This is a genomic window from Salipiger sp. PrR007 (genome assembly GCF_010499845.1).
GTDB classification, from domain to species: Bacteria; Pseudomonadota; Alphaproteobacteria; order Rhodobacterales; family Rhodobacteraceae; genus Salipiger; species Salipiger pacificus_A.
In genome coordinates, this window is the sequence record NZ_JAAGOZ010000009.1 from 1 (window position 1) to 164,469 (window position 164,469).

The following is a 164,469-nucleotide window of genomic DNA, read 5'->3' on the forward strand; positions in this document are numbered from 1 at the left end:
TCGCGATAGATCACGTCTCGGCAAAGCGGATGGGTCTCGGCCGCCACCGAGATGGCGCGAGCTTGGGTCAGGTCATCAAGCAAAGCGGTAGATTCCTTCGAGCTTCCCGCGCCAGCTGGCGCCGCTCCATCGCTCGATGCGGCTGCAGTGTCCGGCATCGTCGAGCGTGTGGAGCATGTCGATATTGTCGAGCGCGTAGCCTAGGTGCAGCGGGCGTCCCGCCATCATGAAGAGCAGGGCATCGCCCTCCTCGGCATCCTCGACCCGCCGGAACCGGGGGCGAAGCTCATCAACGGCGCCGCGCCGCAGCGCCTCGGTCATCGTGCAGGCCGGGTCAGGGATCACCACGCCGCGCCGGGCGAGGTGCAGGGCGATGAAGAGCCCCAGGCAGTCGAAAGCGGTCGGGCCCCGCCCCCGCACCGCGTAAGGCAGGCCAATCCACGCATCAGTCCACATGGAAGCTGCTATTGCCCGATGCGTGAAATCAGAAACGACACCTGGGATTTGAGGAAACTGACATCATCCTCTAGGATTGAAATCCGATCTTCGAGTTCCCCTCCCTCACGCCGCGCGCGACAACCATGCACGACGCATGCTGCATCCCGGCAAGGGCATGACCCTGCCGAGGCGGCAGCGCTGCTAGCAGTTCCGCTCGCCACCGCGTGGCGACCAATGACAAAAGGCCCATCTCCGTAATTGGCGTCTTGGCCGCCCTTCATCTCTGCCTTTCGGTCAGCACGGCGCAAGCCGCGCGCCGCGAAGGCCCGCAGGTTTCTGAACATCTTAATTTCTCCTGTGGTCAAAACAGCGCCGGCGTCGTGCCGGACGTCATTTCCAGATAGCCGAACTGCTCTTGCAGGATCGGCTCGATTGTCATCACGCCGCTGATGGTCAGCGCGTCGTATTCGATGCCGGTGATCTCGACCTCGAACGGCCCAACCTCGATGACGTCTGGATGCGAGGTCAGCACGTAGACCACGCGGCCCAGCACCTCGCCGGTGATCGCCCGGAACTGGCCGATGATCTCGCGCGAGACGTTCGACGCGGTCCACTTGAGGACGGGGAAACCCTTGTCGCGATCATCCGGCAGGGTGATCTGGAACGGGAACGGCAGGTATTCTTCGCCGCCGTGGGTCAGAGGCTCGGTGTCCCGCACCAGGCAGACCGGCTCGGGCCAGTCCGGATGCGTCAGCTTCACCAAGGGCACCAGCACTGCGCTGCTCTCGCCCGCGTAGAGCTCGCTGAGCAGGCGGTCTGTGATCGGCCTCATGGGAGGATCTCCAATTCTGCGGTGATCGAGTAATACCGCCCGACGCGGGAGACCTCATAGCTCCCGACGAACCGGAAGGTGGCTTCGGCACAATCGAACGGATCGGTGGCGGTGAAGCTGAGAGCGCCCTCGCCAAGATCAGTAGAAAAGAATGCCTCGAATGCCTCGACCTGCGCGAGGCTGAGCGCGGGTGTACGTCCGCCGCGCGTCTTCGGCGCCGAGCTGGTGATGCGCCGCACCTGCGCGGGTCCGATGTCCATCTGCGATCGGCGAACTGCACCTTGCGGTCCCGACCTGGTCATCTCGGCAGCGATATTGAAGAACGGGAGCCCCGCTGGCCATGTCGGCATGACATCAGCCTCTCGGACGCCCGCGGAGACCATAGGACCGACCCATCGCCGAGTCCGCAGCTCCGCTGTCGATGTATTCTTCGAACTTGCGCTCCATCATCACCTCGATGTCGATACCGGCGCTGGTGCGGCGAACGTCCGCTCGCATGCCCGGCGCTGTTGTCACGTTGACTGGCACGTTGACCACCGGGGCCGATGCGCTCTGCGGAGCGGATGCCCCCTTGAGCGCAGCCTGCGCCTGCGGGACATTGAGAATCGCCCCCGACTGCGATGGCACGAAAACCTCGCTGTTCGGCGTGTTCTCGTTGACCAGGTACGCGTGCCCACCTCGCACACCGCCGCCGCCGGCCCGCTTTCCGGATAGCGCCGCACCGATCGTCGCCAGGAACCCTCCGGACGCCCCGCCGGCGTCCGCGATGCCGGTGAAGGCCGAATTCAGTTGCGCGCGAAGCATCTGCCCGACGAGGCTGCGTAGCGCATCCTCCGCTGACTGGGAGCCGTCGAGGATACTGCCGAAGAAATCCGCCATCGCGTCCGCACCGCGCTGCGCGTTATCCTGAAACTGATCGAGGCGATCGGAATTCTCTTCGGCGGCCAAAGCCGCTTCCATGTGAGCGCGGGCAAGCTCGTCGACCTGCTTCGTCAGTTCCGGCGTGATTTCCTTTCCGGCCTGCTGCGCGGCATGAAGAAGCTCAGCGCGGGTTCGGGCATACTCCATGGCGTCGCCAAGCTCGGTGCCGTACTCAGCCGCGACGAGCAGCGAGGCAGACTCCGCCTCAAGCCGGGCAATCTGCTCGCGCGTGCGCTCGAGCTCTTCCGCCCACTCGTCTTTCTTCTTCTTTCCGCCGCTGCCGCCGTTGCGCTTCTTCTTGGGAGCATCCGGAACGCCGAAGCTGAAATCGACGCTGGGCAGCTGTGGACGCGGCGACGAGGTCGGCGCATTGCGCCCCGGCGGAAGCTGGAAGTCGACAGGCCCTTCCGGCGCCCGCGTCATGCCAGGAGTGCCGCCGGGAAAGTTGCGCCGAACCTCTGCGGCACGCGCCGCCGCCTCCCCCAACGACGCTGCGAGGGCACCAATCTGCGCGATCACACCAGAGAACGTGGAGCGGTCAATTTCATCAATCTGCGCCAAGGCCGCTGATGCCTGATCGACGGCAGTCCGCATGCCGTCCTCGAAGTCACCAGCGCTGACCGTGCCATCTTGCAGCCCCTGGTTAAGTTCAAGCATCTCATCGCGTGCAGCCATGATCGCAGCGGCCGCATCGGTGTAGCCGAATGCCATCAACATATTGACCGCCTGGTCGAGAGAGGGCCGCATGCGCGCCGCCTCTTCGCCCAACCGGCTGTACTCCGCACTGAGCGCGCGTGCGCTAGCCACCTGCTCATCGGTAAGATCGTTCAGGTCCGAGAGGCTGTCGTAAATCTCGTCCCCCAGTACAGCGCGCCCTTGAGCCTCATCCGGGAAAATCTCTTTGAGACGCGTCTCAATGACGTCGAAGGGGATATCGGCGAGCGCCACCGCAAGACCCTTTGCCCAGGTCGAGGCCTTGTCCATCATGCGCGAGAACTCGGCGTCGATCCGTTGCGCCTTGGCGATCAGCTCGGCGTCAATGACAAGACCCATTTCCTCGGCCTGTTCCATCATCGAGCGAATGCCGTCCTCGCCTTTCGCCAGAAGCTCGACAAAACGCTCGCCACCGGTGCCACCGAAAATCTCGTCCGCGACCCTGATCTGTGCCGCACGGTCGAGGTCTTCCATGCGCCCAATGATGTCGAGCAGCAGCTCTTCCGGCTTCTCGAGCTGGCGCTGCAGGTCCGCCGCCCCGAGGCCGAGGCGCGCGAAGGCATCGGCTGCGGAGCCCTTTCCGGTCACGACGAACTCATCGGCGCGCAGGTTCAGTTCCTTCATGCCATCGACCACCGCGTCGATCGGGATCCGCGACTGACTCGCGACATAGCTCAGCTGTTGAAACGCCTCGACGCCGAGACCGGAGCGGCGCGCCTCATCGCCGATCTGCGCAATGGCATTGACGCCCTGACGCAGGTTCGAGGTCAGCACACCCACGGCGGTCGCCGCCGCGCCAGCGGCGAAGGCCTTGGTGAGATTGCCAACGCTCGCCGCGGCCTTGTTCAGATTGCTGTCGATGTCGCGCGCCATCTTCGACGTGTTCTGGGTGGCGTCGCGCTGCAGGCGGGCGATCAGCTTGTTGTTGCGGTCGATCGCCCGCGCGAAATCCTTGTCACGCGCTTGCAGAAGGATCGTGATGCGCTCGAGTTCTTCGTCAGCCATATCGCTTCAACAGCTCCTCGTATTCATCCTCGGTCGGCGGCGCGACCTCGCCCGCGGCCTCGCTCTGCGCCTCATTCCAGGCCTCGACGAGGTCTGCTGTTTCCCGAGGCGTCATGGCACGCACCTCAGCCGGTAGCCGCCCCATCACGCCGCAGATGTTCAGGATTTTGTCGCGGGCGCCGTAGTGCGTTTCGGGCGCCCGGATCGCGCGGGTGATCCAGCCTCTTTTTTTTTGCTCTGGTCGAGAACGGCGGGCAGGAAGGTCACCCCCAACACCCGCTTGGCGGTTTCCCGCAGCACGAGGTTCTCAGACGGTGGCAAGCTCCCGACAAGCTCGTCGGCCGCACGATCGGACATCCCGCCGCCGACGAGCGCCAGGGCAATGAGGTCGCGCACGTGGCGCGCCTGAGGACCACGTTCGCCGCGTCCGAAGAGCTGATCCCAAACTTCGAAGATCCCGAGATCGTGCTGCTCTTCGAAACGCTCGATCTCGCCATTGCGAAGAACGAGCCGGCGGAACTCCCCGCCGACCCTTTCTTCATAGACACCCGACCGCGCGATCGACATCAGCTCGCAGCCTCGGGCGTGAAGGTCACGGCGCCGGTCGATCCCGCGGAAAGGCTGAAGGTCACGCCACCCGTCTGGTCGCCCCCGAAATCTCCGGACTGGATGAAGAAGCTCCCTTCAAAGGTTCCGAAGTTCGGGACGATGACCTGCGCAGCGATGACCGGCGGGCTCGACATGGCAACCGTCGCGAGGCGCGCCTCGGCGTTCTCTTTTTTCGAGATGCCGTTGCCCGAAACCGACACGCGTTTCACCCCGTCAAGCACCTCGGTCCACAGAGGTCCCTCGGGCGCATCACAGTCCGACGTCGTGACGTCGATTTCCTCGTTGTTGATCGTGAGCGTCTTCGTGGTGAGCGCGCAGAGCGTCTCGAACTGCGGCGTCGCCTGCCCGTCGCTGAGCTTGATGAGAAGCTGACGCCCCTTTTTCTTAGCCATGATGGCCTCCTGTTTGGAAAGATGGGCTCACGCCCGGATCGCCTTGCCGAAGGGCGTTACGCGGCGGGCGCGACAGCGGCCTCAAAGGCGACCGTCGCGGTGTAGGTGTCGCCATCCTTCGAGCGGCTGACGGCGTGGGTGAGGTAGTCGCACCAGTCGAGCGTGTAGCCCGTCAGCGCCAGTTCGGCGTCGTCGAGCGCAACTCTGACCGCGTGGGCCAGCTGCAGCGCCTCGACACGCGCCGAGACCGGGCGAGACTGGCACTCGACCGAGAAGATGATCGACTCGTCGGTGTAGCAGCCGATCCGGTCGGCGCTGGCATCTTGCCGGCCGAGATGGATATAGGGAAACGCGACATCCTCCTGAGGCTCGACGAAGACGCGATCCGCGACAAGAGCCGCGACCCCGGCGTCGGCGAGAAGCGCGAGCACAACCGCATCCTGAAGCGCGAGGACGGGCCCTTCATCCACGGAAGCTCTCCTTCACTGCCTTGTTTACCGCCCGCTTGGCACGGTTCAGCCGCCTCTTTCGAAGCACCTTGAGAGCAGGGTTCACGAAGGCACGCGGCCCGCGGTCACCTTCGATGACTTTTGACTTCGGCCCGAAATCCACGAGATAGCTGCCGTCCGGGTTCTGGGTGCCAGTGATCTTGTCCCGCTCGTGGCCGTCTTTGTGGACGTCTTCGCCAACCGGGATCAGCACCTTGGCCGTGCGGACGAGTTCCTCGCCGCTCTTCCGGTTTCCCGCATCGACCTCTTGCTTGACCCGGCGCTCCAATTTCGAGAGCTTTCGCATGACCTTATCAGCACCGATTACCGCCATAGGAGCCTCCAAATTTGAAACCGTTGATAGTACTCACCGCGATTGTTGCGGTTATGGGCGGCGTTCTCGCCTACGGACATTTCGTGCAAGTGACCGACTCAGATAAGGAAAAGCTTGGAGGAGCGTGCGCGAAGTGGATTTCCGAAGACTACGCAGACGGACGCGATACCCGCGTCTCAGATGCCTGGCGCCGAAAAGGCAGCTACGTGTTCGAGGTCCTTGCAGATCAAGAATCGGGAAGCTCGAAGAACGTCTTGCTGTGCGTCGTAGATAAGGAGAAAGGCACCATGATGAAGCCAGGACTCGCAAGTTACCAAGAGTGGGCGAAATAGGGGACCTCAAACAATCGGCCAATCCGGTGCTTTGACCCATTCTTCACAAGCCATCTCCAGCACATCTGCCCGATCCTGAGACCGCGCCGGCGTGCTACGAATTTTCCAGACCGCGCCGCGCGCGACCAAGCGATCCGCCGCCGTGATCTGCCGGGCGGCTGGTCCATCCTTGATCAGCACCTTCGCAAGCCTCACCGCCTCATCGCGCCCTGCGACAAGGCTCTCGCCTCCCGACTGCTCGGCAAAATCGGCCCAGAGCTGAACCGGCACACCGGCCTCGAGCTCGAGGTCAGCCCATCTCTCCACCACCACGCCGGGCCGCACTGCGCCCTTCACCTTGCGCTGCACGGTGATGCGGTCGCTCAGACGCCCCCCGGCCATCTCAGCACCCCGCCGAGACATTGGGGCGCACGTAGCGCGCCTGCTTGATGAGCCGCTGCACGCTAAATGAGGCGCGCGGCGGTTGGATATCCCCCGAGACGCTGATGTCCGCCTCGCGCCATTCCCGAGCGAGCGAGACGACTGCCCGCCAGAGGTTGCGCGGGAAGGCCCCGCCGACCTCGGCCTGGATGCGCAGCGTCCGCCCCGCCTCATTGCCCGACCAGCGCTCGGGCAGCAGCAGCTGCGGTTCGTCCTCGCCCTGCACCAGCATCACGCCATCAAGCGGCTGATCGACCCACGCGCCCGCATCGTCGGTCACCGCAAGCGCGGAAAGCGATGTCACCGGGCAGCAGGGAAACCACCAGCGGCGCCAGCCGTAGAGCGGATAGGTGAATTCGTAGAGGCCGGGCGCCGGGGGGATGTTCGCCGCCGTGGTGACCACGTCCTGCGCAGCCCCGAGCAGCATCTCGATAGAGGCCTGCTCGCTGGTATCAGGCATTTCACCATGCACCGCATTGATGAACTGCGTGACGCTGACCACCGGTGCGATTTCACCTTCCCCGATATAACGCATGCGCCCGGCCCTTTCTTACTTGCGGCTCTTGCCCTGAGCGGGCGGCGCGCCCGGCTCGGTCGCGGCGGGCTCGCCGTCCTCTTTGGTCACTGCGGCGCCGGTCTTTTCGGCCTTGGCACCGCTGGGCTCTCCCCCTTCGCCGCCTTCACCACCTCCAGCACCGCCCGCGGGCGATACGTTGTCGCCGTCGGGTAGCGCTTCGATCTTCGGCGCATTCGGGTCGCGCGCGATCCCCGCAGCGATCAGCTTGTTCGCGTGATCCTCGGGGAAACCGGCAGTCTCACCACGCTGATACATCAGGTGGGTCCGGTTGAACTTCACAACCCTCATTGCGGCAGACGATCCATGCCACCACAGACCAGAACCGCAGAGAGCGCTGCGGTGTCGGTGCCGCTGGCACTGAGGTCGGGCGTGTAGCCGATACGGACGTAACGGCCGCAGGCGCGCAGCTTGACGTCGATCTCGACGCAGCCGGTGACGGTGCCGCCGCCGGTCGGGCCGGTTGCGGCGACCACGGTTTCGCTCGCGAGCGTGTTCGCATCGGACAGATCGTCCTCTTCGCCTTCCTCGACGGTGTAGGCAACGCTGAGCGTCTCGCCCTCGGCAAGGGTCGCGGTGAACGGGATGGCCAGCACGCCGGACTGCGGCATGCCCTTCTCGGCGCGATCGATGATCTCGCCCGGAACAGCCGTGGCATCACCGGCGCCGGCCGCGGTCACCGCGGCATTGCCGGCGGCGCGCACCACTGCCAAAAGCGCGCCGATATTCTTCATTTGCAACATGGGATCAGTCCTCAAAAAGGAAGTGGAGACGGGCGCGAACGCCCGCCTATCGGTCATCGCCTGGGGTTACTGGTCGGCCCAGGTCACGCCGGTGAGCACGGCGACGGCGGGCAGATGCCGCAGGCCGAGATCGTGCTGCATGATCATGCGCATCAGCGTCTCATCGCGGCTGAACGCCGACTGCAGCTCGCCGCTGTCGTCGCGGTATGCAGCCTGCTCGGACATCGCGATGGTGATGCCCATGTGCTCGCCGATGACGACGTGCTTCGGGTGCACCAGCATGATCTCGGACTCGTTGCCCCCCGCGCCGAGGTTCGAGGGCATCTCGGTGGTGACGTGCACCGGCTTGCGGCGCAGCTGGCCGTTCGCCATCTCGGGGAACGCCTTGTTGCCGTTGCCATCGACGAGGTTGGTCAGGAACATCGCGGTGCGCGGCGACATGATCCAATGCGCCCCGCTGTAGGGCACGTTGGCATTGGCTAGCGCCAGTTCCATGCGACCGAGGTTGCTATTCACCGACTGCACGCTCGCATCGCCGCTCATGGCAAGAATGTTGGTGGCCGCGGCGGCGGTGCCGAGCAGCTGGAAGCGCAGACCCTTCGGCGCAAACTCAGTGCCCAGACCGCGTAGGAAGTAGCGGTCCTGGATCTGCGCCGCATCCTCGATCGCGTCATCCCGCACCATGCGGTCAACGGCGGTTGAAGCGGTGCGCAGCAGGTCGTTCGAGATCGGGATGATGCCGCGCATCTTCTTCGCCGAGAGCTTCATCTGGCCGTAGGCGTAGCCAGTGACCGGCGCGTCGGAGCCCTCATCGCCGTAACCAAAGCTCGCCCCGCTGGCGCGGCGGTTCTGGGTCAGGTTGCCGTCCGGCATCGGCACGATGCGCGGGCCCATTGCGGTCACGACGCTGGCCGGGCGCAGCAGCTCGATCACTTCGGAGCTGACGTCCTCGGGCACGAGGAAGCCGCCCGCCACACCGGACGAGACGTTCTGAGCAGCGAAGAGACCACTCTGGCCGTTCTCTTCGGCAATCTCCCGCGCCTCGCGCACGCGGCCGCCCGCAGCCGCGAGCGTGCGGAGCATGGCGCCGAACTGCAGGCCTTTTTCTTTCGGCTGCGCAGCAACACCGCCGCGCGGCGCATTCGGCTCGGAACCGGGCTCGGGAGCCGCTGCCGAGGCGCTGGCCGCTTCGACGTCCTCGGCGCGCTTCACCTGACGGTCGGCTTTGTCGAAGGTAGCCTTGGCCGCGTCGAATGCTGCCTGCGCGCCTTCGAGCGCGGCTTCATCGGCGCTCTCCTGGTCTTCCAGCGTGGTCAGAGCATCGGCCTTGGCCTGCATGTCTTCCGCCGCCGCCTTGCGAGCGCGGCGCAGGTCGTTGATATCGCCCATGTTCAGTTCTCCTGTTTGGTGGGCACCGCGCGATCCGCGCAGCAAAAAGACCCCGCCGCGCATCGGCAGGGCAGTCTCAGGCCGGGCCGAGAGGCCGAGCCGGATTTGGTGTCAGGTCAGATGGCGAGACGCGCCGCAGCTGCTGCAGCTTGTGCGCGGGCTCCGCGCCCTGCGGGCCGTGCCGGGCGCGGAGCGTAGATCGCGCCGATCCGTTCCCAGAACTCGCGCGCGGTCTCCAGGCGATCGACCAGGCCGCGCGACCGGGCATCCTCGCCCCAGAAAATTGCACCGCCGTCGGCGGGGTCATCGGTGGTCGAAAGACGCTCGGTCAGTTCGGCGAGCGGGATGCCACGGCCCGCGGACACCGCTGCATGGAAAGCTGCCTCCATCTCATCGAGGCCCCGGAGAATTTCGGTGCGGCCCTCGTCGCTCGACGGGTCGGGCCGCTTTGCCCGGGCGCTGGACGACGTGATGATGAAGGTCTGCTCTCCGAACATACCGGGCTGCACCGGAGCTGCGGCGATCTGCATGCAGCCGATCGAGCCGACAACGCTGCCCGGTGTCAGCGAGATGTCGGTGGCTTGGCTCGCGATGTGATAGCAGGCCGAGGCCGACAGCGGATGCACCAGGGCATGCACGGGCTTCACTGCCTTCGCCGCCGCCACCGCCGCCGAGGCGCCGGCGATGCCTAGGACATAGCCGCCCGGAGAGTCGCAGAGCAACACGATGGCCGCGACGTCGTCGTTCGCGCTCAGCTCCTGCATCGTGGCCTCAAGGCCGTGGTAGGTCGACCAGCCGAGCCAGCGCTCCAGCACGAAGGCATTCGGGGTCAGAAGACCGCGCACCGGGACGATGGCCACGTTACGGCTGATCGCGTAGCGCTCCCCCGGCTCGAGCCGGACCGACAATGCGGCCTCGACCGCCTGCGGCTGGCCCGCGCCATCTGGCATCGCCATCTGCATAAGGGGCGCGCCGTGGGTGCGGGACATCGCCAGCGGCGTGCCGGTGAAGAGGCTCGCAACGGTCTGAGCGGTCATTCGTCGTCTCCTTCGGACTGGGTGCGGGACGGTTCGGTCCGCGTCATGTTCGGCGCCGGGTTGAGCTGCGCGCCCTCATCGACCGGCACGAGGCCGAGTTTCAGGCGCGCCTCGTTGGGCCGCATGAAGGGCCCGCCCACTGCACGGTTCAGCGCCTCGTATTGTTCCTTGACCGTCGGCTGCAGCAGAGCGCCGAAGTCGTGGCGCAGGAACATGCCGGCATCGCGCTCGGCGCGGGTCAGCAGCGCCACGTCGAGCTGCGCCTCGACCAGCGCCGACCAGTGCAGCAGGCAGTCGGTGAGATAGTCGATGGCCTGCTGCTCGCCGTTGGCCTTCACCCCGTATTCCAGCATCTGCAGTTTGCTCGGCGGCATGCGGTAGATGCCTGCGATCATCTCGCGGTCGAACTTGCGGCTGGAGAGCAGCTCCTGGTCGGCTGCCGAGATATCGAGCGCCTTCACGTCCTCGTCGGGGTTGGTGACGATCCACCCGTCTCCGGAGGGATCGGACATCGTGCCCTTGATGCGGCGGGCGTTCCGGGTGCGCTGCTCTTCGCTCTCGTAGTTGTCGCCGAGCTTGATCACCCCTTTGGTGGTCCCGCCAGCGGCGTTACGCGCCGCGGCGCGCTGGCCCGCGAGGGCGATGCCGACGCTCTCGGCAGCGACTTGGATCGGGCTGCGCCCGGTCCAGCCGTCCTCGGCCATGTAGCGCAGGTGCACCATCGAGCGGGCCGGAACCCGACGCTGAATGCCCGCCCCGTCCTCGAACTGGTAGAAGCGCTCCAGCCCATCGCGCAGGATCGATACGTTGCCCTGCCGCACGATGTCGAGCCGGGTCAGCTCACCACCGCCATCGCGCGGCCCGTAAATGTGGCCGTTGCCCCGCAGCGCGTAGGCGTAGACCGCCGCGAAGCGCACCAGGCGCGCGGGAACACCGGGAGCGGCTTCGCCATTCAGAAGCTCCGCGACCGCATGCTGACGCACACGCACATCCTGCCCATTGGCCTGACGCTGCCAGAGCTTCAGCGGCACTTTCGACAGATCGCCCGCGATATTGTTGCAGCACGAAAAGACAGTGCCGTGATGCACTGCCGTCTCCGGTGTCACGCGAGGCAGGCCACGAACCGCCGTCGCCCCGCCAAGCGAGCCCCAGCCCACGGCGAGAAGACCTTCGTCGCTGACCGCTGTCGCCGCCGGAGCGGAAACGGGCGGCTCGACGCGCTGCGCAAGATCGGCCGGGCGGCCGCGCGAGATGTCCAGTCCGAAGAACTTCATACGATCACCACGTCCCTTGCCTTGCGTTTCTCTTCGCCGACCTCGGCGCGGCCCACGGCCATGATGGCGGCGACTGCCGGGTCGATACGCCCGGTGGCCTTCTTCTTGTTCGGCTTCACGTTCTCGGCTGCGTCCTGGTCGAGGACCACGTTTCCGACCGCCCAAGCGAGCAGCGGGTTTCCATTGTGACGCAGCCGGTGCTGGATGACCGCGCGCTCGAAGCGCTTGGTAGCCGGCGACATGCTGGCGTAGCCCTGCCCGAACTCGAGGAGCGGGAAGCGCATCTTGTCCAGCTCACCCGCAACGTACTTCATGCCCCAACGGTCATAGGCGACTTCCTGAAGATCGAAGCGCGCCCGAATCCACTTCATGCGCTCGATGACCTGGTCTTCGTCGATGACGCCGCCCCGGTGCACCTCAAGCCATCCGTCGTCGCGCCACGCGACATAGTCCCGGTTCTCCGACTGCGCCCGGGCGACGAACCCCTTTGGCCCCTCCGCGATGAACGCGAAACAGAGCATGTAGATCACGCCATCGACCGGGACCGCGACGACGATCGAGGTCAGGTCGGTGGTGCGGCTGAGGTCGAGACCGACCCACGCCTTGCGCCCGTAGAGCTGCTCGAGCGCGAAGGGCGCCTTGGCCAAACCGCCATCCCAGACATCTCGGGCGATCCAGCTTTGCGCGCCCTCGGTCCAGAGGTTGAGGTGCAGGCGCCGGAAGTTCGGCATCTTGCCCCGGATCGCCTGCGCCTCATCGTGGATGCGCCGGAAGTCCGCCTCGGTGAAGGCAACGCCGAGGTTCGGGTTCGCCATGGCCCAGGTCGCCGGGTCCGAGGGGTCGGCGTCCTCAGGCGGCTCAGCCACGAAACCGAAGAAGCTGTCGTCGCGCACGTCGCCGCGCAGCACCCGCTCGGCATAGCCCCTGATCTCACCGCAAAGGCTTGCGCGGTCAGCCCCGGCGGTGGTGATCGCCCAATCGATCGGCTGCGACCGGGCAATCATCGAGTTGGTCACCACGTCCGCCAGCTCGCGGTCTGTCCAACGGTGGACCTCGTCGCGGGCCGCGAAATGCGGGTTGATGCCGTCGGCGCTGTTGCCGTCGCGGCTGAGCGCGGCGATGTAGCCGTTCGTTCGCGGCGACTGGATCTGCGTCTTGTAGACATCGAGCAGCTGCGAGAGCGCCGAAGACCCGCGGATCATCCGCTTGATCTCGTTAAAAAGCAGCCCCGCCTGATCGCGGGTAGTCGCTGCGCAATAGCCCTGCGGCGCTCCCTCGCCGTCGAAGAGCTGGGTGTAGAGCATCGGCACCGCCGTGTCGGTGGTCTTGCCGTTCTTCTTCGCCACCTGGTGATAGGTGGAGCGGAACCGCCGCAGCCCGGTCTCGGCATGCTTCCAGCCGAAGACAGAGCCATGCCGAAACACCTGCCAGGGCTGCAGGGTCAGCGATGCGCCGGCCATCGAGCCCGTCGTGTGGCGCAGCACGCTCGCGAAGCGGATCACCATGTCCGCAGCCTTAGTATCGAAGACCAGGCCGCGATCTGCGCCGGTCTCGAGGTCAAGCAGATGCCGCTCGCACGCCATCCGGACCAGCGGCCCCGAGGCAATGTTGCCTTCGATCACGTCGAGCGCATACCGGCTTACCGGATGGTCAATCGCCTCCACGAAGCTTCTCCAGAAGATCGTTGAAGAGGTCACCCTGCGACCCCGAGCTGAGGCGCGCTTCATCCACCGGCGTCATGCCGAAGAGGGCGCCGAGCTGGCGCATATTCGCCAGCGCATCCTGCCGGGCCTGCCAGTTGGCCGTTTTCTTCTGCTGCATCCCGTTGCGGGTCTGCACCGAGTAGGTGCGCCCCTCCAACGCGATGTTACTGCTCAGCTCAATGACGTCGGCCACCGACTCGCAGTAGGCGGCGAAGATGTCCTCGAAGTGTGGCTTGAGCCGGTCGAACTTGATCAGCTCCGGCGCAAGGCGATCCCACACATCCTTGGCGGCGTCGGACATGAGATCGTGCGCCGCGGGAACCGGCTTGGGCATCTCCTCCCGCATCGGCACCACGTTCTCCATGCTCGGCTTCCGCCCTTTCATGGCTAACCTCCTAATGCCCTACCAAGTGGGCTTTTTTCTCCAAATTCACCGGCGCGGAGAGAAAGGTCTGGGCGTCGGTTTCCGCTCCCCAGCCCAGATTTTTGACCTACCCCCGGTCCCCGTGGAAAACCTCGCGGGCCGTCTTCCGGCTGTGGCATCGATGGCAGAGGGCCTGCCAGTTCGACCGATCCCAGAAGAGCGAGCGGTCGCCCTTGTGCGGCACCACGTGGTCAACGTCGGTTGCGGGCTCGACAACCCCAAGCTCGTCGCAGTCAACGCAGCACGGATGCCGCTGAAGGAAGAGCCGCGCTGCCGCCTTCCATCTCGGATCGGCGTAGAGCGCGCGGGCGGCGGCGGCGTGGGGCGTGGCCTGTGCCGCTGCCTTCTGTCCGGCCCGCTTCTCGTCTTGTTCGGCCTGATGATCAGCGCACCGCGGCTTGCCAGTGAGTGCGATTTCTTCGCAGCCGGGCGCGGCGCAGAGCTTACGCATCGCCGTGCCCGGCTGCTGCCTGAGGGAAGAGGTCCATGCCCATAGCCTAGAAACGACAAAGCCCCGCACGATGGCGGGGCTCAGGACACAATGCAGGCTGGTCAGATGTGGCGTTTGAACCCATCCTCGCCGCCCACCCTCTCCGGTATCTGTCCCGCATCGGGAGAGCACTCGGAGCATGAGGCTTGTGTCGGCAACATAGAAATCGCCGCGCTGTCCTGTCAACTCTCTTTGGAAGGCAACGCGACAAGAGTGGTTCCGGTGGTGGTCACAGAGTTCTCCCGTCCGAAGAGCTCGAAACGCACCTTGATGCCGCCGGCCGCGCAGATCTCGACCACCTCACAGTGCAGCCCCGCAAACGGACCGGCCTTGAACATTGCCCGATCACCAGCTCGCACCCGCCTCGCCGCGTCCGCCCTGCGCTTCTGTTCCCGCCTCTCATCTTCCTGACGGAGGTCACGCGCCCGCATTTCGTGCAGCGAGGCCAGACGCTTCGGTCCGAGGATGCCCCACTGTCCGTCTGACATGCAGAGTGCACCGGTGAGGAAGGGCGAGGCCAGGACGCGGTGCGGTACCGGTACGCCTCCGAAGCGCGCGAAGACATAACCCGGCAGGTATCGGCGTTCGTACTCCCGCACGCGACCGAGCACCTTTGTCCGTCGTGAGGTCACGGGGTGGAAGGCGTAGACACCGCGAGCCGCGAGCCAACCTTCGGCCTGTCCCTCCTGTTGCGGCCGGCAGAGCAGGGCATACCAAGCGCTTTCTCCCGGCTCGAAGATCGCCGTCGAGCTGCTCTCGACCGGGACCGCGTCACCGATCCGGAGGCTGAGGTAGGGGCTGACCATCGCTTGCGCACTCCACTGCTGTTCTGAAATCACGATGCTCATGCGTCACCGTCCTGCGCGGCATCGACATAGCCACGCACCTTCGCCTCGGTTTCGTCATACCAGGCGAGCCACTCCCCATCGCCGTCGAACGGCAAGAGGCCGCGCGAGATGCGATCACGCACCCGCTCGACCTTCGAGGCGTGTTCGCTGGCGCGCCGTGCCACTGCCGCCTTTTCCCGGTAGCTGGTGGGCGGGCGCTTCTTCTCGGTCCAGAACTGATACTCGGCCACCAGCCTGTTGCCCGCCAGCGCCTCGCGCCCTGCCACAGACCGGAACCAGCGCAGCACCGCAGGCAGCTCGCCGAGAGGACGCGGCTCGCGCGCCTCGGCGTATCCCTCGAAGCTCGCGAGCTCAGGCCAGAAGCACCGGGCCGAGCCCTGACCCTTCGCCCGCATGCATTGCTCCAGCACCCGTAGGCTCTCATCGCCTAGATAGCCCATGCTGTCGGCAATTGCGTCGAGCCGCTTCACCTGCTCAGACTGCTCGGTACCCTTCGGAAAGCGGAAGCCCCGCGCCTGGAGCGGTGCGATCAGCAGTCTGCGCACCCGGTCACGGTTCGTCTCGGTGGTGGTGGTCTGCTCGGTGGTCATTGCCAGCCCCTTCTCTCAGCAAATTCTGAGTTATCCACAGGCTTCACCGCTGGTGTGGTGCGGTGCAGTCTTTTCGTTTCTTTCTCGTTTCCTTTCCTTTCAGCGGGAACGGAAACGGGCCAAAAAAGGGGAACGCCCACGTCTGGACGTGGAGAAACACGGAAAATTCCGTGCTCTTTCCGTTCCGTTCTGTGATTTTTCCGGAATATTCTGTGACGGTAACAGAATATCACGGAACATCAGCACCCCCATCATCGCGACATCTCCAGCTGGAATTCATCCAATGCCTGTCGCACGAGCGGCTCCCGGCGCTGCGCGTCGGGGTAGTGCTCCTCGAGCCATGCGTTGAAGCGCTCAATGAAGCCAGGTGTGCGGACCAGCTGCCCCGCACCGATCCGCGTCTCGATCATCTCCCGAAGGTCTTTCAGGCGCTTGGCGAGACGGCGTTGGTCAGCCTCGACGAGGTTCTTCTTTCGAGACTTCAAGGCCTCAAGCGCCACTTCCTGCACGATCGGGTGGGCGTACCTGATCTCGCCATTGTCGCAGCGCACGAGGTGCCAGTTGTGGAGAGGATTGATTTCCCGCTCGCAGAGCTGACGCCACCGGTCGAGGCTGACACCTACCGTGTCCGCCAGCAGCCGCTCATCAGTCGGCAAGGTTCCGACAGGAGACTCGTCGTGAGCCTCGCAGATCAGGAGGAAGCCAAACCAGCCGACCTCAGGTTCTGCGAGCCGCCGGAAATTGCTCTTCCGCCAGCGTTTAAGGTTCCACTGGATGAAGAAGTGCGAGTCGAGCCTGTCGTCTGCCGAGATCGGATACTCCGGCAAACCATCAGTATCGACTGGCCGCAAAGCGCGCTGAATGACCATTAACCTCTCCCCGTGGAATAAGCCTGAGCCTGCAGTATCCAGAAGCCGGACATCTCAAGCTCGAGCGCATATTTCGCTGCGCCGAAGGCAGCCTCATCACCGGCCCGGCGCGCAGCGATAACCTCGCGCGCGCGGCCATGGGCCGGGCCGATCTCGTCCCCAGGCATCGCCAAAGGGTAGTCGTCGAGCGCATCGCTCAGCGTCTTGATGCTGTCTTCGCAGATCTTCATGCCGCCCTTGCGCAGGGCGAGGGAGGTTGCTGCACTCAAGAAGGAGGCACGGCTGGGCCCGTTCATGGCGCTGCCCTCCGCATCTCTTCTGCTACGAGGGGCTCGAGCATGGGAAGCAGTCGCGGGTCCTGCGGAGTCAGGGCGAAGGCGTGGCGCGCCGCCCGGATCAGCATGGCGCGCTGCGCGGTATCGGTCGGCATTTCCTCCGGCGCGGTCGCTTCGGAGAGCTCGACCTCTGGAAGCGCCCTGTTCACGGGCAACCCGTATTCCCGCCGCCAATGACCGACGACAGTGGTGGTCGCGTGGAGGCGCTCGGAGAGTTCTTGGTCGGTCAGCCCCTCGGAGTGCGCCACGCGCATCTCCGCCTCGGTGAATGCTTGCGGCCCCGGCCGACGCGCACCATCAGCAGCGCGGTTCCGGACCAGACCCAATTTGGCGCGCCGCGGCCTGATAGTCGATAGCTTCACGCCGAAGACCTCGGCCATCTGCGCATCCGTCTTTCCCGCCGCATGCAAGCGCCGCAACTCATCGTCATCGACCTTGCTCGTGCACGTGCGCGGCACTCGCGCAAGCCCGAGCTTCGTGCGTATCCTGAAGACTGTCGAACGCGCGCATCCGAGGCGGTCGGCGATCCGCTGGTCCGTGAGCCCTTCGCGCCAGAGCGCCGTCAAAGTCCTCTCAACAAGACGCCCGGCCTCGTCAGCCTTGTTGGCGCAGAACTTGTTCTCGGCCACCTCGAGGCGGCGACGGGTAGCTCCGACGAACTCGACCGTGCACCCGAGCTTGCCGGCGATCTCGCTATCGGTCATGCCATCCCGCCAGAACTCGAAGATCGATTTTTCACGGCCTGATAGACCCGCTACGCTCCCCATTACGCCGCACCCCGCCGCGAGACGATGATGCCCCTCGCCGCCAACAGCATGGCGACCGCCTCGTCGATCTCGCGAACCGCATCTTGATCCGACTTTGGGGAGGCATTCACCGCGGCATGAAGGATCGACGAAAGCGCCTCACCGTTCTCCTTGGCGACGTGGCCGCAGTGGGTAAACAGCGAGGTTACGCCGCCTCCGACCTCGACGGGCTGGAAGACACCGCCGGCCAACCCTGCAAAGTGCTGCGCTAGGGGAACCGCTGCGGCCGGGCATTCCATGCCCAGCCGATGCAGGTAGTTCACACCCAGACCGCCCGGGCGATCTTCGTTGTCCTCCATCCCGTAGGACAGGGTCGAGCCACGAATGCCGAGGAAGTCCGCCACATCCTTGTGACGCTTGCCGGTCGCCTCGACCGCCTCGCAAACCGCGTTCTGGATCGTGCCGTACGTCTGCGCTCTCATGTGAAGGGCCTCGTTTTCGTTTAGCTGGAAGGACTTGGCAACTCGGTGCAGGTTCGGGACCATGGAACGAGTGCAATGTTCAGTGAGTGGTGGCGTTCAGGTGCAGCGCGGGCAGGACCAGGGAGGAGGAAGAACCCCCGCCCGCGCTGCGGCCCGGCACGAGGGGCGCCGGGATGCAATTTTCGATGGCAGGAGCTTGAAAAGCCGCGAACCGGCGCAAATGTCTCTTGCACTGGCAAGTCATTACGAAGCCTCCTTCGAAGGCACGGACACCCAAGACGCGACCGGGACTTTTCCACCAGTTACACGCTCTATGGTCGCCGCCCTTGCCCACGAAGGCATTGCACCGTTCAGCCATCGATTGACCGTCGGCTGCGATACTCCTACGGCGTCAGCGAATGCTCGCTGCGTCATCTGACTTTGTTTAAGAAATTGAGCGAGAGTTGCCATGACGCAGATATACGCCCAGCGTATTAGTCGGTCAATCCGTCCGGCGAATAATTATCCGCACATGGGACTACCCATGCCTGAGCCCTTCTGTGACATAGCAAGCATGAAGAACCTTAAGCGCATAAGGACTGCTCGCGGACTGTCCCAGGCAAAGCTGGCAGAGCTCGCGAACGTCAAGCAGGCAACCATCTCGCGCATCGAGAGCGGAACGAACAATCCGTCTCTTGCGGTCGCCGATCAGATCGCAAAAGCCCTCAATGTCAGCACTGTCGAACTTTTCGGCATCCCCGAGCTGGAGCAGCGCTTTCTTGAAGCGTTCCGGTCAGCAAGTCCCGAACGTCGCGCCGCCCTCCTGACCCTTCTCGAAGACAACCAGGGCTAAGATCAGTCGATTCGCCCAGCTCCAGGAAGCGTAGTGCGGCCAGTAATTGCTGACCGTAGTCATTACCCATGTACTCATCCCCAGTCGCATGTTCTGCATGTGTTCTACCATAGTGACCCTAAGGTAGCTGTATTTATTTTCCAGTTTATACGCCAGACGTATTGACCAGATCATACGTCAGGCGTATCACGTCTCCCATGCCGCACCGAACAGGCCCCTCAGGCTGATCGTGAGGCAGCTATTAGGGAGACATCACAGATGGATCATTTTCAGCACCGCCTTGAACTGCTCAAGCGCGCGATCCGCGAGGGCAATCGCTCCGCGGCCTCCGCCCGCGCTGGCGATCTGGCCGACATTTTCGCGGCACCCTCTGACGACGGCAGCGGCACACCCCCGCCCGCACTTCCCAATATTCCAGCTGCTCTCATCGGGGAGAGCAGGCCATGACAGTAACCGCCCAACATGAGCCGCCTCTCCTGAGAGTTGTGCCGAATCCCCGCCGAACAATTACCTGCCACCGCTCAGAGCGAAAAGGCCCGCAAGGGGTGACCCAAGGTAATTCCATGCATTTTCATGCAGAGGTTGCAGAGAGATGAGGGTCGCCTTTCGCCCCATCCAGGCACGCCCATTCCGCCAGTACATCGTGATGCGGGATGGCCGTCGCCACACAGCCCTCGTGGACATGCCAAGCCCCGACGCGGCGCGCTTCTGCGCGATCGTGCTGGACCTCGAATTTCGCCGCGCCAAGCGGCGACCCAACCGGAGGATCAAATGAGCCATCCCAGCAATATCATCCAGATGCCCGGCCTCGGGCGCCAGCAGCGCCGCGCACAAGAGGCAGAGCTTGCCACGGCGCTGGAGCGCGCCCAGCCCGCGATCATCGCCGCCTGCGCCCGCGCCAAAGGCCTGCGCACCGCCCATCGCACCCGCCTGCTGCAGCAGGCCTTCGGGCCGCGACCGACGGGAACCGCCTGAGCCGCCGTCGGCCCCATGGCCGGCGGCATCCAGCAAGGGCCCGCAAGAGGCCCGGCGCGGAGAGAAGATGAAGCGGACGACGCCACCACTCACGGACCGCCGAATTCCCTCACAGGACCACGCCAACTGGATGCCGCCCGCCATGGGGCCGACCCACCGAATGCAGGGCATGAGGCCCGCATCCCCCGCCGCCAAGTCTATCCCGAGTGCACTCCCCCAGCACCAAGGCGGCGGGGGCATCAATTTCGCTAGGAGAACCGCCGTGATGACCAACAAGAAGCCGCCCGCCCAGATCAACCCGCCCGAGCAGCACGATCCGTTCAAGATGCGGACGCTTGAGCAAATCCTGATGCTCTTCGATGGCGGCGAATTCTTGGGCGAGGTCATGACCGGCCACCAGAAGCTCATGCAGGACCTGCTCGAGCACAACGCCCAGCACGGCTCCAAAGGCTGCAACGGCACCATGACCATCCAGCTGAACTACGCCGTAGGCAACGCGGGCGATGTCGGCATGGGCGCCACCGTCACCTTCAAAGACCCCAAGAAGCCGCCGAGCAGCGCCGCCGCGTACATCAACGATGCGGGCGAGCTGACGCTCTACAGCCCGATGATGGCGCGCATGAACCAGCCGGTTCGCGAGGCCACCAACTACGACCCCGAGACCGGCGAAGTCCGGGACATCTGACCACACCACCCACAAGGAAACGACTATGACAGAAGCTGTCACCCACACGCTGCAGAACCCTGCCGAGACCATGCGGGACATCCTGCAGGAGATCGGGCATCACGACCTGATCGAGACGCCGACCGAGATCCACCTCGGCAAGGCGCACCTGATCACCCTGCCCGACGGGCGGAAAGTCAGCGACCTTACAGACAAGCTCCGGGAGGCGGCTGGCTACCTTAAGCCGCTGCGCCGCGCTGGCACGGCCCGCCTCGACGATCTCGACAGCCTGATCGCTTGGACAAAGCGCTTCCAGGGCGAGAACTCCGTGCTCTTCGCGAAGCCGGACATGCAGAAGCCGACGCTCACCTGCATCGCAGACTATCACCTTGAAGGCCCGGCCCAGCCCATAGCACCTGCCGGCGACCCGACGGCGCGGCACTGCCATCACCGGGCGATCTACAGCTTCCCCCTTTCGGAGGAATGGAAGGACTGGATGCGCATCTCCGGCCAGCCGCTCGACAAGGACGAGATGGGCGAATTCATCGAGGCCCACGCCAAGGACATCATGGACCCGACGCCGGCTGTCCTCGGTGGCACCATCTCGGATAAGAACGAGCCCTGGGAAAACCGGCTGATCCAGACCGCCCAGAAGATCGAAGGGCGCTTTGGCCAGCTCTCGCAGCTGCTCGCCATGTCCCGCCGCTTCCAGGTGCACGAGACCAGCGACCTGACCGTGAAGACCAACCGTGACACCGGCGAATCCGAGATCCAGTTCCTCAACGAGCACAAGGGCGCGGACGGCAAGCCGCTCAATGTCCCGAACCTCATCACCATCGCGATCCCGGTTTTCCTGAATGGCGCGCCTTATCGCCTGCCGGTTCGCTTCCGCTATCGCAAGGCCGGCGCCTCGGTGAAGTTCATCCTCACCATCTACAACCCTGAGAAGGCTTTTGAAGCAGCCTTCGACGAGGCCGTCGCCACCGCGCGCGATGCGACCGGCCTGCCGATGTTCCAAGGCACCCCCGAAACCTGATCCAGCCGCCTTTGCCAGCGCCCCGACCGCCGGGGCGCTGAGATGGACGACTGTGGAGAGACGATATGACGATGACCCCAGCAGACCTTTCGCGCATGAGCAAACGCGCGCATCGCAAGTCCGCCGACCTTCCGACCCTCGCTCGCGAGCAGGAATACGAGGGTAATGGCCTGCGTGACCGGCTCAGCTCCGAGAATCTCGCCGACGCGCGCCTACCGGAGGGCTGGTGGGCAGCTCTGCTCATCGCCGCAACGCTGGTCACCGGCGGCGTGTGGGTGATCTGGAATAGCCTTGACATGCTCGCCGCCGCGATCCGCGCCGCCGCGGCCTATCTGGCGGGGTGGCTGTGATGCTCGACATCTCCGACACCCAAGCCATCGACACCGAAGACAGCCGCTCCGCCATGGGAGAGATCGACACGCTCACCGACGTGCGGGACCGAGCGCGCCAGGAAGCCAGCGACCTCAGCGAGACCCGTCTCGGCATCTTGTATGCCGCAATCGCCAGCGTGGCAGAGGACAGCATCCGCAGCCTGCGCAGGGCTGCTAAGGCGGCGGAGGCATACTGATGCGCGACACCTTCGACTTCCCCGAGCTTCCCGACCGCGCCTTCACCGGCCTGCCGCTGATCGTCGACAGCTTCGCCGGCGGCGGCGGAGCCAGCACCGGCATAGAGATGGCGCTTGGCCGCGGGCCCGACATCGCGATCAACCACAACCCGGCGGCGCTGGCGCTGCACGCGGCGAACCACTCCGAGACACTGCACCTGTCCGAAAACGTCTACCGCGTCGATCCGCTCGACCACCTCGCAGGCAAGCACATCGGCCTCATGTGGTTCAGCCCGGACTGCAAGCACTTCAGCAAGGCCAAGGGCGGCAAGCCGGTGGCGCGCAACATCCGCGATCTCGCGTGGATCATCCCCGGCTGGATCGAGCGCATCCAGAAGAGCGGTGGGCGCGTCGACGTGGTGCTGATGGAGAACGTCGAAGAGTTCGCGGGCTGGGGCCCACTGATCGAGACCGACCGCGGCCTGATGCCGTGCCCGGCGCGCAAAGGCGAGACCTTCGCCGCATGGTGCAAGGCGATCCGCAAGCTCGGCGGGAAGATCGAGCGCCGCGAGCTGCGCGCCTGCGACTACGGCGCCCCGACGATCCGCAAGCGGCTGTTCGTCTGCATCCGGTTTGACGGCCAGCGCATCGTATGGCCAGCGCCCACGCATGGCGCGCCGGACTCGGACGAGGTTAAGTCGGGCAAGCTGCAGCCGTGGCGCACCGCGGCGGAATGCATCGACTGGTCGCTGCCCTGCCCGAGCATCTTCGACAGCAAGGCCGAGATCAAGGAGAAGCACGGGCTGCGCGCCGTGCGGCCGCTGGCGAACAATACCCTCGCCCGGGTGGCCAAGGGGCTGCGCCGCTATGTGCTCGACGCCGAGCGTCCCTTCCTGGTCAATCTAACCCACGGCGCGCGCACCGAGGATCTCGACGATCCCCTGCGCACCGTGACCGGCGCGAACCGCGGCGAGAAGGCCCTTGTTACCCCGTCGCTGGTGAGCATCGCCCACGGCGACAGCGGCGGCCGCCGGGAATACCCGCTGACCGAGCCGCATGGCGTGGTGACCGCGGGCGGCATTTCGCATGCCGTGGTCGCGCCCGCGCTCGCCACCTACTACGGGCACGGCGAAGGCCGCGGCACTCGCGCTGCCACGCTTGGCGAGCCCCTTCGGACTGTGACCTGCGAAAACCGGCACGCGCTCATCGCCCCTTCCATCGCCAAGTTCATGACCGGCGCGACGGGAAGCGACATCGCGGCACCGCTGCCCACGGTCACCGCCAACAGCTACCTCAAGCGCCCGGGCGGCGCGGCACCGCTCGGCATCCTCGCACCACTGCTGGCCAGCTTGAAGGGCACCACGCGCCGCATGGGCCCCGTGGCGCAGCCTCACCCCACCGTCTGCGCCGCGGGCAATCACAGCGCCGTCGTGGCGCCGGTGCTGACCTATGCGCAGCAGGGCGGCCGCTGCCGGTCGATCGAGGATCCGCATCACACGATCTGCGCGAGCAAGAAGGACCAGAACAGCGTAATCGCCGCGACCATGGTGCATGTCGGGAACGGCGAGCGGAAAGGCCAGGCGCCTCGCGCGCTCGACATCACCGCGCCGCTGAACACCGTCGTCGCCGGCGGTGTGAAGCAATACCCGGTCGCGGCTTACCTCGCCCAGCAGAACAACGACCTGCGGGGCGTGCACCCGGGCCGTCCCGCCAGCGAGCCGATCTCGACCGTCACGAGTTCCGGCAGCCATCAGACACCTGTCGCCGCATGGCTGGCCAAATACTACGGCACCGGCGACGGCGCCCCGGCACATGGGCCGATGCACACGGTCACCACCAAAGACCGCATGGGCCCGATGCAGGCCGAGGTAGCCGCCCCGCCCTTCGACGAGGCGCACGCGCCGCGGGCCCGCCAAGTGGCCGAGCTGCTGCGCGCGCACGGGCTCTGGGATGACCGCGAGTTCGTCACCCTCGAGATCGGCGGCACGTCCTTCGTCATCGTTGACGTGGGCATGCGGATGCTCACCCCGCGCGAGCTCTTCAACGCGCAGGGCTTCCCCTCCGACTACGTGATCGAGGGCGTCTGGCGCGAGGAAGGAGGCGAATGGGAGTTCGAGGCCTTCCCGAAGGACGTGCAGGTTTCCTGCGTCGGGAATAGCGTCTGCCCGCCACTGGCCGAGGAGCTGGTGCGGGCGAACTGCGCGCACCTGGTCGAAGCTCGGGAGGTTGCCGCATGAGTGGCGTCGCCCACCAAATGCCCCGGATTGGGGGGACATTTTCCAAACCGGGGCAACTGGTAATACAAAAGTTCTGTCTTCAAAAGTTTGCCCTTCCTCTCAGAACCGGGGAAATTCCGGCTATCTGCACCAAGAGGTCTTCGGGCTCGTCAGTCCACTCACGGACCTCGTTCACGCTGCGTCACTTTCTTGCCTCAGTCGAGAGGGCTCATCCCCAGATTGCTAAGATTCCTGTGGATAACAACCGCCGGAAAATCCGCTCTCTAGATGTCGTGGGAGTGGCAGCATGACCGTCTACGTCGACGACATGTACCGCACCGAGATGGGCCGCTTCCGGCACATGAAGATGAGCCACATGATCGCGGACAGCACCGACGAGCTGCTCGACATGGCTGACCGGATCGGCCTGAATCGGAAATGGCTGCAGATGGCCGGCACCGCTGACGAGCACTTCGACATCGGCATGGGACTGCGCGCCAAGGCGGTCGCGGCCGGTGCGGTCGAGGTCAGCATGCGCGAGCTCGCGATGAAGTGCCAGGCGCGGAGGTCACCACCATGACCGACCTCCTAACCGCCTTCGTCATCATCTGCGCCGCGATCCGCCCGGGCCACATGCTGATGAGGCTCCCCGCCGCCAGAGCGCGCCGCCGGCGCATCCAGCAGTTCTATCAGTCCAGCTAAGCCACTTGCCAACATAGCAAGGCGGACGCGGCCACACGAAGCATCTGAAGAAGAGCAAGCGACCGACCAAAGAGCCCTCTCCCACAGCTGCCTTGAAGTCGGGGAAGCGGGCCGCGTCCAAGTCAATGAACAGAACGAGCGCGGATATGTTCCCGCGCCTCAAGAAACCGGAGGCACCATGTTTGCAGGCATAGAGATCATCGCCGTAAAGCCCGGGACCGAGATCGAGCACGAGGGCGAAAAGCTCACCGTGACCGAGACCAACGCCGTGCAGCTCGGGAGCCGCTTGTACATGACCGAGGTGCACGTAACCGCACTGAAGGCGCACGCAACGGTGAAACCCGCAAACTCAGGAGATGCCGCATGACACTCGCTCGTGACTTCGCGCCGCGATTGATGCCGGCCGCGCAGGCCGCGCATTACATCGGCGTGTCGCTCTCGAAGCTGCGCGACCTGCCCATTCCCCGTAAGGTGCTGGACGGAAAACGCCTCTATGACCGCATGGACCTTGACTCGTATGCGGACGGCCTCGCTACAGAGGGAGAGGTTGAGAATGGAGGCTGGTGAGATGCGCCTGAAATACCCAGGACTGGTGCCGCGACGGAAGAACGGAAAGATCGTGGCATGGCGCGTCCGCGTCGAGGGTGATCCCAATCAGAAGATCACGCTTCCGTTCGGGCCGGAGAACCCGGACTTCCACGCGCACTACCGCTCCGCCCGCGCTGGCGTGAAGCTCGCCTCCCCCGAAGACGTGTCGCCCGAGCGCGGGACGATGGGCTGGCTGATGAAGGCCTACCTCGACCACCTCGAACGACAGGTGAAAGCTGGCCAGGCGTCTCCGCTCACCCTAAAGGAGCGCAAGAACCTTGCCGCCTTCGTCCTCGGCCAGGAGAGCGAGCAGAGGAATTCCCGCGGGCGCGAGTATCGCAGCCTTCCCCTGACGATCCCGGCCGCCGAGCTCGAGGCCTTCAAGGACCGTATGGGCGCTACCCCCGGAAAGGCGCGCAACGTCTGGAAGCTGCTGACCGCCACCTACGACTTCGGCATGTCGCCGGCTCGCGGCTACTGCTCGGTCAACCCGGCCCGCGCCGTCGCGAAGCCGGCCTACAAGAGCCAGGGCGGCGCCACGCCATGGACGATCAAGGATCTCGAAAAGTTTCGAGAGACGCACGTGCCGGGCACGTCTGCGCACCTCGCACTGACGCTTTTCATGTTCACTGCATGCAGGATCAGCGACGCGGTGTGGATCGGTAGGGACCAGGAGGAACGACACGGGGGCGCCATGTGGCTTGCCTGGCAGCCGAACAAGAAGGGGTCCCGCTTCGTACGCCTGCCCATCCTAGCGCCGCTGGAGCGCGCCATCAGAGTGCAGAAGGTCGTCGGGCCGTCCTACCTCCTGACAGCGCACGGCAAGCCATTCGCGAGCCCTGAGGCGCTCAGGAACCGGATGAAAAAGTGGGTGATCGAGGCGGGACTCCCAGAGGATCGATCGTCGCACGGGATTCGGAAGGCTGCAGGGCATCTTCTCGCGCTCCACGGCGCGACCCAATACGAGATCATGGCAGTGCACGGACACGCGAACGCAGCGACCTCGCAGGTCTACACAGAGACCGTCGAGCGCATGCGACTCGGCGAAATGGCGGTGTCGAAATTGGCCGGTATGGAGTGGTGAAGGGGACAACGAAATGACAACGCAGCCCGGAAAACTTGAGGCAAAGAAAAGTCGTAACCTATACAAAGTTGGTCTGCTGGTAACGGTTGGCTACTTCGCACTGCTGATACTCACAATCGCAGCTCTTAGCCATCTCGGCTGGTTTGAATGGAAGAAGATCAGCTTGAACGAGGTCGGCGATTTCTTGGCGGGCGCCTTCAGTCCCGTCGCGTTCTTCTGGCTTATTTTGGGGTTCCTTCAACAAGGCCACGAGCTTCAGCTTCAAGTAGCAGAAATGGCGAACTCGGTCTCCCAGCAGAAGGAGATGGTCGATGTGTCTCGTGCAGTTCTGGAACACGAACGCACACAGGCCGAACACCGGCAACTCACTGAGATGAAGCGCTTACAGCCGAACTTGCATATCCGCATCGCCAGCAAATCTGGGCTCTCACTTGATGCTGGCAAGCTGGGCCCCGAAAATCGGCCCTATAAGTACAGCCTAACAACGAAGAACGCTGGTGCCCGCGTTCTGGATGTTGAATTTGAATTGCTCCCAGTTCCTCAGACGATGCACAACACCCAGTACTCGTTGATTGAGTCCGGAGCAGAAATTCAACTGGAGTTCACCTGCATCGGACGGGACGCCCCGCTTCCTTCAGACCTAATTGTTCGATGCAAGAACGACATCGGCCATCTCTATCTTCTTACGTACCATGTGGTCCGCAGAGGTCATTTTGATTTAAAGGCGATGGAATTGCTGAGTTACGACCCCCAAGATTTAGATAGAACAGCCGATCGCGGAAATCAGAACGCACAGAACTCGCCAATGTGAAGGATCGGGTTGAAGCTCGGCTAGCTGACGACTAGCCGAAGTGGACCATGACTGATCTCAAACAGAGATCGGATTGATTTTTACTTTAAAATCAGTAACATAATTTTATTATTCAAGTCCTGCCGGGCCTACCAGATCACCCAAAATCCTTCGTCAGGACGCCTAAGGCGACCCTTTCCTCGCATCGCCCTGACCTCGTGAAGGCCCCCGCCCAAGCGGTGCAAGCCAAGCAAGCCGTCCGGCCTCGGCGGCCGCACGACGTTAATCTTTTTCAGCACTGCACGCTCAACCGCGACCATTACGCGGACAACGCGGGTACTCGTACTGCTCTAATCAACAATCCCTGACCATCGCGGCGAATTTGACCCATTTGCGCCACAGTTCAATCACAGTTTTTCCCCGTCCCTCATCTAGTGATTGGTTAACCAAGATCGCCAAGGCCGGCTCCTGCGGCAGCTTATGGCGTCGAGCAGTTTACGTGAGTGAGAAAGGGTACCCCATGCCGGATCGTCTCGACCGTCACCCAAAGATGAACACCTCTTTTCTCGGGATCCTCGGCGTTGTTCTGATCACGGCGACCGCCGCGGCGATCTTCGGCGTGCGCTGGCAGGCGCAGGAATACCAAGTGCAGTTGCAGCGCGAGTTGGGCCTGCGCGGTGCCCAGGCACTGGCGCAGACCTTCAACAAGGCCATCAGCCGGGAATGGGACTCGCTGCGCGCCGTCGCCTCCCGCACCGCCTATGCCGAGCCTGCCGAGATGCAGGATTTTGCCAATGCGGTGGTGCGCGCCGGCGGACAGATTGCCTGGGTGGGCTTTGCCTCCCCCGACGGGGTGATCATCGCGGGCTCGCGCGGCGAACGCATGGGCGAAGACGTCTCACAGCGGAACTGGTTCCGCGCCGGTTTCAGCGGCGAGACCGTCGGCACGGCCTATACCAAGAACGAGGGCACCAACGAGGAGATCAGCCTCATCAACCTGTCGATGCCGGTGAAGGACAGCTTCGGCAACACGCAGGCTGTGGCGGTCTACAGCGTGCGCATTTCCTGGGTCGCCGACTACATGGCCGAGGCGGCGCAAGAGCTCGAACTCAGCGCGCTCATCCGCGACCGCAAGGGGCAGACGCTGGTTGACACGCGGCCCGAGGCCGGCAGTGACCTACCCGCCCGCGTCGAGGGGTTGATCCTTGCCGGCCGGCCCGATGCCGACCGCACGCGGCTGCATCGCAGCGACGCCGGGCACCTCTATGCGGTGCTGCCCAATTTCACGCTCAACTCCATGCCGGGCTTCGGCTGGACGCTGATCGTCGATGTCCGCGAAGACAGTTTCGGGGCGGCCTTCCCGCAATTCGTGAAGAACGTCAACATGATCCTCGCCGCGGTCGGGATCAGCGTGCTTGCCGCAACGCTGGTGCTCTTCCACTACCTCACCCGGCCCTTCCAGCGTCTCATCCGCGCCGCGACGGCGCTGGCGGACGGCCAGATGGTCTACCCGCGAGAAGAACAGAGCACCCGCGAGAGCATGCTCCTGTCGGCGGTGCTGGCGCGCCTGCAGACGCAGATTCAGTCGCTGCGCGCCAAGCCCTAGGCCCGGCGCACAACAAGGCTTGGGATCAGGCGCAGCGTTCGGTCGCTGCGCCTTTTTCCTGTCCGAGCACCTCGGCGGCGATCTCGAAGCTGCGCAGGCGCGCGGCAGGATCGTGGATCATGCCGGTGAGGATCAGCTCGTCCGGCTGGTAGCGCGCGATCAGCGCCTCGAGCTCCTCGCCGACCTTGTCACGATCACCCGCGGCCGAGACGCTCAACGCCGAGTTCGCCGCCGCAAGGAAGCGCGGGTCGGTCTGCGCCGAGATGTCGCCCACCGGCCGCGGCAGCCGCCCCGGGCGCCCGGTGCGCAGGTTGATGAAGGCCTGCTGCTGCGAGCTCTTCAGCCGGATCGCCTCTTCGGTGGTCTGCGCCGCCCAGACGTTGGCGGCCAGCATGAAGCGCGGCTCTCGGGTGATGCCGGGCTGGAAACGCGTCCGGTAGACCTCGATGGCCTGTTCGAGCGCATCGGGGGCAAAATGCGAGGCGAAGGCATAGGGCAGCCCGAGATGCGCGGCGAGCTGCGCGCCGTAGAGCGAGGAGCCCAGCATCCAGACCGGCACATGGGTGCCCTCGCCCGGCACGGCGATCACCGACTGGGTCTCGTCGGCTTCCTGGAAATAGCCCAAGAGCTCGATCACGTCCTCGGGGAAGCGGTCCGCGGCGGTGCTCATGTTGCGGCGGAGCGCCATGGCGGTCACCTGATCCGAGCCCGGCGCACGGCCAAGGCCCAAATCGATCCGCCCCGGGAAGAGCGTTTCGAGCGTCCCGAACTGCTCAGCGATCACCAGCGGCGCGTGGTTGGGCAGCATGATGCCGCCCGCGCCGACGCGGATGGTCTTGGTCGCCGCAGCCACCTGCCCGATCACCACCGCCGTCGCCGCCGAGGCGATGCCGCGCATGTTGTGGTGCTCGGCGAGCCAGTAGCGCTGATAGCCCCAGTCTTCGGCGTGGCGCGCAAGGGTGATCGTATTGGCCAGTGCCTGCGCCGGGGTGCTGCCCTCGGGCACCGGCGAGAGATCGAGAAGGCTGAAGGGAATGCGGGTCATGCGGCACCTCTAGGTCGTGTTGGTGCCAGATATAGGAGCCGCCTCCCCGCAGGGTCACCCTGCGCAGACGCACAAAGGAGCGCCTCCCCTGTGCGCCTGCACAAAGACGACGCTCTGCGCCCGCGCAAGTTTGGTCAGCGCGCGGCCATGCGGATCGCCCCGTCGAGACGGATCACCTCGCCGTTCAGCATCGGGTTCTCGACGATATGCTGCACCAGCGCCGCGTATTCCGACGGGCTGCCGAGCCGCGCCGGGAAGGGCACCTGCTGGCCGAGGCTGTCCTGCACCTCCTGCGGCAACCCCTGCATCATCGGCGTCAGGAATAGCCCCGGCGCGATGGCGCAGACACGGATTCCCAGCGCGGCCAGATCGCGCGCCATCGGCAGGGTCATCCCCACCACGCCGCCCTTCGAGGCCGCATAGGCCACCTGCCCCACCTGCCCCTCATAGGCCGCGACCGAGGCCGTGTTGACGATCACGCCGCGATTGCCATCGGTATCCAGAGGCGCGTTCTTGGCCATCAGCGCCGCCGCCTGCGACGCGAGGTTGAACGTTCCGGTGAGGTTGATGGCGATGGCCTTGGCGAAGAGCGCCGGGTCATGCGGCTCCCCGCGCGACACGGTCTTGGCGCCCGGCGCGATGCCCGCGCAGCTCACCGCCACGTGCAGCGCGCCCTCGGCCTCCATCACCCCGGCCAGCGCGGCGGCTATGCTTTCGGGGTTGGTCACATCGGCCTCGATGAACCGCCCGCCGATCTCCTGCGCCGTGACCGGGCCGCGCTCGGCGTCCCTGTCGAGCAGCGTGACCTTAGCGCCAAGGCCTGCCAGCCGCGCCGCCGTCGCAGCCCCGAGGCCCGAGGCACCGCCCGATACCACGGCCACGGTTGTTGCACCGATCTGCATAAAACTCCTCCCGATTTATCCTCGGGGCGGAGTTGAACCGCAGCGACCACGCCGCGTCCAGCGCAGCGGCACGGAACGTTGCGTCAGGGCAGTCTCAGACCGGAGGCCTGCGCTCCGCCGCGTCGAGCACCGGCGTGCCGAGCGCACCGTAGAGGATCATCACAACCGCCCGGCTCGGCGCCTCGCGCAGCGCCTCGCCCAGATCCGCCACAGTCGAGGAGACCATCCGCTGACCCTCCTTGCTGACGTTCTCGGCCATCAGCGCCGGCGTCTCCGGCGGCATGCCGGCGGCGATCAGGCGCTCGGCCAGCTTCGAGAAGGTACGCCGCCCCATGTAGAGGCAGGTCACCGCCTCGGGATCGGCGAGCGCTGCCATGTTCATCTCTTCGGGCAATGCGCCGGTCACGTCATGGCCGGTGACAAACTGCAACCGGCGCGCTGTGAGCCTGCGAGTCAGCGGCATCGCGGCCGCCGCAGCCGCGGCCGAAGCCGAGGTCACACCCGGCACCACCTCGAAGGGCAGCCCCGCCTCGGTCACCGCGGCGATCTCTTCCTCGAGCCGCCCGAAAATGCCCGCATCTCCGGATTTCAGCCGCACCACGTGCTGGCCCGCCAGCGCGTGCTGCACCAGAAGCGCGCTGACGAATTCCTGTTTTGGCGAAGGGCAGCCTGCGCGCTTGCCGACGGCCACCATCTCGGTGCCCTCGGCGCAAAGATCGAGGATCGGTCCCGAGGCAAGGTCGTCGTAGAGCACCGCATCCGCCTTCTGAAGGCACTTCAGCGCCCGCACGGTCAGCAGGTCGGGATCCCCGGGACCCGAGGAGACGAAACTGACAAAACCGGGCATGGGGCCTCCGTATGCGGCGTAAGCGGTGCGCCCCGTGCTACGCCGCCGGAGGAAGCGGTGCAAGACGTCCCTGTTGCGCCGGCAGCCGGCCCCCGCCAAAGGAAAACGCCCCACACCTTTCGGCACGGGGCGTCGAAATTTCAAGCTGTGTCAGGAGATCACAGGCGCGAGGCCACGTTTTCCCAGTTCACCAGGTTGTCGAGGAAGTTCGCCAGGTACGCCGGGCGCTTGTTGCGGAAGTCGATGTAGTAGGAGTGCTCCCACACGTCGCAGCCCAGAAGCGCGGTCTGGCCGAAGCAGAGCGGGTTCACGCCGTTCTCGGTCTTGGTGATCTTGAGACCACCGTCGGTGTCCTTGACGAGCCAGGCCCAGCCCGAACCGAACTGGCCGGCGCCTGCTGCCGAAAACTCTTCCTTGAACTTGTCGAAGGTGCCGAAGGACTCGGTGATCGCCTTCTCGAGCTCGCCCGGCATGGCGTTCTCGCCCGGGCCCATCATTTCCCAGAACTGGCTGTGGTTCCAGTGCTGCGAGGCGTTGTTGAAGATGCCGCTCTGGGCAACCGCGCCGGCCTCATAGGTGCCTTTGACGATCTCTTCCAGCGACTTGTCGGCCCATTCGGTGCCCTCGACCAGCTTGTTCAGCGTGGTGACATAGGCGTTGTGGTGCAGGTCGTGGTGATACTCCAGCGTTTCCTTGGACATGCCCTTGGACGCGAGCGCATCGTGAGCATAGGGAAGATCGGGAAGTTCGAAGGACATATGCGTTTCCTTTCGCCTGTCGGTGAGATTGCCATTATTCCTAGACCTGCCATCGGCGAGGTCAAGCGAAGTATGGTGTACCATTGCACTCAGGGCTGTGCGGACAGCTCTTCGAGCGGCTGCGCCTCGCATCGGCCATCTGCCTGAAACACCGAATCAAATCCCGCCGGGATGGCGGTGACCGTGGCCCTGCCGCTCGCCTTGTCGATGCTGGCGCGATAAAGCATCTTTCGAGTCTGCTGCGCGTTCACGCCGACGGGGTAACTCCAGGTAAAGCTGATCCGATCGGCGGTCTCGGAGGCGCGCTTGCCAAGCACCGGCAACCCGGCGTTGTGAAAGAGCGCGATGGGATCCGAGATCACCACGCGCCCCGTTTCGGGATCATGGGCGATGAACAGGATCGGCGGCACCCAGCGCTGGCTGTAGGGCACGTCGAGTTGGCACAGGTAGCCCACGGACTGCTTGGAGACCAGTTGGCCCGCTATGGGTTCCTCGACCGCCAGCAAGAGCCGCTCCGGCACCGAGTCCGCCGCCACCGACGCCGCCGGAAGCGCAAGGCCCAGGCAGAGGGCAACGGACCGCGCAAATACTCTCATCCGTTCGCCCCTTCCTGAAACGTCGCCGTGGCCGACGCTACGGGTGCCGGGCTCCGGGTGCAATGCGGGGCGGCTCAGAAATATTCGAATTCAGGCGCATTTCGCGCCGCGCCGCTCAGCAGCCGGAAGGCGTAGTCTGCCACGGACCGGAAGCAGAAGACCTCAGCCTGCTCGGCCGAGAGCACGTGGATCGCAGCCGCGACCTGGGCGATGCGGGTGCGGCGGAGGCTTCCGACGGGCAATGCCGAGGGCGAGACGTCGGCGGGCGTCAGTCGCGCCAGCGCCTCGCGCATCTGCGGACCCTCGATCCGAAGCCGCACCCGCATGTCCGACACGTCCTGCACCAGTGCGAACACGGTCTGCCGGTCGAGCTCGGCCTGAAGCTGCGGCGCGGCGCTGCGCGCGTCGCCATAGGGCATGAGCAGCAAAAGCTCGTCCGGCGACATCCACAGCAGCCCGCGGGTGTCGCTGCCGCTGGATTGCCAGACGCCCGGAATCCGGCAGCCCGCCAGCGCCTCGACCGGCGCGGTGAAGGCGGGATCGGAAAGGTCGCCACGCAGGGCGATCATCCCCGTCGGCCCCTCTTCGCGCACTGTCAGCGCACCTTGGGAGACCGCGCCCATCAACGGGCTCATCGGCTCAAGACTGGATTCAGGCATCGTTTCTTGCCCCCTCGGGATCGTAGAAGACCGGATCGACGATCGTGGCCTTCAAGGTCGTCTTCGCCTCGTCGGCCGCGTCGTAGTCGTCGGTGGTGAAGGTGAGCTCCTCGCCCATCCGCTGCGGCCCGTCGAGCACCAGCGCCATGGCGATGCCCCGACCCAGAGTGGGCGAGAAGTAGGAGGAGGTCACCCGCCCCTGCGTGTTGCGCTGACCGTTGGCGTTCTTGCCCGGCGCGAGAGCGAGCGCGCCGGTTGGCAGCACGCCGCCGTCGGGCGTCTCGAGGCCGACCAGCTTCCAGCGCTTCGGATCGGCCATGTGCACCCGCTCCTGCGCGCGCTTGCCGAGGAAGTCGTCCTTCTTCTTCGAAAGCGCCCAGCCGAGGTTCAGATCCTGCGGGATCACCGTGCCATCGGTCTCGTCGCCGATCATGATGAAGCCCTTCTCGGCCCGCATCACGTGAAGCGCCTCGGTGCCATAGGGAGTCACATCCCATTCCGCGCCCAGTTCGAGCAGCCTTCCCCAGAAGGCGCGGCCCAGATGGGCGGGCACCGCGACCTCGTAGCTCAGCTCTCCCGAGAAGGAGATGCGGTAGACCCGCGCCGGAAACCCGCCGAGCGTGCCTTCGGCGAAGGTCATGAAGGGCAGCGCTTCTTTCGAGACGTCCATCCCGCCGAGCTTTTCCAGAAGCCGGCGCGCCTCGGGGCCGACCACCGCGACCTGCGCGTATTGCTCGGTCACGTTAGCGGTGTAAACTCGCCAGTCAAACCATTCACATTGCAGCCAATCTTCCATGTGAGCATGAATCCGGTCGGCCCCGCCCGTGGTGGTGTGGCAGAGCCATGTGTCCTCGGCGAGCCGCACGACGACGCCGTCGTCCATCAGGAAGCCGTTTTCACTGCACATCAGCCCGTAGCGGCACTTCCCGATCGGCAAGGTGCTCATCATGTTGGTGTAGAGCATGTCGAGGAACCTGCCTGCGTCCGGCCCTTTCACCACGATCTTGCCCAGCGTCGAGGCGTCGAGCAGGCCAAGGCTCTGGCGGGTGGCGAGGATCTCGCGGTTCACCGCCATCTCGGTGGTCTCGCCGGGACGGCGATAGCAATAGGGTCTGCGCCAGTGACCCACGGGCTCCCATTGGGCACCATTGGCGTCGTGCCAGGCATCCATCGGTGTGCGGCGCAGGGGCTGGAACAGCTCGCCCCGCGCCTCGCCGGTGATCGCGCCAAAAGAGATCGGCGTGTAGGGCGGCCTGAAGGTGGTGGTGCCGACCTGTGGAATCGCCTCACCCAATGTCTCAGAAAGCACCGCAAGACCATTGATATTGCTGAGCTTACCCTGATCCGTTGCCATACCCAGAGTGGTGTAGCGCTTGGCGTGTTCGACGCTTTCGTAGCCCTCGCGGGCGGCAAGCTGGAGGTCCGAAACCTTCACATCATTCTGGTAATCCAGAAAGGCCTTCATCCGCAGGTCGGGCGTCGCCTTTGCGGGCACGATCCAGAGCGGCATGAGCGCTGCCTCCGGTTCAGACTCTCCGACCGGTGCCCCTATTTGGCCAACCTCACACCCAACCTTAAGAGCGACGTTTTTCCCTGCCTTTACGGCATCTTCAAGCACGTTCCTCAGAGGAAACTCGCCATTGGTCGAGCCCGCCACGACGACCATGGGCGAGCCATCGGCGCCGGTGGGCGCGCGCTCGGGATCGGGACGGAAGAAAGCCCCCGGCTCGTCCCAGCGAAGCTTGCCGCCGCAATGGGACCAAAGATGCACCACCGGCGACCAGCCGCCCGACATGGCCACCGCGTCGCAGGGGATGTCCTCGAGCACGTTGCCCATCCCGTCCGCAAGGCAGCTGTGCACCGTTCGCACCCGCTTGCCGCCGCTGACCTTGGCGATGGCACGCCCGGGATCGACGCGGATGCCGATCTCGCGCACCCGCTCCATCAGCTTGCCGCCGCCCATGGGCCGTGCATCGAGCACGCGAACCACCTCGACACCCGCCTCGTGGAGCACCAGGGCCGTGCGGTAGCCATCGTCGTTGTTGGTCAGCAGAACGACCCGCTGGCCGGGCGTCACGCCGTAGTTGACCACGTAATCGCGCATCGCCGAGGCCAGCATCACCCCCGGCACGTCGTTGCCGGCAAAGCTGAGCGGACGCTCGATGGCACCGGTGGCGGCGACGATCTGCTTTGCCCGGATCCGCCAGAGCCGGTGACGCGGCCCGATGGTGCCCGGCGCGTGGTCGGTCAGCCGCTCGTAGCCAAGCACGTAACCGTGGTCCTGCACCGCCGCGCCCATGCAGCGCACAACGCGGCGCAGGTTCGGCAGCGCGTCGAGTTCCGCCAATGTCTGCGCGATCCAGGCTTCGGGCGTCATGCCGTCGATCGTGCCGCCATCCACGGGCGCCCGCCCGCCCCAATGCGCGGACTGCTCGATCAGCAGAACCTGCGCACCGCTCTCGGCCGCCACTTTCGCCGCCAGCAGCCCGGCCACCCCGCCGCCGACCACCAGCACATCGACATGGGCATGGAAATGCTCGTAGCTGTCGGAATCGCGGCTCTCCGGGTGCGGTGCCTTGCCAAGCCCCGCCGCACGGCGAATGAACGGCTCGTAGAGGTGCTTCCAGAAGGCGCGCGGCCAAAGGAAGGTCTTGTAGTAGAAGCCCGCCGGCAGAAAACGCGACAAGGCCGCGTTCACCGCGCCCACGTCCTGCTCGAGGCTCGGCCAGCGGTTCTGGCTTTCAGCGGTGAGCCCGTCGAAGAGCTCGGTGGTGGTCGCGCGCTGGTTCGGCTCGAAGCGCGGTCCCCCGCCGAGCCCGACCAGCGCGTTCGGCTCCTCCGCGCCCGAGGCGATCACCCCGCGCGGGCGGTGGTACTTGAAGCTGCGCCCCACCAGAAGGTGGTCATTGGCGATCAGCGCCGAGGCGAGCGTGTCGCCGGGATGGCCGCTCATCGCAACGCCGTCGAAGGTGAAACGGATCTTGCGGGAGCGGTCGAGAAAACGGCCGCCCTTGGCCAGACGGGTGCTCATCTGCTGGACCTCGTGCGGGTGTGCCCGGTGTCACATCCCTTTGAGAGGGAGGGCGCGGGCGTATTTTGAAAGAGAAGAAGGCTCATGCGGGCAGCTGCCAGCCGGGGTGGCGAGCCCGAATCCGGGCGAGCACCTCCTCGGGCGGCTCGGGGAGCCGCGCAGCATAGGTGCCGTAGACCTCCATGGTTACGCTGTCGCGCGCCGCGAGGAACCACTTGCCGCAGCCATAGGCGTGGCGCCAGCGTTCCAGCACCGGCCCCTTCGCCGCGTGGCGAGCGAACAGGTAGCCCTCCAGTTCCGCATCGCTGCTGCCCGGGCCGAAACGCTTCAGATGCGCTTCGCCGCCCGGGGCAAGCTCGATCTCCGCAGCCTCGAGGCCGCAACAGGGACAGGTGAGGATCAGCATGCGGCCTCTCCATTTCGATTTCGACAGGGTGTGGTCGCGACACCTTGTGCCGCGAGAGCTGGGCACGCAAAAGGCCCGGCCGCGAAAACGGGGCCGGGCCTTCCAAGGGTGTGCGGCGTCACGCCCCGAGGGGCGCGGCGCGGATCAGTTGCCGCCGGTCTGTTCGGCAGCGCCATCCGTGGCCGGAGCAGCCTCGGGAGCAGCCTCGGGCGCGGCTTCCGGAGCGGTCTCGACGGGGGCAGCCTGCTCTGCCGGGGCAGTCTCGACGGGAGCTGCGGTGCCGGAAGACGCGGTACCGTCCTCGATCGTGACGTTGACGTCATCGGCGGGTGCGGTCGTGGTCGCGGCGTCATCGCCCCCGAACATGGCCCAGGCGAGCACAGCCAGCACGACAACGACGATGCCGAGGATGAAGGCCATCCCGGCGCCTGCGCCGCTCTTGGTCGTGGTCGTCGTGGTCGTTGTGGTGTGGTCGTGCACCGGGCGCGGCTCGGGGCGGGGTGTGCGGGTATTGCGCGTATCTGTGGTGTAATCGGACATGGCTCTTCTCCAGTGCATTTCGTGACTGGAAGTGGAACGTCCATGCCGCGTGGCCCGTTCCCGCGCCCCCGGGGCATGCTCAGTTTTCCGCCTATCGATGAGGCAGAGCCCCCTGCGGCCCGCCTCAATTCCCGGCGTGGCGCCGCTTTACACGTGGAATTCACCGCCCGGTGGTCGCCTATCCCTGTTTGGAGCCGGAACGGCCCTATCCTTGCGAAACGGCGGAGATCCCCCGGCGCCGCGTCGCGGGCGGCTCCCGCAGGCAACAAGACGACCCCCGAGCAAGAGGAGGCCCCATGAGCAGACTTCTGACAACGACCCTGACCAGCAATCGCGGACGGCGATACCCGGTGGAGCTGTTCACCCGCGACACCGAGCTGGCGGAGGAAGGCGCGGTCTACATGCTGTTGCGGCTGCCCGAGGGGCGCGCCGTGCAGGCGCAGATCCTCTATGTCGGCGAGACCTGCGCGCTCGGCGCGCGGCTCGCGCGGGACAAGCTTCCGGGCGGGCCCTGGGCGCGGGCCGACGAGCTGGGCTTCGATGCCATCGGCGCGGTGGCGCTGTCGCGGCCCGAGGATCGACAGGCCGTGGCGCAGGAGTTCATCCAGAGCTGGCGCCCGCCCTGCAACGACGGGCACGGCGCACAGGGCGGACACGCCGGCCTCATGGAACTCGCCGGCCCGCTGCCGGTCACCTTGCCGCGCAGCACGCCCGGGCACTGAGCCCGGCGCGGCAGCGGCCCTCGCGCGGGCGCTCAATGCGCCACCCCGGCCGCGACGCTCTCGTCGATGAACCGCCCCTCGCGGAAGCGCTCGAGGCCGAACTCGGAGGTCAGTGGTGAATATCCCTTGGCCATCAACTCGGCGAAGCCCCAGCCCGAGCCGGGGATCGCCTTGAACCCACCGGTGCCCCAGCCGCAGTTGAGATAGCAGTTCTCGAGCGGCGTCTTCGACAGGATCGGCGAGCGGTCGCCGGTCACATCGACAATGCCGCCCCATTGCCGCAGCATCTTGAGGCGGCTGATCATCGGGAAGGTCTCGGTCAGCGCCCGCACGGTCTCCTCGATGTGCTGGAAGGAGCCGCGCTGGGTGTAGTTGACGAAGCCGTCTGTGCCGCCGCCGATCACCATCTCGCCCTTGTCGGACTGGCTCATGTAGCCATGCACGGTGTTGGCCATGACCACCACGTCCATGCAGGGCTTGATCGGCTCGCTGACCAGAGCCTGCAGTGCCACCGACTCGATGGGCAGTCGAAAGCCGGCCTTCTCGGCCATGACACCCGAGTGCCCCGCCACCACGATACCGAGCTTGTCGCAGTCTATCTCGCCCTTGGTCGTGGTCACCCCCTGCACCTTGCCGCCCTCGGAGCGCACCGCGGTGACCTCGCAGTTCTGCACGATGTCCATGCCCATGTCCGAGCAGGCCCGGGCGTAGCCCCAGGCCACGGCGTCGTGCCTTGCGGTGCCGCCGCGCGCCTGCCACAGCGCGCCCAGCACCGGGTAGCGCGGCCCGTCGACGTTCATGATCGGGCAGAGCCGCTTGACCTCGCGCGGGCCGATCATCTCGGTCTCGATCCCCTGCAGCCGGTTCGCGTGCACCGTGCGCTGATAGCCGCGCAGCTCGTGCTCGGTCTGCGCCAGCATCATCACGCCGCGCGGGCTGAACATGACGTTGTAGTTGAGCTCCTGGCTCAGCCCCTCGTAGAGCGCGCGCGCCTTCTCGTAGATCGCTGCCGAGGGATCCTGCAGGTAGTTCGAGCGGATGATCGTGGTGTTGCGCCCGGTGTTGCCGCCGCCGAGCCAGCCCTTCTCGAGGATGGCCACATCGGTGATGCCGAAATTCTTGCCGAGGTAGTAGGCGGTGGCGAGCCCGTGGCCACCCGCCCCGACGATCACCACCTGGTAGCGCCGCTTGGGGTCCGGCTTGCGCCAGGCGCGACCCCAGCCGGTGTGGTATCGCATGGCCTCGCGGGCAATGGCAAAAACCGAATAGCGTTTCATGATCGTCGAATCCGCCCCTGTTGTCCCTTCGGGTTCCCCGATACCTGCACGAGCCGAGGCCATCTGCAACCACCCGGGCGCCAACACCCTGCCCGATCGGCAGGAAACGGACGCGCCCCGGCGCATCCGTTTCCCCCAGCCCAGGAGTCACAGCCCCGAGAGCGGCCCAAATGCCGCGGCCCTTGCCTCTTTTTTCCCGCGCGCCGCCCGGCTACACAATGGCAAGAACGGGAGAGTTTTAATGACCACATTCTGGATCGTGACCGCGCTGGCGGTTCTGGCTGTCTCGGCACCGTTGCTGCTGGCGCTGCTGCGCGGCCAGGCCGAGATCGCCGGGGCCGAGGCGTTCGACCTCAAGGTCTACCGCGACCAGCTCTCCGAGATCGACCGCGACCGCGCCCGCGGCACCATCGGCGAGGCCGAGGCCGAGCGGCTGCGCACCGAGGTCTCGCGCCGCATCCTGGCCGCCGACAGCCGCGCGCATCAGCCCGCCCCTGGCGGCCGTGGCACCGGGATCGCCCGCTCCGGCCCGCGCCGCATCGCCGCCGGTCTCGTGCTGCTCGCGCTGCTCGGCGGCAGCTACGCGCTCTACCTGCAGCTCGGCGCGCCGGGCTACGGCGATCTGTCGCTCGGCACCCGCATCGAGGCCGCCGAGAAGCTGCGCGCCAGCCGTCCCTCCCAGGCCGAGGCCGAGGCCTCCGCAGCCAGCCCGCCGCCCGAGGACGCCCCCGAGGAATACACCCAGCTTGTCACCCGCCTGCGCGAGGCCGTCGCCGCGCGGCCGGACGATCTGCAGGGTCAGGCGCTGCTCGCCCGCTCCGAGGCGGCGCTTGGCAATTACCCGGCGGCCCATGCGGCGCAGCGCAGGGTGATCGAGCTGCGCGGCGAAGAGGCCAGCGCCTCCGACTACGCCGATTTGGCCGACATGCTCGTGCTGGCCGCCGGCGGTTACGTTTCGCCCGAGGCCGAGACCGTGCTCGACGAGGTGATGCAGCGCGATCCGCACAACGGCGTCGCGCGCTACTACGGCGGTCTGATGATGGCCCAGACCGGGCGCCCGGACAGCGCCTTCCGCATCTGGGACACGCTGCTGCGGGACAGCCCGCCCGACGCACCCTGGGTGCCCGCAATTGCCGCACAGATCCCCGAGCTGGCGCTCCGCACCGGGATCAATGACTACGCTTTGCCCGATGTCGCCAGCGCGGCGCTCCGGGGAGAGACCCCGCCCGCCCTGCCCGGCCCCAGCGCCGGGGACGTGCAGGCCGCCTCCGAAATGTCCGAAGCCGACCGCCAGGCGATGATCGAGGGTATGGTCGACTCGCTCTCCGAGCGCCTCGCCAGCCAGGGCGGAAGCCCCGAGGAATGGGCCCGGCTGCTGACCGCGCTTGGCGTGCTCGGCCAGACCGACCGCGCCGCGGCGATCTGGACCGAGGCCCAGCAGGTCTTTGCCACCCGCCCCGAGGCCCTCGACACCGTCCGCGCCGGCGCCGCCCGCGCCGGTCTTGCCACCGAGTGACGCGCCCGGCGCGCGCGCCCTTTCTTCCAGGGGGTAATGTCCCGGGGCGCTCCCTTCCCTCGGACCCACGCCTGAGGTAGGGACAGCGCAGCACCCCAGAGGACCTCGCCGATGATCCACGAAGACATCTCCGACTTCGCCGCCGCCCTGCCGCCGATGCAGGCCATCGCAGGGCTCGACCTCGGCACCAAGACCATCGGCGTGGCGCTCTCGGACCGGCTGCTCTCGGTGGCGACGCCGACCGAGACGATCAAGCGCAAGAAGTTCACCCTCGATGCCGAGGCGCTGCTGAAGATCGTCACGAGTCGCGAGATCGGCGGGATCATCCTCGGGCTGCCGCGCAACATGGACGGCTCCGAGGGGCCGCGCGCGCAATCCACCCGCGCCTTCGCGCGCAACCTGTCGAACCTCTGGGACGGGCCGATCGGCTTCTGGGACGAGCGGCTTTCCACAGTCGCTGCCGAGCGCGCGCTGCTCGAGGCCGACACGTCGCGCAAGAAACGCGCCGAGCTGATCGACCACGTGGCCGCGAGCTTCATCCTTCAGGGCGCGCTCGACCGGCTTCGGCACCTGCGGACCGGCTGATGGGCGGGCCTGTCGAAACGCCCTGCGTGAACATCTGCGTGGTGCACCGCGAGAGCGGGCTCTGCACCGGCTGCCTGCGCACGCTGGACGAGATCGCCGGCTGGGCGGGCTACACCCCGGAAGAACGCCGCGCCATCATGCAGGAGTTGCCCGAGCGAAAGGCGCTGCTCCGCCAGCGCCGCGGCGGCCGGGTGGGTCGGCTCAAACGCGAAAGCTGAGGCGGCTCAGGCCGCCTCGCGCATCCGCCCCAGCGCCTCGTCCAGCACCTCTGTGCCGGCACCCTCGCGCGAGGCTTTCTCCGACAGCACCTGCCGCCATTTCCGCGCCCCTGGGCGACCTGCGAAAAGCCCGAGCATGTGCCGCGTGACCTGATGCAGCCGCCCGCCGTCGGCAATGTGACGCTCGATGTAGGGCACCATCGCGGCGACAGCCGCGTCGGGCGAGACGGTCTCGCGCGCGCTGCCGTAGATCCGCGCGTCCGCCTCCGCCAGCACGTCCCAGGGGGTATGGTAGGCCGAGCGGCCGATCATCACCCCGTCGAGCCCACGCGCCAGATGCGCCTCGGCCTCCTCGAGGCTCTGCACGCCGCCGTTGATCGACAGGTGCAACTGAGGGAAGGCCGCCTTCATCGCGTGCACGAGCTCGTAGTCGAGCGGCGGGATATCGCGGTTCTCCTTGGGGCTCAGCCCCTGCAGCCAGGCCTTGCGGGCGTGGATGGTCACCCTCTCGCAACCTGCCGCGGCGATCTTCTCAAGAAAGTCCGGCAGAACCTCGCGCGGCTCCTGCTCGTCGACACCGATGCGGCATTTCACCGTCACCTCGACGTCGACGGCGGCGCGCATCGCGGCGACGCAGTCGGCCACCAGTTCGGGGTGCTTCATCAGCACCGCTCCGAAGGTGCCCGATTGCACCCGGTCCGAGGGGCAGCCGCAATTGAGGTTGATCTCGTCATACCCCGCCTCGGCCCCCAGCTTTGCCGCCTGCGCCAGCTCGACCGGATCCGAGCCCCCGAGCTGAAGCGCCACTGGATGCTCCGAAGGGTCGAACTTGAGCAGGTGCAGCGCGCCGCCACGCACCAGCGCCGGCGAGGTGACCATCTCTGTATAGAGCAGCGTTTGGCCCGACAGAATGCGGTGCAGGTAGCGGCAGTGCCGATCAGTCCAGTCCATCATCGGGGCCACGCTCAGGCGGGCAGCCGCGTGAAGGGTCGATTTCTCAGGGGTCGTCACGTCGGGCCTCCGGCAGCCTTGGGCTCATGCAATCATACCGCCAGAACGCTCCGGCGTCGCAAGCGGCGCTCCTACATCCTGGCGCAGAAAAATGGAACCCCAAAGGCCGCCGCCGGGTCAGCCGAGGTTTGACAGGTCGAGCGCGTCGCTGTCCTTCAGCGTCTTCAGCACGAAGTCCGAGCGCACCTGCGCGATGTCAGGGCGCAGCAGCAGCCGCTCGTGCAGGAAGTTCGAGAAGCTCTCGAGATCGCTTGCCCGCACGTGCAGCACGTAGTCGGCGTCACCCGAGACCGAAAAGGCCGCCTGGATCTCGGGTTGGCGTTCGATCCAGGCCGAGAAGTCCATGTCGGCGGTCTTGGCATGCGTGCGCAAGTTCACCCGCACCACGACGCGGATTCCGAGCCCGAGCTTTCCGGCGTTGAGCCGGGCACGGTACCCCTCGATCACCCCGGCGGACTCGAGCGCGGCGCGACGGCGCGAGCATTGCGAGGCCGAGAGATGCACACGCTCGGAGAGCTGCGCATTGGTGAGCGCCCCGTCCTTTTGCAGCGCGTCGAGGATCAGGCGGTCGTAGCGGTCGAGCGGCATGGTAGGTTACCTCGCGCAGGTTTCGACTTAATGATGCACGTTTCACGCATGTAGCACCACTTCATGCGCATCATAACGCATATCTTCGTCTTGCACTGCATGCAATTGCACACCTCTTGCAGCACCTTCGCGCTATCATGCGCCCATGACAAACGGGAGTGAGAAGATGTTCGACGCCGGCCCCACCCATGTGCATCAGGCCATCGCGCAAGCGGTACATGACCATGGGATCGACACGATGTTCGGCCTGATGGGCGACGCCAACCTCTTCATCGCCGATCATTTCGCGCGTGGCTGCGGCGGGCGTTTCGTGCCTGCGGCGCATGAGGGAAGCTCGGTGCTGATGGCGCTGGCCTACGCGCATGTCGCCGGCAAGGTGGGCGTCGCCACGGTCACTCATGGCCCTGCCCTGACCAATTGCGTGACCGCGCTGACCGAGGGTGCGCGTGGCCAGATCCCGATGGTGCTGCTGGCGGGCGACACGCCGGTCGCCAACCCGCGCCACCTGCAGGGCATCGACCAACGCGCCGTCGTGCTCTCGACCGGCGCCGGCTTCGAGCAGATGCGCTCGCCCGAGCTGGCGGTGCGCGATGTCGCGCGCGCTTTCTACCGCGCCAAGGTCGAGCGTCGTCCCATCGTGCTCAACATGCCCGCCGAGTTCATGTGGCAGGAAGCCCCCTATGAGCCCTACGTGCTCAGCGTTTTCGAGACCCGCAGCTTCGTGCCCGAAGGCGAGGCGCTTGACGAGGCGATCGGCATGATCGCCAGCGCGCGGCGGCCGATGATCCTCGCCGGAGCCGGGGCGTATGACGCCCGCGAACAGATCATCCGCCTCGCCGACCGGCTCGAGGCGCCGCTTGCCACCACGCTCAAGGCCAAGGGGCTGTTCCGCGGCCACCCGCATGACATCGACATCTTCGGCACGCTGAGCACCCCTGCTGCCTATGACGTCATCGGCAAGTCCGACTGCATCATCAGCTTCGGCGCGTCGCTGCACGAGTTCACCACCGACCGCGGCAAGCTGCTGGCGGGCAAGCGGCTGGTGCAGATCGACAGCGACCGCAGCGCCATCGGCCGAACCCTGCACCCCGACGCCGCGCTGATCGCCGACGCGGGGCTCACCGCCGACAATTTCGTGCATTGGCTCGACGAGGCCGAGATACCCGGCAGCCGCTTTACCGCCGAGCTGAACGGCGAGGAGTTGCGCCGCCATCCGCCCGCGCGCGTCAACAAGACCCCCGAGGCCAGCGTCAACTACGTGGCGGCGCTCGAGCGGCTGGAAGAGGCCCTGCCCAAGGACCGCATTCTCGTCACCGACGGCGGTCGCTTCATGACCGAGGTCTGGTGCCGCATCTCGGCCCCCGATCCGCGCAGCTTCGTGGTCACCGCCAACTTCGGCTCCATCGGGCTCGGCCTGCAGGAGGCAATCGGCGCCGCTGTGGCGGCGCCCGACCGGCCGGTGGTGCTCTTCTCCGGCGACGGGGGGTTCATGATGGGCGGTCTTGGCGAGTTCAACACCGCGGTGCGGCTCAAGCAGGACATGGTGGTGATCCTGTGCAACGACAGCGCCTATGGCGCCGAACACATCCAGTTCATCGACCGCAAGATGGACCCGGGCCTCACACAGTTCGACTGGCCCTGCTTTGCCGAGGTGGCAACCTCGCTCGGCGGCAAGGGCATCCTCGTGCGCTCGGACGACGAGCTGCAGGCCGCCATCGACGCCATCGAGACCCGCGATCGCCCTCTTCTGATCGAGCTGCGCCTCGATCCGAACGACGTCCCGCGCATGCGCATCTGATCCGAACCGGTCAGGCAGCGTCGCAGTCCGGCGGGACGCTGCCCCCACTGTTGCCGGGCGCAACTTCCTCACGCCCGGCCACTGCATGAGCCGCGCGGCTGCTGCGCAAGCAGCCACCGGACCCGCCGTGGCAACACCCTGCCCCCACAGCAAAACGATTCAACTCTGCCGTATTTTCAGGCAGCACCTGCTGCAACGCAGAAACACCCCGGCGCGGAATTCTGCGGCAAGTCTGTTTCGAAACCCACGATGTCGCATCCAGCCCTCAGAATCGTCGCGGGCACGATATTCCTTGCCGTAGATCGCCCGATCCGGCCCGACTTTCGCGACGCGATTTCAGCGCGCAGACGGGCCGGCTCGGCGGGACGCACCACCGTGGAGGAAAGGCCGGACGCCGGCCGCTTCTCCGCATGAGACCCGCACGGGCCCTGCGCCCGGCCTACGGAGTTCGGCCATGACTGCTGACGCCACGACCCTCGACCTGCTGAGCCGCCGCAAGCCCGGCCACGCCCTCGAACAGGCCTTCTACACCGATCCCGGCATCTACGCGCAGGATCTCGAGCAGATCTGGTACCGCGAATGGCTCTTCGCCACGCCCGTGGTGGCGCTGCCGAAGACCGGCAGCTACGTGACACAGAAGGTCGGCCCCTATCGCGTGGTGATCGTGCGCGGGCCGGACGGCTCGGTGCGCGCCTTCCACAACACCTGCCGCCATCGCGGCTCGGTGATCTGCAAGGCCGCCTCGGGTCAGGTCGCCAAGCTGGTCTGCCCGTATCACCAGTGGACCTACGAGCTTGACGGCCGCCTGCTCTGGGCGCGCGACATGGGCAGCGATTTCGACGCCTCGGCGCATGGTCTGAAACCGGTGCATTGCCGCGAGGTCGCCGGCCTCGTGTACATCTGCCTTGCCGACGAGGCGCCCGATTTCGACACCTTCGCCAAGATGGCCGAGCCCTACCTCGCCGTGCACGACCTCAGCGAGGCCAAGGTGGCGCATCAGTCCACCATCATCGAGAACGGCAACTGGAAGCTCGTCTGGGAGAACAACCGCGAGTGCTACCACTGCGCCGGCAACCACCCGTCGCTCTGCCGCACCTATCCCGAGGATCCCACGATCACCGGAGTCTCCGCCGACGGCACCTTCCCGCCCAAGGTCGAGGCGCATTTCAACCGGCTCGAGGCTGCAGGCGCCCCGTCGCGCTTCCGGTTGTCCGAGGACGGCCAGTATCGCCTCGCGCGGATGCCGCTGCTCGATGGCGCCGAGAGCTACACGATGAACGGCAAGATCGCGGTGCAGAAGCGCCTTGGCCGGGTCCCCTTCCTCGATGCCGGTACGCTGCTCAAGTATCACTACCCGACCACCTGGAACCACTTCCTGTCGGATCATTCGATCACTTTCCGCGTGACCCCGATCAGCCCGACCGAGACCGAGGTGCAGACCACCTGGCTCGTGCACAAGGACGCGGTCGAGGGCGTGGATTACGATCTGGAAAACCTCATCACCGTCTGGGAACACACCAACGACGAGGACCGCACCGTGGTCGAGGACAACCAGCAGGGCATCAACTCGCCCGCCTATGAGCCCGGCCCCTATTCGGCCAGCCACGAGGACGGGGTGAACCAGTTTGTCGACTGGTATTGCACCACGCTCGGCAAGCGTCTCGCCCCCACACGAATGGCCGCAGAATAATGGCGGCGGACAGCTCCCTGCTTTCTGCCGCCGTGCGCTACTGGAACGATGCCGAGATGCTCGAATGCGTCTCGGTCATCCCCGAGGCGCCGAACGTCTGCACCTTCTGCTTCGTGGCCCCTTCGGGTGCGCTGTTTTCCTACCTGCCCGGCCAGTTCGTCACGCTCGAACTGCCGGTGCCGGGCGGGCCGCTCTACCGGACCTACACGATCTCCTCCTCGCCGTCGCGGCCGCTGTCGATCACCGTGACGGTAAAGGCGCAGCCCAATTCCATCGGCACGCGCTGGATGCTCGACAACCTGCGCCCCGGGATGCGGATCAAGGCGCTCGGACCGGCGGGGCATTTCACCTCGCACCATCACCCGGCGGCGAAGTTCCTGTTCATCTCGGCGGGCTCGGGCATCACTCCGATGATGTCGATGGTCACCTATATGTACGACCTCGGGCGTATTCCCGACGTGGTCTTCGTGAACTGCGCCAAGCGCCCCTCTGACATCGTGTTCCGCGAGCGGCTCGAGCATATCGCCAGCCGCATTGACGGCATCGAGCTGCGCTGGGTGGTGGAGGAAGGCGACCGCTTCCAGCCCTGGACCGGCTACAAGGGGATGTTCAACCAGCTCATGCTGGGCCTGACCGCGCCCGACTACCTCGAGCGCGAGGTCTTCTGCTGCGGTCCCGAGCCCTTCATGCAGGCGGTGCGCGACGCGCTGGCCGGCCTCGGGTTCGACATGGACCACTACCACCAGGAGAGCTTCCAGCCCTCGCTGGAGGAGGAAGACCGCGATGCGACCGAGGGCGACGTCGTGCCCGAGGACGCGAAGGCCGAGGTCAGCTTCGCGACCTCCGGTGTCGTCCAGACCTGCAAGGAAACCGACACCATCCTCGCCACCGCGCGTGCGGCCGGGCTCAACATTCCCTCGGGGTGCACCTTCGGCGTCTGCGGGACCTGCAAGATCAAGAAGACCTCGGGCCAGGTGCACATGGTGCACAACGGCGGCATCACCGAGGACGACATCGCCGACGGCTACGTGCTGGCCTGCTGTTCGCACCCCATCGGCAAGGTCGAAGTCGAGGCCTGACGGGCTGCTTCGGACGCAAATTGCAAGGCCGCCGCGAGAGATCGCGGCGGCCTTTCGCGTCACTGTCGGGGGGATGAACCGTGCCGCCTCAAGGCGAGGCCGCCGGGTGAGCGCCTGCCCGCCCGGCGCACGCCCGGCCTTTACTCGGCGGCCACGACAGCCACACCGCCCGGCACGTAGTTGAGGATCGGCGCAAGCCAGCGCTCGGCCTCCGCCACCGGCATGCCCTTGCGCGCCGCGTAATCCTCGACCTGATCGCGCTCGACCTTGGCGACGCCGAAGTAGTAGCTCTCCGGGTGTCCGATATAGAGCCCCGACACCGACGAGCCCGGCCACATGGCGTAGCTCTCGGTCAGTTCGACGCCGGTGGCATTGGTCGCGTCCAGCAGATCGAACAGCGTGGTCTTCTCGGTGTGGTCGGGCTGCGCGGGATAGCCCGGCGCGGGGCGGATACCGGCGTATTTCTCGGCGATCAGCTCCTCGGGGGTGCAGGCCTCGTCTGGCGCGTAGCCCCAGAGCTCGCGGCGCACCATCTCGTGCATGCGCTCGGCAAACGCCTCGGCGAACCGGTCGGCCAGTGCCTTCACGAGGATCGACGAATAGTCGTCGTTCTCGGCCTCGAACTCCTTGGCGATGCGCTCTTCCTCGATGCCCGCCGTCACCACGAAGCCGCCGAGATAGTCCGGCGTGCCCTCGGGCGCCACGAAATCCGACATCGCCACGTTGGGCCGGTCACCGCGCTTGGCGGTCTGCTGGCGCAGGGTGAAGAAGGTCGCAAGCTCTTCGGCGCGGCTCTCGTCCTTGTAGAGGCGGATGTCATCGCCCACGGCGTTTGCGGGCCAGAAGCCGACCACGGCGCGCGGGTTGAACCATTTCTCTTCGATGATCTTCTTCAGCATCGCCTGCGCGTCGGCAAACAGCGCCCGCGCCGCCTCGCCCTGCTTCTCGTCGTCGAGGATCTTCGGGTAGACGCCCTTCATCTCCCAGGTCTGGAAGAACGGCGTCCAGTCGATGTAGCGCGCCAGCTCGGCAAGGTCCCAGTCGTCGAACGCCTTGGTGCCGAGGAAGCTCGGCGCGTGCTGCGGCGTGAACTCGAGCTTCAGCGCATTGGCGCGGGCGGCCTCCAGCGGCAGGCGCTTCTTGGCCAGCTCGGCGCGCGCGTGCTTCTCGGCGACATCGGCGTATTCGCTCTGCACGTTGGCGACATAGGCGGGCTTTTGCACCGGCGAGAGCAGCGACGAGACCACGCCCACCGCGCGCGAGGCGTCGTTGACGTGCACCGCCTGACCGGCACCGTAGCGCGGGTGGATCTTCACCGCCGTATGCACCCGGCTGGTGGTCGCGCCGCCGATCAGCAGCGGGATGTCGAAGCCCTGCCGCTCCATTTCCGAGGCCACATGCACCATCTCGTCGAGCGACGGGGTGATGAGTCCCGAAAGACCGATCACGTCGACGTTCCGCTCGCGTGCCGTGGCGAGGATCTTCTCGGCCGGGACCATGACGCCAAGGTCGATGATCTCGTAGTTGTTGCAGGCCAGCACGACGCCGACGATGTTCTTGCCGATGTCGTGCACGTCGCCCTTCACCGTGGCCATCAACACCTTGCCGGCGCTCTCGCGGCCATCGCCGCCGCTCAGGCGCTTTTCCTCTTCCATGTAGGGCAGCAGCACGGCCACAGCCTGCTTCATCACGCGGGCCGATTTCACCACCTGCGGCAGGAACATCTTGCCCGCGCCAAAGAGATCGCCGACCACGTTCATCCCGGCCATGAGCGGCCCCTCGATGACGTGCAGCGGGCGCTCGGCGGCCTGCCGGGCTTCCTCGGTGTCGGCGTCGATGAACTCGGTGATGCCGTTGACCAGCGCGTGCTCGAGGCGTTTTTCGACCGGCAGCTCGCGCCAGCTCATGTCCTTTTCACGGCCCTTGGCGCCGCCCTGCCCGCGGTATTCCTCGGCCAGCTCCAGCATGTTCTCGGTCGCCGTGCCGCCGTTGGCGGGCGTGCGGTTCAGCACCACATCCTCGCAGGCCTCGCGCAGCCTGGCGTCGATCTGGTCGTAGACCGCCAGCTGGCCGGCGTTGACGATGCCCATGTCCATACCGTTCTGGATGGCATGATAGAGGAACACCGCATGCATCGCCTCGCGCACCGGCTCGTTGCCCCGGAACGAGAACGACAGGTTCGATACGCCGCCAGAGATATGGACGTGTGGGCAGGTCTCGGTGATGCGGCGGGTGGCCTCGATGAAATCGACGCCGTAGTTGTCATGCTCCTCGATGCCGGTGGCGACGGCAAAGACGTTGGGATCGAAGATGATGTCCTCGGGCGGGAAGCCCACTTCTTCGGTGAGGATCTTGTAGGCGCGCTGGCAGATCTCGACCTTGCGGTCCTCGGTGTCGGCTTGGCCGGTCTCGTCAAAGGCCATGACCACCACGGCCGCCCCATAGGCGCGGCAGAGACGCGCCTGATGCAGGAAGCTCTCCTCGCCTTCCTTCAGCGAGATCGAGTTGACGATGGACTTGCCCTGCACGCACTGCAGGCCCGCCTCGATCACCTCCCATTTGGAGCTGTCGATCATGATCGGCACGCGGGCGATGTCGGGCTCGGCGGCGATGAGGTTGAGGAACTCGATCATCGCCTGTTTGGAGTCGATGAGCCCCTCGTCCATGTTGATGTCGATCACCTGCGCGCCGTTCTCGACTTGGTTCAGCGCAACCTCGAGCGCGGTGGCGTAATCGCCATTGGTGATGAGCTTGCGGAACTTGGCCGAGCCGGTGACATTGGTCCGCTCGCCGACGTTGACGAAGGGGATCGTGTCGGTGAGCGTGAAGGGCTCCAGCCCCGAAAGGCGCATCTGCGGGATATGCTCGGGGATCGCGCGCGGCTTGTAGTCCGCCACGGCCTTCGCGATGGCGCGAATGTGCTCGAAGGTCGAGCCGCAGCAGCCGCCGACGATGTTCACCAGCCCGTCGCGGGCAAAGCCGGCGACCTGCTCGGCCATCTGCTCGGGCGTCTCGTCATATTCGCCCATCTCGTTGGGCAGGCCGGCGTTGGGATAGGCGCAGATCAGCGTGTCGGCGACCGACGAGAGCTCTGCAAGGTGCGGGCGCATGGCATTGGCCCCGAGCGCGCAGTTCAGACCGATGGTCAGCGGCTCGGCATGGCGCACCGAGTGCCAGAAGGCGGTCGGCGTCTGGCCCGACAGTGTCCGGCCCGAAAGGTCGGTGATCGTGCCCGAGATCATCACCGGCAGCCGCTCGCCGCGCTCCGCGAAGACCTCCTCGCAGGCGAAGATCGCGGCCTTGGCGTTCAGCGTGTCGAAGATCGTCTCGATCAGCAGGATGTCGACGCCGCCGTCGATGAGCGCCCGCGCCTGCTGGGCATAGGCCTCGCGCAGCTGATCGAAGGTCACCGCGCGGTAGCCGGGGTTGTTCACGTCGGGGCTGATCGAGGCGGTACGGTTGGTCGGTCCGAGCGCGCCGGCGACGAAGCGCGCGCGGCCGTCCTCGGCCTCGGCCCGGTCCATGGCCTTGCGCGCCAGCCGCGCGCCCTCGAAGTTCAGGTCATAGACCGCCGCCTGCATGTCGTAATCGGCCTGCGCGATGGTGGTCGACGAGAAGGTGTTGGTCTCGGCGATATCGGCGCCCGCCATGGCGTATTGAAAGTGGATCTCCTCGATCGCGTCGGGGCGCGTCAGGTTCAGCAGGTCGTTGTTGCCCTGCTGCGGCTTGTCGCTCGAATGCGGCAGGTGGCAGGTGCAGGCCCCGCCGCCGCAGCCCTGGAAATCCCCCTCCGAGAGGCCGAGCTTCTGGATCTGCGTGCCCATGGCCCCGTCGAGGATCAGGATGCGCTCGCGCGCGGCGGCCTCGAGACGGTCGAAGACCGCAGAGCGGGTCGGAAGGGAAGCAGACATGACGGACTCCGGGCGTGGGGCAAGCATTGGTTGCGCCGTCTCTAGCGATCCGGGCCTCTGAGGGCCATCTCATAATAATCATCGTTATCATGAAACCGGCTCAAGAAGTGGCACATCGCCGACCGGGGGGTGTGCCTCTGCAACGCAAAGGGGCGGACCCAACGGCCCGCCCCTTCCTTGTCTCATGCCTGCCCGATCAGTTCGGGATCAGGTCCGGCACGATTGTCACGATGCCCGGTGCGAACCACAGCAGCGCAAGCCCCGCCACCTGGATCAGCACGAAGGGGATGACCCCACGGTAGATGTGCCCAGTGGTCACCGAGGCCGGGGCCACGCCGCGCAGGTAGAACAGCGCGAAGCCAAAAGGCGGCGTGAGGAACGAGGTCTGCAGGTTGACCGCGATCATGATGGTCACCCACTTCGGATCGAAGCTGCCGCCGTAGATCACCGGGCCGACGATCGGCACCACGATGTAGATGATCTCGAGGAAGTCGAGCACGAAGCCGAGGATGAACAGCACCAACATGACGATCAGGAAGACCTTGTGCTCGTCATCGAAGCTTTTCAGGAAGCTCTGGATGTAGTGCTCGCCGCCGAAGGAGATCACCACCAGGTTCAGCAGCTGCGAGGCCACGAGGATGGTGAAGACCATTGAGGTCACCTTCGCCGTCTCGCGCACCGCCGGGGTCAGCACCCCTGCCTTGAAGAGCACCCAGCAGGCGAACAGCAGCCCGAAAAGCGCATAGAGATACGCCGCCTGCGCCACCAAGAAGGCGATCCAGGTTTCGTAATTGGCGCCCTCGGTGCCGACCCGCAGGTCGAAGTTCATCCCGATGAGGAGCATGATCGCAACCGCGAAGGTCGACATCAGGATGATCTTGGGCGAGCGGCCGTCCTCGTTCAGCTTGCGGTAGGCCGCGAGCATGATCGCACCGGCCGCACCGAGCGCCGCGGCGGGCGTCGGGTTGGTGATGCCGCCGAGGATCGAGCCCAGCACCGCGACGATCAGCACCAGCGGCGGGAAGACCACGCGGATGAGATCGTTCTTCGCCAGCATTGCCGCCGCCTTGCCTGCGGCCCAGAAGGAGATCGCCCAAGGGATCAGCATCATCAGCACCGTCGCCAGCGGCGAGGTGTTGGGATGGATGAAGAGCACATCCACCAGCAGGCCGAGCACGATCCCGCCCGCACCGATGAGCAGCGGCCTGGGATCAGAAGACGGCGAGACCGCCCGCGCCCAGGCCAGCACGATGCCGAGGATCACCGCGATCACCGCGAGGCCGGTGCCGATGGGGGCGGCATTGGCGATCTTGGCAGCGCGCGCCGCGTCGATCTCCTCGGGGCTGAGACGGTGCGATTGCTCCACGCCGCCGGCCTCGTCGATGGCCTGCTGCTCGGCAACCGCCGTGTCCCAGGCCTCCTGGCCGTGCAGGTCGATCATCGCCGCCTGGCACTCGGGGCCGACGTTGGTGCGCAGCGAGGCCATCTGGCCGCTGTCGGAGTAGCTGTCGATCCGCGTCGACTGCGAGCCCACCACGCCCATCTGACCGAGCACGATGGTGCCGACGATCAGCAGCGCCGGAACGCCGAGGTACCAGGTGAAGGCCTCACCGCGGGTCACCGGCTCGCCGCCGCCGCCTTCGATCTGCACCGGAGGCGCGGACTGCGGGCGGAACATGGCAAAGCCAAAGGCATAAAGCGCGTAGAGCACCGCCAGCAGAATGCCCGGCAGCAGCGCCGCCTGGAAAAGCGTGCCCACGGAAACCACCGCCGGCTCGCCCAGCAGGGTCAGCGCGTCGGTGCAGCCCGCAAGCTGCGCGCGGTCTTCCTGTGCCGTGGCGTAGAGGTCCCCGGCGAGCGTGCCCAGCAGAACGATGACAATCGACGGCGGGATGATCTGGCCGAGCGTGCCCGAGGCGGCGATGACACCCGTCGCCAGCTCGGGCGAGTAGTTGTTGCGCAGCATGGTCGGCAGCGCCAGCAGGCCCATGGTCACCACGGTTGCGCCGACGATGCCGGTGGAGGCCGCGAGGAACGCGCCGACGACCACGATCGACACCGCAAGGCCGCCCGGCAGCGGTCCGAAGACGCGCGCCATGGTGGTCAGCAGGTCGTTGGCGATCTTCGAGCGTTCCAGCACGATGCCCATCATCACGAACATCAGCACCGCGAGCAGCGTCTCGATGGACTGGCCCGCGATGACCCGCTCGTTGATGCGGTTGACGATGAACGAAACGTTGCGGTCGAGCGCCACTTCCCAGCCACGGTCGAAGACTGGCATCGCGTAGCGTGGCAGGTCCGGGTAGCGGAAGATGGATATGGCATCCTCGCGCACGCCGCTTGCAACCAGCGTCCGATAAGCCTCGGAGCCGGTGTCGATGGCCTGGTGCACGAGCAGGCCGGCGCTGTCGAGCGCCGCGATGATGAAGAAGGAGATCACCCCCGCCCCGCCGATGGCAAAGGCCACCGGGAAGCCGGAAAGGATCGCCGAGAAAAGCGTGAGAAAGACGATGATCAGGCCGATCTCGACGCCATCGAGTCCGAATAGCATTTACCTATGTCCCTCTCAGAATTCCGCGTGGTCGTAGGCTTCTTCGCCTGCCTCGACCCGGTCGTGATCGTGATATTTGCCTTCGCTCTCCGGGCCTTCCTTCCATTCGAGGTAGGAGCGCCAGAAGAAGACGACCCCCTGCAGGAAGATGAAGCCGCACATCAGCACGATCAGGATCTTGAACAGGAAGTAGGCGGAAAAGCCGTTGGGGCTGAAGCCGATGGTCTCGACGTTCCAGCGCAGCGCGCGCGCCTTCATGACCAGCCGCTCTAGGCCTTCCGAGGCCGAGGGCTTGGGCACGATCAGGTGGCGCCACAGGAAGTACCAAGAATAGAGCCAGACCAGCACCGCCATCGGCATCATGAAGAACAGGCTGCCGAACATGTCGATGATCTTCTTCGCGCGGTAGCTGACCGGCGCATAGACCAGATCGACGCGCACATGCCCGCCCTGCACGAAGGTGTAGGCCAGGCAGAGCGCCACGACGATGGCGTTGTAGAGCTTGAGCTCTTCGGACCACCAGCTGACGTCGAAGCTCACCGGCACGCCGAAGCCGAACGACAGGTCTGGACGGGCGAAGACCCGCTGCACGAGGATGATGATCACCTGTTGCAGCACCATGATGAGGCCGGCCCAGGCTGCGATGCGCCCCACGGTGTTGTGGAAGCCCTCGAGCCCGCGCACCATGCCCCACATGAAGCTGTGCCGCCACATGCCGATCGCTGTGAGCACCAAGAAGGCGGTCAGCACCACGAACAACAGTTCCACCGACGCGCCGTAATAGACGAAGCGCATCACCGCCTCGTTGTCCGTCCAGTTCAGCCAGCTCGACGGATGCGTCACAGCGTAGCCGAGGTTCCAGAAGGACATGGCGATATTGCCGAAGAACCAGGTCAGGCCATCCAGTATCGCACCGAATGCCCCGCCCGAGGCTGTCTCTTCCATGACCTGTGCCCCCTTATGTCTCTTGTTGGTCTTGTTGGGTGCCCTGCCCGGCCGGCGTCTCCTGCCGGCCGGGACAGGGCTGTGTCTTCAAAGCAGGAGCGCCCCCGCGAACCGCGGGGGCGACAGACATGCGATTGGGCGGATCAGAGACCCATGACGCGGTTACGCTGGGCCGAGAAGGCGCCTTCCGAGCGGCTGATCCACTGGGCCGAGGACTTCATCGACTCGTAGTAGCTGTCGTAGCACTTCTTGTAGATCTCGTCGCCCATTGGCTCCTCGACCACTTCCTTGGCTGCGGCGCCAAAGGCGTCCCAGACGCTGTCGGGGAATTCGACGAGCTTCACGCCGCCGGACTGCAGACGCTGCAGGGCCGCCGAGTTGTTCGCCATGAACAGCGACATGGTCCAGAGGTTGGACGCGCGCGCCACCTGCTCGACGATCTTCTGCTGCGTCGGGGTCAGGCTTTCGAAGACCTCGAGGTTCATCGTCAGGTTCAGGTTCGGACCCGGCTCGTGGAAGCCCGCGGTGTAGTAGGTCTTGGTGATTTCCTGGAAACCGGCCTTCTCGTCCGCCCAGGGACCGATCCACTCGGTGCCGTCGATCGCACCCGAGGACAGCGCCTGGTACACTTCCGCGCCGGGCAGGTTCTGCACCGAGGCGCCGAGCTTGCCGAGCACCTGGCCACCCTGGCCGGGCATGCGGAACTTCAGACCCTGGAAGTCTTCGGGCGAGTTGATCTCTTTCTTGAACCAGCCACCCGACTGCGGGCCGGTGTTGCCGGCTGCAAAGGCCTTGAGGCCGAAGATCGAGTAGAGCTCGTCCGCCAGCTCGTTGCCGCCGTCATGGTAGATCCAGTTGGAATATTCCATGAAGTTCATGCCGAAGGGCACCTGGCTGAAGAACGACAGCGCCGGGTGCTGGCCGAGGAAGTAGTAATCCACGCCATGGTACATGTCGGCCTGGCCAGCGGACACGGCGTCGAAGACCTCGAAGGCACCGACGAGTTCACCCGCCGCCTTCAGCTCGACGGTCAGCTCGCCATCGGTGGCCGCGGTGATCTGGTCGGCGCAATATTGCGCGCTGTCATGCACACCGGCGAGGCCACGGCCCCAGGTGGTCACGAGAGTGAGGGTGCGGCGGCCCTGCGCGATCGCCGGAGCGGCGAGCGCGGTTGCAGCGGCGGCTGCGCCACCTGCGGTGGAAGCCCTCAGAAAAGAACGACGATCCATGTAAATCCTCCCATAGATTATTCTGCGCCTGGCGGTCTCCTCCGTCCCGGCGCGGATCGTTACGGTTCGGGCACCCTAGGACATTTTATTGCGCAAGCGAAATACCCAGCACTGCGTAGAATTGGTCATAAACTTGCCCATGACGTTACAAAAACGTAGCCTCCCCTTGCCTTCCGTTGCGGCACTCCTAGGCGAATGCGCGCTCGCGCCTTCCCAAGACGCCGAATCATGACGTAATCCAGAGGAAATGCGCGCGATCATTCAGAATCTCCGGCAGTCCTTCAGGCTCAGCTACGGACAGAAGCTCTTTCTTCTGGCCTCGGTGCCGCTCATCCTCGCCTGCGCCGCCATTGCCCTCCTCGTCGCCTTTCAATCGCGCACGCTCGCCGAGCGCGAAATCCGGCAGCTCGAGAACGAGTTGCTCGAGGCCAAGAAGCAGGAGCTGCGCAATTACGTCACCCAGGCGCGCAACGGCTTCTACTTTATCTACGGTGCCGCCGCCCCGGACGACGACGAAGCCAAGACCCAGGTCGCGCAGATCCTAGCGGCGATGATATACGGCGAGGACGGCTCTTTCTTCGTCTACGATTACGACGGCACCAACCTCGTCTCGCCGCGCCGCACCGACATGATAGGCCGCAATTGGTCCGGCCTCACCGACAGCGCCGGCACGCCCATCGTCGATCCGATGATCAAGATCGCCCGGCAGGGCTCGGGCTACCTGTCATTTCTCTGGCCCAAGCCCTCAACCGGGGAGGAGGCCGAGATGATCGCCTTCGTGCTCGGCTTCCAGGACTGGCAATGGGCGGTGGGCACCGGCGTTTGGATCGACGACGTGCTGGCCACGGTCAGTGCCAGCCGGGCTGAGGTGCAGGCCCGCATCCGCCGCACCTTCCTTTATATCGGCGGCATCACCCTTGGCGCCCTGCTGGTGGTCTTCTTCTCGGGGCTCGCGATGAACCTGCGCGAGCGGCGGCTGGCGGATGCCAAGCTCAAGGAGCTGACACAGCGGGTGTTCGACGCCCAGGAGGACGAGCGCCGCCGCGTCGCGCGCGAGCTGCACGACGGCATCAGCCAGATCCTCGTCGGGGTGAAATACGCGCTCGACATCACCAAGCGCCGCCTCGCACAAGAGGATCCGCGCGCCATGGACACGCTCGAGCGCGGACACGAGGCGCTCACCGGCGCCATCCAGGAGGTGCGCCGGATCAGCCGCGACCTGCGCCCCGGGGTGCTCGACGATCTCGGCCTCGGCCCGGCGCTGAAAGCGCTGATCGACGACTTCGAGGCGCGCACCGGCATCAAAACCACGCTCGAGACCGTGGTCTTCCGCAACCGCGTCGACCAGGAGGGGCGCATCGCGCTCTACCGCATCGCCCAGGAGGCGCTGACCAATATCGAGCGCCACTCCGGTGCCACCGAGGTCACGCTCGACCTGCGCGGCCACCGCCGCGGCGCAACGCTGCGGATCGAGGACAATGGCCATGGCATCGACCCCGACAAGGTCCGCGGCCAGCGTGGCATCGGCCTGAGGAACATGCAGGAGCGCATGGACCAACTCGGCGGACACCTGCGAATCTTGTCCTCCAGATCCGGCACGGTTATCGAGGCACAGATCCCCCTGTCGCACCTGCTTCCTCCCGAAGACGGCGCCTCCACATCCAGACCCAAGGCAAGCGCATGACCGAACCCACCAAAGTCGTCATCGTCGATGATCACCCGCTGGTCGCCGAGGGCATCGAGGCACTCTTGGAAAGCTACGATGACATCACCGTGCTGGCGACGGTCTCGGACGGCCAGCAGATGATTGACCGGCTCGACGAGCTCACGCCCGACGTCATCTTGATGGATCTCAACATGCCCGGGCTCGGCGGTCTCTCGGCCACCGAGATGATCCTCGAGCGCCGCCCCGAGACCCGCGTGCTGGTGCTCTCGATGCACGATACGCCGCAGTATATCACCACCGCGCTCGGCCATGGCGCTTCGGGCTATCTTCTCAAGGATGTGCCCACCGAGGAGATCAAGACCGCCATCGACACCGTCATGCAGGGCAAGCGCTACCTCTGCACCGGCGCCGAGGGGGCGCTGGCCCCGGTGATGACCGGCGGTCGCGAGCAGCTCACCAACCGCGAGCAGACCATCTTGCTGCAGCTGGCGCAGGGCAAGTCGAACAAGGAAGTGGCTCAGGTGCTCGATATCTCGGTGCGCACCGTCGAGACCCATCGCAAGAACATCAAGCGCAAGCTCGGGATCAGCTCCACCGCCGGGCTCACCCGCTACGCGCTGGAGCACGGCGTTCTGCAGGGCACCGGCGTCAACAGCTGACGTCTTCCGTGGCGGACGCCGCGAGTGTCAGCAGGCAATTCGTTCCAGGCACAAGTATTCCGGGGAGTCGGCGCCGGCGGACAGGGGCAAAGCCCCCGCGTGCCGACCCCGACAGGCGCTCAGATCATCTTGCCGACGCGGATCACCAGGTCTTCGGCAGCATGGAACTCCGCCGGCATGACCTGCGGGATCTGCACGCCGTCGAAGGCCGCCTCCTCGGCGTCGCGATGCCGCTCGACGGTGGCCAACGCTTGGGTCAGGACCAGCAGTCCCACCAGCGCCACAGCCTTCAGCGCGCTGAAATCCCGAGCGTGACGATAGAACCTATGATACTGCGCCATGACAGCCTCCTGCACACAAGTGAACCCTTCGGTTCAGTATTGCAGCGCTTTCAACCCACGGCAATTCACGACTTCACGCAAGCCCGTGTGAAGCCCGAAACATTGCGCGAAACATGGCGCAGCTTCGGCCATTTTTCGCGAAACTGCGTGATACACCCCATCAAACGCAATAAAAGTACAAATATCTCGCATCCAGAGCACTTTTTCTGAGCCGATAGGTGTTGACCCTCCGGCCCCTGCCGCCTATGGTCCGCCCCACGCACGAAGGGAGTCCGCCAGATGGGCCTACTTGTAATTATCGTAGAGACATGGCGCATGGGCCGGTAACCGGAACCATAATGGACCCCCATGCGCCCCCGAAATCCTCGGGGGCTTTTTTGTGCGCAAATGAGAAGTAAAATCGAAATGACGTCTGTAACGGAGACCGCGATGACACGTCAGATGACCGGAGCGAAGATGGTGGTTCAAGCCCTGAAGGATCAGGGTGTGGACACGGTATTCGGCTACCCCGGGGGCGCGGTGCTACCGATTTACGACGAAATCTTCCAGCAGAACGATATCCGGCACATTCTCGTCCGGCACGAGCAGGCGGCGATCCATGCCGCCGAGGGCTATGCCCGCTCGACCGGCCGCCCCGGTGTTGCGCTGGTGACCTCGGGCCCGGGCGCGACCAATGCCGTGACCGGCCTGACCGACGCGCTGCTGGACTCGATCCCGATCGTGGTTCTCTCGGGCCAGGTGCCGACCTTCATGATCGGCTCGGACGCCTTCCAGGAGGCGGATACCGTCGGTATCACCCGCCCCTGCACCAAGCACAACTGGCTGGTGAAGGAGACCGACAAGCTCTCGAGCATCATGCACCAGGCGTTCCACGTGGCGACCTCGGGCCGCCCGGGACCGGTTCTGGTCGACATCCCCAAGGACGTGCAATTCGCCACGGGTGAGTACACCGCCAAGCCGCAGGCGCCCGTCGGCCACTACCAGCCGCAGGTGAAGGGCGACATCGAGACGATCACCCAGCTCGTCGAGGCCATCGAGAAGGCCGAGCGCCCGGTGTTTTACACCGGCGGCGGCGTGATCAACTCGGGCCCGGGCGCCAGCCAGTTGCTGCGCGAGATCGTCGAGGCCACGGGCTTTCCGATCACCTCGACGCTGATGGGTCTCGGCGCCTACCCCGCCTCGGGCAAGTCCTGGCTGGGGATGCTCGGCATGCATGGTCTCTACGAGGCCAACCTCGCGATGCACGGCTGCGATCTGATGATCAACATCGGCGCGCGCTTCGACGACCGCATCACCGGCCGGCTCGACGCCTTCTCGCCGCGCTCGAAGAAGGCGCATATCGATATTGATCCGTCGTCGATCAACAAGGTGATCAAGGCGGACATGCCAATCGTCGGGGACGTTGGCCACGTGCTCGAAGACGTGCTGAAGATCTGGAAGGCGCGCGGCCGCAAGATCAACCGCGAGGCAATTGCCAAGTGGTGGCAGCAGATCGAGGAGTGGAAGAAGGTCAAATGCCTGACCTACAAGCAGTCCGAGACGGTCATCAAGCCGCAGTACGCGCTCGAGCGCCTCGAGGCGCTGACCAAGGGCCGTGACCGCTACATCACCACCGAGGTCGGCCAGCACCAGATGTGGGCGGCGCAATACCTCGGCTTCGAGGATCCGAACCGCTGGATGACCTCCGGCGGGCTCGGCACCATGGGCTACGGCTTCCCGGCCTCGGTCGGGGTGCAGGTCGCCCACCCCGAGGCGCTGGTGATCAACGTCGCGGGCGAAGCCTCGTGGCTGATGAACATGCAGGAGATGGGCACCGCGGTGCAATTCAACCTGCCGGTGAAGCAGTTCATCCTCAACAACGAGCGTCTGGGCATGGTGCGCCAGTGGCAGCAGCTGCTGCACGGCGAGCGCTATTCGCAGAGCTGGTCCGAGGCGCTGCCCGATTTCGTCAAGCTCGCCGAGGCCTTCGGCGCCAAGGGCATCATCTGCAAGGATCCCGCCGATCTCGATGACGCGATCATGGAGATGCTCGATCATGACGGGCCGGTGATCTTCGACTGCCTCGTCGAGAAGCACGAGAACTGCTTCCCGATGATCCCGTCGGGCGAGCCGCACAACAAGATGCTGCTCGGCGACGCGCAGGCCACCAACGCCATCGCCGGCAAGGGCGCGGTGCTGGTCTGACGGCTCGCGCGGACGAGGCCCCGCCCTGTCCGCCACCGCGACGACCACCATTCCGCACAAGACAACTCAGGAGCTGCAATCCATGTCCGCGCTACAGATCAAGAAGGGCTCGTCCAAGCATTCGGCCTACAACCTACGGCCCACCTTCTCGGACGTTCAGGAAACCCATACCATCACCGTTCTCGTCGAGAACGAGCCCGGGGTTCTGGCCCGCGTCATCGGCCTCTTCTCTGGCCGGGGCTACAACATCGACAGTTTGACGGTGGCCGAGGTGGACCACGAGGGGCACCTGTCGCGGATCACCATCGTGACCACCGGCACGCCGCAGGTGATCGAGCAGATCAAGGCGCAGCTCGGCCGGATCGTGTCGGTGCGCGACGTGCACGACCTTACCGCCGAGGGCAGTTCGGTCGAGCGCGAGCTGGCGCTGCTGAAGGTCGCCAGCACCGGCGACAAGCGGGTCGAGGCCCTGCGGCTGGCCGACATCTTCCGCGCGCAGGTGGTCGACAGCACGCTCGAGAGCTTCGTCTTCCAGCTGACCGGCACGCCCGACAAGATCGACGCCTTCGCCGAGTTGATGCGTCCCCTCGGGCTGGTCCAAGTGGCGCGGACCGGCGTCGCCGCCCTCGCCCGCGGCAAGGCCTGAGCCGCACGGCCCCACACCTCACCCCAGAAACGCTGACGGGCCCGATACTTCGGGCCCGTTTGGCTGTGCGCTCCGCCGGTGGATCTTGCTCAGGCGACATCTCTTTCGGGCCGCTGCGCATCGCGAAAGGCAATGACGCGCCCCCTCGAGCCCGCGCCTGAAAGCCCTCCCACAGGGCGCTGATCGGCGCTGAACAGCGTCTCCACCAATCCGAAAAACTTTTTTTCTTCAAGCCTATGGGGGTTGCTTGCATGACGCAGGTTCTCGCCGTCATGCATGTCGAACGCGACCAGGTCGCCCACGTTGAGCGGAGTTCCGCCCTCCGGGCCATGCTCGGGCTCATGCCAGAACGCGAGTTCGCCGTGATCTTCGCACCAGATTACTGCTTTGTGATCCGTTCGATCAGACCAGAGCACAACTCCTATCATCTTCTGTGACATACATTTCCCCACATCTCGCCCCTGACAAGACTGACGCAGATGCCGGATCGCTCACATGCGGCGAAACGTGACGTATGCTTGATTTTTGTGTCTGCATCAATCACGATTGTCTCCATATGGCATCAGCAGTGACGCTATATAGCAACAAAAAGAAGTTCACAGGGAGGGACTACGCGTGGAAGGCGTCACCTTGAAAAGAACTGTCGCAAGCACGAAAGAAAACGGAATGTCCACCGCGCCCAGGGATCAGGCACCGACCCCAAGTCCGGCAGAGCTGCGCAGCGTCTTCGGAGCCAATCTCCGGAAGCTCGGAAGCAGCGCCGCCTCCATCTCGGCTCTTTGCCGGGACCTCGGAATCAACCGCACGCAGTTCAACAGGTATCTGGCCGGAGAATCCTTTCCGCGGCCCGATGTGCTGCACCGGATTTGCAGTTTCTTCGGCGTGGACGCGCGCATCCTGCTGGAACCGGTGGAGGAGATCAGCAATGAGCCCGCCAGCCTCCTGCAGCACCCCTACCTGGCCGATTTTGTCGGCGCCGGGCTGCTCGGGCTGAGCGAGGAAGAATTCCCTTCGGGCTTGTATCGTTTCTCGCGCGCTGCTTTCTCCGAGGAATCCCGGTTCGTCGTGGGTCTGGTCCGCATCTTCCGGAAAGACGGCATGACCTTCCTGCGCGGCTTCGAGCCAAAGGAAGCGCTGGCCATGTACGACCTGCCGACCGACGCCGCGTCGCGCGAATACCGCGGGCTGGTGCTGCGCCAGGCCGAAGGCATTGCAGCGCTTGTCAGCCGCCGGGGCGCCATCACCACCTCGTTCAACTACCTGTCGAAGACGGGCGGGCTCACCAACCATTTCTGGGTCGGCTACGCCGTGCGCACCACACCCGAAAACCCCTCCGGCCGCCGCGCCGCGCGACTGGTCTACGAGTATCTGGGCAACGACAGGCACAAGGTGCTCGCGGCTGCACGAGGGACCGGCTACCGCACCGCAAAGGAACTGGTTCCCTTCCACCGTCAACAGCTTCGCGTCGACGAGGATTTCCGCTGACCAACAGCGCCGGCACCTTCCCAGCGGTGCCGGTCCCGCGTCAATCTTCCTCCGGCAGCCTGAGCTGGTCGTAGAGATGCCAGGTCGCATGGCCCAGCACCGGCAGCGCGACGAAAAGCCCGAGGAAAAACGGCAGCATCGCAGCGAAGGTCACCAGCGCCAAGAACGCCCCCCAGGCCAGCATCGGCAGCGGATGGCGCTGCACGTAATCAAACGAGGTGATCATCGCCGTGACGAAATCCACGTCCCGGTCGAGCAGCAGCGGCAACGCCAGCACGGTGATCATGTAGACCAGCAGGGCAAAGCCCGCCCCCACCAGTGTCCCAACTGCCAGCATGGCCAGCCCGTTCGGCGTCAGGAAGACATCGAGGCTCGAGCTGACGTTGGTCATCGGCGAAAGCCCGAGGAAGAGCGCAAAGATCATGTGCCCGAGGAAGAACCAGAACAGGAAGACGATCACGATCACCGCGCAGAGCGAGGGCAACTGGCGCTTCGACTGGCGCAGGATGACGCTGAAGACCTGCATCCACTCGAGCGGCTGGCCGCGTTCCAGCCGCCGCGAGACCTCGTAAAAGCCCACCGCCGCGAAGGGGCTGAACAGCGGGAAGCCGATCGCCGCCAGCACAAGCCAATAGCTCGTGCCGGTGGCCAGGGTCAGCCATGTCAGGAACAGGCCCGCCGCCACGTAGACCCCGCCGAAGACCAGCGCGAAACCGGGCGCGAAGATCAGATCGCCCAGTCCGAGTCGCAAGGCCGTTCTCAGCGTGCCAAAGCTCACGTCCGAGAACTCCGGCACCCCCGGCCGAGCCGCGTCGTCGCTCATGACGGTGTCCATGGCGCCTCTCCCTCAAACCCCCTGCTGCCAAGGATTTAAGCCGAGATGTACGCCATGTGGCAAGTCGCCGAACGGCGGCGCCCCGGAGCGTCCCGCCGAAACGCGTCCGCGCTGCGGCCCGCTCAGTCCTCGCGCGCGTCGGCGCGGGACTTGCCCGAGACTTGCTGCGCCAGCGTCGCGCCCATGAAAGGATCGAGATCGCCGTCGAGCACGCCTTGCGTGTCCGAGGTCTCGTGATTGGTGCGCAGGTCCTTGACCATCTGGTAGGGCTGCAGGACGTAGGAGCGGATCTGATTGCCCCAGCCCGCCGAGCCCTTGTTCTCATGCGCCTCGTTGATCGCCGCGTTCCGCTTGTCGAGCTCCATCTGGTAGAGCCGCGACTTCAGGGCCTTCATCGCGATGTCGCGGTTCTGGTGCTGCGACTTCTCCGACGAGGTCACCACGATGCCCGTGGGATGGTGGGTGATCCGGACAGCCGAGTCGGTGGTGTTGACGTGCTGGCCGCCGGCGCCGGAGGAACGGTAGGTGTCGACGCGGATGTCGGCCGGGTTCACCTCGATCTCGATGTTGTCGTCGACCACCGGGTAGACCCAGACCGAGGCAAAGGAGGTCTCGCGCGTGCCCTTGCCGAAGGGCGAGATGCGCACCAACCTGTGCACGCCGCTCTCGGACTTCAGCCAGCCATAGGCGTTTTGGCCGGAGATCTTGTAGGCGCAGGACTTGATGCCCGCTTCGGCGCCAGCTTCTTCCGACTGCAACTCGACCTCGTAGCCGCGCTTTTCCGCCCAGCGGACGTACATGCGCTGCAGCATCGCGGCCCAGTCGCAGGCCTCGGTGCCGCCGGCCCCGGCGTTGATCTCGAGGAAGGTGTCATTGGCATCCGCCTCGCCGTCGAGCAGCGCTTCGAGTTCCTTGGTGCCCGCGGTCTCGGCCAGCGCCTTCAGCGCCGCCTCGGCCTCGTTCACCACCTCGTCGTCCTCTTCCATCTCGCCGAGCTCGATGAGTTCGATCTGGTCGGCCAGCTCCTGCTTGATCGACTTGTAGGTGTCGATGGCATCCACCAGCTGCTGGCGCTCGCGCATCAGCTTCTGCGCGGCGGCTGGATCATCCCAGAGGTTCGGGTCTTCGACACGGGCGTTGAATTCCTCGAGCCGGAACTCCGCGGTTTCCCAGTCGAGCCGCTGCTCCAACAGGCCGAGGGACTTGCGGATTTTCTCGACGGTGTTCTGGGTCTCGGCGCGCATGCGGATGTTCCTGCGAATGGGACGTCTTGGTTCTGGGGGGACATAAACCAGCGCCGGGGTGCCTTCAAGCGTCGAGGCAGCGCACAGGCCCAGCCGCGCCCGGAATTGCCAGAGGCACCGGGCGGGCGCGATCCCAAGACCGCGGCAGCAGGCTTCAGCCCGTGGCCCCGCCCGCGTAGACCGTCAGCGTCGGAAGATCGGTGAGCGGCGCGCCGATGAGCCGCATCGCCGGCAGCGAGATCCGGCTGCCCCCCGAGGCAGGCCCCTCGATCGGCCGCAGCTCGACCTGCGCCGACTTGCCGTTTGCCGGGTAGACCACCCTGCCCTTGGTGACGCTCGAAACCAGCGGCGTCTCGAGCCAGAACCCCGGATCGGTGGGATCCCCGAGCGAGGCGACGGTGCTCCCGAGATTGCGCTCGGCGGCCGCAGGCGCCGCCGCGGCGGCGCTGCGCTCCTCGGCGCTGGTGGTGTCGAACTGCTCCTCGGTCCGCGCATTGCTGGGCGGACGCAGAGTTGCCGAGGTGGCCGTGGGGCTTGTCGGCGCCGGTGTTGGCGCGGAGCTTTGCGACGCTTGCTGCGCGCAGGCCGCCAGCAACGCCGGAAGAACAAGGGCGGGAAGGGTAAGGATCACTCTCATGTGTACGAAGCTAGGCCGCCCCCCTGCCTCTGGCAATCGCGCAGATGCTTGTCCCGGCAGGGTTTCGCGCATACATTCGTGCCATGACTTCGCCCATCACACCCCTCGTCGATCCATTCCTGCGGCCGATCTCCTACCTGCGGGTCTCGGTCACCGACCGCTGCGACTTCCGCTGCGTTTATTGCATGTCCGAGAACATGAGCTTCCTGCCCAAGAAGGAGCTTCTGACGCTCGAGGAGCTGGACCGCCTCTGCTCGGCCTTCGTCGGCCTCGGGGTCGAGAAGCTGCGCATCACCGGCGGCGAGCCCCTGGTGCGACGCGAGATCATGACTTTCTTCAACGCCATGACCCGGCATCTCGAGTCTGGCGCGTTGAAGGAGCTGACGCTGACAACCAACGGCTCGCAGCTCGAACGTTTCGCGCAGCCGCTCTGGGACGCGGGCGTGCGGCGGGTCAACGTCTCGCTCGACACGCTGGACGAAGGCAAATTCGCCGACATCACACGCTGGGGCCGCCTGCCACAGGTGTTGCGCGGCATCGACGCGGCGCAGAAGGTCGGCATGCGCGTCAAGCTCAACGCCGTCGCGCTGAAGGGCTTCAACGAGGACGAACTCTTCTCGATGACCGAATGGTGCGCCGCGCGCGGCATCGATCTGACCTGGATCGAGGTCATGCCGATGGGCGATATCGGCAACGAGGACCGGCTCGGTCAGTACTGGAAACTCTCGGACGTGCGCGCCAAGCTTTCAGAGCAGTACACGCTCACCGACCTGCCCGAGAGCACCGGCGGCCCGGCCCGCTACGTGCGGCTTGAAGAGACCGGCCAGAAGATCGGCTTCATCACCCCGCTGACCCACAACTTCTGCGAAAGCTGCAACAGGGTTCGGCTGACCTGCACCGGCGAGCTCTTCATGTGCCTCGGTCAGGAAGACAACGCCGATCTGCGCGCGCCGCTGCGCAACCACCCCGACACCGACGCTCCGCTCGAAGAGGCGATCCGCGCGGCGATCCTGCGCAAGCCCAAGGGGCATGATTTTGACTATTCTCGCCAATCGGTGGACGGGCGCGTGTCGCGCCACATGAGCCACACCGGCGGCTGATCTGATCCGGCGCGCGCAGGGGGCGCTGCCCCCTCGCCGCTCTGCAGCTCACCCCTGCGTATTTTCAAACAGAAGAGCCGGTCGTGAAGACGCCCGCCGCGGATAAACCGGGCGGGCGTTTTCGTTTTTGCTTTCGGGCCTTGCCCCCGCGGATCAGTTGCCCTGCAGCAGCGGGGTGATGCGGCGCACGGCGGCGCGGCGGTTCTCGCGCTCGTCACCCGACGTCTGCACCGCGAGATCGCTCTCGCCGTACCCCTGAAGCACCATGTTGGCAGCCGGAACCTTGAAATACTCGGTCAGCGCCAGGGCCACGGATTCCGCGCGGCGGTCCGAAAGGGCAAGGTTGTAGCTCGCCGGGCCGGTGGCATCGGTATGGCCCTCGATCAGAAAGACCTCCGAAGGGTTCTGCTCGATCATCCGCTTCATCGCATTGCCAAGCGCGGCCAGCTCTTCTGCCTCGCCCGGGCGGATCGCCGCGGAGTTGGTCTGGAAGGTTACCGTGTCCACCGAGATCTCGGGCACGAGGTGACGCACACGGTCAATGTTGCGGATCTGGTTGAGCGAGAAGGCCCGGTTCACGCCGTCGGCCTCGCGCGAGGCCAGCGCGGCGGCAAGATCCTCGCCCTGCAGGTCACGGAAGTTCAGACGCTGGGTCCGGGCCTGCGGCAGCTCGCTGACAACCACCTGCTGCGCGCTTTGGGTGTCGTCAAAGAGCACGACCTGCTGACCGTCGGGCAGGATGCGCGCACGGCGCAGCACGCGGCCATCGGCGGTCTTGATCGTCTCGACCGAAGTGCCGTCGCCATAGGCGACAACGGTGCGGGTCGAGCCATCGTTGTAGCGGTAGGTCTTCACGTCCGAGCCGGGCTGGCGCAACAGCACGTCGTCGTTGCGCAGCACGCGGTACTGGCCGTCCTGCTCGACCACGACGCGGTCGCCGGTGTTCTGCACGACCTGCGCGCCATCATCGAGGATCTGGCTCAGCGCGAAGGTGCCCAGACCGACGAGCGCCGCCTTCTCAAAGTTGCTGAGGCCGTCCTCGTCGTCGTCTTTCTTCTTGGCCTTTGCGCTTTCCTCGGCCTGCTGCTCGGGCTCTGCCTGCGTGCGCAGGTCGGTGGCGAAATCCTCGTCGGAGGCGCGCACGTCGGCCTCGGTCAGGGTTTCCTCGACCAGTTCGGCATCGTCCGGGGTTTCCTCGGAAGACGCGGCGGCCGCGGCGGTCTGAGCCTGCTCTTCCTCGCGGGCGACGGCCTCGGCCTGCTGCTCGTCGCTTGCCGCCTCGGGCTCGGCTTCGGTGCTCTGCGGCTGGGTCTCGGCGTCCGGCGCGGCAGCCTGTTGCTCGGCCTCCGCCTCGGCTGCGGAGGGCTCCGCGGCGGCACCGCCGGTGGCGGCCTCCTCGGCGGGTGCGTCCGGCGTCACAGTCGCGTCGCCTTGGGCTGCCTGCTCTGCCTCGAGCGCCTGCTTCAACTCGTCGGCGCCTTCGGTCTCATCCGGCGTCGCCTCGGCTCCGGCGGTGGTGTCCGTCGCAGCGTCAGCCTCGGGGGCCTCGGTCGGTGCAGTGGTCGCCTCGGCGTCTGCCGATTGTTCAGCCTCGAGGGCTTTTTTCAGCTCGTCCGAGCTTTCTGCCGTGGCAGGTTCCGACGGGGACTCGGCGGTTGCCTCGGCTTTCGGCTCCGAAGTCGCATCGCCTTGGGCTGCCTGCTCCGCCTCGAGCGCCTGCTTCAGCTCGTCCGAACCCTCGGTCTCGGCGGCTTGCGGCTCGGCTTCTGCTGCGGGTGCTGCGGCGGAGTCGCTGGTCTTTGCCTGCGCGGCCTCCGGGGCCGGCGCCTCTTCGGCGCTCAGGGTCTCGGCTTCGCCCTTGCGCGCGGGGGCCTCGGCCTGCTGCTCAGTCTGCTGCTCAGTCTCGGTTTGGGCTTGCTCGGGCTCTGCCTGCGCTGCGGCGGCGGGGGCTTCCTCGGTGGGGGCGCTGGTCTCGGCGCTCGCTTCGGGAGTCTCGAGCGTGCCATCCGCCTCGGCTTCGGCCTCGACGCCAGCCTTCGTATCTGCCTCGGCAGAGGGTGTCTCGGCCGAAGCTCCGGTCTCGGCGGCGACCTCACCCTCCTTATTGCCGGCCTCCTTATTGCCAGCCTCCCCGCCCTTGGCTTTGGGCTCTGCGTCTTGGCAAGCCTTGGCGTCGGGCGTCTGCGCACAATCGGCCTCGGCCTTCTGGCTCTGGGCCGCCACGGGCATGGCGAGGCTCGCGGCGAGCGCGAGGATGGTCGTCGATTTCAGAAGACCTTTGGTCATTCGTTACGTCCTTCTCCTGTTCCGCAAAGCGCGGCGTGGGAAGGCAACGAAACGGCCGGGAAAAAGTTCATTCCATCTGCATAATAAACAAGCGGAAAAATGCTCGCGCCGAGCTAGACCCCCTGCAACAGCGCCATGAGACGCGCCTTCTCGCCGCTGTCGCGCGCGCTGGAGATCACCGCTGCCAAATCCTCCAGCGAGGCAATGCTGTGCCCGGCGCGGAAGCTGTCCACATGCGGCAGCATGGCGCGGATCCCGGCGGCCCTTGGCGCGAAACCGTCCCAGCGCAGCAGCGGGTTCAGCCAGATGAGCCGCCGCGCCGACAGCTGCAGGCGCTGGACCTCGCGCGCGAGCAGTCCCGCGTCGTCACGGTCGAGCCCGTCGGTGATCAGCAGCACCACCGCGCCCTGCCCCATGACGCGCCGGCTCCAGTCGCGATTGAAGGCGTGCAGGCACTGGCCGATGCGGGTTCCGCCCTCCCAGTCCTGCGCCTCGGCCCCGGCGGCCCTGAGCGCGGCATCGACGTCACGGGTGGCAAGATGGCGGGTGATGTTGGTGAGCCGCGTGCCGAAGGTGAAAGCATGTACCTTGGCCCAGCCCGCGCCGCGGCGGTTGGCCACCGCGTGCAGAAAATGCAGCACCATCCGCGAATACTGGCTCATTGAGCCGGAGATGTCGCAGAGCACGACCAGATTGGGCCATTTCTCGCGCGGCTCGAGATGCGCGAGGGACCGGATCTCGCCGCCCTGCTTCATCGCCGCGCGCAGCGTGCGCCGCCGGTCGAGCCTGCGGCCCAGCACCGAAGCCTTTCCGCGTCGCGACGGCAAGGGTTTCACCGGCAGCTCGAGCCGGGCCAGCATGCGTTTCGCCTCGGCGATCTCTTCGAGCGACATCTGCTCGAAGTCGAGGGACTTGAGCCGTTCCTCGCGCGAGACGGTGAAAGAGGCGTCGACCTCGATCTTCGTCGCCTCCTCCTCCTGCTCGGAGACGGGGATCTCGGGCATCTGGTCGCCAAGCAACGCCTGCGCGGCGCGCTTCTCGGCGGACTGCGCCAGCTTTTCCTCCTGAACGCCGCGGATCGCAGGCAGCATCATCGACATCATGTGCTCGAGGTAGCGCGGGTCGCGCCAGTAGAGCCTGAAGACCTGCGCGAAGACCAGCCGCTGCTCGGGGCGCGAGACGAAGCAGGCGTGCAACGTCCAGTAGAAATCCATCCGGTCGGTAAAGCCCGCGGCCTCTACCGCGCGCACCGCGTCGACCACCCGCCCCGGTCCCACCGGCAAGCCGGCGCGGCGCAGGGCGCGGGCGAAATGCAGGATGTTCTGTGCGAGCCGCGGATGCTCGGGGAGCGTGAGGGGGATCTGCTCGGCCATCACGGATGCCGCGCGTCTGGCAGGCGTGGCTTTAGGGGCCGCCTCCGGCAGGCATCAGACCACCGGCGGCTCTGCCCCGCGACCCCGGGGTTATTTGGCCTCGGAAAACGCATCAGGCGGGCTCGAGAGAGGCTTTCGCCTCGTCGAGCAGGCGCTTGGCCTCGCTGCCCTGAATCCTGGCGATGTCGTCCTGGTATTTCAGGATGGCGCCGAGCGTGTCCGAGATCACCTCGGGCGAAAGGTCGATCACGTCGAGCGCCAGCAGGCACTTGGCCCAGTCGATGGTCTCGGCGACGCCGGGCTTTTTGAAAAGATCCTCGGTGCGCAGCCGCTGCACGAAGGCGACGATCTGACGCGACAGCGCCTCGGCCACCTCTGGCGCGCGGGCGTGCAGGATTTCGAGCTCGCGGGGGAAGTCGGGATAGTCGACCCAGTGGTAGAGGCAGCGGCGCTTCAGCGCGTCATGCACCTCGCGCGTGCGGTTCGAGGTGAGGATGACCGTTGGCGGCTCGGGCGCGGTGATCGTGCCGAGTTCGGGGATGGTCACCTGAAAGTCGCTCAGCGCTTCGAGCAGGAAGGCCTCGAAGGGCTCGTCGGTGCGGTCGAGTTCGTCGATCAGCAGGATCGGTGCGCCGTTTTCGTCTGGCCGCATGGCCTGCAGCAGCGGACGCTCGATCAGGTAGTCGGGGCCGAAAAGGTCGTGTTGCAACTGGCCGCGATCGGCCTCACCGGCCGCCTCGGCGGCGCGGATGGCGATCATCTGGGCGGCGAAGTTCCACTCGTAGACCGCCGAGCCCGCGTCCAGCCCCTCGTAGCATTGCAGGCGAATGAGACGGCGCCCGGTGGCGAGACTCAGCGCCTTGGCGATCTCAGTCTTGCCGACGCCCGCCTCTCCCTCGAGGAAGAGCGGCCGCCCGAGCCGAAGCGCCAGAAACAGCACCGTGGCGAGCGGGCGCGGACAGACATAGCCGGTGCGCGACAGAAGCTCCTGCACCGCGTCGATCGAACTGGGGTCTTGCATGTGGGTCTCCTCCTGCCTTGATTGCTGCCCGGCAGCAGGCCGCCGGTCAAGGGAGATGCGCAGGTTCCCCGCAGCGGGTGCCCGGCGCTTTGCCACACTCAGCCATGACGCGCTGCATGCGCTCGACAGCCACCTCGTGGCGGATCCGGTGCGCGCCGGGCTGCCCGCCGCCGCGGTGCGCGGGCGTAAGGTGCGCCTTGCCGCGCTCATGGGAGAGGAGCCCTATCGCGCGCTCACGGGGCGGCTGATGGTTGCCCCGCCCTCGCGCCCTCTGCCGCCCGAACTGGCGCGCCCTCTGATCGCCGCCGCGACCCGCGCCCGGCAGGCAGGCAAAGCCCGGGATTCCGTGCAACCATCTCCCTCACCGTGATTTTTCTTGCCGCCTCACCACCGCCGTATTACCCCTAAAGCCACATATTTCCGCCCCATTCCGCTCCCAGTCTGGCAACATCCGAGAGCGGTGCTACCGTGGGGAAAAACAGCCGCCCCAGCACGGGCCCGACCGGACGCGACAGGACAATGGCAGGTATCATGAAGGACAACACGGATCAGCTCAGGCACGAGATAGTCTCCGACGACGATCTCGATCTCACCGATGTTGACCTCAGCATGCACAGCGGCTGCAACTGGATCGCGGCCATCTCCGAGATCGGCGAGCAGCACGGGTTCGCCGAACCGCTGGGCAAGCGGCACCACGCGGTCTTCGTCGAGGATGGCGACACCCTGCTGGTGAGCTTTGAGTCGATGCCCGGGATTTCGTCCTATAGCCAGACCGCCACCCCGCTCGGCTGGGAGATGCAGGCGATCGAGGGCTGGTCGAGCCTGTCGCTGATCTGCACCGCCGACACCTGGTTCCGCGACGCCGAGGTGATCCGCTTCTTCGACCAGCTTCTGGACGATGGCTTCTTCGACGCCTTCGAGAAGGTGATCTTCTACGGCGCCGGCCCCTGCGGCTATGCCGCCGCCGCCTATTCTGTCGCCGCACCCGGTGCGCGGGTGGTGTTGCTTCAGCCGCAGGCAACGCTCGATCCACGGATCGCGGAATGGGACGACCGTTTTCCCGAGATGCGCCGCGTCGATTTCGCCTCGCGCTTCGGCTACGCGCCCGACATGATCGACGCCGCGCAGGCGGCCTATGTGCTCTACGACCCGCAGGAGCGGATGGACGCCATGCATGCCGCGCTGTTCGAGCGGCGCAACGTGAGCCGGTTCCGCCTGCCCTATATGGGCGACGCGCTGCAAGGCGACCTGCTGGAGCTCGACCTCGTGCACCCGATCCTCGCAGCTGCCGCCGACGACCGGCTGGACCGTGCCGAGATGGCCCGGCTGCTGCGCGCGAGGCGCAACCATACCCCCTATCTGCGGCGGCTGCTGTCGCGGCTCGACGTCGAAAACCGGCCCTTGCTGGCCGAATGGCTCTGCGCCAATGTCACCGCCCGGCTGAACGCGCCGCGCTTCCGCCGCCGTCTCGACGCGCTGCGCGCCGAAGGTGAGGCGCGCGAGGGCTGAGCCGGACCAGCCGCGCCGCGTGGAAAGCGGCGCAGCGCGTCCTCAGCGCACCAGCGAGCCGACCCGCGACACCTGGCCACCGCCGACCGGCGCGGCCACACCCGTTGTCGAAGGCCCCGAGGTCGGCCAGCCCTGCGCCACGCGCACGGCAAGAAATCCGAACGCCTGCGCCTCGAGCATGTCGCCGTCGAGCCCGGCCTCCTCGACCGGCACCACCGGGCAGTCGAGCCCGGCCTGCAACATCGCCATCATCACCGGGTTGTGCCGCCCGCCGCCGGTGACCAGCAGCCGCTCGGGCGGGATCGGGCAATGCTCCATGCCCTGCATCACCGCAGCCGCCGCCATGGCGGTCATCGTGGCGGCGGCATCGGGGTCGGAAAGCTCGCGCACGAGGTCCAGCATCAGCGAGAAATCATCCCGATCGAGGGATTTCGGCGGCATGCGGCGGAAGAAGCCCTCTTCGAGGAAAAGCTCCAAAGCCCCGTCGACCACCTCGCCCCGCGCCGCCAGCGCGCCGTCGCGGTCGCAGTCGAGACCGAGCCGCTCACCCACCAGATCGTTGATCGGCGCATTGGCAGGCCCGGTGTCGAAGGCCAGCAGCGCGCCAGGCGCCTCGGGCGCAGGTTTGCGCGGGTCCACCCAGGTGAGGTTGCCGACCCCGCCGAGGTTGAGGAAGGCCACGGGCGCCTCGGCCCCCATCTTCCGCGCGCAGGCGAAATGATAGAAGGGCGCCAAGGGTGCGCCCTCGCCCCCGAGAGCCACGTCGGCGGAGCGGAAATCCCAGACCACGTCGCGCCCGAGCGCCTCGGCCAGCGCCCCGCCGTCGCCAAGCTGATGCGTGCCGCGACCGTGTGGCTCATGCGCCAGCGTCTGGCCGTGAAAGCCCACAAGTTCGGCCTCGGGGAACTCGGCCAGCAGCTCGGCATGGGCGCGCTGCACGACCTCGAGCGCCTCCTCCAGGCCCGGCGTTTTGCCGTCATCGGGCCAGCGCCCCAGCGCGGCCTTGAGCACCCGGCGCTCGGCCTCGGTATAGGGCCGGTAGCCAGAGCGCCCGAACTCGTGGATCTCTGCCCCGTCGGTGCGGATCAGCGCCGCGTCCACCCCGTCGAGAGAGGTTCCCGACATACACCCCAGCGCCCAAACGGAGCGTGCACCCAACTTGCCCTTCACCTTCGCCTTCCCCGCGCTTATAGGAACTTTCGGACTATAAGAGGGATCCACGATGACCTACCATCCCAAATCGGACTTCATGCGCGTCATGATCGAGCGCGGCTACCTTGCCGATTGTACCGATTATCAGGGCCTCGACGAGGCGCTGTGCAAGGGCGTGGTCACCGCCTATATCGGCTATGACGCGACGGCGAAGTCGCTGCACGTGGGTCACCTTCTCAACATCATGATGCTGCGCTGGCTGCAGAAGACCGGCCACAAGCCGATCACCCTGATGGGCGGCGGCACCACCAAAGTGGGCGACCCCTCGTTCCGCTCGGACGAGCGCCCGCTCTTGGGGCCGGAGCAGATCGACGCCAACATCGCGGGCATGAAGCAGGTCTTTGCCAAGTACCTCAGCTATGGCGGCGAAGAGACCGATGCGCTGATGCTCAACAACGCCGAGTGGCTCGACGGGCTCAACTACCTCGAGTTCCTGCGCGACATCGGGCGGCACTTCTCGGTGAACCGGATGCTCTCGTTTGAATCGGTAAAATCGCGCCTCGACCGCGAGCAATCGCTGTCGTTCCTCGAGTTCAACTACATGATCCTTCAGGCCTATGACTTCCTCGAGCTGAACCGCCGCTACGGCTGCGTGCTGCAGATGGGCGGCTCGGACCAGTGGGGCAACATCGTCAATGGCATCGACCTGACCCGCCGCGTGCTCGACCACGAGATCTACGGGCTCACCTCGCCGCTGCTGACCACCTCGGACGGCCGCAAGATGGGCAAGAGCCAGGGCGGCGCCATGTGGCTCAACGCCGACATGCTGAGCCCCTACGAGTTCTGGCAGTTCTGGCGCAACACCACCGACGCCGACACCGGGCGGTTCCTGAAGCTCTACACCGAACTGCCGGTCGAGGAATGCGAGCGGCTCGGATCGCTGCAGGGCTCGGAGATCAACGAGGCGAAGATCATCCTTGCCAACGAGGTCACCACGCTCTGCCACGGCGCCGAGGCGGCTGCGGCGGCCGAGGCGACTGCGCGCGAGGTCTTCGAGAAGGGCGGCGTGGGCGACGACCTGCCGACGCTGGAGCTGACCGCAGACGAGATCGGAGAGGGCATCTCCATCGTGCAGGTGATCGTCCGCGCGGGTCTCGCCAAGTCGGGCAAGGAAGCCAAGCGGCTGATCACGGAGAACGGCGCGCGGCTCGACGACCAGCCGCTGACCGACGCCGGTCTGATGCTCGACGCCGCCGCGCTCTCTGCGCCGGTGAAGCTTTCTGCGGGCAAGAAGCGCCACGCGCTGGTGAAATTGGGCTAAGGCCTTCAGAGCTGACTTCGGGAGGGGCGGTGCCGGAGGGTGCCGCCCTTTCTGCGTCCGGCGCGCCGAGCCACGCGCGCCGGACGCGCACGCGCTCGCGCGGCGACTTCGGGCCGTCTTGGCCCCGGCACGACGCCGCCACCGCACAGCCTGCCGCTTTCGGACATGTCGCCGCCGTCCCGCGCGCGCATCCTGAGCCCATGACCGAGCGCCACGCCCCCCTTGTCGTCTTCACCCCCTCCGGCAAGCGCGGCCGCGTGCCCGTCGGAACGCCAGTGCTCGCGGCGGCTCGGCGGCTCGGCGTTGATCTCGACTCGGTCTGCGGCGGGCGTGGGATCTGCTCGCGCTGCCAGATCGCCCCCGCTTTCGGACAGTTCGCCAAGCATGGCATCACCTCCACCGAGGCCGCGCTCTCCGACTGGAACGCGACCGAGGCCCGCTACGCCGAGAAACGCGGCCTTGCCCCCGGACGGCGGCTCGGCTGCCAGGCGCGGATCCTCTCGGACGTGGTGATCGACGTGCCCGCCGAGAGCCAGCTGCACCGGCAGGTCATCCGCAAGGACGCCGAGGCCCGCCCGGTCGAAATGGACCCGGCGCTGCGCCTCTGTCTCGTCGAGGTCGCGCCACCGGACATGCATGCGCCGTCGGGCGATCTCGAACGGCTCACCGAGGCGCTGCGCGCGCAATGGGGCATCGAGGGTGCCACGATAGAGCCTGCGCTGCTCGCCAGCCTGCAGACCACCCTGCGCGAGGACAGCTGGACCGTCACCGCCGCGCTGCACCGGAGTTCCGCCGAGACCGCGCCGCGCATCACCGCGCTCTGGCCGGGGCTGCTGGAGGGCGATCTGCTCGGGCTGGCCATCGACCTTGGCTCGACCACCATCGCCGCGCATCTGGTCTCGCTGCGCAGCGGCGATGTCCTCGCCTCCGCCGGCGCGATGAACCCGCAGATCCGCTTTGGCGAGGATCTCATGTCGCGCGTCTCCTACGCAATGATGAACCCCGGCGGCGCGGCCGAGATGACCGCCGCCGTGCGCGCCGGGCTGAATTCCCTGGTGCAGGACATCGCCGCCAAAGCAGACATCGAAACGGGCCGGATCCTTGACCTGACCCTCGTCGGGAACCCGGTGATGCACCACCTGCTGCTCGGCCTCGACCCGGTGGAGCTGGGACAGGCCCCTTTTGCGCTGGCCACTTCCTCGGCGCAGAACCTGCCGGCGCGCGACCTCGGCCTCACCGCTCTGCCGCCCGGCGCGCAAGCCTATCTGCTTCCGCTCATCGCCGGCCATGTAGGCGCCGATGCCGCCGCCGTCGCGCTCTCGGAGGCGCCCGACCGGTCCGAAGATCTGGTTCTCACCGTCGACGTCGGCACCAACGCCGAGATCCTGCTCGGCAACAGGCGCCGGGTGCTTGCCTGCTCCTCGCCCACCGGACCCGCGTTCGAAGGCGCGCAAATCAGCTCCGGCCAGCGCGCCGCCCCGGGCGCCATCGAGGCGATCCGCATCGACCCCGACACCAAGGAGCCGCGCTTCCGGGTCATCGGCTGCGAGCTGTGGTCCGACGCGCCGGGCTTTGCCGAGGCCACCGCGCGCAGCGGCGTCACCGGGCTTTGCGGCTCGGGCATCATCGAGGCGGTGGCGGAAATGCGCATGGCCGGGTTGGTGGACGCGGGGGGGCTCATCGGCTCGGCGCAGCAGACCGGCACCCCGCGCATGCTCCCCGAAGGCCGCACGCATGCCTATATCATCCACGATGGCAGCGCCGAGGGAGGACCCGTGATCACCGTCACCCAAGCTGATATCCGCGCCATCCAGCTGGCGAAAGCCGCGCTTTACGCGGGTGCGCGGCTGCTGATGGACGAAATGGGCGTGGACAAGGTCGACAGGGTCGTGCTGGCAGGGGCCTTCGGCGCGCATATCTCGCCGCGGCACGCGCTGGTGCTGGGAATGATCCCCGACGTGCCGCTGGCGCGCGTCACCTCGGCAGGCAATGCCGCCGGCACGGGCGCGCGCATCGCGCTCTGCAGCCTCGCGGCCCGGCGCCGTATCGAAGTGCTTGTGCGGCAGATCACCAAGGTCGAAACCGCCATCGAGCCGCGCTTCCAGGAGCATTTCGTTGCCGCGAGCGCGATCCCCCATGCCAGCGCTCCCTTCGCCGAGACCCGCCGCGCCACGCCCCTGCCCGAGCCATCGTTCAACACCGAGGGCCCCCGCCGCAGGCGGCGCTAGACGACGACCGAGAGCGCGGCACGTCGGCCCGCCGCAGCAGCGCGCGGCCGCCAGCTTGCTGTTGCCAGCCCCGCGCCGCCGGACCGCGAGAAATCTGCGCCGCGCCCGCTTGACGTGCCCGCGCCGCCCGCGTAGATCAGCCTTCAGAGCGCGGGTATGATGTAATGGTAGCCTGTCAGCTTCCCAAGCTGAACGCGCGGGTTCGATTCCCGCTACCCGCTCCAACTCCTCCGAGAATTCCGGGCTTTGCGCAGGTCCCACAGACCCGTTGTCCCGTGGGCCGTCAATGCTCCGCCCGCAGCCGCTCGCGCAGCAGCCGCACGCCCTGGCGCACGTCGCCCCGCACCGGCCCTTCGCGCGGCGCATCCCGCAGCGTGGTGAGCAGCGACTCCGAGGGCCGCCCCTTGCGCGCCCAGACCTGCCGACGCAGCACCGCCTGCGCCGCTTCGGGAAGCCGCTCGGGCACCGAGCGGCCCGAGAGCGTCGCCCAGACCAGCGACCAGCAGCGCGGTGCGCTCCAGGGGTTGTAGCCGCCACCGCCCGAGACGATCAGCGCAGGGGCCAGCCCGCGCAGCGCCGCCGCGGCCCGCGCATGCGAACGGTTCGACAGCGCCAGCCGCGCCAGCGGATCCTCGAGCACCGCATCCGCCCCGCACTGCAGGAAGATCGCATCGGGGCGAAAGGCCGCCACGGCGGGCAGAATCATCTCCTCGAGCACCAGCGCGAATTCCGTGTCGTTGAACTCCCGCGGCACCGGCATGTTGAAGGCCGCCCCCCCGGCCCGGTCGGCCAGCGCGCCGGTGAACGGCCAGCGCCGAGCCTCGTGCACCGAAATCACCCGCACCTGCTCCGAGCCGTCGAAGGCGATCTCCACCCCGTCGCCGTGATGGGCGTCGATGTCGACATAGGCCACCCGGCGCATCCCGAGGCTCAGCAGGTGGCGGATGGTCAGCACCGGCTCGTTGAGAAAGCAGAAACCGCTGGCCCGATCCGCCAGCGCGTGATGCGTCCCGCCGCCGGGATTGAACACCGCGCCGCCCTGCGCTCCGACGATCTCTGCGGCCAGCAGCCCGCCGCCCACCGCCGTGGCGGGACGCCGGTACATCTCGGGAAAGACCGGGTTCGACAGGGTGCCGAGCCCGTGCCGCTGGCGCACCTCCTCGCTCACCGTCCCCGCGGCCTCAGCCGCCTGAAGCGCCGCCACGTAGCGCGGCGCATGGAAGCCGGTGAGGGCCGCGGGCTTGGCCCGCGGCGAGACCCGCAACTGCGACCCGGGGAGCCAGCCAAGCGCCCGACAGAGGTCGATCACCGCCGGCACCCGTTCGATCGACAGCGGGTGCAGGCGCCCGTAGCGCGAGCCGCGATAGATTTCCGAGCCGATGAAGGTCGCCACCGCCGCCTCTCCTGGTGTTGCGTCTAGAGTCTTGGGTCTATCTTCTAGGTCCAGATATCCCGGGGGAAAGGCGCGCAGCGGCTCGGGGCAGAGCCCCGTCATACCGCCGCTACCCCGCGATCGCCCGCAATGCCCGGGTGCGAGCCGGCGGGATCGCCGCGGTTTCGACACCGGTGAAGACATGCAGCGTGTTCATCTGCCGGTCCACCACGGCATGATCGCTCACCCAGCCGCCCATCCCGAGGTAGGTTCGCAGGAGCGGCGGGATCAGCTTGAGGGCCCCACGCGCCTCGGTGGTGGCCGGGGAGAAGCGTACCACCTCGGCCGCCTTGACGCCGATCTGCCAGCGCGCCGGGGCGGCGTGGCGGGCACGCAGGACGCCGAAGGCCGGGTCGTAGCGGGCCGCGTCGGTTCCGGTGAAGCTGGCGCAGCCGAAGAGCAGCCGCGCGCCGCCCCGATCGACGAGGGCGGCGATCGCGCCCCAGGCCAGCCGCAACACATCAGGATCGACCAGCCCCGGCCGGGTGCAGAAGCGCCCGAGCTCGATCAGTGGCCCGCCGTAGCCCTCGAGCCGGGAAAGATCGTAGTATTGCGCCGAATAGCTGCGGCCGATCTCGGCGCTGGTCTCGAGCCAGAGGTAGCGGAAGCAGGCGAGCAGCAGGCCGGTCTCATCCTCGACCAGAACATGGCGGCAACGGCTGTCCAGCGCGTCGGCATCGGGGCCCTTGCCGGGGCCGAAAAACGCCAGCCCGCGCAACGCCTGCGCCGCCTTCACGGCTTCGGCATCCGTGGCGGAGCGTGCCCGGAACCGGCCCCGGGACAGGATCAGACCGTCCTCCCCCGAAGCCTCATCCTGCACGCGGGAGGACATGGTCAGCGCCTCATTGCTGGTCGAGATCGCCGAGGGTCAGGCCGCCGATATTGCCAAAGAGCTTGCGGATGAAGCCCATCTCGCCGTCGTTGGTGCGGGTGATCCGGCGGGTGATCGGCACGACGTTGCCGTCCTCGAGGCCGTAGCGCGAGATGTTGTTGACCACGCCCTGCCCGTCGAAGGTGATCGCCAGCACCTCGCGATCGATGACCTCGGGCTCCTGCCAGGCGAAGCTTCGCACTTGCGATTCAATGTAGTAATAGCCGCCCGCGTCGCGCACGCCCGAGGCGGCGGGCACGCCGATCACGTCCTCCACCGTCGCGCGCGTATCGATCCCGGGCACGATCTGCTGAAGGTCGTCTTCGCGTGGCACGTAGCCATGCGTCTGGTACTGAGCCGAGCAGGCGGACAGTCCCAGTGCGGCGCTTGCAGCCAAAAGCGCTATTCTCACCCGTGATACCATGGACGCAGTCCTGCCCCTTGCCATGCCCCGGAGGGCCTTCTATCCCGCATTACACAACCCAGCCAAGCGCTTCAAGCAAAGGAAAGGCGAGCCCATGGACAGAGGCGGAAACCCCGCGCGGCTGCGCGTCTCGACACTGCGCCGCGACGTGGCCACAGACTTCGATATCAGGCCCGAGGCCGAGGAACGTTCGGCCTTGGCCAAGGACCTTGGCCTGCTAGGCCTGCGCAAGGCCCGGCTGGCGGGCAAGCTGACCCCCGAGGCCGGCGGCGCCTACCGGCTGACCGCCGATCTCGGCGCGACGGTGGTACAGCCCTGCGTCGTCACCCTCGATCCGGTGACCACCCGGATCGACGAGGAGATCTCCTTGCTGTTCCGGCCGGCGCAGCAAATCGCCGACCCCGATCCCGGCTCCGAGGTCGAGGTGCCCGAAGACGAGGAAGAGCCCCTGCCCGACGTGATCGACCTGCGCCGGATTCTTTCCGAGGCCCTGTCCTTGGCGCTGCCGCCCTACCCGCGCAGCCAGGCGGCGCTCGAGATGGCCGAAGCGGCGCCGGATGCGCCCGAGGAGGACCCCTCCGAATCTCGCCCGAACCCGTTTGCCGGGCTCGCGGGGCTGCGCGATCGGCTCTCGAAGGACGAAAAAGAAGAAGACTGAGCCGGTGGGGCGCGAAATCTCTCTTGCGGTTTGGCAAGAAATACCTATTTTCGCGCCTTCATCGGAATTCCGGGTTGCACGCCTCCATGGGTTAAGACTATGAGGCCGGGCACGCCCGAACGTTATCGGGCACCCGTATAGCCCCCACACGCGAACAATCGAGGTTGAGACATGGCCGTCCAACAGAACAAAGTATCGAAATCGCGCCGCAACAACCGTCGCGCCCATGACGCGCTGGTCGCGGCCAACCCCAACGAGTGCAGCAACTGCGGCGAACTCAAGCGCCCGCACCACGTCTGCCCGTCATGCGGCCACTACGCCGACCGTGAGGTCGTCGCCATGGCTGACGAGATCGACCTGGACGAAGACGCAGCATAAGTTGCGGATAGGCCCGATCGTCGCATGACATCCGCAACGGATAACCGTCAGGCGCACGGGCCTCTGGTCCTCTCAATCGACGCCATGGGTGGCGATCGCGGGCCGGCAACGATTGTTGCCGGTCTTTCCGCCTTTGCGCGGAAGCACCGCGATGTCCATTTCCTGCTGCACGGACCCGAGGCCGAGTTGCGCCCCCTGGTAGACAAGCAAAAAGGTTTGTCTGCCCAGGTCGAGATTCGCGATGCCTCCGGCGTCGTGGCGATGGAAGACAAGCCGAGCCACGTGATGCGCAACGGGCAGGACACCTCGATGTGGTCCACGCTCGACGCCGTTCGCAATGGCGAGGCCACGGTTGCCGTTTCCTGCGGCAACACCGGCGCGCTGATGCTGCTGTCGATGGTGCGGCTGCGCAAGCTGCCCGGGGTGAACCGCCCCGCCATCGCCGTGCTCTGGCCCTCGCGCAACCCGCAGGGCTACAACGTCATGCTCGACGTCGGCGCCGACATCCGCGCCGATGCCGACGACCTGCTGAAATACGCGATGATGGGCGCATCCTACGCCCGCAACGGTCTCAACCTCGAGCGCCCGCGCATCGGCCTGCTGAACGTGGGCACCGAAGAGCACAAGGGCCGCGCGGAGCTGAAGGCCGCGAATGACCTCATCGCCGCCAATGCCGAGACCGGCGGCTTCGATTACGTCGGCTTCGTCGAGGGCGGAGACATCCCCGGCAAGCGCTGCGACGTGATCGTCACCGACGGCTTCACCGGGAACATCGCGCTGAAGACCGGCGAAGGCACTGCCTCGCTGATCAATTCACTTCTCCGCGAGGCTTTCACCTACTCGCCGCTGTCGCGCCTCGCCGCGCTGCTCGCTCTGAGTTCGCTCAAGCGGTTGCAGGCGCGCGTAGATCCGCGCCGCAAGAACGGCGGCGTCTTCCTCGGCCTCAACGGCACTGTGGTGAAATCCCACGGCGCTGCCGATGCCACCGGGGTGGCCGCGGCGGTGGAACTGGCCTATGACCTCGCGCAGTCCGGCTTCGGCGACAGGCTGGCCGCCCGCGTGGCGAGCGCCGCTGCGGCCGCCGACCCCGCCGCCGACCCAGCCCCAGAGGCGCCGGACGGCACAGATACAAAGAAAAACGGAACAGGCAAATGAGCATCAGGGCGAAGGTCGCGGGCATCGGGCATTACCTGCCTCAGCGTGTGGTCCCCAACGCGGAATTCGAGAAGACCCTCGACACCTCCGACGAATGGATCCGCTCGCGCTCTGGCATCGAACGCCGCCATTTCGCCGCCGAGGGCGAGACCACCTCGATGCTCGCCGCCAACGCCGCCGAGGCCGCGCTGAAGGATGCAGGGCTCGAAGCTTCCCAGATCGACGCGCTGATCGTCGCCACCTCGACGCCCGACCTGACCTTCCCCTCTGCTGCCACCATGGTGCAGGACCGCATCGGCATGACCGGCGGCTTCGCCTTCGACGTACAGGCGGTCTGCGCCGGTTTCGTCTACGCCCTGTCGACCGCCAATGCGATGATCGTCTCGGGCCAGGCCAAGCGCGTGATGGTGATCGGCGCCGAGACCTTCTCGCGAATCATGGATTGGACCGACCGGGGGACCTGCGTGCTCTTCGGTGACGGCGCCGGGGCGCTGATCCTCGAGGCCGCCGAGGGCGCGGGCACCTCCGCCGACCGCGGCATCCTGTCGGTCGATCTGCATTCCGACGGCCAGTTCCGCGACCTGCTCTACGTTGACGGCGGGGTGTCGACCCAGTCCACCGGCCATCTGCGCATGGAGGGCAAGGAAGTCTTCCGCCACGCAGTGGAAAAGCTCGCCCAGACCGCGACAACTGCGATGGAAAAGGCCGGGATCACCTCGGAAGAGGTCGATTGGGTCGTGCCGCATCAGGCCAACATCCGCATCATCAACGGCACCGCCAAGAAGCTCGGCCTGCCGATGGAGCGCGTCGTGGTGACGGTCCAGGACCATGGCAACACCTCTGCCGCCTCGATTCCGCTGGCCCTGTCGGTCGGCAAGGCCGAAGGCAAGATCAAGCAAGGCGACGTGGTGGTCACCGAGGCCATCGGCGGCGGTTTGGCCTGGGGCGCTGTCGTCCTGCGCTGGTGAGCGCAAAAATCCGGCAAAATCCGGCCCTTGCAGGCTCCACGCCCGCAAGGGCTGCTTGACTCGGAATCCGCCTCCCCCCTATGCTGTGGCGCAACCTTGGGAGGCTGCCAAATGAGTGACAAGACTTTGACGCGCATGGATCTCAGCGAAGCGGTGTTTCGCGAGGTCGGGCTGTCGCGCAATGAAAGCGCCGAACTCGTCGAGTCGGTGCTGCAGCACATGTCCGACGCGCTGGTCCGTGGCGAGCAGGTGAAGATCTCGTCCTTCGGCACCTTCTCCGTACGCGACAAGGCGGCGCGCATCGGCCGCAATCCCAAGACCGGCGAAGAGGTCCCGATCCAGCCCCGCCGCGTCCTGACCTTCCGCCCGTCGCACCTGATGAAGGAACGGGTTGCCGACGGCAACAAATCCTGATCCGCCACGGCGCCCTCGCGGTCCCGGAGCTTCCCGGCACTGCGCCCCTGACGGGTCCAAGACATATCTGAAGCCTGCGCGCCCGCCCGGCGGCCCCGCGCAGCAGGGGGTACCACCGCATGAGCAAGTCGCGCGACGCATTCCGCACCATTTCCGAGGTGGCGGAGCTTCTGGACACGCCGGCGCACGTCCTACGTTTCTGGGAAACCAAATTCACCCAGGTGAAACCGGTCAAGCGCGCGGGGGGGCGACGCTACTATCGGCCCAATGACGTCGCCCTTCTTGCCGGGATCCGCCAGCTGCTGCACGACGATGGGCTGACCATCAAGGGCGTGCAGAAGGTGCTGCGCGAACAGGGGGTGAAACATGTCGCCGGCATTGCCCCGCCGGCCGAGCTGCTCGACGACGTCTCCGAGGCTGAGCCCCCCTCGGCCGAGCCCGTGCCCGCCTTCGAGCCGCAGGAAAGCGCCACGGTGCTGCCCTTCGCCCAGGCTGCGCCCGCAGAGTCATCCGACCTCGCAGAGGCCTCGGAAGACGCTCCGGAGCCTGCGCCCTTCGAGCCTCCGGAGGAGATGCCGAGCTACGCCGCAGCCACACCGCTCTTCCCCGAGACCGACGACCCCGAGCCCCATGCTGACGACGAGGGCGCGCCCTGGGCGGAAGACCCGGAGGCCGCTCCGGCCGAAGAACCCGCGCCCGGGACCGCGGATCTGCCCGGGTTCATCACCGAATCCCTCGAGGCCCGCGCCGCGGAAACCCCGCCCCCTGCGCTCCCCGATGTGCCCGATCTGTCGGCCCTTCCACGGCCTGCGCCGGGCGCGCTCTCGCAGCTCTCCGGGCTGACCCGGATCGACGCCGCCAAGGCTGCCGAACTGGCGCCGCATGTTGCCGCGCTGCAGGCTCTGGTGGCCGCGCGCCGGGGCGCCAGGGTGACCTAGGGAGACCGGGGAAAAAACTTTCATCTTGGGGGTTGCGCGTGCGGTGAAAACCGATATGAAACGGCCTCACAAGTCGGGCTATAGCGCAGCCTGGTAGCGCGTCCGTCTGGGGGACGGAAGGTCGCAGGTTCGAGTCCTGCTAGCCCGACCAAATACTCCCCATCGCCGTTTCTGACTTGTCCACCTCCGCCCGGGGGTGAGGGAACGGCCCCGCCAAACCGCTGGCGACAAAACACAAATTCCCACCATTTCGAAACGACCCTGAACCGCGCGCGGCATCTCGTGCAGGTCCTTGCGCTGCGTCACCAACCGCGCACAGGCGAGCAACCACAGGGCCGGAGCGCCGCATTCCTCGTTCCCTTCGCCCCCGCCGCTTGCTAAGCACGATCAACGCAATACGAGGGAATGTGACAATGACAGGGGTGCTCGCCAGCCAGCAGATTTCGGCGCTTGTCGAGAGCGGGGCGATCCGCCTTGAGGCCCCCCTCGTCGACGGGCAGATCCAGCCTGCCAGCCTTGACCTGCGGCTCGGCACCGAGGCGATCCGGGTTCGCGCCTCTTTCCTTGCAGGCGAGGGTCGCACGCTGGCCTCGCGGATCGACGAATTCGAGATGCACCGGGTCGATCTGACCGAAGGCGCCGTGCTGGAGAAGGGCTGCGTCTACGTGGTGCCGCTGCTCGAGAGCCTCGACCTGCCCGCCGGGCTGACCGCGGTCGCCAATGCCAAGAGCTCCACCGGCCGGCTTGACCTGCTGACCCGCACCATCACCGATGGCGGCACCGAGTTCGACCGCATCGTCGGCGGATATAGCGGACCCCTCTATGCCGAGATATGCCCCCGCTCCTTCTCAGTGCTGGCCCGCACCGGGATGCGCCTCAACCAGATTCGCTTCCGCCGCGGCCAGTCGATCCTCAGCGACGCCGAGCTGACCGAGCTGCACGCCGCCGAGACGCTGGTGACCGGTGGCCCGGCGGTGATCGGTGAAGGGCTCGGCTTCTCGGTGGACCTGCGCCCCGAGGGAACCGATCTGGTGGGCTGGCGGGCCAAGCCGCACACCGGGGTGATCGATCTCGACCGCATCGGCCACTATGACCCGGCCGAGTTCTGGGATCCCCTGCAGGCCTCGCGCGGGCAGCTGATCCTTGATCCCGATGCCTTCTATATCCTCGTCAGCCGCGAGGCGGTGCACATTCCACCGCGCTTCGCTGCCGAAATGGCGCCCTATCTTGCCATGGTGGGCGAGTTCCGCGTGCATTACGCGGGCTTCTTCGACCCGGGCTTCGGCCATTCCGCCGCCGGGGGCACCGGCTCGCGCGGGGTGCTCGAAGTTCGCTGCCACGAGGCGCCCTTCGTGCTGGAGCACGGGCAGATCGTCGGGCGGCTCGTCTACGAGCGCATGGATGAGACGCCGGGGCAACTCTATGGCGCCGGGATTGCGTCGAACTATCAGGGCCAGGGGCTCAAGCTCTCCAAGCATTTCCGAAGCTGAGCGCGCCGCTTCAGGCTGCCTCGCAGAGCACTACCCTGCGCGTGTCCCCCGGCTCGGCGCTGCGCAGCGCTTTGCGAGCGCGACGGATCGACGGCGCCGGATCGCCGTCGCCGCGGCGCGCCATGACCACCGCGGCCGAAAGCTGGATGCGACTCATCTCGCGCTCGGGGTCGCGGAGTTCTGCGACAAGCGCACAGAGCTCTGCCGCGCGTTCGCCCAGTTGCTCGAGCGTGCAGTTCCGGACCATGAGCAGGAGGCTGAGCTCTTCTTCGCGGCACAGGAGTTCCTCTGGGCGCAACGCGCGCTGCAACTCGGACGCGACCAGCCGCAGCAGCCGTTCCGCCGCCTCTGGCCCCGAGCGATGCGCCAGATCGACGATCCCCTCTATCTCGATCAGCACAAGCCCGTGGCTGGTGATCGGCCCGAAGGTGGCGCTGAAGAGCTCGGCCGAAGCGCGGCTTCGCATCCCGGTCGAGGGGTCGCGCAGCGCCGCGTTATAAAGCCGCCATTCCGTCAGCCGCAGCCGCGTTGCACTGCCGTCGTATTTCATGCCCAGAAAGAGGATCACCGCAAGCAAGGCCAGCGCATCGACCACCATCACCGCAACGCCCCAGGTGGCGCCCCAGTGCTGGGGCACGAAGCGGGCGGCGACCGCCTGTGCCGCCACCAGGATCAGCCAGGAAAGAAGGATCGTCCGCACCGCGCGCCCGGCCCGCGAGCTGCTGACTAGCGGGCGCAAGATCGGGCGCCTGGCGTGGCGCGCGGCGTTGGCAACGCCGAGCGCCAGCAGCATCACCGAAGTCGAGAGTGACATCTCTCCGAAGAGCATTGGCGCATTGTTGAGATATCCGATCGCCGCCACGAAGGGCAGGCCCGGCGCCATGAATGACAGGCCAACAGAGGAGACCGGCAGGCGCCGGAAGCAGAGCTGTCCCCCGGCCAGCAACACGAAGGAGACCGCCGTATTGCCCCCCATGCGGCCCGCGCCGAAATCGATCCCATTCCGATAGCCGAGGCCGGTCAGCAGGCACAGCGCGATCACCAGCATCCAGATCAGCGTTTCGCGCGGGTCCGAGCGCCGCAACGGCTTTTGCATCAAGGTTGCGGCCAGCGCCCCGGTGCCCGCCAGCAGGGTGGGCACGGAAAGCGCGCTGTCGCCGCTTGGCGCGTAGAGCCGCGAGATCCCGTAAAGATGGCCCTCCGCGGCGACAATCAGCAGCGCTCCGGCCAGCACCAGACAGACCTTTCGCGTCCAGGCGAGCGGGCGCAGGCTGGGATGGGCGGGGCTCAGGAATAAGCCGTCGCTCGCCCTGAGGGCGCGAAAACTTGCACCGTGATCCACAATTTGCACCTCCATCATCCTGCGGCGGGGAGATTGAGAGTCGCATGGGCCGATTAACCTCGCCCTAAATTGCGCGGCGATCCGGGTCGCTCTCACGGCGAGTTACGAAAAATTTGGCAACAACTCGCATAGATATCTTCTTGTCGCGCGGCCCCGCTGTCCTTGCCTCGGGGCGCAGCTGCGCGCGCGAAGGCAAGAGAACCCCCGCCCCCTGGCATTGGTTCCCGGCAGTGCCGGCCGCGCGCGGAACTTCGCGCAAACTCCTTGAAATCAGTAACTTCCGGTCGCTTTCTTATCTTCTCCCGGAACATCCGCCGGGATGTGGTGTTGTGGGACCATGAGGCGGATCGCAGCGCGGGCCGCCAAAGACTTGAAAGGACTTGATCATGAACACCAAGAAGACGCTCCTTCTCTCGCTTCCGCTTGTCGGCCTCGCAGCTGCCCCGGTTTCGGCCGCGATGACCGCCTCCGCCACCACCGAGCTGAACCTGCGCTCGGGTCCTGGCCCGCAATACTCCGTCGAGAGCGTGATCCCCTCGACCGAAGAAGTCGACGTGATGGGCTGCCTCGCCGACGCCGAATGGTGCGAAGTGAGCTACCAGGGCACCTCGGGCTGGGCCTATTCGGCCTATCTGACCACGCCGGTCGAAGACGAACCGGTCGTGATCTATGAGAACCGTGATCGCGTCGAAGTGGAAACCGTGACCTATGACGACACCAGCAATGCCGCCGCCGGAGCCGGTGTGGGCGGGGCCTGGGGCGCTGCCGTGGGCTCGCTGATTGTCGGTGGCCCCGCCGCCGTGGCCGCGGGTGCCGTGATCGGCGCCGTTGCCGGTGCCGCCAACAATGTCGAGGAAAAGACGGTCACCTATATTCAGTCGAACCCGGTGGAGCCGGTCTATCTCGACGGTGAGATCGCCGTGGGTGCCGGTATCCCGCAGGAGATCGAGGTCTACCAGGTCCCGGAAAGCGACTACGCCTATCTGAACGTCAACCAGCAGCCGGTGGTGATCGATCCCGAGACCCGCCGTATCGTGAAGATCGTGCGCTAATTAACTGTTATGATGTAGAAAAGGCCCCGTTCGCGGGGCCTTTTTTACGTTGGTTCGTAGCGATCAATCCTCGAAGAGTTCGGATTGGCCGGGGGCCTCCTCCTCGTCCTCGGGCTCAGGATCGGTGAGCGGCACGAGTCCCGGCGGCGGGCGGTTGTCGAGAAGGCCCGCGGCGCGAAGCTCCTTGAGCCCCGGCAGATCGCGGGCGCTCTCGAGGCCGAAGTGGTCGAGGAACTCTTCGGTCACCACGAAGGTCACCGGCCGCCCCGGGGTCATCTTGCGGCGGCCAAAGCGGATCCATCCCATCTCGAGCAACTGGTCGACGGTGCCGCGCGAGACGCTCACGCCGCGGATTTCTTCGATCTCGGCGCGGGTCACCGGCTGGTGATAGGCGATGATCGCCAGCGTCTCGATCGCCGCGCGCGACAGCTTGCGGGTCTCCACCGTCTCCTTTTGCATCAAAAAGCCGAGGTCGGGCGCGGTCCGGATCGCCCAGGCGTCACCGACGCGCACAACCTGCACGCCCCGCCCTTCGTAGCGCTTGCGCAGGTAGGCCAGCGCCTCGGCGGGATCGCAGCCATGCGGCATGCGCTCTTGCAGTTCGCGCACGGTGACCGGCTCGGCGGAGGCGAAAAGGATGGCTTCGACCATGCGTTCCTGATCGCCCATGGGCGGCGCTTCGAAGAGGCTTTCGCTGCTGTCCTGCGCCGCGCGCCGCTCGGCGCGCGTCAACTCGATATCGTCACTCACGCGGATTCTCTCTCTTGCGCATCTCGATGGGCGCGAAGGTGTCGGTCTGGCGGATCTCGGCCTTGCCCTCCTTCACCAGCTCGAGCGAAGCGGCAAATGTCGCAGCCGTGGCGGAACGCCAGCGCTGGGGATCGCCGGACCAGCCGTCCGGCAGCCAACGGGAAATGTCGGTCCAGTCACCGGCATAGCCGATCATGCCGCGCATACGGTCAAGCGCCTGCTCCATGGTGAAGACGTCGTGCCGGTCCATGACGAAGGGGCGGAAATCGTCGCGGGTGCGGGTGCGGGCATAGCCCTGCATGAGGTCGAGCAGCGACGCGGTGTATTTCACCTTCCGCAGGCGCTGCATGTCCTCGGGAATGCCTCGGGCGAAAAAGTCCCGGCCCAGCCGGTCGCGGGCCATCAACCGCGCCGCCACGTCGCGCATCGCCTGCAAGCGGTGCAACTGGAACGCCAGATGTGCCGCCAGCTCTTCGCCCGACGGCCCCTCTTCGGTGGGATCGGGCGGCAACAGCAGCCGCGATTTCAGGAAGGCAAGCCAGGCGGCCATGACGAGGTAGTCGGCGGCCAGCTCGATGCGCAGCTCTTTCGCCTTTTCGACAAAGCCGAGGTATTGCCGCGCCAGCTCGAGGATGGACACCTTGCGCAGGTCCACCTTTTGCGTGCGCGAGAGCGACAGCAACAGGTCGAGCGGCCCTTCGTAGCCCTCGACGTCGACGATCAGCGCCTCGGCCGTAAGGCGGTCGGCGACGCTGAGCGTCTCGAACTCCAGTTGCGCATCGTCCTGCATTGGTGATCAGCGGGGCCCGGCCAGCAAGGCCTCATGCTCCGCCTTGAGCGCCGCGATGTCAATCTCGGCAGGGATGGTACGGGCGGCAAGCGCCGCCTCGGCCCGGGACTGCGCGGCTTCGGTCATCTGGCCCGCGGCCTCGACCACCGGCCGCATGTCGTCCATCTTGCCGTTGCAGTGCAGCACCACGTCGCAGCCCGCGGCCACGGTGGCCGCGCTGCGCTCCCCGATGCTGCCCGAGAGCGCCTCCATCGACAAATCGTCGCTCATCAACAGACCCTGGAACCCGATGTTCTGCCGGATCAGGGCGATCATCTCGGGATCGACCGTGGCGGGGCGGGTGTTGAGCCCCTCGTAGACCAGATGCGCGGTCATCGCGAGCGGCAGATCGGCGAAGGGCCGGAAGGCGGCGAAGTCGATGTCCTCGAGCTCTTCGCGCGGCGCGGAGACGCGCGGCAGATCCTTGTGGCTGTCGAGCTGCGCAAGCCCATGGCCCGGCAGGTGCTTCATCACCGGAAGCACGCCGCCGTCGGTCAGCCCCTTCACCACGGCCTGCCCCATGGCGACGACGGTCTCGACGTCTTCGGCGTAGCAGCGATTACGCAAGAAGGCATGGGTGCCCGGGCGCGCCACGTCGAGCATCGGCGCGCAGTTGCCGTCGATGCCCACCGCCCGCAGCTCGGCGGCGATGATGCGAAAGCGCAGTTCCATGGCGCGGGCCGCGGTCTCGCCGGCCTGCGCCACCTCGTCGAGCGGCGGCAGGAACTCGGTGGCCAGCGGCGCGCGCAGGCGCTGCACCCGGCCTCCCTCCTGGTCGGTGAAGACAGGGGCGTGCCAGCCGACGGCGGCGCGCAGGTCGGATGTCAGCGCCCGGAGGTGCTCGGCGCTCTCGACGTTGCGCGCGAAGAGGATGAAGCCAAAGGGGTTGGCCTCGGCGAAGAAGCGTTTCTCCTCGGCGCTCAGCGTCAGACCGAGCGGGGCGAGGATGGTGGCTCCGAAACGGGTCATCGCGTGGTCACCGGGATGCAGTCGGCGTTCTCGGCGACGAAGGCAGCGCAGAAGCGGCGGGCGTCGGCGAGATCGGCAAAGCCCGCGGCGCGCAGACGGTAGAAGGTGCGCCCGCCGGAACTGGCGCGTTCGATCACCCGGTCCTTGCCATCCATGAATTCGCCGAAGCGGGCGCTGAAGCGTTCCCACTCCTGGCGGGCGACGTCTTCGCTGGCATAGGCCCCGAGCTGCGCGAGGCGGGTGCCTGCGGGCAGCGTCTCTGGGTTGATCTCCGCGGGACCGGCGGGCTCTTCGGGGGCGGGCGCCAGCGCGACAGGCTGGTTGAGCAGGTCTCCGGGGCGGGTCGACGGGCGCAGCGAGCGGATCAGCGCGCCCGCGGGGGCGGCGCCGGTGACGCTGGCCACCAACTCGCCTTCGCCCTCATCGGAAGAGAGCTCGCTGAGCGGGCGGGCGTTCGCGGCGATCTGGTCGGCAAGCGCCTGGATCGGATCGAGGTCTTCACCCTCGGCCGCGCCCTCGGCGCCTGCCTCGTCCTGCGAGAGCGAGGCGGTGGCGATCTGCGCGGATTTCTCGCGCAGCGCAGCGAGCTCCTTCTGCGGCATGTCATCGTCCGACAGGCCGATGCCCTGCGGCGCCAGCAGCAGCCGGTCGGCGCCGGGCTCGGCAAGGCCGGTGCCCGCAACGGCATTGACCGCCAGCCCGATATGATCGGCCGTGGAGCCGCCCGGATCCTCGGGGGCGATCCGCATCGGACCGTCCATCGCCTGCACCACGGGGATGCCGTTCACGTCGCGCATGAGAAGCTCGTAGCCCCACATCCCGACGCCAACGACCAGCGCAAGCGACACCGCTGCGCCGGCCCAGTTTGCCAGGGATGCTGCTCTCCGCCCGGTCGGGGCCGGGGTTTCCGGCCCGTCGTAGGGGTAATCCGCCATGTTTGCCTCGGTCTGCCTGTCGGGCCGGCACGGGGTCTCCCCGCCGGCCATCTTGCTCTGCTCATTTGCCCCGAGGCGCCTTTGGGTCAGCGCATCTCTTCTGCCGGGGTCACGCCCAAGATACCAAGACCGGCCGAAATGACAACCGCGACGGCCCGGGCCAGCGCGATTTTGCCTTGGCTGACAGCAGGATCGTCCTGCACGAAGCGCAGGCCCGGCTCGTCGTGGCCGCGGTTCCAGAGGCCGTGCAGGTCCGAGGCCAGCTCGTTGAGCCAGATGGCGACCTTATGCGGCTCGTGGCCCTTGGCCGCGATCTCGACGATGCGCGGCCATTCGGCCACCTTCTTGGCCAGTGCAAGCTCGGCCTCGTGGGTCATGCCCGACAGGTCGGCCCCGGCAAGGGCCTCGTCCGACACGTCAATTCCGGCCTCGATGGCCTTGCGCAGCACCGAGCAGACGCGGGCATGGGCGTATTGCACGTAGAACACCGGGTTCTCGCGGCTCTGCTCCACGGCCTTGGCGAAATCGAAATCGAGCGTGGCGTCGTTCTTGCGGGTCAGCATGACGAAGCGGGTGACGTCGGGGCCAACCTCCTCGACCACGTCGCGCAGGGTCACGAAGGTCCCTGCCCGCTTGGACATCTTGAATTCCTCACCGTTCTTGAACAGCTTGACCAGCTGGATCAGCTTGACGTCGAGCGGCACCTTGCCATCCGAAAGCGCCGAGACCGCCGCCTTCATGCGCTTGACGTAGCCGCCGTGGTCGGCGCCGAAGACGTCGATCAGCATGTCGAAGCCGCGGGTCACCTTGTCATAGTGATAGGCGATGTCCGGGGCGAAATACGTCCAGCTGCCATCCGACTTCATGATCGGGCGGTCGACGTCGTCGCCGTGGTCGGTCGACTTGAACAGCGTCTGTTCGCGCGGCTCCCAATCCTCGGGCTTCTTGCCCTTCGGCGGCTCGAGCACGCCGCGGTAGATCAGCCCCTTCTCGGTCAGCGACTCGATGGCGGCCTCGATCTTGCCGGTGCCGTAGAGCGATTTTTCCGAGAAGAAGTGATCCATCTTCACGCCGAGCAGCGCCAGATCCTCGCGGATCATGCCCATCATCTCCTCGGTGGCAAACTCGCGCACCGTCTCGAGCCATTCGGACTCGGACTGGTCGACATATTTGTCACCAACCTGCGCCTTCAGCTTCGCGCCGACCTCGATCAGGTACTCGCCGGGATAGGTGCCCGCCTCGAACTCGACGCTGCGGCCATGCGCTTCGAGGTAGCGCAGGTAGACCGACCGCGCCAGGACGTCGACCTGCGCGCCACCGTCGTTGATGTAATACTCGCGCGTGACGTCATAGCCAGCATAGGCCAGCAGCGAGGCCAGCGCATCGCCGAAGACCGCGCCCCGGGTATGGCCGACGTGCATCGGGCCCGTGGGGTTGGCCGAGACGTATTCGACGTTGACCTTGAGCCCCTGCCCCATGTCCGAGCGGCCATAGTCGGTGCCCGAGGTCAGCACGGCCGCGGGCAGCGCCTGCCAGACCGAGGGGTCGAGGCGCAGGTTCAGAAAGCCGGGGCCGGCGACCTCCGCGAGGGCGACGCGCGGGTCCTCGGACAGCTTGGCGGCAAGCGCCTCGGCGATGTCGCGCGGCTTTTGCTTGGCGGGCTTTGCCAGCACCATCGCGGCATTGGTTGCCATGTCCCCATGCGAGGCGTCTCGCGGCGGCTCCACCGTCACGGCGGCGGTGGCGAGGCCCTCGGGCAGCGCGCCTTCGGCCTGCAGCGCTTCGATCGCCTGAAGGACAAGCGCGCGAATGTCGGTGAAGAGGTTCATCAGTCTGTCTCCATACGGTCGGATGCTCCTCTACCATCTTGTCCCGCGGGGTCAAATGCCGAGATGCGGGGAACCGGACGGAAAGCGCGCTACTCCGCCCTGGCGCCCTTCAGCGTGTCATTGCCCCTGTCATCCCGCCGACCTTCCGAGCGCTCTTCGCGCCTCGGGGCAAGCACCACCAGCCGAACCCCATCGGCCTCCTTCGGGGCCTCATCCGGCCCGAGCAGCCGGAAGGTGCCGTTCGGCCCGAGATCCCCGACGACCATCGCCTCGGGGTTTTTCTCACGCCAGTGCTCCATGGTGAATTCCTCGGTCAGCCGCGAGATGCGGAACTCCCAGCCCTGCGCCATGCGCGCATTGGCTTCATCGTAGCTCTCGTCCGGCCCGAAAGGCCGGCCACCAAGGGTCGCCGGCAGCGCGTGGCGTGTCGACGTGTCGCGCGCCCGCTTGAGCTGGAAGACATGCTCGCGGCCGAAGTCCGGCGCAAGGTCGGTGGCCACCAGCGTGTTGTAGGCGTCGTTGTCCGTGGCGGCGATGAGGCTCTCGTAGCTGACCAGATCGAGCCGGTGCTCCGCCGCCTCCGACAGGATATCGCCGAAGAACGTGTCGAGCCCCGCGTCGCGCGCCTCGCGCAGGTGGGCATGGTTGGGATCGGCGATCAGCACCGGCAGCTCGAGCTTCTTCAGCGCCAGCCCCAATGCCACCGACCAGTCCGAGCCGCCGGTGATCAGCACACCGGGCGTTTCGGTCGCGGTCTGTCCCAGCGCCCGCGCCATGGGCGCCAGCGTAAAGCCATGCAGCACCACCGTCGCCGCCACCAGCGCGAAGGCCAGCGCCGGGATCCGCGCCGCATCCTCGACGCCGAGCGCCACCAGCCGCTGGGCAAAAAGCCCCGCCACCGCCACCAGAACCACGCCCCGCGGCCCGGTGAAGGCCACCATCAGGCGCTCCCGCCACGGCACGTTTGTGCCGACAAGCGAGATCAGCACCGGGATTGGCCGCGCCAGCAGGATCACCGAAAGCACGAAGGCCAGCGCCTGCCAGTCGAGCGAGACCAGCATGCCGCGGCTCATGTTGGCTGCCAGCAGGATGAACACCCCCGAGACCAGCAGGATCGTCGCGTGTTCCTTGAAGCGGCGCATCTCCTCGTAGCTCGGCAGGCCTGCGTTGGCGATCCACACGCCCATCAGCGTCACCGCCAGCAGCCCGCTTTCATGCAGCACCGAGTCGGCCAGGGCGAAGACCACCAGCATGGAGACGAAAAGCACCGGAACCTTCATGTATTCCGGCACCTTGCCGCGCTTGAAGGACTGCGCCAGCCCCCAGCCCCCAAGCACGCCGAGCGCCGAGGCCGCGAGGATGCCGACAATCATCTCGACCAGTGCCTCGCGCATCGAGGCGCCGTCCACCAGCACCGAGACCACCTCGAAGGCGAGCACCGCCGCCAGAGCGCCGACCGGGTCGTTGACGATGGCCTCCCACTGCAGCAGGGCCGCCGGGCGGTGCTTGAGCCGCGCCTGTCGCAAGAGCGGCGCGATCACCGTGGGGCCGGTGACGATCATGATGCCGCCGAAGACCGCCGCGCTCTCCCAGCTCAGCCCCGCCACCCAGTGCAGCGCCGCCGCCGAGGCGAGCCAGCCGAGCGGCGCGCCCACAAAGATCAGCCGCCGGACCCCGAGCCGCGCGTCGCGCAGCCCCTGGAAATTCAGCGTCAGCCCGCCCTCGAAAAGGATGATCGCCACCGCGATGGCCAGCATCGGCTCCATCAGCGCGCCGAAATCCTGATGCGGATCGAGCACGCCAAGGCCCGGCCCGATGGCAAGCCCCGCGACCAGCATGACCACGATCGCCGGGAGCTTCATCCGCCAGGCCAGCCATTGCGAGCCGACGCCGAGCGCGCCCACAAGGGCAAATCCCAGCAGCGGATCGATGCCGCCAGTTTCCGGTCCGGTCATGTCAGGGCCCTTTCACGCAACCGCGGCCTGTGCCGCGCTCATGATCTGGCCTGCGGCCTCGATCTGTCCAGTGCGATAAAGGGCTTGGCGTGCGATTGGCGCTTCAGCGCGCGTCGTGCAGGATGTCGGTGCCGGTCAGCTTGGCGTGCTGCTGCAGGGCGAAGCGGTCGGTCATCCCGGCGACGTAATCGGCCACCATGCGCGCCAGCTCGGTCTCGCTCTTGGGATCGGTCGCGCGCCAGCGAGCCGGCAGCAGCAGCGGGTTGTCCATGTAGATCGGGAAAAGTTCCATCACCGCTTGGGTCACCTTCTCGCGGATCACCACCACCGAGGGGGCGCGGTACATGCGGGTGAAGAGGAAATGCCGCACCTGCTTGAGCTCGCGGTACATCTCGTCCGAGAAGGCAACGACCGGATGCCCGAGCCGGCGGATGTCGTCGCAGCTTTGCGGCTCTGCCGCCGCGAGGCGCGCCCGGCTCGTGTCGATCACGTCGCTGACCATATAGCCGAAGACCCGGCGCAGCGCCTCGTGGCGACGGCGATAGGCGTCGAGGTGCGGGTAGAGCCGGTCGACCTCGGCATAGGCGGGCTTGATCAGCGGCAGGTCGGCGATCTCTTCCTCGGTGAAGAGCCCGGCGCGCAGCCCGTCCTGCAGGTCATGGTTGTTGTAGGCCACGTCGTCGGCGATCGCCGCGACCTGCGCCTCGCCACTGGCATGGGTCTCAAGCTCGAGATCATGCTCGGCGTTGTATTCGGCCAGCGCCAGCGGCAGCGTCTCGCCCGCTTTCAGCGGCAGCAGCGGCCCATTGTGCTTGGCGATCCCCTCGAGCGTGTCCCAGGTGAGATTGAGCCCGTCGAACTCGGCGTAATGGCATTCGAGCCGGGTGACGATGCGCAGGGTCTGGGCGTTGTGATCGAAGCCGCCATAAGGCGCCATCAATTCGTGCATCGCATCTTCGCCGGTGTGGCCAAAGGGCGTGTGGCCAAGATCATGCGCGAGCGCCACCGCCTCGGTCAGGTCGGTGTTCAGCCCCAGCGCATTGGCCATGGTGCGCGCCACCTGCGCGACCTCGATGCTGTGGGTCAGCCGCGTGCGGTAGAAATCTCCCTCGTGCTCGACGAAGACCTGGGTCTTGTGCTTGAGGCGCCGGAAGGCTGAGCTGTGGATGATCCGGTCACGGTCGCGCTGGAAACAGGAGCGGAATGCACTCTCCTCTTCCGCCACGCGGCGGGGCCGTGCCCCCTCGGGATCGCAGGAATAGATCGCCATCTGTTGTCTGCCTTTCACGTGCCTCAATGCGCGGCCCTTCCGATGCATGCCGGATGGTTGCCGCTGCTCTCGGGGATCCCTATATTATGGACCAACCGGGAGATAAACCTTTGAGGCGACCCATGAACCTGCCCCCGAAAGTGACTGACCGCGCCTACGAGCGACTCGCCGAGATCGGCGCTGGCGCCCAGGGCAAGGCGCTGCGCGTGGCCGTCGAGGGCGGCGGCTGCTCGGGTTTTCAGTATGACATCAAGCTCGACGACGCCGCCGAGGACGATCTCGTGCTCGAGCGCAAGGGAGAGCGCGTGGTGGTCGACAGCGTCTCGCTGCCCTTCCTCGCCGATGCGGTGATCGACTTCTCCGAAGAGCTGATCGGCGCGCGTTTCACCATCGAAAATCCCAATGCCACCAGTTCCTGCGGCTGCGGCACCAGCTTCTCGATGTAAGCCGCCGCTGCCGCGACATGCAAAGGGCCGCGCAGACGTCGCGGCCTTTTTGCTGTCCGCCGCGCGCCGAACAGGATCTCGCAACGGTTCCACATCCAGCCGCAACTCATTGTCCGAAAACAAGAAAGGCGCACCCTGCAAGGTGCGCCTTTCTTCTAGGTCAATGTAGCCCGGGGTGACTTCGCCACTGGCCACGAGGGGCAGCGCCCCTGCCCCGAGCGGTCAATCCTCGGTCACGTCCCCGTCTTCCTCTGACATGTGGAAATCGAGCCCATGCGCCGCGCGGATCTTATCTTCGATCTCGTTGGCGATCTGGCTGTTTTCCTTGAGGAAGTTCTTGGCGTTCTCACGGCCCTGGCCGATGCGCTCGTCGCCGTAGGAATACCAGGCGCCGGACTTGTCGACCACGCCGGCCTTCACCCCGAGATCCAGCAGTTCGCCGGTCTTGGAAATGCCCTCGCCGTACATGATGTCGAACTCGACCTGCTTGAACGGCGGGGCGACCTTGTTCTTCACCACCTTGACGCGGGTCTGGTTGCCGACCACCTCGTCGCGGTCCTTGATCGCGCCGATGCGGCGGATGTCGAGACGCACGGAGCTGTAGAATTTCAGCGCGTTGCCGCCGGTGGTGGTTTCGGGCGAGCCGAACATCACGCCGATCTTCATGCGGATCTGGTTGATGAAGATCACCATGCAGTTCGAGCGGCTGATCGAGGCGGTGAGCTTGCGCATCGCCTGGCTCATCAGGCGCGCGTGCACGCCGACCGAGCTGTCGCCCATGTCGCCCTCGAGCTCGCTCTTGGGGGTCAGCGCGGCGACGGAGTCGACCACCACCAGGCTGACCGCGCCGGAGCGCACCAGCGTGTCGGTGATTTCCAGCGCCTGTTCCCCGGTGTCGGGCTGCGAGATCAGCAGCTCGTCGAGGTCGACGCCCAGCTTCTTGGCGTATTGCGGGTCCAGCGCGTGTTCGGCATCGACGAAAGCGCAGACGCCACCCTTCTTCTGTTCCTCGGCGACGACATGCAGCGTCAGCGTGGTCTTGCCCGAGCTTTCCGGGCCGTAGATCTCGACGATCCGGCCCTTGGGCAGGCCGCCGATGCCGAGGGCGATGTCGAGCCCGAGCGAGCCGGTCGAGGTCGCCTCGATGTCGCGCAGGGCGTTGTCGCCGCCCAATTTCATGATCGAGCCTTTGCCGAACTGCCGCTCGATCTGGGCCAGCGCCGAGTCGAGTGCCTTTTGCCGGTCCGCGTTTCGCTTGCTGTCCATAGTCAGAAGATCTGCCGTTGCCATGATTTCCGATCCTTATTTCATACCGCGTCCGGGGCGGCAATCGCTGCTTTCGTTCGCCTCTTGTTCTCACCCGGGGTTATGAGACCAAAACAGGAACATTTCAAGCACCATCTGTTCTCACTGTTGCGAAACAGCGTTAAAGAGTGGTTTATCGACCAAAAGACCACGGTGAGAGGCAGGGGTATGCTGGTTTTCTGGAAGGCGCGGCTGGTGCTGCTGGCGGTCCCCAAGACGGGAACCTCTGCTTATGAAGCTGCCTTGGGCCCGCATGCCTCGATGAGCGTGCTCGACCCACCCGAGCTGAAGCACGCGCCGGTCTATCGCTACAACCGCTTCTTCCGGCCGATGTTCGAGAAGATGGGCGTGGAGCACATGGAGCTGATGGCCGTGGTGCGCGAGCCTGTCTCCTGGCTCGGCTCGTGGTACCGATACCGCCAGCGCGACTTCCTGGACGGCAAGCCCACCTCGACCCGCGGGCTCAGCTTCGAGGACTTCGTCGAGGCCTATGCCAGCGGCGCCCGCCCGCCCTTTGCCAATGTCGGCAGCCAGGCGAAATTCGTCGAGCCTCGGCCGAACGGCACCGGGGTCACGCATCTGTTCAGATACGAGCACCAGGCGCAGATCACCGGCTTCCTGGAAGAGCGGCTGGGGCTCAGGCTCGAGCTGCCGCGCGAGAATGTCTCGCCGCGCGCCGACCTGGCGCTCTCGCCCGGGGCCGAGGCGACGCTGCGGCGCAAATGCGCCGCGGATTTCGCGCTCTGGGAGCGGGCGCGCTGAGATCTCAGGCGAGCTGCTGCTGCACTGTCTCGGTCAGCTCGGTCAGCGAGAAGGGCTTGGGCAGGAACACCGAGTTGGGCACGGCCACGCGACTCTTGTCGAGCGACTCCTCGGCGTAGCCCGACACGAAGACCACCCGCGTTCCGGGCCGCATCTCGAGCGCCTGGCGCACCCAGCTCGGCCCATCCATCCCGGGCATCACCACGTCGGTGACGAAGACATCCACCGTCAGCGCCGGGTCCTGCAGCACCTCGAGCGCCTGCTCGGCGGTCTCGGCCTCGATCACCGTGAAGCCGCGCAGGCGCAGCGCCCGGGCCGCAAAGGCGCGCACCGGGGCCTCGTCCTCGACCAGCAGGACAACGCTGCCCAGCAGCGGCGCGCTGCCGCGCTCCGGCTCGGGCGCGGGGGGCTCGGCCATGCTGGTCTCTTCGAAGGCGGGGAAAAGCAGGGTGAAGCAGCTCCCCTTGCCGACCACGCTGTCGACGAAGATGAACCCCCCCGTCTGCTTGACGATGCCATAGACGGTCGAAAGGCCGAGCCCGGTGCCCTCACCCGTGCGCTTGGTGGTGAAGAAGGGCTCGAAGACCTTCTGCAGCTTGTCCTGCGGGATCCCGAAGCCCCGGTCGATGACCTTGACGCTGGCGTAGAGCCCGGGCTCGACCCGGGCACGGTCGCGGATCAGCGCCTCGTGCATCACGCAGCGGCTGGTGGCGATCTCGATCTCGCCGCCCTCGGGCATGGCGTCGCGGGCGTTCACCACGAGGTTCATCATCACCTGCTCGAGTTGCCGGCGGTCGCCGCGGATCGGGGGCAGCACCGGATCGTGGTTCAGCCTGAGGTTCACCCGCTCCCCTACCAGCCGGTTCAGCAGGTGGGTCAGATCCGACAGCGTGTCGCGCAGGTCGAGCTTCTCGACGCTCAGCGTCTGCTTGCGCGAGAAGGCGAGAAGCTGACCCACGAGCGAGGCGGCGCGGTTGGCGTTCTGGTTGATCTGCAGCAGATCCGCATAATCCGCATCGCCCTGGTCGTGGCGCAGCAGCAGCAGGTCGCAATGGCCCGAGATCGCGGTGAGCAGGTTGTTGAAATCATGCGCTACCCCGCCCGCGAGCTGGCCGATGGCCTGCATCTTCTGGCTCTGGACGAATTGCGCCTCGAGCGATTTCAGCTCGGTCGCGTCGTTGAGCACCGCGATCAGCTCGGCCCGCCCCGCCTTGAGCACCCGGTTCAGCGTGACCTGCACGAAGACCTCGCGCTCGGGGCGTACGAGGCGCAGGAATTCCGACCGATGCAGCCCGCGGCCTGCCGCCGCCTCGGTGAGCCAGTCGGTGATCGACCGGCCGAGCCCCTCCATGTGTGCCTCGATCGAGGTGCCGTCGGCGCTGGCCACCTCGAGCATGCGGCAGGCTTCGGCGTTGGCACGCAGGATCCGTCCGTCGGGCGCGAGCCGCAAAAGCGGCACCGGCAGGTTGTCGACCCCGTCCCGCACCTCCGGCGACCCTGCCGCATCCACCGGATGCAGCACCACTTCCTGCCGCCCGAAACCGGCATCCGAGCAGCGGATCAGCACGCTGCGCTCGCCCTCCGGAGAGCCGATCTGCTGCACCTTGCCGACGCGCAGCGGCAGCTCCAGCACCTCCTCGAGCTGCTTGATCCGCCGCCCGATCAACCTCCGCGCGGCGGCGTTCATATAAAGCACCGCGCCGCTGCGCCCGACGGTCAGCACCGGCACCTGCGCCGCGTCCCGCGCTTCGGGCGCGCGATCCTCCGCCTCCGCCACCGCGGTGAGGCCCGAAAAGTCGGGATCCGGCAGCCGTTCGAGCCGCCAGTAGCTCAGCCCCCCGACCTCCGCCAGCGCAAGCCGGTGCGGCCCGGCGGGAGACAGGATGTCCTCGCTCGCGCCCCCGCGCCCCTCGGCGCGGCGCCGCAGCCGCAGTTTCAGGGCCTCGGCATCCACCCCCAACTGGGTCAGCAGATCGCCGAGATTCTGCCCGGCAGCGAGAACGAACCGCTGCTGCGCGGCGCGATTGGAAAACACCGTCCGCCCGTGTCGATCCTCGAGCAGCGCCGGTGCGGGATCGGCCTCGACCAGCTTGCGCAGCCCCGACAGCTCCCCCCGCAGGCGCCGCCGCCCCATCACATGCCAGACCGCCAGCAGACCGCTGATCGCCAGAAAGGCCCCCGCCGCGGCCTGCGCCGCGAGCTGCGCCTCCCTGCCCTCGAGCAGCGCGCTGAACGCCAGGCACACCAGGCCGGCAGCGGTGAGCGCGATCCCCGGCAGAGCCTGAGAAAGCCAACTGCGCCCGCGCCCCTCCTCGTAAAACGCGGATCGCGTCACGGGGTCATCCTTTTCCTTCCATATCCCCATTCACCATGTGGCATGTGTATGATTAACCAAAGGTTAACTTTTCACATTCCCATGGGTCATCCGCGGCAGCCGCGCCGATCAGGCGGGCCGGCGCAGCTGCGCCGAGAAGAAGCCGTCGCCGCCGTCGCCGGGCAGGAACTGGCGCTGCTGCTCGACGGTCCAGCCCGGATGCCGGGCGAGGAAGGCCTCGATCTGCGCCGCGTTTTCCACCGCGAGCATCGAGCAGGTGGCATAGGCGAGCAGCCCGCCGGGTGTCACGAGCCGCGCGGCGATGTCGAGGATCCCGGCCTGCACCTTGGTCAACTCCTCCAGCCGCTCCGGTGTCAGCCGCCACTTGCCCTCGGGCGCGCGCCGCCAGGCGCCGCTGCCGGAACAGGGCACGTCGCAGAGCACCAGGTCGTAGGATCCCTTGGGGCTGGCGACGGCCTGGATGCGCGCCCCGGCGCGCTTGGCGCGCGCGGGAAGGTCGGACATGCGGCGCGGGTCTGCATCATGCGCCGCGACCTCGCCGCCGGTGCGCGCGGCCATGGCCAGCGCCTTGCCGCCGCCGCCGGCGCAATAGTCCAGGACCCGCAGCCCCGGCGCCAGCGGCAGCGCCTCGACCACCGCCTGGCTGGCAACGTCTTGCAGCTCGACCAGCCCCTCGGCGAAAGCCTGGCTCTGCGCAATGCGGCGCGCGCCCTCAGTGACCTCGAGCGCTCCGGAGGCCAGCGGATGCGTTCGGGTCTCGATCCCCTCGCCCGCCAGCGCCCCCTGAGCCGCGGCAAGATCGCCGCGCAGGCCGTTCACCCGCAGGAACACCGGGGCGCGCTCGCGCAGCGCCTCGGCGGCGGCGGCGGCCTCTTCGCCAAGGCTGTCGGTCAGCAGCGCGTCGATCCAGTCGGGAAGATCGCGGGCCTCCGCCCCCTCGGCCAGGCGTCCCCCAGCCTGCTCCTCGGCGGTCAGAGCCGCGGGAGCGTGGCCGTCCCCGGTGAAAAGGCTGTCGGGAGCGACCTGCTGCTGACGCAGCAGGCCGATGAGCCGCGCCCGCCCGCTCTCGCCGCCGCCCTGCGCGGCGGTGGAGCGCCAGCGGCGCAGCACGTCGAAGACATGGTCACGCACCGCGGCGCGGTCCTTGGACCCGGCGTAGCGCGCGCCGCGCGACCAGCCGAGCAGCGCCTGCTCGGCGGGGGTTCCGGCGGCGATGCGATCGAGCACCTCGGCGGCGGCTTGCAGCCTTGCGCCGGGGGTCATGACTGCATCCCCCAAGCGCGGATCATCGGAATATCGTGCTGCATCTGGTCTCGTGCTCCTGCCGCTGTCGCCCGCCCCTCTACCCGCGCGCGCCGCGCCGCGTCCAGCGCTTTCCCGGCGTCCGCCCCGAAACCAAAAGGGCCGATCCTCGCGGACCGACCCCCCATTTTCTCGCAGATCGCGCGCTCAGCCAATGCGGTAGTTCGGGCTCTCGCGGGTGATCTGCACGTCGTGCACGTGGCTCTCTGACAGGCCGGCGTTGGTGATGCGCACGAAATTGCAGTTCTTGCGCATCTCTTCGACGGTGGCGTTGCCGGTGTAGCCCATGGCGGCGCGCAGGCCGCCGACCAGCTGGTGGATCACCGCGCCGGCCGACCCCTTGTAGGGCACCTGCCCTTCGATGCCCTCGGGCACGAGCTTGTCGCTCGCCGCATCCTTCTGGAAGTAGCGATCCGCCGATCCGCGCGCCATGGCGCCAAGGCTGCCCATGCCGCGATAAGCCTTGAACGAGCGACCCTGGTAGAGGATCACCTCGCCCGGGCTTTCATCCGTGCCGGCGATCATCGAGCCGACCATGGCGCAGGAGGCACCCGCGGCGATGGCCTTAGCGAAATCGCCCGAGAACTTGATGCCGCCGTCGGCGATCACCGGCACGTCACCGGCCGCCTTGGCGCAGTCCATGATCGCGGTAAGCTGCGGCACGCCGACGCCGGCGACCATCCGCGTGGTGCAGATCGAGCCCGGGCCGATGCCGACCTTGACCGCATCGGCGCCCGCATCGATCAGCGCGCGGGTGGCATCGCCGGTGGCAACGTTGCCGGCGATGACCTGCACCTCGTTCGACAGCGCCTTGGCCCGCGCCACCGCGTCGATCACCCCGGCGCTGTGGCCATGGGCGGTGTCGATCACCACGATGTCGACCCCCGCGTCGATCAGCGCCTCGGTGCGCTCGAAGCCCGACTCGCCCACCCCGGTCGCGGCGGCAACGCGCAGTCGGCCCAGCTCGTCCTTGCAGGCGGTGGGGTTGAGCACGGCCTTCTCGGTGTCCTTGAGCGTCAGCAGGCCGGTGAGCTTGCCCTGCGCATCGGTGACCAGCAGCTTCTCGATCCGCCGCGCCCTCATCAGGCTGATCGCCTCCTCGCGGTCGGCGGGCTCGCGCAGGATGGCAAGGTTCTCGGAGGTCATCATCACCCGCACGGGCGTGTCCGGCTTCTGCGCGAAACGCATGTCGCGGTTGGTGACGATGCCGACAACGCGGTGCTGCTCGTCGACCACCGGGAAGCCGGTGAAACCGTAACGCTCGGTCAGCGCTTGCGCGTCGGCCAGCGTCTGGTCGGGGGTGAGGGTGACCGGGTTGTAGACGATGCCGCTCTCGAAGCGTTTCACCCGGCGCACTTCCTGGGCCTGACGTTCGATGTCGAGGTTCTTGTGGATCACCCCGATGCCGCCGGCCTGCGCCATGGTGATCGCCATGCGCGCCTCGGTGACCGTGTCCATGGCCGAAGACAGCAGCGGAATGTTGAGCGCAATGCTCTTGGTGACCCGGGTGCGCGTGTCGGCCGTGGACGGCAGAACGCTGGAAGCTGCGGGAAGCAGCAGAACATCGTCGAAGGTGAAGGCCTCGCGAATCTCCATGGGGGCGGCTCCTTGGGAGGGTATCGGTTGGCACGTCCCTATTGCACGGATGATCGGCGGGGGAAAGGCCCCTCGGACCTTCGCCGCGAGGGCTGCGGCCCGGGCAGCGCAGAAGCGCAAGCTCCGCCCACGGCCCGCAAGCTTCTCCGGAGACTTTTCGCCCTGAAGCCAGAGGCTAGGGGCGCGCGCCGAGAACGGCTTCGGCCAGGGCGATGGCGGCGAAGGGCACCGAGAGGAGCAGCGCGACCAGCAGCGCCGCAGCGCGGGTCGGCCTGGGGCGCGGGGCAAGGAGGGGCAAACGGCGGCGCGGGGCGGTCATGAGTCAATTAACCACGCGCACACTTTCGGGCGCGTTAATGGCTGCCATGACTTCTCCACTGCTGCCTCCGCCGCTCCTGCCCCTGCCGCAATCGCCGGAATACGCCCGCGCCTGCGCCGCGCTGGGAGTGCCCTGCCGGTCTGGGGAAGAGATCTTTGACGGGGGCGCGGCGCTGCGCTGGCAGGTGCAGGCGCGCCGGCTGCCGCTGCTGGGCGAGGTCAGCCTGCTCTCGCGCGGGCCGGTGACCGCGGCGCCCGCGGCGGCCGAGGCCTGGCTGCGGGAGCTGCCCACCCCCGGGCCGCTGCTGCTCAATGCCGAGGGTGTCTCGGCCGGGGCGCTGCGCGGCGCGGGCTTCTGGCCGCTGCTGACCCCGGCGACGCTTGCCCTGTTGCCGCTTGGCCCGCCGGAACAGATGCGCAGGGCGCTGCGGCAGAAATGGCGCAACCGGCTCACCCGTGCCGAGGGTGCAGGGCTGAGCCTGCGCCGCCTGCCGCTGCACGGCGGGCACTGGCTGCTGGAGGCTGAGCTGGCGCAGGCCCGCGCCCGCCGCTACCGCAACCTGCCGCCGGGCTTCATTGTCGCCTATGCCCGCGCCACGCCCGAAGCCGCGCTGATCTGGGAGGCGCGGCGGGGCGGCGCGCCGCTCGCCGCCATCGCCGTGCTTCGGCACGGGCGCATGGCGAGTTGGACCACCGGCGTCACGACGCCGCAGGGACGCGCCGCCAACGCCATGAACCTGCTGCTCTGGGCGGCGATGCGCTGGCTGGCAGAGCGCGGGCATGAGCAGCTCGATCTCGGCATGCTCAACGGCGACGACGCGCCGGGCGTCACCCGCTTCAAGCTTGGCACCGGCGCGCGCGCGCACCGGCTGGCGGGCACATGGCTGCGCTGTCGCGCGCTTGCGCCGCTCGCCCGCCGCCTGCCAAAAGGGCTGGCCACCTGACGGTGCCCAGCCCCTTCCTCTTTGTGCAAGTATCCTGCGGCGAGATGCGCCGCGCCGAGGGGCTGCGCCCCTCACCCGGCCGCCGCAGCTGCGCCGTTCACTCGGTCGGTGTCACCTTGACCATCATGTCGGGCTTGCCGACCACCGCGCCGTTCGGCCCGGTGCCGCGCTTGATCGCGTCGACGACCTCCATGCCCGAGGTCACCTCGCCCACCGCCGTGTAGGCGCCGTTCAGATGCGGCGCCGGGGCGAACATGATGAAGAACTGCGAGTTCGCCGAGTCCGGGTTCTGCGAGCGCGCCATGCCGACGACGCCGCGCGCGAAATCCTTCTCGGAGAATTCCGCCGCGAGATCCGGCAGGTCCGAGCCGCCGGTGCCCGCCATGCGCATGTCGTTGCCCTCACGGCCGAACTGCACGTCGCCGGTCTGCGCCATGAAGCCGTCGATCACGCGGTGGAAGACCACGCCGTCATACTCGCCCTTCTCCGCCAGCTCGGTCAGCCGCGCGGCGTGCTGCGGCGCGACATCGTCGAAGAGCTCGATGTGGAAGGTGCCGTTGGCGCCCTCGCCCGCGACCTCGACGTCAAGCCCCGCCGCCAGTGCAGGCGAAGCCATGACGGAGAGCAACAGCGCCAGCTTACGCATCTGCAGCCACCTTCACCGAGATCATCCGGTCGGGCTCGGCAGGCGGCTCGCCGCGGGTGATCGCATCGACGTGCTCCATGCCCTCGATGACCCGGCCGTAGACGGTGTACTGGCCGTTGAGGAAGTGGTTGTCCTTGAAGTTGATGAAGAACTGCGAGTTCGCCGAGTTCGGGTTCATCGAGCGCGCCGCGCCCAGGGTGCCGCGGTCGTGCGGAAGTTTCGAGAATTCCGCGGGAAGGTCGGGCAGCTGCGAGCCGCCGGTGCCGGCGCGGCGCAGGTTGAAGCCGTCTTCCATGTCACCATGCTCGACGTCGCCGGTCTGCGCCATGAAACCGTCGATCACGCGGTGGAAGCAGACATTGTCATATTCTCCCGCACGCGCCAGCTCCTTCATCCGCTCGGCGTGCTTCGGCGCCACGTCGGGCAGCAGCTCGATGGTGACGGTGCCGCCCTTCAGCTCGATGAGGATGGTGTTTTCGGGGTCCTTGATCTCGGCCATGTCGATACTCCCTATGGCGTTCGTTGCGCGAGATTTAGTCCGCCTGCGCCCGAATGCCAAGATGCGCGTCCCTCCGGCCCTGAGCGCGGACCGCTGCCGCATTGACCTTGCGCCCGGCTCGGGGCAGACCATTGAGCAACCCAAGGATCAGGAGGACCGAGATGGCCTGGAAGACCCTCGACGACATGGAACTCGCCGGCAAGCGCGTGCTCACCCGTGTCGACATCAACGTGCCGGTGGACGGCGGCGTGGTCACCGACGCAACCCGGATCGAGCGCGTGGCACCCACCGTGCAGGACATCCTGTCGCGCGGCGGCACCCCTGTCCTGCTGGCCCACTTCGGCCGCCCCAAGGGCAAGGTCGTGCCCGAGATGTCGCTCAAGATGCTGGTGCCCGCGCTCGAGGCCGCCTTCGGTACCAAGGTCAATTTCGCCACGCTGGACGAGGCCGAGGCGGTGATCGGCGGCTGCGCCGAGGGCCAGGTCGTGCTTCTCGAGAACACACGCTTCGAGCCCGGCGAGGAAAAGAACGACGCCGAGCTCGCAAAGCGCTACGCCGCGCTTGGTGATATCTATTGCAATGACGCCTTCTCGGCGGCGCACCGCGCCCATGCCTCCACCGCCGCGCTGGCGCAGCTGCTGCCCGCCTGCGCGGGCCGGCTGATGCAGGCCGAGCTCGAGGCGCTGGAGGCGGCGCTCGGCGCGCCGAAGCGTCCGGTGCTGGCGGTGGTCGGCGGCGCCAAGGTCTCGACCAAGCTCGACCTTCTGGGCAACCTCGTCGAGAAGGTCGACATGCTGGTGATCGGCGGCGGCATGGCCAACACCTTCCTCGCGGCGCAGGGCGTCGACGTGGGCAAGTCGCTCTGCGAGCACGAGATGACCGGCACCGCCCGCGAGATCGCCGAGAAGGCCGCCGCGGCGGGCTGCGAGATTCTGCTGCCGCGCGACGTGGTGGTGGCGCGCGAATTCCGCGAGAACGCGCCCTCGGAAGTGGTCCCGGCCGAATCCTGCCCGGCCGACGCGATGATCCTCGACGCCGGGCCGGACAGCGTGGCGCATGTGGAACAGGCCATCTCCCGCGCCGCGACGCTGATCTGGAACGGGCCGCTCGGCGCCTTCGAGATCGCCCCCTTCGATGCCGCCACCAACGCGGCCGCCAAGTTTGCAGCCAAGCGCACCGCGCATGGCGAGCTGGTTTCGGTCGCCGGCGGCGGCGACACGGTGGCGGCGCTCAACAAGGCCGGGGCGGCGGACGACTTCACCTATATCTCGACTGCCGGCGGCGCCTTCCTCGAGTGGATGGAAGGCAAGACCCTGCCCGGCGTCGCGGCGCTCGGCTGAGCCCCACAAGCCGATCGGCCCCTCGTCGGGCCGATCGGCCACAATCGGCGCGCAATCGCACCGATTTTTCAGCGACCTAGGCTACGGGGGATTTCCATGCCCCCTGCCCTGTGGCATGGTTTCCCCGACGTCGGACGGCTCCCCACCCAATGAGGGAGCGCGGCGCAGAGCAGACCAAACGGCATACAGGCATCAGGACCCACGCATATGACTGGCAGACGCAAACCGGCCCTCGGCGGCCTCGTCTTCGCGGTGATCACGCTGAGCTTGTCGGGCTATTTCACCTTTGCCGCCGTGCAGGGCGACTACGGGCTCTTCCGCCGCGCCGAGATCGAGGTGGAGGCCGACCGGCTGGCCACCGAGCTCGACGGGATCAACGCCGAGGTCGCGCATATGGAAAACGTCACCCTGCGGCTCTCGGACGACTATCTCGATCTTGACCTGCTGGACCAGCAGGCGCGCGACGTTCTGGGAATGATCCGCTCGGACGAGATCGTCGTGCGCTGAGCGCGCGCAGTATCGCAACGCCCTAAGCGCGTGCAATGCGGCGTGGGCTGAACGCGCGCAGTGCCGCAGCGCGCCGACCGCGCGCCATCCAAGGTTCCGCTGAGTTCTGCCGCCCCTCTGTGTCCGATCCGCTTCTGAGCGCCTCCCGGGCGCCTTGGCGCGAGGGCGCGGAGCGGCGGGGTTCTGCCGGTGGCTTGCCCTAACGTCCCGCCGCGCCACTTTTTAGCGAAACTCCCGCCCCGGCCCTTTGACACTCAGTCGCCGCCGATTTACTGTGGGAGAAAGTTTAACACTAAACTAGTTGGGAGGAGTCCCCATGGCCGCTCGGAAACCATCCGCAAAGCCGAACGTCTCGCCCGAGGAGCTCAAGCAATACTATCATGACATGCTGCTCATCCGCCGCTTCGAAGAGAAGGCGGGTCAGCTGTATGGCATGGGGCTCATCGGCGGGTTCTGCCACCTTTACATCGGCCAGGAAGCGGTCGTTGTCGGCCTCGAGGCCGCGGCGAGCGAAGGCGACAAGCGCGTCACCTCCTACCGCGACCACGGGCACATGCTCGCCTGCGGCATGGACCCCAACGGGGTGATGGCCGAGCTCACCGGCCGCGAGGGCGGCTATTCCAAGGGCAAGGGCGGCTCGATGCACATGTTCAGCCGCGAGAAGCATTTCTACGGCGGCCATGGCATCGTCGGCGCGCAGGTGCCGCTCGGCGCCGGCCTCGCCTTTGCCGACCGTTACCTGGAAAACGACCGCGTGACCTTTGCCTACTTCGGCGACGGCGCGGCCAACCAGGGCCAGGTCTACGAGACCTTCAACATGGCGTCGATCTGGAAGCTGCCGGTGATCTTCGTCATCGAGAACAACCAGTACGCCATGGGCACCTCGCAGAAGCGCTCCACCTCGACCGAGGAAATCTACACCCGCGGCGCGCCCTTCGGCATCCCCGGCGAGCTGGTCGACGGCATGGACGTGTTGAAGGTCAAGGAAGCCGGCGAGAAGGCGGTGGCGCACTGCCGCGCGGGCAACGGCCCCTACATCCTCGAAGTGAAGACCTACCGCTACCGCGGCCACTCCATGTCGGACCCGGCCAAGTACCGGACCCGCGAGGAAGTGCAGAAGATGCGCGACGAGCGCGACCCGATCCAGAGCGTGCGCGACCTGCTGCTGCAGGGCAAGCACGCCACCGAGGATGACCTCAAGGCGATCGACAAGAACATCAAGGACATCGTGAACGCCTCGGCCGAGTTCTCGAAGGAGAGCCCGGAGCCGGCGCTCGAGGAACTCTGGACCGACATCTACGCCGACGAAGTGCCGCAAGGCGACGCGGTAGAGGCCTGAGGCAGAAGGACTAGACGGATATGGCAACCGAAATTCTCATGCCCGCGCTCTCGCCGACCATGGAAGAGGGCACGCTGGCCAAGTGGCTGGTCAAAGAGGGCGACACCGTGAGCTCGGGCGACATTCTCGCCGAGATCGAGACCGACAAGGCGACGATGGAATTCGAAGCCGTCGATGAAGGCATCGTCGGCAAGATCCTCATCGAGGAAGGCACCGAGGGCGTGAAGGTCAACACCCCGATCGCCGTGCTGGTCGAGGAAGGCGAAAGCGCCGATGACATCGAGGTCTCCTCGGGCGGCGGCGACGACGCCGAGCCCGCGAAGACCGAAGAGACCCCCGCGGCCCCGGTCGAGGAGGCCCCCGCCTCCGCCCCGGCAACCCCCAAGGCCAAGGCGGTCGAACCCGACTGGCCCGAAGGTACCGAGATGAAGAGCCAGACCGTTCGCGAAGCGCTTCGCGACGCCATGGCCGAGGAAATGCGCAACGATCCCAACGTCTTCGTCATGGGCGAGGAAGTGGCCGAGTACCAGGGTGCCTATAAGGTCACCCAAGGGCTGCTCGACGAGTTCGGCTCGAAGCGCGTGATCGACACGCCGATCACCGAGCACGGCTTTGCCGGCATCGGCGTCGGCGCGGCCTTCGGCGGGCTCAAGCCCATCGTCGAGTTCATGACCTTCAACTTCGCCATGCAGGCGATCGACCAGATCATCAACTCGGCGGCCAAGACGCTCTACATGTCCGGCGGCCAGATGGGCGCGCCCATGGTGTTCCGCGGCCCGAACGGTGCCGCCGCCCGCGTCGGCGCGCAGCACTCGCAGGACTACGCCGCATGGTACGCCATGGTGCCCGGCCTCAAGGTCGTGATGCCCTACTCGGCCTCCGACGCCAAGGGCCTGCTGAAGAGCGCCATCCGCGATCCCAACCCGGTGATCTTCCTCGAGAACGAGATCCTCTACGGCCGCTCCTTCGACGTGCCGGTCATGGATGATTTCACCGTGCCCTTCGGCAAGGCCCGCATCTGGCGCGAGGGCAGCGATGTGACCATCGTCTCCTTCGGCATCGGCATGACCTACGCTCTCGAGGCGGCGGACAAGCTGGCGGACGAGGGCATCTCGGCCGAGGTGATCGACCTGCGCACCCTGCGCCCGATCGACTACGGCACCGTCATCGAGTCGGTTAAGAAGACCAACCGCTGCGTGACCGTGGAAGAGGGCTGGCCGGTGGGCTCCATCGGCAACCACCTGTCGGCCTACATCATGCAGAACGCCTTCGACTGGCTCGACGCCCCGGTGATCAACTGTACCGGCAAGGACGTGCCCATGCCCTACGCGGCGAACCTCGAGAAGCACGCGCTGATCACCACCGCAGAGGTGATCGACGCCGTGAAGCAAGTCACCTACCGGTAAGGAGAGCGTCATGCCCACGGAAATCCTGATGCCCGCGCTGTCCCCCACCATGGAGGAAGGCACGCTGGCCAAGTGGCTGGTGAAAGAGGGCGACACGGTCAGCTCCGGCGACATCCTCGCCGAGATCGAGACCGACAAGGCGACGATGGAATTCGAAGCCGTCGACGAAGGCACCATCGGCAAGATCCTCATCGAGGAAGGCAGCGAGGGGGTGAAGGTCAACACCCCCATCGCGGTCCTGCTCGAAGAGGGCGAGAGCGCCGACGACATCGACAGCGGCTCCTCGGATGGCGCTTCCGCCAAGTCCGAGGAAAAGCCCGCCGAAGCCAAGTCCGAGGCGCCCGCGCCGAAGGATGAGGACACCAAGGCGGCGGCGGCCACCCCGGCAGCCGGCTCGGCAACCCCTGCCCCCGCGTCCCCCAAGGGCGAGGACGGCAAGCGTATCTTCGCTTCGCCGCTGGCGCGCCGCATCGCGGCGGACAAGGGGCTCGACCTCGCGCAGGTCAAGGGCACCGGACCGCACGGCCGCATCGTCAAGGCCGACGTCGAGGCTGCCAAGCCTGCAGACAAGGCAGCCAAGTCCGAGGCCGCGGCTCCGGCCACGGCCGAGAAGAAGGCCACCGATGCGACCGTCATGCCCGCCGGCCCGTCGTCGGACGCGGTGCGCAAGATGTACGAGGGGCGCGAGTTCGAAGAGGTCAAGCTCGACGGCATGCGCAAGACGGTGGCGAGCCGCCTCACCGAGGCCAAGCAGACCATCCCGCACTTCTACCTGCGCAAGGACATCAAGCTCGACGCGCTGCTCAAGTTCCGCAGCCAGCTGAACAAGCAGCTCGAGGCGCGCGGCGTGAAGCTCTCGGTCAACGACTTCGTCATCAAGGCCTGTGCCTTGGCGCTGCAGTCGGTGCCGGACGCCAATGCCGTCTGGGCTGGGGATCGCATCTTCAAGCTCAAGCCGTCCGACGTCGCGGTGGCCGTGGCGATCGAGGGCGGTCTCTTCACCCCGGTGCTCAAGGATGCCGAGATGAAGTCGCTCTCGGCGCTGTCCGCCGAGATGAAGGACCTTGCGGGCCGGGCCCGGAACAAGAAGCTCGCGCCGCATGAATACATCGGCGGCAGCTTCGCGATCTCCAACCTCGGCATGTACGGCATCGACAACTTCGACGCGGTGATCAACCCGCCGCATGGCGCGATCCTCGCCGCGGGCGCGGGCGTCAAGAAGCCGATCGTCGGTGCTGATGGCGAGCTGGCTGTGGCGACGGTGATGTCCGTGACGCTCTCGGTCGACCACCGGGTCATCGACGGCGCGCTGGGGGCCGAGCTGCTGCAGGCGATTGCCGACAACCTCGAGAACCCGATGGTGATGCTCGCCTGATCCGGGCGCATCGCTGGAACACAGAACGGCCCCACCGCGCGGTGGGGCCGTTTTCCTTTGGGGCCGCTGCAGCACACCCGGCCGGAAGCACAGCCGGCCTAAGACGGCGAAAGGCGCAGCCCCTCGGGACCGCGCCTCAGTCGATAGCCAAGGGATCGCGCCGTCAGTCGCTGCAGTTGCAGCCGGTGAGCTTCTGGTCCATCGAGCGCGAGGGCTGATCGCAGCCCGCCTCGCCGACGATCTTAGCCGGCACCCCGGCGACGGTCTTGCAGGGCGGCACCTCGGCCAGCACCACCGAGCCCGCCGCGATGCGCGAACGGTCGCCCACCTTGATGTTGCCCAGCACCTTCGCGCCTGCGCCGATCAGCACGCCGTTGCCGATCTTGGGATGACGGTCCTCGTCCTCCTTGCCGGTGCCGCCAAGCGTCACCGAATGCAGGATCGACACGTCGTCGCCGACCACCGCCGTCTCGCCGATGACGATGGAATGCGCATGGTCGATCATGATGCCCTTGCCGATCTTCGCGGCCGGGTGGATGTCGACGCCGAACACCTCGGACGAACGCATCTGGAAGAAATAGGACAGGTCGCGCCGCCCCTGGTTCCACAGCCAATGCGCCACGCGCTGGCTTTGCACCGCCTGGAAGCCCTTGAAGTAGAGCAAGGGCTGCAGGTAGCGGTGGCAGGCCGGGTCGCGCTCGAAGGTGGCCTGGATGTCGGCCCGCGCCTTCAGCGCCAGCGAGGGATCGGAGCTATAGGCCTCGTCGCAGATCTCGCGCAGGATCTGCTCGGACATCTCGCCATTCGCCAGCTTCAGCGAGATGCGATACGCCAGCGCCCGCTCGATGGTCGGGTGGTGCAGGATCGAGATGTGCACCGACCCGCCGAGCAGCGGCTCGGCGGCGACAACCTCTTCGGCCTCGCGGACGATGCGGGCCCAGACGGGATCCAGTTCGGCGATCTTGGCGCGTGTCTTGGCCATGGGAGTCCTCCGTGAGTTGCCGCCCACTCTAGCAGATAGCCGCTGCGGGTCGAAATGCAAAACCGTGATCTAGGGGATCGCGGCCCGAGATGAAAGCCCCCACGCCCCGCGCTCAGGCAGAGAGCACGAGCCGCGCGAAGGGCCCCGCCCCGTAGCGCGCCGAGACCTGTGCCACATGCACCTCGTAAAGCCCCGTGAGCCCGTCCTGCGCAGAATCGTAACCCCATGCGGGGGCGTCGCAAAACACCTCTCGGATCACCTCGCCCCCCTGCACAACGCGCAGGAGATACCGCTCGCTCTCCTCGCCGAGCGGCACCTCCGGCAGTTCCCAGTCGTCCCCCTCGAGGCGCGTGCGCCGGATCCAGCTCAGGGTCCGTGCCGTGCCGCCCGCCATGGCCGCGCGCAGATGCACCGGCCGATAGGGCCGGAGGCCATTGCCGTCGAAGGCCAGCTCGCGGTGCACGTAGGCGGCATCGTCGTAACCACGCTTGGCCGGCCCGATGCGGTAGTGCCGCGCCTGCCGCCGCTGCGCCGGGGTCAGCGCGATCTGCTGCGGCGCCCCGTCGAGCAGCACCACCCAGGACCCGACGGGCCAGACCTCGGGCATGATCCCGTCGCTGCCCGCCTGCCCGCGCAGCCGGTGCGAGAGCAGCCAGCGTCCAGGCTCCAGAAGCTCGGCATCGCGGAACTGGAACACCTCCCAATGTCCCGGCGTGCCGTCGCCGATTGCCATGACGTTCGCCCCGCCGAGCAGCGCGGCGTCAGAGACCGTCTCGAGCGCCCCCGAGCGCAGGCTGATCTGCAGCCCGTCGCCCCGGTCGATCCGCCCGGCAGGCGCCGCGACAAGCGGCGTCTCGGTGACGCCGACCGTCGCCCGCGCGGCGAGGATCTCGTTCAGCCCGTAGTCCGCATCCGTGGCACTGGCATAGACCGCCACGCTGCCCGGCCAGGGCGTCGCCGTCACGGCCAGGTGCGGCGCATGTGGCACTTCTTCGCCGCTCAGCAGCGGCAGGTCGAGAAACAGCGGCAGCACCGGGACAGGCGCAGCCACGGGGCGCAACAACGGATCACTTTCGCCCAAGTCGGCGAGGTCGGCGGGCAAATAGGTGTCGGGCTCGATGCGCACCGCCTCGATCTTCTGGTACGCGCCGCTCTCCACCCGGTCGACGCGCGCGCGCAGACGTCCCGAGGCCCCGGGCAGTTCGACGATGTCCCCCGCACCGACCGCCATCTGCGAAGGCGGCAGAGCAAAGCGCAGTGTCTCGCGGGCGATCCGCGCCTCGGCCAGGAAGCGCTCGAGCACCATGCGCGCCTCGGCGCGGGTCAGCACCATCGGCCATTCGGTTTCGGCAACGCCATGGCTCTGCGCGTCCGGCAAGACCACCTCCTCGCCCAGGATCGCGTGGTCGCCATCGGCCTCCACAAAGCGCAGACGCAACCGCCCGGCCATCTCCGCCTCGGCTGCGCGGATGCGCAGCAGGTCGCCCTCCTCCGAAAGGTCATGCACCAGCGCCGCAGGGTCGAGCGTCCTCGGCGCCCGCCCGCGCCGCGGCAGGAAGCGGAGCATACCGTCGCGCTCGATCGCATCCACCCCATGCGCGAGCAGAAGCGGCTGCAGCGCGCTCCGTGCGTCGCTCACCCGGTCGATGTGGTAGCCGCGCACCCACCCCCAGAGGCGGCTCACGTCCACCTCCTCCACCCCCGCCCGGGCGCAGACCTCCGCCACCACCGAGGCCAGCGTCCGCCCCGACGCGCGCCCGTTCAGCCAGTGCCCACGCCGGTAGTTGCCGCCGTCCCTCCACAGCTCCGAAAGCCCCGGGAACCATGGGTAGGGCCGCGCGTCCCAGGCCCAGACCAGCGCCCGCGACATGTCGAGCATCGGCGCGCCATAGACCTCCGACAGCGGGTTGTGCGCCGGGTCGGTCCAATGGGCGTGCACGGCCCGCAGGTACTGTCGCTGCATGAGCTCATCCCGCAACCCATTGGAATACCGAGGCAGAAGGCTCTCCGAGCTTTTCGGATCGAGGAACTTGTTGGGCTGGTTCGCACCCTTGTCGAGCGCGGCGCAGCCGAGCTCGGTAAACCAGATGGGCTTGCTCTGCGGCACCCAGCCTGTGGGCTGTGCCTGCCGTACGCCGCCGATCCGCTCGTGATGCAGGTTGCTCCACCAGCCGCGCAGGTCCTTGTACCGATAGACCCAAGGCTCGCCATGCGCGCCGTCGGTGATCGGCACCCGGCGCTGCGCCTCGCGGGCCTCGGAGGTGGGATAGTACCAGTCGTATCCCTCGCCGCCCTCGACATTGGCCATCAGGTACTCGGGCGCGTAGATCGCGCCCCACCCTGCATCCGCATGGTCCTCGCCGTCGCGCCAGTCGGCCAACGGCATGTAATTGTCGATGCCGATGAAATCGATCTGCGGATCGCTCCACAGCGGGTCGAGATGGAAATAGACATCGCCCGAACCGTCCTGCGGGTGGTAGCCGAAATACTCGCTCCAGTCGGCGGCATAGCCGATCTTCACCTCCGGCCCCAGCAGCGCCCGGCACTCTGCCGCCAGTGCCCGCAGCGCCTCGACCGCCGGGAAGCCCGACGCGCTGCGGATCTGGGTCAGCCCGCGCATCTCCGAGCCGATGCAGAAGCCCGAGACCCCGCCCGCCGCAGCGCAGAGCGCCGCCTGATGCAGGATGAAGCGTCGGAACGTCCATTCGTCCGGGCCGGAATAGCTGACCGCGCCGCCGGACACCGCGAAATCCGCCGCCGAGGCCGTGCCGAAGAACGCCGCCACCTCGGCCTCGGCTGCCACGGTCCCGTCTGGCGACCCGCTCACCCCGGGCGCAAGGCTCGTCGTGATCCGCCCCCGCCACGGCAGCGCGGGTTGCCCCTCGGCCCCGGTCCAAGGGTCGGGCAGCGCATTGCCCGCCATTTGGTCCATGAGCACAAACGGGTAATAGACCACCTCCAGCCCGCGCGCCGCCATCTCCCGCAGCGCCTCGATCACCGACGCATCGGCGGGGGTGCCCCCATAGACCGGGCGTCCTTCGAGTTGCGGCACAAGCCGGGCCGCGCCGCGCCCCAGCCCGGAGACCTGCCAAGGCACCTGCGCCGAGTCCCGGTCCCCCTGTTCGACCTTCGGACGAATGGAACAGGCGCCGCAGCGCAGGTCGTCGCCGAACCAGCTCACCACCAGCGAGGCAGCGCGGCACGCGGGCAACTCGTCGCGCAGCTGGTCCAGCGAGACGAGGAAATCCGGCAGGTCGGCAGGCGTGTTGAGGTTCACCGCCCGCTGTCCGCCACTGCCGTCGTCGAGAAACACCGGCCGCGTCGCCAGCGCATATTCCCCGGTGCCGGGGATCCTTGCCACACCGCGGATCGCCAGCGGCACGTCCTGCGGATCGCCAAGCTCGGGCCGCGTCACCTCGAAGCTGAACTGCGGCACGCGGTTGCCGAACCGCTCGAGCATCAGATCCTCGATCACCACGTAGGCAGTGCCGCGATAGGCCGGAACCTGCCCGGCGCCCTCCACGGCCTCCATCTTGGGATCGGGCAGCTGCTCGCGGCTGCCGGTGTAGACGCGCATGTTCAGATCGCGCGGCGCGATCTCGGCGCCGTCGGCCCAGACCCGCCCCACGCCGCTGATCTCGCCCTCGCAGAGCGCCAGCGCGAGGCTCACCGAATAACTGTATTGCTTCACCGTCGTCGCGCTGCTCGGGCTGCCCTTGCCGCTTCCGACCTTCTCCTTTCGGACGTGTTCGGTGAACTCGGTGGCCCAGATCACCTGACCGCCGACGCGCATGCGGCCCCAGACCTGCGGGATCGCCGCCCCCTCGCCCGCCCCGGCCAGACGGAAGCGTTCGATGCGGCCGGTTTCGACGGTCTCGGACCCCGCCCCCATCAGGCGCTGGTCAACCGCCCGGCCGAGGCCTGCGCCGATAAACCGCCCCACGGCCGTCATCGACAGCCCGAGCACCGAGCCGCCCAGGCTGCTGCCAAGCGCCGCCCCGGCAGCGGAAAGAAGGATCGTCGCCATCAGGTTCTCCCCGTCGGAAAGGCAAATCGCGCCACCAGCCGGCGCCGCCACGGCGCGCTGAGCGCGCTCTCGATCACCCCGTGACCGCTGTAGGCATGGATGAAGCAAGAAGCCTCGCTTGCCTTCGTCTGCAGACCTAGGTGCTTGGCCACCGCCCCCTCGCGCATGCGGAAGAGCAGCACGTCGCCCGGCGCCTCGGCATGCACCGGCTTTGCGCGTAGATGCCGCAGTGCCGCGCGCAACAGCGCCTCGTCGCCCTGCGGCTCCGACCAGTCGCGGCTGTAGGGCGGCACCACCTCTGGTTCGGCGCCGATCACCTCCCGCCAGACGCCGCGCAAGAGGCCCAGGCAGTCGCACCCCGCCCCCTTGACCGAGGCCTGGTGCAGGTAGGGCGTGCCGATCCAGCTCCGCGCCGCCGCGACGATCCGCGCCCCGCTCATCGCCGCGAGCCCCCGCCGGTCACCGCCGCGCGGCTGGCATGGACCAGCATCCAGTCATCCTCGGGGATGTCCGGGAAGCCCCGGAAGTTCAGCAGGTTGTCGAATTTCAGCCGGCAGGTCTCGGGGCGCCTGTCGCAGCCCGCCGTGACCCGGCAAAGGTCCCCGGGCTGAAGCGCCGCGCGCAATGGCTCCCAAAGCTCGATCACCCGCTGCCCACCATCGTCCCGGTCGCGCTTGATCGCCGCGCCGAGCCCCTTGCCCGGGCCGCCCAGCATCTCGAGCCGCCCGCGGGCGAACCACCCCGGCTCGAAGTCGGTCAGCGGTCCAAGCCGGAAGCGCCGGCCCTCTGCGGCGGCCAGCATCGGCCCTTCGAAAACAAAGCCAGGCGTGGCGAGGTCGAAACCACAGGCGCTATCGCCGAGCACGGCAGAACAGGGCGCGTGGTAGACCCGCCCCACCGGCACGTTCAGCGCCTCTGTCAGCCCGCGCAGCTCGGCGTGAAAGGCCCCGTTTCCGCGCCGGATTTCCCCGAGCGTGCCGCGGAACATCACCCGGCGCTGCGAGACATCGGCCCAATTCACCAGCCAGGCCACCAGCGCCGCCCCGTCGAAGCGCCCGGCGTCGATCTCCGCCTCGGAGAGCGCCGCATCCGACAGCGCCCCCATCGCCTCGCTGTTGTCGACCGAAAGCCCGGTGCCCTGCTGCAGCGCCATCGCGCTGAGCCCGCTGCCTGCGCGGAACTCCAGCCCGTCAAACGACAAGTCCCGGTCGTGGTCGGTGAATCCATAGCGCGTGCCATCGCCCCGGGTCAGCGCCCAGCAACGTGCCACCGTGGTCAGCCCGCCCGCGAGGTGGGCATGCAACTCCGCCGCGCCCATCAGACCCGCACCTCGACAACCGGCACATCGGGCACCTGTCCGGCCTGGAAGCTGGCGACAGAGACGCTGATCCGGTCGGTGTCAAAGCGCACCGGGACGTCGAACTCGAAGCCCGCGCTGACCTCGACGCCGGCAAGCGGCGGCTCGGCAAAGGTGAGCAGCCCCGTGCCTGGATCGATGGTGAAATGCACCCCCTCGCGCATCTCGACGTCCTGCACCGCCGCCAGCACCGTCCCGGCCACCGGCTTGGCAATGGCGCGCGTATAGCTGGCGCCGCCCGATCGATAGGTCTTGGTCAGCTGGAAGGCGCGCGTCACCCCGTCACCATGCGCGATCACCTGATCCCCGGCGGACACCGTGCCCGACGGCAGGCAGGACTTGTAGTCAGACCAATCCTTCCAGCGAAACCCGTAAAGCTGCCCACGCCGCGCCTCGAAGAAGGCCAGCAGCTTCGCGATATCGTCGAGCGAGCGCAGCCCGAGCCCGGCGTCGAAACGCCGCCGCGACTGCGCCCAAGGGGTGTTGCGCTCCTCGTGGCCCGAGCTCAACTCGACCACATCGGTGCGCCGCTCCGGCCCGCCCATGGCGCCGAAGCTCAGGTCGGCGGGAAAGCGTGTCTCGTGAAAGCTCATGGTGCCTCCTCAACGGTTGCGCGCGCCTTGGCTGAGCGCCCGGCTCATCTGCGCGGCGATCTGCGAGCGGCTGCGCTGGAAGCCCTGCACGTCGGGCGTCTGGATGTTCATGACCACGCTCACCGGCGGGCTGCGCCCCTCGGCACGCACGCCGAGGCGGCCATCGGCACCGCGCGAGAGCGGCAGTATCGCCTCGGGCCCCGCCTCGCCCATCAGCCCGGTGCCGCCGCGCATGGCAAAGCGCACCGGCCCGCTGACCACGCCGCCGGTGGCAAAGGGCATGACCCGGCCCTGGCTGAAGGCGCCGCCCTGAGCAAAGGGCGAGAACGCCCCGAAAAGCTGTGACATCCCCGCCGCCAGCGCGCCCCCCAGTTGGTCGGTCACCGGGCGCACCGCCGTGCGATACGCACTGTCGAGCACGCCGCGCGCCACGCGCTGCAGCGCCTCCGAGGCCCGCATCCCATCAAAGACCACACCGTCAAAGGCCCGTGCCAGCCCCCGGCTGAGCGTGGTCTCGAGCTTCGCCGCACCCTTGCCGGTGCTGGCAAAGGTCTGGTGGATGCGCTTCAGTTCGGCGCCGAAGCCCGCCGCCATGCTCGCGGCTCCGCCCAGCCCCATCTCCAGCGCGCCCATGGCGCGGTCGAGCGCGTCGAATGTGTCGAAATCGGTCATGCGCCGTCCTCCTGTGTCGCGTCCGGGAAGGCCGCGATCAGCTCTTCGAGCCGCGCCCGCCCCATCGGGCGCGCGCCGCGGTCCTCGCCCAGCATCAGCCGCAGCTCTGCAGGGGTCAGGGCCCAGAACTCCGCCGGGCGCAGCCCCAGCGCCTGAACCCCGGCGCGCAGCAACGACGGCCAGTCGAACCCGCTCACCCGGTGTCCCCCGGCAGCGCGAAGGCCCGCGCCAGAAGCTCCGCCGCCGCCCTTGCCGCCGCCATCGGGCCGCCGCCTATCTCGGCGCTCACGAGGTCCGCCGCCGAGCCCGTCCAGCCGCCGCCGCGCAGCCCCGCCACGATCAGCGCCAGCACGTCGCGGCTGGAGCAGGCGCCGCTCTCGAAGCGGCGCACCAGATCGACGAGCGAGCCCTCCTCGAGCGCCGCCTCCAACTCGGCCAGCGCGCCCAGCGTCAGCCGCATCACCCGCCGCTCGCCGTCGAGCACCAGCTCCACCTCGCCGCGCCAGGGGTTGGCCATTTACGCCCCCGCCGCCGGCACGAAGCTCAGCGCCCCGGCCGAGGCGAGCGCGATCTCGTAGGTCGCCTCGCCGTCATGGCTGCCCGCATAATCGATTGAGGTGAGCTGGAACGGCCCCTCGACCATCCCGAAATCGGGGATCACCACCTGGAAATCCGGCGTCTCGCCGTCAAAGAAGATCTGGCGCGCGCGCTCGTCCGTGCCCGCGTCGCGAAACACACCCGACCCCGACAGGTTCGCCGATTTCACCCCGGCCCCCGCCAGCAGCTCGCGCCAGCCCCCGGCGCTTTCCAGCGAGGTGACGTCGACGCTCTCGGCGTTGAAGCTGATGCGCGTGGCCCGCAGCCCCGCCAGCGTCTCGAATTGCCCGTCGCCGGTGAGGTCGAGCTTGATCAGAAGATCCTTGCCGTTCTGCGCAGCCATGTCTGCACCTCCTTGCTGTGGCGCCTCATGCGTCCTCGACGCGGGCGCGGAATGTCAGGTCGATGCGGCGTAGGCCGCCGCTCTCGCGCCGGGCCTCGGCGCGGCGGAAGCGCAGGCTCACCAGCCGGCCGCGCGCCAGGGGGAGGTCGGCCTGATGCAGCAGGTCCGAGACCGCGCCCGCCACCGCCTTCGCCGCCGAGAACCCCGCTGCCCCGGTCACCACGGCGACGGTCAGGTCGTGCCAGGCCCCCGCCCCAGAGCCGTCGGAGGCATCGCGCACCCGCTCGGCGCCGAGCGTGACATAGAGCCCCGGCAGCGCGCCCGAAGGTGGCGCGTCGTAGATCGCACTGCCCACCAGTCCCGTCAGCGTGGCATCCCCCTGCAGCGCGCCATAGATGGCAGCCTGAAGCGCGCCGGAAACCGCATAGCTCATGACGCCACCTCTTCCTGCGCCTCGCAGACAAGATAGCGCCCCGAGAGATCGCGCTCGGCCACCGAGAGGATGTCGAACACCCGCCCGCCAAGCCGGAAGCGCTGCCCCGGCACAGGGCGGCTCGCGGCCCCCTGCGGCGCCCCGCGCACGGTGATCCGATACCGCCCGCGCGCCATCGGCCCCGCCTCGCCCATCACCTCGCGCCCCGAGCGCGGGGTCAGCTCGGCCCAGAGCGTGCCCAGCACCCGCCAACCGGCCGTGAAGCCGCCGGTGCCGTCGGGCGCCTGCAGCGGCGCCTCGAGCACGAGGTTCTGCGTCAGCCGCACCCCCCTCATGCCGAGAACCCCAGTCGCAGCGGGCGGTAACGCGCGATCAAGGCGGTCACCCCGAAGGGCATGCAGCCTTGGCTCAGCGCGGTCTCGTCGCGGTACTCGTAGTAATGCGCGGCGAGCAACAGCACCGCCTGAGCCAGATCGGGTGGCAGCTCGTCGAAGCCTTCGCCGTAGCCTGCGGTGAAACGGACCTCGGCAGAGCCGCCGTTCGGCACGTCGGGCAGCGTGCCACGCTGCGGGCGCAGCATGGGCGCGAAGGCGTCGGTCTCCAGCCGGTATCGCTCCGGCGCCACGTCCTGTGCCACGCCGTAGCGGTCCACCAGGGTCAACCGCGAGACCGCCACGACAGGCGCAAGCGGGAGCACTGCCGCTTCGGCGTCGCGCCAGCCGTGATGCGTCCAGAGGAAGCTCCGGGTGAGCAGCGCCTTGCCGGTACGCGCCTCGATGGCGGCCAGCGCCGCGCGCAGGAACGAAAGGAGAACGTCATCCTGGAGCCCGTCCTCCTCGAAGCCGCTGCCCATCCGTAGCTGCCGCTTCAGCGCCGCTAGGGGCAGCGCCGCATCGGGCACCTGGGTTTCTTCGATCACCATCATCAGGACTCTCCGCTTGTCCCTGCCGTACCTGTGCCCGCAGGGCATGAGAGCGGCGGGCCGCCGCCGCCCTCAGCCCGTTCAGCTCGTCGCGCAGCGCAGCAGCTTGATCGCCGCGAAATCGCTGATGTCGCCGCCGACGCGCTTGGTGGCGTAGAACAGCACGTGCGGCTTGGCGCTGTAGGGATCGCGCAGCACGCGCAGGTCCGGGCGTTCAGCGATCGTGTAGCCCGCGCCGAAATCGCCAAAGGCGATGGGCGTGCTGTCGGCGGCGATGTCCGGCATGTCCTCGGCGATCAGCACCGGGTAGCCCATCAGCCGCGCCGGCTGGCCCGCCGCCAGCCCGTCCGACCACAGGTGCCGCCCGTCGGCATCCTTGAGCTTGCGCAGCGCACCGGCGGTCTTGGAGTTCATCACGAAGGCGCCCTTGGCCCGGTACTCGGCGCCCAGCGCGTAGACGAGATCGATGATCGCATCGCCGTCGCCGATCGCCCCGGCCACGCCCGAGGGCACGTAGCCAATATTGCCCCACTCCCAGATCTCGTTGTCGACCATGTCGTGGGAGAGGATCCCCATGGGCTTGTCGATGCCGTCTCCGGTGATAAAGGCCGCAGCCTCGGCGCGGGCAAAACGGTCAGCGATGCGCCCCGCCAGCCAAGCTTCGAGATCGAAGGCCACATCGTCGAGCAGCCGCTGCGAAGCCTTTGGCATGGCCGAGAGCTCGTGCAGCTTGATCTGGATGCGGTCGATGGTCGGCGTCTCGCTTTCACCCGGATCGTTGACCTCGTCGGACCAGCCCGCGCCGGTGTCGCCCTGATCGACCAGAACGTCGAAAGATGACGCCTCGACCGTCACCACGGCGGAAATCGCGCGGATCGACGCGGCACTCTCGAGCACGGATTTCACCGTCTCCGAGGTCACCGGATCGACAAGGTAGCCGCCATCGGCGGCGACAGCGGTGGAGAGCGCCTTGCCCTCCAGCACGAGCCCGCGCAGCCCATCGTCATCACCGCTGCGCAGGTAGGCGCCAAAGGCCTTGCGGTGCGGCAGCCCGGCGTCCGCCATGGTGCCCAGCGCCGGGCGTGCCGCGGCAAGCGAAGTCTTGGTGTCCAGCATGGTCAGTCGCTCTTCATGGTTGTCGAGTTTCGCGTGAAGGTCGGCCCGCATGGCCTTGATGTCTGCCGTCAGCCCCGCCATCGCGGCGCCGACCCGGGCGACCGGGGACAGATCTTCCCCGGTCCGAGAACGGTTCTCGGGTTTGCTCATCAGCTCGGTCCCCTGTTGTGGCGCGCGTCAGTCGCCCGCCAGGTCACGGCGCGCGGCGTCGAGCGCCAGCGCCAGATCGCGCAGCGTCTCGGCGCTCGAGGTCTCCCCCTTTGCCGCGACCCGCGCACTTGGCAGCATCGGGAAGGTGACAAGCGACACCTCCCAGAGCTCCAATTCCCTGAGGAGCCTGCGCCCCTGTCGGTCCTTTACCGCCGTGACGGTGCGATAGCCGATGGACAGCCCGTCGATGGCCCCGGCCGCAATCAGCGCGGCCGCTTCCCGGCTTTTTTCGACCGCCTCCAGCAATCTGCCCTTCACGTAGAGCCCGCGCCCGTCCTCGCGCACCTCCTCCCAAAGGCCGATCGGCTGCGCCGGGTCGTGCTGCCAGAGCATCCGCACCGCGCGTCCTTCGGACGCCAGCCGCTGCAGCGATGCCGCATAGGCGCCGGGTGCAACGATATCTCCCCCCTGGTCGGGCGTGCCAAACAGCGAGGCATAGCCCTCGATCCGCAGCCCGTCCGAGAGGATGATCCCCGGGGCACTCTCCCCATGGGGCTCGCAGAACTTGTGTTCCAGTTCCATGCAACGCTCCCTTCCCTGCTCCGCCCCTCAGGGCGCCATGACACTCAGACCCTGCAGCGCCTGCGCCAGCAGCCCCGCTGCCACGCCATAGACCGCCAGCCAGAGCCGTTTCTCCAGACGTTCCAGCACCAGTTCCAGCCGCGCCAAGCGATCCTCGAGCGCGGCGATCTGCAGCGCGCTCAGCCGCTCATGCGCCTCGAGCCGCAACCCCGGGGCACAGGCGAAAAGCTCGTAGGGCGCCCGCTCAGTCACCCTCGTCCTCCTCCGCCAGCGGCGGCAGCCCCAGCATGCGCCGCTTTTCCGGCACGGTCAGAAAGGCCGCCTCGGACACACGCCGCCATTGGGTTTCACGTTCGGCGGAGAGCGCCGGCACCTGGTCGAGGTCGGGCTTGAGCGCCACCTCCTCGCCGGTGAACCCCGCGAGCCACCTGCCCAGCGCCGCGCTCACCCGCTGCGCCAACGGCAGCACGGTCAGCCGGTAGAAGGCGCGGTTGGCCTCCTGGTAATTCGCATAGGTCGCATCCCCGGGGATCCCCAGCAGCATCGGCGGCACCCCGAAGGCAATGGCGATCTCGCGTGCCGCGGCCTCCTTGGTCTGCTGGAACTCCATGTCCGAGGGCGAGAACCCCATGGGCTTCCAGTCGAGCCCGCCCTCCAGCAGCATCGGCCGCCCGGCGTTATGCGCCCCCTGATGCTGGCTCTCCATCTCGGAAACCAGCCGCTCGTACTGGTCCTGTGCCATAGAGCCCTGGCCGTCGCCGCCGGTCCAAACGATGGCCCCCGACGGACGCGCGGCATTGTCCAAAAGCCCCTTCGACCAGCGCGAGGCGCTGTTGTGCACGTCCAGCGCCTGCGCCGCAGGCTGCAACGGCGAGAGCCCGTAGTGGTCGTCTTGCGGATGGAAGCTCTTGATATGGCAGATCGGTGCAGGGCTCTCGCCGACATCGAAGCGGTGTGCCCGCCCGTCCACCTGATACTCATAGGCAATGGGCCAGCCATCCGCCCCCGGCACCAGCCGCATCCGCTCCGAGCGCAGCACGTGCAGCTCGGACGGCAGCCCGGCGCCGCTGCCAACCGCCTCGAGATAACCATCCCCCGACAGCAGCAATTGACCGTAAAGGGACTCAAGCAGTTCTGCCTTGCCCTGCACCGGGTTCGGCGCAGCGATGCGCCGCAGGATGGGATGGGCACTATAGCGCATCTCGGCATCCTGCAGCACCAGCGGCAGCGCCGCGGCAGCCTCCGAGATCAGCTTCACCGCGCGGAAGCCCACCGGGTTTCCGGTGAACCCCTGCCGGGTCAGCGAGCCGGTGTCCCGCGGCGACCAGGCCACGCGTCCCGAGGCCTGCACCGCGATAAGCCGGCCCGCCGCCGAGGCCTTGGTCTCCGGCCGAGCTGCCGCTCCGCGTCCCCGCCGCAGAAAGTCGAACCCCATGTGCCGCTCCTTGCTGGTCTCCGGCCCGAGACCTTCACGGCCCCGGTTCGCGTTGAAGACCAAGCTACGCAGCATCCGTTAACCAAGCCCTCCCGCGCCGCGCGCTGCCCGAGCAACGGCCGCGACCGCACCTTCCGCCGCCGCGCCATGCGAATTTGGAAAGTGAAGATGGCACCACGGCCCGCCGCGCTTCTTCGCTTGCGAAAGACGCCAGGGGTGAGGCCGCAGGCCAAGGGGCGCCGAGGTGGGGGGCAACGCCCCCCTTTTCCATGTTCACAGAACTCGAACCCGGGGCCGCCGCCAGCCCTCGGCGGGCGCGGTGATCAGCTCGGTGAGCGCCCAGACCAGCGCATCTACCCGGTCCGGAGAGCCCTGCCCCTGGAAGCCAGAGGAGGTCATCAGCCCCATCTGTTCCTCCAGCAGATCGAAACGCCGGGCATGGGCGATGCGCCCCTGCTCATAGAGCGCCGCCACCGGCTCGGCGCGCAGCACCTTGCCGCGTGTGGCACTGACCCTTCGCAGCGGCACCGACGGCGCCACCTGCCGCAGCACCGCCTCCACCATGGCACCGCCCTGGTTGACCTCGGCGACGATGCGGTCGGCCTGCCAGCGCTCGAAGGCGTCGACGGCGGCGCGTGCCCAGCCGCTCGGCCCCAGTCCCTGGACCGAGGCGTCCTCGAGCACCACCCCCTGCCAGCCCTGCGGCGGACCTTCGCAGTTCACGCCGCAGACGACGATCCCGCAGGCGTCCGAGCCCGCGCCATCGCCCGCAGGCGGATCAAGGGCGACAACGATGCGATCGAGCCGCTCCGGTGCCGCCCGCAACCGCGCGCGCTCCAGCATCTCTTGCGTCCAGAGCGCGCCGTCGACGTCGCAGACCATTTCGCCGTCGAGCTCCTGCCGTGCCAGCCGGGACGCGCCGTAGCGCGCCCGCACCTCATCGAGGAAGCTGGCCGCGAGGTTGGCCCGGTTTGCCTCGGTCGGCGCACGGGTCACCGCCGTGCTTGGCAGATCCAGCAGCTCCTTCAGGACGCCAATGTTGCGCGGCGTGGTGGTCACGCAGACTTGCGGATGCTCGCCCAGCCGCAGCGCGAACTGCAGCATGTCCCAGGTCTCGCGCGCCTTGCGCCACTTGCCAAGCTCATCGGCCCAGGCACCATCGAACTGAGGCCCGCGCAGCGCCTCGGGGTCATGGGCGGAAAAGACCATCGCCTCGGCGCCGTTGGGCCAGGTGAGGCAGCGCCGCGTGGCGCTCCAGTCCGGCCGCCGGTCGGGGGGCGAGCAGGCGAGCAGACCCGAGTCGCCGAACACCATCACCTCCCGCGCCTGGTCCAGGGTTTCGCCGACCAGCGCCACCCGGCGGCAGCGCCCCGGCGAGAGCGGCAGCGCGCCCTCCACCGACGCGCGCACCCACTCCGCGCCGGCCCGTGTCTTGCCCGCGCCACGCCCGCCCAGGATCACCCAGCTGCGCCAGTCCCCCGCCGGCGGCAACTGGTGCTCGAGCGCCCAGAACTCGAAGAGAAAGGGGAGCGCCAGGCGCTCCCCCTCCGAAAGGTCACTGAGGAAACTCTCCTGCACCGCAGCACCGGCGGAGGCGAGCCATGCGGCAGCCGATTTCAACCCTTGCGCGCTCGAGATCGAGCGCCCAGTCTCCGGCAATTCCCTTCTGCTTGCGTCTGACATTCCTGATCTGAGCCTCCGTTTCATGGGCGACCTTCAGCCAATAGCGCAGATCCGCCGCGGCCTTGCTGGTCTCCGGTTTGTCCAAGGTGCCGTCTTCGTCGAAGCGGTCGCGCAGGCGCCGCATGTCGCTTCCGAGATGCCGCAGCATGTCGGCCAGCTGCTCCCGTTCCTCTTCGAGACGGGAGAGTTCTTCTTCGAGATGGATGAGGATCATCGCTCGATACCTTTCTTGCCTGTAGGGGTCATGCCTCGCAGGGGGCCCGCGCCGGTCTTTGCCGGGGTCGTGGTGCCCTGCCGCCAAACGAAAAAACGGCCACCGGGGTCACCCCGGGGCCGCCTGCCCATTTCGTCCAGCATGCACGAACGCTACCAAAGAGCGTCCGAAAAGTCAAGATGACCAGGCCGCGCGGCATATCCTAAATAACTGTTAAAAATAAACAATACACCATGAATAAAGCGCGCGCCCGACGCCGCGACTGGCCTCTCTTGCCGCCCCTTTCGCGCTCTGGCACAACGGTCCGATATTCGAGTTCGCGGAGCCCGCCATGCCTTCTCTCTCCCGTCGCATCACCTCACTCAACGCCGGGGGCGGCGACGGATGGGAGATTTTCTACAAGGCCCGCGCCCTGCGTGCTTCGGGAGTTCGGGTCACCGAGCTGACCATCGGCGAGCCCGACGAGCGCACCGACCCGTCGATCTTGGCCGAGATGCACCGCGCCGCCACCGCCGGCCACACCGGCTATGCCGTGGTGCCCGGCATCCCGGCCCTGCGCGACGCCATCGCCGCCCGCGTCACCGCGCGCACCGGCGTCGCCACCACGCGGGACAACGTGCTGGTCACCCCCGGCGGGCAATCGGCGCTCTTTGCCGCGCATATGGCCGCCTGCAATTCCGGCGACGCCGCGCTGATGATCGAGCCGCATTACGTCACCTACCCCGGCACCCTCCGCGCCGCTGGCGCCGTGCCGCACAGCATCGCCACGCGCCCCGAGCACAGTTTCTTCCCGGATGCGGGCGAGGTGCGCCGCAAGGCGCGCGAGACCGGTGCCTCGGCACTGCTGGTCAACTCGCCGAGCAATCCCACCGGTGCCGTCTACCCCCGCGCGGTGCTCGAGGGCCTCGCCGAAGTCGCCCGCGACGAAGACCTCTGGCTGATCTCGGACGAGGTCTACGACACGCAGATCTGGGAGGGCGAACATCTCAGCCCCCGCGCCCTGCCCGGCATGGCCGAGCGCACCATGGTCATCGGCTCGCTGTCGAAAAGCCACGCGATGACCGGCAGCCGCATCGGCTGGCTCATCGCCCCCGAGCCCGCCATCGCGGCGCTGATCGATCTGGCGACAAACACCACCTACGGGGTGCCCGGCTACATCCAGGACGCCGCGCTCTACGCCCTGACTGCCGACGCCACGCTCGAGCCGCGCGTCGCCCAGCCCTTCCGCCGCCGCCGCGCGCTGGCGCAGCAGATCCTCTCCCGGCAGAGCATCGTCGGCCTCGTGCCCTCGGGCGGCGCCATGTATCTCTTCCTCGACATCCGCGCGACCGGCCTCTCGGGCATCGCCTTTGCCGACGCCCTGCTCGACACCCACCGCATCGCGGTGATGCCGGGCGAGAGCTTCGGTCCCTCCGCCGCGGGCTTCCTGCGCGTCGCGCTGACCATCCCCGACGGCGAATTCGCCGAGGCGCTCACGACCCTCACCGGCTTTGCCGCAACGCTCGCCAAGGCAGCCTGAGTCCGTGTCCGGCACGCCGATCTCCAGCATCCGCAACCTCGGGCCAGCGGTGGAATCGGCCTGCCGGCGCGCCGGGATCGCGGATGCCGAGACGCTGCGCGCGCTCGGCGCCGACGAGACCTACCGCCGCCTGCTCGCCCATGGCACGAGGCCGCATTTCATCGGCTTCTACGTGCTGCACATGGCGCTGCAGGGGCGCCCATGGAACGACGCGCGCGGTAAAGAAAAGGAAGAGCTGCGCAGCCGCTTCGACGCGCTGGTTGCCGAACGAAAGGGCAACGCGCCGCTGGACGGCATCGAGAAAATCCTCGACGAGATCGGCGTCATCGACCCGAGCAGGCGCCCCCGCAAATAGCGCCATGCTGACCATCAGAAACCAGCTCTCGGCCCGCGCCGCCGTGCGGGCACAGGAACCTTGCCGTGGGTCTGCGTGTTGATCAGCCAACACATCCTTCATCTGAAAGGAAGACCGACATGGACCTCATCCGCATCATCTTCGCCATCCTGCTGCCGCCGCTCGGCGTGTTCCTGCAGGTCGGCCTCGGCAAGCATTTCTGGATCAACATCCTGCTCACGATCTTCGGCTACATCCCCGGCATTGTGCACGCGATCTGGATCATCGCCCGCACCGGGCCGAAGCAACAGCACGTGTGATCGCCATGGCCGCCCGCGAACACACGCTCCACCCCGATTTCCAGCGCCTCGACAAGATCGACCGCTGGGCACGGCGGATGGATCGGGCCTACCGCATTCCCTTCACTCCGATCCGCTTCGGCTGGGACGCGGTGTTCGGCCTTGTTCCGGGCATCGGCGACACGCTGGCGCTCGCTCCGGCGGTCTGGATCGTCAAGGAGGCGCACGCCATGGGCGCGCCCAAGCCGCTGCTCGGACAGATGGGCGCAAACCTCGCGGTCGACTGGCTGGTGGGTCTCGTGCCTCTGGTGGGCGACATCTTTGACGTCGGCTATCGCGCCAACACCCGCAACGCCGGGTTGCTGCGACGCTGGCTGGAAAGCCGCCACGCGCCCGGCGGCGCCGGCTCAGCCGAACCCATCGACGTCGCTGCCTGAGACTCCAAGCGACCGCACATCAAAACCGGACAGCAAAAAGGCGCCCCGCGGGGCGCCTTTCTATTTGCGGTGATTGAGCGTCAGGCTCAGCCGACGAGCTCGAGGCCAGCGAAGAAATAGGCAATTTCTTCGGCCGCGGTTTCCGGAGCGTCCGAGCCGTGCACCGAGTTCTCACCGACCGACTCGGCGAACTCTGCGCGGATGGTGCCCTCTGCGGCGTCGGCCGGGTTGGTGGCGCCCATCACTTCACGGTTCTTGGCGATCGCGCCTTCACCTTCCAGCACCTGCACGACAACCGGCTCGGAAGCCATGAATTCGCACAGCTCGCCGTAGAACGGGCGCTCGGCGTGCACCTTGTAGAACTCGCCAGCCTGCGCCGGGGTCAGCTGGATGCGCTTCTGCGCGACGATGCGCAGGCCCGCTTCCTCGAACTTGGCGTTGATCTTGCCGGTCAGGTTGCGGCGGGTTGCGTCGGGCTTGATGATCGAAAGGGTGCGTTCGACGGCCATTTTGGTCTCTCCAATGTCACAAGGCCGGGCAACGGCCCGGCCAGCATTCTCTGGTGGGGGCGTTACCATGGGGTTGAGGAATTGGGAAGACCCCGTGGCCCCCGCTGCCTCGTCCACAGGCAGAAAGGGGCTCTGCCCCTCTTGGCCCACGGCCAATTCACCCCGGCGCATTTTGGAAAGACAAGACGCTGGGCAGTGCCACCCTTCTTCCCTTTTCAAATACGCACATCGCGCCCTCGGCGTCGGCAGAACCGCCGGGTAAGCGCGATATGCACGAAGGGGGATGTTGCCCGCCCGAAGGCTCTGCTATGGCGGCGCCATGCTGAGTATTCGAGACATCTCCTATTCCGTCGAAGGCCGCCCTCTGCTCGAGGAGGCCTCCGCCGTGATTCCCGCGGGCCACAAGGTTGGCCTCGTCGGTCCCAACGGCGCGGGCAAGACCACGCTCTTCCGGCTCATCCGCGGTGAGCTCACGCTCGATGGCGGCGAGATCGAGCTGCCCGCCCGCGCCAAGATCGGCGGCGTGGCGCAGGAGGCGCCTGCCTCGGATGTCTCCCTGATCGAGACCGTGCTGGCCTGCGATCTCGAGCGCGCCTCGCTGATGGCCGAGGCCGAGACCGCCACCGACCCCCACCGCATCGCCGACATCCAGACCCGTCTCGCGGACATCGACGCCTGGTCCGCCGAGGCGCGCGCCGCGACGATCCTCAAGGGCCTCGGCTTCGACGAGGCGGCGCAGCAACGCCCCTGCTCGGACTTCTCGGGCGGCTGGCGGATGCGCGTCGCGCTCGCCGGCGTTCTCTTTGCCGAGCCCGACCTGCTGCTCCTCGACGAGCCGACCAACTACCTCGACCTCGAAGGGGCGCTCTGGCTCGAGAGCTACCTGCAGAGCTACCCGCACACGGTCATCGTCATCAGCCACGACCGCGGCCTGCTCAACCGCGCGGTGGGGGCGATCCTCCACCTCGAGGAGCGCAAGCTGGTGCTCTACCAGGGCAATTACGACACCTTCGCGCGCACCCGCGCAGAACGCCGCGCCGTGCTCGCGGCAGCGGCCAAGAAGCAGGACGAGCGCCGCGCCCACCTGCAGAGCTTCGTCGACCGCTTCCGCGCCAAGGCCTCCAAGGCCCGGCAGGCGCAGGCACGCGTGAAGATGCTCGAGAAGATGGAGCGGATCACCCCGCCCGAGGAGGCCGCCAAGCGCGTCTTCACCTTCCCGCAGCCCGACGAACTCTCGCCGCCGATCCTGGCGCTGGAGAATGCCTCCACCGGCTATGGCGACAAGGTGGTGCTGCGCAAGCTCTCGCTGCGCATCGACCAGGACGACCGCATCGCGCTGCTCGGCCGCAACGGCCAGGGCAAGTCGACACTGTCGAAGCTCTTTTCCGGGCGTCTGGCGCTGATGGACGGCAAGATGACGTCCAGTTCGAAATTGCGCATCGGCTATTTCGCCCAGCACCAGGTCGACGAGTTGCACCTTGACGAGACGCCCCTGCAGCACCTACAGCGCGAGCGTCCCGACAGTGCCCCCTCGAAGCTGCGCGCGCAGCTGGCGGGCTTCGGCCTAGGTGCCAACCAGGCCGAGACCGAGGTCGGGCGGCTTTCGGGCGGGCAGAAGGCCCGCCTGTCGCTGCTGCTGGCAACGCTCGATGCGCCGCACATGCTGATCCTCGACGAGCCGACCAACCACCTCGACATCGAAAGCCGCGAGGCACTGGTCGAGGCGCTGACCGCCTATTCCGGCGCGGTGATCCTCGTCTCGCACGACATGCACCTGCTGGGGCTGGTTGCCGACCGTCTGTGGCTGGTCAAGGACGGCACGGTGACCCCCTACGAGGAAGACCTCGAGGCCTACCGCAAGATGCTGCTGACGCAGGACAAGCCGGCAAAGCCCGCCAAGGCCGAAAAGGCCGCGCCGAAGCCGAAGCGCGCCAGCCGCGACGAGGTCCTTGCGCTGCGCTCGGAGGCGCGCAAGTGCGAAGAGCGCGTCGCCAAGATCGAGGAGATGCGCGAGAAGCTTGCGTCCAAGCTCGCCAACCCCGAGCTCTACGAGGCAACCCGTGCGGGCGAGCTGGAGACCTGGAACCGCAAGTACGCCGAAGTCATGGACGGGCTGCGCCGCGCCGAGGCGCTCTGGGAAGCGGCAATGGAGAAGCTCGAAACGGCGGAAGCCGGCTGAGCCGGCAGGCTTTTTCTGGACAGCGCCCGCGCGAGGCCCTAGCCATTTGCCATGGACATGGCCTTGATCATCAGCGCCTTCGCCACGCTTTTCGTGGTGATCGACCCCATCGGGCTGACCCCGGTCTTCATCGCGCTGACCCAGGGCGCCGATGCCGCGCATCGGCGCGCGGTCGGGATCCGGGCCTGCATCACCGCGCTGGCGATCCTCATGCTCTTCGCGTTCTTCGGCGAGGCGGTGCTCGGATTCATCGGCATTTCGATGTCGGCCTTCCGTATCTCGGGCGGGCTGCTGCTGTTCATCACCGCACTCGACATGCTCTTCGAGCGCCGCACCAAGCGGCGCGAAGACAAGGTCGAGGACGAGGTCATGCCCGATCCGTCGATCTTCCCCATCGCCATCCCGCTGATCGCCGGCCCCGGTGCCATCGCCACGATCATCCTGCTGGTCGGACATTCACCCGGTCCGCTCGAGACCGCGATGATCCTCGGCGTGCTGGTGATCGTGCTGCTGATGACCCTCGCCTGTTTCTTTGTCGCTGGTCCCATCGAGCGCGCTCTGGGCCACGTGGGGATCGTCGTCGTCACCCGGCTCTTCGGCATGCTGTTGGCGGCGCTCGCGGTGCAATTCGTCATCGACGGCATCCGCGGCATAGACTGGTCGGGCGTTTTCGGCTGAGACTCGCAGAGCGCGAGCGCAGCCCCTACATTGGTCCCAAGCATGGGGGGCGCGCATTTGTCTGAATTCGAAATCGGCCGGCTGGGATACCTCGGGCTGCTTCTGGCGGCGCTGGTCCTGTGGATGTTCGTACAGCAGCGCGGCCGGCTGATGCAGAAGCTGCAGCAACTGGCGGCTTGGGGGCTGATCTTCCTCGGGGTGATCGCGGCCTTCGGCCTCTGGGACGACATCCGCCACACGGTGAGCCCGCAGCAATCGGTCTTTGCCGAGACGGGCCGGATCGAGCTGCCGCGAGCGTCCGACGGGCACTACTACCTGACGCTTCAGATCAATGACACGCCGGTGCGTTTCGTGGTCGACACGGGCGCCACCGGCGTGGTGCTGACCCGGCAGGACGCCGCGCGCATCGGCATCGCCACCGCGGACCTTGCCTTCCACTCCAGCGCCCGCACCGCGAACGGCGCGGTCGAGACCGCGCCGGTCCGGCTCGGTACCGTCACCCTTGGAAGCTTCGAGGACCGCAACCTGCCTGCCTTCGTCAACGGCGGAGAGATGGACAACTCGCTGCTCGGCATGAGCTACCTGCAGCGCTTTGACCGGCTCGAGATCGCGGGTGGCAAGATGGTGCTGGAGCGGCGCTGAGCGTCAGACCTCGATCTTCAGCCGCTCGCGGTCGAGCACCGCGATGGCGCCGCGACGGATCTCGATGACCCCGTCGCGCCGCAGGTCGCCCAGCAGCTTGTTGATCGTCTGTCGCGAGCAGCCCACCATCGAGGCGAGGTAGGACTGGCTCAGCCGGGCCTCGCGGTGGGCCTCGGTCGTGAACTGGTGCAAGTACATGCGCAGCCGCTCCTCGACCGAGAAGAACTGCGCGATGGCCCGAAGCTCGTTGTCGCGGGTCAGCCGGGTCTGCATGATCGCGGCGGAATTGCGCAGCAACAGCGCCGGCGGAATGTGCTTGAGCAGCAGCTCGAAGGAGCAAGCCAGCACCATCGCTTCCGGCAGGGTCCGGCAGCTCGACGAGCAGGGGGTACCCGACAGGCCCTCGACCTCGCCGAGCACCTCGCCTGGTCCGGCGACATGCAGCACCGCGGCATTGCCCTGCTTGTCGAGGTAGATCACCTCCACCCGGCCCTTCAGGATCAGGTACATGACCGGCGTCGTTTCTCCCTGCCGCAGGATATCGGTCGGCGCGTCGAAGCGCTGCAGGGTGCACTCGGAAAGAAGGGTTTCTTTCTGCTCTCGGCTGAGGCCGTCAAACAGCGGGCAGTCGAGCAAAGGCCCGTATTCGATAGGAGTTGTCATGAAGTCAGTCCGATAGCCGCTTGGTCAAGTGACGCAAGGGCAAAACACATAAATCTGTCGCGAGCACCGGCACGGACGGGCGCGTCGGCGGAAATCCGTCGGCTCATCGGCGAAAACATCCGCCGCGCGGGATGAAAACGGGAAATGGCCATTCCAGAGCCGCGTCTGCCGTATCCCGAACCGGAACGTTCCGATCCATGGGGTGCGGCGGAGGACGACTCTGGAATGGCCGTTACTTGGTAACCCTCACCCTCACACGGAAAACACCGTGTAAGACACGACCAAGCCCTAGGATACAACTCGAAGCGGTCGGGCGTGCAATCACGGTTTAGGAGGATTCTCGCCGATCTGTGTAAGCGGGGCGACAGTGCTGTCATATTTTTCAAGAAATTTTCTATTTTTTTGCCATTTTTCCGGAGACTGCAATCCTGCCTCTCAATTGGCAGAATGGGCGGAAATTAGCGCATATGTCAAATAGGATCACCCTAAAGGCGAGTCACACATTTGCCATCACGCCAAATGCGTGATGATTTCGTGACAGCCAAACTTTCAGGACTCGGCTTTCTTTTCCCAGCGTCCGCTTTCCTCGGACCAATATTGTGCGGTCACTCCGGCGCCGGTGAGCGCCCGCCACTGCCCGCGCGCCACATCAAGCGCCCGCGGGTCCATGCCGTCGAAGAGGACGCAAACCCGCTCCATTGCGCTCACCTCCTCGGGCGAGACCGCCGCCCCGTCCACCGACATCAGGCAGGACGCGCCGTTGGGCGTCTCGGCGCGATCGGTCAGCAGCACGGGCTGCAGCGCGTCATGCGGACCACCGGCGCGGCCATGCGGCAGGAAGCTGCCGTCCCGGCCCAGCCAGAGCCGTTCGTCGAGCCAGTCGAGCCGCTGCGGATCGCCGCCGCGCACCGCCACGCGCCAGCCCGCCGCCAGCGATTTTTCCAGCAGCATCGACAGGGTCTCTTCGACCGGTCTCTGGGTCAGGTGGTAGAACATCGCGACACCCATGCGCGCCAGCCTCCTGTCATCGGATCAATGTTTCGCACCCGGGCGCGGGGCGCCCGGGGCGGCGGCGGGCCTGGCTCAGCCGTCCTTGCGCTCGAAGCGGTCGCGGATCATCCGGTCCAGCGACAACACGCCCCAGCCGGTCGCCCCGGCAGGCGCCAGCAGCGAGGCGGACTTCAACTTGGCCACCCCGGCGATATCGAGGTGGATCCACGGCATGTCATCCCTGACGAACCGCTTGAGAAACTGCGCCGCGGTGATCGAGCCCGCGGGCCGCCCGCCGATGTTCTTCATGTCCGCCAGCGGCGACTTGAGCATGTCGTCATAGGCCTGGCCCAGCGGCATGCGCCAAGCGCCCTCGCCCTCGGTCTTGGCGGCCTTGAGGAAGTCCTCGGCGAAGCCCTCCTCGTTGGAAAACACCGCAGCGTTCTCATGGCCAAGCGCGACGATGCAGGCGCCGGTGAGGGTCGCCAGATCGACCATCGCGGCGGGCTTCACGTGTTCCTGCGCGTACCACAGCACGTCGCAGAGCACGAGCCGGCCCTCGGCGTCGGTGTTGAGGATCTCGATCGTGTCGCCCTTCATCGACGTCACGATGTCGCCGGGGCGCATCGCGGTGCCCGAAGGCATGTTCTCGACGAGGCCGACGAGGCCAACGACGTGCGCCGAGGCCTTGCGCAGGGCCAGCGCCTTCATCACGCCTGCCACGGTGCCCGCGCCGCCCATGTCCATGGTCATGTCTTCCATGCCCGGCCCCGGCTTCAGCGAGATGCCGCCGGTGTCAAAGACGACGCCCTTGCCGACCAGCGCCAGTGGATCGCCCTCGGCACCCTTCCAGCGCATCACCACCATCTTCGACGGCGCGGCAGAGCCCTGCCCCACGGCCAGCAGCGCGTTCATGCCAAGCTCGGCCATGCGCTCCTCTTCGAGAACCTCGACCTCGACACCGAGCTCGGTGAGCGCCTCGAGCCGCGCGGCAAATTCCTCGGTGGTCAGCACGTTGGCCGGCTCGCTCACGAGATCCCGGGTAAAGGCGACGCCCTCGGCCACCGCCAGCAGCGAGGCCGCGGCCTTGCCGGTCTCTTCGGGCTTGGCACAGAGGATGGTAGCGGGCTCGGGCGCCTCGGCGCTCTCGGACTTGTGATTGACCACCGCATGGCCGCGCAGCGCCAACGCGAGCGCCAGATGCTCCAGCCGCGCGGTGCTCTCGCCGACCAGGGTCAGCGCCTTGCCGCCTGCGGCCGAGGCCAATGCCGCGCCCGCCTTGCGCGCCTCGGCAACAGAGGGACGGCGCTCGAGCTTCACCACGTCCAGCGCCTCGGCGGCGAGCCCGGCCGGATAGGCCAGCGAGATCACCTCGCCCGCCTTGGCCTTTTCCCAACGCTCCGCTTCGAGCAGCCGCGCCAGCGCCCCCTTGGTCAGGCGGTTCAGCCGGCGCGCACCGGGGCTCATCCGGCCTTCGGCATTGACCAGCAGCGCGATCCTGCCCTGCCGCTCCGCCAGCCCGTCGAGGTCCACCGCCGAAAATTCGAATGTGCGCAACTGGGTCATTCGCCCGCCTTCCCTGCTTGTCTGTCGTCATTGTGTCCGGTCCAAGACTCCTAGAGCGCCGCAATCGGCTTGACCAGAGGCACCTTTTCCCGCGAAGAGCGATCGTCTAGGGTCGTCGCCAACGGAAAACCGGGGGAAGTGAAGTGCAGAGATTCGACAGATACATGCTGTCGCAGCTCATGGTCCTGTTCGGGTTTTTCTCGCTGGTGCTGGTGATGGTTTACTGGGTGAACCGCGCAGTGAACCTGTTCGGCGACCTGATCGCCGATGGCCATTCCGGCGGCATTTTCATCGAATTCACCCTGCTCAGCCTGCCGGCGGTGATCGCCATCGTGCTGCCCATCGCGGCCTTTGCCGCCTCGGTCTACGTTATCAACCGCTCGAGCAACGATTCGGAGCTGACCGTGGTGCAGGCCACCGGCTACTCGCCCTGGCGGCTGGCCCGGCCGGTGCTGGTCTTCGGACTGATAATCGGCGCAATGATGGCGGTGCTTGCGCATGTTCTGGTGCCACTTTCTTACGGCCAGCTGCGCGAGCGCGAGGCGGAGATCTCGGGCTCGGTCTCGGCCCGGCTGCTGCACGAGGGCACCTTCCTGCACCCGGCCAAGGGCGTGACCTTCTACATCCGCGAGATCTCGCCCGAAGGCGAGCTGCGCGACGTCTTCCTGTCGGATCGCCGTCTGAAGGACCGCGAGGTGATCTACACCGCCCGCACCGCCTACATCGTGCGCAGCGAGTCCGACACCACGATGCTGACCATGGTCGAGGGCACCGCCCAGACCCTGAGGCGTTCGGACAAGGCGCTGTCGACCACGACCTTCGAGGATCTGACCTACGATATCTCCAGCCTGATCACCCCCGACCGCCGTCCCGGCCGCCGCGCCCGGCAGATCGGCACGCTCGAGCTGCTGACCGACACCGAGGCGGTGGCCATCGAGGTCAACGACTCGGTCGGCGAAGTGCTCGAGGAGGCGCACATGCGCTTCGAGCAGCCGCTGCTCTGCGTCGTGGCCGCGCTGATCGGCTATGCCGCGCTGATGACCGGCAGCTTCTCGCGCTTCGGGGTCACCCGGCAGATCATCGGGGCCATCTTCCTGCTGGTGCTGATCAAGATCATCGAAAGCTCGGTCTCGACGCCCGTGCGGGCCAATGGCGCGCTCTGGCCGCTGATCTACCTGCCCAGCCTCACCGGCTTCGCGATCACCGGCGCCATGCTCTGGCAGGCCTCGCGCATGCGCCGCCCGGGCCGGGCCGCGCGCAAATCCCCCGCTCCCGGAGCCGCGGCATGATCCTGCATTTCTACTTCGCCCGGCGTTTCCTGCGGTTCTTCCTCGCCATCGCGCTGATCTTCGCGCTGTTCTTCTTCCTCGTCGATCTGGTCGAGCAGCTGCGCAAGTTCGGCGATGAGGTGAGCTTCGGGCAGGTCGTTCACATGACCCTTCTGAACCTGCCTGGCGGCACCTATTCGATCCTGCCGCTGGTGACGATCCTTGCCGCCATTTCCATGTGCATCTCGCTGGCGCGCAGCTCCGAACTGGTGGTCAGCCGCGCCGCGGGCCGCTCGGGTCTTGCCGCGCTGATGGGGCCGGTGGGCGTGGCGCTGGTGATCGCTGGGCTCGCGGTGGGCATGCTCAACCCGATCGTGGCCGCCACCTCGAAGCGCGCGGCCGATCTCGAACAGGAATGGGACAGCGACGGCGGCTCGGTGCTGTCGATCGGTGCCGAGGGGCTCTGGCTGCGGCAGGGAGCCGACGGCGCGCAGACCGTCATCCGTGCCAGCCGCACCAACCCCGATGCCACGGTGCTCTTCGACGTGAGCTTCGTCAGCTACGCCCCCGGAGGCGGTCCTGAGCAGCGGATCATCGCCGAGCGCGCCGAGCTCGAGGCCGGAGACTGGGTGCTGACAAAAGCCAAGGTCTGGCCGCTGGGCGATGTCGGCAACCCCGAGCGATCCGCCCAAACCTTCGACGAGATGCGCCTGCCCTCGAACCTGACGCAGGACGGGATCCGCGACCGTTTCGGCCAGCCCTCGGCGATCCCCATCTGGGAGCTGCCAGCCTTCATCCGCGGGCTGGAAGAGGCCGGCTTCTCGGCCCGCCGCCACATCGTCTGGCTTCAGTCCGAGCTGGCCCAGCCGATCTTCCTCGTGGCGATGGTGCTCGTCGCCGCGGGCTTCACCATGCGCCCGGCGCGGCTGGCCAACACCGGCCTGTCGGTGCTTGCTGCGGTGATGCTCGGCTTCGGGCTTTACTACGTGCGGAACTTCGCGCAGATCCTCGGTGAGAATGGCCAGCTCAACCCGATGCTCGCCGCGTGGGTGCCGCCCGTCGCCGCGCTTCTGCTGGCCCTCGGGCTGGTGCTCCAGATGGAGGAAGGATGACCCCCCAGACCCGACTGCTCGCGGCGGCCTTGGCCCTGAGCCTGCCACTCAGCGCCGCGCTGCCCCTTCCGCTGCGCGCCCAGACCAGCACCACGACCGCCCCCGCAGAGGGCCAGGGCCCGGCGATCCTCGTCGCCGACGAGGTCTACGTCGAGGATGGCAACCGACTGATCGCTCAGGGCAACGTCGAGGCGCTGCAAGATGGCACACGGCTGGCGGCAAGCCGGATCGTCTACGACCAGAAGGCCGGAACCCTGCAGATCGAGGGGCCCGTGCGGATCACCGACGCCTCGGGCAATTTGCTGCTGGCCGAAAGCGCAGAGCTGGAGGAGGGCCTGCGCGACGGCATCCTCACCGGGGCGCGCATGGTCATGGAAGAGCAGCTCCAGCTCGCCGCTGTCGAGGCGCGCCGGGCCGAGGGACGCTTCACCCAGCTCAGCCGCGTCGCGGTCAGCTCCTGCCAGGTCTGCGGCGCCGACGAGGTCCCGCTGTGGTCGATCCGCGCCGACCGCGTGGTGCACGATCAGGAGGCGCAGCAGATCTACTTCGAGGGCGCGCAGCTGCGGGTGCTCGACGTGCCGATCCTCTGGGTCCCGAGCCTGCGCCTGCCCGACCCCACGCTCGAACGGACCCGCGGCTTCCTGGTTCCTTCGTACCGCACGACCACCCTGCTCGGCTTCGGCGTGAAGGTCCCCTATTTCATCCCGATCGGCGATCATCAGGACGTCACGCTCACCCCCTATGTCTCGCCGGTCACCAAGACGCTCGAGACGCGCTACCGCCGCGCCTTCGTCAATGGCGATGTCGAGCTCAACGGCGCGCTGACCCGCGACACGCTGACCACCGACGAGACCCGCGGCTACCTCTTCGCCGAGGGCAATTTCGGCCTGCGCAACGAGTTCCAGCTCGACTTCGACCTCAAGATGGTCAGCGACGAGGCCTATCTCAACGATTACGACTACGACGACCTCGACCGTCTCGACAGCACGATCGAGATTTCGCGGGCGCGCTCGGACGACCTGCTGCGGCTCGGGCTGTCGCATTACCAGTCGCTGCGCGCCTCGGAAAAGGATGCGCTGCTGCCGTCGTGGATCTTTGACAGCACCTACGAGAGGCGCTTCTTCCCCGGCGGACGGCTCGGCGGAGAGCTGCGGCTCGGCACCGAGGTGCACGGGCACTACCGCACCTCTTCCAGGGACATCGACGGGCGCGACGTGGCCCGGCTCACCGCCGAGGCCAGTTGGCGCCGGCGCTGGACGCTCGACGGCGGGCTGCGCTTCGGGCTGACCACCGAGCTGTGGTTCGACCGCTACGCCTACCGGCAGGACAGCAGCTCGGACAGCGATGTGTCGCGCGCCATGGGCGGCACCGCGCTTGAGCTGCGCTGGCCGCTGGTCCGCCACGACGCGGGCGGCGGGCACACGCTGCTCGAGCCGGTGATGCAATACGGGCTGGTGGGCGGCACGCGGGTCAACATCGTCGCCGACGAGAGCACCCGCGTCGAATTCGACGAGGCCAATCTTCTGGCGCTTTCGCGCTTCCCTGCCGCCGACCGGCGCGAGCACGGCCAGACCCTTGCCACCGGCCTGCGCTGGCTGCACGAGGCGCCCGAGGGCTGGCGCGCCGGGATGACCCTGGGCCGGGTCTGGCAGGACGAGGCAGACCCGGACTTCAGCCAGTCCTCCGGTCTCGACAGCCAGCTGTCGGATTGGCTCGTCGCCGCCGGCTTCAGCAATGACACCGGGCTGACCATCTCGGCGCGCGGACTGCTCGCCGGGATCAGCGATCTCAGCAAGGCAGAAGCGCGGGTCGACTGGTCCAACGACTGGATCGATCTCGGCGCCTCCTACCTCTTCCTGGTGCAGGACGCCGCCGAGGAACGCGACGAGACCCAGTCGGAATGGTCGCTCGAAGGCAGCTACCGTTTCGCCACCAATTGGACCGGCTCGGCGGAATGGCGCTACGACCTTGCCGATCAACGGCTTGACCGCGCGGGCATGGGCCTGCAATACCGCAATGAATGCGTCCAGGTCGACTTCTCGGTGACGCGCAAATACGCGTCCTCGACCAACCTGGAACCGTCCACCGATTACGGCCTCTCCGTGGCGCTGACTGGCTTCGGCACCTCGGAAAGCGCCAAGGAGTATCGACGCACATGCAAGTGATCCCCTCCCGTTTCCTCCGCGCCGTCGCCTGTGCCGCAGGCCTGGCGCTCGCCCCGGCAGCCCTGCTTGCGCAGGGGCTCTTCTCGCCTGCGATCCTTGTCGACGAGATGGTGATCACCAATTACGAGATCCAGCAGCGCGCGCGGATGATCGAAGTGTTGAATTCCGGCTCTGATCCGATGAAGCTCGCCCGTGAGCAGCTGGTGGACGACCGCCTGCGCCTGCAGGCCGCAAAGGATGCGGGCATCGATCCGTCGGCAGAGGAAGTCACCGACGGCATGGCGGAATTCGCGCAGCGCGGCAATCTCAGCCTCGAGCAGTTCGTCGGCGTGCTCGGCCAGAATGGCGTCGACGAGCAGACCTTCCGCGACTTCGTGACGGCCGGCCTCTCCTGGCGCCAGCTGGTCCAGCTGCGCTTCCAGTCCCGCACCACCGTCAGCGACGAGGAGGTCGACCGCGCCCTCTCCGGCAGCGCCACCGGTTCCAACGTGCGCGTGCTGCTTTCCGAGATCATCATCCCGATCCGTCCGGGCACCGAAGCGCAGGTGCAGAGCCTCGCCGAGCGCATCTCGCGCTACCGCTCCACCGCCGAGTTCTCCGCCGCGGCGCGCGAGTATTCCGCCACCGCCACCCGCGGCGAGGGTGGCCGCCTGCCCTGGCAGGATCTCTCGGCGTTGCCGCCGGTGCTGCGGCCGCTGGTGATCGGTCTCTCGCCAGGCGAGGTCACCGCGCCGATCCCGATCCAGGGCGCCGTGGCGCTCTTCCAGATGCGCCAGCTCGAAGAGTCGGGCTACACCGCACCCGAGATCGCCTCGGTCGATTATGCCACCTACTACATGGCCGGCGGCCGCACCCCCGAGACGCTGGCCAAGGCCCGCGTGCTGGCCAGCAAGGTCGACCGCTGCGACGATCTCTACGCCTTTGCCAAGGGCCAACCCGCCGAGGTGCTGCAGCGCCAGTCGCTGCCGCCCTCCGAGCTGCCCACCGACGTCGCCTATGAGCTCTCGAAGCTCGACCCGGGCGAGATCTCGACCGCGCTCAGCCGCTCGAACGGCCAGACGCTGATGGTGCTCATGCTGTGCAACCGCACCCCGACGGTCACCGCCGATGCCGATCGCCAGCAGGTGACCATCGGGCTGCGCAACCAGCGCCTCAACCAGATGGCCGAGGCCTACCTGTCGCAGCTGCGCGCCAACGCCCATATCGTGGAGAAATGAGCGCGGCCCGGGCCCTGCCGATCGCGCTCTCCTGCGGCGAGCCCGCGGGCATTGGCCCTGAATTGGCCGAGGCCTGCTGGGCAGAGCTTGGCGCTTCGCTGCCCTTCTTCTGGATCGGCGAGCCGCGTCACCTGCCCGGCACCGTCCCGCACGTGCGGATCGAGCATCCCTCCGAGGCCGCCGACGCCGCGACCCGCGGGCTGCCGGTTCTGGCGCAGGAGTTCCCCGGCCCCCGCGTGCCGGGCGTGCCGCAAGCGGCGCAGGCCGCGAGCGTCGTGGCCTCGATCGAGCGCGGCGTGCAGCTCTGCCAGTCCGGCGAGGCCGCGGCACTCTGCACCCTGCCGATCTCCAAGCAGGCGCTGGCCGAGGGCTGCGGCTTTGCCTTCCCCGGCCACACCGAGTTCCTCGCCCATCTCGGGAACGTGCCCGAGGTCGTGATGATGCTCGCCTGCCCCCAGCTGAAGGTTGTTCCCGCCACCATCCACATCGCCCTCGAGGACGTGCCGCAGGCGCTCGACGCGGCGCTGCTCGAGGCGCGACTGAGGATCACCCATGATGCCATGGCGGGCTTCGGCGTCGCCCACCCGCGCATCGCGGTCGCCGGTCTCAACCCGCACGCCGGCGAAGGCGGACGCATGGGACGGCAGGAAATCGAGATGATCGCGCCGCTTCTCGAACGGTTGCGCACCGAAGGCATGGACCTTCTCGGCCCGCTGCCCGCCGACACGATGTTCCACGCCGCGGCCCGCGCCCGCTACGACGTGGCGGTCTGCATGTACCACGACCAGGCGCTGATCCCGGTCAAGACGCTGGGCTTCGACGAGGGGGTCAACGTCACCCTCGGTCTGCCCTTCGTGCGCACGTCGCCCGACCATGGCACCGCCTTCGACATCGCGGGCAAAGGGCGCGCCAACCCCTCCTCGACGCTGGCGGCGCTGCGCATGGCCGCCGAGCTTTCGGCTGGCGCGGCGCAGGGGTAAGGGTATAGAGGGGCTCTGCCCCTCGCTCTGGGGCCCACCCCGAAGTATTCAAGGAAAGATGACAGCATGAGCGGGATCGACGGCCTTCCTCCGCTGCGCGAGGTGATCGCGACGCATCAGCTCAGCGCCAAGAAATCGCTGGGCCAGAACTTCCTGCTCGACCTCAACCTGACTGCCAAAATTGCACGGGCGGCGGGGGATCTGTCGGGCATGGACGTGCTCGAGGTTGGCCCCGGCCCCGGCGGCCTCACGCGCGGGCTGCTTGCCGAGGGCGCGCGCCGGGTGCTCGCGGTCGAGAAGGACGCGCGCTGCCTGCCGGCGCTCGACGAAATCGCGCGGCACTACGAGGGCCGGCTCGAGGTGATCAACGGCGATGCGCTGCAGGTCGACCCGCTCGAGAAGCTGACCCCGCCGATCGCGATCTGCGCCAACCTGCCGTACAACGTCGGCACCGAGCTTCTGGTGCGCTGGCTGACCCCGACCGACTGGCCGCCCTTCTGGTCGACGCTGACGCTGATGTTCCAGCGCGAGGTCGCCGAACGCATCGTGGCGCAGCCCGGCTCCAAGGCCTATGGGCGTCTGGCGCTGCTGGCGCAATGGCGCTGCGAGGCCCGCATCGTGATCAGCCTGCCGCCCTCGGCCTTCACCCCGCCGCCCAAGGTCTCTTCGGCCGTGGTGCATCTCAAGGCCCTGCCCGAGCCGCGCTACCCCGCCGACGCCAAGACGCTGGAGCGGGTCGTCGCCATGGCCTTCAACCAGCGCCGCAAGATGCTGCGCGCCGCGCTCAAGGGACTGGCGCCGGACATCGAGGAGAAACTGCTGGCGGCGGGCATCGAGCCCACCGAGCGCGCCGAGCAGGTCTCGCTCGAGCAGTTCTGCGCATTGGCACGCGTGCTGAAGGGCTGAGGCTTCGAGCCGCACGGCTCAGCAGAGCGCGATCCCAGAACGAAAAAGGCCGGGCAATGCGCCCGGCCTTTTCTGTTTCCGCCGATCAGGCCTCAGTTGCCCTCGGCCTTCTCCGCCTCGATCTTGCGCCAGTTGGCGACGTTGCGGTTGTGCTCGTCCAGCGTCGTCGCGAAGGCATGGCCGCCCGATCCGTCCGCCACGAAGTAGAGATACTCCGACTGCGCCGGGTTCAGCGCCGCCTCGATGCTGGCGCGGCCCGGGTTGGCGATCGGGGTCGGCGGCAGCCCGTCGATGACGTAGGTGTTGTAGGGCGTCTGCTTGCGCAGCTCTGACTGCCGCAGCCCGCGGCCCAGCACACCCTCACCATTGGTCAGCCCGTAGATCACCGTCGGGTCCGTCTGCAGGCGCATGCCGCGCTCGATCCGGTTGACGAAGACCGAGGCCACCATCGGACGCTCGTCGGCGACGCCGGTTTCCTTCTCGACGATGGAGGCCATGACCAGCGCCTCTTCGGGGCTGGCATAGGGCACGCCCTCGGCACGGTTGGCCCAGGCCTGCGCGAGGATCGCCTCCTGCGCTTGGGTCATCCGGGCAATCAGGTCGGCGCGCGTGTCACCGGGGCTGATCTCGTAGCTGTCGGGCGCCAGAGAGCCCTCGGCGGGCCGGTCGCCGGCCTCGCCCTCGAGGATGTCGATCAGGCCCAGTTCCTCGACCACCTTCCAGCTCGTCACCCCCTCGGCCAGCGCCACGCGGAAGCGCGTGCCGACCTCGGATTTGACCTCATCGTAGCCCTCGGGACGCGGCTCCTCGCTGGCCGGATCGAACTCGATCCGCTCGACGTAGCGCCCGGTCTCGGGGTCAAGCTCGCGCACCTGCACCTCGGCGCTGTTCACGCCGATGCGGTAGACCACTTCGGTGCCACAGGTCGAAGCGCCGCCCTTGGTGACGATCTCGGTGATCTGCGACATCGAGGCGCGCTCGGGCACCAGATAGGAGCCCGCCTTCAGCGCACCGGTCTTGTCGGTATAATCCGCGCCGAGCCGGAACAGCATGTCCGAACTGACCGCCCCCTGCTCTGCGAGATCACGCGAGACGCGGCCAAAGTTAGAGCCGCGCTGCACCTGCAGGCAGATGGGCTGCGCCAGCGGCCCTTCCGCGCTGTACTCGTTCTGCGCCCAGAGCAGAAAACCCCCGGCGAGGAAGACAAGCACGACCAGGAAGGTCATCGCGTTGGAGGCGATGTTGCGCCACATCTCAGCTGACCTTCCCGAAGATCACGCTCGCATTGGTGCCGCCAAAACCGAAGCTGTTGGAGAGCGCATAGTCAATCTTGCGCGCGCGCTTGGCATTGGGCGCGAGGTCGATCGGCGTCTCGACCGCCGGGTTGTCGAGGTTGATGGTCGGCGGCGCGACCTGATCGCGGATCGCGAGGATCGAGAAGATCGCCTCGATGGCGCCGGCGGCGCCGAGCAGGTGGCCGGTGGCCGACTTGGTCGACGACATGGTGACATTGCCGGCGTGATCGCCGAGCAGCTTTTCGACCGCGCCGAGTTCGATGGTGTCGGCCATGGTCGAGGTGCCATGGGCGTTGATGTAGTCGATCTGGCCCGGCTCGAGGCTCGCCGACTTCAGCGCCGCGCTCATCGAGCGCAGGGCGCCGTCGCCGTCCTCGGACGGGGCGGTGATGTGGTAGGCGTCGCCCGAAAGGCCGTAGCCGATCACCTCGGCGTAGATCTTCGCGCCGCGTGCCTTGGCGTGCTCGTATTCTTCCAGAACCACGATGCCCGCGCCCTCGCCCATGACAAAGCCGTCACGGTCGGCGTCATAGGGACGGCTGGCCTTGGTCGGATCGTCGGCACGCTTGGTCGACAGCGCCTTGCAGGCGTTGAAGCCGGCGATGCCGATCTTGCAGATCGCCGCCTCGGCGCCGCCCGCGACCATCACGTCGGCATCGCCGTACTTGATGAGGCGCATCGCGTCGCCGATGGCATGCGCGCCGGTCGAGCAGGCGGTGACCACCGAGTGGTTCGGTCCCTTGAAGCCGTATTTGATCGAAACCTGACCCGAGATCAGGTTGATCAGCGCGCCCGGCACAAAGAAGGGCGACACGCGACGCGGGCCTTTTTCCTGCATCATGACGGCGGTGTTGGCGATCGAGTTGAGCCCGCCGATGCCCGAGCCGATCAGAACGCCGGTGCGCTCCTGGTCTTCCTTTTCGGTCGGCAGCCAGCCGGAATCCTCTACGGCCTGCTGCGCGGCGGCCATGCCGAAGAGGATGAAGGTGTCGACCTTGCGCTGTTCCTTCGGCTCCATGTATGTGTCGGCATTGAAGGTGCCGTCAGAGCCGTCGCCCAGCGGCACTTCGCAGGCGTAGGTGGTGGTCAGTCCCTCAGTGTCGAAGCCCTTGATCGGCCCGGCGCCCGATTGCCCGTCCAGAATACGTTCCCAGCTTTTCTCGACCCCATCCGCCAGCGGCGTGACAAGCCCCAGCCCGGTAACCACAACGCGACGCATTGCTCTGCCTCTCTATCAAGTTCCCAATGTTGACGCCGCTCATACCGCGCGGGCGGCTTGCTCGGCAAGCATAACGGTTAATTTCGGTCTGGGTTTAGACCCGGAATGCCCTCAGGCCCAGTCTGCGCCGAGATCCGCCTGCGCCCGGTCGATCCAATGCTCGCGCAGCCAGTCGCAGGGTTTGGAATGGCGGATGAAGCTTCCGTTATAGCCCTCGAGCGCCTCGGACATCTTGGGATGGCCGTGGAAACAGACCACGCGGGCATCCTCGGGGAGGCGCGGCGCATGCAGCCAATTGCCCGGGAACGGGTTGCAGTCATACTTGAACGAAACGACCCAAGGGTCCGGAATATATGTGAAAACTCCGCGATCCATCGCCTTGTGCGAGGTGTAGCGCTGTTCCGATCCGCGGGCTTTCTCGACCTCGGCATAGGCGTTCGCCGCAAGGTCCTCGTAGAGAAACCCGTGCCGCGCCGGATCGAAGCGGAACACCGAGCCGTGGCCGGTGGGCCGTCCCTTGCGCTTTTCGGTCCAGTCGTGGCGCATGGCGATGGTGCCCGGCGCAAGATCGTGGAGCTCGCCCAGCGGGCCTGTGATCACGACATCGAGATCGAAGCCCAGCACCGGCCCGTCGAGGTCGGGCACGAGCCCGGGGCGGAACAGCGACACCTTGCGCATCGCGCCCTGTCGGTTGGCCACGGCAAGCGCTGCGGCCATGGGCTCGGCGAAAGGTTCCACCGGCAGGTCGATGATTTCGATATCCGGGTGCAGCCCCTCGGCGTGCTCGGTCATGCAGAAGAAACGCACCGGGCGGTCCATGTGGCGGCGCACGCCGGAATACAGCCGGTTGACGTATTCCGGGCCAAAGGCGGTGCCCCATTTGATGCAGAAGATATTGGCGCGCATGATGCTCTCCGGGTCGGTCTTGCCTGCGCTTTAGACCAAAGCGCGGGCAAGTGCCAACCTCTCGCGGGAAAAGTCGCTGTCGCCGCTAGTGCACCGAGTGGCGGATTCGCCGGACGCCCGCCCAGACCAGCAGCGCCACGGGCACCACGGCCAGAGCCGTGAGCGTGCCTTTCGAGACCCCCACCGCCTCGGAAACCGGGTAGAGCAGATACCCCACCAGCGAGACGGCATAATAGGAAATCGCCACCACCGAGAGCCCTTCGACCGTGGTCTGCAATTGCAGCTGCTGGTCGGCGCGGCGGTCGAGGCTGGCGAGGATTTCCTGGTTTTGCGCCGAGCGCTTGACCTCGACGCTGGTGCGCAGAAGCTCGCCCGCCCGCATCGCCCGCGCCGACATCTCTGCCAGCCGCTTCTCGCTGCTCTTGACGGTCCGCATGGCCGGATCAAAGCGCCGCGCCATGAACTCGCGGAAGGTCTGCCGCCCCTCGAAGCGCTCTTCCCGAAGCACCGAGATACGCTGGTTGACCAGCGCTTCGTAGGCGGCCGTGGCCGAAAGACGGAAGGCACTTTGCGCCTGTACCGTCTCGAGTTCTGCCGAGACCCCGAGCAAGGCCCTCAGCACCTCTTCCTCGGGGGTGGCGCCACTGGTCATCTCGGTGGAAAGCCGGGTGAGATTTTCGTCGATCCGCGTCAGATCGGTGCGGATCGCGCTGACCCGGGTAAAGCCGAGCATGGCCATGGTCTTGTAGACCTCGATCTCGCAGATCCGCTGCACGACGCGCCCCACCCGCTGCGCGCCGGTGGTCTCGCTGGAGAAGACGGCGAAGCGCTGGTGTCCCGCCGGGTCGATATGGAAATCCCCCGCCGCCACCAGCGCATCGTCGAGCATGGAACTCACCGCGACGCTGTCGGTGACGAACCAGTCGGCGAGGTCGGACTTGATCCGCGCGGGATCGGCCGGACGCTCGACGATGCGGATCATCGCCGAGGTCATCCGAACGCCGGGCATCGCCGCGAGCCAGTCCTCCGGAAAGACGCCGAAGTCGCGCGGATCGAAGGGCACGTCGCCGAGTCCCGGCAGGAAGGCGGTGTAGGTGACGAACTCGGTGTGCAGCTCCCACTTGATCTCGGCCTTGCCGATCCGCCCGGCGTAGTGCCGCGCATCGGGCTTCGGATGCTGCGCGCCATGACGGTCGAGCAGCTCGATCAGATGCGCGATGTCCTCGTCGCGATCGCGCGAGGCGGCATCATGCGGGCGTTTGACCGCAAGATAAACCGCCCGGCAGGGCACGTCGAGCGAGGGGAAAGGACGGGCATGAAGCTCGTTGGCAAGCTCGTAGCGCAGCGGGTGGTCTTTGATCGGCGGCATTGCTGTGGCTCCGGGATGGTGCGGCGACACTATCGCGCCCCAAGGTAATGTAAAGGAATTAATCCTTCTATATCAGGTAATTAAATGAATACATTCGTATACAACCTCAAGTGCCGCGGCGGTTCAGCCCCACCCACGGCGGGCCCGCAGCGGCTCGGGGACCGAGATCAGCAGGAGCACCGCGGCACAGATGGCAAAGAGCCAAGCCCCGACGCTGCCGAAGAGCACCGCGCCCAGCACGCCGCCCCCCGCGAAGCAAGCCAGCGTCAGGCTGTGCAGCCGCAGCTTCGCCAGCGTGTCACAGCGCGCGCCGATATTGGTGAAGAGCACCGCCAGCCCGATGCCGATGTCGGTCGCCATCCCCGAGACATGCGTCGTGCGCACCCGTGACCGCGAGATCATCGTCGTCACCGCGTTCTGCAGACCCATCACGAAGCTCAGCACGATGACCAGCAGCGCCTGCGGCGCGGCGGGCCAGATCAGGAGCAACGCTCCAAGGGCGAGGACCAGCATGCCCTCGACCGCGATGGCCTGCGCATAGATCCCCCGCCGCCCCCGCGCCTCGCCGGTCTGGATCGCCAGCGCCGCCAAGCCCGCGCCGAAGATGAAGGCCGCCACCAGCCCCAGGAAGGACAGCGCCAGCAGGACCGCGCCGCTTGCGAGGTGATCAGCGAAGGCCGAGATATTGCCGGTCATATTCGCGGTGAACGACCCCGCGATAAGAAAGCCGACCGCATTCAGTGCGCCCGAGACGGACGACAGCAGACCGGCTAGAAAAAGATCGATGACCCCGCTGCGATCATCCCCGACCCGGATCAGCATGTCTCACCCATTCCCCTCGTGACCTCGGGATCCTAGGACGCGCGGTGGCGGAGCGCAAAGACCTTGCGGCGGGTCAGCCTGACCGAAGGTCCTGCGCGACGTGGCCCCTGCCGCTGTTTCCCGGCATTTCCCGCTTCTGCAATGGCGTGGAATCTATCTGAATTACGTAGCAGTTACGGATACTTACACCCAGGAAGCTTTCCAGCTGCCTTCGCCCGCCCGAACCGCCCCTCGCGAGACCGGCTCCGAGGCAGCTCCAATTCCGCCCTGCGACAAAAAGTTGCAACCTGAATACCAGGAACGGCGTCGCAAATTTACGCCACTCCATATATCAATTCACATTCCTCCAAATTAATATGGACAGCCCCTCGGTCAGGCTCAATTCTAATATGGTAAGCTAGTTTGTGTTTTCTGTGCCTCGGGTTTTGTTGCATGGCCATATTAAAGATTTTGCCGCTCCTGTTCATGTTTGCGGCCTCCTTCGTCGAAGCGAAGGATATCGACCTCCTGCTTTTTGACGCGGACACGCAGACCAGATTTGCTGGCTGCCTGACGTGCGCCCCGCAGGAACCGGACTCCATTTGCAACGAGACGGGCAGCTATGGCTCGCGCCACCTGTCGAAAAGCCTCTGGAACATCCATGGCCCCTTCGGCTCGAAATACAGCCCGGACAGTCCCTGGAACGCGAAAGGCGCCGGGCTTGTCGTGGTCGACGCGACCGGGACGGTATTTGGGGCTTTTTCGCGCAATCCGCTGTCGCATGGCGACCAGCCGCCGATGTCCAGCGTCCGCTATATGATCACGCTTTACGACAGATATACCGACCTATCCATCGTGAGAGATCTCGTCTGCGAAAGATAATAGTCGCGCCCCTGCCAATTAACCGCCTGTGACGTTCGCGGGTCTATTGGTCCCGCAGCGAATTGCAGGGGATATCGGGTGCCTCCCTGTGGCTGGCAGGCCAAAGGAGCTGGCAAAAGAAAAGGGGGCGCGGCCTTTCGGCCCCGCCCCTCCCTGTCTTTCGAAATCGCTGCCCGGCGCTTCAGCCGTTGGCGAGTTTCGCCTCGCGGGCGGCGCGCAGGCGCGCGAAGTCGTCGCCGGCGTGGTAGCTCGAGCGGGTCAGCGGCGTCGCCGAGACCATCAGGAACCCCTTGCCGAAGGCCGCCTTCTCGTAGGAGGCGAATTCGTCCGGGGTGACGAAGCGGTCCACCCGGTGGTGCTTTGGCGTCGGCTGCAGGTATTGGCCGATGGTCAGGAAGTCGATGTCGGCGGCGCGCATGTCGTCCATCACCTGCACGACCTGCTGACGCTCCTCGCCAAGGCCGACCATGATGCCGGACTTGGTGAAGATATGCGGGTCCATCTCCTTGACCCGCTGCAGCAGGCGCAGCGAGTGGAAGTAACGCGCGCCGGGGCGCACGGTGGGATAGAGGCCGGGCACGGTCTCGAGGTTGTGGTTGAACACGTCGGGGCGCGCCGCGACTACGGTCTCCAGCGCGCCGGGCTTGGACTTGAGGAAGTCGGGCGTCAGGATTTCGATGGTGGTCTCGGGCGAGCGGTGCCGGATCGCGCGGATGGTCTGGGCGAAATGCTCGGCCCCGCCGTCGTCGAGATCGTCGCGGTCCACCGAGGTGATCACCACGTGGTTCAGGCCCAGTTTGGCAACCGAGTCGGCAACCCGGCCGGGCTCGAAGACGTCGAGCGTCTCGGGACGGCCGGTCGCGATGTTGCAGAAGGTGCAGCCACGGGTGCAGATATCGCCCATGATCATCATGGTCGCGTGGCCCTGGCTCCAGCACTCGCCCACGTTGGGGCAGCCGGCCTCTTCGCAGACGGTGACGAGCTTGTTCTCGCGCATGATGCGGCGGGTTTCGTTGTAGCCCGCGCCGCCGGGCGCCTTGACGCGAATCCAGTCCGGTTTCTTGGGCTGGGCATTGTCGGGACGATGCGCCTTCTCCGGATGGCGCTGCGCCGGGATCTTCAGGTCTCGCAAAGCGTTTCCCCCGCGATGTGGGTCAGGTTGCCCCGGAGGATAGACCTCTTCCGCGAGAGGTTCCAGCCCCGCCCCCGGTTCGGTCCCGCCGCCGGGACTGCACGTATCGCCGCCTCCCCTACGCCGATCCTGCGCAAAGCGCAATCGGCGGGCAGGCCGCGGCCATTCCGGGCCCGCCAGCGCCGCAACCCCAGGCTTCTGCTTGCGCCCGCCGCTCGGCCCTCCTATCCCCACCTCAAGGGAAGAGACCCGACTTTGATTGTTTCTGAAAGGACACCAGAATGAGAACCGGCGTTGCGCTGCCCAATGTCACCTTCCGTACCCGCGTCCGCGACGAGTCCCTCGAAGGCCCGAACCCCTTCCGCTGGCAGGACATGACCACGGCGGATTACTTCAAGGGCAAGCGGGTGATCCTCTTCTCGCTGCCGGGCGCCTTCACCCCGACCTGCTCGACCTACCAGCTGCCGGGCTTCGAAAAGAACGCCGAGACCTTCCGCGCGCAGGGCATCGACGAGATCTACTGCATGTCGGTCAACGACAGCTTCGTGATGAACCAATGGGCGAAATCGCAGAACCTCGATGCGGTCAAGGTGATCCCCGACGGCTCGGGCGAGTTCACCCGCCGCATCGGCATGCTGGTGAACAAGGACAACCTGGGCTTTGGCATGCGCTCCTGGCGCTATGCGGCGATCATCGACGACGGCGTGGTCGAGGCATGGTTCGAAGAGCCCGGCCTGTGCGACAACCACGGCGAGGATCCCTACGGCGTGTCGAGCCCGGAAAACCTGCTGGAGTACCTGGCGAACGCAAAGAGCGAAGCGGCGGCGTAAGCCCTTCGCCGAAGCGATGCGGAAAGCGGGCCATTGCGGCCCGCTTTTTCATTTTGGGCTGCACCCGCCCGGTCCAGCCCAGCCCCGCCCGACCCCAGGTCAAAGCCATCGGGCGCGCGGATTCATCCCGAGATGCGCACCAGGTGATTGTCCCAGGCCACATCCGCCCGGCGCAGCGGCTTCGGCGTCTCGCCCTGCACCAGGATCAGCCCGCCGAGCCCGTCGCTGGCCATGTACCCGCCGTCGTGGGTTGCCAGCCCGCAAACATCCGTGCGCGACACCGCCCCGAGAAAATCTCCCGTCTCCGAAAAGCGGTGCATCCGCCCGCCGCGCGGCGAGGTGATGGCGATCTCGCGCCCTTCGCCGGCGAAGGCGACGCTGCCCGCGTAGCCCTTCATCACCAGCTCATCCTCGAGCGGCGCATCGCAGAGCACCGGCGCCTCGCCCCGGCGGTGCAGCCCCAGAAGCGGCGTCGCCGCCCCCGCCTCGCCCTGCCACTGCATGCAGAAGCCCACCAGCCCGTCGGGCCGCAGCGCAAGATGGCGGATCGAGTTCTGCTGCAGCTCGGGCGCGAGTTCGACCATCTCCAAGAGCGCGCCGTCAAGGCCCACGTAGGCGAGGTTCGGCTGCATCGTGTCGATGTTGAGCTGATTGCGGTCGAAGGCATCGGTCTGGATGCCGCCATTGGCGATGACGAGGCTCTGCCCGTCCGGCATCAGCCGCAGCTCATGCGGGCCAAGGCCATGGGTCGGGAAATCCGAGACCCGCCGGTAGCCGGCCTCCACGTCCCAGATGCCGACGCGCCCGGCGCTGCCCTCGGCCACCTGCTCGGAGGTGAAGAGCACCGTGCCGTCGGCGGAAAAGGCGCCGTGGCCGTTGAAGCTGTGGCCCTCGGGGGCACTCAGCTCGTGCAGCACTTCGCCCGACGTGCAGTCAATGACCAGCGCGTAGGTGCCCGGGCGGCGGGCAAAGCCCACGGCCTCGGCGCGGGTGGGATGGGCGCAGGCGGCATGGCCGCGCGCCGGCAGCGGCACGCGGAAGGCCTCCTCGCCGCCCTCGCGCAGGCCGATCAGCACGAAACTGCCGTCGGCCTGCTTTGCCGCCGCCAGATAGGTGGGGTCGCCCACCGCCGCCCAGCCGGTCGCGGGGGCGGCAGAGACGGCCAGAAGGCTGGCGATGAAAGAGCGCCGTGTTGTCATGTGATCAGTCCCCGTCGCCCGAATTGAAGCCCGGCTGGATGCCGAGCCGCGTGCCGATCTCGAGCTCCAGGGCATCGCTCAGCGCGCGCACCTGCTGCTGGAGGATCTCGACGTGCAGGCGCTCCGTCGGGTCGTCGACCTTCTGGAAGCTCGGATCCTCGACCCGCTGCGCCAGCTCGTACAGCCGCTCAAGCGCCGCCTTGCTCTGCGGAAGCTCCCAATCGGCAAGCGCGGCGGCCATGTCGTAGGCGCCCTGCGAATCCTGCAGCACGTTGCGCAGGCTGCGGCCCGAGCGCCAGGCCTCGGCGCGGGTCGGGCGCGGCCGCTCGAAGGTCCCGAGGGGCCGGCCAAGGCGTGTGTCGGCGGTGAACTCGAGCCCGGTGAGGATCTGCGTGTAGAGCGCCCGGATCGCTTCGTCCTCGGCCATGTAGGTGGCGTTGCCCTCCTGCCCGGCGGTGCGCAGCACGTCGGCGAACTGCCCCTCCCAGCCGGCATCCAGAGACGCCGCCTGACGGGCGAGATCGCGGGTCATGGTCTGCACCAGCGTGCAGGCATAGCTGCCCTTCTCGTAGTCCGAGAACTCCGGATCGTAGAGCATGTACTCCAGCGGGTAGAGCCCGCGCGCGGCGATCGAGACATCGCCGTAGGCCACCGGATCGCGGCCGATCTCTTCCTCGCCCGCGATCAGCCGCTTCAGCGTCTTGGGGGTGAAGCCGCGGCTGTCGGGCCAGAAGGCCACGGGCAGCGCCCCGGTCTCGGAAGGGCCTATGTGGATGTCGGCCACCGCGTTCCACATGTCGAAGGCATGCATCCAGAGGTCCTGCAGCGACGCGGCGGTGCAATCGGCCTGCGCCGCACCGGCGAGCGTTTCGGTGGCCTGCGCGAAGCCGGCGAAGGCGGGCAGGATATGCGCGCTCAGGGCCTCGGGCACACCGGCTCCGGCAGGGGCGGCAAGCGGCGCGGCAAGGGGCACCGCCAGCAGGGCGGCGCAAAGGGTCAGGCTGGTCTTCATTCACAAACTCTCCAGATACCGGATCAGCGCCGCGCGGTCCGCCGGCACCATGGAAACCACCTTGCCACGCTGCGTTTCGGCCTCGCCGCCATGCCAGAGGATCGCCTCCAGCAGGCTGCGGGCCCGTCCGTCGTGCAGATAGGTGGTGTGGCCGCTCACCCGCTGGGTGAGGCCAATGCCCCAGAGCGGCGCGGTGCGCCATTCGCGCCCCGTGGCGCGGCCCTCGGGGCGATGGTCCGCCAACCCCTCGCCCATGTCATGCAGCAGCATGTCGGAATAGGGCCAGATCAGTTGGAAGCTCTGCTCGGGCTGAGCGTCGAGCCTGTGGGTGACGAATTTCGGGGTGTGACAGGCGGGGCAGCCGGTCTCGTAGAAGACGCGCTTGCCCTCCAGCACTTGCGGGTCGTCCACGTCGCGCCGCGCCGGCACGCCGAGGTTGCGGCTGTAGAAGGTGACCAGCTCGAGCGCCGTGCTATCCGCCTCGAAGCCGCCGCGCTCGGGATCGTCGCCCCCCGGCGCCGCGCGGCAGGCGGTCTGTGCGGCGGTGCAATCGCCCCACTTGTCGGGATGCAGCGGCGTCGAGATGCCGATGTCGCTGGCAAAGGCTGCCGAGGATTGCTCGCGGATCGTCGCCATCCCCGCCTTGTGACCAAAGCGCCCAAGCATGGGGGCATCGTGCTCCAGCGACCAGACAATCGCGGCGCGGCCGGAAATGCCATCGCCATCCGCGTCCTCGGGGTCTGCCAGCGCGAGGATGTCCTGCGCCGGGATCGCCTCGAGCAGGCCAAGGCCGATCATCTGCGGCGCGACGCGCGGGCTGAGCATGGCCCCTTCGCCGAGCGGGCCATAGGCGAGATCACCCGCCGCGTAGCTGGGCACCCGCAGCGAGGCGCTCTCGCCGCCCGAAAGCGGCACCGGGCGTTCCTCGTAGCTCACCTCGAAGCGCGCCTCGCCGCCCTGTCCGACGGTGGCGAAATCCTGGATCTGGGTGCCGTAGACCGGGTCGGGGTCAGTGGCGATCCACTCGGCGATCCGCGGCATCTCGGCACCGGGATCGGCGGGCACCGAGACCCGCAGGAAGATCGACACCGCGCCGTCGTCCGGCCCCGCAGGCGGATGGCCGCGCCCGTCCTTCAAGTGGCAGTTCTGGCAGCCACGCGCGTTGTAGAGCGGCCCCAGCCCGTCCGACGCGCGGGTCGACGAGGGCGAGGACACCCAGAGCTTGCGAAAGAGCCCGTTGCCCACCTTGAACTCGAGCTCGCGGTCGAACTCCATGTTGCCCGAGGGCTGCGAAAAGGCCTCGGCACTGCGCAGAGGGCGCACGGTGGCCGCCCCTGCGGGCAGCTCCTCGAACTGCTCGGGGGCCGAGAAGTCCTGCGCCCAGGCGGTCACCGCGGCGATGCGCTTGCTCTCGTCCTCGGTGCGGGGAAGGATGTGAAGATGCAGGTCCTGCAGCCCGGGCGCTATCCCGTCAGCGGGTGAGCCCTCGGCAGCAAGGGACGCGCCGCCCGCGAGGGCGGCGCAGAGCGCGAGGCTACTCGGCTTCGTCCATCTTGGACGCGTTGAGAAGCGCATAGCGTTCTTCTCCGAGCTTTTCGTAGAGGTCCAACTGTGTCTCGAGGAAGTCGATATGCCCTTCCTCGTCCATCAGCAACTCCTCGAAGAGTTTCATCGTGACGTAGTCGCCGGCGGAATTGCAGTACTCGCGGGCTTCCTTGTAGAGCGCGCGGGCTTCTTGCTCGGCGGCGAGATCGGCCTCGAGCGTCTCCTTGGGAGTCTGGCCGATGCGCAGCGGGTCGAGCTTCTGCAGGTTGGGGTGACCGCCGAGGAAGATGATCCGGGTGATCAGCTTGTCCGCATGGTGCATCTCCTCGATGCTTTCCTCGCGGCTCTTCTTGGCCATGTGGCCAAGCCCCCAGTCCTCCTGCAGCCGGTAGTGCAGCCAGTACTGGCTGACCGCGGTGAGTTCAGAACGCAGTGCCTTGTTGAGGTACTCGATGACTTTCTCGTCGCCCTTCATAAGCGCCTTCCTGTGTTGATCTGCCTCCGCGCAGGTTGCGCAGGTGCATGGGTACCTCCAGATTGTCGTTGCGTCGCATGGTTTGCAAGAACAGCGGCATGCACCCCCCGCAATCGGCAGCTTTACCCAAGGCGTGGTAAATTTTTCCGGGCGTGATGATCGTCTGCGGGTCGGAGTGCCGCATCCAGTCGATCGCCGCATGTATGTCGCGATCCGAGATACCCATGCAGTGGCAGACGATCATCGTTCCGGTCCTTTTTACTGGAAGACGGAGGTGGGGCTGTCGAGGCTGTCGGACCCTTCGAACTCGATGCCCTCGAGCGCCAGAGAGGTCACGATGCGCTCAATGGTCCGGGTCTGGTCGATAAGACCGTTGACGCCGCCCATGATCAGCGCCTCGCCCTTCTCGTTGCCCGCCTCGAGCATCTGGTCATAGGCAAAGCCCTCTTCTTCGGCAGCGGTCTTGATCGCACCGAGCGCGGCCATCGTGGCGTCGAGCTTGGCCTTCATCTCGGCGTCGAGCTCCGGCGATGTCTCGGACACCAGATCGCTCAGCGACGCGCCCTCGACGGTGCTGCCGTCGACGCGGGTGTAGCTGCCGAGATAGACGTTCTGGATGCCCTTGCCGTCGTAGAAGTGCGAGTTGTGGGTGTTGTCCGAGAAGCAGTCATGCTCTTCCTCGGGGTCGTTGAGCATCAGCCCGAGGCGCATGCGCTCGCCCGCCTGCTCGCCGTAGGAAAGCGAGCCCATGCCGGTCAGCATTGCCACGATGCCCGCGTCGGCATCGGCGCTGACCTCTTCGCGCGCCGCGCCGCCCTCGGCCCAGTTCGCCGCCATTTCCTCGAGGTCCGAGACCAGCAGCTGGGTGACAGACGTAAGATAGGCCGCGCGGCGGTCGCAGTTGCCGCCGGTGCAGTCATCACCGACGACGTAGTCGGTATAGGGACGATCCCCAGCGCCCGGCTCGGTGCCGTTGAGGTCCTGTCCCCAGAGCAGGAACTCGATGGCATGATAGCCGCGCGCCACGTTGGTCTCGATGCCGTCCGCCTCGTTCAGCGTGTCGGCGATCAGCTCGGGCGTGATCAGCGACGCGTCGACTTCCTGACCCGCCAGCTCCAGCGTCGGGTTGGCGATCACATTGGAGGCCGCGAAGGGGTTTTCGTCCGAGGCACCGCCGTAGCTTTCGTCCACGTAGTCGATCAGACCCTCGTCCAGCGGCCAAGCGTTCACCTTGCCTTCCCACGCGTCGACGATCGGGTTGCCAAAGCGGAAGACCTCGGTCTGCTGGTAGGGGTTGCGCGCAGCCAGCCAGGCCTCGCGCGCGCCCGCCAGCGTGTCCTCGGACGGCGCGGCGATCAGCGCGGCTACCGCGTCCTGCAGCGCCTTGGCGGTGCTCAGGCTGTCCTCGTAACCGGCCTGCGCGATGTTCGCGTAGGTCTCGATGACAGCGGCCTTGTCGGTCGCGGCCAGCGCCGGAGCGGCGATGGTCAGCGCGAGTGCGGATGTGGTCAGGAATTTCATCTAGGTCTGTCCCCTCGTGGCTTTATTATTGGTGTTGCGGCTGGCGGCGACGTCTTACTTGGTCAGGATCAGCTTGCCCGCCTTGGTGATGCGCAGCGTGTAGACCTGCCCATCGAGTTCGATCTCGGCAAGGTTGCCGCTCTCGGTCAGCAGGCGCGCATCGTGACGCGGAATTACGGGTTGTGCTACGTCGGTTTTGAACCGGTCAATCATCATTGTCTCACTCCTCGTGCGGAACGCGCCTGCGGCTCGTCGCGCGAATTTTCCACGCGGTCGAGAAGCGCCTCGAGCGCCCCCTCCGCCGGCCAGAAGGCACCGAAGACCATGGCAAGAAGGTCGGCCCGCGCCGCGCAGGCCTCGGCCGCGGTCGAATACCCGATCTCGTGCTTCACGACGGCCCCTTCTCTTCCAGTGGCTTCGACTGTCGGCTCCCCCGGGCACCGGATCGTAATCGGCACGAGGTGGCTTGCTTGCGGACAAAACTGAGCAAATAGATCGGGTTTGTCAATCCGACAAATTTCGTCGGACATCACAAGTTCAGAAGTCCCGGCGAAATTGTACCCTGTTCGCGTTGCGGTCGCCGATGAGATGCGCAATCACTTGCGCAAAGGGGACATCATGGCCGACTTCCGCTTCATCCACGCCTCCGACCTTCACTTGGGCCGGCGCTTCGCCGCCATGCCCGAGGAGATCCGTCCGCATCTTGCCGAGGCACGCCACGGCGCGATCCCGCGGCTCGCGGGCGCCGCCCGCGCGGCGGGCGCGGCGCATGTGCTGATCGCCGGGGATCTCTTCGACACGCCCACCCCGAGCCCGCGGGTGCTCGTGCAGGCGCTCCATGCCTTCGGAGCCGAGGAAGACCTCACCTGGTGGGTGCTGCCCGGCAACCACGACAGCCTCGGGGCCGAGGCACTCTGGTCCGAGGTCGCCGCCCGCGCCCCCGCCAACCTGCGCCTGCTGGACACAGCCGAACCGATCGAGATGGCGCCCGGCGCCTGGCTGCTGCCCGCGCCCCTGCCTCGGAAGTTCCCGGGCTACGATCTCACCGCCTGGATGCCCGCCGCCGAGACACCCGAAGGCGCGCTGCGCATCGGTCTCGCGCATGGCGCCGTGCGCAGCTTCGACGAGGACGACGCCCGCGCCTCCGAGGTGATTCCGCCCGACCGGGCCGAGAGCGCCCGTCTGGACTACCTCGCGCTCGGCGACTGGCATGGGCAGATCGCCCTCGGCCCGCGCACCCGTTACTCCGGCACGCCCGAGCGCGACGGCTTCCGTCACGAGGGCCGCGGCGGTTGCCTTTCGATCACCCTCACCGGCCCCGGCGAGCCTCCCCGGATCGACTCCATCGAGACCGGCCTCTACCACTGGCAGGACATCGCCCTGCCGCTGCTGCCCGTTCAGGACGCGGCCCAGGCCCTGCACGACGCCCTGCCCGAGGGCCGTGCGGCCCGCCGCGACCACCTGCTGCGCCTGCGCGCCGAGGGTCGCACCACGCTCGCCGGGCGCGCCGCTCTGGAAGAGGCCGCCCGCGAGGTCGCCCCCGACTTCGGCTATTTCGAGCTCGACACGACCGCGCTTGGCACCGAGCACGAGCTGTCGGACCTTGATGCCATCGACCGCGCCGGAGCGCTGCGCATCGCCGCCGAGCGGCTGGCCGAGGCGGCCGAGGACACCGACGCCGCCGCGCGCGAGCGCGCCGTCGCCTCCGCAGCGCTGAACCGCCTCTACGGGCTGCTGCAGGAGGGCAAGACATGAAGCTGCTTTCGGTCACCCTCTCGGACGTCCGCCGCTTTGCCCGCCCGGTGACGGTGCAGGGCTTCGGCCCCGGTCTCAACGTGCTGTCCGCGCCCAACGAGGACGGCAAATCCACGCTCTTCGATGCGCTGCAGGCGCTGTTCTTTGTCCCGCACCGCAGCCGCGCTAAGGAAATCTCCGCGCTGCGCCCGCACGCAGGCGGCGCGCCCATGGTCTCTGCCGAGATCGAGGATGACGGCCGCCGCTACCGGCTCACCAAGCGCTGGCTCTCGCGCCCCATGGCAGAGGTCCACGAGGGCACCCGCCTCGTCGCCAAGGGCGAGGCGGCGGAAGAGTGGCTCTCGGCCCTCACCCAATCGCCCGAGGACGGGGGCCCCGCGGGGCTGCTCTGGGTGCGGCAAGGGCTTGTGGCGCTCGACCAGGGCGAGAGGCGCGAGCAGGACCATGCCCACAAGGCCCGGCGCGACCTTCTCTCCTCGGTTGCGGGCGAGGTCGAGGCGCTGACCGGCGGCCGCCGGATGGATCGCGCGCTGGCTCAGACCGAGGCCGCGCTTGCCGAGTTGGTCACCGCCTCGGGCAAACCCAAGGCGGGAGGGCCACTGAAGGCCGCCGAGGACGAGGTGGCGGAGCTGAGCGCCCGGCGCGACACGCTGACCGACACTGCACAGGCGCTGGAGCAGGCCATCGCCGACCGCCGCCGGCTGCGCAGCGAGCTTTCCGAGCTGCAGGACCCCGAGGCGCAGGCCGCCCGCGAGGCGCGGCTCACCGAGGCGCGCGCCGCCGCCGAGACCGCCCGCGCCTTTGCCGAGCGCCAGAAACGCGCCGCTGAACAGGTCGCCGCGCTCGAGGCGCGCCGCGACGCCGCCGCCGAGAGAGCCGTGGCGCTCACCCGCGCCCGCGCCGCCGTCGCCGAGGCCGAGACCCGGCTTGCGGGGCTTGTCGAGACAGAGGCAGAGGCCAGCGCGACCGCCACCGCCGCGAAGACAAAGCTGGCCGAGGCGACCACCACCCGCGACGCAGCCCGCGCCGCGCAGCGCGCCGCGCAGAAAGATCAGGCCGCCGCGCAGGAGGCGGCGCAGCAGGCGCGGGTGAAGGCCGAGCGCTCGGCGCTGGAAAAGCGCCTGACCGAGGCGCGCACCCTGGCGCAGGCCGAGCAGGCCGCGAACACCGCAGCGCAGCGCGGCCCGGACACAGCAGCGATGGAGTCGCTCGACCGCGCGCTGACCGAACTGCGCGTGCAAGAGGAACTCCACGCCCGCACCGCCCCCAAGCTGCGGCTTGACTACGCCCCCGGCGCTGCCGAGGTGCTGCTCGACGGCACGCCCCTGCCCGATGCCAGCGAGCGCCCCCTCGATGGACCCGCAACGCTCGAGCTGCCCGGCATCGGCCGCCTGTCGCTCGATCCCGGCGCCGCCGCGCAGACCGGCGCGCTGGACGAGGCGCGCGAGGCCCTGGCAGCCGCACTCGCCGCCACAGGCTGCGACAGTCCCGAGGGCGCGCGCGAGGCAGCCCGTGCCCGCCGCAGGGCGCAAGCCCAGCTGCAGGAAACCCGCGCCGCG

General features: G+C 67.1%; 170 protein-coding genes, 2 tRNA genes and 1 pseudogene. 68 read left to right on the forward strand and 105 right to left on the reverse strand.

The window, feature by feature from the left end; genetic code table 11:
- Positions 1 to 75 precede the first annotated feature (75 nt).
- From G0Q01_RS01660 to G0Q01_RS01695, 9 genes are all read right to left on the reverse strand, one after another.
- Complete coding sequence (locus tag G0Q01_RS01660) at positions 76 to 456, reverse strand: NlpC/P60 family protein (protein WP_164212950.1); 381 nt, start codon at positions 454 to 456, stop codon at positions 76 to 78.
- Between the two features lie 343 nt (positions 457 to 799).
- The gene (locus tag G0Q01_RS01665) at positions 800 to 1,270 is read right to left on the reverse strand and encodes a DUF1833 family protein (RefSeq protein ID WP_164212951.1); all 471 of its coding nucleotides are present in this window, start codon (positions 1,268 to 1,270) and stop codon (positions 800 to 802) included.
- Positions 1,267 to 1,530 carry a hypothetical protein gene (locus tag G0Q01_RS01670; protein ID WP_164212952.1) on the reverse strand — a complete coding sequence of 88 codons (264 nt, stop codon included), beginning with the start codon at positions 1,528 to 1,530 and terminating at the stop codon, positions 1,267 to 1,269. Before G0Q01_RS01670 ends, G0Q01_RS01665 begins: the two co-directional genes overlap by 4 nt.
- Positions 1,531 to 1,624: 94 nt before the next feature.
- Complete coding sequence (locus G0Q01_RS01675; protein WP_164212953.1) at positions 1,625 to 3,910, reverse strand: phage tail tape measure protein; 2,286 nt, start codon at positions 3,908 to 3,910, stop codon at positions 1,625 to 1,627.
- Positions 3,903 to 4,025, reverse strand: coding sequence for a hypothetical protein (locus G0Q01_RS27020; protein WP_255455523.1), 123 nt, complete (start codon positions 4,023 to 4,025; stop codon positions 3,903 to 3,905). Before G0Q01_RS27020 ends, G0Q01_RS01675 begins: the two co-directional genes overlap by 8 nt.
- 44 nt (positions 4,026 to 4,069) lie before the next feature.
- Positions 4,070 to 4,477 (reverse strand): GTA-gp10 family protein, encoded by a 408-nt coding sequence (locus G0Q01_RS01680; protein WP_164212954.1) that lies wholly within the window; start codon positions 4,475 to 4,477, stop codon positions 4,070 to 4,072.
- Positions 4,477 to 4,911, reverse strand: coding sequence for a phage major tail protein, TP901-1 family (locus G0Q01_RS01685; RefSeq protein ID WP_203594864.1), 435 nt, complete (start codon positions 4,909 to 4,911; stop codon positions 4,477 to 4,479). The genes G0Q01_RS01680 and G0Q01_RS01685 overlap by 1 nt, the downstream gene beginning before the upstream one ends.
- Before the next feature lie 56 nt (positions 4,912 to 4,967).
- Positions 4,968 to 5,381, reverse strand: coding sequence for a DUF3168 domain-containing protein (locus G0Q01_RS01690; RefSeq protein ID WP_164212955.1), 414 nt, complete (start codon positions 5,379 to 5,381; stop codon positions 4,968 to 4,970).
- Positions 5,374 to 5,733: a hypothetical protein gene (locus G0Q01_RS01695; RefSeq protein WP_164212956.1), complete on the reverse strand. Its 360-nt coding sequence runs from the start codon at positions 5,731 to 5,733 to the stop codon at positions 5,374 to 5,376. Before G0Q01_RS01695 ends, G0Q01_RS01690 begins: the two co-directional genes overlap by 8 nt.
- Positions 5,734 to 5,747: 14 nt before the next feature.
- Here G0Q01_RS01695 and G0Q01_RS01700 point away from each other — a divergent pair, with 14 nt between their 5' ends.
- On the forward strand, positions 5,748 to 6,065 hold the full coding sequence (locus G0Q01_RS01700; RefSeq protein WP_164212957.1) for a hypothetical protein: 318 nt from the start codon (positions 5,748 to 5,750) through the stop codon (positions 6,063 to 6,065).
- Between the two features lie 6 nt (positions 6,066 to 6,071).
- Here the strand turns inward: G0Q01_RS01700 and G0Q01_RS01705 are convergent, their stop codons facing one another.
- The 17 genes from G0Q01_RS01705 to G0Q01_RS27255 form a co-directional block, all read right to left on the reverse strand.
- Entirely contained in the window at positions 6,072 to 6,446 is a 375-nt protein-coding gene (locus G0Q01_RS01705) for a head-tail adaptor protein (protein ID WP_164212958.1), read from the reverse strand.
- Position 6,447: 1 nt separating this feature from the next.
- Positions 6,448 to 7,020, reverse strand: coding sequence for a hypothetical protein (locus tag G0Q01_RS01710; protein WP_164212959.1), 573 nt, complete (start codon positions 7,018 to 7,020; stop codon positions 6,448 to 6,450).
- A gap of 15 nt (positions 7,021 to 7,035) precedes the next feature.
- Complete coding sequence (locus tag G0Q01_RS01715; protein ID WP_164212960.1) at positions 7,036 to 7,350, reverse strand: hypothetical protein; 315 nt, start codon at positions 7,348 to 7,350, stop codon at positions 7,036 to 7,038.
- Complete coding sequence (locus G0Q01_RS01720; protein ID WP_164212961.1) at positions 7,347 to 7,802, reverse strand: hypothetical protein; 456 nt, start codon at positions 7,800 to 7,802, stop codon at positions 7,347 to 7,349. Before G0Q01_RS01720 ends, G0Q01_RS01715 begins: the two co-directional genes overlap by 4 nt.
- Positions 7,803 to 7,868: 66 nt before the next feature.
- A complete protein-coding gene (locus tag G0Q01_RS01725; protein WP_164212962.1) occupies positions 7,869 to 9,191 on the reverse strand; it encodes a phage major capsid protein in 1,323 nt (440 codons plus the stop codon).
- Positions 9,192 to 9,307: 116 nt separating this feature from the next.
- Positions 9,308 to 10,228 (reverse strand): S49 family peptidase, encoded by a 921-nt coding sequence (locus tag G0Q01_RS01730; protein WP_164212963.1) that lies wholly within the window; start codon positions 10,226 to 10,228, stop codon positions 9,308 to 9,310.
- The gene (locus G0Q01_RS01735) at positions 10,225 to 11,502 is read right to left on the reverse strand and encodes a phage portal protein (protein ID WP_164212964.1); all 1,278 of its coding nucleotides are present in this window, start codon (positions 11,500 to 11,502) and stop codon (positions 10,225 to 10,227) included. The genes G0Q01_RS01730 and G0Q01_RS01735 overlap by 4 nt, the downstream gene beginning before the upstream one ends.
- Entirely contained in the window at positions 11,499 to 13,166 is a 1,668-nt protein-coding gene (locus G0Q01_RS01740; protein ID WP_164212965.1) for a terminase TerL endonuclease subunit, read from the reverse strand. The genes G0Q01_RS01735 and G0Q01_RS01740 overlap by 4 nt, the downstream gene beginning before the upstream one ends.
- Complete coding sequence (locus G0Q01_RS01745) at positions 13,153 to 13,590, reverse strand: P27 family phage terminase small subunit (RefSeq protein ID WP_164212966.1); 438 nt, start codon at positions 13,588 to 13,590, stop codon at positions 13,153 to 13,155. Before G0Q01_RS01745 ends, G0Q01_RS01740 begins: the two co-directional genes overlap by 14 nt.
- A gap of 106 nt (positions 13,591 to 13,696) precedes the next feature.
- Positions 13,697 to 14,080, reverse strand: a complete 384-nt coding sequence (locus G0Q01_RS01750; protein ID WP_164212967.1) for an HNH endonuclease signature motif containing protein — start codon at positions 14,078 to 14,080, stop codon at positions 13,697 to 13,699.
- A gap of 221 nt (positions 14,081 to 14,301) precedes the next feature.
- Positions 14,302 to 14,967: a transcription termination/antitermination NusG family protein gene (locus tag G0Q01_RS01755; protein ID WP_164212968.1), complete on the reverse strand. Its 666-nt coding sequence runs from the start codon at positions 14,965 to 14,967 to the stop codon at positions 14,302 to 14,304.
- A complete protein-coding gene (locus G0Q01_RS01760) occupies positions 14,964 to 15,557 on the reverse strand; it encodes a hypothetical protein (protein WP_164212969.1) in 594 nt (197 codons plus the stop codon). Before G0Q01_RS01760 ends, G0Q01_RS01755 begins: the two co-directional genes overlap by 4 nt.
- Positions 15,558 to 15,808: 251 nt before the next feature.
- Positions 15,809 to 16,426, reverse strand: a complete 618-nt coding sequence (locus tag G0Q01_RS01765; RefSeq protein ID WP_164212970.1) for a hypothetical protein — start codon at positions 16,424 to 16,426, stop codon at positions 15,809 to 15,811.
- On the reverse strand, positions 16,426 to 16,722 hold the full coding sequence (locus G0Q01_RS01770) for a hypothetical protein (RefSeq protein ID WP_164212971.1): 297 nt from the start codon (positions 16,720 to 16,722) through the stop codon (positions 16,426 to 16,428). The genes G0Q01_RS01765 and G0Q01_RS01770 overlap by 1 nt, the downstream gene beginning before the upstream one ends.
- The gene (locus tag G0Q01_RS01775) at positions 16,719 to 17,465 is read right to left on the reverse strand and encodes a helix-turn-helix domain-containing protein (RefSeq protein WP_164212972.1); all 747 of its coding nucleotides are present in this window, start codon (positions 17,463 to 17,465) and stop codon (positions 16,719 to 16,721) included. Before G0Q01_RS01775 ends, G0Q01_RS01770 begins: the two co-directional genes overlap by 4 nt.
- A gap of 62 nt (positions 17,466 to 17,527) precedes the next feature.
- Positions 17,528 to 17,989: a hypothetical protein gene (locus G0Q01_RS01780; RefSeq protein WP_164212973.1), complete on the reverse strand. Its 462-nt coding sequence runs from the start codon at positions 17,987 to 17,989 to the stop codon at positions 17,528 to 17,530.
- A 243-nt stretch (positions 17,990 to 18,232) separates the two neighbouring features.
- Positions 18,233 to 18,439, reverse strand: coding sequence for a helix-turn-helix transcriptional regulator (locus tag G0Q01_RS27255; protein WP_164212974.1), 207 nt, complete (start codon positions 18,437 to 18,439; stop codon positions 18,233 to 18,235).
- 103 nt (positions 18,440 to 18,542) lie between these two features.
- Here G0Q01_RS27255 and G0Q01_RS01790 point away from each other — a divergent pair, with 103 nt between their 5' ends.
- The 15 genes from G0Q01_RS01790 to G0Q01_RS01855 all read left to right on the forward strand — a co-directional run bounded on the left by G0Q01_RS01790 (position 18,543) and on the right by G0Q01_RS01855 (position 29,029).
- Positions 18,543 to 18,821, forward strand: coding sequence for a helix-turn-helix domain-containing protein (locus G0Q01_RS01790; RefSeq protein WP_164212975.1), 279 nt, complete (start codon positions 18,543 to 18,545; stop codon positions 18,819 to 18,821).
- Between the two features lie 258 nt (positions 18,822 to 19,079).
- Positions 19,080 to 19,268, forward strand: a complete 189-nt coding sequence (locus G0Q01_RS01795; RefSeq protein ID WP_164212976.1) for a hypothetical protein — start codon at positions 19,080 to 19,082, stop codon at positions 19,266 to 19,268.
- 324 nt (positions 19,269 to 19,592) lie between these two features.
- Positions 19,593 to 19,796, forward strand: coding sequence for a hypothetical protein (locus G0Q01_RS01800; protein ID WP_164212977.1), 204 nt, complete (start codon positions 19,593 to 19,595; stop codon positions 19,794 to 19,796).
- A 265-nt stretch (positions 19,797 to 20,061) separates the two neighbouring features.
- Entirely contained in the window at positions 20,062 to 20,481 is a 420-nt protein-coding gene (locus G0Q01_RS01805; protein WP_164212978.1) for a hypothetical protein, read from the forward strand.
- A gap of 25 nt (positions 20,482 to 20,506) precedes the next feature.
- Positions 20,507 to 21,496: a DUF2303 family protein gene (locus G0Q01_RS01810; protein WP_164212979.1), complete on the forward strand. Its 990-nt coding sequence runs from the start codon at positions 20,507 to 20,509 to the stop codon at positions 21,494 to 21,496.
- A 65-nt stretch (positions 21,497 to 21,561) separates the two neighbouring features.
- On the forward strand, positions 21,562 to 21,846 hold the full coding sequence (locus G0Q01_RS01815) for a hypothetical protein (protein ID WP_164212980.1): 285 nt from the start codon (positions 21,562 to 21,564) through the stop codon (positions 21,844 to 21,846).
- Positions 21,846 to 22,064 (forward strand): hypothetical protein, encoded by a 219-nt coding sequence (locus G0Q01_RS01820; RefSeq protein ID WP_164212981.1) that lies wholly within the window; start codon positions 21,846 to 21,848, stop codon positions 22,062 to 22,064. The genes G0Q01_RS01815 and G0Q01_RS01820 overlap by 1 nt, the downstream gene beginning before the upstream one ends.
- Positions 22,064 to 24,280, forward strand: a complete 2,217-nt coding sequence (locus G0Q01_RS01825; protein ID WP_164212982.1) for a DNA cytosine methyltransferase — start codon at positions 22,064 to 22,066, stop codon at positions 24,278 to 24,280. Before G0Q01_RS01820 ends, G0Q01_RS01825 begins: the two co-directional genes overlap by 1 nt.
- Positions 24,281 to 24,566: 286 nt before the next feature.
- Complete coding sequence (locus G0Q01_RS01830) at positions 24,567 to 24,839, forward strand: DUF4031 domain-containing protein (RefSeq protein ID WP_164212983.1); 273 nt, start codon at positions 24,567 to 24,569, stop codon at positions 24,837 to 24,839.
- Positions 24,836 to 24,961: a hypothetical protein gene (locus tag G0Q01_RS27025; RefSeq protein ID WP_255455524.1), complete on the forward strand. Its 126-nt coding sequence runs from the start codon at positions 24,836 to 24,838 to the stop codon at positions 24,959 to 24,961. The genes G0Q01_RS01830 and G0Q01_RS27025 overlap by 4 nt, the downstream gene beginning before the upstream one ends.
- A gap of 178 nt (positions 24,962 to 25,139) precedes the next feature.
- Positions 25,140 to 25,328, forward strand: a complete 189-nt coding sequence (locus G0Q01_RS01835) for a hypothetical protein (RefSeq protein WP_164212984.1) — start codon at positions 25,140 to 25,142, stop codon at positions 25,326 to 25,328.
- Entirely contained in the window at positions 25,325 to 25,528 is a 204-nt protein-coding gene (locus tag G0Q01_RS01840) for a DNA-binding protein (RefSeq protein ID WP_164212985.1), read from the forward strand. Before G0Q01_RS01835 ends, G0Q01_RS01840 begins: the two co-directional genes overlap by 4 nt.
- Position 25,529: 1 nt before the next feature.
- Positions 25,530 to 26,633, forward strand: a complete 1,104-nt coding sequence (gene xerC / locus G0Q01_RS01845; RefSeq protein ID WP_164212986.1) for a tyrosine recombinase XerC — start codon at positions 25,530 to 25,532, stop codon at positions 26,631 to 26,633.
- A 13-nt stretch (positions 26,634 to 26,646) separates the two neighbouring features.
- Positions 26,647 to 27,444 carry a hypothetical protein gene (locus tag G0Q01_RS01850; protein ID WP_164212987.1) on the forward strand — a complete coding sequence of 266 codons (798 nt, stop codon included), beginning with the start codon at positions 26,647 to 26,649 and terminating at the stop codon, positions 27,442 to 27,444.
- A 499-nt stretch (positions 27,445 to 27,943) separates the two neighbouring features.
- Entirely contained in the window at positions 27,944 to 29,029 is a 1,086-nt protein-coding gene (locus G0Q01_RS01855; protein WP_108965351.1) for a cache domain-containing protein, read from the forward strand.
- A 25-nt stretch (positions 29,030 to 29,054) separates the two neighbouring features.
- Here G0Q01_RS01855 and G0Q01_RS01860 read toward each other — a convergent pair whose 3' ends face one another.
- The 9 genes from G0Q01_RS01860 to G0Q01_RS01900 all read right to left on the reverse strand — a co-directional run bounded on the left by G0Q01_RS01860 (position 29,055) and on the right by G0Q01_RS01900 (position 37,813).
- Positions 29,055 to 30,074, reverse strand: coding sequence for an LLM class flavin-dependent oxidoreductase (locus G0Q01_RS01860; RefSeq protein WP_164212988.1), 1,020 nt, complete (start codon positions 30,072 to 30,074; stop codon positions 29,055 to 29,057).
- 134 nt (positions 30,075 to 30,208) lie between these two features.
- Complete coding sequence (locus G0Q01_RS01865) at positions 30,209 to 30,976, reverse strand: SDR family NAD(P)-dependent oxidoreductase (RefSeq protein WP_108965346.1); 768 nt, start codon at positions 30,974 to 30,976, stop codon at positions 30,209 to 30,211.
- Positions 30,977 to 31,070: 94 nt separating this feature from the next.
- A complete protein-coding gene (gene cobA, locus G0Q01_RS01870; protein WP_164196503.1) occupies positions 31,071 to 31,823 on the reverse strand; it encodes a uroporphyrinogen-III C-methyltransferase in 753 nt (250 codons plus the stop codon).
- A 158-nt stretch (positions 31,824 to 31,981) separates the two neighbouring features.
- The gene (locus tag G0Q01_RS01875) at positions 31,982 to 32,581 is read right to left on the reverse strand and encodes a superoxide dismutase (protein WP_108965342.1); all 600 of its coding nucleotides are present in this window, start codon (positions 32,579 to 32,581) and stop codon (positions 31,982 to 31,984) included.
- An 89-nt stretch (positions 32,582 to 32,670) separates the two neighbouring features.
- Entirely contained in the window at positions 32,671 to 33,177 is a 507-nt protein-coding gene (locus G0Q01_RS01880) for a hypothetical protein (RefSeq protein WP_164196504.1), read from the reverse strand.
- A 74-nt stretch (positions 33,178 to 33,251) separates the two neighbouring features.
- Positions 33,252 to 33,836 (reverse strand): sarcosine oxidase subunit gamma, encoded by a 585-nt coding sequence (locus tag G0Q01_RS01885; protein WP_164196505.1) that lies wholly within the window; start codon positions 33,834 to 33,836, stop codon positions 33,252 to 33,254.
- Positions 33,829 to 36,867, reverse strand: coding sequence for a sarcosine oxidase subunit alpha family protein (locus G0Q01_RS01890; protein ID WP_164196506.1), 3,039 nt, complete (start codon positions 36,865 to 36,867; stop codon positions 33,829 to 33,831). The genes G0Q01_RS01885 and G0Q01_RS01890 overlap by 8 nt, the downstream gene beginning before the upstream one ends.
- 82 nt (positions 36,868 to 36,949) lie before the next feature.
- Complete coding sequence (locus tag G0Q01_RS01895) at positions 36,950 to 37,273, reverse strand: sarcosine oxidase subunit delta (RefSeq protein ID WP_164196507.1); 324 nt, start codon at positions 37,271 to 37,273, stop codon at positions 36,950 to 36,952.
- Between the two features lie 144 nt (positions 37,274 to 37,417).
- The gene (locus tag G0Q01_RS01900; protein ID WP_108965332.1) at positions 37,418 to 37,813 is read right to left on the reverse strand and encodes a hypothetical protein; all 396 of its coding nucleotides are present in this window, start codon (positions 37,811 to 37,813) and stop codon (positions 37,418 to 37,420) included.
- 296 nt (positions 37,814 to 38,109) lie between these two features.
- Here G0Q01_RS01900 and G0Q01_RS01905 point away from each other — a divergent pair, with 296 nt between their 5' ends.
- Positions 38,110 to 38,535, forward strand: a complete 426-nt coding sequence (locus G0Q01_RS01905; RefSeq protein WP_164196508.1) for a hypothetical protein — start codon at positions 38,110 to 38,112, stop codon at positions 38,533 to 38,535.
- A 32-nt stretch (positions 38,536 to 38,567) separates the two neighbouring features.
- On the opposite strand, the gene G0Q01_RS01910 is transcribed toward G0Q01_RS01905, so the two are convergent.
- Complete coding sequence (locus G0Q01_RS01910) at positions 38,568 to 39,812, reverse strand: sarcosine oxidase subunit beta family protein (protein ID WP_108965328.1); 1,245 nt, start codon at positions 39,810 to 39,812, stop codon at positions 38,568 to 38,570.
- A 241-nt stretch (positions 39,813 to 40,053) separates the two neighbouring features.
- Here G0Q01_RS01910 and ccmI point away from each other — a divergent pair, with 241 nt between their 5' ends.
- The 3 genes from ccmI to G0Q01_RS01925 all read left to right on the forward strand — a co-directional run bounded on the left by ccmI (position 40,054) and on the right by G0Q01_RS01925 (position 42,131).
- Entirely contained in the window at positions 40,054 to 41,328 is a 1,275-nt protein-coding gene (gene ccmI / locus G0Q01_RS01915) for a c-type cytochrome biogenesis protein CcmI (protein ID WP_164196509.1), read from the forward strand.
- A 111-nt stretch (positions 41,329 to 41,439) separates the two neighbouring features.
- Complete coding sequence (gene ruvX, locus G0Q01_RS01920; protein WP_164196510.1) at positions 41,440 to 41,913, forward strand: Holliday junction resolvase RuvX; 474 nt, start codon at positions 41,440 to 41,442, stop codon at positions 41,911 to 41,913.
- Complete coding sequence (locus G0Q01_RS01925; RefSeq protein ID WP_164196511.1) at positions 41,913 to 42,131, forward strand: DUF1289 domain-containing protein; 219 nt, start codon at positions 41,913 to 41,915, stop codon at positions 42,129 to 42,131. Before ruvX ends, G0Q01_RS01925 begins: the two co-directional genes overlap by 1 nt.
- 6 nt (positions 42,132 to 42,137) lie before the next feature.
- On the opposite strand, the gene dusA is transcribed toward G0Q01_RS01925, so the two are convergent.
- Entirely contained in the window at positions 42,138 to 43,142 is a 1,005-nt protein-coding gene (dusA, locus tag G0Q01_RS01930) for a tRNA dihydrouridine(20/20a) synthase DusA (protein WP_370457280.1), read from the reverse strand.
- A 117-nt stretch (positions 43,143 to 43,259) separates the two neighbouring features.
- Positions 43,260 to 43,730: an Lrp/AsnC family transcriptional regulator gene (locus G0Q01_RS01935; protein ID WP_164196512.1), complete on the reverse strand. Its 471-nt coding sequence runs from the start codon at positions 43,728 to 43,730 to the stop codon at positions 43,260 to 43,262.
- Between the two features lie 166 nt (positions 43,731 to 43,896).
- Between G0Q01_RS01935 and G0Q01_RS01940 the strand changes: the two genes are divergently transcribed.
- The 3 genes from G0Q01_RS01940 to G0Q01_RS01950 all read left to right on the forward strand — a co-directional run bounded on the left by G0Q01_RS01940 (position 43,897) and on the right by G0Q01_RS01950 (position 48,297).
- Complete coding sequence (locus tag G0Q01_RS01940) at positions 43,897 to 45,528, forward strand: thiamine pyrophosphate-binding protein (RefSeq protein WP_164212989.1); 1,632 nt, start codon at positions 43,897 to 43,899, stop codon at positions 45,526 to 45,528.
- Between the two features lie 454 nt (positions 45,529 to 45,982).
- On the forward strand, positions 45,983 to 47,218 hold the full coding sequence (locus G0Q01_RS01945) for an aromatic ring-hydroxylating dioxygenase subunit alpha (RefSeq protein WP_164196514.1): 1,236 nt from the start codon (positions 45,983 to 45,985) through the stop codon (positions 47,216 to 47,218).
- The gene (locus G0Q01_RS01950; protein WP_164196515.1) at positions 47,218 to 48,297 is read left to right on the forward strand and encodes a 2Fe-2S iron-sulfur cluster-binding protein; all 1,080 of its coding nucleotides are present in this window, start codon (positions 47,218 to 47,220) and stop codon (positions 48,295 to 48,297) included. The genes G0Q01_RS01945 and G0Q01_RS01950 overlap by 1 nt, the downstream gene beginning before the upstream one ends.
- A 140-nt stretch (positions 48,298 to 48,437) precedes the next feature.
- Here the strand turns inward: G0Q01_RS01950 and metH are convergent, their stop codons facing one another.
- From metH to G0Q01_RS01970, 4 genes are all read right to left on the reverse strand, one after another.
- Complete coding sequence (metH, locus tag G0Q01_RS01955) at positions 48,438 to 52,208, reverse strand: methionine synthase (protein WP_164212990.1); 3,771 nt, start codon at positions 52,206 to 52,208, stop codon at positions 48,438 to 48,440.
- A 196-nt stretch (positions 52,209 to 52,404) separates the two neighbouring features.
- Positions 52,405 to 54,759 carry a TRAP transporter large permease subunit gene (locus G0Q01_RS01960; RefSeq protein WP_164196517.1) on the reverse strand — a complete coding sequence of 785 codons (2,355 nt, stop codon included), beginning with the start codon at positions 54,757 to 54,759 and terminating at the stop codon, positions 52,405 to 52,407.
- Between the two features lie 15 nt (positions 54,760 to 54,774).
- A complete protein-coding gene (locus G0Q01_RS01965; RefSeq protein WP_164196518.1) occupies positions 54,775 to 55,704 on the reverse strand; it encodes a TRAP transporter small permease subunit in 930 nt (309 codons plus the stop codon).
- Positions 55,705 to 55,847: 143 nt separating this feature from the next.
- Positions 55,848 to 56,933, reverse strand: a complete 1,086-nt coding sequence (locus G0Q01_RS01970; RefSeq protein WP_164196519.1) for a TRAP transporter substrate-binding protein — start codon at positions 56,931 to 56,933, stop codon at positions 55,848 to 55,850.
- A gap of 247 nt (positions 56,934 to 57,180) precedes the next feature.
- On the opposite strand from G0Q01_RS01970, the gene G0Q01_RS01975 reads away from it, so the two are divergent.
- Positions 57,181 to 58,617, forward strand: coding sequence for a cache domain-containing protein (locus tag G0Q01_RS01975; protein ID WP_164196520.1), 1,437 nt, complete (start codon positions 57,181 to 57,183; stop codon positions 58,615 to 58,617).
- Entirely contained in the window at positions 58,614 to 59,258 is a 645-nt protein-coding gene (locus G0Q01_RS01980; RefSeq protein ID WP_108965303.1) for a response regulator transcription factor, read from the forward strand. The genes G0Q01_RS01975 and G0Q01_RS01980 overlap by 4 nt, the downstream gene beginning before the upstream one ends.
- 119 nt (positions 59,259 to 59,377) lie before the next feature.
- On the opposite strand, the gene G0Q01_RS01985 is transcribed toward G0Q01_RS01980, so the two are convergent.
- Positions 59,378 to 59,599 carry a hypothetical protein gene (locus G0Q01_RS01985; RefSeq protein ID WP_164196521.1) on the reverse strand — a complete coding sequence of 74 codons (222 nt, stop codon included), beginning with the start codon at positions 59,597 to 59,599 and terminating at the stop codon, positions 59,378 to 59,380.
- Positions 59,600 to 60,028: 429 nt separating this feature from the next.
- Here G0Q01_RS01985 and G0Q01_RS01990 point away from each other — a divergent pair, with 429 nt between their 5' ends.
- On the forward strand, positions 60,029 to 61,783 hold the full coding sequence (locus tag G0Q01_RS01990) for an acetolactate synthase 3 large subunit (RefSeq protein ID WP_164196522.1): 1,755 nt from the start codon (positions 60,029 to 60,031) through the stop codon (positions 61,781 to 61,783).
- Positions 61,784 to 61,865: 82 nt separating this feature from the next.
- Positions 61,866 to 62,429 (forward strand): acetolactate synthase small subunit, encoded by a 564-nt coding sequence (ilvN, locus tag G0Q01_RS01995; RefSeq protein ID WP_108965297.1) that lies wholly within the window; start codon positions 61,866 to 61,868, stop codon positions 62,427 to 62,429.
- 89 nt (positions 62,430 to 62,518) lie between these two features.
- On the opposite strand, the gene G0Q01_RS02000 is transcribed toward ilvN, so the two are convergent.
- The gene (locus G0Q01_RS02000) at positions 62,519 to 62,869 is read right to left on the reverse strand and encodes a hypothetical protein (protein ID WP_164196523.1); all 351 of its coding nucleotides are present in this window, start codon (positions 62,867 to 62,869) and stop codon (positions 62,519 to 62,521) included.
- A gap of 226 nt (positions 62,870 to 63,095) precedes the next feature.
- Here G0Q01_RS02000 and G0Q01_RS02005 point away from each other — a divergent pair, with 226 nt between their 5' ends.
- The gene (locus tag G0Q01_RS02005) at positions 63,096 to 63,914 is read left to right on the forward strand and encodes a helix-turn-helix transcriptional regulator (RefSeq protein ID WP_164196590.1); all 819 of its coding nucleotides are present in this window, start codon (positions 63,096 to 63,098) and stop codon (positions 63,912 to 63,914) included.
- 40 nt (positions 63,915 to 63,954) lie between these two features.
- On the opposite strand, the gene G0Q01_RS02010 is transcribed toward G0Q01_RS02005, so the two are convergent.
- The 3 genes from G0Q01_RS02010 to G0Q01_RS02020 form a co-directional block, all read right to left on the reverse strand.
- Positions 63,955 to 64,749, reverse strand: a complete 795-nt coding sequence (locus G0Q01_RS02010) for a DUF2189 domain-containing protein (protein ID WP_164196524.1) — start codon at positions 64,747 to 64,749, stop codon at positions 63,955 to 63,957.
- Between the two features lie 122 nt (positions 64,750 to 64,871).
- Positions 64,872 to 65,993 (reverse strand): peptide chain release factor 2, encoded by a 1,122-nt coding sequence (gene prfB, locus G0Q01_RS02015; RefSeq protein WP_108965289.1) that lies wholly within the window; start codon positions 65,991 to 65,993, stop codon positions 64,872 to 64,874.
- Between the two features lie 154 nt (positions 65,994 to 66,147).
- Positions 66,148 to 66,630 carry a hypothetical protein gene (locus G0Q01_RS02020; protein WP_164196525.1) on the reverse strand — a complete coding sequence of 161 codons (483 nt, stop codon included), beginning with the start codon at positions 66,628 to 66,630 and terminating at the stop codon, positions 66,148 to 66,150.
- A gap of 83 nt (positions 66,631 to 66,713) precedes the next feature.
- On the opposite strand from G0Q01_RS02020, the gene moaA reads away from it, so the two are divergent.
- Entirely contained in the window at positions 66,714 to 67,730 is a 1,017-nt protein-coding gene (gene moaA / locus G0Q01_RS02025; RefSeq protein ID WP_108965285.1) for a GTP 3',8-cyclase MoaA, read from the forward strand.
- Between the two features lie 153 nt (positions 67,731 to 67,883).
- Here moaA and G0Q01_RS02030 read toward each other — a convergent pair whose 3' ends face one another.
- The 3 genes from G0Q01_RS02030 to G0Q01_RS02040 form a co-directional block, all read right to left on the reverse strand.
- Entirely contained in the window at positions 67,884 to 70,016 is a 2,133-nt protein-coding gene (locus G0Q01_RS02030; protein WP_164196526.1) for an OmpA family protein, read from the reverse strand.
- Between the two features lie 113 nt (positions 70,017 to 70,129).
- Positions 70,130 to 71,389 carry a VWA domain-containing protein gene (locus G0Q01_RS02035; RefSeq protein WP_164196527.1) on the reverse strand — a complete coding sequence of 420 codons (1,260 nt, stop codon included), beginning with the start codon at positions 71,387 to 71,389 and terminating at the stop codon, positions 70,130 to 70,132.
- Positions 71,390 to 71,501: 112 nt separating this feature from the next.
- A complete protein-coding gene (locus G0Q01_RS02040; RefSeq protein WP_108965279.1) occupies positions 71,502 to 72,410 on the reverse strand; it encodes a MoxR family ATPase in 909 nt (302 codons plus the stop codon).
- 55 nt (positions 72,411 to 72,465) lie between these two features.
- Here G0Q01_RS02040 and G0Q01_RS02045 point away from each other — a divergent pair, with 55 nt between their 5' ends.
- Positions 72,466 to 72,780 carry a hypothetical protein gene (locus G0Q01_RS02045; protein WP_164196420.1) on the forward strand — a complete coding sequence of 105 codons (315 nt, stop codon included), beginning with the start codon at positions 72,466 to 72,468 and terminating at the stop codon, positions 72,778 to 72,780.
- 161 nt (positions 72,781 to 72,941) lie between these two features.
- The gene (locus G0Q01_RS02050) at positions 72,942 to 73,919 is read left to right on the forward strand and encodes a phosphoadenosine phosphosulfate reductase (RefSeq protein ID WP_370457282.1); all 978 of its coding nucleotides are present in this window, start codon (positions 72,942 to 72,944) and stop codon (positions 73,917 to 73,919) included.
- A 42-nt stretch (positions 73,920 to 73,961) separates the two neighbouring features.
- On the opposite strand, the gene G0Q01_RS02055 is transcribed toward G0Q01_RS02050, so the two are convergent.
- Positions 73,962 to 75,044 (reverse strand): anhydro-N-acetylmuramic acid kinase, encoded by a 1,083-nt coding sequence (locus G0Q01_RS02055; RefSeq protein WP_235939472.1) that lies wholly within the window; start codon positions 75,042 to 75,044, stop codon positions 73,962 to 73,964.
- A gap of 97 nt (positions 75,045 to 75,141) precedes the next feature.
- Between G0Q01_RS02055 and tyrS the strand changes: the two genes are divergently transcribed.
- From tyrS to G0Q01_RS02070, 3 genes are all read left to right on the forward strand, one after another.
- Positions 75,142 to 76,392, forward strand: a complete 1,251-nt coding sequence (tyrS, locus tag G0Q01_RS02060) for a tyrosine--tRNA ligase (RefSeq protein WP_108965275.1) — start codon at positions 75,142 to 75,144, stop codon at positions 76,390 to 76,392.
- A 200-nt stretch (positions 76,393 to 76,592) separates the two neighbouring features.
- On the forward strand, positions 76,593 to 78,620 hold the full coding sequence (locus G0Q01_RS02065) for an ASKHA domain-containing protein (protein WP_164196528.1): 2,028 nt from the start codon (positions 76,593 to 76,595) through the stop codon (positions 78,618 to 78,620).
- A gap of 150 nt (positions 78,621 to 78,770) precedes the next feature.
- Positions 78,771 to 78,844: transfer RNA gene (locus tag G0Q01_RS02070), tRNA-Gly, on the forward strand.
- A gap of 59 nt (positions 78,845 to 78,903) precedes the next feature.
- On the opposite strand, the gene G0Q01_RS02075 is transcribed toward G0Q01_RS02070, so the two are convergent.
- From G0Q01_RS02075 to G0Q01_RS02085, 3 genes are all read right to left on the reverse strand, one after another.
- Complete coding sequence (locus tag G0Q01_RS02075) at positions 78,904 to 80,013, reverse strand: acetoin utilization protein AcuC (protein ID WP_370526674.1); 1,110 nt, start codon at positions 80,011 to 80,013, stop codon at positions 78,904 to 78,906.
- 109 nt (positions 80,014 to 80,122) lie between these two features.
- A complete protein-coding gene (locus G0Q01_RS02080; RefSeq protein WP_164196530.1) occupies positions 80,123 to 80,884 on the reverse strand; it encodes a GNAT family N-acetyltransferase in 762 nt (253 codons plus the stop codon).
- A gap of 10 nt (positions 80,885 to 80,894) precedes the next feature.
- Positions 80,895 to 81,320 (reverse strand): outer membrane protein assembly factor BamE, encoded by a 426-nt coding sequence (locus G0Q01_RS02085; protein ID WP_370457284.1) that lies wholly within the window; start codon positions 81,318 to 81,320, stop codon positions 80,895 to 80,897.
- A gap of 121 nt (positions 81,321 to 81,441) precedes the next feature.
- On the opposite strand from G0Q01_RS02085, the gene G0Q01_RS02090 reads away from it, so the two are divergent.
- The 8 genes from G0Q01_RS02090 (at position 81,442) to G0Q01_RS02125 (ending at position 87,348) form a co-directional block, all read left to right on the forward strand.
- Positions 81,442 to 82,005: a DUF177 domain-containing protein gene (locus G0Q01_RS02090; protein ID WP_164196531.1), complete on the forward strand. Its 564-nt coding sequence runs from the start codon at positions 81,442 to 81,444 to the stop codon at positions 82,003 to 82,005.
- 171 nt (positions 82,006 to 82,176) lie between these two features.
- Positions 82,177 to 82,383, forward strand: a complete 207-nt coding sequence (rpmF, locus tag G0Q01_RS02095) for a 50S ribosomal protein L32 (RefSeq protein WP_066106415.1) — start codon at positions 82,177 to 82,179, stop codon at positions 82,381 to 82,383.
- 24 nt (positions 82,384 to 82,407) lie between these two features.
- Complete coding sequence (gene plsX, locus G0Q01_RS02100; RefSeq protein WP_164196532.1) at positions 82,408 to 83,538, forward strand: phosphate acyltransferase PlsX; 1,131 nt, start codon at positions 82,408 to 82,410, stop codon at positions 83,536 to 83,538.
- Positions 83,535 to 84,506, forward strand: a complete 972-nt coding sequence (locus G0Q01_RS02105; protein WP_164196533.1) for a beta-ketoacyl-ACP synthase III — start codon at positions 83,535 to 83,537, stop codon at positions 84,504 to 84,506. Before plsX ends, G0Q01_RS02105 begins: the two co-directional genes overlap by 4 nt.
- Before the next feature lie 111 nt (positions 84,507 to 84,617).
- Positions 84,618 to 84,920, forward strand: a complete 303-nt coding sequence (gene ihfA, locus G0Q01_RS02110; protein WP_095881078.1) for an integration host factor subunit alpha — start codon at positions 84,618 to 84,620, stop codon at positions 84,918 to 84,920.
- 119 nt (positions 84,921 to 85,039) lie between these two features.
- Positions 85,040 to 85,858, forward strand: a complete 819-nt coding sequence (locus G0Q01_RS02115; RefSeq protein WP_164196534.1) for a MerR family transcriptional regulator — start codon at positions 85,040 to 85,042, stop codon at positions 85,856 to 85,858.
- Between the two features lie 74 nt (positions 85,859 to 85,932).
- Positions 85,933 to 86,009 (forward strand) — tRNA-Pro (locus G0Q01_RS02120).
- 262 nt (positions 86,010 to 86,271) lie between these two features.
- On the forward strand, positions 86,272 to 87,348 hold the full coding sequence (locus G0Q01_RS02125; protein WP_164196535.1) for a 2'-deoxycytidine 5'-triphosphate deaminase: 1,077 nt from the start codon (positions 86,272 to 86,274) through the stop codon (positions 87,346 to 87,348).
- A gap of 10 nt (positions 87,349 to 87,358) precedes the next feature.
- On the opposite strand, the gene G0Q01_RS27260 is transcribed toward G0Q01_RS02125, so the two are convergent.
- The gene (locus G0Q01_RS27260; RefSeq protein WP_164196536.1) at positions 87,359 to 88,699 is read right to left on the reverse strand and encodes a GGDEF domain-containing protein; all 1,341 of its coding nucleotides are present in this window, start codon (positions 88,697 to 88,699) and stop codon (positions 87,359 to 87,361) included.
- Positions 88,700 to 89,076: 377 nt separating this feature from the next.
- Here G0Q01_RS27260 and G0Q01_RS02135 point away from each other — a divergent pair, with 377 nt between their 5' ends.
- Positions 89,077 to 89,742, forward strand: a complete 666-nt coding sequence (locus tag G0Q01_RS02135; protein WP_164196537.1) for a DUF1236 domain-containing protein — start codon at positions 89,077 to 89,079, stop codon at positions 89,740 to 89,742.
- Positions 89,743 to 89,805: 63 nt separating this feature from the next.
- On the opposite strand, the gene scpB is transcribed toward G0Q01_RS02135, so the two are convergent.
- From scpB to G0Q01_RS02170, 7 genes are all read right to left on the reverse strand, one after another.
- Positions 89,806 to 90,411, reverse strand: coding sequence for an SMC-Scp complex subunit ScpB (gene scpB, locus G0Q01_RS02140; protein ID WP_164213000.1), 606 nt, complete (start codon positions 90,409 to 90,411; stop codon positions 89,806 to 89,808).
- 73 nt (positions 90,412 to 90,484) lie between these two features.
- On the reverse strand, positions 90,485 to 91,282 hold the full coding sequence (locus G0Q01_RS02145) for a ScpA family protein (RefSeq protein ID WP_164212992.1): 798 nt from the start codon (positions 91,280 to 91,282) through the stop codon (positions 90,485 to 90,487).
- 6 nt (positions 91,283 to 91,288) lie between these two features.
- Complete coding sequence (nagZ, locus tag G0Q01_RS02150) at positions 91,289 to 92,290, reverse strand: beta-N-acetylhexosaminidase (RefSeq protein ID WP_164212993.1); 1,002 nt, start codon at positions 92,288 to 92,290, stop codon at positions 91,289 to 91,291.
- Positions 92,287 to 93,225: an SPOR domain-containing protein gene (locus G0Q01_RS02155; RefSeq protein ID WP_164196540.1), complete on the reverse strand. Its 939-nt coding sequence runs from the start codon at positions 93,223 to 93,225 to the stop codon at positions 92,287 to 92,289. The genes nagZ and G0Q01_RS02155 overlap by 4 nt, the downstream gene beginning before the upstream one ends.
- Positions 93,226 to 93,311: 86 nt before the next feature.
- Positions 93,312 to 95,054, reverse strand: coding sequence for an arginine--tRNA ligase (gene argS, locus G0Q01_RS02160; RefSeq protein ID WP_164196541.1), 1,743 nt, complete (start codon positions 95,052 to 95,054; stop codon positions 93,312 to 93,314).
- An 89-nt stretch (positions 95,055 to 95,143) separates the two neighbouring features.
- Positions 95,144 to 97,009, reverse strand: coding sequence for a sodium:proton antiporter (locus tag G0Q01_RS02165; protein ID WP_164212994.1), 1,866 nt, complete (start codon positions 97,007 to 97,009; stop codon positions 95,144 to 95,146).
- A 103-nt stretch (positions 97,010 to 97,112) separates the two neighbouring features.
- Positions 97,113 to 98,279, reverse strand: a complete 1,167-nt coding sequence (locus G0Q01_RS02170) for a deoxyguanosinetriphosphate triphosphohydrolase (RefSeq protein ID WP_108965243.1) — start codon at positions 98,277 to 98,279, stop codon at positions 97,113 to 97,115.
- A gap of 122 nt (positions 98,280 to 98,401) precedes the next feature.
- Between G0Q01_RS02170 and G0Q01_RS02175 the strand changes: the two genes are divergently transcribed.
- On the forward strand, positions 98,402 to 98,725 hold the full coding sequence (locus tag G0Q01_RS02175; protein ID WP_108965242.1) for an iron-sulfur cluster assembly accessory protein: 324 nt from the start codon (positions 98,402 to 98,404) through the stop codon (positions 98,723 to 98,725).
- 222 nt (positions 98,726 to 98,947) lie between these two features.
- On the opposite strand, the gene recA is transcribed toward G0Q01_RS02175, so the two are convergent.
- Positions 98,948 to 100,015: a recombinase RecA gene (gene recA, locus G0Q01_RS02180; protein WP_108965241.1), complete on the reverse strand. Its 1,068-nt coding sequence runs from the start codon at positions 100,013 to 100,015 to the stop codon at positions 98,948 to 98,950.
- A gap of 183 nt (positions 100,016 to 100,198) precedes the next feature.
- Between recA and G0Q01_RS02185 the strand changes: the two genes are divergently transcribed.
- Complete coding sequence (locus tag G0Q01_RS02185) at positions 100,199 to 100,792, forward strand: gamma-glutamyl kinase (RefSeq protein ID WP_164196543.1); 594 nt, start codon at positions 100,199 to 100,201, stop codon at positions 100,790 to 100,792.
- Between the two features lie 4 nt (positions 100,793 to 100,796).
- Here G0Q01_RS02185 and G0Q01_RS02190 read toward each other — a convergent pair whose 3' ends face one another.
- The 4 genes from G0Q01_RS02190 to G0Q01_RS26535 all read right to left on the reverse strand — a co-directional run bounded on the left by G0Q01_RS02190 (position 100,797) and on the right by G0Q01_RS26535 (position 106,344).
- Complete coding sequence (locus tag G0Q01_RS02190; protein ID WP_370457285.1) at positions 100,797 to 103,127, reverse strand: ATP-binding protein; 2,331 nt, start codon at positions 103,125 to 103,127, stop codon at positions 100,797 to 100,799.
- A 108-nt stretch (positions 103,128 to 103,235) separates the two neighbouring features.
- Complete coding sequence (locus G0Q01_RS02195; RefSeq protein WP_164196544.1) at positions 103,236 to 104,390, reverse strand: RsmB/NOP family class I SAM-dependent RNA methyltransferase; 1,155 nt, start codon at positions 104,388 to 104,390, stop codon at positions 103,236 to 103,238.
- 186 nt (positions 104,391 to 104,576) lie between these two features.
- Positions 104,577 to 106,025, reverse strand: coding sequence for an IMP dehydrogenase (guaB, locus tag G0Q01_RS02200; protein WP_108965238.1), 1,449 nt, complete (start codon positions 106,023 to 106,025; stop codon positions 104,577 to 104,579).
- 175 nt (positions 106,026 to 106,200) lie between these two features.
- On the reverse strand, positions 106,201 to 106,344 hold the full coding sequence (locus G0Q01_RS26535) for a hypothetical protein (RefSeq protein ID WP_203594866.1): 144 nt from the start codon (positions 106,342 to 106,344) through the stop codon (positions 106,201 to 106,203).
- A 37-nt stretch (positions 106,345 to 106,381) separates the two neighbouring features.
- Between G0Q01_RS26535 and G0Q01_RS02205 the strand changes: the two genes are divergently transcribed.
- Complete coding sequence (locus G0Q01_RS02205) at positions 106,382 to 107,287, forward strand: GNAT family N-acetyltransferase (RefSeq protein WP_235939474.1); 906 nt, start codon at positions 106,382 to 106,384, stop codon at positions 107,285 to 107,287.
- 97 nt (positions 107,288 to 107,384) lie between these two features.
- Here the strand turns inward: G0Q01_RS02205 and G0Q01_RS02210 are convergent, their stop codons facing one another.
- Together G0Q01_RS02210 and G0Q01_RS02215 are read right to left on the reverse strand one after the other, a co-directional pair.
- Positions 107,385 to 107,933, reverse strand: a complete 549-nt coding sequence (locus G0Q01_RS02210) for a peptidylprolyl isomerase (protein ID WP_164196545.1) — start codon at positions 107,931 to 107,933, stop codon at positions 107,385 to 107,387.
- Positions 107,926 to 108,432, reverse strand: a complete 507-nt coding sequence (locus tag G0Q01_RS02215) for a peptidylprolyl isomerase (protein WP_164196546.1) — start codon at positions 108,430 to 108,432, stop codon at positions 107,926 to 107,928. Before G0Q01_RS02215 ends, G0Q01_RS02210 begins: the two co-directional genes overlap by 8 nt.
- A gap of 161 nt (positions 108,433 to 108,593) precedes the next feature.
- Here G0Q01_RS02215 and pgk point away from each other — a divergent pair, with 161 nt between their 5' ends.
- The 5 genes from pgk to G0Q01_RS02240 all read left to right on the forward strand — a co-directional run bounded on the left by pgk (position 108,594) and on the right by G0Q01_RS02240 (position 114,399).
- A complete protein-coding gene (pgk, locus tag G0Q01_RS02220) occupies positions 108,594 to 109,772 on the forward strand; it encodes a phosphoglycerate kinase (protein WP_164196547.1) in 1,179 nt (392 codons plus the stop codon).
- Between the two features lie 207 nt (positions 109,773 to 109,979).
- Positions 109,980 to 110,279, forward strand: a complete 300-nt coding sequence (locus G0Q01_RS02225) for a septum formation initiator family protein (protein WP_164196548.1) — start codon at positions 109,980 to 109,982, stop codon at positions 110,277 to 110,279.
- Between the two features lie 316 nt (positions 110,280 to 110,595).
- Complete coding sequence (pdhA, locus tag G0Q01_RS02230; RefSeq protein ID WP_164196549.1) at positions 110,596 to 111,618, forward strand: pyruvate dehydrogenase (acetyl-transferring) E1 component subunit alpha; 1,023 nt, start codon at positions 110,596 to 110,598, stop codon at positions 111,616 to 111,618.
- 20 nt (positions 111,619 to 111,638) lie between these two features.
- On the forward strand, positions 111,639 to 113,024 hold the full coding sequence (locus G0Q01_RS02235) for a pyruvate dehydrogenase complex E1 component subunit beta (RefSeq protein WP_164196550.1): 1,386 nt from the start codon (positions 111,639 to 111,641) through the stop codon (positions 113,022 to 113,024).
- 10 nt (positions 113,025 to 113,034) lie between these two features.
- Positions 113,035 to 114,399, forward strand: coding sequence for a pyruvate dehydrogenase complex dihydrolipoamide acetyltransferase (locus G0Q01_RS02240; protein WP_164196551.1), 1,365 nt, complete (start codon positions 113,035 to 113,037; stop codon positions 114,397 to 114,399).
- A 163-nt stretch (positions 114,400 to 114,562) separates the two neighbouring features.
- Here the strand turns inward: G0Q01_RS02240 and cysE are convergent, their stop codons facing one another.
- The 18 genes from cysE to G0Q01_RS26715 form a co-directional block, all read right to left on the reverse strand.
- Positions 114,563 to 115,381 (reverse strand): serine O-acetyltransferase, encoded by an 819-nt coding sequence (gene cysE / locus G0Q01_RS02245; protein WP_095883888.1) that lies wholly within the window; start codon positions 115,379 to 115,381, stop codon positions 114,563 to 114,565.
- A 112-nt stretch (positions 115,382 to 115,493) separates the two neighbouring features.
- A complete protein-coding gene (locus tag G0Q01_RS02250) occupies positions 115,494 to 119,408 on the reverse strand; it encodes a glycoside hydrolase/phage tail family protein (RefSeq protein ID WP_164196552.1) in 3,915 nt (1,304 codons plus the stop codon).
- On the reverse strand, positions 119,408 to 119,848 hold the full coding sequence (locus G0Q01_RS02255) for an NlpC/P60 family protein (protein ID WP_164196553.1): 441 nt from the start codon (positions 119,846 to 119,848) through the stop codon (positions 119,408 to 119,410). Before G0Q01_RS02255 ends, G0Q01_RS02250 begins: the two co-directional genes overlap by 1 nt.
- Entirely contained in the window at positions 119,845 to 120,726 is an 882-nt protein-coding gene (locus G0Q01_RS02260; protein WP_164196554.1) for a DUF2163 domain-containing protein, read from the reverse strand. Before G0Q01_RS02260 ends, G0Q01_RS02255 begins: the two co-directional genes overlap by 4 nt.
- A complete protein-coding gene (locus G0Q01_RS02265) occupies positions 120,726 to 121,358 on the reverse strand; it encodes a DUF2460 domain-containing protein (RefSeq protein ID WP_164196555.1) in 633 nt (210 codons plus the stop codon). Before G0Q01_RS02265 ends, G0Q01_RS02260 begins: the two co-directional genes overlap by 1 nt.
- Positions 121,359 to 121,367: 9 nt before the next feature.
- Positions 121,368 to 122,030 carry a phage tail tape measure protein gene (locus G0Q01_RS02270; RefSeq protein ID WP_164196556.1) on the reverse strand — a complete coding sequence of 221 codons (663 nt, stop codon included), beginning with the start codon at positions 122,028 to 122,030 and terminating at the stop codon, positions 121,368 to 121,370.
- On the reverse strand, positions 122,027 to 122,227 hold the full coding sequence (locus G0Q01_RS02275) for a rcc01693 family protein (protein ID WP_164196557.1): 201 nt from the start codon (positions 122,225 to 122,227) through the stop codon (positions 122,027 to 122,029). Before G0Q01_RS02275 ends, G0Q01_RS02270 begins: the two co-directional genes overlap by 4 nt.
- Positions 122,224 to 122,547 carry a gene transfer agent family protein gene (locus G0Q01_RS02280; protein ID WP_164196558.1) on the reverse strand — a complete coding sequence of 108 codons (324 nt, stop codon included), beginning with the start codon at positions 122,545 to 122,547 and terminating at the stop codon, positions 122,224 to 122,226. Before G0Q01_RS02280 ends, G0Q01_RS02275 begins: the two co-directional genes overlap by 4 nt.
- Entirely contained in the window at positions 122,548 to 122,970 is a 423-nt protein-coding gene (locus G0Q01_RS02285; RefSeq protein WP_164196559.1) for a phage major tail protein, TP901-1 family, read from the reverse strand.
- Positions 122,971 to 122,995: 25 nt separating this feature from the next.
- The gene (locus G0Q01_RS02290; RefSeq protein WP_164196560.1) at positions 122,996 to 123,403 is read right to left on the reverse strand and encodes a DUF3168 domain-containing protein; all 408 of its coding nucleotides are present in this window, start codon (positions 123,401 to 123,403) and stop codon (positions 122,996 to 122,998) included.
- A complete protein-coding gene (locus tag G0Q01_RS02295; protein ID WP_164196561.1) occupies positions 123,400 to 123,738 on the reverse strand; it encodes a head-tail adaptor protein in 339 nt (112 codons plus the stop codon). Before G0Q01_RS02295 ends, G0Q01_RS02290 begins: the two co-directional genes overlap by 4 nt.
- The gene (locus G0Q01_RS02300) at positions 123,735 to 124,328 is read right to left on the reverse strand and encodes a head-tail connector protein (protein WP_164196562.1); all 594 of its coding nucleotides are present in this window, start codon (positions 124,326 to 124,328) and stop codon (positions 123,735 to 123,737) included. Before G0Q01_RS02300 ends, G0Q01_RS02295 begins: the two co-directional genes overlap by 4 nt.
- A gap of 78 nt (positions 124,329 to 124,406) precedes the next feature.
- Positions 124,407 to 125,591, reverse strand: a complete 1,185-nt coding sequence (locus G0Q01_RS02305) for a phage major capsid protein (protein ID WP_164196563.1) — start codon at positions 125,589 to 125,591, stop codon at positions 124,407 to 124,409.
- Between the two features lie 27 nt (positions 125,592 to 125,618).
- Positions 125,619 to 126,173, reverse strand: a complete 555-nt coding sequence (locus G0Q01_RS02310) for an HK97 family phage prohead protease (RefSeq protein ID WP_164196564.1) — start codon at positions 126,171 to 126,173, stop codon at positions 125,619 to 125,621.
- Between the two features lie 27 nt (positions 126,174 to 126,200).
- Complete coding sequence (locus G0Q01_RS02315; protein ID WP_108965216.1) at positions 126,201 to 126,425, reverse strand: hypothetical protein; 225 nt, start codon at positions 126,423 to 126,425, stop codon at positions 126,201 to 126,203.
- Complete coding sequence (locus G0Q01_RS02320; protein WP_164196565.1) at positions 126,418 to 127,608, reverse strand: phage portal protein; 1,191 nt, start codon at positions 127,606 to 127,608, stop codon at positions 126,418 to 126,420. Before G0Q01_RS02320 ends, G0Q01_RS02315 begins: the two co-directional genes overlap by 8 nt.
- Positions 127,609 to 127,881: 273 nt before the next feature.
- The gene (locus G0Q01_RS02325; RefSeq protein WP_370457286.1) at positions 127,882 to 129,186 is read right to left on the reverse strand and encodes a DNA-packaging protein; all 1,305 of its coding nucleotides are present in this window, start codon (positions 129,184 to 129,186) and stop codon (positions 127,882 to 127,884) included.
- The gene (locus G0Q01_RS26715; protein ID WP_235939476.1) at positions 129,164 to 129,505 is read right to left on the reverse strand and encodes a hypothetical protein; all 342 of its coding nucleotides are present in this window, start codon (positions 129,503 to 129,505) and stop codon (positions 129,164 to 129,166) included. Before G0Q01_RS26715 ends, G0Q01_RS02325 begins: the two co-directional genes overlap by 23 nt.
- 331 nt (positions 129,506 to 129,836) lie before the next feature.
- Between G0Q01_RS26715 and G0Q01_RS02330 the strand changes: the two genes are divergently transcribed.
- From G0Q01_RS02330 to G0Q01_RS02345, 4 genes are all read left to right on the forward strand, one after another.
- Positions 129,837 to 131,024 (forward strand): pyridoxal phosphate-dependent aminotransferase, encoded by a 1,188-nt coding sequence (locus tag G0Q01_RS02330; RefSeq protein WP_164196567.1) that lies wholly within the window; start codon positions 129,837 to 129,839, stop codon positions 131,022 to 131,024.
- A gap of 4 nt (positions 131,025 to 131,028) precedes the next feature.
- Entirely contained in the window at positions 131,029 to 131,379 is a 351-nt protein-coding gene (locus G0Q01_RS02335) for a TfoX/Sxy family DNA transformation protein (RefSeq protein WP_108965211.1), read from the forward strand.
- A gap of 119 nt (positions 131,380 to 131,498) precedes the next feature.
- Positions 131,499 to 131,678 (forward strand): YqaE/Pmp3 family membrane protein, encoded by a 180-nt coding sequence (locus G0Q01_RS02340; RefSeq protein WP_108965210.1) that lies wholly within the window; start codon positions 131,499 to 131,501, stop codon positions 131,676 to 131,678.
- A 5-nt stretch (positions 131,679 to 131,683) separates the two neighbouring features.
- Positions 131,684 to 132,094: a DUF4112 domain-containing protein gene (locus tag G0Q01_RS02345; protein ID WP_164196568.1), complete on the forward strand. Its 411-nt coding sequence runs from the start codon at positions 131,684 to 131,686 to the stop codon at positions 132,092 to 132,094.
- Positions 132,095 to 132,180: 86 nt separating this feature from the next.
- Here G0Q01_RS02345 and ndk read toward each other — a convergent pair whose 3' ends face one another.
- Positions 132,181 to 132,603, reverse strand: coding sequence for a nucleoside-diphosphate kinase (gene ndk, locus G0Q01_RS02350; protein ID WP_164196569.1), 423 nt, complete (start codon positions 132,601 to 132,603; stop codon positions 132,181 to 132,183).
- A gap of 319 nt (positions 132,604 to 132,922) precedes the next feature.
- Between ndk and abc-f the strand changes: the two genes are divergently transcribed.
- From abc-f to G0Q01_RS02365, 3 genes are read left to right on the forward strand one after another with little or no spacing between them, the layout of a single operon-like run.
- Positions 132,923 to 134,782, forward strand: coding sequence for a ribosomal protection-like ABC-F family protein (gene abc-f, locus G0Q01_RS02355; protein ID WP_108965209.1), 1,860 nt, complete (start codon positions 132,923 to 132,925; stop codon positions 134,780 to 134,782).
- Between the two features lie 51 nt (positions 134,783 to 134,833).
- On the forward strand, positions 134,834 to 135,460 hold the full coding sequence (locus G0Q01_RS02360) for a MarC family protein (protein ID WP_108965208.1): 627 nt from the start codon (positions 134,834 to 134,836) through the stop codon (positions 135,458 to 135,460).
- A 57-nt stretch (positions 135,461 to 135,517) separates the two neighbouring features.
- On the forward strand, positions 135,518 to 136,102 hold the full coding sequence (locus tag G0Q01_RS02365; RefSeq protein WP_203594868.1) for a TIGR02281 family clan AA aspartic protease: 585 nt from the start codon (positions 135,518 to 135,520) through the stop codon (positions 136,100 to 136,102).
- Between the two features lie 3 nt (positions 136,103 to 136,105).
- Here the strand turns inward: G0Q01_RS02365 and G0Q01_RS02370 are convergent, their stop codons facing one another.
- The 3 genes from G0Q01_RS02370 to G0Q01_RS02380 form a co-directional block, all read right to left on the reverse strand.
- Complete coding sequence (locus tag G0Q01_RS02370; protein ID WP_108965206.1) at positions 136,106 to 136,765, reverse strand: Crp/Fnr family transcriptional regulator; 660 nt, start codon at positions 136,763 to 136,765, stop codon at positions 136,106 to 136,108.
- 549 nt (positions 136,766 to 137,314) lie between these two features.
- Positions 137,315 to 137,773: a DNA polymerase III subunit chi gene (locus G0Q01_RS02375; RefSeq protein WP_164196571.1), complete on the reverse strand. Its 459-nt coding sequence runs from the start codon at positions 137,771 to 137,773 to the stop codon at positions 137,315 to 137,317.
- Positions 137,774 to 137,848: 75 nt separating this feature from the next.
- Positions 137,849 to 139,321, reverse strand: coding sequence for a leucyl aminopeptidase (locus tag G0Q01_RS02380; RefSeq protein ID WP_164196572.1), 1,473 nt, complete (start codon positions 139,319 to 139,321; stop codon positions 137,849 to 137,851).
- Between the two features lie 164 nt (positions 139,322 to 139,485).
- Between G0Q01_RS02380 and lptF the strand changes: the two genes are divergently transcribed.
- From lptF to rsmA, 6 genes are all read left to right on the forward strand, one after another.
- On the forward strand, positions 139,486 to 140,610 hold the full coding sequence (gene lptF / locus G0Q01_RS02385) for an LPS export ABC transporter permease LptF (RefSeq protein ID WP_164196596.1): 1,125 nt from the start codon (positions 139,486 to 139,488) through the stop codon (positions 140,608 to 140,610).
- Complete coding sequence (gene lptG, locus G0Q01_RS02390) at positions 140,607 to 141,701, forward strand: LPS export ABC transporter permease LptG (RefSeq protein WP_164196573.1); 1,095 nt, start codon at positions 140,607 to 140,609, stop codon at positions 141,699 to 141,701. Before lptF ends, lptG begins: the two co-directional genes overlap by 4 nt.
- The gene (locus tag G0Q01_RS02395; RefSeq protein WP_164196574.1) at positions 141,698 to 143,866 is read left to right on the forward strand and encodes an LPS-assembly protein LptD; all 2,169 of its coding nucleotides are present in this window, start codon (positions 141,698 to 141,700) and stop codon (positions 143,864 to 143,866) included. Before lptG ends, G0Q01_RS02395 begins: the two co-directional genes overlap by 4 nt.
- Positions 143,857 to 145,083 carry a peptidylprolyl isomerase gene (locus G0Q01_RS02400; RefSeq protein WP_203594869.1) on the forward strand — a complete coding sequence of 409 codons (1,227 nt, stop codon included), beginning with the start codon at positions 143,857 to 143,859 and terminating at the stop codon, positions 145,081 to 145,083. The genes G0Q01_RS02395 and G0Q01_RS02400 overlap by 10 nt, the downstream gene beginning before the upstream one ends.
- Positions 145,080 to 146,063, forward strand: a complete 984-nt coding sequence (gene pdxA / locus G0Q01_RS02405; protein ID WP_164212995.1) for a 4-hydroxythreonine-4-phosphate dehydrogenase PdxA — start codon at positions 145,080 to 145,082, stop codon at positions 146,061 to 146,063. Before G0Q01_RS02400 ends, pdxA begins: the two co-directional genes overlap by 4 nt.
- A 66-nt stretch (positions 146,064 to 146,129) precedes the next feature.
- Positions 146,130 to 146,969: a 16S rRNA (adenine(1518)-N(6)/adenine(1519)-N(6))-dimethyltransferase RsmA gene (gene rsmA, locus G0Q01_RS02410; RefSeq protein ID WP_108965198.1), complete on the forward strand. Its 840-nt coding sequence runs from the start codon at positions 146,130 to 146,132 to the stop codon at positions 146,967 to 146,969.
- Positions 146,970 to 147,061: 92 nt separating this feature from the next.
- Here the strand turns inward: rsmA and mltG are convergent, their stop codons facing one another.
- The 5 genes from mltG to G0Q01_RS02435 form a co-directional block, all read right to left on the reverse strand.
- On the reverse strand, positions 147,062 to 148,222 hold the full coding sequence (gene mltG, locus G0Q01_RS02415; RefSeq protein WP_164196576.1) for an endolytic transglycosylase MltG: 1,161 nt from the start codon (positions 148,220 to 148,222) through the stop codon (positions 147,062 to 147,064).
- A 1-nt stretch (position 148,223) separates the two neighbouring features.
- Positions 148,224 to 149,483, reverse strand: a complete 1,260-nt coding sequence (gene fabF, locus G0Q01_RS02420) for a beta-ketoacyl-ACP synthase II (RefSeq protein WP_164196577.1) — start codon at positions 149,481 to 149,483, stop codon at positions 148,224 to 148,226.
- Positions 149,484 to 149,594: 111 nt separating this feature from the next.
- The gene (locus G0Q01_RS02425; RefSeq protein ID WP_164212996.1) at positions 149,595 to 150,389 is read right to left on the reverse strand and encodes a glycosyl transferase; all 795 of its coding nucleotides are present in this window, start codon (positions 150,387 to 150,389) and stop codon (positions 149,595 to 149,597) included.
- Between the two features lie 85 nt (positions 150,390 to 150,474).
- The gene (locus tag G0Q01_RS02430) at positions 150,475 to 151,758 is read right to left on the reverse strand and encodes a DUF3422 family protein (protein ID WP_164196578.1); all 1,284 of its coding nucleotides are present in this window, start codon (positions 151,756 to 151,758) and stop codon (positions 150,475 to 150,477) included.
- Between the two features lie 123 nt (positions 151,759 to 151,881).
- Positions 151,882 to 152,580 (reverse strand): YoaK family protein, encoded by a 699-nt coding sequence (locus G0Q01_RS02435; protein ID WP_164212997.1) that lies wholly within the window; start codon positions 152,578 to 152,580, stop codon positions 151,882 to 151,884.
- Positions 152,581 to 153,012: 432 nt separating this feature from the next.
- Between G0Q01_RS02435 and G0Q01_RS02440 the strand changes: the two genes are divergently transcribed.
- Positions 153,013 to 153,441: a hypothetical protein gene (locus G0Q01_RS02440; protein ID WP_164196580.1), complete on the forward strand. Its 429-nt coding sequence runs from the start codon at positions 153,013 to 153,015 to the stop codon at positions 153,439 to 153,441.
- Positions 153,442 to 153,622: 181 nt separating this feature from the next.
- On the opposite strand, the gene lipA is transcribed toward G0Q01_RS02440, so the two are convergent.
- Positions 153,623 to 154,573: a lipoyl synthase gene (lipA, locus tag G0Q01_RS02445; protein ID WP_164212998.1), complete on the reverse strand. Its 951-nt coding sequence runs from the start codon at positions 154,571 to 154,573 to the stop codon at positions 153,623 to 153,625.
- A 281-nt stretch (positions 154,574 to 154,854) separates the two neighbouring features.
- On the opposite strand from lipA, the gene G0Q01_RS02450 reads away from it, so the two are divergent.
- A complete protein-coding gene (locus G0Q01_RS02450; protein WP_108965190.1) occupies positions 154,855 to 155,403 on the forward strand; it encodes a peroxiredoxin in 549 nt (182 codons plus the stop codon).
- A gap of 122 nt (positions 155,404 to 155,525) precedes the next feature.
- Here the strand turns inward: G0Q01_RS02450 and G0Q01_RS02455 are convergent, their stop codons facing one another.
- The 8 genes from G0Q01_RS02455 to G0Q01_RS02490 are packed head-to-tail and all read right to left on the reverse strand — an operon-like array spanning position 155,526 to position 161,547.
- Positions 155,526 to 156,602 (reverse strand): DUF1513 domain-containing protein, encoded by a 1,077-nt coding sequence (locus tag G0Q01_RS02455; protein WP_164196582.1) that lies wholly within the window; start codon positions 156,600 to 156,602, stop codon positions 155,526 to 155,528.
- A 4-nt stretch (positions 156,603 to 156,606) separates the two neighbouring features.
- On the reverse strand, positions 156,607 to 157,614 hold the full coding sequence (locus tag G0Q01_RS02460) for an imelysin family protein (RefSeq protein ID WP_164196583.1): 1,008 nt from the start codon (positions 157,612 to 157,614) through the stop codon (positions 156,607 to 156,609).
- Positions 157,615 to 159,189: a di-heme oxidoredictase family protein gene (locus G0Q01_RS02465; RefSeq protein WP_164196584.1), complete on the reverse strand. Its 1,575-nt coding sequence runs from the start codon at positions 159,187 to 159,189 to the stop codon at positions 157,615 to 157,617.
- Positions 159,149 to 159,634: a bacterioferritin gene (bfr, locus tag G0Q01_RS02470; RefSeq protein WP_108965186.1), complete on the reverse strand. Its 486-nt coding sequence runs from the start codon at positions 159,632 to 159,634 to the stop codon at positions 159,149 to 159,151. The genes G0Q01_RS02465 and bfr overlap by 41 nt, the downstream gene beginning before the upstream one ends.
- Positions 159,582 to 159,878 carry a bacterioferritin-associated ferredoxin gene (locus G0Q01_RS02475; protein ID WP_108965185.1) on the reverse strand — a complete coding sequence of 99 codons (297 nt, stop codon included), beginning with the start codon at positions 159,876 to 159,878 and terminating at the stop codon, positions 159,582 to 159,584. The genes bfr and G0Q01_RS02475 overlap by 53 nt, the downstream gene beginning before the upstream one ends.
- 14 nt (positions 159,879 to 159,892) lie before the next feature.
- The gene (locus G0Q01_RS02480; RefSeq protein WP_164196585.1) at positions 159,893 to 161,155 is read right to left on the reverse strand and encodes an imelysin family protein; all 1,263 of its coding nucleotides are present in this window, start codon (positions 161,153 to 161,155) and stop codon (positions 159,893 to 159,895) included.
- 54 nt (positions 161,156 to 161,209) lie between these two features.
- Complete coding sequence (gene hemP / locus G0Q01_RS02485; protein ID WP_370457288.1) at positions 161,210 to 161,368, reverse strand: hemin uptake protein HemP; 159 nt, start codon at positions 161,366 to 161,368, stop codon at positions 161,210 to 161,212.
- On the reverse strand, positions 161,368 to 161,547 hold the full coding sequence (locus tag G0Q01_RS02490; RefSeq protein WP_164196586.1) for a hypothetical protein: 180 nt from the start codon (positions 161,545 to 161,547) through the stop codon (positions 161,368 to 161,370). The genes hemP and G0Q01_RS02490 overlap by 1 nt, the downstream gene beginning before the upstream one ends.
- 226 nt (positions 161,548 to 161,773) lie before the next feature.
- On the opposite strand from G0Q01_RS02490, the gene G0Q01_RS02495 reads away from it, so the two are divergent.
- Positions 161,774 to 162,910 (forward strand): metallophosphoesterase, encoded by a 1,137-nt coding sequence (locus G0Q01_RS02495; RefSeq protein WP_164196587.1) that lies wholly within the window; start codon positions 161,774 to 161,776, stop codon positions 162,908 to 162,910.
- Positions 162,907 to 164,469 (forward strand): annotated as a pseudogene (locus tag G0Q01_RS02500) (chromosome segregation protein SMC); the annotation flags it as partial. The gene G0Q01_RS02495 and the pseudogene G0Q01_RS02500, both read left to right, overlap by 4 nt.

Excerpts from the sequence above, each read along its gene's own strand:
- G0Q01_RS01820 (WP_164212981.1), top strand. The coding sequence starts at position 21,846 with ATGCTCGACATCTCCGACACCCAAGCCATCGACACCGAAGACAGCCGC.
- G0Q01_RS02370 (WP_108965206.1), bottom strand. The coding sequence starts at position 136,765 with ATGACAACTCCTATCGAATACGGGCCTTTGCTCGACTGCCCGCTGTTT.
- fabF (WP_164196577.1), bottom strand. The coding sequence starts at position 149,483 with ATGCGTCGCGTTGTGGTTACCGGGCTGGGGCTTGTCACGCCGCTGGCG.
- G0Q01_RS01815 (WP_164212980.1), top strand. The coding sequence starts at position 21,562 with ATGACGATGACCCCAGCAGACCTTTCGCGCATGAGCAAACGCGCGCAT.
- G0Q01_RS02050 (WP_370457282.1), top strand. The coding sequence starts at position 72,942 with ATGAAGGACAACACGGATCAGCTCAGGCACGAGATAGTCTCCGACGAC.
- G0Q01_RS02090 (WP_164196531.1), top strand. The coding sequence starts at position 81,442 with ATGGACAGAGGCGGAAACCCCGCGCGGCTGCGCGTCTCGACACTGCGC.
- G0Q01_RS02010 (WP_164196524.1), bottom strand. The coding sequence starts at position 64,749 with ATGGACACCGTCATGAGCGACGACGCGGCTCGGCCGGGGGTGCCGGAG.
- G0Q01_RS01680 (WP_164212954.1), bottom strand. The coding sequence starts at position 4,477 with ATGTCGATCGCGCGGTCGGGTGTCTATGAAGAAAGGGTCGGCGGGGAG.
- G0Q01_RS01875 (WP_108965342.1), bottom strand. The coding sequence starts at position 32,581 with ATGTCCTTCGAACTTCCCGATCTTCCCTATGCTCACGATGCGCTCGCG.
- G0Q01_RS02255 (WP_164196553.1), bottom strand. The coding sequence starts at position 119,848 with ATGAGCGGGGCGCGGATCGTCGCGGCGGCGCGGAGCTGGATCGGCACG.
- abc-f (WP_108965209.1), top strand. The coding sequence starts at position 132,923 with ATGCTGAGTATTCGAGACATCTCCTATTCCGTCGAAGGCCGCCCTCTG.
- G0Q01_RS01795 (WP_164212976.1), top strand. The coding sequence starts at position 19,080 with ATGGATCATTTTCAGCACCGCCTTGAACTGCTCAAGCGCGCGATCCGC.
- pdxA (WP_164212995.1), top strand. The coding sequence starts at position 145,080 with ATGAGCGCGGCCCGGGCCCTGCCGATCGCGCTCTCCTGCGGCGAGCCC.
- G0Q01_RS02310 (WP_164196564.1), bottom strand. The coding sequence starts at position 126,173 with ATGGAACTGGAACACAAGTTCTGCGAGCCCCATGGGGAGAGTGCCCCG.
- G0Q01_RS01755 (WP_164212968.1), bottom strand. The coding sequence starts at position 14,967 with ATGAGCATCGTGATTTCAGAACAGCAGTGGAGTGCGCAAGCGATGGTC.
- G0Q01_RS01855 (WP_108965351.1), top strand. The coding sequence starts at position 27,944 with ATGCCGGATCGTCTCGACCGTCACCCAAAGATGAACACCTCTTTTCTC.
- G0Q01_RS01760 (WP_164212969.1), bottom strand. The coding sequence starts at position 15,557 with ATGACCACCGAGCAGACCACCACCACCGAGACGAACCGTGACCGGGTG.
- G0Q01_RS01775 (WP_164212972.1), bottom strand. The coding sequence starts at position 17,465 with ATGACCGATAGCGAGATCGCCGGCAAGCTCGGGTGCACGGTCGAGTTC.
- G0Q01_RS02080 (WP_164196530.1), bottom strand. The coding sequence starts at position 80,884 with ATGTCCTCCCGCGTGCAGGATGAGGCTTCGGGGGAGGACGGTCTGATC.
- G0Q01_RS02065 (WP_164196528.1), top strand. The coding sequence starts at position 76,593 with ATGACCGAGCGCCACGCCCCCCTTGTCGTCTTCACCCCCTCCGGCAAG.
- G0Q01_RS02260 (WP_164196554.1), bottom strand. The coding sequence starts at position 120,726 with ATGGGCGCGGCGGAGTTGCATGCCCACCTCGCGGGCGGGCTGACCACG.
- G0Q01_RS02290 (WP_164196560.1), bottom strand. The coding sequence starts at position 123,403 with ATGAGCTATGCGGTTTCCGGCGCGCTTCAGGCTGCCATCTATGGCGCG.
- G0Q01_RS02280 (WP_164196558.1), bottom strand. The coding sequence starts at position 122,547 with ATGGCCAACCCCTGGCGCGGCGAGGTGGAGCTGGTGCTCGACGGCGAG.
- G0Q01_RS02345 (WP_164196568.1), top strand. The coding sequence starts at position 131,684 with ATGGCCGCCCGCGAACACACGCTCCACCCCGATTTCCAGCGCCTCGAC.
- G0Q01_RS02450 (WP_108965190.1), top strand. The coding sequence starts at position 154,855 with ATGAGAACCGGCGTTGCGCTGCCCAATGTCACCTTCCGTACCCGCGTC.
- argS (WP_164196541.1), bottom strand. The coding sequence starts at position 95,054 with ATGAACCTCTTCACCGACATTCGCGCGCTTGTCCTTCAGGCGATCGAA.
- G0Q01_RS02305 (WP_164196563.1), bottom strand. The coding sequence starts at position 125,591 with ATGAGCAAACCCGAGAACCGTTCTCGGACCGGGGAAGATCTGTCCCCG.
- G0Q01_RS01710 (WP_164212959.1), bottom strand. The coding sequence starts at position 7,020 with ATGCGTTATATCGGGGAAGGTGAAATCGCACCGGTGGTCAGCGTCACG.
- G0Q01_RS02235 (WP_164196550.1), top strand. The coding sequence starts at position 111,639 with ATGGCAACCGAAATTCTCATGCCCGCGCTCTCGCCGACCATGGAAGAG.
- G0Q01_RS01805 (WP_164212978.1), top strand. The coding sequence starts at position 20,062 with ATGACCAACAAGAAGCCGCCCGCCCAGATCAACCCGCCCGAGCAGCAC.
- G0Q01_RS02045 (WP_164196420.1), top strand. The coding sequence starts at position 72,466 with ATGCGCAGGTTCCCCGCAGCGGGTGCCCGGCGCTTTGCCACACTCAGC.
- G0Q01_RS02475 (WP_108965185.1), bottom strand. The coding sequence starts at position 159,878 with ATGATCGTCTGCCACTGCATGGGTATCTCGGATCGCGACATACATGCG.
- mltG (WP_164196576.1), bottom strand. The coding sequence starts at position 148,222 with ATGTGGCGCAACATCGCCTCCAACGCGATGACCTTCCTGGTCGTGCTT.
- ccmI (WP_164196509.1), top strand. The coding sequence starts at position 40,054 with ATGACCACATTCTGGATCGTGACCGCGCTGGCGGTTCTGGCTGTCTCG.
- G0Q01_RS01840 (WP_164212985.1), top strand. The coding sequence starts at position 25,325 with ATGACACTCGCTCGTGACTTCGCGCCGCGATTGATGCCGGCCGCGCAG.
- G0Q01_RS02105 (WP_164196533.1), top strand. The coding sequence starts at position 83,535 with ATGAGCATCAGGGCGAAGGTCGCGGGCATCGGGCATTACCTGCCTCAG.
- G0Q01_RS01670 (WP_164212952.1), bottom strand. The coding sequence starts at position 1,530 with ATGGACATCGGACCCGCGCAGGTGCGGCGCATCACCAGCTCGGCGCCG.
- G0Q01_RS02425 (WP_164212996.1), bottom strand. The coding sequence starts at position 150,389 with ATGCGCGCCAATATCTTCTGCATCAAATGGGGCACCGCCTTTGGCCCG.
- G0Q01_RS01745 (WP_164212966.1), bottom strand. The coding sequence starts at position 13,590 with ATGAAAGGGCGGAAGCCGAGCATGGAGAACGTGGTGCCGATGCGGGAG.
- G0Q01_RS01975 (WP_164196520.1), top strand. The coding sequence starts at position 57,181 with ATGCGCGCGATCATTCAGAATCTCCGGCAGTCCTTCAGGCTCAGCTAC.
- G0Q01_RS01865 (WP_108965346.1), bottom strand. The coding sequence starts at position 30,976 with ATGCAGATCGGTGCAACAACCGTGGCCGTGGTATCGGGCGGTGCCTCG.
- bfr (WP_108965186.1), bottom strand. The coding sequence starts at position 159,634 with ATGAAGGGCGACGAGAAAGTCATCGAGTACCTCAACAAGGCACTGCGT.
- G0Q01_RS01665 (WP_164212951.1), bottom strand. The coding sequence starts at position 1,270 with ATGAGGCCGATCACAGACCGCCTGCTCAGCGAGCTCTACGCGGGCGAG.
- G0Q01_RS02270 (WP_164196556.1), bottom strand. The coding sequence starts at position 122,030 with ATGACCGATTTCGACACATTCGACGCGCTCGACCGCGCCATGGGCGCG.
- G0Q01_RS01725 (WP_164212962.1), bottom strand. The coding sequence starts at position 9,191 with ATGGGCGATATCAACGACCTGCGCCGCGCTCGCAAGGCGGCGGCGGAA.
- ilvN (WP_108965297.1), top strand. The coding sequence starts at position 61,866 with ATGTCCGCGCTACAGATCAAGAAGGGCTCGTCCAAGCATTCGGCCTAC.
- G0Q01_RS02240 (WP_164196551.1), top strand. The coding sequence starts at position 113,035 with ATGCCCACGGAAATCCTGATGCCCGCGCTGTCCCCCACCATGGAGGAA.
- ruvX (WP_164196510.1), top strand. The coding sequence starts at position 41,440 with ATGATCCACGAAGACATCTCCGACTTCGCCGCCGCCCTGCCGCCGATG.
- G0Q01_RS02125 (WP_164196535.1), top strand. The coding sequence starts at position 86,272 with ATGACAGGGGTGCTCGCCAGCCAGCAGATTTCGGCGCTTGTCGAGAGC.
- G0Q01_RS01730 (WP_164212963.1), bottom strand. The coding sequence starts at position 10,228 with ATGACCGCTCAGACCGTTGCGAGCCTCTTCACCGGCACGCCGCTGGCG.
- G0Q01_RS01715 (WP_164212960.1), bottom strand. The coding sequence starts at position 7,350 with ATGAGGGTTGTGAAGTTCAACCGGACCCACCTGATGTATCAGCGTGGT.
- prfB (WP_108965289.1), bottom strand. The coding sequence starts at position 65,993 with ATGCGCGCCGAGACCCAGAACACCGTCGAGAAAATCCGCAAGTCCCTC.
- G0Q01_RS02330 (WP_164196567.1), top strand. The coding sequence starts at position 129,837 with ATGCCTTCTCTCTCCCGTCGCATCACCTCACTCAACGCCGGGGGCGGC.
- G0Q01_RS27020 (WP_255455523.1), bottom strand. The coding sequence starts at position 4,025 with ATGACGCCTCGGGAAACAGCAGACCTCGTCGAGGCCTGGAATGAGGCG.
- lptF (WP_164196596.1), top strand. The coding sequence starts at position 139,486 with ATGCTGTCGCAGCTCATGGTCCTGTTCGGGTTTTTCTCGCTGGTGCTG.
- G0Q01_RS02115 (WP_164196534.1), top strand. The coding sequence starts at position 85,040 with ATGAGCAAGTCGCGCGACGCATTCCGCACCATTTCCGAGGTGGCGGAG.
- tyrS (WP_108965275.1), top strand. The coding sequence starts at position 75,142 with ATGACCTACCATCCCAAATCGGACTTCATGCGCGTCATGATCGAGCGC.
- G0Q01_RS01750 (WP_164212967.1), bottom strand. The coding sequence starts at position 14,080 with ATGCGTAAGCTCTGCGCCGCGCCCGGCTGCGAAGAAATCGCACTCACT.
- G0Q01_RS01860 (WP_164212988.1), bottom strand. The coding sequence starts at position 30,074 with ATGACCCGCATTCCCTTCAGCCTTCTCGATCTCTCGCCGGTGCCCGAG.
- G0Q01_RS01940 (WP_164212989.1), top strand. The coding sequence starts at position 43,897 with ATGTTCGACGCCGGCCCCACCCATGTGCATCAGGCCATCGCGCAAGCG.
- cobA (WP_164196503.1), bottom strand. The coding sequence starts at position 31,823 with ATGCCCGGTTTTGTCAGTTTCGTCTCCTCGGGTCCCGGGGATCCCGAC.
- G0Q01_RS01935 (WP_164196512.1), bottom strand. The coding sequence starts at position 43,730 with ATGCCGCTCGACCGCTACGACCGCCTGATCCTCGACGCGCTGCAAAAG.
- G0Q01_RS01970 (WP_164196519.1), bottom strand. The coding sequence starts at position 56,933 with ATGGATCGTCGTTCTTTTCTGAGGGCTTCCACCGCAGGTGGCGCAGCC.
- G0Q01_RS02195 (WP_164196544.1), bottom strand. The coding sequence starts at position 104,390 with ATGACCCCCGGCGCAAGGCTGCAAGCCGCCGCCGAGGTGCTCGATCGC.
- G0Q01_RS01780 (WP_164212973.1), bottom strand. The coding sequence starts at position 17,989 with ATGAGAGCGCAGACGTACGGCACGATCCAGAACGCGGTTTGCGAGGCG.
- G0Q01_RS01770 (WP_164212971.1), bottom strand. The coding sequence starts at position 16,722 with ATGAACGGGCCCAGCCGTGCCTCCTTCTTGAGTGCAGCAACCTCCCTC.
- G0Q01_RS01765 (WP_164212970.1), bottom strand. The coding sequence starts at position 16,426 with ATGGTCATTCAGCGCGCTTTGCGGCCAGTCGATACTGATGGTTTGCCG.
- G0Q01_RS02250 (WP_164196552.1), bottom strand. The coding sequence starts at position 119,408 with ATGGCGACGATCCTTCTTTCCGCTGCCGGGGCGGCGCTTGGCAGCAGC.
- G0Q01_RS02145 (WP_164212992.1), bottom strand. The coding sequence starts at position 91,282 with ATGCAGGACGATGCGCAACTGGAGTTCGAGACGCTCAGCGTCGCCGAC.
- G0Q01_RS01880 (WP_164196504.1), bottom strand. The coding sequence starts at position 33,177 with ATGAGAGTATTTGCGCGGTCCGTTGCCCTCTGCCTGGGCCTTGCGCTT.
- G0Q01_RS01850 (WP_164212987.1), top strand. The coding sequence starts at position 26,647 with ATGACAACGCAGCCCGGAAAACTTGAGGCAAAGAAAAGTCGTAACCTA.
- G0Q01_RS02165 (WP_164212994.1), bottom strand. The coding sequence starts at position 97,009 with ATGACCGGACCGGAAACTGGCGGCATCGATCCGCTGCTGGGATTTGCC.
- ihfA (WP_095881078.1), top strand. The coding sequence starts at position 84,618 with ATGAGTGACAAGACTTTGACGCGCATGGATCTCAGCGAAGCGGTGTTT.
- G0Q01_RS01910 (WP_108965328.1), bottom strand. The coding sequence starts at position 39,812 with ATGAAACGCTATTCGGTTTTTGCCATTGCCCGCGAGGCCATGCGATAC.
- G0Q01_RS01965 (WP_164196518.1), bottom strand. The coding sequence starts at position 55,704 with ATGGAAGAGACAGCCTCGGGCGGGGCATTCGGTGCGATACTGGATGGC.
- G0Q01_RS27255 (WP_164212974.1), bottom strand. The coding sequence starts at position 18,439 with ATGGCAACTCTCGCTCAATTTCTTAAACAAAGTCAGATGACGCAGCGA.
- G0Q01_RS01825 (WP_164212982.1), top strand. The coding sequence starts at position 22,064 with ATGCGCGACACCTTCGACTTCCCCGAGCTTCCCGACCGCGCCTTCACC.
- G0Q01_RS02375 (WP_164196571.1), bottom strand. The coding sequence starts at position 137,773 with ATGGGTGTCGCGATGTTCTACCACCTGACCCAGAGACCGGTCGAAGAG.
- pdhA (WP_164196549.1), top strand. The coding sequence starts at position 110,596 with ATGGCCGCTCGGAAACCATCCGCAAAGCCGAACGTCTCGCCCGAGGAG.
- G0Q01_RS02455 (WP_164196582.1), bottom strand. The coding sequence starts at position 156,602 with ATGACAACACGGCGCTCTTTCATCGCCAGCCTTCTGGCCGTCTCTGCC.
- G0Q01_RS01830 (WP_164212983.1), top strand. The coding sequence starts at position 24,567 with ATGACCGTCTACGTCGACGACATGTACCGCACCGAGATGGGCCGCTTC.
- G0Q01_RS01900 (WP_108965332.1), bottom strand. The coding sequence starts at position 37,813 with ATGTCCGATTACACCACAGATACGCGCAATACCCGCACACCCCGCCCC.
- G0Q01_RS01890 (WP_164196506.1), bottom strand. The coding sequence starts at position 36,867 with ATGAGCACCCGTCTGGCCAAGGGCGGCCGTTTTCTCGACCGCTCCCGC.
- moaA (WP_108965285.1), top strand. The coding sequence starts at position 66,714 with ATGACTTCGCCCATCACACCCCTCGTCGATCCATTCCTGCGGCCGATC.
- G0Q01_RS02030 (WP_164196526.1), bottom strand. The coding sequence starts at position 70,016 with ATGACCAAAGGTCTTCTGAAATCGACGACCATCCTCGCGCTCGCCGCG.
- G0Q01_RS01735 (WP_164212964.1), bottom strand. The coding sequence starts at position 11,502 with ATGAAGTTCTTCGGACTGGACATCTCGCGCGGCCGCCCGGCCGATCTT.
- G0Q01_RS02135 (WP_164196537.1), top strand. The coding sequence starts at position 89,077 with ATGAACACCAAGAAGACGCTCCTTCTCTCGCTTCCGCTTGTCGGCCTC.
- G0Q01_RS02155 (WP_164196540.1), bottom strand. The coding sequence starts at position 93,225 with ATGGCGGATTACCCCTACGACGGGCCGGAAACCCCGGCCCCGACCGGG.
- G0Q01_RS02185 (WP_164196543.1), top strand. The coding sequence starts at position 100,199 with ATGCTGGTTTTCTGGAAGGCGCGGCTGGTGCTGCTGGCGGTCCCCAAG.
- G0Q01_RS02300 (WP_164196562.1), bottom strand. The coding sequence starts at position 124,328 with ATGATGGTGATCGAAGAAACCCAGGTGCCCGATGCGGCGCTGCCCCTA.
- G0Q01_RS01885 (WP_164196505.1), bottom strand. The coding sequence starts at position 33,836 with ATGCCTGAATCCAGTCTTGAGCCGATGAGCCCGTTGATGGGCGCGGTC.
- G0Q01_RS02040 (WP_108965279.1), bottom strand. The coding sequence starts at position 72,410 with ATGCAAGACCCCAGTTCGATCGACGCGGTGCAGGAGCTTCTGTCGCGC.
- G0Q01_RS01800 (WP_164212977.1), top strand. The coding sequence starts at position 19,593 with ATGAGCCATCCCAGCAATATCATCCAGATGCCCGGCCTCGGGCGCCAG.
- G0Q01_RS02460 (WP_164196583.1), bottom strand. The coding sequence starts at position 157,614 with ATGAAGACCAGCCTGACCCTTTGCGCCGCCCTGCTGGCGGTGCCCCTT.
- G0Q01_RS01950 (WP_164196515.1), top strand. The coding sequence starts at position 47,218 with ATGGCGGCGGACAGCTCCCTGCTTTCTGCCGCCGTGCGCTACTGGAAC.
- G0Q01_RS02225 (WP_164196548.1), top strand. The coding sequence starts at position 109,980 with ATGACTGGCAGACGCAAACCGGCCCTCGGCGGCCTCGTCTTCGCGGTG.
- xerC (WP_164212986.1), top strand. The coding sequence starts at position 25,530 with ATGCGCCTGAAATACCCAGGACTGGTGCCGCGACGGAAGAACGGAAAG.
- G0Q01_RS02395 (WP_164196574.1), top strand. The coding sequence starts at position 141,698 with ATGACCCCCCAGACCCGACTGCTCGCGGCGGCCTTGGCCCTGAGCCTG.
- G0Q01_RS02360 (WP_108965208.1), top strand. The coding sequence starts at position 134,834 with ATGGACATGGCCTTGATCATCAGCGCCTTCGCCACGCTTTTCGTGGTG.
- G0Q01_RS02440 (WP_164196580.1), top strand. The coding sequence starts at position 153,013 with ATGGCCATATTAAAGATTTTGCCGCTCCTGTTCATGTTTGCGGCCTCC.
- G0Q01_RS01810 (WP_164212979.1), top strand. The coding sequence starts at position 20,507 with ATGACAGAAGCTGTCACCCACACGCTGCAGAACCCTGCCGAGACCATG.
- G0Q01_RS02340 (WP_108965210.1), top strand. The coding sequence starts at position 131,499 with ATGGACCTCATCCGCATCATCTTCGCCATCCTGCTGCCGCCGCTCGGC.
- G0Q01_RS27025 (WP_255455524.1), top strand. The coding sequence starts at position 24,836 with ATGACCGACCTCCTAACCGCCTTCGTCATCATCTGCGCCGCGATCCGC.
- G0Q01_RS02465 (WP_164196584.1), bottom strand. The coding sequence starts at position 159,189 with ATGCGCTTCTCAACGCGTCCAAGATGGACGAAGCCGAGTAGCCTCGCG.
- G0Q01_RS02170 (WP_108965243.1), bottom strand. The coding sequence starts at position 98,279 with ATGGCGATCTATTCCTGCGATCCCGAGGGGGCACGGCCCCGCCGCGTG.
- ndk (WP_164196569.1), bottom strand. The coding sequence starts at position 132,603 with ATGGCCGTCGAACGCACCCTTTCGATCATCAAGCCCGACGCAACCCGC.
- G0Q01_RS01960 (WP_164196517.1), bottom strand. The coding sequence starts at position 54,759 with ATGCTATTCGGACTCGATGGCGTCGAGATCGGCCTGATCATCGTCTTT.
- plsX (WP_164196532.1), top strand. The coding sequence starts at position 82,408 with ATGACATCCGCAACGGATAACCGTCAGGCGCACGGGCCTCTGGTCCTC.
- G0Q01_RS02265 (WP_164196555.1), bottom strand. The coding sequence starts at position 121,358 with ATGAGCTTTCACGAGACACGCTTTCCCGCCGACCTGAGCTTCGGCGCC.
- G0Q01_RS01905 (WP_164196508.1), top strand. The coding sequence starts at position 38,110 with ATGAGCAGACTTCTGACAACGACCCTGACCAGCAATCGCGGACGGCGA.
- G0Q01_RS26715 (WP_235939476.1), bottom strand. The coding sequence starts at position 129,505 with ATGATCCTCATCCATCTCGAAGAAGAACTCTCCCGTCTCGAAGAGGAA.
- G0Q01_RS02320 (WP_164196565.1), bottom strand. The coding sequence starts at position 127,608 with ATGGGGTTCGACTTTCTGCGGCGGGGACGCGGAGCGGCAGCTCGGCCG.
- G0Q01_RS01695 (WP_164212956.1), bottom strand. The coding sequence starts at position 5,733 with ATGGCGGTAATCGGTGCTGATAAGGTCATGCGAAAGCTCTCGAAATTG.
- rsmA (WP_108965198.1), top strand. The coding sequence starts at position 146,130 with ATGAGCGGGATCGACGGCCTTCCTCCGCTGCGCGAGGTGATCGCGACG.
- G0Q01_RS01790 (WP_164212975.1), top strand. The coding sequence starts at position 18,543 with ATGAAGAACCTTAAGCGCATAAGGACTGCTCGCGGACTGTCCCAGGCA.
- nagZ (WP_164212993.1), bottom strand. The coding sequence starts at position 92,290 with ATGACCCGTTTCGGAGCCACCATCCTCGCCCCGCTCGGTCTGACGCTG.
- guaB (WP_108965238.1), bottom strand. The coding sequence starts at position 106,025 with ATGGAGATTCGCGAGGCCTTCACCTTCGACGATGTTCTGCTGCTTCCC.
- pgk (WP_164196547.1), top strand. The coding sequence starts at position 108,594 with ATGGCCTGGAAGACCCTCGACGACATGGAACTCGCCGGCAAGCGCGTG.
- G0Q01_RS01925 (WP_164196511.1), top strand. The coding sequence starts at position 41,913 with ATGGGCGGGCCTGTCGAAACGCCCTGCGTGAACATCTGCGTGGTGCAC.
- G0Q01_RS02210 (WP_164196545.1), bottom strand. The coding sequence starts at position 107,933 with ATGCGTAAGCTGGCGCTGTTGCTCTCCGTCATGGCTTCGCCTGCACTG.
- scpB (WP_164213000.1), bottom strand. The coding sequence starts at position 90,411 with ATGGGCGATCAGGAACGCATGGTCGAAGCCATCCTTTTCGCCTCCGCC.
- G0Q01_RS02000 (WP_164196523.1), bottom strand. The coding sequence starts at position 62,869 with ATGTCACAGAAGATGATAGGAGTTGTGCTCTGGTCTGATCGAACGGAT.
- G0Q01_RS01675 (WP_164212953.1), bottom strand. The coding sequence starts at position 3,910 with ATGGCTGACGAAGAACTCGAGCGCATCACGATCCTTCTGCAAGCGCGT.
- G0Q01_RS02430 (WP_164196578.1), bottom strand. The coding sequence starts at position 151,758 with ATGCCGCCGATCAAAGACCACCCGCTGCGCTACGAGCTTGCCAACGAG.
- G0Q01_RS02495 (WP_164196587.1), top strand. The coding sequence starts at position 161,774 with ATGGCCGACTTCCGCTTCATCCACGCCTCCGACCTTCACTTGGGCCGG.
- G0Q01_RS01985 (WP_164196521.1), bottom strand. The coding sequence starts at position 59,599 with ATGGCGCAGTATCATAGGTTCTATCGTCACGCTCGGGATTTCAGCGCG.
- G0Q01_RS02005 (WP_164196590.1), top strand. The coding sequence starts at position 63,096 with ATGTCCACCGCGCCCAGGGATCAGGCACCGACCCCAAGTCCGGCAGAG.
- G0Q01_RS26535 (WP_203594866.1), bottom strand. The coding sequence starts at position 106,344 with ATGACCGCCCCGCGCCGCCGTTTGCCCCTCCTTGCCCCGCGCCCCAGG.
- G0Q01_RS02020 (WP_164196525.1), bottom strand. The coding sequence starts at position 66,630 with ATGAGAGTGATCCTTACCCTTCCCGCCCTTGTTCTTCCGGCGTTGCTG.
- hemP (WP_370457288.1), bottom strand. The coding sequence starts at position 161,368 with ATGATTGACCGGTTCAAAACCGACGTAGCACAACCCGTAATTCCGCGT.
- G0Q01_RS01685 (WP_203594864.1), bottom strand. The coding sequence starts at position 4,911 with ATGGCTAAGAAAAAGGGGCGTCAGCTTCTCATCAAGCTCAGCGACGGG.
- recA (WP_108965241.1), bottom strand. The coding sequence starts at position 100,015 with ATGGCAACGGCAGATCTTCTGACTATGGACAGCAAGCGAAACGCGGAC.
- rpmF (WP_066106415.1), top strand. The coding sequence starts at position 82,177 with ATGGCCGTCCAACAGAACAAAGTATCGAAATCGCGCCGCAACAACCGT.
- G0Q01_RS01720 (WP_164212961.1), bottom strand. The coding sequence starts at position 7,802 with ATGTTGCAAATGAAGAATATCGGCGCGCTTTTGGCAGTGGTGCGCGCC.
- cysE (WP_095883888.1), bottom strand. The coding sequence starts at position 115,381 with ATGGCCAAGACACGCGCCAAGATCGCCGAACTGGATCCCGTCTGGGCC.
- G0Q01_RS02400 (WP_203594869.1), top strand. The coding sequence starts at position 143,857 with ATGCAAGTGATCCCCTCCCGTTTCCTCCGCGCCGTCGCCTGTGCCGCA.
- G0Q01_RS02035 (WP_164196527.1), bottom strand. The coding sequence starts at position 71,389 with ATGGCCGAGCAGATCCCCCTCACGCTCCCCGAGCATCCGCGGCTCGCA.
- G0Q01_RS01895 (WP_164196507.1), bottom strand. The coding sequence starts at position 37,273 with ATGCTGATCCTCACCTGTCCCTGTTGCGGCCTCGAGGCTGCGGAGATC.
- G0Q01_RS01980 (WP_108965303.1), top strand. The coding sequence starts at position 58,614 with ATGACCGAACCCACCAAAGTCGTCATCGTCGATGATCACCCGCTGGTC.
- G0Q01_RS02055 (WP_235939472.1), bottom strand. The coding sequence starts at position 75,044 with ATGTCGGGAACCTCTCTCGACGGGGTGGACGCGGCGCTGATCCGCACC.
- G0Q01_RS02480 (WP_164196585.1), bottom strand. The coding sequence starts at position 161,155 with ATGAAATTCCTGACCACATCCGCACTCGCGCTGACCATCGCCGCTCCG.
- G0Q01_RS02205 (WP_235939474.1), top strand. The coding sequence starts at position 106,382 with ATGGCTGCCATGACTTCTCCACTGCTGCCTCCGCCGCTCCTGCCCCTG.
- metH (WP_164212990.1), bottom strand. The coding sequence starts at position 52,208 with ATGTCTGCTTCCCTTCCGACCCGCTCTGCGGTCTTCGACCGTCTCGAG.
- G0Q01_RS01990 (WP_164196522.1), top strand. The coding sequence starts at position 60,029 with ATGACACGTCAGATGACCGGAGCGAAGATGGTGGTTCAAGCCCTGAAG.
- G0Q01_RS01660 (WP_164212950.1), bottom strand. The coding sequence starts at position 456 with ATGTGGACTGATGCGTGGATTGGCCTGCCTTACGCGGTGCGGGGGCGG.
- G0Q01_RS01945 (WP_164196514.1), top strand. The coding sequence starts at position 45,983 with ATGACTGCTGACGCCACGACCCTCGACCTGCTGAGCCGCCGCAAGCCC.
- G0Q01_RS02435 (WP_164212997.1), bottom strand. The coding sequence starts at position 152,580 with ATGCTGATCCGGGTCGGGGATGATCGCAGCGGGGTCATCGATCTTTTT.
- G0Q01_RS02215 (WP_164196546.1), bottom strand. The coding sequence starts at position 108,432 with ATGGCCGAGATCAAGGACCCCGAAAACACCATCCTCATCGAGCTGAAG.
- G0Q01_RS02175 (WP_108965242.1), top strand. The coding sequence starts at position 98,402 with ATGAACCTGCCCCCGAAAGTGACTGACCGCGCCTACGAGCGACTCGCC.
- G0Q01_RS02380 (WP_164196572.1), bottom strand. The coding sequence starts at position 139,321 with ATGACCCAGTTGCGCACATTCGAATTTTCGGCGGTGGACCTCGACGGG.
- lptG (WP_164196573.1), top strand. The coding sequence starts at position 140,607 with ATGATCCTGCATTTCTACTTCGCCCGGCGTTTCCTGCGGTTCTTCCTC.
- G0Q01_RS02295 (WP_164196561.1), bottom strand. The coding sequence starts at position 123,738 with ATGAGGGGGGTGCGGCTGACGCAGAACCTCGTGCTCGAGGCGCCGCTG.
- G0Q01_RS01705 (WP_164212958.1), bottom strand. The coding sequence starts at position 6,446 with ATGGCCGGGGGGCGTCTGAGCGACCGCATCACCGTGCAGCGCAAGGTG.
- G0Q01_RS01835 (WP_164212984.1), top strand. The coding sequence starts at position 25,140 with ATGTTTGCAGGCATAGAGATCATCGCCGTAAAGCCCGGGACCGAGATC.
- G0Q01_RS02285 (WP_164196559.1), bottom strand. The coding sequence starts at position 122,970 with ATGGCTGCGCAGAACGGCAAGGATCTTCTGATCAAGCTCGACCTCACC.